Raw genomic sequence first — 230,686 nt, forward strand, 5'->3', positions numbered from 1 at the left:
AGCTTGGTGGCCATCACCTGGGCCTGTTCGAGCACGTGCTGCTCGGTCAGCCAGCTGTAGTCACCCTGCGTGTTCACCCCTGGGTACTTGGTCGACTGGAGGCTCCAGCTGCTCCACCCCAGGTACGGTGTGTTCGCCGTGGGTTTGCTCGGTGTTCTTGCGTCCGCTACCGGGGCAAGCCCGGCGATCACCGTGCACAACGCGGCGAGCAGGACGATCATGCGGGAACGGCGCATGGCGGCGCACTCCTGTCGGAAGGGGGCAGTCATGGCGGCGACGGGTTGCTGGCATGAAACTCCGCGTCCGATCGGGTGTCAAGGTCGTTAATTTCTGAGGGAAATAATGTTTGCTATGGTCAATGTCGTGTCCGCCGCGGTCCAGGTGTTCGCCGTGGTGCTGCGGCACGGCCCGATCTCGCGCGTCGAGGTCACCGCGCGCACCGGCCTGTCGCCGGCCGCGGTGACCAAGGCGGTGCGCCCGCTGGTGGACGCCGGCTACCTCACCGAGCGACCGGACGAGCGCGCGCCGTCCCGGCTCGGCCGACCGGCGATGCCCGTGCAGGTGGTCGCCGATCGGGCGTTCTTCGTCGGGGTGAAACTCACCGCCGACGAGGTCATCGCGGTGCGCACCGACCTCTGCGGCGGCACCCGGGACGTGGTGCACCGGCCGCTGACCTCGACCGCCGTCGCCGACGTCATCGAGGTCGTCGCCGACGTCGTCGGCGCGCTCGCCACCGGCTACGAGGTGGCGTGCCTCGGCGTGTCGCTGGCCGGCGACGTGCTGCGGGACACCGGCATGGTCCGCTTCTCGCCGTTCCTGAACTGGCGCAACGTGCCGCTGGCCGACCTGGTCTCGGCCGCCACCGGGCTGCCGACCCTGATCGAGAACGACGTCCGCGCGCTGACCGTGGCCGAGCACTGGTTCGGCGCCGGCGTCGGCGTGTCGTCGTTCGCCCTGGTCACGGCCGGTACCGGCATCGGCTGCGGGCTCGTCGTCAACGACGTGCTGCTGCCGGCCGGCGAGCTCGGCCACGTGGCGATCGACGTGGACGGTCCCGAGTGCTACTGCGGCGGTCGGGGCTGCGTGGAGGCGCTGGCCGCGGACCGGGTGGTGCTGGCCGGCTGCTCAACGGTGGTGGGCCGCGCGCTGACCATGCCCGAGGCGATCGAGCTGGGCCGGTCCGGCGACCCGGCCGTGCACGCCGTGTTCGAGCGCGCCGGCCGTGCCCTCGGGCTGGCGCTGGCCGCCGTGGCCAACCTGGTCGGGCCGGAGCGGATCGTGCTCACCGGCGAGGCCGTCGGCGGCTACGACCTGTACGCGGAGCAGATCCGGCAGGCGCTGGCCGCGCAGGCGTTCGGCGCGGCGGCGGCGTGCGAGCTGGTGGTGCGGCCGCTGCCGTTCGACGAGTGGGCCCGCGGCGCCGCCGTCGTCGGCATCCAGGACCTGATCACGCGAAGTGGGGCAGCACGTGGCTCAGCAGGTGCGGTGACGCTGCCAGCGCGGTGAACCGGATGAACCGGCCGGCCAGCGTCGTCACCACGAAGGCCACCACCGACATCCGGGCCACGCCGGCGAGGACCGTGGTCGCCATGAACGGCGGCATGCCCACCACGGAGCTGACGCCGGTAGTGGCGATCATCAGCTTCGGGTGCCGCTCGCACCGGGCCCGCAGGGCCGTGAACCAGGTGGCCAGCTTCGCCCAGGCCATCCGCCACCAGGTCCGCCGGCGCGGCTTGTCCTTGGGCTGCAACCACTTCGGCAGCGTGATGTGGCCGCGGGCGGCGAAGAAGTAGAGCAGCTTGCCGACCACCTGGCCGACCGCCACCACGCCGCCGAGGATCCAGCACGCGATCGGCGGGTGGTGCCCGTCGGCGATCATGCCGATCAGGAACAGCTCCACGCTGATCAGTGGGCAGATCGCCGAGCCGACCGCGACACCGAGGGAGATCGCCAGCCACAGCAGCACGGCGACTCCCTCCCCCGACCGAATGATCTCTGACCCGACCGAGGCTACCGGAGTGGCACTGGCGTTTGAGTCGTGCTACGGGGCCATTTCCGGTGGACTTTCGTCCACCCCAGGGACTACTTCTGCACGGCGCTGACGTAGCTGTACAGCGCCGCGTCGAGGTTCGCCTCGTAGCCCCCGGTCATGCCCAGCAGGGCGCGGTTGCCCTTGCCGTCCGGCGGGGTGGCGAACATGTTCGCCGCGGTGGTCACGCCGTTGAAGTCCAGCATCGACCAGGCCCACCACTTGGGCACGTCGGCGCCCCGCACCGCGTTCTTGAACGGCGTGAACTGCCGGACCGGCTCGATCGTGCCGTCGCCGCCCCAGAAGTTCTCGGTCTGCGGCTGGGCCCGCCAGATCACCTCGCCGTTCTGCCGGATCTCGGAGACCTCGTAGGGCTGGTTGTACTGGTAGCCGTTGGCCATCGAGCTCATCGCCGCCGCCGCGCGCAGCGGCGTGGTGGCCAGCGCCTTGGTGCCGGGGATGAAGTCGATGCCGGCGTCCTCGTAGTGGTTTGCCGGGACGACGCTGCCGAGCACCTTCTCCACGTCGCTGCCGAGCGGGCCGGCGGCGGAGAACGCGTCGTTGAAACCCTGCTTGAGGTAGTCCGGACCGCCGTAGAAACCGAGCACTGCCCCCGTCCTGTCGTCCACCGAGGCCATGCCGATGTGCACGTTGCGGTCCTGCGGCTTGTTCGGATCCAAAGTGGACATACGGTCGTCGACGGCCTTCTTGGCCGCCTGCATGTAGTCCTGGCGGAACGTGGTCACCACGGTGTAACCGCCGCGGGCCACGGTGTTGGAGTCCGGAACGGACGGGTCCTTCTCGTGCAGCCGGTCCAGGTTCTGCATCGCCGCGTCGACCATGTAGCCGTTCATGCCGCCCATGTCGTCCGGCTCGTACTTGACCGGCGTCGGGAACTGCAGCGAGGCCCGCTGCTGTGTCGACAGCTCGTGCTCGGCGACCATGCCGTCCAGCACGTAGTTCCACCGGTCCTGCAACGCCTTCGCGGCCTTCGGGTCCTTGTCCGCGGTCGCGTAGTAGTACGGCGACTGGATGACCGCGGCGATGTAGGCGGCCTTGGCCGGGTCGGTCAGCTGCGAGACGTCCACGCCGAAGTAGGCCCGCGACGCCGACTCGATGCCGTAGGCCCCGCGGGCGAAGTAGATGGTGTTCAGGTAGTCGACGAGAATGGCGTCCTTGGACTCCACCTGGTCCAGCTTGATCGCCACCAGCACCTCGTTCAGCTTGCGGCCCAACGTCTGCTGCTGGGTGAGGTAGTAGTTCTTGACGAACTGCTGGGTGATCGTGGAGCCGCCCTGCAGGTTGCCGCCGCTGCTGGTCAGGTCGTTCTTCAGCGCGCGCAGCAGGCCCATCGGGGACACGCCCGGGTCGCTGTAGAAGGTGCGGTCCTCGGCCGCCAGCACCGCCTGGCGCACCACCAGGGGGATCTGGTCGAAGCTGACCGGCCGGCGGTTGGTGCCGACGTGGGTGATCTGGCTGGAGCCGTCGGCGTACGTGAAGATCGTCGCCTGCTGCACCGCGTCCTCGTTGGGCTTGGGGATCTGCACCGTGGCCACCGCCACGAAAAAGCCGGCGACCATGCCGGCCACCAGTGTCGCCGACGTCCCCAGGACCAGCTTCCACGAGGGCAGCCAGCGGCGCACGCCCCGCTTGTTCCGCCGCGGATAGTCGATGAGGCGCACTCGGTTGTCCTTCCCCACAGCCCGATCGTGTCGGGGGGTACGACTCCGATGACGCCTCGGGGGTTGTCCCCGGTTCAGGAATTGATCAGTTTCAGGTCCAGCGGACCCGTCACCCTGGCCTCACGCAGTGGCCGCCCACCAGCGTCCAACGTGCGCACCACGCCGTCCGTCTGCCAGCCCACCGAGTGGTAGAAGTTCAGCGAGGCCCGGTCCGCCTCCGGCACCCAGCTCACGCCCCTCGTAGCGCCCATGTTCCGCAGCGCTTCCGCCGCCGCCGCGAGCAGCCTGCCGCCGTGGCCTCGGCGGCCCCAGCGGGGCTCCACCAGCAGCGTCGCCACCAATCCTGTGGTCGCCGCGTCGTCCGGCAGCGACCCGTCCGCCTCCGCCACCTCGCTGTCCGGCGCCGGGCCCGCCACGCAGAAGCCCACCGTCCACTCGCCCTCGGTCGCCACCACCACCGTCGCCGTGGCTTCCTCCACGAGTTCCCGCATCGCCGCCGTGTTGTCCAGTCCGGCCAGCACGTCCTCCGGCAGCAGGTCCCGGTAGGCCGTGCGCCACGTGTCGCGCTGGATTCGGGCGATCTCCTCGGCGTCGGTGAGGACGGCGGGACGAACAGACGCTTCAGCCACGCGGAGAACCTAGCGGGTGGTGAACAGGCCGTCATGAGGCCGCCTCCAACCACGAGAGCGCGAGGCCCCGCCGATGCCTGGACCGTCGCCGGATTTCGCCCGCCGCCACGCAACGCGCCCCACCGCGCAAGCCGACGCGGCGGGCTAAATCCGGCTAGGGAAGGCATCGGCCCCGAAGGGGCCGAGCCCCGCGCGGCACGCGCGGCATGAGAACTGTCAGGGGTGGGTGGCAGCATCTTGTGCGTGCTCAAGATGTCCTCCATGGCGGCCCGTCGGACCGCCCTTGCCGCGCAGGGGTTCGCCCAGGCGCGGCCGTCCGGCGCGGTGACCAGGCGACACCTGCAGGGGGTGCTGGCCCGGACCCAGGTGCTGCAGCTGGATTCGGTGAACGTGGCGGTGCGTGCCCACTACGCCCCGTTGTTCAGCAGGCTCGGCAACTACCCGGTGGAGCTGCTGGACGAGGCGGCGTGGTCGCACAGCGCGAGGCGGCCGAGGCTGCTGGTGGAGTACTGGGCGCACGTGGCGTGCCTGATGCCGGTGTCGGACTGGCCGCTGCTGCGCTGGCGGATGCGAGCGCACAAGGAGCAGCCGAACGCGTACTGGCAGAGCGCGGGCGGGGAGCGGCTGGCGGAGGAGGTGCTGACGGCGGTGAAGGAGCTCGGCCCGATCACCGCGGGGGCGCTGGAGGACCAGCTGGGCCTGAAGGTGGAGCGCGAGCGGGGGCGCGGCGGCTGGTGGAACCGGTCGGACGTGAAGCGGACCTGCGAGTACCTGTTCGCGACGGGGGAGCTGACGACCGGCACGCGCCGGGGCTTCGAGCGCTACTACGACCTGACGGAGCGGGTGCTGCCGCCGGACGTGTTCTCGGCGCCGGAGGTGTCGCCGGAGGACGCGGCCCGGCAGCTGATCGCCAAGTCGGCGGTGGCGCTGGGCGTCGCCACGGAGCCCGACCTGCGCGACTACTACCGGCTCAAGCCGCAGTCGTCGCAGCAGGCCGTCGCCGAGCTGGTGGAGGATGGGGTGCTGGAGCCGGTCGCCGTGGAGGGCTGGCGGCACCAGGCGTATCGGCACGTCGACGCCCGCACGCCGCGCCGGGTGCAGGCCCGGGCGCTGCTCTGCCCGTTCGATCCGCTGATCTGGGAGCGGGACCGCACCGAGCGGCTGTTCGACTTCTTCTACCGCATCGAGATCTACGTGCCGGAGCCCAAGCGGATCCACGGCTACTACGTGTTCCCGTTCCTGCTCGGCGAGGATCTCGTAGCCCGTGTCGATCTCAAGGCCGACCGCGCCGCCGGCGTGCTGCGGGTGCCCGGCGCGTTCGCCGAGCTCGGCGTGGACCACGCGGAGGTGGCGCACGAGCTCGCCGAGGAGCTGCGGCTGATGGCCGACTGGCTGGGCCTGGACGGGGTGGTGGTCGGAAAGCGGGGTGATCTGGCCTCGCGCCTCGGGGCCCTGGTCTGACCCCGAACTGAATCGGGTGGAGTGCCCCGCGCCATCTGAAACTCGCAGTCCGGGCGTTCCCGTGTGACCAAGCGCGTACGGCTCTGGCGTATGGGAACGTTGCTGTGCAAGGATGTTCGTGTAGGGGGAGGGGAGACACAGCCTCGGGGTCGCCCACCTTTGACTGGACGGCCCCGAGGCTGTGGCTAACTCTCCGTGCACCCAGCGATCACGTCGGCCCGGGACCGCCTATCCCCTCTTCGGGCGGTCCCGGGCCGACGTGCGTGGTGCCCGTCTCCCCCTGACGGACACCTTCCCCAGGTCACCCCACGGCGGTCGTGATGACGGCGTTGCCGGAGCCGGTGCGGCCGCGAACCGTCAGCTTCGGCTCCTTGCCGGCGGGCGGCGTGCTGGACACGTCGAGTTCGCTGCGGGCCTGCCCGGCATGCGACACGAGGTCGACCATGGCGGCGGTGCCGGAGCGCACGGCCACCCGCAGCTCCCCGCTGCCGGTGACGAGCTCGATGGCGCCGCAGGCGGCGTCGGCCACGGTGATGTCACCGGTGCCGGTGCGCACCATGACGTCAGACTGCACGGCCCCCAGCCACACGTCGCCGGAGCCGGTGAACAGGGCGCTGCGCCCGCCCACGGACGAGACCTCGATGTCGCCGGAGCCGGACTTCACCCGAACCCCGCCCATCATCGGGCCGAGCCGCACGGCGGCGGAGCCGCTGTTCACGCTGGCGACGCCGTCGGCGCGGTCGACGCTGACGTCACCCGTGCCGCTGATGACGTTCAGCCGCCCGGCCGACCCGGTGGTGACCAGGGTCGCGGAGCCGCTCTTGGACTCCACGTGCGAGCCGTTGGGCGCCTCGACCACGATCGCCAGCGGCACGCCGCGCATCGGCAGCGGCTTGGGCGTGCGCACGACCAGCCGGCTGCCGGTCAGGTCGATGCGGGTCTGCCGCACGGCGTCGTCCGGCGAGCCCTCGGTCGGCGTGCCGAACTGGCCGCTGACCCAGTTGAGCAGCCCGGACAGGCCGGGAATCCACTGGTCGGAGGCGTCCTCGTCGTAGCGCACGGTGACCCGCACGCCCGGCCGCTCGGACAGCCGCACCTCGATCCGGCCGGCCCCGACGGCGACGTCGATCTCGATCGGACCGGTCGCCTCGAACTCTTCTTCCCGGACATGGCCCGTGTTGCCGGGCATGCTCTCGGTCACTGTCTCCACCCCTCAGCCCTCCACCCAGCCGCTGACGCGCGAGCCGCCGTGGCCGCCGCGCCCCCGATCCGGGCCCTGGTCGTTCCACCCCTGCCAGTTGCCGCGGCCTCCGCCGTGGCGACCCCAGTTCTGGTTCTCGTCCCACCACTGGCCACGGTTGCGGCCCCGGCCGCGCCCGCCGCGGTGCTGGTTGTTCAGCGCCCCCTGCACGGCCTGCGCCACGAAGGCGTTCAGCGACTGCCCCTGCGCGGAGGCGGCCTGCTCGGCCTTGGCCTTGAGCTCCTCCATCAGCCGGACCGTGATGCGGCTGATGTCGCCGGTCGGGTCGCCGACGAAGGCGGTCTCCTCGGCGGCGGGCTCGTCGGCTTCCGACGGCGCGGTGGTGGGCGTGACCACCACCTGCACGTCCCGGCCGTCCAGCCGCAGGCTGACGACGTGGTCGTCGAGCGACGCGGTGACCTCGGCGGCGAGGTCGGACAGCGCGTTCATGATGGCCAGCCGGGCGGCCGGCTCGAGCGCGGCGGACAGCACGGCTGCGGTGCGTCGGGTCTGGTCGTCCCCGGCTGCGGCGGCGGTCGTGAGGTCCTCGCGCAACGTTGCGATGTACGGCGTGAGATCCATGACGTCACTCTGACATCACTCGTGACGTCAGTCAAGGGTGATGACGTCATTGGTAGTGTCGCCATGATGTCACAGGCGTCGTCGTCTACGCTCGGGTGAACCGCCACCGGGGAGTAGGAGACAAGGCTCGTGACCGAGACGGTGCCGCTGAAGGTGCAGCTCATCGCCAAGACGGAGTTCTTCCCGCCGGCGGACGTGCCGTGGACGACCGACGAGGACGGCGGCCAGGCGCTGGCCGAGTTCGCCGGCCGCGCCTGCTACCAGTCCTGGTCCAAGCCGAACCCGGCGACCGCGACCAACGCCGGCTACATCCGGCACATCATCGAGATCGGCCACCTGTCCGTGCTGGAGCACGGCTCGGTCAGCTTCTACCTGAGCGGCCTGTCCCGCTCGCTGACCCACGAGCTGATCCGCCACCGGCACTTCTCGTACTCGCAGCTGTCCCAGCGCTACGTGCCCGAGCGCGACGCCGCGATGGTCGAGCCCGAGGTCATCGCCGACGACCCCGAGCTGCACGCCAAGTTCGTCGCCGCCGCCGAGGCCAGCGTCAAGGCCTACACCGAGCTGCTCGAGGGCCTGGAGAAGAAGTTCGCCGACGTGCCCAGCGGCACGCTGCGTCGCAAGCAGGCCCGCCAGGCGGCGCGTGCGGTGCTGCCCAACGCCACCGAGACCCGGATCGTCGTCACCGGCAACTACCGGGCCTGGCGGCACTTCATCGCCATGCGCGCCAGCGAGGCCGCCGACGTGGAGATCCGCGCGCTGGCCATCGAGTGCCTGCGCCAGCTCAAGAAGGCCGCGGCCAACGTGTTCGACGACTTCACCATCTCCGAGCTGCCCGACGGCACCGAGGTGGCGTCCAGCCCGTTCGTGACCGAGGGCTGAGCGATGGGTGTGGCGAGCGAGGAACGCCGGCTGATCTGCGAGGCGTTCGAGGACCTCGGCCCGGACGCGCCGACCCTGTGCGAGGGCTGGAACGCCCGCGACCTGGCCGCGCACCTGGCCGTGCGGGAACGCCGGCTGGACGCGTCGCCCGGCATCATGATCAAGGCGTTCGCCCCGCACACCCAGCGCGTGCAGGACGCCTACGCGGCCAAGCCGTGGCCGCAGCTGGTCGACCTGGTGCGCAGCGGGCCGCCGCGGCTGTCCCCGTTCGGCATCCCCGGCTTCGACGAGCTGGCCAACACCGTCGAGATGTTCGTGCACCTGGAGGACCTGCGGCGGGCCCAGCCCGACTGGGAGCCGCGGGCGCCCGAGCCGGTGCGCGACGCCGCGCTGTGGAAGATGCTGTCCCGCAGCAGCAAGCTCACCTTCCGCAACAGCCCGGTCGGCGTGATCCTGCGCCGCGCCAACGGCAGCGAGGTCGTGGCCAAGCGCGGCCCGAACACCGTCACCATCACCGGCGAGCCCGGTGAGCTGGTGCTGTTCCTGTCCGGACGGGACCAGGTGCGGCTGGAGTTCGACGGCGAGCAGTCGGCCGTCGCACGAGTCAAGGGCCTCAACCGAGGCATCTGACGGTGTCCGTGCGCCGCGTTCCGCGGCGGGCTCGGCCCCCTTTGAGCCGGCGCCTCGCCCTTGCCGGATTTTCGAGGCCCGCGTCGGCTCGGTGCTGGGGCGCGTCGGGCGGCGGACCTCAAAGATCCAGCAACCGGGCGAAGCACCGGCGGGGCCGAGCGTTCTCCGAGGTGGAGCGACACCGGCGGGGCCTCCCGGTCCAGCTCAAGGTGTGGACCGGGTAGCGTCTTGGCCATGACCGGGAGTTCCACCACAGCACCAGCACGGCCCTTCGGCCGGGTGCTCACCGCCATGATCACACCGTTCGACCGGGACGGCGCGCTCGACCTGGACAAAGCCCAGGAGCTGGCGAATCGGCTGGTGGACCGCGGGCATGACGGCATCGTGGTGAACGGCACCACCGGCGAGTCGCCGACCACGACCGAGAGCGAGAAGGCGGACGTGGTCCGCGCCGTGGTGGACGCGGTCGGCGACCGCGCGATCGTCGTCTCCGGCGCCGGCAGCTACGACACCGCGCACTCGGTGCGCCAGGTGCAGCTGATCGAGAAGGCCGGCGCGCAGGGCGTGCTGACCGTCACGCCGTACTACTCGCGGCCGCCGCAGGCCGGCGTCTACGCCCACTTCCGCGCCGTGGCCGACGCCACCGGGCTGCCGGTGATGCTCTACGACATCCCGCCGCGCACGATCGTGCCGATCGAGGTCGACACGCTGCGCCGGCTCGCCGAACACCCCAGGATCGTGGCCGTGAAGGACGCCAAGGGTGATCTGCTCGCCGGCAGCGAGGTGCTGGCCAGCACCGACCTCGCGTACTACTCCGGGGACGACCCGCTCAACCTGCCGTGGCTGACGCTCGGCGCGGCCGGCATGGTCAGCGTGATCGGGCACGTGGTCGGCAACCGGCTGCGGGCCATGGTGGACGCCGTCGACGCCGGCGACCTGGCCGCCGCCCGCGCCGTGCACAACGAGCTGCTGCCGCTGCACCGCGCCATGTCCGCCATCGGCGGCGGCGTGATCTTCGCCAAGACCGCGCTGCGGCTGACCGGCGTGGAGGTCGGCGACCCGCGGCTGCCGCTGCCGGCCGCGACCCCGGAGCAGACCGCCGCGCTGGCCGACGTGCTGCGCACCGTGGGCCTGGAGGTGGCCGCGTGACCGACGTGATCATTCCGCCGCGTCCGGGCAACAACCCGCCGCCGCTGGCCGACGGCGGCCTGCGCATCGTGGCGCTTGGCGGCATCGGCGAGGTCGGCCGGAACATGACCGTGTTCGAGCACGCCGGCCGGCTGCTCATCGTCGACTGCGGCGTGCTGTTCCCCGAGGACATGCAGCCCGGCGTCGACCTGATCCTGCCCGACTTCCGGGCCATCGAGAACCGCCTCGACGACATCGAGGCCATCGTGCTCACGCACGGCCACGAGGACCACATCGGCGCGGCGCCGTTCCTGCTGCGCAACCGGCCCGACGTGCCGGTGATCGGCTCCAAGTTCACGCTCGCGCTGCTGGCCGCCAAGTGCAAGGAGCACCGGCTCACGCCCGTGCTGGTCGAGGTGGCCGAGGGCGAGCGCACCCAGCACGGGCCGTTCGAGCTGGAGTACTTCGCCGTCAACCACTCCATCCCGGACGCCATCGCCATCGCCATCCGCACGGCGGCCGGCCTGGTGCTGCACACCGGCGACATCAAGCTGGACCAGCTGCCGCTGGACGGCCGGCTCACCGACCTGGCCGGCTTCCACCGGCTCGGCGACGAGGGCGTCGACCTGTTCCTGGTCGACTCCACCAACGCCGAGGTGCCCGGCTTCGTCACCCCCGAGCGGGAGATCGGGCCGGTGCTGGACCAGGTGATCCGCACCGCCACGCAGCGGGTGATCGTGGCCTGCTTCGCCAGCCACGTGCACCGCGTGCAGCAGATCCTCGACGTCGCCGTGAAGCACGGTCGCAAGGTCGCGCTGGTCGGCCGGTCCATGGTCCGCAACATGGGCATCGCCGCCGAGCTGGGGCTGCTGCACGTGCCCGAGGGGCTGCTCGTCGACCTGGACGCGGCGATGCTGATGCCCGAGGACGAGGTGCTGTTCGTGTCCACGGGCTCGCAGGGCGAGCCGCTGTCGGCGCTGTCCCGGATGGCCCGCGGCGAGCACCGGCAGATCTCCATCCGCTCCGGCGACACCGTCGTGCTGGCCAGCTCCATGATCCCCGGCAACGAGACCGCGGTGTTCGGCGTGGTCAACGGCCTCGTCCGGCTCGGCGCGCACGTCGTGCACCAGGGCAACGCCAAGGTGCACGTGTCCGGCCACGCCGCCGCCGGCGAACTGCTGTTCCTGTACAACGCGGTGCGGCCCAGCAACGTGATGCCCGTGCACGGCGAGTGGAAGCACCTGCGGGCCAACGCCGAGCTGGCCATCCGCACCGGAGTGGCCGCCGAGCAGGTGGTCATCGCCGAGGACGGCGTGGTTGTCGACCTCGTCGACGGCAAGGCCGCCATCTCCGGCCGGGTCGAGGTCGGACACGTCTACGTGGACGGCCTGTCCGTCGGCGACGTCGGCGAGTCCACCCTGTCCGACCGGCTCGTGCTCGGCGAGGGCGGCTTCATCAGCATCACCGTCGCCGTGGACACCGCCACCGGCCGTGCCGTCGCCCCGCCGACCATCTCCGGCCGTGGCTTCTCCGACGACCCCAAGGCGCTCGACCAGGTCGTGCCGCTGGTGGAGATGGAGCTGTCCCGGACCGAGGCGGAGGGCATCACCGACACCCACCGCATCGCCCAGTCCGTCCGCCGGGTCGTCGGTCGCTGGGTCGCCGAGACCTACCGCCGCCGCCCCATGATCGTCCCGACGGTGATCCCCGTCTGATTTCCGGTTCGGAACGGACCATTCCTCTACTCGGAGTTTTGGAATGGTCCGTTCACAGCGTTGGTGGGGTGTCCGGTTCGATGCGACGGCCGGCGGCGACCTGCACGATGGCGGCGCCGGCCAGCAGCACCGCCGCCCCGACGATCTGCACCACGGTGAGCACCTGGTCGAGGATCAGCCAGGCCGCCAGCGTGGCCACCAGCGGCTCGACCAGGCCCAGCACGGACGCCGCCGCCGACGGCAGGTGCCGCAGCGCCAGGATGCCGGCGACGTACGCGAAGGCGGTGCTGACCAGGGCCAACAGCACCAGGCCCAGCCACACCGGGCCGAGCGCCGTCGGCGTGGTCATGGCGTGCCACGGCAGCGCCCAGGGCGGGCTGACGATGCTGATCAGCACCGCGCCGACGACCATGCCGCCGATGGTCAGCGCCATCGGGTCGCCGTCCTTGGCGGCATGCTCGCCGAGCAGGTAGTACGCCGCCGTGCCGACGGCCGCGCCGAGGCCGGCGAGCGTGCCGACGAGGTCGAAGCTGACGGCGTCGAAGAGCTGGGCGATCATCGCCAGGCCGACCAGCGCCAGCACCGTGCCGAGCCACATCGACGCGGGCAGCCGGGTCCGCCGCACGAACCGGATCCACAGCGCCACCAGCACCGGCGCGAGGAACTCCAGCACCATGGCCACGCCGACCGGGATCCGGGACACCGCCACGAAGTACAGCAGCGGGCTGCCGATCACGCCCAGGACCGCGTAGCCGAGGACCAGCCGCCACGAGGCGAGCTTGGGCAGGCCGGTGAACGGCGCGGCGAACGCCAGCAGCACGATCGCCGTCAACACGATGCGCACGGCGGTGACCTGCAGCGGCGTGAAGCCGGCGTCGTAGGCGACCTTTGCCGGCAGGCCGGAGAAGCCGAAGGCGATGGCGGAGAGCAGGCTGGCCACGGTGGCGCGGAGTCGGGCAGTCGTCACGGGGCCAGTCTCGATCAGCGAGTTGCGCTGCCGTGACGTATGTGACGGAAGTGAAAGGGCTACCGTAGGGGGCATGGCAGGCCGGACGACGACTTCGAAGCGGACCCCGACACGCGGGAGAAGCACGTCCAAGCCCCGTCCGGCGACCAAGCCCCGGGGCAAGGCGACGTCGTCCAAGCGGGGCAGCGCCGCGCCGGTGAAGGCCGGCTGGGGCTTCTTCGCCAAGGGCATCGGCGGCCTGGCCCGGGCGGTCGGCCGCACCAAGGAGCTCGATCCGGCGCACCGCCGGGACGGTCTCGCCCTCGTGATGATCGGGCTCGGCGTGATCTTCGCCGCCGGTGTCTGGTGGCATGCCGGCGGCCCCGTCGGCGGTTGGCTCGACCTGGCGGTGCGCAGCGTCATCGGCGGCGCCGCCTACGTGCTGCCGCTGGTGCTGCTGTTCATCGGCATCGTGCTCATGCGCTCCGATCCGCTGCCCGAGGCGCGGCCGCGGATCGTCTTCGGCATGATCCTGCTCGCGGTGGCCATACTCGGTCTGCTGCACCTGTTCTTCGGCGCGCCCGAACTCGCCTCCGAGAGCGGCAACGCCGGCGGTGCGGTCGGCTGGTTGGCCGGGCATTTCCTGGCCCAGGGCCTCACCGGCTGGGTCGCCGTGCCGCTGCTCGGTCTTGTTGCCGTGTACGGGATCCTGCTACTCACCGGCACTCCCGTCCGGGAGGTGCCCAACCGGCTGCGGGCCCTCATCGACCAGTCGGCCACGTCTCTGCCCGTGCCGTCGGCGTCGGAAGCCACGCCGACTGAGGACGTCACGGAGAAGGACAGCTCGTCGGTGCGGCTGCGGCGGCCGTCGCGGCGGCGTCAGGCCGCCGACGCGGCCGAGGAAGCGCCGCGGCAGCTGGAACTTCCCACCGAGGAGCCGGAACCGGAGCCGGTCGCCGCTCCTCGTCCCGCGGCCAAGCCGCGCAAGACTCCCGCCGCTGCGGACAAGCCCGCCGCCCCGCGGGCCGTCGACGGCGACTACACCTTGCCGTCGTTGGAGATGCTGCAGGACGGCGATCCGCCGAAGTCCCGCAGCCGGGCCAACGACTCCATGATCGAGGCCATCACCGGCGTGCTGGAGCAGTTCTCCATCGACGCCCAGGTCACCGGCTTCACCCGTGGGCCGACAGTCACCCGCTACGAGGTGGAACTCGGGCCCGGCGTGAAGGTCGAGAAGATCACCGCCCTGACCAAGAACATCGCGTACGCCGTCGCCACCGACAACGTGCGGCTGCTCGCGCCCATCCCCGGCAAGTCCGCCGTGGGCATCGAGGTCCCCAACAGCGACCGGGAAATGGTGCGGCTGGGCGATGTTCTGCGTGCACCCTCCACTGTGCAGGATCAGCATCCGCTGGTTGTCGGTCTGGGCAAGGACATCGAGGGACACTTCGTCACCGCGAACCTGGCGAAGATGCCGCACCTGCTGGTGGCCGGCTCCACCGGTTCCGGTAAGTCCAGCTTCGTCAACTCCATGCTGGTGTCGCTGCTCGCCCGGGCCACTCCCGACGAGTGCCGGATGATCCTCATCGACCCGAAGATGGTCGAGCTCACGCCGTACGAGGGCATTCCGCACCTGATCACGCCCATCATCACCCAGCCCAAGAAGGCCGCCGCCGCGCTGGCGTGGCTGGTTGAGGAGATGGAACAGCGGTACCAGGACATGCAGGTCAACAAGGTCCGCCACATCGACGACTTCAACCGCAAGGTGCGGTCCGGCGAGATCACCGCCCCGCCCGGCAGCGAGCGTGAATACCGCCCTCGCCCCTACATTCTCGCCATCGTCGACGAGCTGGCCGACCTCATGATGACCGCGCCCCGTGACGTCGAGGACGCCATCGTTCGCATCACCCAGAAGGCCCGCGCCGCCGGCATTCACCTCGTTCTCGCCACCCAGCGCCCTTCCGTCGACGTCGTCACCGGCCTCATCAAGACCAACGTCCCCTCGCGCCTGGCCTTCGCCACCTCGTCCCTCACCGACTCCCGGGTCATCCTCGACCAGCCCGGCGCCGAGAAGCTCATCGGCATGGGCGACGGCCTCTACCTCCCCATGGGCGCGGCCAAGCCCCTGCGCATCCAGGGCGCCTACGTCGGCGACGACGAGATCAACGCCATCGTCTCCTTCACCCGGGACCAGGCTCAGCCCGACTACACCGACGGCGTCACCTCCGCCAAGGCCGGCGAGAAGAAGGAGATCGACGCCGACATCGGCGACGACCTCGACCTGTTGCTGCAGGCCACCGAACTCATCGTCACCAGCCAGTTCGGCTCGACCTCCATGCTCCAACGCAAACTCCGCGTCGGCTTCGCCAAGGCCGGCCGCCTCATGGACCTACTGGAGACGCGCGGAGTCGTCGGACCCTCCGAGGGGTCCAAGGCCCGCGAGGTCCTCATCAAGCCCGACGAGCTGGAATCGGTGTTGTTCACCATCCGCGGCGGCGGCGCCCCCGAGCCGGACGAGGAGGACGAGGAGTAACCCCTACCGCTGCAACGGAACCTTCGCCAGCGCCTCCCGGATCGTGGTGGCGGTCTGGCACTCGTCCAGATCAAGGAAGTTGTTGCTGCCCGGCAGGGTGGTCTCGGCCGGCAGAACTCTATCCCGAGCTTCCGGCCCAGCTGGCTGACGCGCTTGGTGAGGCGCTCGGCCGCTGCTGGCGATTCGAGCAGGCCGGCGCTGGCTTCCCGCTGACAGGGCGGGCCCGAACCCGGGCCCTGGCTAGAAGTCGAGCTAGGATTCGGGCAACCTTCCTGGGGGAGGTGGCGGTAGCCGTGAACATCAACACCGATGACCTGGTCAGTGTCACCGAGGCCAACAGCTCGCTGTCCCGGCTGCTCAACGAGGCCCATGAGGGCCGAAGCAAGCTGGTGATGCGGAACAACAAGCCACTCGCCGCCATCGTGAGCCCGCAGGATGCCGCGCGACTTCAGCGGCTGGACGAGCTCGAGGACGACCTTCGTCTGCTCGCCCTCGCGCTGGCGCGAACCATCACCGACGACGGCGCACGGCACAGCCTCCACGATGTGGCGGCCGAGTTCGGGATCGATCCGGCGGATCTGGACGAGGACTGAGCATTGGCACGGGTCCTGCTTACCACCGAAGCGAAGGAAGACCTTCGGGACCTGGACGGCACGGCTCGGCTCCAGGTGCTCAAGGCGCTGAATAAGTTGGAGAACGAGCCGGACAAGGGCGGTGCGCCGCTCGGCAACCGTGCCGGCGGAAACCTGGCCACCTTTCGCAAGCTCGTCGTCGGCGACCGGGACTATCGGATCGTCTACCGCATCGAATCGGACGGCACTGTTGTTGTCGTATGGGTGATCGGCAAGCGCGCCGACGGCGAGTGCTACGACATGGCCGTTGCGCGTGTTCGTCTGCACGCGGGCGACCAGGAACTGGTCGGTGAACTCCTCAACCTGTTGGAGCGCATCGAACCCCGATGAGTGGGCTGGGTGCGCCACGCCCCCTGGTCACGGCGCACCCAGCCGGTCATTCCTCGCCGGCGAGGAAGCCTTCGATGTCGGGCTCCTCGCCGCCGGGCTCGGTGAGCCGCTCGGCCAGCGTCGGCACGGGCTGGTCCAGCCACGCCGGGTCGTCCTCCAGCAACCCGTGCTTGGACGCGAACTGCTCGGTGGCGTCCCGGATCGACTCCCGCAGCGCGCCGACGACGACGCTCTCGGCGGTGCTGGTCAGCTCGATGAGCAGCGACCGGACCTTGTCGAGCTGGTCGGCCTGCCCGCTGGTCTCGGCGATGGCGGGCCACAGGTATCGCTCGAAGACGTCGACGAAGTCGGCGGCGACGCGGTCGGTGGCCTCGCGCAGCCGCTCGTACTGGCTGAGCACCTCCTGCGGCCCGATGGTGAGCTGGCACAGGCGGGCGCCGCTCTCCAGGGCCCAGCGCCGGGTGTGCGGCCGGCCGTGCCGCCACTTGACGAGCCCGAGCTGGGTGGCCCGGCGCAGCAGCGACGGCCGAAGCTCCCGTACGGACACCAGGGCGCGGATCTCGTTGATGCCGATGGGAATCCAGTCCTCGGGCCCGTCCGGCGCGAGTCCGAGCACGTCGGCGACGGAGTCGCCGCGGTCCCGGGCCTCGATCAGCTGCGCGATGGCCGGCAGCGAGAAGCCACGGTCCTGGAGTCGCTGCACGAGCCGGAGCCGCTGCACATGACTGACGTCGTAGCGGGCGGTGCGGCCGACGCGCCGGGGCGCGTGCAGCAGACCCTTGGTCTGGTACATGCGGATCGTGCTGGTCGGCAGGCCGACCTCGGCGGCGAGCTCCTCGACGGACACGGGACGATCCTCGCGCGCCGCGACCAGTCCAGTCAATACTCTTCTAGTTGTAATTAGAAGAGTTGCAGCAGCATTCGGCTGTTGCCGAGCGTGTTCGGCTTCACGTAGGTGAGGTCGAGGAACTCGGCGACGCCCTCGTCGAACGAGCGCAGCATCTCGTCGTAGACCTCGGGCGACACCGGCGTGCCCTCGATCTCCACGAAGCCGTGCCGGTTGAAGAACTTGGTCTCGAAGGTCAGCACGAAGATGCGGGCCAGCCCCAGCTCCCGGGCCAGCTCGACGAGCCGGTCCACGATGGCGTGCCCGATGCCCCGCCCGGACGCGAGGGGGTCGACGGCGACGGTGCGGATCTCGGCCAGGTCCTCCCACAGCACGTGCAGCGCCCCACAGCCGACGACCTTGCCGTCCAGTTCGGCCACCCAGAACTCCTGCACGGACTCGTACAGTGTGACCAGCTGCTTGGCCAGCAACACCTTGCCCGCGTAGTGATCGACGAGCGCCTTGATCGCGCGCACGTCGGCGATGCGGGCCCGCCGCACGAGAAGACCGTTGTCCACGGTTGTCAACCTAGTCCGTGGCCGCCGCACACCACCGCCCCGGTGAACGACCGTCGCCGTAAGCTGCGGGGCGGACACAGTCAGCGGAGGGGGAGCGATGACCGGCGCGGGGTGGGACGCCTTCGCGGAGGCCGAGCGCGCGGCCTCGATGGGCCGCACGACGGTGCTGACCACCGCGGACGGCGCGTGGTGGCTGCTCAACCCCGGCCAGCCGTGGCTGTGGTGGCGCGGCGTCGGCCAGTGGCGGCCGATGGCTCCGCCGCCGGACCCGGGATTCCGCGCCACGGCCCGCCCGGCGCAGCTCCCCGGCGGCCAGGCGCCGCAGCAGCCCGCGCCCCAGCCGATGCCGCAACAGCCGGTGCCGCAGCCGGGATCGCTCTACCCCGAGCCGCCGGTTTCCCAGCCGTTCCCGCAGCAGCCGCCGATGTCGCAGCCGTTCCCGGCTCAGCAGCAGTACGCGCCACAATTCCCGGCCCAGCAGGCGTTTCCGGCCCAGCAACCCTTCCCGCAGCCCGCGCAGCAGCCGTTCCCGCAGCAGGCACCGCCCCCGCTGCCGCAGCAGGGCCCGCCGCCGCTGCCCCAGCAGCCGGAGACCCGTGCCTTCGTCGAGCCGCTGTACGGAGGTGGTCACTTCGTGCGCACCGGCGAGCCGGTGGCGGCGTTCTTCGACAAGGCGAAGCGCGTGATCCTGTGGGCGGACGGCATCCGCCACGCGGAGAACACAGCCGGCCAGGCCAACCCGGTCATCCTGCTGATCGGCCAGCAGCACAGCGGCCAGCGCCGCCTGATGCGCTCCTTCGCCCCGTTCATGAGGGCCACGGAGGCGATCACCGAGTCGGAGCCGGTGATCAAGACCGCGGCCAGCCTGATCCTGTCCGCCAAGGAGCAGGAGAAATCACTCGAAGCGGTGGTACGCGCGGCGATCGCCTCGGCGTTCGAGAAGACGCCGGTGCTGATGATCGAGAACGCCGACGCGCTGCTGGCCGACGCGGGCGACCGGGGCAGCATCGTCGACATCGTCGTGGAGGTCGCACACGACCAGGAGGAGTGCGGCGTCCTGGTGTTGGCCGGCACCCCGGCGTTCCTCAAGCAGCTCACCGACGCCGCCCCGGCAGTCGCCCAGCGGGCGCTGATCTACCACCTGCCGGACTTCGAGCAGCGGCCGGCGGCGGAGGCGTTGCTGGACGTGCTCGCCGCCGAACGCCAGGCGTCGATGACGCCGGAGGCCCGCGCCGGCATGGCCGACCTGATCACCGGCGGCCGTACGCACCGCACGACCGGCGGCGCCCGCCGCGTCGAGGCCGTGATCGAGACGGCCTGTCAGAGCGCGATCATGCGCAGCGGCATGGCCCGCATCGACGGGCAGGACCTGGCCGAGCTGCGCCGGGCGGCCGGCAACAGCGACCGCAAGTCCGCTGCGGAACTGCTGGCCGAGCTGAACGCGATGGTGGGCCTCGACTCGGTGAAGCGCCAGGTAAACAACCTCGTCTCCGAGCTGCAGGTGGACGAGCGCCGCCGCGCCGCCGGCCTGCCCATCCCGCAGCGCAGCCGGCACCTCGTCTTCACCGGCAACCCCGGCACCGCGAAGACCACCATGGCCCGGGTGATCGCCGAGCTGTACCGGGAACTGGGCGTGCTCAGCGGCGGCCAGCTCGTCGAGTGCATGCGCGCCGACCTGGTCGGCGAGTACGTCGGCGAGACGTCGGGCAAGACCCGCAAGCTGATCGAGCAGGCGTACGGCGGCGTGCTGTTCATCGACGAGGCCTACAACCTCGTGCAGGGCGGCGACGAGGACTACGGCCCCGAGGCGGTGGCGGAACTCCTTGCGCAGATGGAGAACCACCGCGACGACCTGATCGTCATCGTGGCCGGCTACCCGCGCGAGATGAGCACCTTCCTCGACTCCAATCCGGGACTGCGCTCGCGGTTCCAGACCCGCATCGAGTTCCCCGACTACAGCAACGAGGAACTGGCCCGGATCTTCCAGCTGATGGCCGAGTCGCAGGGCTACGAGCTGGCCCCGGACCTGCTGGCCGCGCTGCCGGTGCGGATGAGCCGGATCAGCCGGGGCAAGGGCTTCGCCAACGGCCGGTCGGCCCGTCAGCTGCTGGAGGCGACGATCAGCCGGCAGTCGGCGCGGCTGGCGGCCGACCCGAGCTCGGACGTCGCCTCGCTCAACCGGCTGTTGGCCGCGGACGTCCCGGCGCCGGGCGATATCGGTGTGCGGATGGGAGACGGTGGGGCGCAACGGAGTCTGCCCGATCTACTGTCCGAATTGGACAACATGATCGGGCTGGAGCCGGTGAAGCAGCGGGTCCGAGCGATGGTCGCCGAGATGGACGTGGACAAGCAGCGCCGCGCGCAGGGCCTGCCGGTGTCGCCGCGCAGTCGGCACCTGGTGTTCACCGGCAATCCCGGCACCGCGAAGACGACCGTGGCCCGGCTGATCGGCGAGATCTACCGCGAGCTCGGGGTCGTCACGTCCGGGCACGTGATCGAGGCGCAGCGGTCGGACCTGGTCGGCGAGTTCACCGGCCAGACCGCGCCGAAGACGCGAGCCGTGTGCGAGGACGCGCTCGGCGGCATCCTGTTCATCGACGAGGCGTACACGCTGGTCAGCGGCCAGGCCGGCGACTTCGGCTCGGAGGCGGTCGCGGAACTGCTGGTGCAGATGGAGAACCACCGCGCCGACATGGTGGTGATCGTCGCCGGCTACCCGAAGCTGATGGACGACTTCATGGAGGCCAATCCCGGCCTGCGGTCGCGGTTCGCCAACCGGGTCGAGTTCCCGGACTACAGCAACGAGGAACTGGCCAAGATCTTCCTCGCGATGGCGCACGGCCAGGGCTACACCACCTCCGACGACCTCGTGGCGGCCCTGCCGGACCGGATCCGGTTGATCCCCCGCGGTCGCGGTTTCGCCAACGGCCGCTCGGCCCGTCAGCTGCTGGAGGCGACGCTCACCCAGCAGTCGGCGCGCCTGGCCGGCGCCGGCCAGGCGGACGCGGCCACGCTGAACACGTTGATCGCCGACGACCTGCCGGCCCCGGACGGAGCCGGTGTGGCGCAGGGGAGCGGCGGCCCGCGCAAGACGCTGCCCGAGCTGCTGTCCGAATTGGACAACATGATCGGGCTGGCGCCGGTGAAGCAGCGGGTGCGGGCGATGGTCGCCGAGATGGACATCGACAGCAAGCGGCGCGCCGCCGGCATGAAAACCGCGGAACGCAGCCGGCACCTGGTGTTCACGGGCAATCCCGGCACCGCGAAGACCACCGTGGCCAGGCTGATCGCGCAGATCTACCGCGAGCTCGGCGTCGTCACGTCCGGGCACGTCGTCGAGGCGCAGCGGTCCGACCTCGTCGCCGAATACCTCGGTCAGACCGCGCCGAAGACCCGTGCCGTCTGCGAGAGCGCCATCGGCGGCATCCTGTTCATCGACGAGGCGTACACGCTCGCCGGCAACGGCGACGGGGACTACGCGTCGGAGGCGGTCGCGGAACTCCTTGTGCAGATGGAGAACCACCGTGACGACCTGGTGGTGATCGCCGCCGGCTACCCCAAGGAGATGGACGAGTTCATGGAGGCCAACCCCGGCCTCCGGTCCAGGTTCGCCAACCGGGTGGAGTTCCCCGACTACAGCAACGACGAGCTGGCCGCCATCTTCCAGGTGATGGCGCGCGGCCAGGGGTACGTGCTCGCCGACGACCTCGTTTCCGCGCTGCCGCAACGCATCACGCGCATCCCGCGCGGCCGCGGCTTCGCCAACGGCCGGTCGGCGCGTCAGCTGCTGGAGGCTACGATCACCAAGCAGTCCGGGCGGCTGGCCGGCATGGCCGACTTCGACGCCTCCGCGCTGAACACGTTGGTGGCCAACGATTTGCCGGCACCCGAGGACAGCGGCGTGCAGCAGGGCGACGGCGGCCGGCGGCGCAGCCTCGCCGAGCTGATGGCCGAGCTGGACGGCATGATCGGCCTGGCGCCGGTGAAGGAGCAGGTGCGCACGCTCGTCGCCGAGACGAGGGTGGACGCCCGCCGCCGGTCCGCCGGGCTGAAGGTGGCCGCCCGCAGCCGGCACCTGGTCTTCACCGGCAATCCCGGCACCGCCAAGACAACGGTGGCCCGGCTGATCGCCCAGCTGTTCCGGGAACTCGGCGTCCTGTCGTCCGGGCATCTGGTCGAGACCAGCCGCCCCGACCTGATCGGCGAGTACATCGGCAGCACCGCCCCGAAGACCCGGGCCGTCATCGAGAAGGCCATCGGCGGCGTGCTGTTCATCGACGAGGCGTACACCCTCGTCGGCGACGGTCCCTCCGACTACGGGCCCGAGGCGGTGGCGGAACTCCTCGTGCAGATGGAGAACCACCGCGACGACCTGCTGGTGATCGCCGCCGGCTACCCGGCCGAGATGGACCGCTTCCTGGACGCCAACTCCGGCCTGCGGTCCCGGTTCGGCGCGACTGTCGACTTCCCCGACTACAGCAACGAGGAACTGGCCGGGATCTTCGAGGTGATGGCCCAGAGCCAGAACTACCTGCTCTCCGACGACCTCCGGGCCACCCTCCCGACGGCCATCGCCGGGATCGACCGTGGCGTCGGTTTCGCCAACGGACGGTCGGCCCGGCAGTTGCTGGAGCGGACCATCGCCCGCCAGGCCGTGCGGCTGGCCGCCCCGGACGTCGACCTCGACGCCCTGCCGGACGAGGAACTCCAGACGCTGCACGCCGCCGACCTGCCGGCCTGAGTCGGTCTTGACCGGCCCGGGATTCTGGACCCGCAAGGGCGTCACTGCGGCGAAGGCAGGCGCGGTCGGCGGCGTCCGACGGCGTGTCGCGGCACCATTCGGCCGAACAGTTCACGACGATCGGCGGAAGATGCTCTTTATGTCCGATTGTGGGCCGTCTGTTGGAAAGGTGTGCTTCGTTGGCGTTGTCCCCCAGGAAGGGATTCCCCCCAGTGACCGCACATCTCAGACGCCGGGCTGGTGCCATCGCACTGGCCGGCGTGCTCGGTGCGAGCGCCTTCGCGTTGGCCACCCCTGCTGCCAGCGCCGAGGATGCGCCCCCGAGTTCCGCCAAGCAGCTCGACAAGCAGGACCGCGAGTTGGTCGCCCAGGCCGAGCGGGCCGGCAAGCCGACCGTGACGCTGGTCGTCGCGGCCGAGCGCGGCCGCACCGACCAGGCGGTCCAGCAGCTGCGTGACCTCGGCGGCAAGGTCGACACGGCCGCCAAGGACGTGGACTACATCAAGGTCGAGGTGCCGCGCGACAAGGCCGAGAAGGCCGCGCAGCTGGGCGCCGTGAAGTCCGTGGACGTCGACGGCCTGATCAAGCAGGACGACCCGCGGCCGGAGGGCACCAGCGCGCCGCTGCCGCAGAAGCCGCCGGGCAAGGACACGCCGCGCGTCAACCCGTACCTGCCGACCGGCGACACCGGGGCCGCGCAGTTCGCGCAGGCCGTGCCGCAGTGGGACGGCCGCGGCGCCACCGTCGCGATCCTCGACTCCGGCATCGACCTGGACACGCCGGCGCTGGCCAAGACCACCACCGGCGAGCGCAAGATCGTCGACTGGTACGACGCGAACGACCCGGTGGAGTCCGGCGACGGAACCTGGGTCGCGATGTCGAAGACCCGCTACACCGGCAAGTTCAGCGCGGGCGGCCGCAACTGGACGGCCCCGGCGACCGGCGGCCCGTACACCATCGGCACGCTCGCCGAGACCGCGGGCGACCTGCGCAGCGGCGAGCTGGGCGGTGACCTCAACCGCGACGGCGACAAGACCGACTCCTTCGGCATCCTGCAGGACGTCACCACGAAGGAGGTCCGCGTCGACACCGACGGGGACGGCGACTTCACCAACAACGCCCCGATGATCGACTACCGGTACAAGCAGGACGTCGGCCACCTCGGCACGGTGGCGTTCGTCGTGCAGACCGACAAGTCGAACTACACCGGCGGCGGCACCGCGTTCGTCGACATCGGCATCGCCGGCGCGGCCCACGGCACCCACGTCTCCGGCATCGTCGCCGGCAACTCGCTGTTCGGCGGCAAGATGGCCGGCGCGGCGCCGGGCGCGAAGCTGATGGCGGTCAAGGTGTGCCTGACCTCGTCCTCGTGCACCGCCAGCGGCCTGATCGACGGCCTGCTGTACGCGGCGCGCAACGGCGCCGAGGCGATCAACATCTCGATCGGCGGCCTGCCGGCGCTCAACGACGGCAACAACGCGCGCGCCGACCTGTACAACCGGACCATCGCCGAGTTCAACGTGCAGCTGTTCATCTCCGCCGGCAACAGCGGCGCGGGCGCGAACACCGTCGGCGACCCGTCCGTGGCCACCGACGCGATCAGCGTCGGCTCGTACATCACCGACGCCACCTGGCTGTCCAACTACGGCTCGGTGACGGCCGCCAAGCAGGGCCTGCACCCGTTCTCCTCCCGCGGCCCGCGTGAGGACGGCGGCTTCAAGCCCGACATCGTCGCCCCCGGCTCGGCGATCTCCACGATCCCGCCGTGGCAGCCGGGCGGCCCGGTCGCCGGCACCTACGCGCTGCCCGCCGGGTACGCCATGTTCAACGGCACCTCGATGGCCGCCCCGCAGGCGACCGGCGCGGCGGCGCTGCTGATCAGCGCGTACAAGGCGACGCATCACGGGCAGCGGCCGCCGGTGGCCTCGCTGCGTGAGGCGATCAAGTCCACCGCGAAGTTCGTGCCCGGCGTCGGCGCGTACGAGCAGGGCGCCGGCCTGATCGACGTCCCGGCGGCGTTCCACCGCTTGCAGGACAACGTGTCGCCGGCCGCGGTGACCGCCAGCGTGCCGGTGAACACCGTCCTCAGTGGACAGTTGAAGCCCGCGCCGGGTCAGGGCGTCGGCATCTACGACCGTGAGGGCGTCACCCCCGGCAAGGCCTACACCCGCACGTACACGCTGACCCGGACCAGCGGCCCCAACCGCAACACCCGGTACGACGTGCAGTGGACCGGCAACGACGGCACGTTCAGGTCGGCCGGATCCGTGGTGCTGCCGCTGAACAAGCCGGTGTCGTTCGAGGTCAAGATCAACCCGCGCGGCGCCGGCGTGCACTCCGCGCTGCTCAAGGTCTCCGGCACGAACCTGCTCACCATGAACACCGTCGTCGCCGTGCCGGACTTCACCGCGGCCAACGGCTACACGACGACCACCAAGGGCAAGATCAGTCGGAACGAGAACACCAGCGTGTTCGTCCGGGTGCCGGCCGGCGCTACCGCGCTCAAGGTCGACATGGCCGCGAGCACCGGGCAGATCCGGTTCCTGCGCGTCGACCCGACCGGTCTTCCGCTGGACTCCAACACCTCCACCAACTGCTACCTGCCCGACGCGGGCGCGGGCTGCGCCGGCGGCACGCCGACCAGCCGCACCGTCGTCAACCCGATGCCGGGCGTGTGGGAGATCGACGTCGAGTCGCGGCGCACCTCCGACGAGCTGAGCACGCCGTTCACGCTGACCACCGCGCTGATCGGCACCAAGATCAGCCCCGATCCGGACACGATCGCGTCGGCCACCCTCGGCAGCCCGGTCGCGCGGCAGTACGGCGTGTCCAACCAGCTGGCCGCGATCAACGGCAAGCTGGTCGGCGGGACGCTGGGCAGCAAGGCCACCTCGCGGCCGACCATCGGCCACGGCCAGGTGCAGAAGGTCGACGTGACCGTGCCGGCGGGCATGACGACGTTCACCGCCAAGATCGGCAACCCGTCCGACGGCGCCGCCGACCTGGACATGATCGTCTACGACTGCACCAGCGGCAGCTGCGTGCAGGCCGGCACCAGCGGCAGCTCGACCGCCGAGGAGCAGGTCACGATCAACAATCCGGCCGCCGGGCACTGGCAGGTCGAGATCGACGGTTACGACGTGCCGGCCGGCACGACCGCGTACGACTACAGCGACATCTACATCTCGCCGTCGCTGGGCAACGTGACCGTCAACGACAACAGCGCCAACCGGCCGTCCGGCAGCACGTGGACCGTTGCCGGCACCGTCACCGCGAATGCGCAGCCCGGCGCCGGGCGGGTGCTCGTCGGCGAGCTGCACCTCGTGCTGGAGGACGGCTCCGTCGTAGGTCGCGCGTCGGTTGTCGTGCAGTCGGTGAGCTGACCGGCATGCTGTCCGGGTGAGACGAATCACCGATAGGCAGAGGCGGGCCCTTCTCGGGGCCCGCCATCTGCTGTTTCGGCGTGGCGACACCGTCGAAGAGGTCGCCGACGCCGTGCTCGCCCTGCACGCCACCGACGCCGCCACGGTGTTCCTGTCGATCTTCGCCCGGCTGCGGGAGCCTTCCGTCGAGGCTGTCGAGAAGGCTTTGTACGGCGAGGTGACGCTGCACCGGATGCTCGCCATGCGACGGACGCTCTTTGCCGTCCCCGGCGACCTTGCCCCGGTTGTTTGGTCTTCGACCGGCCGCGCCATCGCCGCCCGTGAGCGGGCCGGTTTCGTCAAGTTCCTCGCCGAGGCCGGCTACTCGGAGTCGTGGCTGGCCGGTGTCGAGAAGTCGACAATTTCCGCCCTTGCTGCCCGCGGCGAGGCCGTGCTCTCCGACCTCGGCTCTGACGTCCCCGAGCTGCGGGAGCAGGTCACCGTCGCCGCCGGAAAGCCCTACGAGGCAACGCAGAGCATCGGCACCCGGCTGATCCGGGTGCTCGCCGCCGAGGGCCTGATCCGCCGCTCCCGTCCTCGCGGCGGGTGGACCAGCAGCCAGTTCCGCTGGGCCCCTTCCGTCCCCTTCGACGACGTCCCCGACGCCAAGGCCGCTCTCGTCCGCCGTTGGCTCGACCGCTACGGTCCCGCCACCGTCGCCGACATCAAGTGGTGGACCGGCTGGACCGTCACCGACGTTCGGAAGGCCCTCGCCGACACCGAGACCGTGTCCTTGGACGACGGCTCCACCGCGCATGTCCTCCCCGATCTCGACGTCCCCGACGTCGGCCCGTGGGCCGCCTTGCTCCCCGCCCTCGACCCCACGCCGATGGGCTGGCAGGAGCGGTCCTGGTACCTGCCCGCCGACCGCTCCGAGCTCTTCGACCGCTCCGGCAACATCGGCCCCACCGTCTGGTGGGACGGCCGCGTCGTCGGCGTCTGGGCCCAGCGCCCCGACCGTTCTCTTGCCTGGGAGCCGCTGGCCGAACTGCCCCGTGCCGCCGTGAAGGCCATCGCCGTCGAGATCGACCGCCTCACCGCCGCCCTCGGCGACGTCCGGGTCACCCCCCGCTTCCGCACCCCCCTCGAACGAAAGCTCTCGTCGTGACGAAGTGATCGACATCCGGCCTGAGCTAGGCTAGAGGTCGGTTCGTACGATTTACTTGCACGGAAGGCCGCGTAGCCGCCGCTAGGGAGGTGTCAGGTGCTCCGCAGCTTCCGAGTTGCCAACCATCGGTCGATCCGGGATGAGCAGGAGCTCCTCCTGCTGCCCGCGTACCAAGACAACGAACCGGCTGTGCCGGTCGCGGCTGTCTACGGCGCGAACGCCTCGGGCAAGTCCAACCTCGTCGACGCGCTGGCGTTCATGGCCATGGCCGTACGGCATTCTTTCGGTCGCTGGTCGCCCGATGGTGGTGTGCCCCGCCGGCCGTTCAAGCTCGACCCCGAAGCGGGTGCGGACCCGTCGGCCTTCGTCGTCGACGTGTTGCTCGACGGTGTGCCTCATACGTACGGCTTCCTGGTGGACGACTCGCGAGTGCTGTCCGAGTGGTTGTACAGCTATCCGGAGAAACGCAGGCGAGTGATGTTCGAGCGGGAGGGCGACAAGGTCAAGATCGGCAGCACCGTTCAACTGGCGGCAAACAAGCTCGAGGGACTCGTCGGGCTCATGAGGCCGAACGCGTTGTTCCTCGGTCTTGCGGTGCAGTCCAATGTCGTTCAACTGTATCCCGTGTACCGGTTCTTTGATGATGTGTTGGCGTTCCGTCCGTTCGGCTTCAGAAATGACACGCGTCGACTGGGTGATTTCCTAAATCTGTCGCCGCATAACCTGGAGCGGGTAACTGACCTTGTTCGGGTTGCTGATGTCGGTGTGCGCGGTATGCATGTGATCGAGCCTTCTGAGTTGGACGCCAACGATCGACTGCCTCGGATTGCTTTCACGCATGCAGGATCGGAGGCGGTTCTTGATTTCATCGAGGAGTCGGAGGGGACGAGATCCTGGGTCGTGTTGCTGCCTGTGGTGTTGACGGCGCTCGACCGGGGGCAGACCTTGGTTCTTGACGAGCTCGACACGAGCCTGCATCCGAAGCTGACGGCTCAGCTGGTGCGGCTGTTCCAGGAGCCCGGAACCAATCCGAACCACGCGCAGCTGATCTTCACCACCCACGACACCTCGCTGCTGGGCACGATGCTCGGCGACGAGGTGCTCAAGCGCGACCAGGTGTGGTTCGTGGAGAAGGACGGCGAGGGGGCCAGCAAGCTGTATCCGCTGACGGATTTCCATCCGCGTAAGGGGGAGAACACCGAGCGGCGGTACCTGGGCGGCAGTTACGGGGCGGTGCCGGTGCTGTCGGAGCGGGACTTCGCCGAGGCGGTTCGGACGCGAAATGCGTCGTGAGAACTCGTCCAGGCGGCGGGCTGCCTTCAGGGAACCGCGCAAGCAGGTTCTCATCGTATGTGGGGGAACGCGGACCGAGCCGGACTACTTCGACGGGTTGAAGCGGGCGCGGCGGAATCCGGCGGTTCAGGTCAAGGTGCTGGGCAAGGGAATCGACCCCGAACAGTTGGTTACGCACGCGCATAAGGTCGGCAGTGATTTCGACGAGGTGTGGTGCGTGGTGGACACCGACGAGTTCGACATCGCGAAGGCGGTGAAGCTGGCCGACAAGTTGAAGGTGCGGCTCGCGGTGTCCAATCCCTGCTTCGAGCTGTGGCTGTTGTTGCACTTCTGCGACCACCGCGGGGAGAGCGCGAGCTACCGGCAGCTGTTGCCGAAGTTGATCAAGCACGTGCCGGGGTACGACAAGTGCCGCCTCGACTTCGACCAGTTCGACCCGGGTGTGGCGGAGGCAGTGCGAAGGGCGGAGCGGCTCGATCCGAGTGGGCGGGATCACGGGCAGAACCCGTCCACCGGAGTGTGGAAACTGGTCCGACAGGTCCTCCCGGACTGAAGGACGCCCCCGGGCGGATACCCTTGAGCACGTGTCTTCCCCCTCCACGTCCCGTCGTGTCGCCCTGCTCACCCTCGGCTGCGCCCGCAACGAGGTCGACTCCGAGGAGATGGCCGGCCGGCTGACGGCCGACGGCTGGCAGCTGGTCGACCCCGACGAGGGCGGCGCGGACGTCGTGCTGGTGAACACGTGCGGGTTCGTGGAGTCGGCGAAGAAGGACTCGGTGGACACGCTGCTGGCGGCCTCGGACTCGGGCGCGAAGGTGGTGGCGGTGGGCTGCCTGGCCGAGCGCTACGGCGCGGAGCTGGCGGAGAGCCTGCCGGAGGCGGACGCGGTGCTGGGCTTCGACCACTACCCGCAGCTGGGGGAGCGTCTCGACGACATCCTCCAGGGCCGGACGGTGGAGGCGCACAAGCCGGTGGACCGGCGCACGCTGCTGCCGATCAGCCCGGTGCAGCGACCCCAGAAGGCCCCGGAGGTGGCTCTCCCGGGCCACGGCACGGCCTGGGGCCCGCAGGTGCTCAGGACCCGCCTGGACGACTCGCCGGTGGCGCCGCTGAAGATCGCCTCGGGCTGCGACCGGCGCTGCTCGTTCTGCGCGATCCCGTCGTTCCGTGGCGCGTTCGTGTCCCGCGGCGCGGAGGAGATCCTGGGCGAGGCGGCCTGGCTGGCCACGCAGGGGGTCCGCGAGCTGTTCCTGGTCAGCGAGAACTCCACCTCGTACGGCAAGGACCTGGGCGACGTCCGGGCCTTGGAGACGCTGATCCCGCGGCTGGCCGAGGTGCCGGGCATCGACCGGGTCCGCGTCTCCTACCTGCAGCCGGCGGAGACCCGCCCGGGCCTGGTCCGCGCGATCGCGACGACGCCGGGCGTGGCCGACTACTTCGACCTGTCCTTCCAGCACTCCAGCGAGGCGGTGCTGCGCCGGATGCGCCGCTTCGGCTCGACCGACTCGTTCCTGGCGCTGATCAAGCAGATCCGGGAGCTGAGCCCCACGGCGGGCATCCGCACCAACGTGATCGTCGGCTTCCCCGGCGAGACCGAGGACGACCTGTCCGAGCTGGAGCGCTTCCTGACCGAGGGCCGGCTGGACGCGGTGGGTGTGTTCGGCTACTCCGACGAGGACGGCACCGAGGCGCTCACCCTGGACGGCAAGCTCGACGCCGACACCGTCGCGGAGCGGGTGGCCCGCTTCTCGGCCCTGGTCGAGGAGCTGACGGCGCAGCGCGCGGAGGACCGGATCGGCGAGCAGGTGGTGGTCCTCGTCGAGCACGAGGAGGATGAGGACAGCGACTGCGTCGGCCGGGCCGCCCACCAGGCGCCCGAGGTCGACGGGGAGTGCGTGATCGTCGACGCCGAGGGACTGAAGGTCGGCGACATGGTCCGTGCGGAGGTCACCGACAGCGAGGGGGTGGACCTCATCGTTCGCCCGATCGAAGTGCTGCCGCGATGAGTGAGGGAGACGAGCCGAGAGCCGTGCCGCTGCTCAACATCGCCAACGTGTTGACGGTGTCGCGGCTGGTCATGGTGCCGTTCTTCCTGCTCGCGCTGTTCACCGGCGGCGGCGAGGACCTGCTGTGGCGGCTGGTCGCGTTCGGCCTGTTCGTGCTGGCCTCGATCACCGACCGGATCGACGGCGACCTGGCCCGCAAGCACGGCCTCGTCACCGACTTCGGCAAGATCGCCGACCCGATCGCGGACAAGGCGCTGACCGGCTCCGCGCTGGTGGGCCTGTCGGTCCTCGGCGACCTGCCGTGGTGGGTGACGATCGTGATCGCGGTCCGCGAGATCGGCGTGACCCTGCTCCGGTTCTGGGTGATCCGCCGCGGCGTCATCCCGGCCAGCCGGGGCGGCAAGGCCAAGACGCTGATGCAGATCGTGGCGATCGGCTTCTACCTGCTGCCGCTGCCGCCGTGGCTGCTGTTCGTCCGCTGGGTGACGATGGGTGTCGCGCTGCTGCTCACGGTCGTGACCGGCGTGGACTACGTGGTCCGGGCGTTCCGGCTGCGCGCGGTGGCGGAGACCCCGTGACCGCGGACCTGATCGCCCGGCTGCGCGAGCTGGGCCAGACGGTGGCGACCGCGGAGTCGCTGACGGCGGGCATGGTGGCGGCGGAGTTGGCCTCGGTCCCGGGTTCGAGCGCGGTGCTGCGCGGCGGCCTGATCGTGTACGCGACCGAGTTGAAGACGAAGCTCGCCGGCGTCGACGCGGGGCTGCTCGCCGAGCACGGGGCGGTGCACCCGGACGTCGCCGCCCAACTCGCCCGAGGCGCCGGCGACCGCTGCGCGGCGACGTGGGGCCTCGGCCTGACCGGCGTCGCGGGCCCGGATCCGCAGGACGGTGTCGCACCCGGCACGGTGTACGTGGCGGTGGCCGGCCCGCCCGGCGTCGAGGTGCGCCGGCTGAGCCTGACCGGCGGCCGGCAGGCCGTCCGCGAGGGCAGCGTGACCGCGGTGCTGGACCTTCTCCGGGATTGCCTGAGGTGAACCGCGGGTAGCCGAACGTGCCCGATTCCCCCGTCTCAAAGTGTGGCGAGCCGCTCGATCGTGTGGTGAACCCGCGCCGTCCGCGACGCGTTGCCATGATCGGTGGAGGATCGACCTGGACCCGCTCAAGCCCTGGTCAACGCGGTGTCGGGGATCTTGCCTGGTCACCGTGGGCCGGGGAACATCCGGGTTGATTCACTCGTTCGCCTTGGGCGTACGTGGTGAGAAGTCGGTGCCAGCGGGGGTGCCGTCTGGGTAACGTGGTCGGTACGGGCCCGGCTGGAAGGAGGCGCGCGATGACAGTGCTGCTTCGCGAGGCGATCGGTGATCGGCTTCGCCACACACGCACCACCCAACACCGCACGCTGCGTGAGGTGTCCCGGTCCGCACGGGTCAGCCTGGGCTACCTGTCGGAGGTGGAGCGCGGCCGCAAGGAGGCGTCCAGCGAGCTGCTGGCCGCCATCTGCGATGCGCTGGATCTGCCGATGGCCGACCTGCTGCACACAGTCGCCTCCGACATGAGCGCGCTGGCCGCGATGGCCAACGGGCCGACCGCGGACGAGGCCGCCAAGCCGCGCGAGTCCGCCGACGCCGCCTACGAGGGCGGCCGGCTGGTGCACGACGCCGTGGGCGACAGCCTCAGCGACATCCGGCTCCAGCCGGTGCTCACGCACCGCCTGCCCACGATCACCCCGCCGCGGGGAGAGGTCGTGGTCGCCGCGTAAGACGCGAGGAGGCGCTCCACCCTGGACGAATTCGAGCTGGTGGCGCTGCTGGTGGCCCTGGTGCTGCTGGCCGTCGCCGCCGGATCGCTGCTGGTGCTGACCAGACGCAGGCCCGTCGCCCGTGCGGGCCCGCCGGTCCACGAGCGCCGGCACGACGTCGACTGGGTGGACCGCGCCGAACTGGCGGTCGGTCAACTGCGCGACTGCCCCTACGAGGACAACGCCGTCGGCGTGCTCGCGGAGATGCGGGCCGCCGCGGCGGACATCGACGCCGTCGACCGGGCGTTGGCCGCGCTGCCCGCCGCCCGCCTGCGCCGAACCCGTGACCATTTGGCGGCCCGGCTGGCCGCGGACGGGGCCGGTGGCGCGGAGCTGACCACCGCCTATCGAGCGGTGAGTGATCGTCTGGCTACGGCGGAGCGACTGCACGCCACCAGGGACGCCCTCGCGACACGCATGCACGCGTGTGTCACCGGGTTGGAACGCGTTCGTGATTCGGCCCACGTCCCCGATCCCGACCGGACCGTTGAGCTGGTGGAACTGCGCGCGAACCTGGCCCAGGTCCGGGTGCTGGCCCGGGGCCTGCCCCAGGTTCCCGCTCAGGGGCCACCCTGATATTCGGCGGGGTCGGTGGTAGCGGCCCAGCTCACCTGACACGATGGAACCCGCACCGCCACCGGCTCGTTGGCCTGGTCGCGGCGTTCTCGCACATCCAGGAGTAGGCAGAAGGCAGGCGGAGGAGATGGCCAACCCTTTCGTGAAGGCTTGGAAGTACCTGATGGCGGCGTTCTCCGCCAAGATTGACGAGAACGCCGATCCGAAGGTGCAGATCCAACAGGCCATCGAGGAGGCCCAGAAGCAGCACCAGGCGCTGTCCCAGCAGGCCGCGGCCGTGATCGGCAACCAGCGGCAGCTGGAGATGAAGCTGAACCGGCAGCTCGGCGAGGTGGAGAAGCTCCAGGCGTCGGCGCGGCAGTCGCTCGTGCTCGCCGACGAGTCCCGGGCCAAGGGCGACGAGGCCAAGGCGCAGCAGTTCGAGCAGGCGGCGCAGTCCTTCGCGACCCAGCTGGTGACCGCCGAGCAGAACATCGAGGACCTCAAGACCCTGCACGACCAGGCCCTGCAGGCCGCGGCGCAGGCCAAGGGGGCCGTCGAGCGCAACGCGATGATGCTGCAGCAGAAGCTCGCGGAGCGCACCAAGCTCCTCAGCCAGCTGGAGCAGGCCAAGATGCAGGAGCAGGTGGCCCGCTCGCTCAACCAGATGAGCGAGCTCGCCGCGCCCGGCAACGTGCCGTCGCTGGAGGAGGTCCGCGACAAGATCGAGAAGCGGTACTCCACCGCACTCGGCTCGGCGGAGCTGGCCAGCAACTCGGTGCAGGGCCGCATGCTCGAGGTGCAGGCGTCGACCACGGAGATGGCCGGCAACGCGCGGCTGGAGCAGATTCGCGCCTCGCTGCGCGGCGGCTCGGTGGCCGGGGAGGTCACCGGCGGGGCGCCGGCGTCGGCCCCGGCCGTCAACCAGTCCAGCATCCAGCAGGAGATCGCGGCGCGGGTGCAGCAGGAGAAGCAGCAGTCCTGAGCCGGTGACGGGGGAGCAGAGCGATGGTGGCCGGACCGCGTAGGCGGGACCTGGGCGAGCTGATCAGGCTCGGCCAGTCCGTCGGCGAACAGTTGCGCGGTCCGGTTGCCGACACCGTCCGGACCAAGGTGCACGGTTGGCGTGACCCCCGCGCCAAGCTGCTGCGCCGCCGTCGGCGGGCCAAGCGCTCCACGGCGGCGTGGTCCGGCGCCACCGCGCTCGGCGGCGTCTGGGTCGGCATCGACGCCGCGCATGCCGAGCTGTTCTCCACGGTCGGCGGCTTCACGTCCATGATCGTGACCGCCCTGTTCCTCTACTGCACGTCCGGTTCCGTGCGGAAGCTGGTCACGCTGCAGCGTCAGCCGCTGCCGCCCGCGGTCCCGCCGCCGGTGCGGCTGCCACCGGCCGGTTCGGCCGCCCGCGAGCCGATGCGCCGGCTGGCCGAGGCCGAAGCCAGCCTCGCGGAGTTGTTGGTCCAGCTCGGCACGCCGCGACCCGGCGGACTCGCCCCGCTGCCGGCGGAGTCGCTGGCCCACGCCCAGGAGTCGGCCACCGAGGCCGCCACCGCGCTGCGCGCGGTCGCCGCCCAGCTGGCCGCCGTCGAGCGGGCCCGCACCATCGCGCCGGCATCCCAGCGTGGGCCGCTCGACCAGGGCATCACCGACCTGCGCCGCCGCCTCGACGAGGGCCTCGACGGCTATCTCGCACTGATCGGCACCGCCGGGCAGGCGGTCATCGCCAGCAGCCCCGTCTCGCCCAACGAGGCGCTGCTCGACGCCAGCGACCGGCTCTCCGGCCTGGCCTCGGCCCTGCGCGAGTTGTCCGGCCCGGACGACTACCGCTGATCGATTCGCCCACCTCGATCCCGCAGGTCCGCCTCGGTGCCGCCGCAGCCCGGCGTCGGCGGGCCCGCCCCGTCGTCCCCGTTCGCGGCGACCGCCCGTGCAGCCCGGTTGGCTCCGCTGTTCGGTGCCGGACCATTGCGCCGGCCGGGCGGACCTCGCGCCACTCTCTCGTGAGCTGTGACTCTAAGTGACGGATATGGCAGCACATTGTGCGGGGCGGTGGAGATTCTTCAGGCAAATGTGTGATTATCAGTTTGTTATCTAGCCGAGACCGCTACCGGCCGTGGCAGGATCGGGCGAGGCAGTGCAGCCGGACCCACGGGGAGGTCTGACGTGGCGTTGTGGACCGTGCACGGCGACGGTCGCCGCGTGACGGACGGCGAGGTGGTGGCCCCCGATGAGCGGCTCAGCTGGCCGCTGACCGTCGGGTTCGGCCTCCAGCACGTCGCCGCCATGTTCGGCGCCACCGTGCTCGTCCCCGCCAGCACCGGCTTCCCGGTCTCCACCACACTGCTGTTCTCCGGCGTCGGCACGCTGCTGTTCCTCGTCGTCACCCGCAACCGGGTGCCCAGCTACCTCGGCTCCTCGTTCGCGTTCATCTCGCCGCTGACCGCCTCCCGGCTGGAGGGCCTGCCCGCGCAGCTCGGCGGCGTCCTCGCCACCGGCGTGCTGCTGGTGTTCGTCGGCATCGCCGTGAAGGCGCTGGGCGTGCGGCTGCTGGAGTCGCTGATGCCGCCGGTGGTCACCGGCGCCGTGGTGATGCTGATCGGGCTGAACCTCGCCCCGTCGGCCACGCGCAACTTCCAGGACCAGCCCGGCCTCGCCGTCTTCACGCTCGCCGTGATCCTGCTGTGCGGGGTGCTCGGGCGCGGCCTGTTCTCCCGGGCGTCGGTGTTGATCGGCATCCTCGCCGGCTGGGTGGCCGCGGCGCTGACCGGCGGGCTGAGCGCGGCCCGGCTGGACGACGTCGCCAACGCCGCCTGGTTCGGCTTCCCCCAGCTGACCGGGCCGGAGCTGCGGCCCAACGTGGTGCTCGCCGTGCTGCCGGTGGTCGTGGTGCTGGTCGCGGAGAACGTCGGGCACGTCAAGGCGGTCGCCTCGGTGACCGGACGCAACCTGGACGGCAGCGTCGGCGACGCGCTGATCGCCAACGGGCTGTCCACCGCGCTCGCCGGCATCGGCGGCGGCTCCGGCACGACCACGTACGCGGAGAACATCGGCGTGATGACGGCGACGAAGGTCTACTCGACCGCCGCCTACGCCGTCGCCGGGGTGTGTGCTATCGGGCTGTCTTTTTGCCCGAAATTCGGCACATTGCTCAACACGATGCCGACCGGTGTGCTGGGCGGCGCGATGGTTCTGCTCTACGGCCTGATCGCGTTGGTCGGCGTTCGGATCTGGCTGGACAATCGAGTCGATCTTCTCAACCCGGTTAACCTGATGGTCGCGGCGGCCGCGCTGGTGGCCGGCGTCGGCAACCTCACCGTCCCGATCGGCGGCGTCGCGCTCGGCGGCATCGCCTGGGGCTCCCTGCTCATCGTGGTGGGACACCCGTTGCTCCGAACGCTGAAGGCCGCGCGCGGCTGACGTCAATCGGTTCTGTTAAAACCGCCGATCACATTGAAAATCTCCCTGTTTCCTCAGCTTCTCCTCAGGGTTAGCCTTCCTGGCACCCGGTGCGGTGGGCTGCGGGACCCGATTGCCGCGCGGGGGCTGAAATCCGTCCCGTGACTTTTTGTCGCGGGGACTTCAGAAGGGGCGAATTTCGTGCGAAGAACTCCAGCGATGCTGCTTGCGCTGGCGATGGCCGGGGCCGGTATGACCGGCCTGGTGCCGTCCGCCGCCGCGGCGGGCCAGTCCGTGATTCCGGACTCGCACCCGCGGTGGGCCAGCCCGAACGCCAAGGTCGGCAACGCCGACGCGGCGAGCAAGCTGACCTTCCGGGTGTACCTGAAGCTGGCCGACCAGGCCGGGCTCGAGGCCGCGGCCACCGCCGTGTCCGACCCGACCAGCCCGTCCTACCGCAAGTTCCTCAGCACCGACCAGGTGCGGACCCGGTTCGCGCCGACCGCCGGTGCGGTCTCCGCGGTGCGCAACTGGCTGACCTCGGCCGGCTTCGCCGCCGGCGAGGTGCCCGCCAACAACGCCTACGTCGAGGCCACCGGCACGGTCGACCAGGTGCAGAAGGCGTTCGGCGTCACCCTGGGCGAGTACCGGGTGCAGGGCAAGACGCTGCGGTCCCAGGACCGCGCGCTGTCGGTCCCGGCCGCCGTCGCGTCGTACGTCTCCGGCGTGATCAACATCGATCAGGCCACGGCGCTGCTCAAGCCGTCCCACGTGGGCGCGGCCGGCGACGCCACGCCCGACGCGGTGCAGCCCAAGGCCAAGACGAGCCAGCCCGCGGTGGCCCCGCCGCCGGCGGCCTTCGTCAACGCTCGGCCCTGCTCGGACTACTACGGCCAGCAGGTCGACACCACCGACCCGGCCTACGCCGGCAAGCAGCTGCCGTACGCGGTCTGCGGCTACACGCCGCCCCAGCTGCGCGCCGCCTCCCAGCTCGACATCGCCGGCCGCTTCGGCCTCGACGGCCACGGCGTCACCGTCGCCATCGTCGACGCGTTCGCCTCGCCGACGCTGTACGCGGACGCCGCCGAGTACGCCAAGCGGCACGACCCGGCGCACCCGCTGACCAGGTCCCAGTACAGCGAGATCGTGTTCCCGCCGACGCCGGGCTCCGAGGACCCCGACCAGTGCGACGCCTCCGGCTGGTACGGCGAGCAGAGCCTGGACGTCGAGGCCGTGCACGCCATGGCCCCCGGCGCGAAGATCCTCTACGTCGGCGGCGCCGACTGCTCGGACGAGGGCCTGGACAAGGCGCTGAACACGATCGTGTCGAAGAACCTGGCGCAGATCGTCTCCAACTCGTACGGCAACAACGGCGAGGACGTCCCCGCCGACGAGGTGCAGGCGTTCCAGTCCATCGCCATCCAGGCGGCGGCCGAGGGCATCGGCGTGTACTTCTCCTCCGGTGACGACGGCGACGAGAGCCACGACCTGGGCCACCCGTCGGCGGACTTCTCCGCGACCAGCCCGTGGGTGACCGCGGTCGGCGGCACCAGCCTCGGCATCGGCAAGGACGGCCGCAAGGTGCTGGAGACCGGGTGGGCCACCGGCAAGTCCACGCTGACCAACGGCGCGTGGAACCCGCCGGCGCCGGGCGCCTGGCTGTACGGCTCGGGCGGCGGCACCTCCGTGCTGTTCCCGGAGCCCAACTACCAGAAGGGCGTCGTGCCGGACGCGCTGGCCAAGCAGAACCAGACCGGCAACAACCGCGGCCGCGTCGTGCCGGACATCTCGATGGACGGCGACCCGACCACCGGCATGCTGATCGGCATCACGCAGACCTGGCCCGACGGCAGCGTCAAGTACGGCGAGTACCGCATCGGCGGCACCAGCCTCGCGTCGCCGCTGATGGCCGGCCTGATGGCCGTCGCCGACCAGTTCGGCGGCCGGCACGGGTTCATCAACCCGTGGCTGTACAAGGCCCTGTCGCACACCCCGGCGGTCACCGACGTCAAGCCGGTCGACGGCGGCTCGGTCCGTGTCGACTACGTCAACGGCATCGACGCCACCGACGGCTACGTGCGCAGCGTCCGGTCGTACAACGACCCGGACCAGACCATCCACACCACCCGCGGCTACGACAACGTCACCGGCCTCGGGACGCCCAACGGCCTGCTCTTCCTGGGCCTGATCTAGTTTCTCCGACCACGTGTGGCGCCTGCCCTCCTCTCCTGGGGCAGGCGCCACCCGTATGTCAACCCCAGACCGTTCGGAAAGGACCATTCCTCACGTTCAACGTCAGGAATGGTCCTTTCACCCAGCACCGGGCCGGCGTCTACCGCCACTCCCGCCTCGCGTCAACCCCGGACCGCTCGGAACGGACCATTTTCAAACTCCGAGTTGAGGAATGGTCCGTTCCGAGCGTCGGTGGGGTCAGCGCAGCGAGCGGTTGATCTTGCGGATCAGGCCGGGGCCCTCGTAGATGAAGCCGGTGTAGACCTGCACGAGGTCGGCGCCGGCGTCGATCATCCGCTGTGCCGAGTCGGGGTCGAAGATGCCGCCGACACCGATGATCGGCAGCCGGCCGCCGGTTTCCTTGTGCACCAGGCGGACCACCTCCAGTGCACGGGCCGCCAGCGGCCGGCCGGACAGGCCGCCGGTCTCCTCGGCCTTGGCTCGGTCCGACGCGGCGAGGCCGTCCCGGCTCAGGGTCGTGTTGGTGGCGATCACGCCGCTGATCTCGTGCTCGCCGCAGACCTCCAACAGCTCGCCGATGGCGCTGTCGGTGAGGTCGGGGGCGATCTTCACCAGCAGCGGCCGGTTGTCGGCGTTCTCCTCCTGGATGCCGGCCAGCAGCTCGTTGAGCGCCGCCCGGTCCTGCAGCGAGCGGAGGCCGGAGGTGTTGGGGGAGCTGATGTTCACGGCGAAGTAGTCGCCGTGCCGGCCGAGCACCCGCATCGAGTGCCGGTAGTCCTCGACGGCCCGCTCGACCGGCGTGACCTTGGACTTGCCGAGGCTGATGCCCAGCGGCACCGGCAGCGGCCCGAGCCGGTCCAGCCGGTCCGCAAGCGCTTGCGCGCCCCGGTTGTTGAAGCCCATCCGGTTGATCACGGCCTCGCTGTCGGGCAGCCGGAACAGCCGCGGCCGGTCGTTGCCCGGCTGCGCGTGCCGGGTGACGGTGCCGACCTCCACGAAGCCGAAGCCCAGCGCCGGCCACGCCGGCAGCGCGACGCCGTCCTTGTCCATGCCCGCGGCCAACCCGACCGGGTTCGGGAAGTGCACGCCGAACACCGTGCGCGGCGCCACCACGCCGTACCGGGCGCGCAGCGCCGACAGCACCGGCGGCATCGCGGCGACCCGCCGCAGCACGGTCATCGTGCGCTCGTGGGCCACCTCGGGGTCGCCCCCGCCGAACCGGAACAACGTCCTGCGGACCAGCTGCTTGTACACCACGGGCCCTATCGTGCCTGGTCACGGCGGGCACGCGAACGGTGGCCACCGGTGGTGTGACGCAGCCGACGCCGCGAGTAGCCTGGATCGTCGTGCCCGGTTGAGGAACTGCCGGGGAATGCCCGGGACGACGAGGGGGTGTTCGACGTGTCGTACCAGAGCCTGCCGCCGGCGGCGGCGCGGCTGTACCGGCTGCTCGCCATGCATCCCGGGGCCGACTTCGACGCTGACCTGGCCACCGCGCTCGATCCGGACGGCGAGGAGCTGCTGACGACGCTGGCGAAGGCCGGTCTGCTGCGGGCCTCGCACGGCGACCGCTACTCGTTCAGCTCGCTCGCCCAGGGGCACGCCCTGCAGCAGCTGCACCGCACCGACAGCGCGGCCGAGCAGCTCGCGGCGCTGCGCGCCATGGTGTGGTGGTACGTCGACCGCGCGATCGCCGCCGACAAGGTGATTTCCGCGCAGCGGTGGCGGTTGAGCGAGCGCTACGCGGACGTGCCGGCCTTCGACGGCGACGACGCCGAGGCGATGGACCTGCTGGAGCCGGACCGCGCCAACTTCGTGCAGGTGGCGACCGCCGCGTACGAGTCCGAAATGGACGATGCCGTGCTGGCGCTGGCGGAGGCGTTGTGGGGCCTGTACTTCCACCGCCAGCTGTACGCGGACTGGAAGACCGTCAACGAGGTCGCGGTGCGGGCGGCCGTGCGTCGCGAGGACAAGCGGGCCGAGGCGCGGATGCGCTGCCAGCTGGGGTTCCGCCACTACGCGCTGGACGATTTCGCCGCCGCCAGGGCGGAATTCGTCGCCGCCGTGGCGGTCGAGCCGGCCGATCACCCTCGGGGGCTGGCCACCGACCTGGAGTCGCTCGCCCTGGCCCACTTCAGCCTGGGTGAGCACGCCGAGGCCCTGGACTGTATCGAGCGGGCGATTCCCCTTGCCCCGCAGGACCAGCAGCGGGCGCTGCTCAGCCACCACCGGGCCCGCGTCCTGTCCGCGCTCGGCCGCTACGACGAGGCGTTCGCCGGCCTCGGCGCGGCGCTGAAGCACACGCAGGACAAGGGTGATCGCTACAACGAGGGCCGGGTGCTGGCCAGCATCGGCGAGACCTTCCTGCGGACCGGCGAGCCGGCCAAGGCCGCGGCCGAGCTGGGCCGTGCCCTGGCGGCGATGGTCGAGAAACGCCGGATGTTCCAGGAGGCAGTCGTCCGCGGCCTGCTCAGCCAGGCCCACGAGCAACTCGGCGACCGTGCGGCCGCGCTGGACGAGGCCCGCAAGGCGCACGCCATCCTGCACGTCCTGGAGCACCCGCGCGAACCCGTTGCGCGGCAACGGCTCGACGAGCTCAGCTGACGATCACCCGCGCGCCGGCCGGCTCCGCCGATGGGCGGCTCCGCCGAGGGGCCGGCACCTCGACGCTCGGCGGCCACGGTCCGCCCGGACGGTGCGTTCGGGCCCCCACCCCGCACACCGGGGTGGGTCGCCCCTGCCCGGCTCAGTCGTGATGCACGATGCGGTCGATGTTGCCGGCCTGCACGACGAATCCGGAGACAGCGCCGTTGATGTTGTTGTTCACGCCGCCCGACTTCGCCGTCTGCGTCACGGTGTTCCTGGTGACGGCGATCTCCGCCTTCGCCGCGCTCCACAGTTCGCGCAGCTCGGCGGCGAACGCGGGGTCGTTCTCCTCGGTCCGGTGCAGCACCGTGGCCAGCGCGTCGACCCACTTCGTGTCGTCCGGGTTCTCCTGCGCCTGCGCCAGGACCACCTCGGAGCCGGGATCCTTGGCGAACTTCTCCTTGACCCGCTGCAGGAGCTTGCCGATGGCCTTGCCGCCGACGGTCACGGCCTCCTTGGCCAGCGCGCCGGCGATGGCAGTCAGGATCGGATCCATACCTCACCCCTCGTAACGGCAATCGCTCAACGGTAGCAGCGCGGGCGGTTCGAAGGAGTGCAAGCGCGGTGTGGCGGTGCTCGCCACCCGGGCGGAGTAATCACGCCGTCGGGCCGGGTTGGCAGTGCGGGCAGTACCAGGTGGGCCGCTGCTGCAGCCCGCTGCCCTGCACGGCCCGTACGACGGCGTGACCACAGCGCAGGCAGCGCTTGCCGTGCCGTTCGTACACCCAGTGCTGCCGGCCCCGCGTGGTCTCCCCGGTGGTCGACTGCTCGGGGCGCCACGCGTTGCGTAGCAACAACTTGTGGCTGAGCTCGACGGCGCGGGCCGCGTCGGTGGCGGAGACCGGCGACCAGGGGGAGACGCCGAGCAGGAAGCAGACCTCGGCCTTGTACAGGTTCCCGACCCCGGCCATCACCCGTTGATCGAGCAGCGCGAGGCCGATCTCCCGGGCCGGGTCGGCGGTGAGCCGGCGGGTCGCCTCGGCGGCCATCGCGGCGTCCCAGTCCGGGTGCAGCAGGTCCGGCCCGAGGTGCCCGACCAGCCGGGACTCCTCGGCGGTCGGCAGCAACTCCAGGTCGTGCAGGAGAAAGCCGACAGCCGAACGGTCCGAAGTGGACAGAATGGCGCGGACCTGGTGCGACGGCCGGCGCCAGCGGTCGCCGGGGCGGTACAGGTGCCAGCTGCCGTCCATTCGGAGATGGCTGTGCAGGCTGACGCCGTCGCCGAGGCGGGTGAAGATGTGCTTGCCCACCGAACCGACGCCGACCACCTCGCGGCCCGTGAGGTCCACAGTGGACAACGAGGGGTGGCGGATCTCCCCGCGCGTCAACGTGTTTCCGGCCAACGCGTCGTTCAGCCGGTGCGCGGTGAGGAAAACCGTGTCGCCCTCGGGCATCAGGGCAGGTGTGGTTCCATGAACTGCGGCCGGCCGACGGGACCCGGCTCCTGCGGCGCGCTCTCCTCGGCGGCGGCCTCCTCAGCGACGGTCTCTTCGGCGACGGTCTCCTCGGTCGTCTCCTCGACGGCGGGCGCCTCTTCGTCGTGCGCGAACACCGAGCGGGTTCGCCGGCGGCTCGACCGCAGCACCCGGGCCAGCAGCAGGTTGAACGCCAGCGCCACCTCGCGTGCGCCCGGCGTGTTCCACATGTGGATCGGCATGCACGCGCCCTGCGCCTGCTGCACCGCCAGCCGGTCCGGCAGCGCCACCGGCATCACCAGCGGCCCGAAGATGTCGCGCAGCTCGTCGATGCGGAACTGGTGCTCGTGCGACCGCGGCCGCACCCGGTTCACCACCACGCCCAGCGGCTGCAGGTCGGGGTTGTGCTCCTCCCGCTCCGCCTGCACCGCCTCGAACGCGCGCTGCACGCCCGACACCGCGAACATCGTCGGCTCCGTGACCAGCAGCGCCCGGTCGGCCGCGACCAGCGCGGACCGGGTCAGCTGGCCCAGCGAGGGCGGGCAGTCCAGCAGCACCAGCTGGTACGGCTGCTCGTCCTCCTCCAGCATGTCGTGCACGGTGGCGAGGGCCTTCTCCAGGCGGCTGAGCTTGTTGGTGCCGGGGTCGGGGTGGTTGAGCCCCTCCACCTCCTCGGCGCCGACCAGCACGTCCACACCCTCGCCCCAGCCGCTGGGCGCGATGGCCGCCCGCACGATCTCCGGCTTGGGGTTCTGCAGCACGTGGAACAGGGTGGCCTCGGTCTCGGCCGGTTCCAGTGTCGCCGTCGAGTTGCACTGCGGGTCCAGGTCCACCACCAGGGTGCGCACTCCCCGGCGCAACGCCGCCGAGGCCAGGCCCAAGGCAACCGTCGTCTTGCCGACACCGCCCTTGAGGCTCAACACCGCAACCGTATGCACACGGGCAGCCTACGGTCTCCGACAAGCCGCGCAGATCACGACACCGGCACACCCATAGACTCGGGCCCATGCGACCCGATGCCGTCCGCCTGGCGCTCGACACCGAGCTGGCCGCTGTCCGCCGCCGGCACGCCGAGCCGCCCCGCGTGCTGGACGTCGGCGGCGGTTCCGGCGTGTGGGCCGTGCCGCTGGCGGCCGCGGGTTGCCTGGTCACGGTCGTCGATCCCAGCCCCAACGCGCTGGCCACCCTGCAGCGCCGGGCCGTCGAGGCCGGCGTCGCCGACCATGTCACCGCCGTTCAGGGCGACAGCGACGCCCTGTCCGATCTTGTCCCCGCCGGCCGCGCCGACCTGGTCCTCGGCCACGGCGTGCTGGAGGTCGTCGACGATCTCGCCGCCGCCCTCTCCCAGCTCGCCGGCGCCGCCGCCCCCGGCGGCGCGGTGTCCGTCCTGGTCGCCAACCGTTACTCAGCGTTGATCAACCGGGTACTCGCCGGCCGGCTCGTGGACGCCCGCCAGCTGCTCGACGACCCCGAGGGGCAGCTGCCCGGCGACACCCTCAAGCGTCGCTTCGACGTGGAGAGCCTTCGGGCCGCCTTGAGCGCCGCCGGCCTGGACGTCGAGTTGCTCCAGGGCTACGGCGTCGTCGCCGACCTCGTGCCGGGAGCCGTGCTGGAGAGCAACCCCGGCGCTGCCGAGGCACTGGCCCAGCTGGAGGTCGCCGCCGCGACCCAGCCCCCGCTCCGTGACGTGGCGTCTCGGCTCCACGCCCTGGCCCGCAGGCCCTGAGCCGGCGGGTCCACAGGGGACCCGCCGGCGGCCTGGTCAGAAGCCGGTGGTGCCGTGCGGGGTGCCGAGGCCGGTCGGCCCGTCGTAGCCGGGGACGGAGGTGCAGAGGTAGGTGCCGCCGCAGCTGCCGTTGGAGCCGGTGGTGACGTCGTTCAGCCCGGACGTGTGCGAGTACGGGTAGGAGCCGGAGGTCACGGAGTTGCCGGCCAACGCGTACACGCTGGCGATGATGGGCGAGGAGAGGCTGGTGCCGCCGACCTGCACCCAGCCGTCGGCGCCCTGGGCGAGCCCGAGCGCGATCAGGAAGTCGCAGAAGGAACTGGTGCCGCAGCTGTTGTAGGTGTCGTAGATGCCGAGCCCGGAGGCGGGGTCGGCGACGGCGGAGACGTCGGAGACGGTCCGGTTGGCGCAAGCGGTGTCGTGCTGCCAGGACGGCTTGGGCTCGATGGCGGAGCAGCCGCTGCCGGCGCCGGACCAGGCCTTCTCGGCCCAGCCGCGAGGGGTGCCGGCGGCCTTGGTGAGGGTGGTTCCGCCGACGGCGGTGACGTAGGGCGAGGAAGCGGGCCAGCTGACGCCGTAGCCGGAGTCGCCGGAGGAGGCGGTGACGGCGATGCCGGGATGGTTGAGGTGCGCGTCGGCGGCGGTGATGGTGCCGTCCTCGGCGCCGCCGTAGCTGTTGGAGATGGCCACGACGCCAGGGGTGTTGGCGGCGGTGTCGACGGCCGTCATCAGCGGGTCGGTGTCGGGGGAGTTGGCCTCCACCAGCAGGATGTGGCAGTCGGGGCAGGTCGCGGAGACGGCATCCAGGTCGAGGCTGATCTCCTCGGCCCAGCCGTAGTCACCGGCCGGCAGCGGGCTGGTGGCCCCGTTCTGGTTCACCTTCTTGAAGCAGCCGTTGGCCGTGGTGCACGGCGAAAGCCCGCGCTTGCTGCGGAACACGGCGAGGTCGGCCTCGGCGGTCGGCGCGTCCATGGCGTCCACGATGGCCACGGTGCGACCGCCGGAGAGCAGGCCGGTGACGCCGTACGCGGACTGGATGTCGGTGGGCGCGAGGCCGACGGGGGTGGTGACGGTCATCGGGCCGGGGCCGTTCGGCGACTTGATCGCCTTGCCCAGGCAACGGAAGTGAGCATGGCTCGTGGCGCAGCCGAGATCGACCAGGCCGCCGGACAGCAGCGGGGCGGCCTGGGCCACGGGAGCGGTGAAGGACAGGGGGACGAGCGCGGCGGCGGCCAGCGCGAGGACGGTGAGGAATCGGGATCTGCCGCAGGGTGACATTCCGCCTCCTAGGTGACTCGCGTCACATTTCGGGACTGGATCGTCTCGTGTCGCCCTCGCGGGTGACACTCCGCCAAACGACTGTTGGCACTCACAGTTACGACCTGCGAAAGCCGGGGGTGAGGCGGCCGGGAGTGTCGGACCCCGGCGTTAGACTCGTCGCCGTCCGAGTCGAACGTGTGATCGAGGGGTGCGGCATGGGGCGCAGCGGCAACCTGCCCCGCGGCCTGGTGGAGCGGTTCCGGGTCTCGGACACCGTGTGGCCGGACGACACCGGCTGTCCGATCCTGCACGTCGACATGGACGCCTTCTACGCGTCGGTGGAGATCCGGGAACGGCCGGAGCTCAAGGACAAACCGGTCATCGTGGGCGGCACCGGCAACCGGGGCGTGGTGTCCTCGGCCAACTACATCGCCCGCGGTTTCGGCGTCCGCTCGGCGATGCCGACCACGCGGGCCCGCCGGCTGTGCCCGCACGCGGTGTTCATCGCCCCCACCTTCGGCCTCTACACCGAGGCGTCCCGCACGGTCATGAACCTCTTCCGGGAACTCACGCCGCTGGTCGAGCCGCTCAGCCTGGACGAGGCGTTCCTCGACGTGTCCGGCGCGCTGCGGCGGCTGCGCACGACGCCGTCCCGGATCGGCGCGCAGTTGCGCCAGGACGTGCTGGAGCGCACCGGCGTGAACTGCTCGGTCGGCGTGGCGTCCACGAAGTTCATCGCCAAGCTGGCCTCGGGCCTGGCCAAGCCGGACGGCATGGTGGTGGTGCCGAAGGAGCGGACGCTGGAATTCCTGCACCCGCTGCCGGTGTCGGCGCTGTGGGGCGTCGGCGGTCGGACCGCGGAGGCGTTGGAGCGCATCGACATGCAGACGATCGGGGACGTGGCCGCCGCGCCGGTGTCCCGGCTGAGGCGGGTGGTCGGCGCGGCGGCGGCCGATCACCTGTACGCGTTGTCGCACGCGCACGACCCCAGACCGGTGGTGCCGGATTCGGCGGAGAAGTCGATCGGCGCGGAGGAGACGTTCGACGTCGATCACCACGACCGGGAGCTGCTCAAGCGGGAGCTGCTGCACCTGTCCGAGCGAACCGCGGCGACGCTGCGGGCGCGGGGACTGCGCGGCCGGACCGTGTCGATCAAGGTGCGCTTCGAGGACTTCACCACGATCACCCGATCGAGGACCTTGCCGGTGGCCACCGATGTCACCCAGGAGGTCTATCAAGCCGCCGCCAAACTGCTCGTCGAGAACGTTCCGTATGGCGCCGTTCGGCTGATCGGTGTACGTGTCGAGCAATTGGCGCAGGCGTCCGAGATCGGCGAACAACTGCTCATCGACGCCCCGGAGCGGGGCTGGCGGGAAGCGGACCAGGCCGCCGACTCGGCACGTTCCCGATTCGGCGGCGCGGCCGTGCGCCCAGCCTCATTGCTGGGACGGACAACTCGGAAAGAACGCGGATGAATTGACCGGTTAGTCGTACGGCTGGCCGATGGCGGGCGCGGTGGTCCCAGTGGTCTGCTGCGGCGTTGCCACGCTGGCGACAGCGCCGGCACCTGCGAAGACGGCGAGCGCGAGCGCCACGGCGGCCATGGTGAAGCGCATTGTTCCTCCGTGATGACTACAATGAGTACACAGGTGGTGCGCGATTCGTTCACCAGGGTGGCAGTCGGCGCGTGACACCCGAACCAGCGGCGAATGAACAATGGGCAGCAATGATGTCGCCGGGTGTTCACCTCGAATGGTTCGAATAAATGAAATGTCTTGTTCATCCCTCGTTTTTGTTGTATTCTGGCCCGCATGCTGATCGGGCGCGGCCGCGAGCTGTCCCGGCTCACCGCTCGGGTCCGCGAACTCGCCGGTGGCCGGGGTGGGGCGGCGTTCGTCGACGGCGAGCCCGGCATCGGCAAGACCACGCTGCTGCGCGCGGTGTGCGACGCCGCCGCGGAAAACGGTTGCCGCGTGCACTGGGGCGCGGGTGACGAACTCGGCCGGCTGCTCCCCCTGCTGCCGCTGCTGGAGGCGCTGCGCGCGGAGCGTTCCGACGAGGGGCAGGCCGTGCTGCGCCTGCTGCGCGGCGAGGTCCCGACCGTGCTCGACCCGTCCGCGGTCGCGGCGGAACGCGTGCTGGGCATGGTCGAGGAACTGTGCGCGGACGGCCCGGTGGTGCTGGCGATCGACGACCTGCAGTGGGCGGACAAGGTCACCGTCGCGGTGCTCAGCCGGCTGGTGAAGCTGGTCGACCAGCTGCCGCTGCTGCTGGTCGGCACGCTGCGCCCGGTCCCGGTCCGCGACGACCTGTCCGCGCTGTGGCGGCAGCTCGGCGCCGACGGCCAGGTCAGCCTGGGGCCGCTGCCGGCGGAGGCGATCGGCGAGCTGGTCGCCCAGCTGGTCGACGCGCACCCGACGGACGAACTGCTCCGGCACGCCGAGGGCGCGGCCGGAAATCCGTTGTACGCAACGGAGCTCGTCACCGCGGTGGCGGACGGCGCCGACCGCCCCGGCTCGTTGGCCGCCGCGATCGACCACCGGCTGGACTTCCTGTCCGAGCAGACCCGGCACGTGCTGCGCGCCGCGACCCTGCTCGGCGTCGTGTTCTCCGTCGCCGACCTCGGCGTCGTGCTCGGCCGCACGGTCGCCGAGCTGCTGCCCGCGCTGGACCAGTCGACCGCGGCCGGCGTGCTCGTCGAGTCCGGCGACGGCCTGTCGTTCCGGCACGCGTTGGTGCGATCCGCCCTGTACGAACGGATGTCGCCGCCCGTACGGACCGCATGGCACCTGGAGGCGGCGCGGCTGCTGGCCGACGCCGGCTCGCCGGTCGAACGCGTCGCCAAGCAACTCTTGGTCGCCTCCGGCGCCGACGACTGGACCGTGGACTGGTTGTGCGACAACGCCGGCGCGCTCATCGGCCAGTCCCCGTCCGCGGCCGTGGACCTGCTGCGCCGCGTCCTCGCCACGCCCCGCTGGGACGCCCGGCGGCTGTCGCTGGCCAGCCGGTTCGCCGACGCGCTGTACCGAACCGGCGATTTCGACGAGGCCGAGCAGGTCGCCACCCGCGCGCTCGCGCTGTCCGCCGACCCGGTGCAAATCGTGTGGCTGCACCACATTCTGTTGCAGTGCCGCAGCATGAGCGGCCGTGTCGCGCAGTCGCTGGTCGAACTGGACCGCGCGTTGTCAGACCCGGACACCACCGGCCGGGTGCGGGCCCGGCTGCTCGTGCTCACCGCCCGTGCGCACTGGAATCTCGGTGACGCCGACGCCGCCGAGAAGACTGCGCTCGACGCCGCCGACGCCGCGCCCGCCGACGAATGGGTTGTCGGCTGGTCCCTGCACGTCCGCAGCATCGTCCTCATCATGCGCGGCGACATGGCCGGCGCCCTGGAGCTGCTCGACCACGCCGTGCGGGTGATCGGCCGCGACGGCGCGACCGCGGAGCTCAGCCTGCTGCTGCGCATCAACCGCGCCGTGGCGCTCGGCGGCGTCGACCGCTGCGACGAGGCGGTGGCCGCCGCCCGAGACGTACGTCAACTGGCCGAGCATGTCGGCAACACGGTCCGGTTGGCGCAGGCGCAGAGTGCCCTCGTACAGATGTCGTACGACTCGGGGTGCTGGGACGACGCGCTGGTGGACGTGGACCTGCTCGCCGACGAGCTGAAGAACCCGGTGGTGGCCGCGGCCGACCACAGCATCGCCGCGCTGATCAAGCTGCACCGCGGCGATCACGCCGCCGCCGGCCGGCACCTGGCCATCGTGCGGGCGGCCCAGGTGGGCCGGCATCCCGTGCTGCACATGGCCTTGGCGACCAGCCTGGAGCTGGAGCAGGCCGGCCGCCTGGACGAGGCGCTGGCCGCGCTGCACACCTCCGCCGACTTCGACGACGTGCTGCCGGTGATCGTCCGCCTCGCGGTGGCCGTCGGCGACCTCGACACCGCGCGGGAGACCACCGAGCGGGTCGTCGAGCTGGCGGCCGATTCCGAGGTGCAGCACCGGATCGGGGCCGCCGCGTACTGCCGGGGGCTGGTCGACCGCGACGGCGAGGAGCTGCTGCGCGCGGCCACCGCCTACCGCGAGTGCGGCCGTCCGCTGGCCCGGGCCATGGCGCTGGAGGCGGCCGCCGCCGCGTTTGTCCACAGCGGACAGTCGAGTTCGGCGCGGGCCGCCGCGTCCCGGTCGCTCGACCTGTACGCGGAGCTCGGCGCCGAGTGGCAGCTGGCCCGGGCGCAGTCGGTGCTGCGGGCGCTCGGCCTGCGGCGCGGCCCGAAGGTCAAGCACCGCCGGGCGAAGACCGGGTGGGACAGCCTCACGCCGGCCGAGGCGACCGTCGCCCAGCTGGTGGTGGCGGGCCTGTCCAACCCGCAGATCGCCGAGCGGCTGTTCGTGTCCCGCCGCACGGTGACCACGCACGTCTCGCACATCCTGGCCAAGCTGCAGGTCCGCACCCGTACGGACATCGCGCGGGAGGCGAGCCTGCGCCAGGCCGCGTCCGGCTGACCAGGCCGGGCCGGCCCGGCCTGGAGGTGGGCCCGGCCGGCGCCGGCTCCGCCGGCCCGGACATCGCGCGAGTCGAGGCCGCGCCACTCGGCCGACGCGCGAGTCGGGGCTCCGGGCCAGCGGATTCAGGTGGTCAGCGGGGTTTCAGCGCTGCCGGGGCACGGGCCGGCGACGCACCCTGGGCGACTGCCCCCGGCACCAGCGCAGCCACAGCGGGACGATGTACCACCACAGCGAGAACCAGCTCACGATGCCGGCGGTGAGCATGCCCGTCCATTCCTGGCCCAGCACCACGTCCAGGATCAGTATCAGAGCGGACGCCAGCGACAACATCAGCAACACCAGGCCGGACAACGCCAACCCGCTGGCCAGGTGCACCAGTTGCCGCTTGAGCCGGTGCTGGAACACCAGCCGGTGCACCGGGGCGGGCGCGATCAGCAGCGCCGTCGCCGCCGCGCCGAGCACCAGGCTGGCGACGAACGCGCCGCGGTCGAACTCGCTCAGCGAGCCGAAGCGCGGCGTGAACGCCAGCGACAGCAGGAACGCCAGCAGCAGCTGCACCCCGGTCTGCGCGACCCGGATCTCCTGCAGCAGCTCGGCGTAGTTGCGGTCCAGCCGCTGTGTCGGCGTCTCCCCGCGGGCGACGAGATTCCAGCTGTCGTGGCTCTCGTGCTGACTACGGGCGGTGGCTGGCAGGTGCGTCATGGCTGGATCCGTTCATCGCGGGGACACCGGCTGTTCAACCGTCGCGCACACACGGTGAGGAGTCATCGGAGACGTGACGTATGTTGGCGGCGAACCATCACCCGTTCGAGAGGCGTATGCATTCCCGTGACGATCACCCGTGCCGACCTGCCGTCACTGACCGGAATGCGCTGGGCCGCCGCCTTTCTGGTGTTCTGCCTGCACATCGTGGTCGCGTCGATGCTCGATCCGGCCAGCGCCGGGGCGAAGGTGGCGTCGCTGCTGTTCGGTGCGGGTGAGATCGGGGTGTCGTTCTTCTTCGTGCTGTCCGGTTTCGTGCTGATGTGGTCGGCCCGGCCCGGTGACAGCCCGGTGCGGTTCTGGCGGCGCCGGCTGGCCCGGATCTACCCGGTGCACGTGGTGACGGCGCTGCTCGCGGTGTTGCTCGCCGTGACGCTCGGGCAGTTGGCCCGGCCCGACAACTTCTACGGCGTGCCCGACCCCGGCAGCTTCCTGGCCAACCTGTTCCTGATCCACTCGTGGATCCCCGGCCAGCAGCAGTCGTTGAACACCGTCAGCTGGACGCTGGCGTGCGAGGCCTTCTTCTACCTGACGTTCCCGGTCTGGGGCGCGCTGGCCCGGCGGCTCTCCTCGCGCGGCGCGGTCGTGTTCGCCTTGGTCAGCGTGGCGTTGGTGATCACTCCGGCGTTCCTGCAGCGGGAACTGTCGCTGCAGTGGCTCCAGGCCTTCCCCGCCGCCCGGATCGGCGAGTTCACCCTCGGCGTGGCCCTGGCCCGGTTGGTCGCGCTCGGCAGTTGGCGCGGTCCGCGGCTGGACATCGCCCTCGGTGTGATGCTGATCAGCTACTTCCTGGTGCCGGTGTGGCCCGGCGAGTACGGGTTCTCGGTGGCGACGATCATCGGCATCGGCGTGCTCATCCCGGCCGCCGCCATGGCCGACCTCCGCGAGGAGCCGTCGTTCTGGCGTTCCCCGCGCATGGTCCGCCTCGGCGAGCTCTCCTTCGCGTTCTACATGATCCACCTGATGGTGATCCGCGTGGTGCGCCGAGCCGCGCCGGGTTTGGTGCGTCTGGGCAGCACCGCGGAGTTGTTCGTGGTGACCGGCATCTTCGCGGTGTCACTGGGGCTGGCGTGGGTGCTGTACGAGTACGTGGAGACACCGTGCCGGCGCGCGCTGACCCGGCCGCGGCGGAAGCGGAAGGAACTGGTGCCGGCCTGATCAGTGACGCCGCGTCGAGGCGTCGTGGCCGTCCCACGTGGCGCGGAAACCTCCGAGGACCTGCCCCGGCCGGCCGGCAGCGGCCTGCGCTACATCGGCGACCCACGCTTGTGTCCACGCCAGGCGGCCAGCATCTCCAGCCGTTGACACGTCCTTGCGGGTTGTTGTCCACTAATTGCGGCTATACATCCGATGATTGCTGTCCACCTGTCAAGGGAGACACGGTGCCCACCAGCAGCCGCTTACGAGTCGCCTTCGTGGCGACCACCCTGACCGTAGCCGGCCTCGCAACCCCGACCGACGCCCACGCCGCCACGCTGACCACGGCGTGGCAGAACGGGGCCTTCCAGATCGACCGCCACGCCGTGGTCAGCCGCTCGAACATCGTGCTCGGCGCGCCGAACAGCGCCGCCACCCAGTCCCTGCCGCTGGGGAACGGGGCGCTGGGCGCGGCGGTGTGGGCCGCCGGTGGCTTCACCGCCCAGCTGAACCGGGACGACACGTTCCCGGACCGCAAATCCCCGGGCCAGGTGACGATTCCGGGCCTGGCCAGGCTGACCTCGGCCGCGGACTTCGCGGCGCATCTCGACCTGTACGACGGCGTGCTGACGGAGACCGGCGGCGGCCTGACCGCGCGCATCTACGTGCGGGCCGACAAGGACGAACTGGTCGTCGACGTCGCGGGCGCGGACCCGAACAGCGTCCAGACGGCGCAGGGCAACCTGTGGTCGGGACGGTCGCCGCAGGCGCAGGCCTCGGGCGCGACCGGCACACTGGCCGAGACGTGGGTGGACAACCCGACGGGCGGCACCGGGCAGACCTTCGGCAGCCTGCTCGCGGTCACGGCCGGTGGCCGCAACGCCACCAGCACCGTGGTGAACGGCCAGACGGTCAAGGTTTCCTTCAACCCCAACGCCGACGGCACCTTCCGGGTCGTCGTCGGGGCGCCGCACTGGACGGGCGGCAATGCGCCGAGCACCGCCGCGCAGCTGATCGGCAACGACGCGACGGCGTCCGGTGTGGACACCGGCCATCTGAACTGGTGGCACAACTTCTGGGCCGGCGCGAACCTGATGGAGGTCAACTCCGCCGACGGATCCGGGCAGTACCTGGAGAACCTGCGGACGATCTACCTCTACCAGGAGGCCAGTCTCAACCGCGGCCAGTACCCGGGCACGCAGGCCGGCGTGGCGGACCTGTTCGCGTTCTCCCAGGACACGCAGGACTGGGTGCCGGCCGACTACTGGTTCTGGAACCTGCGGATGCAGCTGGCGGCGAACCTCAGCTCGGGCGTGCCGGCGCTGAACACCCCGTTCTTCAACCTGTACACGTCCAACCTGGCCAACATTCAGTCCTGGACGCAGCAACACGTGCCGGGGACGACCGGCGCCTGCGTCCCGGAAACGATGCGGTTCAACGGAAACGGCTACTACGGCGGCGGCAGCGCGGCGAACAACGCCTCCTGCGACTCGACGATCGCGCCGTCGTACAACTCGTTGAACCTGTCCACGGGCGCCGAGGTCAGCCTGTGGATCTGGCAGACGTACCAGCAGAACCGCAACCAGTCCTTCCTGCAGAACGGCTATCCGCTGATGAAGGCGGCCGCGCAGTTCCTGTTGTCGTACGCCAAGACCGGCGCGGACGGCCGGCTGCACACCACCGCGAACGCCCATGAGACGCAGTGGAACGTGACGGACCCGGTCACGGACATCCTCGCCATGCAGGCGTTGTTCCCGGTGGTCGTCTCGGCGGCGCAGACGTTGAACACGGACCAGTCGTTCGTGGCACAACTCCAAGCGGCGCAACAGAAGATCCCGCCGCTGCCGCGTACCGACGCGGCCACCCACAAGCAGGTGCTGACGGCTGACGCCGACGCCGGCGGCCAGGACGTGATCGCGTTCTCCACGCAGCCGGCGGCGGAGCTGCACAACGGGGAGAACCTCGACCTGGAGGCCACCTTTTCGTACGGCGTGATCGGCGACAACTCCGGCACGCTGACCGCGCTGGCCAAGCGCAGCTACGACGCTCGGCTGTTCCGGAACAACGCCGACTGGGACTACGACGCCCTGTATGCGGCCCGGCTGGACCTGGCCGGCGAGGTCAAGGCCAACCTGGTCGACAACGTCAAGAAGTACCAGCTGTATCCGTCGGGCATGGCCAGCCTGTTCGGCACGGTCGGCGACGAGCCGTACAACGAGGAGACCGGCATCGTCGCGGCCAGCATGAACGAGGCGTTGGCGCAGGACTACGACGGGCTGCTGCGGATCGCGCCGGCCTGGCCGGCGGACTGGGACGGCGACGGCACGGTTTCGGTGCAGCACAACAGCAGGGTCGACGTGCAGGTGCGCGGCGGTGTGCCGGTGACTGTGGTGCTGGAGGCCGGCGACAACGCGGCGATGGCGGTCCGCAGCCCCTGGTCGGGACAGTCGGTCCAGGTGATCGACGCCAACACCGGGGCCACGGTGGTCGCGCCGACGACCGCCAACCAGTTCACGGTCAACACCGCCACGGGCCACAAGTACCTGATCGAGAAGACCGCCGATCCGTTCACCTCCCTGCCGTTCGCCCAGGTCACGGGTACGGCGGCGAACTCGGCCAAGCACTTCGGGCCGGTGCGGATCGGCCTGGACCAGGCCACCGTCGCCGGCTCGTTGTCCGCCACCTACAACAACGTCGGCGTCACCGCGGACAACAACACCAACCCCGGCGACATCGACGGCGGCGGGGCGAGCATGTCCGCGACCGCGCTGGCCAACGCCGGGGCGCGGGCCGGCGGCACGGTCAGCCACGGCGGCCTGACCTTCACCTGGCCGTCGCAGGCGGGAACCGGTTCGGCCGACAACACCGTCTCCAATGGACAGACGATCGCGTTGAACGGATCCGGCAACACCCTGGGGTTCCTGGTGACCGCGACCTACGGCCCGGCCAGCGGCACCGGAACGATCACCTACACGGACGGCAGCACCCAGGACTTCACGCTGTCCAGTTCCGACTGGTGGGGCGGCAGCGGTGACGTGGCGATCGCCGCCGCGTACCAGAACCGCCCGGGCAACACGACCTACCAGCACGCGGCGGACGTCTACTACGTGGGCGTGCCGCTGCAGGCCGGCAAGACCACCAAGACCGTCCGGCTACCGACCGTGAGCGGCTCGGCTACGGCGGGCACACCTTCCCTGCACGTGTTCGCCCTGGCCCGGGGCTGAACGGGCACACCCTGCCGGCAATCGGCGTCTCGGAGCTGCAACTTCTTGACATCATGACGCAGAATTGCGGCCAACCTGGCGCAAATTCGGCAGATTGGCACCCCTGATGCTCCTCGGAAGAGTACTGCCCGCGCTGACCGCGGCCGGACTGCTCCTCGCGAGCGGTCCGGCCGCGTTCCCCGCCCTCAACAGCGCCGCCGCGGCGGACGCCACCAACCTCGCCCTCGGCAAGCCGATCACCGCGTCCTCGGTGATCGGCAACTTCGCCGCGAGCAACGCCGACGACGGCGACCCCACCACCTACTGGGAGGCCGCCGGCAACAGCTTCCCCAACACACTCACCGTGTCGCTCGGCTCCAACGCCGACGTCACGTCGATCGTGCTGCGGCTCAACCCCTCCACCGACTGGGGCGCCCGCACCCAGACCATCGAGGTCCTCGGCCGCGACCAGGAGGCCGCCGGCTTCACCGGCCTCGTCGCCGCCACGCCGTACGCCTTCGACCCGGCCACCGGCAACACCGTGACGATCCCGGTGACCGCCCGCGTCGCCGACGTGCAGCTGAAGATCACCGCCAACACCGGCTCCGGCGGCGGCCAGATCGCCGAGTTCGGCGTCTTCGGCACGCCGTCGCCCAACCCCGACCTGACCGTCACCGACACGGCCTGGACGCCGGGCACGCCGATCGAGACCGACGACGTCACGGCCGCCGCGACCGTGCGCAACGTCGGCCAGCTCGCCACCAGCGCCACCACCAACGTCGGCTTCTACCTGGGCACGACCAAGGTCGGCACCGCCCAGGTCGGGCCGCTGGCGATCGGCGCGTCCGCGACGGTCTCGGCGAGGATCGGCCGCCACGACGCCGGTTCGTACCGGCTGACCGCCAAGGTCGACGAGGCCAACCGGATCATCGAGAAGGACGAGACCAACAACGCCTTCACCGCCCCGTCGCCGCTGGTCGTCGCCCCGGTGGCCAGCTCGGACCTGGTCGCCGCGGTCAGCCCCACGCCGGACGAGCCGGCCGCCGGCGACCTCGTCGACTTCGTCGCCACGCTGAAGAACCAGGGCACGCGGCCGTCAACCCCGGGCGGTCACACCGTCAAGGTCACGATCACCGACGCGTACACCGGCCGGTTCCAGACGGTGCTGGTCGGCGTGCACATCGGCACCCTCACCCCCGGCGCGTCGGCCACGGTTCACCTCGGCAAGTGGCGGGCCGCCGCCGACGGCCGCTACACCGTGAAGACCGAGCTTTCCAACGACGGCAACGAAGTCGCCATCAAGCGGGCCAACAACGTCGCCAGCCAGGACCTGTACGTCGGTCGCGGCGCGGCGATGCCGTACCACACCTACGAGGCGGAGAACGGCGTGCTCCGCGGCGGCGCCGCGGTTGTCGGTCCCAACCGGACGATCGGCGACCTCGCCGGCGAAGCGTCCGGCCGCCGGGCCGTGACCCTGAACCAGACCGGCGCCTCCGTCGAGTTCACCACCGAGGAGCCGACCAACACCTTGGTCACCCGGTTCTCCGTTCCGGACGGCACGGAGTCCACTCTGGACGTCTACGTGAACGGCAAGTTCCTCAAGCCGATCACGTTGAACCCCAAGTACGCCTGGCTGTACGGCCCGGAGGCGTCGCCCGGCAACGACCCCGCCGCCGGCCCGGCGCGGCACATCTACGACGAGGCCAACCTGCTGCTCGGCACCACCGTGCCGGCCGGCAGCAAGATCCGCCTGCAGAAGGACGCCGCCAACACCGCCAGCTACGCCATCGACTTCGTCAGCCTGGAGCGGGTCGCGCCGGTCGCCAACCCCGATCCGGCGCACTACGTCACGCCCGCCGGCTTCACCCAGCAGGACGTGCAGGCCGCGCTGGACAGGGTCCGCACCGACATCACCGGCGCCTACACCGGCGTCTATCTGCCTGCGGGCGACTACCAGACCACCGACAAGTTCACTGTCTCCGGCACCGCCGTCAAGATCGTCGGGGCTGGCCCGTGGTTCACGCGGTTCTTCGCCCCGCAGGACCGGACCAATGTCGACGTCGGCTTCCGGATCGACAGCTCCGCCAACGGGTCCAGCTTCGCCGGCTTCTCCTACTTCGGCGACTACGACACCCGGCTGGACGGCCAGGGCCGCGTCTTCGACCTCGCCAACGTGTCCGATATCAGCATCGACAACGTGTGGGTCGAGCACAGCGTGGTCATGGTGTGGGGCACCAACGTGCACAACCTGACCGTGTCCAACTCGCGGGCGCGGGACCTGATGGCCGACGGCGTCAACCTGACCAACGGCAGCACCGGCAACCACGTCGTCAACAACGAGGCGCGCAGCACCGGCGACGACAGCTTCGCGCTGTGGGCCGCCACCGACCTGCACAACGGCGACCAGCGTGACAACCTGTTCGAGCACCTCACCGCGCTGACCCCGTGGCGGGCCGCCGGCGTCGCCGTCTACGGCGGCCAGGCCGACACCTTCCGGGACGTGGTCGTCGCCGACACCCTCGCCGGCAGCGGCGTCACCATCAGCTCGCTGAACTTCGGCGTGACGATGCGGGACTTCGGCCCGGACACCACCGCCCTGCGCAACTTCTCCGTCGTGCGGGCCGGCGGCCACTTCTGGGGCGCGCAGACCTTCCCGGCGGTCTGGGTCTTCTCCGCCACCAACGCGTTCCGGGCCATCCGGGTGTCCGATGTGGACATCGTCGACCCGACGTACAGCGGCATCATGTTCCAGACCGACTACATCGGAGGCCAGCCGGCGTACCCGATCACCGACACCGAGTTCGACCACGTCTCCATCAGCGGCGCCCACCGCAGCGGCGACGCGTTCGACGCCAAGTCCGGCTTCGGACTGTGGGCCAACGAGCTCCCGGAGCCGGGACAGGGCCCGGCGGTCGGCTCGGTGACGTTCCACGACCTGCGGCTGTGCGACAACGCGCAGGACATCAAGAACACGACGACCACCTTCGCGATCACCGTGCGGTGAGTGAACAGCAGGTGCCGGCACGGCCGGCACCTGCTGTTCGTCAGCCCCGGAAGCAGTGGCCGTTCTGGTACAGATCTCCCGGCGACACCGCCAACCCGGCCGGCGGGTTGACCTGGTACGGCCGGGAACCGTTGCGGGTCAGGGAGTCCTCGCACTTCACGATGCCGCGGTCGGTCGCGGCCCCGGCCCACAGATCGACGTGCGAGCCGGCGCAGTTGGCGCAGGTGTCCTCGAGGATGAAGTACCGCCGCACGTCGGGCACGTAGATCTTGGTGCCGGGCTTGAAGCTGCCCTGCTGGGCGGCGAACGTGATGGGGTCATCGAAGGTGCCGGTGCCGCCGGCCCGGCCGTGCATCACGTCGGGGAAGGCGATTTCCCGGCTGCCGGGCGGGTCGTTGTCGGCCGCGCCGTAGAAGGTGATCTGGCCGGAGGCGTTCGGGTTCGCCTGCTGCGGAGGGGCGGCCGGGGGAGCGGCCGGGGGTGGCGGCGCGATGCTGGCGGCCGAGGTCGGCTTGGCGGTCGTCGTCGAGGAGGAAGCGGCGGTGGTCGTGGTGGTCGGCGCGGCGGTGCTGGTGGTGGTCACGTAGGTGGCGCCGCCGATGATCGGTGGCCCGGCGACGGGGATCGAGGTGCCGGCGACCTGCCGGGGCGGGGAGAACAGGTACACGGCCACGCCGATCACGAGCAGGACGGCGACGGCCGCCGCCCCGACGACAACTCTCGTCCGCATGAGTAAAGGTCCTTGACGTTCACCGGCAATGCCCGGAACCTATCGGCCGGTTGATCATCGTCAAGGGTCCAAGGTCCCTAGTCCCAGTCGACGGCGATCCCCGCGAGCCCGCGGCCGACGCGGGAGAAGTAGGCGCTGGCGACGCCGCCGATGCCGCACACCAGATCCTCGGACTGGGTCGGCTCCGTGTCCTCCCGCAGCCGGAAGTAGCTGGTGCAGCGGGCCGGCATCGCCTTGCGGTGGAAGGCCATCTGCAGCAGGTACTCGCCGGACGGCTCGCGGAAGGTGCGGTTGGTGCCGGGCGTCGGCCGGGCCGGCTCGTTGTGCAGGCTGAAGCAGAACACGTGCCGCTCGCCCTCGGTGAGCCGGCGGTCGAACAGCAGTTCCAGCACCATCGTGGACGACTCGAGGTGCCGTCGGATCCGCCCGGTGCGACAGCCCTCCGCGGTGCGCACCACGTACGTCTCCACTGAGCTGCCGTCGTCGGCGTGGAACATCGCGATGTACCGGTCCGGGCCGGCGTTGTTGGCCTGCACCACCATCCGCGTCGTGGACGCGCGCTGGCAGCGGTGCTGGTCGATCGTGATCATGTCGTGCACGGAGAGCATGCGCAGCTCGCCGTTGCACACGATGGACTCCTGCGGCACGTCCAGTTCGCTCAGCAGCGCGTCGGACGCCGACCAGAGTGAGCCGAACTCGCCGAACGAGCCGACCGGCTGGCGGTCCGGCGCCGGGCGGGTGCGCGGGCCGACCAGCACCACCAGCGAGTCCGGCGGCAGCGTCAGAACCCGTTCCAGCGCCCGTAACGCGGACAGCGCGCGCGGCACCTCGGGGTGGCGCAGGCCGCGCTGCCAGTAGCTGAGGGTGGACTGGCCGACGTGCACGCCCATCCGGTCCAGGTGGGCGCCGAGCCGGGCCAGCGACAGGCCGCGGTGCGCGATGGCGGTGCGCAGGGCGCGGGGAAAGGGGCCGTAGCGCAGGGCCTCGACGAGGGTGGCGTCGAGTTCGGGTGGCGGGGGTGTCGACTCGGTGCTCATCCGTCCCAGGGCGTTCGCAGGGTGTGAACGGCGTGTGAATGTTCACCGTAGGTGGCCGCGGTGCACGGCGGAAGGCCCTGATCGACGGGGAACGCTCCGCCCGGTCAACGGACACTCTTGTCCGCCACCGTCTCGTCACGCACAGTCATCGCAGCCGCCGGTCGCGGTGCCCTGCACCCCGCGACCGGCGCGCCAACGAACTCGCCAGGAGGTCGAAGACCGTGCACGCACTCGCGGCCGCCGCCGTCGCGGCGGCACTGGTCGCCGCGCCCGCCGCGGCGTCGCCCGACCACGCCACCCGGCCGTACCAACAATCCCTCGAAGGGCGGAAGGGTGCCGGCGCACCCCCGCCCTCGGTGACACAGAGATACGTACTGACGCTGCCCGGATCGCCATCGCGGGGCACGGGTCTTCACGGCAGCTACGCCGACCGAGACAATCCCGCGCCCGCGGGCGACTCACCGCCGCCGAGCCCGGGAATGATCGTGCTGCTGGCGGTGTTGGCGCTGGTCGGGGCCGGTGCCCTGATGGTGGCGCCGCGGTGGCTGCGCGGGCAGTGAACGGCCGTCCGAGGGGGCGCCGGTGGGGCCGGCCGCTACCCCTAGTGGATGATCGTGCCTGACGCCACCGCTTCTGGCGGCCCGACCGGCTAGTGGACAAGCCTCGCGGATCGTATCCTGGTTGGTGACGCCCCAAAGTGGGCGTCCGCCGGGTTCGGCGGCAACCGAGACCCTGGCGCCCGCGACCCCACTGTGCCGGAGGAGGAGTCATGCCACTCTCCGAGCACGAGCAGCGACTGCTCGACCAGATCGAGCGTGCGCTCTACGCTGAGGACCCGAAGTTCGCCTCCACTGTGCGTGGTGCTCGTCTCCGCCGGCCGTCCCGACGGCGCAGGCTGTACGGCATCGTCGCCTTCCTTGTTGGTGTGGCTTTGCTCGTATTCGGTGTGATCGTGCCGCTCAAGCTCGCCAGCATCCCGATTGTCAGCGTGCTTGGCTTCCTGGTCATGTTCGTCGGTGCTCTGCTGACACTGACAACACTGACCAAGGGCGGCGGCGCCTCCGCCGAGGGTTCCGGGCAGTCCGGCGGCACCCCGCACCGCTCCGGCTTCGCGCAGCGCATGGAAGATCGTTTCCGCAAGCGCTTCGAAGAGGAGTGACCCCGACACATCCCTTCGACCTCCACCCGCTTCAAGGGCCCCCTCCCCGAGGGGGCCCTTAGCGTTTCCGCGAGTCCCGCTCTCGGGCTGGAGAGTTCCGTCCTCGGGCCCACCCGCTTACGCAACCACGCTGGAAAATGCCCGAGGGCGGAACTCGCCGAGGCGCCCGAGAGCGGGACTCGCGGGGGGCATGCCACCGACACGCCGCCCCCCTCGGCGGACGTGTGCCCGAAACCGTATTTCGGCCTGCCCGAGAGCGGGACTCGCGGATGGGTTGACATAACGGACAAATCGGATACGGTCGTGGTGATCATGACATGGGGGTGCGCATGACCACGACCCGTCGTATCGCGCTGATCTCCGCGGCAACCCTCGCCTGCGGGCTCGCGTTCACCGGCGCCGCGGCCGCCGGCAGTCCGAACTGCCAGGACTGGTGGACGATCGACGACACGAACAAGACGGTCTTCACCGACCAGACCCGGTCCGTGACCTTCTGGGGCCACCGCAGCTGCGACGGCCCGCGGACGCCGTCCTGGTGGTCGGCCCCGTACCGGCCGGACGAGCCCGACGACCACTCCTGGGAGTCCGTGAAGAAGCTGCACGGCAACGACCCCGGCTCCCTCGCCTACGGCTTCGAGATGCACAACACCCCAAAGGGCTGGGTTGCCACCGGCTTCGCCTCCGCGCACGGCTGACGGGCCTACCCTGCCGCCATGACAGCGGGGGAACAGCTCGCACACGACGTCGGTCCCGACCACATCCAGATCTGCTACGAGCGATTCGGCGACCCGGCGGACCCGCCGGTGTTGCTGATCATGGGCGCGAACGCCCAGATGATCGGCTGGCACGAGGGGTTCTGCCGGGAGCTGGTCGACCGCGGCCTGCACGTGATCCGGTTCGACAACCGGGACGCCGGCCGGTCGACGCACTTCCACGGGCAGGCCGACGTGATGGCGGCGCTGGCGGGTGACTTCTCCAGCGCCGCCTACTCGCTGGCGGACATGGTCGGCGACACGCTGGGGCTGCTCGACGTGCTGGGCATCGACGGCGCGCACCTCGTCGGGGCCTCGATGGGCGGCTACATCGCCCAGCTCACGGCGATCGAGCACCCGGAGCGGGTCCGCTCGCTGACGTCGATGATGTCCACCACCGGCAGCCGTGCGGTCGGCCAGGCCGACATGGGGGTCTTCGCCGAGATCGGGTCCCAGCCCGGGGACGACCGCCAGGCCTACATCGACTGGTACGTCCACGCCCTGCCGATCTTCGGCTCACCGGCCTTCCCGCACGACCCGGCGGAGGTCGCCGAGCGTGGCGGCCGGTACTACGACCGCGGCTACGACCCGCAGGCGATGATGCGCCAGGGCGTCGCCGCCGTGGTGACGGGCGATCTGACGCCGAGGCTGCGGGCCGTCAGGACCCCGACCCTGGTGATCCACGGCGACGCCGACCGCATGTGCGACGTCAGCGGCGGCAGGGCCACCGCCGAGGCCATCCCCGGCGCCGAGCTGGTGATCATCCCCGGCATGGGGCACAGCGTCCCCCGGCCGCTGTGGTCGGAGCTGGCCACGCGCATCTCCGACCACGTCCACCGGGCCGGAACTAACGCCGGTTGACCACCGAGCGGGGCAGCACCCGGGCCGTGAACGCCAGCGGCGCGGTCCGGTGCATGCTGGCCCGCAGCTCCGCCACCGCCGACACCAGCGTGGGATCGGCGGTCTCGCGGCCGCCGTACCACGAGCCCTCGACGGCCGTGATCACCTGACGCAGCGCCTCCCGGCCGGGCTCGTCCAGCTCGTGCTCGCGGGCCAGCCGGCGGCCCGTAGCCCTGACGGTCTCGGTCGGCGGCACCGTGGTGCCGCGGTCGACCGACTCCGCGATCACCTCGGCCCACGCGGCCGCGGCGGCGTCCGCCCCGAGCGCGGCGATCTGGTGCAGCCGCCGACGCCGTCGCCACGCCCGGACCGAGGCCGGCGCGGCGCAGATCAGGGCCAGCACCAGGAATCCGGTGAGCCACCACGACAGGTACGAGGACAGCAGCAGCACGACCAGCACCCAGCCGCCGACCACCGCCGGCAGCAGCCGCCCGGGCGGAATCCAGCGCGGCAGCCGCAGTGTGGGCGACCGACGCCCGCGGAGCAGGAAGGTCAGCACGAGCGCCAGCACGAGCAGCGTCCCGGTCAGCCACACCGGCGGCGCGGTCGGGTTGAGCAGCGACGTCTCGCCGTCGGTCTGCGTGCTCGCCGCGGCGGCCGAGGACGACGTCGTCGGCTTGGCGGCGGTGGTGCTCGTCGGCCCGGCGGAGCCGCTGGTGCTGGGCAGGTCGTCGGGGCCGCCGGCCGAGGAGTTGTCGTCCATGTACGGCGGCGGGATCACCCGTGGGGTGGCTGGCGTCGGGTCGAACCGGATCCAGCCGTAGTCCGGGAAGTTGATCTCGACCCAGGCGTGCGCGTCCCCGCCGGTGATCGTCCGGACGTTCGGGTCGCCGTTGTACGGCACGCCCGGCGTGAAGCCGATCGCCACCCGGGTCGGGATGCCCATCGAGCGGGTCATCGCGGCCAGCGCGGTCGCGTACTGCTCGCAGAAGCCGGACTTGGTGTTGAACAGGAAGTCGTCCAGCTTGGACGCCTTCGGGTCCTGCGGCGTCGCGTCCAGGCTGTACTTGAAGCCGTTCTCGCCGCTGTTGAGGTACCGGGTCAGCGCCCGCACCTTGTCGAAGGTGGAGCCGAGGTTGCCGGTCACCTGGTTGATCAGGTTCTTGACCCGGGAGTCGACCTGGACCGGCTGCCGGTACCGCGGGTCGACCCGCGACTGGTCGACGACGCCCTCGGCGCGCAGCTGCTCGGCGGTGGGCACGGCCAGCTGCGCGTGCTCGATGTAGCTGCCGTACTGCTGCGTGCCCGGCGCCCACACGGTCTGGGCCGTCGGGTCCCAGCGCCACTCCGAGCCCAGCCCGCTCACCGACACCGGCTGCCCGAACACCGGCGCCCACTGGTCCTCGAACTGGTTGGGCTGGATGGTGATGGTGCTGACCGGGCCGCCGGCCGGCCTGGTGTCCATGATGTGCTGGCCGAGCTGGTCGCCGCTGGTGATCGGGGTGCCGACCTGCCAGCCCTCGTTGTCCACGTACCGATCCAGCGTCACCAGCCGCAGGTACTCCTCCGACTTCAGCCCGGTGACGCGGAAGAACTCCACGTTGACCTGGCCGGTGAGCAGACCCTCCAGCTTCGTGTACGGCTTGAGCCCGAACGGCCCGCCGGCCGCGCCGCCGCCGGCGGCGCCGGGCAGCCGGCCAACGGTGCCGATCACGGTGAAGGTGGAGCCGACGATCAGCGCCAGCACCACCGACACCAGGACCACGCTGCTCGCCTCGTGGCTGGGCGTGCCCTGGGCGTAGCCGGGCAGGCCGGTCCGCCGGCCGCGCCACGCCTTGTGCTTGGCCCGGCCGTCCACGGCGAGCAGGGTGGCGAACGCGGCCGCGCCGAGCACGAAGCTCCACCACGGCAGCATCTCGTCGGCCAGCGACGCCGGCACCGCGTACACGCACAGCAGCACCAGCCCGGACGCGGCCGGCGCCTTCGCCTCGACGGCGAGCATGTCCACGACCACCGCGACCAGGCCGATGGCGATCACGATCAGACACAGGATGGGCTGGTCCGCGGGCACCGGCGGCACCTCGGTCTGCACCGCGGTGACCGACCGGCCCAGCACGTCGGCGATGTCGCCCAGCGCGGCCGGGCCGGGCAGGATGAGCAGGATCCCGTTGGTGCTGAACGACATCGTCACCAGGCACAGCAGCGCGAACAGCTCGCCGACCGCGACCACCGGCGGCGACAGCCGCAGCGAGCGCAGCAGCATGCCGGTGCCGACGATCAGGCCGATCGCGATCAGCAGGTAGAACAGCCACAGCGTGCCCTGCACGACCCCGGACAGCGCGGTCGCCGCGGCCAGCACGGCGAAGCCGGCGGCGACCGGCGTCATCGGCAGCGTCCACGCCGGCTCGGCCGGCGGCGGCGCCGGCTGCCGGGTCCGGTGCCGCGGCGGTTGCACGTCCGCCATGGTCATCAGGAGATCCCCCCTTCGGCGACGGTGATCGCGCCGCCGCGGGTGCCGGCCCGGCACAGCTCCGACCACACCACGCCCATCGGCATGTCCGGCTTGGCGATCACCACGCCCCAGCCGGAGCCGCGCAGCAGCCTGGCCGCCTCGGTCATCTCGGTCGCCACGGTGGTGTCGGCGCCCGGCGCCCACGCCGTCACGTCCAGCATCACCGCGAGGCTGCGGGTGACGCGCGGCCGCAGCCGCATGAGCTCGGTGGCGGCCACCGGGTTGGCGGCGCCGAGGATGGCGATCAGCTCCTGCCCGTTGCCGGGGTCGCCGCCGCACACCAGGTCCCGGTGGTGCGAGGAGTGCAGCGCCGCCAGCGCGTCCAGCACGACCACGTCGCTGTGCCCGGCGTCGGCGAAGCCGCCGGCGAGCACCTTGCCGTCCTCGGTCACCAGCCGCACCTGGTGCCCCTGGCGGTGCAGATGCAGGCAGACGCTGGCGGTCATCGAGATCGCCCATTCCAGGCTGCTGGTCGGTCCGGTGCCGCGGTGCGCGGCCGAGCGGTGGTCGAGCAGCACGGTGGTGCCGCCCCGCCACGGCTTCTCCTCCAGCCGCACCATCAGCTCGTCGCGACGGGCCGACGACCGCCAGTGGACCTTGCGCAGGTCGTCGCCATGCCGGTACTGCCGCACCACGGCGTCGTCCTCGCCCTGCCCCGACCGCAGCCGGACCGCGCCCTCCTCGCCGGCGCCCATGCCGGCGCCGCCGGGCAGTCCGGTCAGCTGGTGCACGCGGGGCACCACGACCAGCCGGGTGCTGCCGGCGAGCTCGCGATCGAACTCCGCCATGCCGAACGGGTCGGTGATGCGGCCCAGCAGCGGGCCGACGTGCTGGACGCCGCGCAGAACCGGCCGCAGCTGGTAGCGCAGCGGCACCTGGTGGTGCCGGGGCAGCCGCTCCAGCACGAAGCGGGGCCGGCTGCCCAGCGCGTACGGCACGCCGTCCTCCAGCAGCAGGCCGCCGGTCGGCAGCCGGCCGTCGCTGCGGATGTCGATGCGGACCTCGGCGGTGGAGCCGACGGGCACCCGGTCCGGCAGCACGGTCCGGGTGGCGGACAGCCCCACCCGGGAGCGCGACGTCAGCACCGCGGCCAGCACGGGCAACGCCACCACGAACACCGCGATGCGCAGCAGGTCGCGTTCGTTGAGCACGAGGGAACAGACGCCCGCCGCCAGTCCCGCCGCCATCAGGCAGCGTCCGCGGGTCGTCAGTCCGGCGAGCACCTTCATCAACGCCCTTGCCGCGTCCCGAACCAGCGGCCGTTGGGCGCGGCCAGTGGTTGGGACACCTGGCCGTTGCCGCCGCCGTGCGGGATCACGACGCGCTGCAGCACGCTGCGGATCAGGTCGGCCGGCGAACGCCGCGCGGCCAGCGCCTCGGCTGTCAGCACGAGGCGGTGCGCCAGCACCGGCACCGCGACCGCGTGCACGTCGTCCGGCACCACGAACTCGCGGCCGGCCAGCGCCGCCTGCGCCCGCGCCGCGCGCACCAGGTGCAGCGTCGACCGCGGCGAGGCGCCCAAGCGCAGCTCCGGCAGCCGTCGGGTGGCGGAGACGAGCTCGACCGCGTACCGCTTGATCTCCGGCGACAGGTGCACCGTGCGGACCGCGCCGACCAGCTGCCTGACCTGCTCGGCGTCCGAGACGGGCTGCAGGTCCTCCAGCGGGTCCCGGCCGGCGTGCTCGTCCACCATGGCCAGCTCGGCCTGCGGGTCCGGGTAGCCGATGGACACCCGGCAGGTGAAGCGGTCCCGCTGCGCCTCCGGCAGGGCGTACGTGCCCTCCATCTCGATCGGGTTCTGGGTGGCGATGACCATGAACGGGGAGCCCAGCGGGTAGGTCTGCCCGTCGATGGTGACCTGGTGCTCCTCCATGCACTCCAGCAGCGCCGACTGCGTCTTCGGGGAGGCGCGGTTGATCTCGTCGCCGACCACGATGTTGGCGAACACCGGGCCCGGCCGGAACTCGAAGTCGCTGCTGTTGCGGTTGAAGATCGAGACGCCGGTGATGTCGCTGGGCAGCAGGTCCGGCGTGAACTGCACGCGGCTGACCGTGCAGTCGATGGACCGGGCCAGCGCCTTGGCCAGCGAGGTCTTGCCCACGCCCGGCACGTCCTCCACCAGCAGGTGGCCCTCGGCCAGCAGGGTGACCAGCGCGATCCGCACCACCTCGGGCTTGCCGACCAGCACGTGCTCGACGTTGGCCGCGATCCGCTGCGCGGTGTCGTGCAGCCGACCGAGCGCCGACGGCTGGTCAGGCACGCCGGCCTGGGCGGCAGGCGGGGTACTCGACGTCAACTTCGCCCTCCAAAGGCCACCGCGAGGTCCTCGCGTGGCATCAGCGTTCTCAGCAGTGTGTCAAATCGGAGCGAAGCGCCCCAAGGAATCCACGTAATCCTCTGAGTCGGCGTCATTCCGGGGTCCCCACCATGCCCCACCCCGACCACCCACCGGCCCCCGCCCCCGGGTCCGAAGGGCCCTCGGAGGGGGCCGCGGACGATCACGGCGGTGTCGCCGGGTGGAGTGACCCCGATCCCGCCCCACTCCCACCCCCACCGCGTCTACCTGCGGAAACCGTCGAGAAAAACGCGTCGCGCCGGGCCTGTCGCCGTTGACTGTGGCGGAAAGTGGGGTAGTGTGGCGGCCGGTGGGGCGAACGGGGGCCCCATCGCCGGTCCGGTCCCTGCCCGGGGACTTGGTTCGGGTTGGAGGTGGGCGTGAGGTGTTCCTCGGTACGCACACCCCCAAGCTGGACGACAAGGGTCGGCTGACGCTGCCGGCGAAGTTTCGGGACGCGCTCGCAGGGGGTCTCATGGTCACCAAGGGCCAGGACCACTGCCTCTACGTGTTCCCACGCGCGGAGTTCGAGCAGATGGCCCGCAAGGTGGCGGAGGCTCCCCTGACCAATGAGGCGGTCCGGGCATACCAGCGCTACCTGTTCGCGGGCACCGACGAGCAGCGGCCGGACGGCCAGGGGCGCGTCACCATCGCCCCCGAGCTGCGCCGCTACGCCGGGCTGGCCAAGGACTGCGTGGTGATCGGCGCGATCACCCGCCTGGAGATCTGGGACGCGCAGGCCTGGCAGCGCTACCTGGACGAGCACGAGGACGACTACGCGCAGGCCCGGGAGGAGGTGCTTCCCGGACTGTTCTGAGATTGGGGTCATGACCGACCCGGGTGCCGTTTGGCCTCGGTCCGCTCGGCTATCGGCCCTGGCGCACCTTCCCCGGCGCCAGGTTCGACGGGCGGGCGGGGACCTGACTGCATCCGACGCCGGCACGGCGCCAGTGCCCATGAGAGGGCGTCCCACCGACGAGAGGGGAGTGAGCGGCAACCGCGTGTGGAAGGGGGTTGGCCGTGACCGACATGTCCGACCAGCCGAGGGCGAAGCACGTGCCCGTCCTGCTCGACCGCATCGTGGAGCTGTTCGCGCCCGCACTGTCCGGCAAGCCCGCCGTGATGGTGGACTGCACCCTGGGCCTGGGCGGCCACTCGCACGCGCTGCTGTCCGCGTACCCGGAACTCACCGTGATCGGGCTGGACCGCGATCCGGAGGCGCTTTCCCTGGCCGGGCGACGCCTGGCCGAGTTCGGCGACCGGGTCCGTTACGTCCATGCCGTGTACGACGAGTTGCCGACGGTGTTGGTTCAGCAGGGCGTGACCGAGCTCGACGGCGTGCTGTTCGATCTCGGCGTCTCCTCGCTGCAGCTGGACGTCGCCGAGCGCGGCTTCGCCTACTCCCAGGACGCCCCGCTGGACATGCGGATGGACCCGACCACCGGGCCGACCGCCGCCGACGTGCTCAACAGCTACCCGTTCGCGGAGCTGGCCCGGATCCTGCGCGAGTACGGCGAGGAGCGGTTCGCCGGCAAGATCGCCAAGGCGATCGTCGCCGAGCGGGCCAAGGAGCCGTTCACCACCAGCCCGCGGCTGGTGCAGCTGCTGCACGACGTCATCCCGGCGGCCAGCAAGCGCACCGGCGGACACCCGGCCAAGCGCACCTTCCAGGCGCTGCGCATCGAGGTCAACGGCGAGCTGGAGGTGCTGCGGCGGGCCATCCCGGCGGCGCTGTCGGCGCTGGCCGTCGGCGGCCGGATCGTCGTCGAGTCGTACCACTCGCTGGAGGACCGGCTGGTGAAGCGGGCGCTGACGGAGCTGTCCGTCTCCACCAGCCCGCTGGACCTGCCGGTGGAGCTGCCCGGGCACGGCCCGGAGCTGAAGCTCGTCACCCGCGGCGCGGAGATGGCGGGCGAGCAGGAGATCGCCGACAACCCACGGTCGGCGTCCGTGCGGCTGCGTGCCGCGGAGCGGATCCGGAGGGCGTCATGAGCGCACCCGCACGGGTGGGCGCCCCGACGCCCCGTACCCGCACGACGCGTCGCAGCGGCGAGCGCAAGATCGAGCGCGATCCGGCGCAGACCGGGACCAGGGCCACCCGCGGCCGCACCACCGCCGCGCAGCGCGCCTACGCCCGCAAGGCCAACCGCAAGCAGCGGTGGCTGCGGCTGTCGCCGTCCGGGCTGCCGAAGCTGGCGCCGCGCACGCCGTTCGTGCTGCTGGTGATGGCGCTGCTCGCGGCCGGCGTGCTGGCCACGCTGTTCCTGTCGATCTCGGCGGTGTCCGACTCGTACCGGCTCGAGGACGCCAAGCAGAAGACCACCGACCTGACCAGCCGGGTCGAGCAGCTCAAGGCCGACGTGGCCAAGGGCGAGTCGCCCGAGGTGCTCTACGACGAGGCCCGCAAGCTCGGCATGGTGCCGGCCCCGGACCCGGCCCGGATCAAGGTCAACCCGGACGGCTCGGTCAGCGTCACCGGCAGCGCTGTGCCCGCGACCACGACCACCACGCCGCCGCCCTCGTCGTCGGCGCCGCCGCCGTCGTCCGGGCAGCCGGCCAACTCCGGCACGACTTCCACCACCGGTCAGCCGCCAGCCTCAGGGGGAGGCCACTAGATGCCCGCCAACCGCACCGCCGGCGGACGTCCGGCCACCCGGCCCCGTCCCGTCGTCCGTGGCGGGCCCGCACCGCGTCCGGCGTCCGCGCGCAAGCCGCGCCGCGGCGCTCCCGCCGGCGTCGGCAACCACCCCAAGCGGATCGTGCTCAGCCGGCTGCTCATGGTCGCCGTGCTGGTGGTCGCCGCCGTGCGGCTGGTGCAGGTGCAGGGCGTGCAGGCCGACGAGCTGTCGGCGCTGGCCGAGCAGCAGCGGGCCACCCTGACCGTGCAGCAGGCGCTGCGCGGGCAGATCGTCGACCGCAACGGCACCCAGCTGGCGTTCAGCGTGGAGACCCGGTCGCTGTCGATCAACCCCAAGTGGGTCAAGGACGACTGGGCCAAGGAGCCCGACGTCTACAAGAACCTCAAGCTCGGCACCAGCTACGAGGACTACACCCAGCGGCTGGCCGAGTTCATCCACGCCCAGCTCGGCGACCAGGCCAAGACGGCCGACCTGCTGGCCAAGATCCGCGACGTCGGCACCACCTACCAGCTGCTGGTGCGCGACGCCGACCCGGTCAAGACCAAGCCGATCACCGAGAAGTACGCGTCCATCACCGCCTCCGCGCGGCAGCAGCGGGTCTATCCGGACGGCACCGTCGCGTCCAACGTCGTCGGCTACGCCAACTGGCGCGAGGACGCCAAGACCCCGCAGGGTCTGATCGGGCTGGAGAACTCCCTCGACGACACCCTCAAGGGCACCAACGGCACCACGCTCGTGGACACCGCCAACGGCAACAACGACCTGGTGCTGCCCGGCACCATCCGGGACAGCAAGCCGGCCGTGCCCGGCTCCAACGTGCAGCTCACGCTCGACGCCGACGTGCAGTACCAGGCCCAGAAGATGCTGGACGCCTACAAGACCGCCAGCGGGGCCGCCGACGGCAGCATGGTCGTGATGGACGCCAAGACCGGCGAGGTCTACGCGCTGGCCGTCACCGACAGCTTCAACCCCAACAACTACGGCGACTACAAGCTCGACCAGCTCGGCAACGCCGCCGTCAGCACGCCGTACGAGCCGGGGTCGGTGAACAAGGTCGTCACCGCCGCCGGGGCCATCGAGTACGGCATCGAGCAGCCCGACAGCGTGATCGACGTGGCCCCGTCGTTCAAGATGGCCGACCGCACCGTTACGGACGCGTGGGGGCATGGCGACGTGCAGATGACCTTCGCCGGCGTGATCGGCAAGTCGTCCAACATCGGCACCCTGGAGGTGGCGCAGAAGATCGGCGCCGACCGCTACGTCGACCTGCTCACGAAGTTCGGGCTCGGGCAGAAGACCGGCATCGGGCTGCCCGGCGAGAGCCCCGGCCTGGTGCCGCCCCGCAGCCAGTGGTCCGGTTCCACCTTCGCCAACCTGCCCATCGGCCAGGGCCTGTCGATGACCCTGCTGCAGATGGCCGGCATGTACCAGGCCATCGCCAACGACGGCCTGCGCGTGCCGCCCCGGATCATCAAGTCCGTCACCAAGCCGGACGGCACCGTCGTGCCCGAGGCCAAGCCCGACCCCGTGCGCGTCGTCAGCCCGCAGACCGCGAAGACCGTGCGGGACATGATGCGGGCCGTCATGCAGAAGGACCCCAAGGACTCCCTGCAGAACGGCACCGGCTACCCCGCGGCGATCCCCGGTTACCAGCTCTCCGGCAAGACCGGCACCGCCCAGCAGCCCGACCCCGCGCTCGGCGGCGGCTACAGCCAGACCAAGTACTGGATCACCTTCGCCGGCATCCTGCCCGCCGACAACCCGCGCCTGGTCGTCGGCATCATGCTGGACAAGCCCAAGTACGGCACCCAGCTCGGCTCCTCGGCGGCCCCGCTGTTCCACCAGATCGGCACCTACCTGGTCCAGCACTTCCAGATCCCGATGTCCCCCACGGCCTCCCCGGTCGTCACCCTTCAGCTGCCGTAGGCCCCTCTTTCGCCACATGCGCTTCCCACTTGCGCGCTAACGCCACATGGGAAGCGCATGTGGCGTCTCCGCGCATAGCCGCAGGCTTCGCCACGCGCGCTTCCCATGTGGCACCTGGGCGCAAGTGAGAAGCGCATGTGGCAAACCGTGCAACGGTCGTGCACCGCTACGACGTTCGTCGCAGCAGCGGCGGAACCCGGCTGGGCTCATCGGGTGACAGGCGTCGGCTCCTTGACGCCGCGTCAGGTAGAAGGGAATGCCGGACTCGGGGAGGTGCGGATGGTCTGCGAGCAGCAGGCGGCGCGGTATTCGGACGTCTTTGCCGTACGCGAGTTCCGTGCCGTGTTCGCAGCCCAGCTGCTGTCGGTGATCGGCGACCAGTTCGCCCGGGTGGCGCTGTCGGTCCTGGTGTTCGACCGCACGCAGTCCCCGGGGCTGACGGCCCTGGCGTACGCGCTGACGTACCTGCCGGACCTGTTCGCGGGGCCGCTGCTGGCGGGCATCGCGGACCGCTACCCACGCCGCACGGTGATGGTGGCGACGGACCTGGCCCGAGCGATTCTGGTGGCGCTGATGGCCTTGCCGGGGATGCCGTTGCCGCTGCTGTGCGGCCTCCTGGTGGGCGTGCACGCACTGGGAGCGCCGTTCAGCGCGGCGCGGGCGGCGACGCTGGCGTCGGTGCTCCGGGGGGACCGCTACGTGCTCGGCACGGGCGCGGCGGACATGGTGGACCAGTTCGCGCAGGTGCTGGGCTTCGTGGTCGGCGGCCTGGTGATCGTCGCCACCGGTCCGGACCGCGGCCTGCAGATCGACGCGGCGACGTTCCTGATCTCGGCGGTGATCGTACGGCTCGGCGTGCACGACCGCCCGGTGCCGGCGTTCCCGACCGTGCGCGACCCGGTGCAGCCGTGGTGGCCGTCGCTGGTGACGGGCGCGGTGACGGTGTGGACGACGCCGAAGCTGCGGGCCCTGGTGCTGCTCGCCTGCGTCGCCGGTTTCTACGTGACGATCGAGGCGTTGGCGGTCCCGTACGCGGTGGACGTGACGGGGTCGGAGGGCGGCGTCGGGCTGCTGCTCGCGGCCGGGCCGGCGGGCACGATCGTCGGCATGTGGGCGATCAGCCGGCTGCTGCCGGGTCGCCGCCTGCAACTGCTCGGCCCGCTCGCCGTGACGGCCTGCCTTCCGTTGGTGCTGAGCGCCTTGCGCCCTTCCGTACCGGTGATGGTTGCCCTTCTGGTCGTGTCCGGTATCGGCTCCGCCTACCACATGGTGGCCCGCTCCGCGTTCGTGCAGTCGGTGCCCGATCACGGCCGTGGCCAGGCATTCGGGCTCGCGGTGATGGCGCTGCGGACCGCGCAGGGCACCGGCCTGCTGCTCGCGGGCGTGTGCGCGGAGACGTTCGGCGCGCCGAACGTGTTGTCCGGTGCCGGCATCACCGGCACACTGGTCGCGGCGGCGGCGAGCCTGACCTGGTACCAGGCTCGCCGCCGCCGCAGATAGTCGTCACCAGTTGTTGGCATCGTCGAACACGATGGAATTCCCTTCTGCCGCTGGGAAATCGTCGCGGGTTGCTACGCGTGACGCCGCCGTGACGGTTCACTCGGATGATGTCCGGCATGCCGCCGATCATCGACACGCCGTGCCCGCAGCTGGTCCCCGGCGACCCGGGCTACGACGACGCGCGCCGGGTCTGGAACGGGGAGATCGACCGCAAGCCCGCGGTGATCGCCCAGGTCACCGGCCCCGCCGACGTGACCGCCTGCCTCGCCCACGCCCGTGCCCACGGCCTTGACGTCACGGTTCGCGGCGGCGGTCACAACCTCGGCGGCGCCGCCGTCGCCGACGGGGCCGTACTGATCGACCTGAGCGGCCTGCGGACCGTGCACGTCGACCCTGACACCAGGACCGCCCGTGTGGCCGGTGGCGCCACCAACGCCGACCTCGACGCCGCCACCCAGGCGCACGGGCTCGCCGTGCCCGCCGGGACGTACAGCGACACCGGCATCGGCGGCCTCACCCTCGGCGGCGGATTCGGTTGGCTCACGGCAAAACACGGCCTTGCGGTGGACAACCTGATCTCCGCCGAGGTCGTGCTCGCCGACGGCCGGGTGGTGCGGGCCTCCGCCGACTCGCACCCCGACCTGTTCTGGGCGCTGCGGGGCGGCGGCGGGAACTTCGGTGTCGTCACCGAGTTCGAGTTCCGGCTGCACCCCGTCGGCCCGCTCGTCGACGTCGGCTTGTTCTTCTGGGAGCTCGAACGCGGCGCCGAGGCGCTGCGTTTCGTCCGCGACCTCGTGCCGACCCTCGGCAACACCGGCCTGATGATCGTCGGCATGACTGCGCCGCCCGCTCCTTTCGTGCCCGAGGAGCATCACGGCAAGCTCGGCTACTCGCTGATCCTCGCCGGCTTCGACGGCACCGAAGCCCATGCCGCCCTGGCCCGGCGGGTCCGCGACACGCTGCCGCCGCTGTTCGAGCTGGTGACCCCGTTGCCGTACACCGAGTTGCAGAAGATGCTCGACGGCATCGGCTTCCGGGGCAACTACGCGTACGAGAAGTCGGTCTACGTCGAGGACTTCAGCGACGGGCTCATCGATGTCCTGGTCGCCAACCTTCCCGCCAAGGCTTCTCCCATGTCCGCCACCCCCATCGCCCTTCTCGGCGGCGCCTACACCGACACCCCCGACCACTCCACCGCCTTCGGGGGCATCCGTCGCACCGGCTTCGTCGTCGGCCTCACCGCCATCTGCCCCGTGCCCGAGCTCCTCCCCGCCGACCGGGCGTGGGTCCGGTCCCACTGGGAGCAGCTCCTCCCGTACGCCAGCAACACGGGCGGCTACGTGAACTTCATGTCCGACTACGAACAGGACCGCGTCAAGGTCACCTACGGCCCGCTGAAGTACGAGCGCCTGGCCCGGATCAAGGCCGCCTACGACCCCGACAACGTCTTCCACCACAACGGCAACATCAAGCCGCGGTAATTTGGCCCCGCCTTCGGCGGGCGGGCTCGGCCCCTTCGGGGCCCCTGCCTCGCCCTTGCCGGGCGAAGCAGGGGCGGGGCTCTTGGCGGCCGAGATGGGAATGGTTGAGCCGGGCCGAAATGCGATTTGCAGCCGGCAAGGCGTGATCCACTTCACGGCCGAGCAACCTTTTGCCGCCGGGACAACCGACCGCGAGGCCCCGCCGGTGCCTGGACTGTCGCCGGATTTCACCCGCCGCCCCAGAACGCAACCACCACCCAGGCCGATGCGGCGGGTTAAATCCGGCTAAGGAAGGCACCGGCCCCGAAGGGGCCGAGCCCCGCGCGGAACGCGCGGCAAAAGCACAGTAGCCTTCCGCGCGTGCCTGCCAACTCACTACCGGGCAAGGTCGCGACCGCCCCGCCACGCCCGACCAAGATCGAGCCGACCGCGCCCGAGCGGCTGGCCGCGTCCATCGGCGCGCGGCTGGAGCATGTCGACGCCGCGCGGCCCGTCACGGGCGTGACGCTGCGCGCTCAGCACGTGCAGAGAGGCGACCTGTTCGCGGCGCTGCCGGGATCGAGGGCCCACGGGGCGGACTTCGCCCACGAGGCTATCGAGGCGGGCGCGGTGGCGGTGCTGACGGACCCGGCAGGCGCGGAGCGGCAGTCCCTGAAGGACGTGCCGGTCCTCATCCACGACGACCCCCGAGCGGTGCTCGGCGCGGCGGCGGCGACGGTGTACGGCAACCCGTCGCAGCGGCTGAAGGTCCTGGGCGTCACGGGCACGTCGGGCAAGACGACAACGACGTACATGCTGGAGGCGGGTCTCGCGGCGGCGGGGCTGACCACGGGCCTGGTGGGCGGCGTGGAGATGCGCATCGCGGGGGAGCGCATCACGAGCGCGCTGACCACGCCGGAGGCACCGGACCTGCAGGCGCTGTTCGCGGTGATGCTGGAGCAGGGCGTCACGCACGTGCCGATGGAGGTCTCCAGCCACGCCCTGGCCCTGGGCCGCGTGGGCGGCACGCACTACGCGGCGGGCGCCTTCACCAACCTGTCCCAGGACCACCTGGACTTCCACCCGGACATGGAGGACTACTTCCGCACGAAGGCGAAGCTGTTCGACGGCCGCGCCGACCTGGAGATCGTCTGCACGGACACGCCGTGGGGCGAGCGGCTGGTGAAGCCGACCACGATCACGGTGTCCACGGCGCACGAGGCGACGTGGACGGCCAGCGACATCGTGGTGTCGAGGTCCGGCTCGCAGACGTTCTACGCGCACGGCCACGGCCGCAAGCTGCCGGTGGAGATCCTGCTCGCGGGCTCGTACAACGTGGCCAACGCGCTGACGGCGATCGCGGTGCTGGACGCGATCGGCGTGGACGAGAAGGCGATCGTGGCGGGCCTGGCCAAGGTGCAGGTGCCGGGCCGGATGGAGCGGGTCGATCTCGGCCAGGACTTCACGGCGGTGGTGGACTACTCGCACAAGCCCGCGGCGGTGGCGCTGGCGCTGGACGCGGTGCGCGCCCGAACCGACGGTCGCGTCATCGTGGTGCTGGGTTGCGGCGGCGACCGCGACGCGGCCAAGCGCCCGCTGATGGGCGAGGCGGCGGCGGTCCGCGCCGACCTGACGATCGTCACAGACGACAACCCCCGCAGCGAGAACGCGTCTGACATCAGGGCGCAGATGCTCGCGGGCGTGCCGGCCGACCGGCGGGACACGGTGGTGGAGATCGCCGACCGACGGGCGGCCATCCGGCACGCCGTGGCGCAGGCCCGCACCGGCGACGTCGTGGTCGTCGCCGGCAAGGGACACGAGACCGGCCAGGAGGTCGCAGGAGTGATCCACCCGTTCTCCGATCGGGACGAGCTGACGGCGGCGATCCGCGAGGTCGCCAAGTGATCGAACTGACCCTGCGCGAGATCGCCGACGCCGTCGGCGGCCGCCTGCACAAGGCTTCGGGTGACGAGAAGGTCACCGGCACCGTCGAGTTCGACACCCGCAAGGTCACGGCCAACGGCCTGTTCGTGGCGCTGCCCGGCGCGCGCGTCGACGGCCACGACTTCGCGGCACAGGCCGTCGAGCAGGGTGCGGCCGCCGTGCTGGCGGCCCGCGAGGTCGACGCCCCGGCGGTGATCGTGCCGCCGACGACCGACGCGCACGCCCGCTCGTACGTGCTCAGCGGCGACAAGGACGGCGCCGGCGCGGCCGTGCTGGCCGGTCTGGCCCGGCTGGCCCGCTACGTCGTGGACCGGCTGCCGGACCTGGCCGTCGTCGGCGTCACCGGCTCGTCCGGCAAGACCTCGACCAAGGACCTGATCGCGCAGGTGGTGGCCCCGATGGGCGCCACCGTCGCGCCGCCCGGCTCGTTCAACAACGAGCTCGGCCACCCGTGGACGGTGCTGCGCGCCGACCGGGACACCAGGCACCTGGTGCTGGAACTGTCCGCCCGCGGCCCGGGCCACATCGCGCACCTGTGCGAGGTGGCGCCGCCCCGCATCGGCGTCGTGCTCAACGTCGGGAGCGCTCACCTCGGCGAGTTCGGCTCCCGGGAGGGCATCGCCCAGACCAAGGGCGAGCTCGTCGAGGCCCTGCCCGAGGACGGCCTGGCGGTGCTCAACGCCGACGATCCGCTGGTCGCCGCCATGGCCAGCCGGACGAAGGCCCGGGTGGTCTTCGTCGGCGAGGACGAAAAGGCCCAGATCCGGGCCACCGACATCGTGCTGGACGAGCAGGCCCGCGCCACGTTCCACCTGGTCACGCCGCAAGGCGAGGCCGACGTGACGCTGGGCGTGCACGGCGCCCACCAGGTCGGCAACGCGCTGTCCGCGGTCGCGGTCGCCCTGGAGTTGGGGGCGACCGTCGAGCAGGTCGCGCAGTGGCTGGGCAACGCACAGCGGGTCTCCGAGCGTCGCATGGACGTGCGCACCCGGGCCGACGGCGTGACGGTCGTCAACGACGCCTACAACGCCAACCCCGAATCGGTCCGCGCGGCCCTCAAGAGCCTCGCGGCGATGGCCCGTGCGGGCGGCGGGCAGCGCCGCTCCTGGGCGGTGCTGGGCATGATGGGCGAGCTCGGCGACGAGCACGTGCGGGCGCACGACGAGATCGGTCGGCTGGCGGTGCGGCTGGACATCAGCCGGCTGGTCGTGATCGGCGAGGCGGCCCGGCCGATGCACCAGGGCGCGCATCTGGAAGGCTCGTGGGGAGAGGAGTCCGTGCTGGTGCCGGACGTCGACGCGGCCGTGGCGCTGCTGCGTGACGAACTGCAAGCCGGTGACGTCGTGCTGGTCAAGGCGTCCAAGTCCGAGGCCCTGTGGCGGGTCGCCGAGGAGCTGCTCAACACATGAAGAACATCCTGGTCGCGGCCGCCGTCGCGCTGGTCGTGTCCATCCTGCTCACGCCGTACCTGATCCGGGTGTTCTCCCGGCAGGGCTTCGGCCAGGAGATCCGGGAGGAGGGGCCGGAGAGCCACCAGAAGAAGCGCGGCACGCCCACCATGGGCGGCGTCGCCATCCTGGTCGCGATGTGGGCCGGCTACCTGGTCTCCCATCTGTACAGCTACATGGCCAAGGGCCCGACCCAGGCCGACGTGCCGGTCAGCGTCACCGGCCTGCTGATCCTGATGCTGACCTCGGCGCTGGGCCTGGTCGGCTTCCTGGACGACTTCATCAAGATCCGCAAGCAGCGCAACCTGGGCCTGAACAAGACGGCCAAGCTGGTCGGGCAGTTCGTGGCCACCATCGCGTTCGCGCTGCTGGCGGTCCAGTTCGCCAACCGGGACGGCATCACGCCCGCCTCGGTGAACCTGTCCTTCGTGCGCGACCTGCCGGTGATCTCCTTCGGCGTCATCGGCTTCGTGGTCTTCTGCTACGGCGTGGTCAGCGCCTGGTCCAACGCGGTCAACCTGACCGACGGCCTGGACGGCCTGGCCGGCGGCTCGTCGGCGATGGTGCTCGGCTCGTACGTGATCATCTCGTTCTGGCAGTTCCGCTGGAACTGCGCGACGGTGTCCTCGCTGGGCTGCTACATCGTGCGCGACCCGCTGGACGTGGCCCTGGTGGCGGCCTCGGCGATGGCCGGCTGCATCGGCTTCCTGTGGTGGAACGCGGCCCCGGCCAAGATCTTCATGGGTGACACCGGCTCGCTGGCGCTGGGCGGCCTGGTCGCCGGCCTGTCCATGGTCACCCGCACCGAGCTGCTGATGATCATCATCGGCGGCCTGTTCGTGGTCGAGGTGGTCTCGGTCGGCAGCCAGATCGCGGTGTTCCGCACGACCCGGCGGCGGCTGTTCCGGATGGCGCCGTTCCACCACCACTTCGAGCTGGCCGGCTGGGCCGAGACGACAGTGATCATCAGGTTCTGGCTGCTCGCCGGCATCTGCTGCATGTTCGGCCTCGGCCTGTTCTACAGCGACTGGCTGAGCCTGACCGGATGAGCGGCCCGGGGGTGTTCGCGTCGAAGCGGGTTCTGGTCGCGGGGGCCGGTGTCACCGGCCCCTCGGTGGTGCGCGCGCTGCTGCGCGAGGGCGCGTCCGTCACGGTCACCGACGCCGACGAGGGCCGGCTGGCCAAGCTGGCCGACAGTGTCGACGGACTTGGGGTGGCCGAGCCGGCCGTCGGCCTGACCGAGCCGCCGGCCGGCACGGACCTCGTGGTCACCGCGCCGGGGTGGAAGCCCACCGCGCCGCTGCTGGTCGCGGCGGCCGACGCCGGCATCGAGGTCATCGGTGACGTGGAGCTGGCCTGGCGACTGTGCCGGCGGATGGACGAGCCGTCGGCGTGGCTGGTCGTCACCGGCACGAACGGCAAGACCACCACCGTCGGCATGCTGGAGTCGATCCTCAAGGCCGCTGGCCTGGACGCGATCGCCTGCGGCAACATCGGCCTGCCGGTGCTGGAGGCCATCGAAGGCGGCCACCGGGTGCTGGCCGTGGAGCTGTCCAGCTTCCAGCTGCACTGGGCGCCGTCGGTGCGGCCGGTCGCCGGCGCGCTGCTCAACATCGCCGAGGACCACCTGGACTGGCACGGCTCCCTGGAGGCGTACGCGCAGGCCAAGGCCCGGGTCCTGACCGGCGACGTGGCCATCGGCGGCGTCGACGACCCGTACGTGGCGAAGCTGCTGGTCAACTCGCCGGCGGCGCGCAAGGTCGGCGTCACGCTGGAGGAGCCGCTGGCCGACCAGCTCGGCGTGCACGACGGCAAGCTGGTCGACCGCGCCTTCGGCGACGCTGATCTGGTCGACGTCGACGACGTCAGGCCGGGCGGCCCGCCGGGACTGACCGACGCCCTCGTGGCGGCGGCCGTGGCGCGGGCGTACGGCGTCACGGCGCAGGCGGTCGCGGATGGGTTGCGCGCCTACCGGCCGGCGGCGCACCGCGCCGCTGTCGTCGCGGAGCAGGGCGGCATCACGTACGTGAACGACTCCAAGGCGACCAACCCGCACGCGGCGGCGGCGTCCATCCGTGCCCACGACCGGGTGGTCTGGATCGCCGGCGGCCTGCTCAAGGGCGCCTCCGTGGACGACCTGGTGGCCGAGACCGCGCCGCGGCTGGCGGGCGTGGTGCTGATCGGGCAGGACCGCGACGTGATCGCCGCCGCGCTGGCGCGACACGCGCCCGATGTCCCGGTGAGCCAGGTGGCCACGGGAGACGATGACGCCATGACGAGGGCGGTTGACCTGGCGGGCGCAATGGCACATCCGGGTGATGTCGTGCTGTTGGCGCCGGCGGCGGCATCCATGGACATGTTCACCGACTACGGGCACCGGGGGCGGGCATTCGCCGAGGCGGTGCTGACCCGTCTCGGTCTGCCGACATGAGCCCCGGCACTACGAGCACAGGGGTGGAGCGCTCGGCCCGCTCGTCCCGCCGCACGGCGAAGGGAAGCCGGTTCACGGCGCTGCGGCAGGGCCTGACCGCGTGGCTGGGCCGGCCGCTGGCGTCGTTCCACCTGCTGCTGGCCGTGTTCGGCCTGCTCGCCGTGATCGGCCTGGTGATGGTGCTGTCCGCGTCGGCGGTGCAGGACGCGCAGAAGACCACGCTGTCCAGCTTCGGCAAGCCGATGCTGCTGGACGCGCTGGGCCTGATCGGGTTCTACCTCGGACTGCGCGTCCCGCTGCGCTGGCTGCGCCAGTTCAGCCCCACACTGCTGCTGATCGCCGCCGGGCTGCTGGCGCTCGTGCTGACGCCGCTCGGCTCCGGCGCCAACGGCCGTGAGCACTCCTGGTTCACGCTCGGCTCGCTGTCCTTCCAGCCGGTCGAGCTGGCCAAGGTCGCGCTGGCGCTGTGGGGCGCGCACGTGCTCGTGACCAAGCGGGCGCTGCTGACCCAGTACCGGCACCTGCTGGTGCCGCTGGTGCCGGTGTCCATGGTGCTGTTCGCGCTGATCATGCTGCAGCCCGACCTGGGCAGCACCGTCAGCCTGGGCATCGTGCTGCTGGCCCTGCTCTGGTACGTCGGCGCGCCGATGCGGCTGTTCGCGGTCGTGCTGGGCAGCGCCACCGCCGCGGTCATCGTGTCGTCCATCGGCAGCGGCTACCGCAACACCCGGCTCACCGTGTTCCTCAACCCGGACTCGGACCCGCTCGGCGCTGGCCAGCAGCCGCTGCAGGCGCTGTACGCGCTGGCCGACGGCGGCCTGTTCGGCCGCGGCCTCGGGCAGGGGGCGGCCAAGTTCAACTACCTGTCCAACGTCCAGAACGACTTCATCTTCGCCCTCATCGGCGAGGAGCTCGGCTTCATCGGCGCCATCGTGGTGCTGGGCCTTTTCGGCATGCTCGCCGTCGTCGGCCTGCGGATCGCCGCCCGCAACACCGACCCGTGGATCCGGCTGGTGGCCTCCGCGCTGACCGCGTGGATCGTCGGCCAGGCCGCCATCAACGTCGGGTACGTGATCGGGTTGCTTCCCGTCACGGGTATCACACTGCCGCTCATCTCGGCGGGCGGCACGTCAATCGTGATAACCATGATGGCGTTCGGGATCCTCGCCAACTGCGCCCGCAACGAGCCGGACGCGGTGGCGGCGCTGCGCTCCCTCGGCCCCGGTCGGGTCGGCGGGCTGCTGCGCCTGCCGGCGCCCGAACCGTACCGGCCGCCGGCCCGGCGCAAACCGGTGCGACCATCGACACCGCCGCGCGGCGCCGCGCGCACCGGTGGCAGCCGGGCCGCCGCGCCCTCGCCCGAGGAGCGGCGACGGGTGCACCGCTCTGCGCCGCCGACCGAGTACCGGCGGCGTAGCGCCTGGCGCTCCGGCCACGGACGTTCGACAGAAGGAGGACGGCGTTGACCGCCCCAGACCGGATGGGCCCCTGCGTTGTCGTCGCGGGCGGCGGGACCGCCGGACACATCGAGCCGGCGCTGGCGCTGGCGGACGCCGTGATGCGGGCCCGCCCCGACGCCCGCGTGGTCGCGCTGGGCACCGCGCGCGGCCTGGAGAGCAAGATCGTGCCGGCCCGCGGCTACCCGCTGGAGATGATCCCGCCGGTGCCGATGCCCCGGAAGCCCTCGCCCGACCTGCTCAAGCTGCCGCTGAAGGTGCGGGAGTCGATCAAGCAGACCAAGGCGGTGCTGGACCGGGTCGGCGCCGACGTGGTGGTCGGCTTCGGCGGCTACGTGTCGCTGCCGGCGTACCTGGCCGCCCGCGGCAAGGTGCCGATCGTCGTGCACGAGGCCAACGCGCGGGCCGGCCTGGCCAACAAGGTCGGCGCGAAGTTCGCCGAGCGGGTCGCCGCCGCGGTGCCCAACTCGGGGCTGCCGGACGCGCAGGTGATCGGCATCCCGCTGCGGCACTCGATCACGTCCATGGACCGCGCCGCGCTGCGCGCCCAGGCCCGCCAGTTCTTCGGGCTGCACCCGACCGCCCCGGTGCTGTTCGTGTCCGGCGGCTCGCAGGGCGCCCGGTCGCTGAACAACGCCGTGTCCAACGCGGCCGCCGCGTTCGCCCAGGCCGGCGTCGGCGTGCTGCACGCCCACGGCCCCAAGAACACGCTCGTGGTGCAGGACGTGCCAGGCGCGCCGCCGTACGTGGCGGTGCCGTACGTGGAACGCATGGACCTCGCCTACGCGGCGGCGGACCTGATGCTGTGCCGGTCCGGCGCGATGACCGTCGCCGAGGTGTCCGCAGTCGGGCTGCCGGCGGTGTTCGTGCCGCTGCCGCACGGCAACGGTGAGCAGGCGCTGAACGCGCTGCCGATCGTGGAGGCCGGTGGCGGCCTGCTGATCCCGGACGAGGAGCTCACGCCGGAGCGGGTCGTGGAGGACGTGCTGCCGCTGGTCGGCGACCGCACACGGCTGGCCGTGATGAGCAACGCCGCCCGGTCCGGTGGCCACCGCGTGGCCGCCGACGTGCTGGCGCAGATAGTGCTGTCGGTGGTGAACAAGTGAAGGCGCCCATCCACTTCGTCGGCATCGGCGGCGCCGGCATGAGCGGCATCGCCCGCATCCTGCTGGCCCGTGGCGTCGAGGTGTCCGGTTCGGACGCCAAGGACTCGCGCACCGTGCTCGCGCTGCGGGCGCAGGGGGCGCGCATCGAGCTGGGGCACGCGGCGTCGCATCTCGGCAACGCGCAGACGCTCGTCGTGTCGAGCGCCATCAAGCCGGACAACCCGGAGCTGGTCGAGGCCAAGGCGCGCGGCATCACCGTGCTGCACCGGTCGCAGGCGCTGGCGTCCCTGATGGTCGGGCGGCGCGCGGCGTGCATCGCCGGCACCCACGGCAAGACGTCCACGACCTCGATGCTCACGGTGGCGTTGCAGCACTGCGGGCTGGACCCGTCGTTCGCCATCGGCGGCGACCTCAACGAGTCCGGTGCGAACGCCCACCACGGCTCCGGAGACGTGTTCGTGGCCGAGGCCGACGAGAGCGACGGCTCGTTCCTCGTGTTCGAGCCGGCCGTCGCGGTCGTCACCAACGTCGAGGCCGACCACCTGGACCACCACGGCACCGTCGAGGCGTATGTCGGCGTGTTCGACTCGTTCGTGCAGCGCATCGAGCCCGACGGCGTGCTGATCGCGTGCGTCGACGACCCCGGCTCCGCCGCGTTGGCCGACCGTGCCGAGAAGCTCGGCGTGCGGGTCCGGCGATACGGCGCCGATGGCCCGGACGCGCGGATCCTTTCGTACACGCCGGTCGAGACCGGCGGCCTGGCCGTCGTGGAGATCGACGGGCAGCGGGTCGAGGTGCGGACCGCCGTGCCCGGCTCGCACATGGCCGCCAACGCCATCGGCGCCCTGCTGGCCGGTCTGGAACTGGGCGCACCCCTCGACGGGCTGCTCGCCGGGCTCGCCGCGTTCGGCGGTGTGCGGCGGCGGTTCGAGTTCAAGGGCGTCAGCGGCGGGGTTCGGCTGTACGACGACTACGCCCACCACCCCACCGAGGTCGCCGCCGCTTTGACGGCGGCCCGGCCCGTGGCCGGCGACGGTCGGCTACTGGTGATCTTCCAGCCGCATCTGTACTCGCGGACGCGGGAGTTCTCCGTGCAGTTCGGGGAGGCCCTCGGGTTGGCGGATGAGGTTGTGGTGCTTGACGTCTACGGCGCCCGTGAGGACCCGATGCCCGGCGTCACCGGTGCCGTGGTCGCCGACGCCGTGACGCTGCCCGAGGGGGCCGTGCACTACGAGCCGTCGTTCGACCGGGTGCCGGGGTTGGTCGCCGGTCTCGTCAAGCCCGGCGATCTCGTGCTGACCATGGGGGCCGGCGACGTGACCATGCTCGGTCCCGAGATCATCGCGGCGCTATGACCGAGGAGGACCCGGCTCGCCGGCGACCCGCGTCCGACCGGACCGCCTCGGAGCATTCCGGTTCGGACCGGGCTGCGTCGGAGGCGGCCGGTTCGGACCGGGCGTCGGAGGGTGCCGGTTCGGACCGGGCGGTCTCCGGACGGTCGGGTTCGGACCGGGCTGGTTCGGAGGGAGCCGGCCCCGAGCGGGCTGCCTCCGGACGGTCGGACCGGGTCGGTTCCGGGGATTCCCGTCCTGGGCGCGGCGCCTCCGAGCGGGTGTCGAGGCGGGCCGGTTCCGACCGGTCGGCCCGTCCGGGTCGGGGAGCTTCCGGCCGGGTCGTCTCCGATCGCACCGGCTCCGGACGCATCGTCTCCAACCGCGCCCGCCGGACGACCCGCGGCCGGGTCCGCCGCCGTGGCCCCAGCCGCGGCAAGATCATCCGCCGCCGCGTCATCGCCCTGGTTGTCGTCTTCGGCACGCTCGGGCTGCTCTACGGCGTGTACTTCACGCCCCTGCTGGGCGTGCGGTCCGTGCAGGTGCTCGGCACCAAGGACCTCACCCAGCGGCAGGTCCTCGACGCCGCCGCCGTGCCGTCCGGCAATCCCATGCTCACCATCGACCTGGCCGCCATCCGCGACCGGGTCGCCGCCATCGACCGGGTCGCCTCCGTCAACGTTTCCCGCTCCTGGCCCGCCACCGTCCGCATCGACGTCGCCGAACGCGTCGCCGTCGGCGTCATCAAGACTCCTGGCGGGGCGCATCTCGTCGACCACACCGCCAAGGACTTCGCCACCGTCCCCTCGGCTCCCGCCGGCCTCCCGGAGCTGCAGCTGACGCGCTCCGCCACCACGGATCCGACTGCCGTCGCCGTGGTCCAGGTCCTCATGGCCGTGCCCGAGAAGATCCGCGCCGAGGTCCTCTCGGTGTCCGCGAAGTCCCCCAACTCCGTCGTCCTCGCCCTCTCCGCCGGGCGCCAGGTCCGCTGGGGCGGCACCGCGGATTCCACGCGCAAGGCCGCCGTGCTGACCGCCCTGATGTCCCAGCCCGGCAAGGTCTACGACGTCTCCAGCCCCCAGCTGGCCACCATCTCCAACCCGTAGAACCCCGGCGAGTCCCGCCCACAGTCACACCGAATGCACGAAACGGATTCACGCATTCGGGGTGACGCTAAGCGGGACTCGCCGGGGTCCAGCCGGTCTTCAAGCCGGCGCCGGACAGCGGCACGACAACCTCGCCCCACGAACCGCCGGCTGCGCGGGCGGCCGCCCAGCACACGGCGGCGGTGTCCTCGACGTACCAACCCTTCCGCGCCAGCTCGGACCGGCCCGCCAGCACCTGCTCCTCGGTCACGGTCGCGAACTCGTCAACGGCGGCGAGGATCTCCGCGCCACGGGCTGGCGCGGCGATGGCGATGCCCTCGGCGATGGTCGGCGAAGCGTCAACCGCAAGCGGCATCGAGGATCCGGCGCGCCAAGCGGCAGCCAAGGGGGCACAGTTCGCTGCCTGTACGGCCACGATGCGTGGGGCCGAGGGGATGAGTCCCGCGGCCAGCAACCCTGCCACCGCACGGGTGACTCCGAGCACGAGCGTCCCGTTCCCGACGGGCAGCACGAAGGTGTCGGGCAGCCGCCCGCCCAACTGCTCCCACACCTCGAACGCGTAGGTGGCGGTGCCGAGGTGGAACACGGGGTTGTAGACGTGACTCGCGTAGAAGGCCCCGCCGGATTCGACGGCCGAGATGGCCGCCGCGGCGGTGGCCTCCCGGTTGCCGGGCACCAGGTTGACGACGGCGCCGTGCGCCCTGACCTGGGCGATCTTCTTGGGCGACGTCGACGACGGCACGAAGATCTCGGCCGGCAACCCGACCCGTGCCGAGTACGCGGCGACGGCGGTGCCGGCGTTGCCGCTGGAGTCGGCGATCACCCGGGACGCGCCGGCGGCGAGGGCTTGGGCGAGCAGGAGAACAACGCCGCGGTCCTTGAACGACAGTGTGGGGCTGGCGTACTCGACCTTGACGGAGATGCCGTCGCCGGCGGGCAGCAGTGGGGTGATCCCCTCACCGAGCGTGGCCGGCTGCCACCACCGAGCCGGCACGCCGAGGGCCTCGGCGTAACGCCAGGTCGTCAGCGGTCGGCCGGCGAGCTGTCCCAGCGGCACGGGGGCCGCGGGCGGCGCGGCCAGCCGCATCGGCACGCCGCAGCAGCGCCACGCCGGATCGCTGAACTCGAACTGTCGACCGCACTCGGGGCACACGCGCACAGGACCAGCCACGCGCTTACGGTACTGGCTACCCACCGTGACCGCGGCGGGCTTGGAGGTGATCTACGTCAAGGCCTCGCCGCGCCGCATTCCACAAGTGGGGCGGCGCTGTCCGGGAACGGGCCGGACCTCGCCCCACGGCACACGCGCGGCGGCCGCACAGACTACGCTCTGCAGTGCGTGGTTCGGCGTGGACGCCGTACTCGGGGACATGCCTGAAAGAGGGGCGGCCGACGCGTCGGCCGTCGAAGACCTGGGTCCGTGTTCGGCGTGGCTGCTGGACCGTCGCACCTGTGGTGCATACCGTCCACCCCAATGTCGGGGTTGACATAACTCAAAGCCTTCGGTTGAGGTTGAGAGTTTGACCGGAGCCTGGCCGGGGGCGGCCAGGACGGGAAGGTGACCACCGCAGGACGAGAGCTCGGTACCACGATCAGGAAGGCGGATCCGATGACGCCCCCGCACAACTACCTCGCGGTGATCAAAGTCGTCGGCATCGGCGGCGGCGGCGTCAACGCCGTGAACCGCATGATCGAGGTCGGGCTCAAGGGCGTCGAGTTCATCGCGGTGAACACCGACGCGCAGGCGCTGCTGATGTCCGACGCCGACGTCAAGCTGGACATCGGCCGCGAGCTGACCCGTGGCCTCGGCGCGGGCGCCAACCCCGAGGTCGGGCACAAGGCCGCCGAGGACCACCGTGAGGAGATCGAGGAGGTCCTCAAGGGGGCCGACATGGTCTTCGTGACGGCCGGCGAGGGCGGCGGCACGGGCACCGGCGGCGCGCCGGTGGTCGCCTCGATCGCCCGCAAGCTCGGCGCGCTCACCATCGGCGTGGTCACGCGGCCGTTCAGCTTCGAGGGCAAGCGCCGCGCGAAGCAGGCCGAGGACGGCATCACGCAGCTGCGCAACGAGTGCGACACCCTGATCGTCATCCCCAACGACCGGCTGCTGCAGCTCGGCGACGTGGGCGTGAGCCTGATGGACGCCTTCCGCTCCGCGGACGAGGTGCTGCTGTCCGGTGTCCAGGGCATCACCGACCTGATCACCACGCCCGGTCTGATCAACCTGGACTTCGCCGACGTGAAGAGCGTCATGTCCGGCGCGGGCAGCGCGCTGATGGGCATCGGCTCGGCCCGCGGCGAGGGCCGGGCGGTGCAGGCCGCGCAGAAGGCGATCAACTCGCCGCTGCTGGAGGCCTCGATGGACGGCGCGCACGGCGTGCTGCTGGCCATCGCCGGCGGCTCCGACCTGGGCCTGTTCGAGATCAACGAGTCCGCGTCGCTGGTCCAGGAGGCCGCGCACCCGGACGCCAACATCATCTTCGGCACGGTGATCGACGACTCCCTCGGCGACGAGGTTCGGGTCACCGTGATCGCGGCCGGCTTCGACAGCGGCGGGCCGACGCACAAGAAGCTGGAGCCGACCGCGCTGACCTCGCCCCCGCGGTCCAGCACGGCCACCGCCGTCGCGGAGTCCGGCCAGCTCAGCAACCCGGTGCCGCAGCAGCAGGCCCAGCCGGCGACCCCACCGCCGGCGCAGCAGCACACGCCGCCGCCGGCCACGCACAACCCGCCGCCGTCCAACGGCTACACCTCGGTCCCGCCGGCCAACACCGGCTACCAGCCGCCGAGCAGCACCCCGAGCAGCGGGCTGCCGCCGGTGAGCCGCCCCGCCACCGGCAACGGCTACCCGTCCCAGCCGGAGCGGCACGGCTCGCTGCCGTCCCGCGCCGTCCCGTTGCCCGAGGACCCGGACGACGAGGTGGACGTGCCGCCGTTCATGCGGCGCTGAGCTGCCGCGAGCCACGCACGCCGCCCCCGACCGTCGGCCCCACAAGGCCCCGCCGGCCACGTGAGTGGCTCATTTCGCTTCTGGAGCCACCTGAGCCACTCACATGCCTCCTCCGTGGAGCACGTGAGTGGCTCAGGTGCCTCCTGGGGGTAAGTAAGCCACTCACGTGCCCCCCCGGGAACCAACTGAGCCACTCAGGTAGCGAAGTGCCGGGGCAGGGTCATGGTCGGACCGGGGAGAATCACCCTCATGCGTGTTCGTCGAGTCGTCACCACCAGGGCCGGCGGTCGGTCCAAGGCCCCCTACGAGTCGTTCAACCTGGGTGATCACGTCGGTGACGACCCGGCGGCGGTGCGGGCCAACCGGCAGCGCCTGGCCGAGGGCGTCGGCCTGAGCGCCGACCGCCTGGTGTGGATGGAGCAGGTGCACGGCCGGACCATCACCACCGTGGACGGCCCGGTCGCGGCGCCGGCGGAGGCCACGGACGGCCTGGTCACCGCCCAGCCGGGCCTGGCGTTGGTGGCGCTGGTCGCCGACTGCGTGCCGGTGCTGCTGGCCGATCCCGACAACGGCGTGGTCGCGGCCGTGCACGCCGGCCGGGTGGGAGCCCGGGTCGGCGTGGTGCCGGCGGCGGTCGCCGCGATGGTCGAGGCGGGCGCGAAGGCCGACCGGATCGAGGTCCTGCTGGGCCCGAGCGTCTGCGGCGAGTGCTACGAGGTGCCGGCCGCGATGCGCGACGACGTCGAGGCGCACCTGCCGGGCAGCGCCGCCAAATCCCGCAAGGGCACGCCCGCCCTGGACCTGCGGGCCGGCCTCTGGAACCAGCTGGCCGACCTGGGCGTGGCCAAGATCGGCGTGGACCCGCGCTGCACGGTCGAGGACAAGACCCTGTTCAGCCACCGCCGGGACGGCCAGACCGGCCGACTGGCCGCCGTGACCTGGATCGAGGCATGACCGACGACCGCCGGCGGCAGATCGCCGAGAACCTGGCGGCCGTGCGGGAGCAGATCGCCGACGCTTGCCGCGACGCCGGGCGCAGCCCCGATGAGGTGAAGCTGCTCGCCGTCACGAAGACCTTCCCGGCCGCCGACGCCCTCCTGCTGGCCGAGTTGGGCGTCACCGACTTCGCCGAGAACCGGGACCAGGAGGCCGCCCCGAAGGCCGCCGAGGTGGCCGCCGCGCGGCCCGGCGTGCCCGTCCGGTGGCACATGGTGGGTCGGATGCAGCGCAACAAGGCTCGCTCGATCGTGGGATGGGCGGACGAGGTGCAGTCCGTGGACTCGCCCAGGCTGGCCGCTGCGCTCGCGAAGGCCGTCGCGGGCGCCCGGACCAGGGGGAGCCGCTCCGAGCCGCTCAGCGTGCTGATCCAGGCCAGCCTGGACGGTGATCCGGAGCGCGGTGGCGTTCCGCTGTCGGGACTCATGGAACTGGCCGACGAGATAGCCCGATCGGGTGAACTGATCTTGCGCGGTGTGATGGGAGTCGCACCATTGTCGATGGATCCAGGAGCGGCTTTCGAACTCCTGTCCAAGGCGGCCGCCAGGGTTCGGGCCGATCATCCGACGGCAGTGGAGCTGTCCGCCGGCATGACGGGCGACCTGGCTGCGGCTATCGGGCAGGGTTCGACGTGCGTGCGTGTCGGAACGGGCCTGCTGGGGTACAGAGGGCTAGCCTCGCCTTAGGCGGTGGGGAACCCGGGCGCGTCGCCGCGCGTCCAGGTCGTCGGGGAGTCGCGGAGGAAGGGCTGGCATGAGTGCGCTTCAGAAGCTGAAGGCCTACTTCGGGATGGTGCCGGCCGACGACCTGGACGGCTACGACGACGAGGGCCGCTACGTGTCCGACTACCGGGACGACTACGACGACCGCACCCGCGATGATCGTTCCGTCGGCGGCGACGACTACGATCGGTACTCGAGCGGTCGGCGACGCTCGGGCGGCAGCACGCTGTCGGCCCGCTCGTCCTACCGCGCCGACTACGACGAGGACGGCTACGAGCTGCCCGAGGACCGGACCCGTGGCCGCCGCAGCTGGGCGACCGAGGCGCCGACCCACGGCGCGCTCGCGGTCGAGCCCAAGCACGAGCCGGTCACGCGACTGCGACCGGCACAGGATCCGGTGGCACACCCCTTGGCCAAGATCATCACCCTGCACCCGCGCAGCTACACCGAGGCGCGGACCATCGGCGAGCACTACCGGGACGGCACGCCGGTGATCATCAACCTGACCGACATGGACAACGCGGACGCCAAGCGGCTCGTCGACTTCGCCGCCGGGCTGGCCTTCGCGCTGCGCGGCAGCATGGACAAGGTCACCAACAAGGTGTTCCTTCTCTCACCGCCGAACACGGAAGTGACGGCCGAGGACCGCAGGCGCCTCGCGGAGGGTGGCTTCCTCCCCAAGTCATGACGGATGGCACAGTGGTGGCGTGCAACCGGTCTTCGTGGTCGTCTACTACGTGCTGTTCTTCTTCTGGCTGCTGCTCTCGGCACGCCTGGTCGTGGAGTACGTCCGGGCGTTCTCCCGGGAGTGGCGACCGGCCGGTGGGGTTGCGGTCACGCTGGAGACCATCTACACAGTGACAGACCCTCCGGTCCGGTTGGCCCGTCGCGTGATACCGATGGTACGAATCGGGGGCGTCGGGCTGGACCTATCGATTATGGTCGTGTTCCTGGTCGTGTACATACTGATGCAACTGAGCCTGCAACTGACGCATACATCCTGATGCGGCTGACGCAGCCCGGGTGACGGGGATCCTGGTGCTGCACCGGTCGTGACTGCCGTGAGGTGATCTGATGCCGTTGACCCCCGCTGACGTGCACAACGTCGCGTTCAGCAAGCCTCCTATCGGGAAGCGGGGCTACAACGAGGACGAGGTGGACGCCTTCCTCGACCTGGTTGAGGGCGAGCTGGCCCGCCTGATCGAGGAGAACTCCGACCTGCGCGCCCAGGTCGAGCAGCTGGACTCCCAGCTGGAGGCCGCGCGCGCCGACCTGGACGACGCTCGGAGCAAGGTCGGTTCCGGCCCCATGCCCGGCCGCGAGGAACCCCGTCGCCTCGCTTCCGTCCCGCCGCCGTCGGTGATGGAGCAGACCACGCCCGGTGGCGACCACCACGTGCAGGCGGCCAAGGTCCTGGGCCTCGCCCAGGAGATGGCCGACCGGCTCACCGGTGAGGCCAAGGGCGAGGCGGACTCGATGCTGGCCGAGGCCCGCACCAAGTCCGAGCAGCTGCTCTCCGAGGCGCGGGCGAAGGCGGACACCATGGTCAACGAGGCGCGCACGCGCGCCGAGACCATGCTCAACGACGCCCGGACCCGGTCCGAGACCCTGGAGCGCAACGCCCGGGAGAAGGCCGCGGCCCTGGACCGCGACGCGCAGCGCAAGCACGCCGAGGTGATGGGCAACATCACCCAGGAGAAGAACGCGCTGGAGAAGAAGATCGACATGCTCCGCACCATGGAGCGCGAGTACCGGACCCGACTCAAGAGCCTGCTCGAGTCGCAGCTGGCCGAACTGAACGACCGCACCTCGGCCGCCCCCAGCGAGGGACGCCAGAGCGGTGGTTACACCTTCGGCGCCCGCGCCGAAGCCGGCTGAGCGGTCCGGTCGGATCTTCCGAGGGAGGCAGGCCCAGGTGGGTCTGCCCGCGATGACACGTGTCGACGAACCGGCACGCGTCGTTCTGCCGTGAACGGTCGCGTGGTGACGTAGGGTCGCCATGTGTCGTCGAACAACACAGCGTCGTCCGGCGGCGCCGGAAGGGCATCTTCCGGGCTGCTGTACGTCGTGCTGCTGTGCGTGCTGGCCGCGTTCGCGCTGCTCGTCGTCGCGCTCGTGTCCACCCAGACCCTGTGGGCGTGGGGCTCCGTCGCGCTCAGCGTCGTCGGCGCCGTGGTGCTGCTGCTGGACTGGCAGCGCCGGCGCCGCGCCGACGCGCGCCCGTCCACGGGCGGGCTGGCTGCCGCCGGGTCGACCGTCGACGGCGGAGACGACGATGCTGATGCGGACCCCCAGGAAGACGAGGGTGGACCGGGAGAAACGCAGGCTACAGGTGATCTTGACAGCCCTGCCACCGGGGGTGTCCGGATCGGCACGAATCGTGATGATCAGCAGGAACCGGCGGAGGAGGACACCGACGCGGCCGACGCGCTGGTGGTCTCCGAGTTGACCGACGAGGTGCTGGTGCTCGACGAGCGACCCCGCTACCACCTCGCCGCGTGCGGCTGGCTCGGCGAGCGCCCGACGATCCCGCTGCCGGTCGGCGAGGCCCGGCAACTGGGGTTCACGCCCTGCGCGCTGTGCACCCCGGACGCCACGCTCGCGGCGGCGGCCCGGGCCGCCAAGGACTAGTCACAACCGATTTGCTGCCTCGCGTTACCCTTGACGTCGCACAGGCGCTGATCCGGCCATCACCGGGGAGCCTCCGGAAGAACGGGCCGGCACGGCCCCAGTAGAACCGGACGGGTGGGCCCGTCACAGCCCGCAAACGAGTGGCCGCCACCTCGCTGGCGGCAATCGGGGTGGTACCGCGGTGCGCCGAGCCATGGCGCGTCGTCCCCGTCACGACAGACGACGGGACCGCGAGGAGCAGCACCGATGGCCTACCCACTCGAATCCTTCACCGACGGCGGCGTGCCGGCGCAGCCGTCGTTCCCGCAGCTCGAGAAGGCTGTCCTCGACTACTGGGGCGCCGACGGCACGTTCCAGGCCAGCGTGGCCGGCCGGCCCACCGGCGAGAACGGCGCCAACGAGTTCGTCTTCTACGACGGCCCGCCGTTCGCCAACGGCCTGCCGCACTACGGCCACCTGCTCACGGGCTACGCCAAGGACGTCGTCCCGCGCTACCGGACGATGCGCGGCGAGCACGTGGAGCGCCGCTTCGGCTGGGACTGCCACGGCCTGCCGGCCGAGGTCCGCGCCGAGAAGGAGCTGGGCATCTCCTCCAAGGCGGAGATCGAGGCGCTCGGCGTCGACAAGTTCAACGACGCCTGCCGCACCTCCGTGCTGCGCTACACCTCCGAGTGGCGCGACTACGTCACCCGCCAGGCCCGCTGGGTGGACTTCGACAACGACTACAAGACGCTCGACCTGGACTACATGGAAAGCGTCATGTGGGCGTTCAAGACCCTGTGGGACAAGGGTCTCGTCTACGAGGGCTTCCGCGTCCTCTGGTACTGCTGGCGCTGCGAGACGCCGCTGTCCAACTCCGAGACCCGCATGGACGACACCTACCGGGACCGGCAGGACCCGGCCGTCACGGTCGGGATGCGGCTGGAGACCGGCGAGTTGGCGCTGATCTGGACGACCACGCCGTGGACACTGCCGTCCAACCTGGCCATCGCCGTGCACCCGGACGTCGACTACGTGACGGTCGAGGCCAACGGCGAGAAGTACGTGCTGGCCGAGGCCCGGGTCCGCGCGTATGCCCGCGAGCTGGGCGAGGAGCCGACGGTGTTGGCCCGCTTCAAGGGCGCCGACCTGCTGGGCCGCCGCTACACGCCGGTGTTCGACTTCTTCGCCGGCCGGCCGAACGCGCACCAGGTGCTGTCCGCCGACTACGTCACCACCGAGGACGGCACCGGCCTGGTGCACATCGCGCCGGCCTTCGGTGAGGAGGACAAGGTCGTCACCGACGCGGCCGGCATCGAGCCGGTGGTGCCGGTCGACGCGCGCGGCCGGTTCACCGCCGAGGTGCCGCCGTACGCGGAGCTGCAGGTGTTCGAGGCCAACAAGCCGATCATCCGGGACCTCCGCGACCGCGGCGTGCTGCTGCGGCACGAGACCTACGACCACTCCTACCCGCACTGCTGGCGCTGCGACACGCCGCTGATCCAGCGCGCGGTGTCGTCCTGGTTCGTCGCGGTGAGCACGTTCCGGGACCGCATGGTCGAGCTGAACCAGGAGATCAACTGGGTGCCCGACCACGTGCGGGACGGCCAGATGGGCAAATGGCTGGCCAACGCGCGGGACTGGAACATCTCCCGCAACCGGTTCTGGGGCTCGCCGATCCCGGTGTGGATGTCCGACGACCCGGCCTACCCGCGGGTCGACGTGTACGGGTCGCTGGACGAGCTGGAGCGGGACTTCGGCGTGCGGCCGACCGACCTGCACCGGCCGACCATCGACGAGCTGACCCGGCCCAACCCGGACGACCCGACCGGCCGGTCCACCATGCGCCGGGTGCCCGAGGTGCTGGACTGCTGGTTCGAGTCCGGCTCGATGCCGTTCGCGCAGGTGCACTACCCGTTCGAGAACACCGACTGGTTCGAGCACCACTACCCCGGCGACTTCATCGTCGAGTACAGCGCGCAGACCCGCGGCTGGTTCTACAACATGCACGTGCTGGCCACGGCGCTGTTCGACCGGCCGGCGTTCCGCAACTGCATCGCGCACGGCATCGTGCTCGGCGACGACGGCCAGAAGATGTCCAAGTCGCTGAACAACTACCCGGACGTCAACGAGGTGTTCGAGCGGGACGGCTCGGACGCCATGCGCTGGTTCCTGATGTCCAGCCCGATCCTGCGCGGCGGCAACCTGATCGTCACCGAGCGTGGCATCCGCGACTCGGTGCGCCAGGCCGTGCTGCCGCTGTGGAACTCGTGGTACTTCCTCGCGCTGTACGCCAACGCGGCCGGCGTGCAGGGCACCTGGCGGGTGGACAGCGAGCACGTGCTCGACCGGTACGTGCTGGCCAAGACCCACGACCTGGTGGTCGCGGTGTCGAGCGCGTTGGACGACTACGACCTGGCCGGCGCGTGCTTCGCCGTCCGCGACTTCCTCGAGGTCCTGACCAACTGGTACGTCCGCCGCTCGCGGGACCGGTTCTGGGCCGGCGAGCAGGACGCGATCGACACCCTGCACACAGTGCTGGAGTTGGTCAGCCGGGTGGCGGCGCCGCTGCTGCCGCTGACCACGGAGTCGGTGTGGCGCGGCCTGACCGGCGGCCGCTCGGTGCACCTGACGGACTTCCCGAAGCCGGCGGAGGTGCCCGCGGACGCGGCGCTGGTGTCGGCGATGGACGAGGTGCGGCAGGTCTGCTCGGCGGCGCTGTCCCTGCGCAAGGCCAACAAGCTGCGGGTGCGGCTGCCGCTGGCCGGGCTCGTGGTGGCCACGCCGGACGCCGAGGCGCTGCGGCCGTTCGTCGGCCTGATCGGCGACGAGGTCAACGTGAAGTCGGTCGAGCTGACCACGGACGTGGCGGCGCACGGCCAGTTCCAGCTCACCGTCAACGCGCGGGCCTGCGGTCCGCGGCTCGGCGCGGCCGTGCAGAAGGTGATCAAGGCCGTGAAGGCGGGCGAGTGGACCGCGGCCGAGGACGGCTCGGTGTCCGCGGCCGGCATCGACCTGCTGCCCGGCGAGTACGAGCAGCGGCTGGTCGCCACCGACCCGGCCGCGACGGCGGCGCTGCCCGGTGGCGCGGGCCTGGTCGTGCTGGACACCGTCGTCACCGACGAACTGGCGGCCGAGGGCGTGGCCCGGGACGTGGTCCGCGTGGTGCAGCAGGCCCGTCGCGACGCCGGCCTCGACGTGTCGGACCGGATCACGCTGACCGTGTCGGCGGCCGACGACGTGGTGGCGGCGGTCCGGGCGCACGAGGCGTTCCTGGCGGCGGAGACGCTGGCCGACGCGGTGGCCTACGGGTCGGTGGAGAACGGAGTGACCGGCGCGGTCGGCGACGGCGGCGAGGTGGCGGTCGAGGTGCTCAAGGCCTGAGCGAGGTGGTGGCGACCCCGGTCACCCCCATGACACCGGGGTCGCCACCGGCTGTGTGGCCCGCACGTTCCCCCCACCAGATTCCATACGCTGCCGTACGGATCACGTCCATACGCTACCGTATGGAATCGTGGCCGGGAAGCGCCGGACGAAGGATGACTGGGTCGCCGCGGCCCTCGAGATGATCGCCGAGCGGGGCGTGAGCGCCCTCGCCGTCGAGCCGCTCGCGCAGCGGCTCGGCGCCACCAAGGGCAGCGCGTACTGGCACTTCCCCAGTCGGGAGGCGCTGTTGTCGGCCGCGCTGGACCAGTGGACGGGGTCGATCTCCGACGGGCTGGGCGCGTTCGCGGCGGTCGACCGGCCGCCGGACGAGCAGCTGTGGCTGGTGTTCAGCCGGGTCGTCGTGGACCGCGTGGACAACGACCTCGAGTTCGCCATGCTCGCGGCGGCCGACGACCCGCTGGTGGCGCAGGCGATGCGCTGCCTGACCGAGGTACGGTTGTCGTTCCTCTGCGGCCGGTTCGTGGCGCTCGGCTTCGCCGAGCCCGTGGCCCGGGAGCGGGCGCTGCAGATGCACACCTTCCTCCTCGGTCACGTGCAGATCGTTCGCCGGGGCGCGGAGATCGGCGACCTCGTCGAGTACGCGCGCGGCGTCTACCGGCTGCTGACCGCCCCGTAGAATCCGCGCCGTGAGGTTCGCTGTGCGCGTAAAACCCGGCGCGCGGCGCGACGCCGTCGGCGGTGTGTGGGGCGACGGGGCGCTGGTGGTGGCCGTCGCCGCGCCCGCGGTGGAGGGCAAGGCCAACGAGGCCGTGCGCAAGGCGCTGGCCGGCGCATTCGGCATCCGCCGTCAGGACGTGGTCATCGTGTCCGGGGAGCGCAGTCGCGACAAGATCGTGGAGGTGCCGGACGGCACTGTCGATCGGCTGCGCGAACTTCTAGCATAACATCGAACTGTATTGTCCATTTTGGACATCCAAAGTGGTCGATTAGTACTTTTCCGTGATCGTCACGCACAATGTTCAGGCGAACAGGTGACATCCGGGAGGTGGGATGCCCAATCTTTCGACAGCGCTCGGTATCGGCGCGGCGGTGCTCCTGCTCTCCGTGTTCGCCGTCCGCGTGTCGGTCCGCCTCGGCCTGCCGTCGCTGCTGCTGTACCTGGGCATCGGCCTGCTGATCGGCGAGGCCGGGCTGGGCATCCGGTTCGACAACGCCGTGCTCACCCAGTCGCTGGGCATCGCCGCGCTGGTGCTGATCCTGGCCGAGGGCGGTCTCACCACGCGGTGGTCGTCCGTGAAAGGCTCGCTGGGGCTGGGAATCGCACTGTCCACAGTGGCGGTCGCGATCAGCATCGCCGTCACCGGCGCGGCGCTACACGTGTTGCTCGGCCTCGACTGGCGTACCGCCCTGCTGTGGGGCGCGGTGCTGTCCTCGACCGACGCCGCGGCGGTCTTCAGCGTGCTGCGCGGTGTTGGCGTGGCCAAGCGGCTGGTCGGCGCGCTCGAGCTGGAATCCGGCCTCAACGACGCCCCGGTGTTCATCGCCGTCATCCTGCTCGTCTCACCCGATCCGGTGAGCTGGACAACGCCGCTGCTGGCCGGCTACGAGCTGGTCGTCGGCGCCGCGATCGGCGTGATCGTCGGCTGGTTGGGGGCTTTCGGCCTGAGACGGGCGGCCCTGCCCGCAACTGGCCTGTACCCGGTCGCGACCGTCGCGATGTGTGTTCTGGCCTACGCATTCGGTGACATGGTGCACGCTTCCGGCCTGCTCGCGACCTACGTGACCGGCCTGGTGCTGGGGAATTCCCGGCTGCCGCACCGGTCCGACACGCTGTCGTTCGCCGAGGGACTCGGCTGGCTGGCCCAGATCGGACTGTTCGTTCTGCTCGGCCTCTTCGCCTCACCGGCGCGGCTGGTGAGCGCCCTGATCCCGGCCTTGGTCGCCGGCGCGGTGGTGCTGCTGCTGGCCCGGCCGCTCTCGGTGTTGCTGTCCATGACGCCCTTCCGGGTGAAGTGGCGGGAACAGGTCTTCCTTTCGTGGTCCGGACTTCGCGGCGCCGTGCCCATCGTGCTGGCCCTGATTCCGTTGACCCAGGGCGTTCCCGGCGCCCAACGCCTCGTCGACGCCGTCTTCGTGCTCGTCGTCGTGCTGACCCTCGTCCAGGGCGGCACCCTGCCGCTCGTCGCCCGCTGGCTCGGGCTCGTGAAGCCCGGCGACACCCAGGAGATCGAGGTCGACTCCGCACCGCTGGACACCCTCGGCGCCGAGCTCCTGCAGGTCCGCGTGCAGCCCGGATCCAAGCTGCACGGCGTCTACCTGTCGGAACTACGGCTGCCCGTGGGGGCCACCATCAGCCTGATCGTGCGCGACGACGCCGGTTTCACCCCGACGCCGACGACCCGGCTGCAGGAGGAGGACCAGCTGCTGGTCGTCGCCACCGAGAAGGTCCGGGACGCCACCGAGCGCCGGATCCGCGCCGTCGACCGGGCCGGGCGGTTTGCCCGCTGGAAGGGCGAGTCGGGCCGCGAGTGACCCCGGTCAGGTGAGGGTGCCGGCGAAGAGGGCCCGGTGCACGGCCAGGTAGGCGGGGCAGGGGAAGGCGGGGCGGGGCTGCCACCAGTGGTCGGGGCGGCAGGCGCCGCAGCGGCCTCCTGCGTCGGGGGAGTGCTCGCTGAGCAGCGTGGCGACGGCGTCCACGACCCGCGGCAGCTGGGCCCGGGTGACGCCGCTGACCAGCCGGTCGTCCGGGTCCTGCGCGAGGTCGGCCAGCATCGCCAGATGCCGGTTGAGCTCGTCGTCGAGCTCGCGGAACATGACTACCTCCGAGCGGTCGGCCACACGTGGTGCGCCCGCCGAGTCTGCGCCGGTCGCGCCGGGAAAAGACCGGCGTTTCACCCCTCCGGGAACGAAATCACTCGTTAGTGACGCCTCTCACGATGTGGAAGGGGCCTCGACCGAACCGCACACCGTCGGTTACGGTGGTCGCCGAAAGGTCATGAGTGCCAGCGTCAAGCCCCGGCTAGCTGGCCGGCAACCCTCCTCCGCGGTGGGGTGCCCCGGGTGAGGACCAGGCCCGTCGCACACGGCGACCGGGCAAGCGCGGACCCTCTCCAAGGCGGGTCCCTGACCCGAGGAGCACCCCGGTGACCATCGCGATCCCGCCGGCCCGCAACACCGACAGCGCCATCACCCCCACCGACATCCCCACCGTGCCGGCGGTGGTCGGCGCCCGTCTGTCGGTGCCGCTGGTCACCGGCGACCGCGTCACGTACGCCAACCTCGACCACGCGGCCAGCGCCCCCTGTCTGGAGCAGGTGCGCGACGCGGTCGACGAGCTGCTGCCCTGGTACGCGAGTGTCCACCGGGGAGCGGGTTTCGCCTCCCAGGTGTCCACAAAGGTCTACGAGCAGGCCCGCGACACGTTGCGGCGCTTCGTGGGCGCGCGGTCCTCGGACACCGTCGTGTTCACCCGCAACACCACGGACTCGCTCAACCTGCTCGCGAAGTCGTTGCCGCGCCGCACTTCCGTGGTGCTGTTCGACACCGAGCACCACGCGGCGCTGCTGCCCTGGCGCGGCCCGAACGTCCGTCGCGTTCAGACTCCGGAGTCGCCGGCCGCGGCCGTGCCGGCGCTGGAGGCGGCCCTGAAGCTGTGCCCGGAGGGCCCGCGGCTGGTGGTCGTGACGGGCGCGTCCAATGTCACCGGTGAGCTGTGGCCGGTCGCCGACCTCGCCGCCGTCGCCCGTCGCTACGGCGCCCGCATCGCCCTGGACGCCGCGCAGCTCGCGCCGCACCGTCCCGTGGACATCAAGGCCCTCGACGTCGACTACGTCGCGCTGTCGGGCCACAAGCTGTACGCCCCCTACGGCGCCGGCGCGCTGATCGGCCGGGCCGACTGGCTGCAGGCCGCCGAGCCGTACCTGGTCGGCGGCGGCGCCACCAAGAACGTCGTCGACTGGGGCGACCACCTGGGCGTCGCGTGGTCGGCGGTGCCGGAGCGGCACGAGGCCGGCTCGCCGAACGTGGTCGGTGTGCACGCGCTCGCCGCCGCCTGCGACACCATCACCCGTCACGGCTGGGACCGCATCGTCGCCCACGAGCAGGCGCTGCTGACCCGCCTCCGTGAGGGCCTGCGCACCATCCCCGGCCTGCACGAGCTGAGCATCTTCCACGGCGACCACGACCGCGTCGGCGTCGTCAGCTTCACCATCCACGGCCACGAGGCCGGCCTCATCGCCGCGGCGCTGTCCGCCGAGTACGGCATCGGCGTCCGCGACGGCGCGTTCTGCGCGCACGTGGCGACCCGGCGGCTGCTGGACCGCGTCGACGCCACCGAGCAGCGCGCGCTGCGGGCCAGCCTCGGCCTCGGCAGCACCGTCGAGCACGTGGACCGCCTCGTCGCCGCGCTGCGCACGCTGGTCACCGAGGGACCGAAGTGGACGTACGCGCAGCAGGACGGCCGGTGGGTGCCCGCCGACGACACCCGGCCGCTGCCGCCGTTCGTCGCGAGCTGAGGGACAATGGGCCGGTGAGCACCGAGCCCAACACCGAACCGGTCGCGGCCCAGCGCCTGCTGCCCCGCCGGATCGGCCTGCTGGTGACGGCCGCCGTCGTCGCGCTGGCCCTGGACATCGTCACCAAGGCGCTGGTCGTCGCCAACCTCGAGGGCCGGCCGCCGCTCGAACTCGCCGGCGGCCTGGTCTACCTGGACGTGATCCGCAACCCGTACGCCGCCTTCTCGCTCGGCGTCACCGGCATGACGTGGGTGTTCAGCGTGATCTGCGTCGGCGTGCTGGCCGCGATCATCTGGGTGGCGCCCCGGCTGCGCTCGCGCGGCTGGGCCGTCGGCCTCGGCTTCGTGTTCGGCGGCGCCCTCGGCAACCTGCTGGACCGGATCTTCCGGGCGCCCGGCGCGCTGCAGGGGCACGTGGTCGACTTCATCTCGGTGTTCGGGCCGAACGCGCAGTACTTCCCGGTGTTCAACTTCGCCGACTCGGCGATCTGCGTCGGTGGCGCGCTCATCGTGCTGATGGCGATCATCGGCCGGGACTACGACGGCCGCTCCACGCGGGAGGCCAAGGCCGGTGAGTGACCTGCGCACGCTGCCCGTGCCCGACGGCCTCGACGGCATGCGCGTCGACGCCGGCCTGTCCAAGCTGCTCGGCCTGTCCCGGACCACCGTCGCCACGCTGGCCGACTCCGGTGACGTGCTGGTCGACGGCCGCGCCGTCGGCAAGTCCGACCGGCTGGTCGCCGGCGCGTGGCTCGAAGTGACGCTGCCGGCGCCCGCGCAGCCCGTCACCGTGCAGGCGATCCCCGTCGAGGGCCTGGTCGTGCTGTACGAGGACGACGACGTGGTCGTGGTGGACAAGCCCGTGGGCGTCGCCGTGCACCCGAGTCCCGGGTGGACCGGTCCGACCGTGGTCGGCGGGCTGGCCGCCGCCGGCATCCGGATCTCCACCTCCGGCGCCGCCGAGCGGCAGGGCGTGGTGCACCGGCTGGACGCCGGCACCACCGGCGTGATGGTCGTGGCCAAGAGCGAGCACGCGTACACCGTGCTGAAGCGGGCGTTCAAGGAACGCACCGTGGACAAGGTCTACCACGCGCTCGTGCAGGGGCATCCCGACCCGACGCGCGGCACCATCGACGCGCCCATCGACCGGCACCCCAAGCACGACTACAAGTGGGCGGTCGTGGCCAGCGGGCGGCCCAGCGTCACCCACTACGAGATGATCGAGGCGTTCCGGGCGGCGTCGCTGCTGGAGGTGCACCTGGAGACGGGGCGTACCCACCAGATCCGCGTGCACTTCTCCGCGCTGCGCCACCCCTGCGTCGGCGACCTGACCTACGGGGCGGACCCGGTGCTGGCCAAGCGGCTCAACCTGACCCGGCAGTGGCTGCAGGCCAAGACGCTGTCGTTCCACCACCCCGCCGACGGCGAGTGGGTGACGTTCGAGAGCCAGTACCCGGACGACCTGCGCGACGCCCTGGAAACACTCCGCGCCGAGGGCTGACCCCTTCTCCCCTTTTTTCCGCTACGTGAGTGGCTCATTTTCGCTCAGGAGGCACCTGAGCCACTCACGTAGCGAAAAATGCCCGGTGTCAGGCCTCGATCTCCCAGGTGAGGGAGTGCTGGGGGTCGTCGGGGCGTGGGCTCCAGCGCACCGACGTGAGCTCGGTGGAGTCCGGCAGCACGTAGACGGTGTGCCCGCCGGCGGTCTCGCCCGGCTGCACGCCGATGCGGTGCGGCGGCCGGGACGACAGCGACACCGGTGCCTTGGAGATGGTCTGGCCGTCGGCGGTGACCAGGAGCAGGTACAGGTCGGGCAGCGAGGAGAACGGCACCGTGCCGCGGTTGGTCAGCTCCGTGTGCACCACCACAGCCCGCTCGCCCTCCTGCAGCCGGTAGCCGGCGGCGGTGAACAGGAAGTCCGCCGGGTCGACGACCTCGACCAGCTGGATGGACAACTGCTCGCCCTCAAGGCCGACGGTCTGCTGCGAGGTCCCGACCGTGAACTTCGGCGGCGGCACCGGCGCGGCCGTGACGGTCTGCTCGTCGCCACGCGCCCACGCCGACGTCTGCGGCGGCCCCCAGGTGCCGCCCGCCGGCGGCTGCGAAGGCGCCGGTGCCTGCGTCGGCTGAGGCTGCGGCTGTGCGGGCGGCTGCTGCACGGGGAACGGCACGCTCTGCGGCGCCGGCGCGTACTGCTGGGGCGGCGGAGCGTACTGCGGCTGGGGGTGCTGCTGCTGGAACTGGGGCGGCATTTGCTGTTGCGGCGGTCCGTACTGCGGCTGTTGCTGCGGGTACGCCTGCCACTGCTGCTGCGGACGGCTCGCCGCGGCCAGCGCTGCCCTGATCCCGTTCGGGTCGCACTCCACGCCCACCAGCAGCGGCATGCCCTGTGCGGACAGCGCCACCAGCCGCGCGGCCGCCTCCCGCGGGTCCATGCCCAGCCGCGCGGCGACGTCGTGCACGGCGGCCCGACCCATCTCGGCGATCAGCGAGAGCAGACGGAAGTCGACAGGATCCGGCACGGCCACGCCTGGCACGCTACCCGGTCGGCCCGCGCACCGTCCGTCCCGGTGCGCCGCGCCGGAGAAGATCACCTGCCCAGGTGGGGGTAACAGCGACGGAACCTGGACGTAAAGGGCGCTTCCTACGGTCGGAACCCATGACCGTCACCGCAGTGAAGACCGGACCCAAGCGCCGCTACGCGTGGCTCGCGGCCAACGAGGCCAGCGAGGACTTCTCGCTGCGCTACGCCGCCCACTCCTTTCGCCGCTGGTCCCCGTTCGCGGTGGCGAGCACGGCGCTGGGCGGCATCGCCTACCTGGCCGACTTCGCCATCGGCGCGAGCATCGTGATGCTGCACGGCTTCTCGTCGGCGGCGCTGGCGATCGGCATCGCCGCGGTGGTCATCTTCGCCACCGGCGTCCCGATCGCCGTCGCCTGCGCCCGTTACGGCGTGGACATGGACCTGCTCACCCGCGGCGCCGGCTTCGGCTACTTCGGGTCGACGCTCACGTCGCTGATCTACGCCAGCTTCACGGTGATCTTCTTCTCGCTGGAGGGGTCGATCATGGCGCAGGCGTTCCAGCTGGCCTTCGGCTTACCCCTGGCGCTGGGCTACCTGCTGACCACGTTGATCGTGCTGCCGTTCGTGCTGTTCGGGATGCGCGCGCTGGCCCGGATGCAGGTGTGGACGCAGCCGGTGTGGCTGGTCGGGCTGGTGCTGCCGTTCGTGGTCGTGCTGGCGACGCACCCGGAGCGGTTCGGCCAGTTCACGGCGTTCGGCGGCGGCCTGTCGCTGACCGGGGTCGGGCTCGGCGCGGGCGTCGCGCTGTCGCTGATCGGGCAGATCGGCGAGCAGGCCGACTACCTGCGGTTCATGCCGGCGAAGACGGAGGCCAACCGGCGGGCCTGGTGGGCGGCGGTGATCGCCGCCGGGCCCGGCTGGGTGGTGCTGGGGGCGCTGAAGCAACTCGGCGGCGCGTTCCTGGCGTTCTGCGCGTTGGGGGCGATCGGGCAGTCCGCCGTCCTGGAACCGATCGCCCCCTACGTGGAGGCCGTGCGGCCGGCGCTCGGCGCCGTGACGCTGCCGCTGGCGGCGCTGTTCGTGATCGTCTCCCAGATCAAGATCAACACGACCAACGCCTACTCCGGCTCGCTGTCGTTCGCGAACTTCTTCTCCCGCGTCCTGCACCGCCACCCCGGCCGCGCCTGGTACGTGCTGGTCAACTGCGGCATCGCGCTGGCGCTGATGGAGTTCGGCGCGTTCGCCTTCCTGAACACCATCCTCGGCTTCTACTCGAACGTGGCGATCGCCTGGATCGGCGCCGTCGTCGCCGACCTGGTGATCTGCAAGCCGCTCGGCTGGAGCCCGCCCTACGTCGAGTTCAAGCGCGCCTACCTGTACGCGGTGAACCCGGTCGGCTTCGGCTCGATGGTGCTGGCCTCGGTCGTGTCCGTGATCGCCTACTTCGGCGCGTTCGGGCCGATCGCCGCAGCGTGGAGCCCGTTCATCGCCCTCGTGCTGGCCATGGTCGCGGTCCCGGTGACGGCGCGGCTGACCGGCGGCCGGTACTACCTCGCGCGGCCGAACCTGGTGTCCGGTCCCGATTCCGGCGCGGCCGACCTCACCGAGACCCACGTGTGCGAGGTGTGCGAGGACCCCTACGAGCTGCCGGACATCGTCGACTGCGTCCACCACGGCGGCGCGGTCTGCTCCCTGTGCTGCACGCTGGAGACCGACTGCGGCCAGGCCTGCCAGCGCAGCGGCCCGGTCCTGGTGCAGCTGACGGCCACCCCTCGTGACAGGTCGCATACAGCGCCGAAAACCGGGTGATGACCTGCTGTTTCGGGCCGGCCTGAAGTTCGGCGGCGAAACGCCGCCGGGGTACCCGTGCTCACCCTGAGAGACGAGGCAAGATAGACGGCGCTCGTCGTTGAAGCCCAGGGGAGGCCGTCACCAATGTCCGACTCGTTCGTGCACCTGCACGTGCACACCGAGTACTCGATGCTCGACGGGGCCGCCAAGCTCAAGGACATGTTCGCCGAGTGCGACCGGCTGGGCATGCCGGCGGCCGCGATCACCGACCACGGCAACATGTACGGGGCCTACGACTTCTTCAAGCAGGCCACCGCGGCCGGGGTGAAGCCGATCATCGGCATCGAGGCGTACATGGCGCCGGGCTCCCGACACGACAAGCGGCGGATCACCTGGGGCGAGCCGCACCAGAAGAACGACGACGTCTCGGCCAGCGGCGCCTACACGCACCAGACGATCTGGGCGGCCAACAAGGAGGGCCTGCACAACCTGATGCGGGCCTCCAGCTACGCGAGCATCGACGGCCAGCTGGGCAAGTGGCCCCGCATGGACCGGGAGCTGCTGGCCGAGAACGCCAAGGGCCTGATGGCGACGACGGGCTGCCCGTCGGGCGAGGTGCAGACCAGGCTGCGGCTGGGCCAGGAGAAGGAGGCCCTGCAGGCGGCCTCGGACTGGAAGGACATCTACGGCGAGGGCAACTTCTTCGTCGAGCTGATGGACCACGGCATCGAGATCGAGCGCCGGGTCCGCGACGGCCTGCTGAACGTGGCCAAGCAGCTGAACCTGCCGTTCGTGGTGACCAACGACTCGCACTACACCTACGACTCGGACCGGGACGCCCACGGCGTGCTGCTGTGCGTGCAGACCGGCAAGACCCTGCAGGACCCGACCCGGTTCAAGTTCGACGGCACGGGCTACTACCTGAAGTCGCCGGACGAGATGCGCGCGATCGACTCCTCCGACGCCTGGCAGGAGGGCTGCCGCAACACGCTGCTGGTGGCCGAGAAGGTCGACACCACCGGCATGTTCGAGTTCCACAACCTGATGCCGCGGTTCCCGATCCCCGAGGGCATGACCGAGGACGAGTACTTCAAGCAGCAGGTGTGGGCGGGCATGGAGCGCCGCTTCCCGGACGGCATCGACGAGGAACACCGCAAGCAGGTCGAGTTCGAGATCGGCGTCATCCTGCAGATGGGCTTCCCGTCCTACTTCCTCGTGGTCGCGGACTTCATCAACTGGGCCAAGCGCAACGGCATCCGGGTCGGCCCCGGCCGTGGCTCGGCCGCGGGCGCGCTGATCGCGTACGCGATGGGCATCACCGACCTGGACCCGCTGGCCCACGGGCTGATCTTCGAGCGGTTCCTCAACCCGGACCGCGTCAGCCCCCCCGACATCGACATCGACTTCGACGAGCGCCGGCGCGGCGACGTCATCCGCTACGTGACCGAGAAGTGGGGCGAGGACAAGGTCGCCCAGGTGATCACCTTCGGCACCATCAAGGCGAAGGCGGCGATCAAGGACTCCGCCCGGGTGCTGTACGGCCAGCCCGGCTACGCGGTGGCCGACCGGATCTCCAAGGCCTACCCGCCGGCCGTGATGGCCAAGGACATCCCGCTCAACGGCCTGTTCGACCCCAGCCACAAGCGGTACGCCGAGGCCACCGAGATCCGCGCGCTCTACGAGCAGGACCCGCAGGTCAAGGAGATCATCGACACCGGCCGCGGGCTGGAGGGCCTGATCCGCAACGCCGGCGTGCACGCCTGCGCGGTGATCATGTCCGCGGAGACGCTGACCGACCACATCCCGGTGTGGAAGCGGCCGCAGGACGGCTCGATCATCACGCAGTTCGACTACCCGACCTGCGAGACGCTCGGCCTGCTGAAGATGGACTTCCTGGGGCTGCGCAACCTCACGGTCATCGACGACACGATGAAGAACATCACGCTCAACGGCAAGACCCCGCCCGACCTGGACACCTTGCCGCTGGACGACAAGAAGACCTACGAGCTGCTGTCCCGGGGCGACACGCTCGGCGTGTTCCAGCTCGACGGTGGCCCCATGCGCGACCTGCTGCGCCTGATGCGTCCCGACAACTTCGAGGACATCTCCGCGGTCGGCGCGCTCTACCGGCCGGGCCCGATGGGCGCCAAGTCGCACACGAACTACGCGCTGCGCAAGAACAAGCAGCAGGAGATCACGCCGATCCACCCGGCGCTGGAGGAGCCGCTCAAGGACATCCTCGGCACCACCTACGGCCTGATCGTGTACCAGGAGCAGGTCATGGCCATCGCGCAGAAGCTGGCCGGGTACACGCTGGGACAAGCGGACCTGCTGCGCCGCGCGATGGGCAAGAAGAAGAAGGAGATCCTGGACAAGGAGTACGCCGGCTTCGAGAAGGGCATGCTGGACAACGGCTACCCGCAGGACGCCGTCAAGACCCTCTGGGAGATCCTGGTCCCGTTCGCCGACTACGCCTTCAACAAGGCGCACTCCGCCGCGTACGGCCTGGTGTCGTACTGGACGGCGTACCTGAAGGCGAACTACCCGGCCGAGTACATGGCCGGCCTGCTCACCTCCGTCGGCGACGACAAGGACAAGGCCGCGATCTACCTGGCCGAGTGCCGCAAGATGGGCATCACCGTGCTGCCGCCGGACGTCAACGACTCGATGCGCGAGTTCGCGCCGGTCGGCGACAGCATCCGGTTCGGCCTGGGCGCGATCCGCAACGTCGGCGCGAACGTGGTCGACTCGATCGTGGCGGCGCGCACGCAGAAGGGCGCGTTCACCGACTTCTCCGACTACCTGCGCAAGGTGGACGCGGCGGCCTGCAACAAGAAGGTCATCGAATCGCTGATCAAGGCCGGCGCGTTCGACTCGCTCGGCCACCCGCGCAAGGGCCTGCACATGGTGCACGTCGAGGCCGTCGACGCGATCATGGAGACCAAGAAGGCGGAGGCGGTCGGCCAGTTCGACCTGTTCGGCGGCGGGGACGACGGCGAGGAGAACGCCGGCAGCGTGTTCGACGTGAAGGTGCCCGACGAGCAGTGGGAGTCCAAGCACCAGCTGACGCTGGAGCGGGAGATGCTCGGCCTGTACGTGTCGGGGCACCCGCTCAACGGCGTGGAGCGGGTGCTGGAGGCGCAGTCGGACACGGCGATCGCGACCATCCTCGAAGGCAACCTGCCCGACGGCGCGCAGGTGACCGTCGGCGGCATCCTGGCCTCGGTGACGCGGCGCATCAACAAGTCCGGCGAGTCGTGGGCGTCCGCGCAGCTGGAGGACCTGGCCGGTGGCATCGAGGTGCTGTTCTTCCCGAAGACCTACTCGGTGGTCGGGATGAGCGTGGCCGAGGACGCGATCGTGCTGGTCAAGGCCCGCATCGCCAAGCGGGACGACCGGATCTCGCTGATCGCCAACGACCTGGCCCTGCCGGACCTGGAGATGGCCGCCAGCGGCATGCCGGTGAAGCTGACCATGCACGCCGCCAAGTGCACCCGGCCGCTGGTGGCGCAGCTCAAGGACGTGCTCAAGTCGCATCCCGGCTCCACCGAGGTGCACCTGAACCTGATGAACGGCCGGCGCGGCACGATGCTGCGGCTGGACGACGCGCTGCGGGTGGACCCGTCACCCTCACTGATGGGCGACCTCAAGGCTCTGTTGGGACCGGGTTGCCTGGGCTGAGAGGGCTGTGACCCCAGGCACATTCGCCGATAATGGGTGCGCCCCGGGGGACCGCGTGGGCACACTGGTGTAAACGGGGTTAACCTATCGTTGGTTAACACCTATTACGTGGCATGGAGGGGGAAGGCCCATGACAGGCACCGAGACGGCGCCCGCGACCTTTTTCACGCCGGAGTTCTTCCAGGATCCGCAGCGCTACCAGGCCGAGCTGCGGGCCGACGCGCCGGCCCGGCAGGTGATCACGCCCAACGGCTTCAAGGTGTGGGTGGTCAGCCGGTACGAGGAGGCCAAGGCGGTGCTGGCCGACCCGACCGTGCAGAAGAGCGGCGCCCGGATGGGCGAGATCTCGGCCAAGAACAAGGTCGACGACAGCGAGGGCCGCCCGTTCGCCGACGAGCTGAACCAGCACATGCTGGCGATGGACCCGCCGGACCACACCCGGCTGCGCCGGCTGGTCACCAAGGCGTTCACCGCGCGGCGCATCGAGCAGATGCGGCCGCGGATCGAGGAGATCACCGCCGAGCTGCTGGGCAAGCTGACCGCCGGCGACCGCGTCGACCTGCTCGACGTGTTCGCGTTCCCGCTGCCGATCACCGTGATCAGCGAGCTGCTCGGTGTCGACGACGAGGACCGCGACACGTTCCGCGTCAACTCCAACATCCTCATCTCCAGCGGCGGCGCCGAGGAGGTCGGGGCGGCCGGCCAGTGGATGGTCGCGTACTTCATGAAGCTGATCGCCGACAAGCGGGCCAACCTCGGCGACGACCTGCTGTCCGCGCTGATCGAGACCAGCGAGGACGACGACCGGTTCAGTGAGCAGGAACTGGTCTCCATGGCCTTCCTGCTGCTGATCGCCGGGCACGAGACCACCGTCAACCTGATCGGCAACGGCGTGCTGGCCCTGCTGACCAACCCCGACCAGCTGGAGCGGCTCAAGGCCGATCCGTCGCTGCTGGCCACCGCGGTCGACGAGTTCCTGCGCTACCGCAGCCCGGTCAACATGTCGACGTTCCGGTTCACCACCGAGCCGGTCGTGCTGGGCGACGTGACCATCCCGGCCGAGCAGCTCGTGCTGGTCGGCCTCGGCTCGGCCAACCGGGACGAGAACCACTTCGAGAACGCGGACCAGCTGGACATCACCCGTCCGGTGGGCGGCCACCTGGCCTTCGGCCACGGCATCCACTACTGCCTCGGCGCGCCCCTGGCCCGACTGGAGGGCGAAATCGCCTTCCGCGGCCTGCTCACCGCGTTCCCGGACATGAAGCTCGCCGTGCCCGCGAGCGAGCTGCAGTGGCGGTTCAGCATGCTGATGCACGGGCTTGAGGAGCTGCCGGTGGTCCTGTGACCGAGCTTGCGAGGGCGCCATTGAACACAGGGACCTGGGGCGCAGACCCGCCGAGCGCCAGCGAGGTGGGGTCTGTGACCATCGGGGCATGCCAGAACGGGTTGTCCTAGCAGGAAGCACTCGACCGGCGGCCCAGGGCGTCTCCCCGGCCGGCACGCTCGATCCCGCGACCGTGATCACCGCTACGGTGGTGCTGCGGCGGCGGGCCGAGCTGCCGCCCGGCCTCGTGTCCGGGCCCGCCGTGATCGGCCGGCAGGAGCTCTCCGACCGGTACGGGGCCGATCCTGCCGACGTGCAACGGGTTCGCACCGTCCTCGGTGGACTCGGCGTCGAGGTGGTCGCCGCGGATCCCGCGTCGCGGCGGCTGACCGTGCGGGGCGACCTGGCGGCGATGCACCGGGCGTTCGGCGTGTCGCTGGAAGCGGTGTGCCTCGGGGACAAGCAGCATCGGCACCGGGTCGGGGCGCTGGAGGTGCCGGCCGAGCTGGCCGGCATCGTGCAGGCCGTGCTGGGCCTGGACGACCGCCCGCAGGCCCGGCGTCCCGCCGCCGACTCCGCCGAGGCGAAGCTGAGCTACACGCCGCCCGGTCTGGGCAAGATCTACGCCTTTCCGCCGGCAGTCGACGGCGTCGCGCCGACCATCGCCGTGATCGAACTTGGCGGCGGCTACACGGACGCCGAGCTGGTTGCGTACTTCCAGAACCTCGGCGTCGGTTCGGTCCACGTGCAAGCGGTCAGTGTGGACGGTGGCGCCAACGCACCGAACACCCCCGCCGACGACGAGGTGTTGCTGGACATCGAGGTCATCGGCGGCCTCGTGCCCGAGGTGCAGCAGCTCGTCTACTTCGCGCCCAACACCGACCAGGGCTTTGTCGACGCCGTCAGCACGGCCGTGCACGCCTCGCCGACACCGGCCGCCCTGAGCATCAGCTGGGGCGCGGCCGAGGACCTGTGGACCGAGCAGACCCGGATCGCCCTGGACGACGCCTTCGCCGACGCCGCCGCCCTCGGCGTCACCGTCGTCGCGTCGAGCGGGGACTGGGGCGCCAGCGACGAGCAGACCGACGGCAAGCAGCACGTCGACTTCCCGGCGTCGAGCCCGCATGTGTTGTCCTGCGGCGGAACCTCCCTTCACGCCGATCCTGTGAGCGGCGTGATCAGCAGCGAGACGGTGTGGAACAACGGCGCCGGCGACCACGCCACCGGCGGCGGGGTCAGCGTCTTCTTCCCGCGCCCCGACTACCAATCCGCTTGCGGCGTACCGGAATCCGGGCGCGGCGTGCCCGACGTCGCCGGCGTCGCCGATCCCAACACCGGGTATTTGGTGCTGGTGCACGGCAAGAGCAGTCCCGCCGGTGGCACCAGCGCCGTCGCCCCGCTCTGGGCGGCGCTCGTCGCACGGCTCGTGCAACAGCTGGGGCGGCCGCTCGGGTTGCTGCAGCCGTTGCTGTACCGCGACGCCAAGCCGGGCGTGCTCGCCGCCGGCTTCCGGGACGTGACCGCCGGGGACAACCAGGGTTACCCCGCGTCGCCGGGCTGGGATCCGTGCACCGGCCTCGGTTCGCCCGACGGGAACGCCCTGCTGGCGGTTCTGCGGCAGCGCCTTCCTAGTTGAACCTCACCTCCGGATTCTCCGGAGTGGGGCCGTCCAGGATCGGCTCCCGCTGGCACTCCAGCGTCTGGTCGAAGAACGCCGTGACGTAGGTCCTGGTGATGGCGATGGCTCGATCCGCCGGTAATCCCGACATCGGCAAGCCGATCTGCGCCAACAGCGTTGGCGCGTCGGTGAAAGACAGGTGCGTGGAGCCGTTGACGGTGAGCCAGCGTTTCCAGCCGTCGAGCTCCGACCAGACCTGGTCCCACGTCTGGTCGGAGCTGCCGGGCCCGTGCATGTCGGTGCCGAGCATGAGGAACGGCCGGCCGCCGATGCCGGTTGGGGCGTCCACATGGAACGCGCCGTCGAGGTTGACGCCGGCCTTGACCCGCGGATCCGCCTCCATCGCGGCCAGCGCGCTCGCGCCGCCGATGGAGTGCCCGGCCATGCCGATCCGGTTGCCGTCGATCAGGCCGGGGAATCGCGCGGTCAGCTGGTCGATCACGAACGAGGCGTCCTCGGCGCGGTTGAGGGTCAACGGCCGCAGATCCGTTGCCTGGCAGGCGATGCAGGTCAGCATGCGGTTGCCGGGGAACAGCGTGCCGGCGGATTCGTAGGCGTGGTCGATGGACGCGACGACGTAGCCGTGACTGGCCAGGTCCTCGGCCAGCGTGGTCATGGTGTACCGCGGCGCGCCGAGACCCGGGGACAGCAGCACCAGCGGATGCCGGCCGGGTAATGGCGCCTGCGCACGGCTGTTCGTCCTGGCGTCGGCGACGTCCTGGGCGGCGTCGGTCGGCAATCCCTGTGCCTGCAGCAAAAGCTTCGTCTCGGCCGCCGTCGCGTAGGGGACGGGTTGCCCACCGGGGACCGCCGGGTAGTGGAGGCTGACCATCAGCTCGCGGGGATTCGCCGGCACCCACAGGTCTCGGCGGCTGTGGTCGACGAGGTGCACTGTGCTGCTGCCGACCGGATACGGCCCGGTCGGCGCGGGCAGGTGGATGCCCGTCACGGTCGCGGCGACCATCGCCGCCGCGGTCAGGAGATTCATCACGAGCCCGACGCTAGGTCGCCGGCCTGGGGCGACGCGTCCGTCCAGAGATGTCAGTTGGGGTACATCCCGAGATATAGCTCAGGGACTTCTCAGCTGCCCGGAGATAGATTTCGCCGCGTGAAACGTGCTGTGGCGGCCGACGCGTTGCTCGCCGCCGCGATCTTCGTGGCCACCTTCGCCCTGGCGCACGACGCGGTGCCGCTCCAGATCGCGTTGGTCGCGGCGCTGGCATGGCGTCGGCAGGCGCCGGCGCTGGTGTTCGGCCTGATCGCTGCCGCCGCGTTCGTCCAGTGGCTGCTGGATCTTCGGCTGCCGGCGGACATTGCGCTGCTGGTGGCGGTCTACACCGTCGGCGCGCACATGACCCTGCGCTGGCTGGTCGCCGCCTGGGCGGTGCTCGAAGCCGGCATCGTCATGTACGCCATCGGCTGGGGAGGATTCCTCGTCTCCGCCACCTTCCTGACCGTGGCCGGCGTCGTCGCGGCGGTGCTGGGCGTGGTGATGCGGCTGCGCCGGGCGCAGGTGGTGCTCGACCGGGAACGGGCCGTCGCCGCCGCCCGGGAACGGACCAGCATCGTCCGGGAACCCGAGCGGCTGGGCCTGCTCACCGCTCGTGAACGCGAGGTTCTGGTGGAGCTGGCCGCCGGCCGGTCCAACGCGGAGATCGCCGGCCGGCTGCACCTCGCCCACTCCACCGTCAAGACGCACGTCAGCCGGATCCTGCCGAAACTGGGGTTACGCGACCGCGCGCAGGCAGTGGTGTTCGCGTACGAGACCGGACTGGTCCGCCCGGGTTAGGGTCCTGGCTCGTGAGACCCGACGAGCTCATCGCCCTCGACCGCGCCCACGTCTGGCACCCCTACGCGCCCATGCCCGGCCGGATCGACCCGCTGGTCGTGACCGACGCCGAGGGCGTGCGGCTGCGGCTGGCCGACGGGCGGGAACTGGTCGACGGGATGGCCTCGTGGTGGTCGGCCATCCACGGCTACCGGCACCCGGTGCTGGACGAGGCCGTGCGCGACCAGCTGGGCCGGATGAGCCACGTCATGTTCGGCGGCCTGACCCACGAGCCGGCCGTGCGCCTGGCCACCACCCTCGTGGAGATCACGCCGGAGCCGCTGCGGCACGTGTTCCTGGCCGACTCCGGGTCGGTGTCGGTCGAGGTCGCGATCAAGATGTGCCTGCAGTACTGGCGGTCGCTGGGGCGGCCCGGCAAGCGCCGGCTGCTGACGTGGCGGCGCGGCTACCACGGCGACACGTTCCACCCGATGAGCGTCTGCGACCCCGACGGCGGCATGCACTCGCTGTGGACCGGCGTCCTGCCGCAGCAGGTCTTCGCCGATCCGCCGCCGGCCGCCTTCGAGCACGACTACGTGCGGCATCTCGTGGACCTCGTCGAAGAACACGCCGACGAGCTGGCGGCGATCGTCGTCGAACCGGTCGTGCAGAACGCCGGCGGCATGCGCTTCCACGACCCCCGCTACCTGCACGTGCTGCGCGAAGTCAGCCTCGCCAACGACGTGCTGCTGGTCTTCGACGAGATCGCCACCGGCTTCGGCCGCACCGGCGAGCTGTTCGCCGCCGACCATGCCGGCATCAGCCCGGACGTCATGTGCGTCGGCAAGGCCATGACCGGCGGCTACATGACCATGTCCGCCGCGCTGTGCACGTCCCAGGTCGCCGACGGCATCTCCCGCGGCGAGCTCCCGGTGCTCGCCCACGGGCCCACCTACATGGGCAACCCGCTGTCGTCCGCGGTCGCCAACGCCTCCATCGACCTGCTGCTTCGCCAGGACTGGCGGGCCGAGATCAAGCGCATCGAGACCGGCCTGCGCGCCCTGGAGCGGGCCCGGTCCGTCCCCGGAGTGGCCGACGTGCGGGTGCTCGGCGCGATCGGGGCCGTGCAGCTCGACCATCCGGTGGACATGGCTGCCGCCCAGAAGGCTGCCGTCGACCACGGCGTGTGGCTGCGCCCGTTCAACGACCTGATCTACACCATGCCGCCGTACGTGATCGGGGACGAGGACCTGTCTCAAGTCTGCAACGCCATCGTTGCGGCGGCGATGGTCGGCTGAGCTCGCCACGAGCCCAACCACTAATCTGATGGGTCGTGAACATCCTCGTGATCACCGGCACCGGCACCGGTGTCGGCAAGACCATGGTCACCGCGGCCTGCGCGGCCCTCGCGGTGGACAGCGGCCAGCGGGTCGCCGTGGTCAAGCCCGCGCAGACGGGCGTCGGCCCGCAGGAGCCGGGTGACCTGGACGAGGTCGCGAGGTTCGCGGGCAAGATCACCACGAGGGAGCTGCGCCGCTACCCCGAGCCGCTGGCCCCGGACACCGCCGCGGCCCGCGCCGGCATGCCGCAGGTGCACCCCGGGGAGATCGCCTCGGCCGTCGCCGAGCTGGCCGCCGAGCACGACCTGGTGCTGGTCGAGGGCGCGGGCGGCCTGCTCGTCCGCTTCGACGACGAGGGCGCGACGCTGGCCGACGTGGCCTGGGCGCTCAACGCCCTCGTGCTGATCGTCGCCGAGGCCGGCCTGGGCACGCTCAACCACACCGCGCTGACCGCCGAGGTGCTGCTCAAGCGGGGAATCGAGTGCGCGGGGGTGGTGATCGGCAGCTGGCCGGCCGAGCCGGACCTGGCCTCCCGCTGCAACCTGGTCGACCTACCCGAGGCGGCCGGTGGTCCGCTGCTCGGCGCGCTGCCGGAGGGCGCAGGTCTGTTGGACCCCTCAGACTTTCTTGAGGTCGCCCGGGCCGCCATGTCACCGTGGCTCGGCGGCACGTTCGACCCGGACGTGTTCGCCGAGCAGTTCACGGCGTGAGTCTCGTAACACCGTTCGACGAGGTCACGTGCGGCAGACTGCACCCGGACGTCGCCCCGAGACAGGAGAGCTGCCTGTGACCGCCAGCGTGGACACCGACATCATCGCCGTCGCCCGTGAGCAGGTGCTCGAACGGGGCGAAGGGCTGTCGCAGGAGCAGCTGCTCCAGGTGCTCAAGCTCGGCGACGACCGGCTGGCGGAGCTCCTGCAGTTGGCCCACGAGGTGCGGATGCGCTGGTGCGGGCCGGAGGTCGAGGTCGAGGGCATCGTCAGCCTGAAGACCGGCGGCTGCCCCGAGGACTGCCACTTCTGCTCCCAGTCCGGACGCTTCCCGTCGCCGGTGCGCTCGGCCTGGCTGGACATCCCCGGCCTGGTGCGGTCGGCCCGGGAGACCCGGGCCACCGGCGCCACCGAGTTCTGCATCGTCGCCGCCGTCCGCGGTCCGGACGCCCGGCTGCTGTCCCAGGTCCGTGAGGGCATCAAGGCCATCCGCGAGGACGGCAACGACATCCAGATCGCCTGCTCGCTCGGCATGCTCACGCAGGAGCAGGTGGACGAGCTGGTGGCGATGGGCGTGCACCGCTACAACCACAACCTGGAGACCGCCCGCTCGCACTTCCCGAACGTGGTCACCACGCACACGTGGGAGGAGCGCTGGGAGACCCTGCGCATGGTCCGCGAGGCCGGCATGGAGGTCTGCTGCGGCGGCATCATCGGCATGGGCGAGACGGTCGAGCAGCGCGCCGAGTTCGCCGCCCAGCTGGCCGAGCTCGGCCCGGACGAGTGCACGATGAACTTCCTCATCCCGCAGCCGGGCACCCCGTACGAGCAGTACGAGGTCGTCGAGGGCCGTGACGCGCTGCGCACGGTCGCCGCGTTCCGGCTGGCCATGCCCCGGCCGCTGCTGCGCTTCTCCGGCGGCCGCGAGCTCACGTTCGGCGACCTGGGCACCAAGCAGGGCATGCTCGGCGGCATCAACGCCATCATCGTCGGCAACTACCTGACCAACCTGGGCCGCCCGGCCGCCCAGGACCTGGAGATGCTGGACGAGCTGAAGATGCCGGTCAAGGCGTTGAACCAGACGCTGTAGAGGGTGGACGTGAACGCCGAATTCTGCGCCCGCTGCGGCACCGCCGCCGCCGAGGGCGACCACGCGCACTGCGCCGTCATGCTCGCCTCGATCGACCCGCCGCGGTTCTGCGTCGAGTGCGGGCGGCGCATGGTCGTCCAGGTGACACCCGCCGGATGGGTGGCGAATTGCAGCCGACACGGCGAGCGAACGTCGACGTCACCGAGCGTCGGCTAGGGTCGCTCGAATGTCGGAGCATGCGGGCGAGCGGGCCGAGCCGATGCGCATCCCGCCGGTGACCGAGAAGGAACCGGAGCCTGTCTCGTCAGAGGTGCGGATCACGCCGCCGACGCCAACGGTGGCGGAGATCATGGCGATGCTGCCGCAGGCCAGACGCCCCCGGGTGGTGGTCAAGCGGGACCTGCTGCCGGCCGTGAGCGTGCTGTCCACGGTGGCGCTGACCGGGCTCCTGGTCGGCTGGCTGTGGTCCATCCTGGCGCCGCCGCAGCGCGTGATCCTGGTGGACGGCCAGCAGCTGCCGCTGCTGGACGAGAGCTACCACCGGTTCGACGACCTCATCCTGTTCGTGCTCATCGGCCTCGGCATGGGCCTCGTGGTCGGCGGCGTCGTGTGGATGCTGCGGGAACGCCGCGGCCCGGTGATCATGATCGCCGCCGTGCTGGGCTCCGCGCTGGGCGCGTGGCTGGCGATGAAGGTCGGCGTCTCCTGGGCCGGCAGCCACTACGCGCTGACCGGCACGCCCGCGAACCGCGCCGTGTTCGACCAGGCGCCGGTTCTGGAGTCCACCTGGGTCGTTCTCGCCCAGCCGCTGGCCACCGCGCTGGCATACGGGACCCTGACGGCCTGGAACGGCATGGACGACCTGGGCCGCCGCCTCGGCTAGTTTGTCAACCCTTCGTCGTTCGGAACGGACCATTCCTAAACTCGGAGTTTAGGAATGGTCCGTTCCGAACGTCGGGTCAGTTCGTGCTGGGGCGGACGCTGAACTCCGACAGGGCGGCGGGGATGGCGCGTAGTTCGCGCAGGATGCCCGTCTCCCGGTTGAGCACGCGGCGGACCATTCGCAGGCGCCGCAAGGGGTTGCGCTCCTCCAGCAGTCCCTGGCGGTCCTCGATGGTCAGCAGGCAGTCGGCCGCCAGCAGGTGCGCCAGCGTCCCCGTGTCGGCGCCGATCTCCGGCTCCGACCAGTCCTCACGGTGCCAGGCGGCGTTGCAGTAGCGCCGGTGCGCGGCCCGCGCCGACTCGGACAGTTGCGGCGCCGCCGTGACGCTCGCCCCGGCCACTTCCGCGTCGGGCAGCCATTCCACGCTGCCCAGCAGGTACGGGGCGCTGCCGGAGTCCAGGTCCAGCAGGCGAAACCGGCGCTCGCCCCGGGTGACGATGTCGAACCGGCCGTCGGGCAGCCGGTTGACCTGCCGCAGCGTCGCCGAACAGCCGACCTCGTGCAGCTGGGAAAGCTCGTCCACGTCGGTGAACCAGCCCTGTCTGATCGCGACCACGCCGAAGCTGCGCCCGGTCACCGCGCCCGTCACGAGGTCGATGGTGAGCTGCCGGTAGCGCGGCTCGAAGATGTGCAACGGCAACGACGCCCCGGGCAACAGCACCGTGCCCAGCGGGAAGATGGGGAGCGTCTCGGCCACGGCTCTACCGTACGTCGACCCCGGATCCCTTGCTGGGTGGTCGGAGCACGGCGAACGGATCGGTCACGAGCATGCCGTGCCCGGTGAACCGGAACAGCGCAGCTGGGCGGCCCCCGGACGGTCCCGGCGGCGAGGTGTGACCGGTCGGCTCGAGAAGTCCGCGCCGGGACAGCACCCGCTGCAGGTTGGTCGCCGCGACCCGGTAGCCCAGCGCCGCCGAGTACAGCCCGCGCAGCGCCGAGATGGTGAACTCCGGCGGCGCCAGCGCGAAGCCGAGATTGGTGTATGAGAGCTTGGCCCGCAGCCGGCCCTGGGCCCGCCGCACGATCGCCTCGTGGTCGAACGCGGTGTCGGGCAGGTTGTCCACGGGATACCAGGCGGTGTCCTCGGGCACCTCGGGGTCGACGTCGCAGGGGATGAGCCCGAGGAAGGCGCTGGCGACGATCCGCCCGCCCGGCACCCGGTCCGGGGCACTGAACACGGCCAGCTGCTCGACATGTGCCAGCTTCCTGACGTCCACCTTCTCCGCGAGCTGCCGGCGGATCGAGGCCTCCACGTCCTCGTCGTCGCGGAGCCGCCCACCGGGCAGTGACCAGCGGCGGGCGTGCGGTTCCTGAGCGCGCTGCCAGAGCAGCACCTGAAGTGATTCCCGCCTCACCTGGAGCACTGCTGCCAAGACTTCATTGCCTGTTAACCCCGGTTGGCTGATAGGATCTGGCACGTTTTCGATTCTAAGGCGAAAACTGGGGGACCCGCAACAGAGGAGGACACCGATGGCCGCTACCGCACAGTTGGAGCGGACCGAGGACGGCTGGACCGGTGTGCAGCCGGACGCCGCCTGGCGGGACGAGGTCCGACGGCTGGTCGACGAGCACGACGCCGTCCTGCTCGCGCACAACTACCAGCTGCCCGAGATCCAGGACATCGCCGACCACACCGGCGACTCGCTCGCGCTGTCCCGCATCGCGGCCAGCAGCAGCGCGTCGACCATCGTGTTCTGCGGCGTGCACTTCATGGCCGAGACGGCGAAGATCCTCAGCCCGGACAAGCGCGTGCTCATCCCGGACGCCCGCGCCGGCTGCTCGCTGGCCGACTCCATCACCGGCGCGCAGCTGCGTGAGTGGAAGGCCGAGCACCCGGGGGCCGTGGTCGTCTCGTACGTGAACACGACCGCCGAGGTCAAGGCGGAGACCGACATCTGCTGCACGTCCTCGAACGCGGTGGACGTGGTCGCCTCCATCCCGGCCGACCGCGAGGTGCTGTTCTGCCCGGACCAGTTCCTCGGCGCCCACGTGCGCCGGGTGACCGGCCGGGACAACGTGCACGTGTGGGCCGGCGAGTGCCACGTGCACGCCGGCATCAACGGTCCCGAGCTGGCCGACCGGGCCGCCGCGAACCCGGACGCGGACCTGTTCATCCACCCGGAGTGCGGCTGCGCCACCTCGGCGCTGTACCTGGCCGGCGAGGGCGCGGTGGCCGCGGAGAAGGTCAAGATCCTCTCCACCGGCGACATGCTGACCGCCGCTCGCGACACCAAGGCCCGCAGCGTGCTGGTGGCCACCGAGGTCGGCATGCTGCACCAGCTGCGCAAGGCCGCGCCGGAGATCGACTTCCAGGCCGTCAACGACCGCGCGTCCTGCCGGTACATGAAGATGATCACGCCCGCGGCGCTGCTGCGCTGCCTGCGGGACGAGGCCGACGAGGTCTTCGTCGACGCCGACACGGCGGCCCGGGCCCGGGGCGCGGTGCAGCGGATGATCGAGATCGGGCAGCCCGGCGGTGCCGAATGAGGGCCCGCTGGGAGGCCGCCGCCGACCTGGTCGTCGTCGGCACCGGCGTGGCGGGCCTGACCGCCGCCCTCGACGCGCAGGCCCTGGGCCTGCGGGTTCTGGTCGTCACCAAGGCGGCGCTGGGAGACGGGAACACCCGCTGGGCGCAGGGCGGCGTGGCCGTGGTGCTGCCCGGCGAACACGAGGAGGGCGACACCGTCGACCGGCACGTCGCCGACACCCTGACCGCCGGCGCTGGATTGTGTGATGTGGCCGCGGTGGAGGCGATCGTCAGCGGCGGCCCGGCCGCGGTGACCCGCCTGCGGCAGTGGGGCGCGGTGTTCGACCGGGGCGAGGACGGCAAGCTGGCGCGTACCCGGGAAGGCGGCCACACGGCGTTCCGCGTGGTGCACGCCGGCGGCGACGCGACCGGTGCCGAGGTCGAGCGCGCGCTGCTGGCGCAGACCCGTGACGGCCGGATTGCCATGCTGGACAACCACGTCGCGGTGGAGGCGCTGCGGACGCCGTCCGGTGCGGTGGCCGGATTGCTCGTGCTGGACGGGGATGGCGTGCCGGGAGTGCTGCGCGCGCCGGCGGTGTTGCTGGCGACCGGTGGCGTCGGCCAGATGTACCAGGCGACCTCGAACCCCGAGGTCGCCACCGCCGACGGCATCGCGCTGGCGCTGCGGGCCGGCGCGGTCGTGGCGGACCTGGAGTTCGTGCAGTTCCACCCGACCGTGCTGTACACCGGTTCCGGTGCCCGCGGGCGCTGCCCGCTGGTGACGGAGGCGGTTCGCGGCGAGGGCGCGGTTCTGGTCGACGCCAACGGTTCCCGCGTGATGGTCGGCGTGCATCCGCTGGCGGACCTGGCTCCTCGTGACGTCGTGTCGGCGGCGATCACCCGTCGGATGAACGAGACCGGCACCGACCACGTCTTCCTCGACGCCACGCACCTGGACGGGGCGGCGTTCCGCAAGCGGTTCCCGACCGTGTTCTCCGCGTGCGCGGCGGTCGGCGTCGACCCGTCGGTGGACCCGATTCCCGTTGCCCCGGCGGCACATTTCTCGTGCGGCGGCGTCGTCGCGACCGTCGACGGCCGGACGGCCGTGACCGGCCTCTACGCCGCCGGCGAGGTGGCCCGGTCCGGTCTGCACGGCGCGAACCGGTTGGCCTCCAACAGCTTGCTGGAGGGCTTGGTCGTCGGTTCGCGCGCCGCGCGTGCCGTCGCCGCCGACCGGGCCGCCGGTCTGCTCGGTGACCCGCGCAAGGCGGAGCTGCTCGGTCCGCTGGCTGCCGCCGTGACGGAGCGGGATGTCCTGCAGCGCACCATGTCCCGGCACGCGGCGATCGGCCGCAACGTCGAGGGCCTGGCCGCTGCCGCCGCCGTGCTGGAGAAGTCGACCGTCGTGCGTCCACTCCGGACGCGCGAGTCGGTCGAGGACGCCGCCCTGACCATGGCGGCGGAGATCCTGCTCACCGTGGCCGCCGAGCGCACCGAATCGCGTGGCTGCCACGTCCGCACCGACTACCCGAACCGCAACGACGGTTCGTGGCAGCGGTCCATCCCGGTTCGGCTGGACGCGGCCGGGCGGCCGTTCCTGTTCGACCGGCCAGTGCTCGGAGGTGTGGCATGACCATCGACACCGAGGACCTGCGGCGGGTCATCAAGACCGCCCTGGCCGAGGACCTCCGTTACGGCCCGGACGTCACCACCGCCGCGACCGTGCCGGCCGATGCCATCGCCGTCGGCAGCTTCACGCCGCGCAAGGCCGGCGTGATCGCCGGCGTGCCCGCCGCGTTGGCCGTGCTGGACGAGGTCACCGACTACGAGGTCGTGTCCAAGGTGGAGGACGGCTCGCGGCTGGCCGCCGGCGAGCCCGCGCTGGTCGTGCGGGGGCCGGTCCGTGGCCTGGTCACCGCCGAGCGCACCGCGTTGAACCTCCTGTGCCACCTCTCCGGCATCGCCACCGCGACCGCCGCGTGGGTCGAGGTCATCGCCGGAACCGGTTGTGCGGTCAGGGATTCCCGCAAGACGCTGCCCGGCCTGCGGCTGCTGGAGAAGTACGCCGTGCGCTGCGGCGGCGGCGTCAACCACCGGCTCGGGCTCGGCGACGCCATCCTGATCAAGGACAACCACGTGCGGGCCGCCGGCTCCGTCACGGCGGCGTTGGAAGCCGCCCGCGCCTACGCGCCCACGTTGACGTGCGAGGTCGAGGTCGACACCCTCGCCCAGCTGGATGAGGCCCTCGCCGCCGACGCCGAGCTCGTGCTGCTCGACAACTTCACCCCCGCGGAGTGCGCCGAGGCCTTCCGGCGCACCAAGGCCGCCGGCACCGGCACCCTGCTGGAGGCCTCCGGCGGCCTGACCCTGGACGTGGCCCGCGCCTACGCCGAGACCGGCGTCGACTACCTCTCCGTCGGCGGGCTCACGCACTCGTCCCCGGCGTTGGACCTGGGGCTGGACATGTGAGGTTCGCGACCGGGCCAGCCAAGTCGTCCGGGGCTGGCCCCGCGCGGACCGCGCGGCAAAGATACTGTCAGGGCGTGCGTCGACTCCTGCTTCCCGTCTCCCTGCTCACCGCCGCCGTGGTCGTGGCGGCGTGCACAGGCGAGCCGGCGCCGAGCCGACCGGGCGGCACCGTCGACGACAACACGACCATGACCCTGGCCGACTCCGCCGAACCCAGCACCTTGAACCCCGTTCAGGGATTCGCGCCGCAGGGCGGCTCGCGGATGTACGACGGGCTCGTCGGTTACACCGCCGACCGCACCCTGCGGCCCGTGCTGGCCACCGAGTTGCCGCAGCCGTCGGCCGACGGCAGGTCGTGGACCGTGAAGCTGCACCAGAAGGTGCGGTTCTCCGACGGCAGCCTGCTCACCGCCGCCGACGTCGTCACCGAGTACAACGCCGTGCTGAATCCCGCCGTGAAGTCGCCGCTGCGGCCCGACTTCGACATGCTCACCGGCGTCACGGCCGTGGACGAGCTGACCGTCCGGTTCGACCTGGCGTTCCCGTTCCCGTCCTTCCCGACCCGGCTGGTGCTGGGCATCGTCCCGCACACCGCGACGCCGGCCGACCCCCAGCCGCCCGGCACCGGCGCTTACGCCGTGACCACATGGGACAAGGGCAAGCAGTTGGTGCTGGGGTTGAACAAGTACTACTACGGCGTGCCGCCGAAGGTCGTGAAGGTGACCGTCGCCTTCGTATCCGACGACGCCAAGCGGATCGAGCGGATGCGCAACGGCGACTTCGACGGCATCGAGGTGCCGCCGGACGAGGCCGTCGCCGTGGCCAAGTTCGACGGCGTCAAGGTGATCACCGAGGACACCGCCGACTACCGGGCCGTGACGCTGCCGTCGTCGAATCCCGTCACCGCCGACCGGTCCGTCCGGCTGGCGCTGAACTTCGCCGTCGACCGCAAGGACCTCATCGGCACCGCCCTCGGCGGCAAGGGGACTCCCGCCTACACCCCCATGCCCGATTCCCTGCCCGAGTTCGTCGATCCGCAGGCCACCTACCGTTTCGACCGCTCCGCCGCGGGCCGCATCCTCGACCAGGCCGGCTGGCTCGCCGGCACCGACGGCATCCGCTCCAAGGATGGTGTCCGCGCCGCCTTCACCGTGGGCTACCCCGCCGGGGACCTCGAACGCCGCGCCATCGCGCAAGCGTTTGCCAAGCAGCTGCGGGCCGTCGGCTTCGACGTCACCGCCACTCAGGACGCCGGCCCCGACGCCGTCCAGATCGTCTCCGGCGGCAACCCCTTCGACCCCGGCCTGGCCATCCGTTCCGTCCTTCGCACCGGCGGCTCCGCCAACACCACCGGCTACACCAACCCCGGCGTCGACACCGCCCTCGACGCCGCCCACAAGGCCACCGACCCCGCCGCCCGTGCCACCGCCTTCCGCTCCGCCCAGCGTGCGTACATCGGCGACCCCAGCCTGGTGACCCTCGCCTTCGTCACCCACACCTACGCCATCCACGACAACTGGTCCGGTTCCGTTCCGATCACCGAGCCTTCCGTGCACGGCCCCCTGACCTGGGGCCCTTGGTGGAACATGGAGACCTGGACCGTTCGTTAGGAAATCGGTGGTTGTCTCCGCGGCCGACAATTCCCAGAGTGAGCCGTGTTGCGAATACGCGCCGCCGCGGCCGGACGAAAGGATTGGGGCCGGAGAACACACACGCCGCTGTCCGATAGCAGAATTGCGAACTCGGGTGGGAAGGGCGATGTAGTGTGCGTGCTTTTGTGCCCCGCCCGCCCACCCCTCCCACTCGCCGGCGACCCCGGAAGGCTGAAGGCTTCGGGTGTCGCCAACCGGCCCGCATCGACCTCGGCGGGGCCGGCTGTGGACAACCCCCGAGTTGTCCACAGCCTTGCCGACCGGCTTGACAACGGGCTCGGTACCCTGAGGCCATGCTCAACCGCACCGACCTGCGTGGTCACGTCCCGTCCCCGGCTCAGCTGCGCGCCACCCTGCCGCGCGCCGAGGTCGACGTGGATGTGGTGCTCCATCAGGTGCGGCCGATGGTGGAGGCGGTGCGCGACCGGGGCGTGCCGGCGGTGCTGGAGTTCGCGGAGCGCTTCGACCGGATCAAGCCGGCGTCGATCCGGGTCCCGGCCGAGCGGATCACACAGGCACTGAAGGACCTGGACCCGAAGGTCAGAGAGGCCCTCGACGAGTCGATCGCCCGTGCCCGGAAGGTGCACGCCGACCAGCGGCGCACGGACAAGACCACCGAGGTGGTCCCGGGCGGCACGGTCACCGAGCGCTGGGTGCCGGTGGGCCGGGTCGGCCTGTACGCGCCGGGCGGCCTGGCGGTGTACCCGTCGACCGTGGTGATGAACGTGGTGCCCGCACAGACGGCGGGCGTGGGCTCGCTGGTGGTGTGCTCGCCGCCGCAGGCCGAGCACGGCGGCCTGCCGCACCCGACGATCCTGGCGGCGTGCGCGCTGCTGGACGTCGAAGAGGTGTGGGCGGTCGGCGGCGCGCAGGCGATCGCGCTGCTCACGTACGGGGGCGTGGACACCGACGGCGTGGAGCTGGCGGCGGTGGACATGATCACCGGCCCCGGCAACATCTACATGACCGCGGCCAAGCGGCTGCTCCGGGGCCTGGTGGGCATCGACTCGGAGGCCGGCCCGACGGAGATCGCGATCCTGGCCGACGACACGGCGGACCCGGCGCACGTGGCGGCCGACCTGATCAGCCAGGCCGAGCACGACACGCTGGCGGCCAGCGTCCTGGTCACCGACTCGGAGCGGCTGGCCGACGCGGTCGACGCCGAGCTGCACCGGCGGGTGGGCGCGACCAAGCACAGCGCCCGGGTGGCGGAGGCGTTGGCGGGCAGGCAGTCCGGGTGCATTCTTGTGTCCGATGTGGACGACGGGCTGAAGGTCGTCAACACCTACGCGGCCGAGCACCTGGAGATCCAGACGGCCGACGCCCGCGCGGTGGCGGCCCGGGTCACCAACGCGGGCGCGGTTTTCGTCGGCGCCTACGCGCCGGTCTCGCTCGGCGACTACTGCGCCGGCTCCAACCACGTGCTGCCCACCGCCGGCTGCGCCCGCCATTCCTCGGGCCTGTCCGTGCAGACCTTCCTGCGTGGCATCCACGTCATCGACTACAGCGAGGACGCGTTGCGCGACGTCGCCGACAAGGTGGTCGCGCTGGCCAACGCCGAGGACCTGCCCGCTCACGGCCAAGCCGTCACCGCACGTTTCAAGGACGCCTGAATGACCTCACCCATTGGCGCGCGTGTCCAGCTCGCCGACCTGCCGCTGCGCGAGGACCTGCGCGGCCGCACGCCCTACGGGGCGCCGCAGCTGGACGTGCCGATTCGCCTGAACACCAACGAGAACCCGTACCCGCCGCCGCCGGAGTTGGTCGCGGACGTCGCCGCCGCGGCGGCGGAGGTGGCGGCGACGCTGCACCGCTACCCGGACCGCGACGCGATCGCGTTGCGCACCGAGCTCGCCGCCTACCTGGCCTCGTCCACGGGCGTGCCGGTGACGGTGGCCAACGTCTGGGCGGCCAACGGCTCCAACGAGATCCTCCAGCAGCTGCTGCAGGCGTTCGGCGGCCCGGGCCGCAGCGCGCTGGGCTTCGAGCCGTCCTACTCGATGCACCCGATCATCGCCGCCGGCACCCGCACGGACTGGGTGCCCACGCCGCGTCGCCCCGACTTCTCCCTGGACACCGGGGAAGCGGCGCGGATCATCGTCGAGAAGGCGCCGGACCTGGTGTTCATCACCAGCCCGAACAACCCGACCGGCCAGGCGATCCCGCTGGACCAGCTGCGCGAGCTGATCGCGGTGACGCCGGGTGTCGTCGTCATCGACGAGGCGTACGCGGAGTTCAACGAGCACGCGAGCACGCTGGGCCTGCTCGAGGAGTTCGCCGAGAAGCTGGTGGTCACCCGCACCATGAGCAAGGCGTTCGCGTTCGCCGGCGGCCGCCTCGGCTACCTGGCCGCCGCGCCCGCGCTGGTGGACGCGCTGCAGCTGGTGCGGCTGCCCTACCACCTGTCGGCGCTGACCCAGGCCGCGGCGCTGGCCGCGCTGCGGCACGGAAAGCAGACGCTGGAGTCGGTGGCCAAGCTCGTCGCCGAACGCCACCGCGTGGTGGACTCGTTGGCCGGCATGGGATTCCAGGTCGTGCCCAGCGACGCCAACTTCGTCCTGTTCGGACGGTTCGACGACGCCAAGGCCGCCTGGCAGTCCTATTTGGACCGCGGCGTGCTGATCAGGGACGTCGGCATCGCCAACCACCTCAGGGTCAGCATCGGGACGCCCGACGAGAACGACGCGTTCCTGGCGGCCAGCAAGGAGATCACAAGGTGACCCGGATCGGGCGCGTCGAGCGCGCCACCAAGGAATCCTCCGTGCTGGTCGAGATCGACCTCGACGGCACGGGCAAGGTGGAGATCGACACCGGCGTGCCGTTCTACGACCACATGCTGACCGCGTTCGGCGTGCACGGCAGCTTCGACCTGGTGGTTCGGGCGACCGGCGACGTGCACATCGACGCCCACCACACCGTCGAGGACGTGGCGATCGTGCTGGGCCAGGCCATCCGCGAGGCGCTGGGTGACAAGGCCGGCATCCGCCGGTTCGGCGACTGCTGGATCCCGATGGACGAGGCGCTGGCGCACGCGGCCGTCGACGCGAGCGGCCGGCCGTACTGCGTGCACGTGGGCGAGCCGGAGTCGATGGAGTCCTTCACCGTCGGCAACAACTACGCGACGGTGCTGAACCGGCACGTGTTCGAGTCGCTGGCCTTCCACGCCCAGCTCGCGCTGCACGTCCGGGTGATCCACGGCCGGGATCCGCACCACATCACCGAGGCGGAGTACAAGGCCATCGCCCGCGCGCTGCGCGCGGCCACCGAGCCTGACCCGCGGGTGTCGGGCGTGCCGTCCACGAAGGGGGTGCTGTGATGTCGCAGCACGAGCTGATCGCCGTCGGGCTGCTGGCGCTGGCCGGCTTCCTGATCGGCGGCGTCTACACGATGTGGAAGACGGCCAAGATCGCCGCGGCGGTGCTGGGCGTGCTCGCCCTGCTGGCCGCCGGCGGCGCGGTCGCCTGGTTCATGTCGACCTGAGATACCCGGCGGGTACGTGTCCGGTGAGCCAGACTCCGTTGGCGCTCAACCGGAACACGTGCCCGTCGGCGTGCATGCGGCCGGCGTCGACCGCGAGCACGACGGGCTTGCCACGCCGCGAACCGACCCTGACCGCCGTGGGGACATCGGGTGACAGGTGCACGTCGTGCCGGCTCATCGGCCGCAGCCCCTCGGCCATGATGGCGTCGAGGAACTTGGCGACGGTGCCGTGGTAGAGCGTGTCCGGCGGGGTCGCGACGGGCAGGTCGAGCTCGACCGGCACGGTGTGGCCCTGGCTGGCGCGGATCCGGGTGCCGGTCTCGTCGAAGGCGAAGCGGCGCTTGTCGTTGGTGGCGACGACGTGGTCGAGCTGCTCGCGGGTGATGCCGAGAGCGGCGATCAGGGCGTCGACGTCGGTCCAGCCGTCCGGGGAAAGTCGGATGCCGATCTCCGCGGGCGCGTGTCTGAGATGTCGCGACAGGCGCTTGGAGATCCGGATCATGGTCTTGTGGTTCATGTGGCGGCAGTGTGCGCCGCCCGGGTCGCGGCCGTCCAGCGGAATTCAGCCGGCCAGGTCGAGCTCGTTCATCACGTGGTCGGCGAGCAGCACGTCGGTGCCGGCCAGGCCGGTCGAGCAGAACAGGGTGATCTGGCCCTCGCTGATCCGGCCGGGCAGGTCGCCGTCGATGATGCCGCCCAGGTGGGCCAGCTTGCGGCCGGTGAAGAACGGGTTGCCGTAGGCGGCGGCCTGCGCGGGCGAGTCGCTGGCCACGATCGCGGCCACGCTGGCCAGCTCGGGCGGGAGTTCGCTGGCGCCGCGCAGCTTCGGTCCGATGGTGTTGACGTGGCAGCCGGGGGCGAACGCGGTCGCCGGCAGCACCGGCCGGGCCGACTTGGTTGCCACCAGAACCACGTCGGCGTCCCGCACGGCCTCGACGGAGTCGGCCAGGTCGATGGCGTTCAACCCGAGCTCGTCCCGGGCCCGCGCGGCGAACTTGGCCCTGTTCGCCGGAGTCGGCGAGCTGACACGGACCTCGCTGAAGGTGCGAACGGAGCAGGCGGCCCACAGCTGCGCCCACGACTGCGTGCCGGAACCGATGACCGCACACACCGAGGCGTCGTGCTTGGCCAGCGCGTCGACGGCCGCGCCGCCGAGCGCGCCGGTGCGCAGCGCACCCAGTGCGGTGCCGACGACCACGCCGCGCAGCGAGCCCTTGTTGTCCCACACGGCAACCAGCTGGTCGGCGTGCCCGGGCCACAGGCCGTAGCAGCGGAAACCCACGGTGCCGGAAGCATTTCCGCCGACAGTGAACACGAGTTCCGTTGAGCCGACGTCGATCCCGGTGCGCGGCGGGGCCTTGAGCGTGCCGCGGTAGGCGTCCACGAGGGCGTCTCGGGAAACGCGGACGGCCGCCCCGGCAAGCAGGGTGGCGCGCACGTCGGCGTCCGAGATGACCTTCACGTGTCCAGTCTGCGACTGCCGGCACCCGCCTTCAAGCAGGCGCGGTCAGCTGCATCCTTATGGCGCAACGGTGATCACTGTGTGGTGGGCGCGACCACTCAGTCGATACCTCCCTCGGCGGCAGCGCGCAGGCGGGGCGCTCCCGGACCGTAGTCGGCCATCCGATCCTCGGCGTTGACCAGCGTGCACACCCGCAGCGACAGGCAGCCGCAGCCCACGCATCCCTCCAACTTGTCGCGAAGTCGTTGCAGGGAGTCGATTCTGGCCTCCAGCTCGGTCTTCCACTCCCGCGACAGTCGCGCCCAGTCCGCCTTGGTCGGCGTGCGCTGCTCGGGCAGCGTCGCCAGTGCGGCCCCGATGTCCTCCAGGCTGAGTCCGACCCGTTGCGCCGTGCGGATGAACGCCAGCCGGCGAAGCACCGAGCGCGGGTAACGGCGCTGGTTGCCGGCCGTGCGCTCGGCGGCGATCAGGCCGCGTTCCTCGTAGAACCGCAATGCGGTCTGCGCGACTCCGCTGCGTTCGGACACCTGGCCGATGGACAGCCAGTCGGGGAGTTTCACCACCCGTTGAGCCTAACCTGGAGTTAACTCGAACGCTCACACGCCTCGCTGTTGTGACACCATGACGAGCCGATCGGGTCGCTCCACCACCGCAATGCTCGGCCGCACCCGCCCGAGAGTCGGCAGCAGCTGCCAACGCGCCGCGATCGTGGCGACCGCGACCGTCAACTCCGTCCACAGGAACGCGCCGCGGTCGTCGCACCCGAACGGCACGAACGCGCCCCGCGGCAGGTGCGCGCAGCGGTCCGCCCGCCAGCGGTCCGGATCGAACGCGTCCGGATTCTCGTACAGCTCGGCATCCCGGTGCAGCGAATGCGGCCGCAGCAGCAGTTCCGCGCCGGGGGCCAGCCGGATTCCGCCCAGCCGAACGGGTTTCACCACCGTGCGCATCACCAGCAACACCGGATGCAGGCGCACCACCTCGCTCACAACGCGTCGGGTGTAGCGGAGGTTCGCCACGTCCGTTGCGGTGACACGGCGGCCCGCGAGGACCGTGTCCACCTCGGCGTGCAACCGGGCCAGTGCGTGCGGATGCGAGGCCAACTCGTGCCACGTCCAGGCCAGCGTCGCCGCCACCAACGCCGCCAGGCAGCCGCGGCCCGGCTCCGTCGTCGGAAAGAACCGTTGCATCAGCAAGGTGATCGTCGACGGGCAGGAGATCGGTCCGCGGTCCACCGGCTCGTATCGCGCCATCGCCGAGTTCACGTCCAGCTCCGCGCCGGGCCGCCAGTGCTCGGTCAGCCGCCGCGTCCGCTCGGCGACGGTCGCGACGCGCCCGGTCAGGTCGCCCTCGGTGGGCCGGCGGCCCCGGTCGGCGCCGCTGTCGTACCGCTTCGGGTCGGTGATCAGCACGGACCGGACCAGTTCGGGCGCGGTGACCGCGTGCACCAGCCGCGGCCCGATGTAGAGCTCGGTCATGCCGGGTCGGCCGCCGGCCGCCAGCGAACCGAGGAAACCCAGCGGATCACCGGCGACAGCTGCCTCCATGTGTCCCATCCTGATGACGCCCATCGGCGGCGGCAATCGTCGGCCGGACACGATGCCCGTCCCGGCCCCGTATCTTCCGACCAGTTCACCGGTTGTCCGGGCAGCCGGGGCCTACAGTCGAGTCGGAGCGGCGGTCCGGACCCGGTTCCGCGTTACGTGCAGCCCTGCAAACCGTTACGCAACGGTTTTCATTCAGCCGGTCGACCCGCACAATCACGGGTATGAACCAAGCGATCACCGTGGGAGTCGTCGACTCCGAGGCGCTGGTGCGCGGCGGCATCCGCCGCGTCCTCGAACAGGCGCCGGACGTGCGGGTCGTGGCCGAGGCCGCCAGTGGGCCGGGGGCCGTCGAACTCGTGCGCAAGCACCTGCCCAGAGTGCTGCTGATGGACGTCCGGATGCCTGGCATGGACGGGCTGGCCGCGACCGAGCAGGTCCGGGCGCTGTCCCCGGCCACCGCTGTGGTGCTGCTGACCTCGGTAGCCGACGACAGCCACATCCGGCGGGCGCTGCGGGCCGGGGCCACCGGCTTCCTGCTCAAGGACGGCAGTCCCCGGGAGCTCGTCACCGCCGTACGAGCCGTCGCCGCCGGCGAGGCCATGCTGTCGCCGGCGATCACGCGGCGGGTGCTCGACCGGATCGTCGACATCGACCCCGAGCCGGTGGAGCGGGCCCGGACCCTCGTCAACCACCTCACCGGCCGCGAACGCGAGGTGCTCGGCCTGCTCGCGCAGGGCATGGGCAACCTCCAGATCGCGCGCAAGCTCTACCTCAGCGAGGGGGCGGTCAAGGCGCACGTCAGCCGCCTGCTCACCAAGCTCAGCTGCGACAACCGGGTGCAGGCCGCCATCCTCGCGCACAACGCCCGCCTCGTCAGCGCCTGACGGAAAGCGGCTTCCGGCGGCATCCGCCGCCCGCCGGACCCACCCGTCGATCCGCGCCGGCATGTTCAGCGGCTGACCGAAGTCTCCTCCGGCGGAATCCGCCGTGCGCCGGGATCGCCCCAGGCCACCACATCGGCCCGGGTGCGCAGGCCGAGCTTGGCACGGACGCGATGCAGCCGATAGGCCACCGTCCGCACGCTCACGCCCAACCTCGCGGCGATCTCGGGATTGGTGAGACCGGCCCTGACGAGGGCGGCGACCTCCTGCTCGTCGGCGTCCAGATCCTGGCCGGAGGAACCCGAAGGCGAAGCCCAGACCCCGTGCAGGGCGTAGGCCATGACCTGGTCACGGGTGAGCCGCCCGACCTCCTCGGCGATGCGGTCGATCTCGTCGTCGTCGGGCACGCCCCAGTCGCCGAGGCTGCTCTCGACCTGACGGCGCCAGGCGGGCTCGGCATAGAGCCGGTCACCGCCGCGGATGTAGCGGGCGGCGCAGAAGAGGCGGATGGCGCGTTCCCCGTCCCCACGCCGGCCGGCGGCCATGGCGAGACCCTCCAGCGCGAACGGAACCTCCAGCCACGAAGCGGGTGCGTTGCGCAGGCTGTCGGCGAAGAACTCCTCGGCGGCGGCCAGGTTGTCGCGGCGCAGCGCGATGGTGCCGGCGGTGTGCAGCGCCAGGCTCATGCCGTGACAGACCGGCCCGGCCCGGAACCGGCGCAGCGCGGCGGTGATGAGCTCGTCGGCACGGTCCAGCTCGCCCTGCCAGTGCGCGGTCAACGCCAGCCGCTCCAGCATCATGGCGACGGCGGTCTCATCCCGTAGTCCCTCGGCCAGTTCCAACGCCTCGGTGAAGCGCTCCTTGGCGTCGGCGAGCCGCTCGGTGGCCTGGCACACCGCGCCCATCGTGTACAGGGCGGCGATCAGCGGCACGGGGTCGCCGGTGGAGCGGGCGAGCGCCAGCGCCTCGGCGAGATGGGTGACGCCCTCCCGGGAATCGCCCTGCACGGTCGCCAGATAGCCGGCGTACGTCAGCAGCAGGCAGCGGTGCACGGGCCGGATCCGCACCCGGTCCAGAGCGGCCCGCAGCAGCTTGCGGCCCTCGGTGAGGAAGCCCCGCGGCATCCAGCAGCGGACGGTGGCCACGGTGAGCACCGCGTTGCGCTCGTCGTCGGCCGACGCGGTCCAGCGCACCGCCACCATCAAGTTGTCGATCAATCCCTCCAATCGGCGCTGCGCCGCCAGCGGGAACCACACGGGCTCCCGGACCAGCGGCTGGGCGAGCTCGGTCAGCCACCTCGTCAACCGGTCGTGCGTGGCGGCGCCGTCGTCGGAGGCGTCGAGACGTTCCCGCGCGTACAACCGGATGGACTCCAGCATCCGCAGCCTCGACGAGCCCGCCGCGGTGACCAGCGAGCCGGCCTGCAGCCGGAAGACCAGCTCGAACACCTGCTCCGGGCGGAACTCGTCGTCGGCGCAGACCGCGATCGCGGTGTCCAGGTCGAACGTACCGGCCAACACCGACAGCCGGCGGAAGACGACCTGCTCGTCCGGTCCGAGGAGCTGGTGGCTCCAGTCGATGGCCTGCCGAAGGCTGCGTTGACGTGCGGATCCAGTCCGGTTCGGCGTTGTCAACAGCTCGAGCCGGCCGGCCAGCCGGGCGTGGATCGCACCCACCGACAGCATCGGGATCCGGTGTGCGGCGAGCTCGATCGCCAGCGGGCTGCCGTCCAGTTCGGCGCACACGGCCGCGATCTGCCCGACGGTGTCGTCGTCGAGCGCGAAGTCCTTGTCACGCTCACGCGCGCGGTCCACGAACAGCCGCACGGCGTCGCTGCGCATCGGATCGGACTCCCCGCTGGGCAGCGCCAGGCCGTCGACGGAGAACACCAGCTCGCCGGAGATGGCCAGCGCTTCCCGGCTCGTGGCCAGCACCCGCAGGCCACGGCACCGCCGCAGCGCGAGGTCGACGAACCGGGCGCTGGCGTCCACCAGGTGCTCGCAGTTGTCCAGCACGAGCAGCGTCCGGGTGCCGCGCAGCACGTCGAGCAGGGCGTCGCTGATGGTCCGTCCCGGCAGTTCGCGCACGCCGAAGGCGCCGGCGATGACCTGGGTGATGCGGTCGCCGTCGTCGAGGGTGTCCAACTCGACCAGCACCGCCCGCTGCGGCAGCCGGCCGGCCACCTCGAGCGCGAGCCGGGTCTTGCCGACGCCGGCCGGCCCGACCAGCGTGATCAACCGGCGCTGCCCGAGCAGGTGGGTCAGCCGCTCGATCTCCGGGCGGCGGCCGACGAAGCTGTCCACCAACGCCGGCAACGCACCCGGGATGTCGGAGTTCACCGCGGACGGGATCGCGGCCCGCGTCGCCGATGTGGCCCGCCGGCGATAGGCCCGCTGGCGGCACGCGTTCGAGCAGTAGCGCACGCGTTGCTGGTCGGCGAGCCCCTTCCCGCAGACCGCGCAACTCCGCTCCGCCGACGCCATCGCAGTCACGCTAGCAGCAAGTGGACTGGGCAAATTGGTGGTCACCCGATCGGCCGGGCGACCCGCCGGCCGTATCCATCGACCACGGTTTTACGCCCGTTCGACGGCATCGATCGACACCCGGCCGGCAAGGCTGCGATTGGGCTTCAACGGCCGGCACGCGGGGTGCGACGCGGACGATCTTGGCAGAATGTTCGCCCGTGACCGCTAGGACGCTCATCTGGACCCCCGTGCCGACCGCCAAGCTGCAGATGCGGCTGCACGAGGAGGGCGAGGGGCCGGCGGTGCTGGTCCCCGTGGGCTCCGGCACCGTGGTGCTGCCCGCGCCGGCGGCGCGCTTCCCGCGCGCGGTGGCGCTGGCGCGCACCTGCCTGCGCATCGGCGAGCGGGCGCTGGCCGTGCGCTGGGACGACAACGCCGTCACCGCGCACCCCATCTACGACAAGGCCCTGTACGGCTGGGCCTGGGGCGCCCACCGCGACGTGCTCAAGCTGCTGGAGGCGACGAACCCGCGCGGCGGGGTGGCGCGGATCCTGCTGCGCGGCATGTTCCTGGTCCACAGCGACAAGCGCGACCAGCGCAGCCGGCACGACGCGGTGGCGCGCCGGTTCGGCGAGACACTGGACGCTGCCGACCAGGCGATGCTCGAACGCGTGCAGGACTGGCCGTCCGGCGGTCCGCAGGCGCTGGCGGCGCTGTTCACCGCCGCCGGCCGGGACGACGTGGCGCTGGTGGCGTCGCTGGTCGACGCCGGTCACGCCGACGCGTGGCTGGCCAAGCTGCCGTCCGACGCGAGCCGCAAGGCCGTGAAGGAGGCCCCGCTGAACACCGTGCTGCCGGTCGTGCCGGTCACGCAGGGGATGGCGCCGTCGTAACCCTCTTCTTGCGCCGGCCGCCGGCGATCAGCTTGCGGCCCGGCGTCTCGACGAACGTGAACAGCGCCCAGGACAGGCCGAGGCTCACGCCGAACATCGCCAGCACGACCACCAGCCCGGCCGGCGCGCTGAGCGAGATCGTGCCGGGCAGCAGCGTCTTCACGGCGCTGAGCACCATCACGTGCACCATGTAGAACGAGAACGACCACTCGCCGAGCCGTTCCATCACCGGCTGCCGCCACACCGAGTGGGTGCCGCGCAGGTCGGCCGTCGCGGCGGCCGGGATGAGCAGGCTGAAGCCGAGCAGCGTGCAGAAGGTGTTGCCGAACGCGCCGGGCAGCGCGGGCACCACGAAGTAGCCGATCAGCGTCACGCCGAGGGCGACGTCCAGGCCCGGGCCGTGCCACCGGCCCAGCATCACCAGCCGGGCCAGCGCGATGCCGAGGGTGAACTCGCCCAGCCGGGCCAGCGGGAAGAAGTAGATCGGCCACGAGATCGGGTGCACCGTGACGGCGATCGGCACCGCGATCACCGCCAGCGCGCTGACCGCCGCGAACACCACCGCGCCGCGGGCCTGCAGGTGCCGGGCGAGCCGCCCGAACAGCGGAAACGACACGTAGAACAGCAGCTCGCAGACCAGTGACCAGCTGACCGGGTCCAGGCTCTGGTAGTACGCGTAGTCCGGCGACCACGAGTGCAGCAGCAGCACGTTCGTCACCAGCTGGCCGGCCGTCGGCACCATCTCCGAGCCGATGGTCAGCGCCAGCACCAGCGCGATCGCCACGCAGACCAGGTGCACCGGGTAGATCCGGGCGACCCGGCGGCGCAGGAAGCCCAGCGCGGTGTCCTTCGGCCGGGACGACCACATCAGGACGAAGCCGGAGAGGATGAAGAAGAACGAGACGCCGGTGCCGCCGGCCTGGAACACCGTGGCCATCACGTTGGCGGCCGGGCCGGGGCCGAAGAAGCCGAAGTTGCGGACGTGCATGCCGAACACGAGGAAGGCGGCGACCCAGCGCAGGCCGGTCAGCGACGGCAGGCGGCCACCCAGCGACGCGGTCCCGGTGCTCGTGGATCGGCCAACGGAGGCCAGCTGTGTCACAGACCTTCCTCGCTAACGCTCGGAGCACGAAGGTCTGCGACCAAGGTCGCAGTGTTGGATGGCTCCCTCGCAAGCTCGGTCACAGTGCGTTCCTTCGACGGTCCGACGGCATCAGCAGCCGGCTACGGTACGACACCGGGCATAGCCCGTTAGACGGACGAGCCGCCCGAATGGTTGGTCTGCCGGGGAGAACACGCTCCGTACCGTGATGTAGATCACGGTGGAATCGGCCCTCTAAGCTGTGTTCGTGCCCCGTGTAGTCGTGCTGGATTATGGATCAGGCAACCTCCGCTCGGCCGAGCGCGCGCTGCGCCGCGTCGGCGCCGACGTCGAGGTGACCGCCGACCATCGGGCCGCGCTCGCCGCGGACGCCCTCGTGGTGCCCGGCGTCGGCGCGTACGCGGCCTGCATGACGGGCCTCAACGCCGTCCGGGGCGCCCGGATCATCGGCGAGCGGCTGGCCGGCGGCCGGCCGGTGCTGGGCATCTGCGTCGGCATGCAGATCCTCTTCGAGCGCGGCGTCGAGCACGGCATCGAGTCCGCCGGCTGCGGCGAGTGGCCGGGCACCGTCGAGCGACTGCACGCGGAAGTGCTGCCGCACATGGGCTGGAACACCGTGCGCGCCGCCGAGGGCTCGGTGTTGTTCGACGGCCTCGACGACGACGCCCGGTTCTACTTCGTGCACTCCTACGGCGTGCGCAAGTGGGAGCTGGTGCCGGACAGCACGCTCAAGGCGCCGCTGGTGACGTGGGCCAACCACGGCGAGGACTTCGTCGCCGCCGTGGAGAACGGCGCGCTGTGCGCCACCCAGTTCCACCCGGAGAAGTCCGGCGACGCCGGCGCGCACCTGCTGGAGAACTGGCTCGCCAGCACGCGATAGGGTCCTGCCCGTGACGTTCTACCTGCTCCCCGCCGTCGACGTCGCCGACGGCAAGGCGGTGCGACTGGTCCAGGGCGAGGCCGGCACCGAGACCTCCTACGGCGACCCGCTGGAAGCCGCGCTCGCGTGGCAGAACGACGGCGCCGAGTGGATCCATCTCGTCGACCTCGACGCCGCGTTCGGCCGCGGTTCCAACCGTGAGCTGCTCGCCGGTGTCGTCGGCAAGCTCGACGTGAAGGTGGAGCTGTCCGGCGGCATCCGCGACGACGAGTCGCTCGCCGCCGCGCTGTCCACCGGCTGCACCCGGGTCAACCTCGGCACCGCCGCGCTGGAGAACCCGCAGTGGTGCGCCAAGGCGATCGCCGAGCACGGCGACAAGGTGGCGGTCGGGCTGGACGTCCGGATCACCGAGCAGGGCCACCGGCTGGCCGCCCGGGGCTGGACCAGCGACGGCGGCGACCTGTGGGACGTGCTCGAGCGGCTGGACCGGGACGGCTGCTCCCGGTACGTGGTGACCGACGTGAGCAAGGACGGCACGCTGCGCGGCCCCAACCTGGAGCTGCTGCGCGCGGTCTGCGACCGGACGGACGCCCCCGTGATCGCGTCCGGCGGTGTGTCCAGTGTGGACGATCTGGTCGCGCTGTCGGGACTGGCCGCGGACGGCGTCGAGGGCGCGATCGTCGGCAAGGCCCTCTACGCCGGCGCGTTCACTCTCCCTGACGCTCTCGCAGCAGTTCGCTGAGCTTGGCCACGATGTAGCGCTCCAGTTCCTCGGTGTCGACGCCGAGGCCGGTGAGCACCTTCGCGCCGACGCCGTCGCCCTCGGCCAGCAGGCCCAGCAGCACGTGCTCGGTGCCGATGAAGTTGTGTTCGAGGCGCAGCGCCTCGCGCACGGCCAGCTCCAGCACCTTGCGCACCCGCGGCGTGAACGGGATGTGCCCGGTGACGGTCTCGCCTCCGGCCGGCGCCGCGACCTTCACCGCGGCGCGGACCTGCTCCTCGGTGATGCCCTGCGCGATCAGGGCTTGCGCGGCCAGGCCCTCCGGCAGTGAGATCAGCGCGATCAGCACGTGCTCGGTGCCGATGTAGCCGTGGCCGGCGGACTGGGCCTCGGCCTGGGACTGGGCGACGACGCGCCGGGCGTAGTCGGTGAACCGGCTGAACGGGCCCCAGTCCATCGGCTCGTCCTTGGGCACGAAGCGTTTCTGCGCGGCCTGCTTGGTCACGCCCATGCTGCGACCGATGTCGGTCCAGGTGGCGCCGGCCCGGCGGGCCTGGTCGACGAAGTGCCCGACCAGGTGGTCGGACAGCTCGCCGAGGCGGTCCGCCTGCTGCACCGCCTCGGCCAGCCGGGCCAGCGGGTCGCCGTCCGGGTGCAGGGTGGCGACCAGGTTGATCATGTCGTCGAGTCGTGGCATCGTCATGCCGTCAACGTTAGGTTGACTCCGGCCACGTTGTCAACCTTTGGTTGACGACTGGATCCAGTGGCCGGAGGCGCCGTGGGTGCGGTGCGCCGTGGCGTCCGCGATGACCAATGTCGCCGCCAGCAGAACGAGGTCCTTGAGCACGTACTGGCCCTCCAGTGTCGGCATGTGGTCGGGACCGCTGAACAGTTCACCCGGCATGAGCGCCAGCGGCAGGAGAATGCCGACCGCCCACAGTCCCGTCGGGTAGATCGCCACGCGCAGCCCGATATTCGTGATCAGCGACAGGCCACGCTCGGTCACGGTAGGAGCCCCGAAACTTGGTATTCAGTCGTCTCCGGCGAGGGAACTGCCCGCTCGGACGGGGGATGGGAGATCATGGCGTGGCAGGCTGCGGACAGACGTGAGGAGTTACCGGTGACTGCGTCGCCCCGGGGCTGGCACATGCCGCCCGAGTTCGATCACCCCCTGACGATTGCCGAGTATGAACGCCTGCCCGAAGACACCGAACACCGCTGGGAACTCCAGGAGGGCTCACTCGTGATGAGCCCGTCACCGCGGCCGCGCCACGCGCTGGCGGCGGCCGAGCTTCGCGGCCAGTTGAAGCCGCAGCTGCCCGCTGGCCTGTACGGGTTGCCGGACATCGACATCAACCTGGAGCTGTTCCCAGTGAACGGTCCAGGCCAGGTGCGTCGCCCGGATCTGGTTGTCGTGGACAAAGCGGCCTACGAACGGGCCGACGGAGAGGGCACGCTACTGCGAGCCTCCGAAGTGCGGCTGGTGGTTGAGGTTGTGTCGCCGGGATCGGTCCGTATGGACAATCTCACCAAACGTGGCGAATACGCCGACGCTGGTATTTCGCACTACTGGATCATCGATGTGAACGAGCCCGTCTCGCTGGTCGAGTGCCATCTGGCCGGGGAGTTCGGATACCAGGACAACGGCGGCGTCACCGGTGTGTTCACCACGTCGGTGCCGTTCCCGGTGCGCATCGACCTGAACGCCCTGATCCGGCCCACGTAGCCTGGGGGCGTGGCCGGCCTGTTCATCCGCCGTGTGCGGCTCGACGAGCCGTCGACCGGGCGCTACCCCTTCACACTGCCGGTGGTGCGGTGGCTGTCCAAAGCGGACGGTATCGACCTCGGGGCCGGCGTCACGTTCCTGATCGGGGAGAACGGGGCCGGGAAGTCCACGCTGGTGGAGGCGATCGCGGTGGCGGCGGGCTTCAACCCGGAGGGCGGCAGCCAGGATTTCCGGTTCGCGACGCGGGCGACGGAATCGTCGCTGGGGGACTACCTGACGCTGAGCCGGGGGATCGGAAAGCCCAGGACGGGTTTCTTCCTCAGGGCGGAGTCGTACTACAACGTGGCGACGGAGATCGAGCGGCTGGGCCACGACTCGATCCAGCACTACGGCGGCCGCTCGCCGCACGAGCGGTCGCACGGAGAGTCCTTTCTGGACCTGGTGACGCACCGCTTCGGCCCGAACGGCCTGTACATCCTGGACGAGCCGGAGGCGGCGCTGTCGGTGCGGGGCTGCCTGGCCCTGGTGGCGAGGATGGCGGACCTGGTGGAGCAGGACTGCCAGCTGATCGTGGCGACCCACTCGCCGATCCTGCTGTCGCTGCCGGGGGCGGCGATCCTGGAGGTCGGGGAGGACGGCGCGGTCGAGCGGGTGGACTTCGACACGGCGCTGCCGGTGCGGCTGACCCGCGAGTTCCTCGCCGACCCGGACCGCTACCTACGGCACCTGCTGGCGGGCCCGTAGGCTGGGGGTATGCCCGTCGCAGTCCGTGTCATCCCCTGTCTCGACGTCGACCGGGGCCGTGTCGTCAAAGGCGTCAACTTCACCGACCTGCGGGACGCGGGCGACCCGGTCGAGCTGGCCGCCGCCTACGACGCGGCCGGCGCGGACGAGCTGACCTTCCTGGACGTGACGGCCTCGTCCTCGGACCGGGAGACAACCTACGACGTGGTCCGGCGCACGGCCGAGCAGGTGTTCATCCCGCTCACGGTCGGCGGCGGGGTGCGCGCGCCGGAGGACGTGGACCGGCTGCTGCGCGCGGGCGCGGACAAGGTCAGCATCAACACGGCCGCGATCGCCCGGCCGGAGCTGCTGCGCGAGGCGTCGCAGCGGTTCGGCGCGCAGTGCATCGTGCTGTCGGTGGACGCGCGGCGGGTGCCGGCGGACGGCCAGCCGACGGCGTCGGGCTTCGAGGTCACGACCCACGGTGGCCGTCGCGGCACGGGCATCGACGCCGTCGAGTGGGCGGCCCGGGGCCAGGAGTTGGGCGTCGGCGAGATCCTGCTCAACTCGATGGACGCCGACGGCACGAAGGCCGGCTTCGACCTGGAGCTGATCCGGCTGGTGCGGTCGGTGGTGAGCGTGCCGCTGATCGCCAGCGGCGGCGCCGGCCAGGTCGACCACTTCCCGCCGGCGATCGAGGCCGGCGCGGACGCGGTGCTCGCGGCGAGCGTGTTCCACTTCGGCACGCTCAGCATCGGCGAGGTGAAGGACGAGCTCAGGGGCGCGGGAGTGGTGGTCCGGTGAAGGCTGAGCTGCTGGCCGCCCGGGCGGTGGCCCGGTGAGACAGGTGCTGCCCGGGGCGTCCGCCCCGGTGGAGATCAAGATCGCGTCCCTGGTCCTGGCCGGCGGGGGACTGGTGTTCCTGCTGACGTTCCTGGTCCTCGGCATCCAGGTCGGCGACCTCGGCTCGATCATCCTGCCGGCGCCGGTCGCGGTGATCAGCCTCGGCCTCGGGGCGGGGCTGCTCGGCGGCGTGCGGCCGGTGCGGATCCCGGCTCTACTGTGGACGATCCTCGTCGCGGTGCTGTACGCCTCGTTCGCGCTGCTGGCCGTCGACGTGTGGATCGCGGTGCTGTCCGGGGTGCTGGCCGCCGCGACCGTGTACTCCCTCGTCATGCAGATCACCCTCCCCGCCCGTCGACACATGGGAAGCACAACGTGACCGACACGCTCGACCCCGAGATCGCCAAGCGGCTCAAGCGAAACGCCGAGGGCCTGGTGTGTGCCGTGGCGCAGCAGCGCGGCACCGGCGAGGTGCTGATGGTGGCGTGGATGGACGACGCCGCGCTGCACCGCACGCTGACCACCCGTGAGGCGACGTACTTCTCCCGCAGCCGCAACCAGCAGTGGATCAAGGGTGAAACCTCGGGCCACACGCAGCGAGTGCACGAAGTGCGGCTCGATTGTGACGGAGACACGGTGCTGTTGGTGGTCGACCAGGAGGGCGGGGCCTGTCACACGGGCGACCGCACCTGTTTCGACGCCGTCAAGCTGCTGTGACTCAGAGTTTTCCGGTCAGGTAACGCTGCAGCGTCGGCCCGATGGTGGCCACGAGCGTCTCCACGTCGGCGGAGGCCAGCGGCTCCAGCCGGATCACGTACCGGGCCAGGCCGAGTCCGGACAGCTGGGACCCGAACAGGGCGAGCCGGAGTTCGGGTTGATCGACGCCGAGTTCACGAAGCATGCCCCCGAATACGGCGGTGATGAACTCCCGCAGCATCTGGGCCGCCGACTCCTGCGTGGCGGCGCTGCGCACGAGCGTGGCGAAGGCCCCGCCACCGGTGTTGTCCCACACGGCGAGGAACTGCCGCACGACCCGTACGGCCAGCTCATCGACGGGACCGGCGAACACGTGCTCCTTGATCCACTCGGGGGTGATGGGCAGCTGCACGGCCGCCGCGAACAGGCCCTGCTTGCCGCCGAACCAGTGGTTGACCATGGCGGGATCGACCTCCGCCCGGGCGGCGATGGCGCGTACCGTGGCGCCGTCGAAACCCTGTTCGGTGAAGACCTCCCGGGCGGCCGCGAGCAGGGCGGCCTTGGTGTCCTCGCCGGCGGGCCGGCGGCCCCGCCGCTTCGGATCGGTCACGTCCACTCCTAATTTCAACAACCATTGAAATCTAGGGTCGGATCGTCACGGCGTCAACCTCATGGAGCAGAATGGCAGCCATGGTCAGTGCCTTCGGGGAGGTCAGTCCCAGCCGCGAGGAGTTCCGCGCGCTGGCGGCGCAGCGCAGGGTCATCCCGGTCGTCCGCCGCCTGCTGGCGGACGCCGAGACGCCGGTGGGGGTGTACCGCAAGCTCGCCGCCGACCGGCCGGGCACCTTCCTGCTGGAGTCAGCCGAGAACGGCCGCTCCTGGTCGCGCTGGTCCTTCGTGGGCGTGCGCAGCCCGGCGGCGCTGACCGTGCTGGACGGCGAGGCGGCGTGGACCGGCAAGCCCCCGGTGGGCCTGCCCCGCGGCGGCGACCCGCTGCAGGCCCTGCGCGAGACGATCGAGATCCTGCGCACGGACCCGCTGCCCGACCTGCCGCCGCTGACGGGCGGCATGGTCGGCTTCATCGGCTACGACGCGGTGCGCCGGCTGGAGCGCCTGCCGGAGCTGGCCGAGAACGACCTGCAGATCCCCGAGATGGTGATGCTGCTGGCCACCGACCTGGCGGCGCTGGACCACCACTCCGGCTCCATCACGCTGATCGCCAACGCCGTCAACTGGGACGACTCCCCGGAGCGGGTCGACGCCGCGTACGACGACGCCGTCCGCCGGCTGGACCAGATGACCGAGGAACTGTCCACGGAGACCCCGCCGACGGCGTCGGTGCTGCGGCCGGCCGAGGTGCGGATGCGCCGCCGCCGCACGTCCGAGGAGTTCGGCGCGGCCGTGGAGACGGCCAAGGAGGCCATCCGCGCCGGCGAGGCGTTCCAGGTCGTGCTGTCGCAGCGGTTCGAGATGGACACCACCGCCGACGCCCTGGACGTCTACCGGGTGCTGCGCACGACCAACCCCAGCCCGTACATGTACCTGCTGCGGCTGGAGGGCTTCGACATCGTCGGCGCGAGCCCGGAGGCGCTGGTCACGGTGCGCGAGGGCAAGGCGACCGCGCACCCGATCGCCGGCACCCGCTGGCGCGGCGCGGACGCCGACGAGGACGCGTTGCTGGAGAAGGACCTGCTCTCCGACGCCAAGGAACGCGCCGAGCACCTGATGCTGGTCGACCTGGGCCGCAACGACCTGGGCCGGGTCTGCCGCCCCGGCTCCGTGCACGTGGTCGACTTCTTCAAGGTCGAGCGGTACAGCCACGTCATGCACATCGTGTCCACGGTCACCGGCGAGCTGGACGAGGGCCGCACCGCCTTCGACGCGCTGACGGCCTGCTTCCCGGCCGGCACGTTGTCCGGCGCGCCGAAACCCCGTGCCATGGAGCTGATCGAGGAGCTGGAGCCGACCCGGCGCGGCCTGTACGGCGGCATCGTCGGCTACCTGGACTTCGCCGGCGACGGCGACACGGCGATCGCCATCCGCACGGCCCTGGTCCGCGACGGCGTGGCGTACGTGCAGGCCGGCGCGGGCATCGTGGCCGACTCGAACCCGCAGGCGGAGGACACCGAGTGCCTGAACAAGGCGCGCGCGGTGCTCGCCGCCATCGCCACCGCGGAGACGCTGCGGCCGGCCCGCGAGTCGGTGACCGCCGATGTCTGACCGGCGTCCACTCTGGACGGTAGTTGGGCTGCTGGCGCTGGCCTCGCTGCTGCTGTGGGCGTCGTCGCTGATGACGTGGTCGTGGACGCAGCACAGCGACCCGCTGGCCGGGGTGGTCACCACCAAGCTCACCGGCTCGGAGCGGGAGGCCGCGCTGGTGCCGCTGGCCCTGCTGTCGCTGGCGCTGATCGCCGCGGTGGTGGCGACCGGCGGCCTGGTGCGGCGGATCGCCGGCGGGGTGGTCTTCCTCGTCGGCGTCTGGACGGTCTGGCTCGCCTTCGACGGAGCGAACGAAGTCTTCAGCACGCACCCCGATGCCTACCCCTTCGCGACGATCGCGGCGGGTCACGGCATCGCGGTGCTGGCCGGGCTGGCCGTGACGCTGGCGGGTGTCCTGTTGGTCCGATCCGGCCACCGGATGCCCCGGCTCGGGGCGAAATACCAGGCCCCGTCGCAGGCCAGGCGGGTGAGCGACCCGGACCGGGAGCTGTGGCAGGCGCTGGACGCCGGCTCCGACCCCACCGCCAGTCAGTGACGGAAGCGGCACGCGGCGTGATTGTTACCGGATAGGGCCTTGACTACCAGGGGGTCTTTCGGTGACCCGCCGTACGTGCCGAATTCATCGCGGGGTTAGCATCGTTTGCGGCGGGAAGGGGAGTTGGCGTGTCCGTGCTCGACTCGATCATCGACGGCGTCCGCGCCGACCTGGCCGTGCGCGAGGCCGAGATCCCATTCGAGGTCATCAAGGAACGCTCACTGGCGGCGCCCGCGCCGCGGGACGTGATGGCCGCCCTGAACGCGCCCGGCATCGGCGTCATCGCCGAGGTGAAGCGGCGCAGCCCGGCGCGCGGCGAACTGGCCCCGGTGCTCGATCCGGCTGAACTGGCAAGGGATTACGAGGCCGCGGGCGCTCGCGTGATCAGCGTGCTGACCGAGCGGCGGCACTTCGGCGGGTCGCTGGCCGACCTCGACGCCGTGCGGGCCGCGGTGAACGTTCCGTTGCTGCGCAAGGACTTCGTGGTCAGCCCGTACCAGGTGCACGAGGCGCGGGCGCACGGCGCCGACATGGTGCTGCTGATCGTCGCCGCGCTGGAGCAGAACGCGCTGGAGGCGCTGCTGGACCGCGTGGAGTCGCTGGGCATGGTCGCGCTCGTCGAGGTGCACAACGCCGAGGAGTGCGACCGGGCCCTGGAGGCCGGCGCGACGGTGCTCGGCGTGAACGCGCGCAATCTGCACACCCTCGAGGTGGACCGGGACGTGTTCACCCGCCTGGCGCCCGGCCTGCCGTTCGACACCTACAAGGTGGCCGAGTCCGGCGTGCGCAGCCCCGGCGACCTGATGGCCTACGCCGGCGCCGGCGCGGACTCGGTGCTGGTCGGCGAGAGCCTGATCACCAGCGGCGACCCGAAGGCGGCGGTGACGCAGCTGGTCACCGCCGGCTCGCACCCCGCGTGCCCGCGGCCGAGTCGATAGACCTTTGCGCCAGGTAGAGCGACCTTCTGGGGAGACATGACCGACAAGCACGATCCGGACCAGCGGGGCTATTTCGGCGCGTACGGCGGCCGGTTCATGCCGGAGGCGCTGATCGCCGCGATGGACGAGCTGACCGCGGTGTACGAGAAGGCCCGCCTGGACCCGGAGTTCAGAGGCGAGTTCGACCGGCTGCTGCGCGACTACGCCGGCCGCCCGTCGCTGCTCACCGAGGCCAAGCGGTTCGCCGAGCACGCCGGCGGCGCGCGCATCCTGCTCAAGCGCGAGGACCTCAACCACACCGGCTCGCACAAGATCAACAACGTGCTCGGCCAGGCCCTGCTGACCAAGCGCATGGGCAAGAAGCGGGTCATCGCCGAGACCGGCGCCGGCCAGCACGGCGTGGCCACCGCCACCGCGTGCGCGCTGATGGGCCTCGACTGCGTGATCTACATGGGCGAGGTCGACACCGAGCGGCAGGCGCTGAACGTGGCCCGGATGCGGCTGCTCGGCGCCGAGGTGATCCCGGTGAAGACCGGCTCGCGCACCCTCAAGGACGCCATCAACGAGGCGCTGCGGGACTGGGTCGCCAACGTCGACACCACCCACTACCTGCTCGGCACCGCCGCCGGCGGCCACCCGTTCCCGGTGATGGTCCGCAACTTCCACCGGATCATCGGCATCGAGGCCCGGCAGCAGTGCCTGGACCTGATCGGCCGGCTGCCCGACGTGGTCGCGGCCTGCGTCGGCGGCGGCTCCAACGCGATCGGCATCTTCCACGGCTTCCTCGACGACCCCGAGGTCCGGCTGGTCGGCCTGGAACCCGGCGGGCACGGCATCGACTCCGGCGAGCACGGTGCCACCCTGTCCGAGGGCACGCCCGGCATGCTGCACGGCGCCCGGTCGTACCTGCTGCAGGACGAGGACGGCCAGACCATCGAGGCGTACTCCATCTCGGCCGGCCTGGACTACCCGGGCGTCGGCCCGGAGCACTCGTACCTCAAGGACATCGGCCGCGCCGAGTACCGGCCGGTGACCGACGCCGAGGCGATGGACGCGATGATGCTGCTGTCCCGCACCGAGGGCATCATCCCGGCCATCGAGTCCTCGCACGCACTGGCCGGCGCCCTGGTCCTGGGCCGTGAGCTGGGCCCGGACGGCGTGATCCTGGTGAACCTGTCCGGCCGCGGCGACAAGGACATGGGCACCGCCAACAAGTTCTTCAACCTCGTGCCGGAGAGTGAGTCCTGATGCCGCTGCTCGCCGAGGGACGCTCCTCGCTGATCGGTTACCTGCCGGCCGGCTTCCCCACCGTCGAGGGCTCGAAGTCGCTGCTCAAGGCCATGATCGACGGTGGCTGCGACCTGGTCGAGGTGGGCGTGCCCTACTCGGACCCGGTGATGGACGGCCCGACCATCCAGGCCGCCGCCGACCAGGCCCTGGCCGGCGGTTTCCGGCTGCGGCACGTGTTCGAGGTCGTCGAGGCCGTCTCGGCGGCCGGCGGCAAGGCCGTGGTGATGAGCTACTGGAACCCGATCTACCACTACGGCGTGGACAGGTTCTCGCGTGACCTGGCCGCGGCCGGCGGGCTCGGCATCATCACGCCGGACCTGGTGCCGGACGAGGCCGAGGAGTGGATGGCGGCGTCGCAGGCGCACGGCCTGAACCGCATCTTCCTGGTCGCGCCGTCCTCGACCGAGGAGCGCATCGCCATGACCGCGGCGGCCAGCAGCGGCTTCCTGTACGCCACGTCCGTGATGGGCGTGACCGGCGCGCGGGACGTCGTCGGTTCGGCGGCCCCGGAGCTGGTGGCGCGGGTCCGCGCGCACACCGACCTGCCGATCGGCGTCGGCCTGGGCGTGAAGTCCGGGGCGCAGGCGGCCGAGCTGGCCGGCTTCGCCGACGCGGTCATCGTCGGCTCGGCCTTCGTGACCAGGTCGGCCGAGGGCGAGTCCGGCGTCGCCGACCTGGCCAAGGAGCTCGCCGACGGCGTCCGCAACCCGGTGGTCCCGGCGGCCTGATCCGGTCGGTTCCCGCTTTGTGACCTGATGCGGACCCGGCCGGGGCACAGTCGTCACGCGGCCTCGGCTACGGTGGGCGCGTGGCGAAGACCGTGATCCTGGCCAGCTTCCCCAGCCCACCCCAGGGCGTCTGGCACCTCGGGCCCATCCCGATCCGGGCCTACGCGCTGTGCATCATCGTCGGCATCATCGTGGCGATCGTGTGGGGCGAGCGGCGCTTCCAGGCCCGTGGCGGCCAGAAGGGCTTCATCACCGACCTCGCGGTCTGGGCCGTGCCGTTCGGCCTGGTCGGCGGCCGGCTGTACCACCTGGCCACCGACTGGCGGACCTACTTCGGCCCCGGCGGCAACCCGATCGGGGCGCTCGAGGTGTGGAACGGCGGCCTGGGCATCTGGGGCGCCATCGCGCTGGGCGGCGTGGGCGCGTGGATCGGCGCCCGGCGGCGTGGCGTGCCGCTGCCCGCGGTCGCCGACGCCATCGCGCCGGGCATCGTGCTCGCGCAGGCCATCGGCCGCCTCGGCAACTACTTCAACCAGGAGCTCTACGGCCGCGCCACCGACGTGCCGTGGGCGCTGGAGATCTTCAACCGGGTCGACCCGGCGACCGGCGTGGCCGACCCGATCAACGGCGTCGCGCAGGGCCCGCCGACCGAGCTCGTGCACCCGACGTTCCTCTACGAGCTGCTGTGGAACATCGGCGTCGCGCTGCTGGTGGTGTGGGCGGACCGCCGGTTCAAGCTGGGCCACGGCCGGGCGTTCGCGCTGTACGTCGCGGCGTACACGGCCGGCCGGTTCTGGATCGAGCTGATGCGCAACGACGAGGCGACGCACGTGTTCGGCGTCCGCATCAACGTCTTCGTCGCGGCGCTGGTGTTCATCGGCGCGGTCGTCTACATCGTCGTGGCCCGCAAGCGCGGCCCGCGGGAGGACCTGGCGGCGATCCGCGAGGCCCACGAGGCCGGCCTGTCCGCCGCTGCCGGCGACGCCACGGAGCCCGTCGAGGGCGACGAGGAGCCGTCGGAGAAGGCGGTCGACGAGGAAGCCGCCGAGCCTTCGGAGCCGAAGGAGCCCGAGGCCGACAAGGCCGAGGAAGCGTCGGACTCGTCCGAGGCCGAACCCGCCTCGGCTTCGGCTTCGGCTTCGGAAGAGTCACGGGTCTCCGAAGCCGCCGAGCGCAAGAGCTGACGCGGCCTACCATCGCTGTCCATGCGGATCCTCGTCGTCGAGGACGATGACCGGGTGGCGCGGGGCCTGGTGACGGCACTGCGCCACGCCGGCTACGACGTGCACCGCGTGGGCACGGTGGTGGACGCCCTGAGCGCACCGCCGGTCGACGTGGTGCTGCTCGACATGGGGCTGCCCGACGGCGACGGCATCGAAGTGCTGCGCCGGCTGCGGCGGGACTCCGGGACCGCCGTGATCGCCGTGACGGCTCGTGGCGAGGAACGCGACCGGGTGCTCGGTCTGCGCACCGGGGCCGACGACTACGTGGTGAAGCCGTTCGGCACGGCGGAGCTGCTGGCCCGCATCGAGGCCGTGCTGCGGCGGACCCGCGCGGCCCGGGCCGAGGTGGTGGATGCCGAGGTCGTGCAGGTGGGGCCGCTTCGTCTGGACAGCGCGACCCGGGCGGTGTCGGTCGACGGCCGCGAGCTCGCGTTGACCCGTAAGGAATTCGACCTGCTGGCGCTGCTGGCCGCGCGGCCCGGGCAGGTGGTCAGCCGGGACCTGATCATGGATCAGGTGTGGCAGGCGTCGTGGGAGGCGCCGACGCGGACGTTGGACACCCACGTCGCGGCGCTGCGCGGGAAGCTCGGCGGCCAGGTGCGGATCGAGACCGTGCGGGGCGTCGGCTACCGCCTGGTGGGCTGATGCTGCGCCGGCTGCTGTTGGTGCTGATCCCGCTGCTGTTGCTGCTGGCGGCGGCTCTGGGCGTGCCGCTGGCCAATGCCGTCGCCGAGCGGGAGACGCAGACGACGTACCTGGATCGGCTGGCCGATGTGAGCCGGTTCGCGTCGCTGGCGGAGACCGCCCTGACGTCGGAACGCACCGAGGCGTTGCAGGACGAGCTGACCCGGTACGGCCAGCTGTACGGCATTCCCGTGGCGGTGGTCGCCGCCGGTGGGGACGTGGTGCTCGGGTCCGCGCAGCGGCCGGATCTGAAGGATCCGGCGGTGGTGGCGGGGCTGAGCGCGGCGCTTTCCGGTTACCGGCCGGGTCCGCCGGATGCCGTGATGCCGTGGGAGACCTCGCCGTTGGTTGTCGTGGAGCCCGTGGGCCGGGACAGCGAGGTTGTGGCGGCCGTGGTGGCCGTGTCGCCTACCGACCGGCTGCGGGCCGACATCCTGTCCCAGTGGGGATGGCTGGCCGTGCTGGGGGTTCTGCCGCTGCTCGCCGTCATAGCGGCGGCCTGGCCGATCTCCCGCTGGATCCTCCGTCCGATTCGTCGGTTGGACGAAGCCACCGCCGCCATCGCCGGCGGCCTCGTCGACACCCACGTGGACGACGTCAGCGGTCCGCCCGAGCTGCGCCGGCTCAGCACCTCGTTCAACACCATGGTCGATGTCGTCAACACCGCGATGCGGCGCCAGCGCGACTTCGTCGCCGACGCCTCGCACCAGCTGCGCAATCCCTTGGCCAGCCTGCGTTTGGCCGTCGACAACCTCGAACCGCACCTGCCCGGCGAGGAGTTCGCTCGGGAGGCCCACCAGATCGCTGTCGAGGAGGCTCAGGAGATGGGCAACGTCCTCGACGCCCTGCTCGCCGCCACCCGTCTCGACGCCGCCGCCGAGACCGTCGACCTGGCGCTGCTGGTGTCCGCGCACCTGCCCAAGTGGCAGGCCCTCGGCGTCGCCGTGGAGACGGATGTGCCGGCGGGGCAACGGGTTCCGGTGTCCTACGGCAGCGTCCTGGACGAGCTGGTGGCCAACGCCGCCCGGCTTTCCGGCGGCACCACCGTGCGGGTGTTCTCTGTGGACGGTGAGCTGCACGTCGCCGACAACGGTGCCGGGCTGAGCGAGTCCGACCGGGCCCTGGCGCTGGGGCGGTTCTGGCGTTCCCCGAAGCACCAGAACATCAGCGGCACCGGCCTGGGCCTGGCCATCTGCGCCGACCTGGTCGCCGCCGCCGGCGGCAGTCTCCGGTTGGACGACGCCAACCCCGGTTTGGATGTGGTGATCACCCCGGCGAGTCCGGCCTGAGCGCCGCCTCCAGAACCCGGCCAGCCAGCGCCGACGGCAGCGGTACGCCACCACCGCCTGACTCTTGGACCGTAGTAGGAATGCGCGGAGGTTCCCTCCGCGCATTCCTACTACGGTCGGCAGGTGGAGGGGAACATGCGCGAGAAGAGATCGATGTACACTCGGCTCGCCGCGCTGATCATCACCGTCGCGCTCACTCTTCCCACGGCGGCGTCCCGAGCCGACGCTCAGCCCTTAGGCGGACCCGCGGCATCCGCTCGGCAACCCCATACCTACACCTTCATCATTGTGGCGCGGCACAGTGGGAAGTGCCTGGAGGTCTCGGACGCCAGCGTGGCCGATGGCGCGAACGTGGATCAGTGGACCTGTACAGGCAGCACCAACCAGCAGTGGTCCTTCTACTACGTCAACGACAACGAATACCTGATGGTTGCACGGCACAGTGGGAAGTGTCTGCAGGTCTCGGACGCCAGCGTGGCCGATGGCGCGAACGTGGACCAGTGGACCTGTGACGGCCGTGCCAACCAGCTGTGGTCCTTCTACCATGTCGGCAGCAACAACTACCTGGCGGTGGCGCGGCACAGTGGGAAGTGCCTGGAGGTCGCGGGAGCCAGTGTCGTGGATGGCGCGAACGTGGACCAGCGCACCTGTGATGGCAGTGCCAACCAGCAGTGGCGTCTCGGCTCCTGATGGCTGTGCGAGCCATGCGCTGAGAACGTGTCTCATCACGAGTTCACCCGTCGCCCGAGGGTGAGGGACCGCGCCGGTGGATGACCGTTGCCGGCGAATCACTTCTGCGCGGGATGGAAGCAAAAGTGGCTCGCCTGATCGAGTGTGAGCGCATCATCCGGCGGGTCCGCGCGGAGCAGTTTCGGTTGGGTGTGATCAGCGAACGGTCCGCGCACGCCATCGTCGATCCCATCCAGGGCTACGGCGATGAGTTGGCTCAGAAGGTCGTCGCCAAGACTTTGGAGACGGCCGAAGGTCGTTGCATGCAACAACTCCGGCGCTCGGTGCGGGGTCGCCCGCAGCGGGCGCCGGTTGGGTGGGGGGTGCGCGGCTGGGCTTCGGGGCGGGTGTTGCTAGGTGAGGCTGGCGAGGAGGCGGGTGTAGGTTTCCTCGACTTCGCCTTCGGCGACGGGGACGGGGCGGGTCCACGGGCGGGTGGCGATCAGGGCGGCCAGACGGTCGTACATTGTGGACAGTTCCTGCGGGTCGGCGGCCTTGCTGGTATCGTCACGGGCTTGGAACCGTCGCAGGGAATTCTCCTTGGTGTCCAACAGGACCACCTCGACGAAGTCGACGCCGACCTCGCGGGCCAGTGCCGCCAGCTGGTCGATGAACTCCGCCCGGGCCACGAACTGGGGCACGACGACGTCATGGCCGGCGAGCAGGTGGGTGCGGGCGGCCGACAAGGCCAGGGCCCGGGCCAACACGCCGGCGCGGGCGGCATCCTCCTGCCAGCGGCCGAGTTGCGCGCGCAGGACGTCGATGTCGAGGTTCAGGGCCAACGGATGGTCGTCGACGTAGCGAGCGGCCACAGTGGACTTGCCGACGCCGGGCGGACCGTTGAGCAGCAACAGCATTCAGCGCTTCACGTCCCGGAACCAACCGGCGGCCCCGGGATGCAGGGGGACGATGCCGGTGGCTATGCCGGTGCGAACGTTGATGTGACTGGCCTCGGGATGGCCCTTGGTGATGGCGGAGACCTCGGTGAACACGGTCTCGGTGACGATCCGGACGACATCGTCGCCGAGGTCGTTGCGGGTCAGCAGGAGATTGGGCACGGCGACGGTGTCGCACGGGGGAACGCGGGCGTAGGTGGTGGTGGGAATGGTGGCGGGCACGTAGGGCCCGGGGTACTTGGCGGCCAGGGCGGCGGCCTCGGCCTTCAGGGTGACGAGGCGGATGTCGCGTTTGCCGGCGAGGTCGGTGATGGCGGGCGTGGGAATTCCGGTCAGGGTGAGCATGGCGTCGATGGAGCCGTCGGCCACGGCCTTGGCGCCGTCGGACTGGGTGAGCTGCACGCCGACCGGCTTGACGCCGGTCATCTCCAACAACCGGTCGGAGGTGAACCCGGTGCTCGAACCGGGTGCGCCCAGGGACACCCGCCGGCCGTCGATGTCGGCGAAGGACTGGATGGGCGAGTCGGCCAGCACGACGAGGTGCAGAAAACTGTCGTAGACGCGGCCGACGGCGCTCAGGCCGACGGGAGCCTTGCCGGTGTTCTCCACGGCGTCGAGGGAGGCCAGCCCGAGCTGGCCGGTGCCGGCGGCGAGCAGCCGCAGGTTGTCCACAGAGGAACCGGTCGGCACGGCCTTCACGTCGGTGTGCGGCAGGCGGGGCCGAAGGGCGGACACCAGGGAGGCTCCGAGCTCCCGGAAGACGGCGCCGGGCGGTCCGGTGAGCATGACCAGCTTGGCGAGGTCGGGCGCCTCGGGCCCGGAGCATGCCGCCGCCGCAGCGCCGACAGCCATGGGCGCGACGCCCAGGGCGGCCAGCCCGCGCAGCAACGCCCGCCGGTCCAGCATGGCTGGAAGGGTAGTCGTCAACGTCAGGTGAACCCAAAGTTTCGCCGTGCAACCTTGCCGCACGGTAGTGGTGTGCGAAGTATCACGGCAATTCCCACTGACGGGTGAAGGAGTGAGGGCATGTCGACGGCGACCACCGCCCGCAGACCGCTGTACAAGCAGCTGTACTTCTGGGTGCTCGCGGCGATCGCGCTGGGCATCGTGTTCGGACTGGTCTTCCCGCACGAGGCCGCGGGCTCGAAGTGGCTGGCCGACCTGTTCGTCAACCTGATCAAGGTCGTCACGGCCCCGGTCATCTTCCTGACCGTGGTGGTCGGCATCGCCAGCCTGGGCAACCTGGCCAGGGCGGGCGGTCTGGCCCTGCGCACCATCGGCTACTTCATCGTGATGACGATCATCGCGCTGGCCATCGGCCTGATCGTGGTGAACGTGCTGCAGCCGGGCCACGGCCTGAACCTGCACATCGACCCGAAGGCGGCCGACAAGACCATCAAGGACGCCGGCGCGGCCGGTGAGGGCGTCACCGAGTTCATCCTCAGCCTGGTGCCCACGTCGTTCGTCGGCGCGTTCACCGGCGGCCAGCTGATCCAGGTCCTCGTGGTGGCGATCCTGGTCGCGATCGCGCTGTCGACCCTGGGCGAGCGCGGCAAGCCGATCCTGCGGGCCTTCGAGTCGCTGTCCGCCCTGATGTTCGCCGTGATCAAGGCCGTCATGTACGTGGCCCCGATCGGCGCGTTCGGCGGCATCGCCTACACGGTCGGCGCGTTCGGCAGCAAGATCCTGGGCAGCCTGGTCTTCCTGATGGCCGCGTTCTACCTGACCTGCGTCGTGTTCATCGTCGTCGTCCTGGGGCTGGTCGCCCGCTGGGTCGGCTTCAACCTGTTCAAGTTCCTCCGCTACATCTCCGACGAGCTGCTGATCGTGCTGGGCACCTCGTCCAGCGAGACGGTGCTGCCGCGGCTGATGACCAAGCTGGAGGCCGCCGGCGCGAGCCGCTCGGTCGTCGGCCTGACCATCCCCACCGGCTACTCGTTCAACCTGGACGGCACCTGCATCTACCTGACCATGGGCGCGCTGTTCATCGCCCAGGCCACCGGCCACGACATCGGCCTGGCCACGCAGATCGGGCTGCTGCTGTTCATGCTGCTGTCCAGCAAGGGCGCGGCCGGGGTCACCGGCGCCGGCCTGGTCACGCTGGCCGCCTCGCTGCAGGCGTTCGGCACGGTCATCCCGGTCGTGGGCATCGCGCTGATCGTGGGTATCGACCGGTTCATGTCCGAGGCCCGCGCCATCACCAACGTGATCGGCAACGGTGTCGGCAGCCTCGTTGTCGCCCGCTGGCAGGGAGAACTGGACAGGGACCGCCTGAAGCAGGTCCTGGACAACCCGTCCACGGTGGACGCGGAGCGGGACGCCGCCGAGTTGGTGGGCAAGCCGTAGCGATCCGCCGCCGCGGCCGCCCCCGACGCGTGCCGCGGCGGCGTGATGCCGCGACGGTCCGGCCGGGCCGGAGCGGCGGCGTGGGTCGTGGTGTCCCGAGACCGCGACCCACGCCTTCCACAGCGGATCGGCGCGCCGTCGACCCCCTCCTCCTTCCGGCGCGCCGATCCTTCCCCTTCCGCCGGCATCGGCGTTCGTACGGGTAACAGCGCGCCGCCGGGTGGTCTCCGGACGGGACCCCTGTCCCCGTCCGGGGCCATCCTCGCGTCATGCGAAGGCTCTACCTCTGGGTGTTGACGGCCATCGCGCTGGGGGCCGTGTTCGGGTTGGCGTTCCCGAAGCAGGCCGCCGGCTCGAAATGGCTAGCGGACCTCTTCCTGAACCTGGTCAAGGTGGTCACCGCGCCGACTATCTTCCTGACCGTGGTGGTCGGCATCGCCGGGCTGGGCAGCCTGGCCAAGGCCGGCGGCCTCGCGGCGCGGGCGCTCGGCTACTTCATGGCCATGACGGCCGTGGCGCTGCTGCTGGGCCTGGTGGTGGGCAACGTGTTGCGGCCCGGCGACGGCCTCAACCTCGCCGCCGATCCCGCGCTGGCGGCGAACACCATCAAGTCCGCCGAGGCGACCAGCACCAGCATCACGGACTTCGTCCTCGGACTGGTGCCGACGTCGTTCGTCGGCGCGTTCACCGGCGGGCAGCCGATCCAGGTGCTGTTGATCGCCGTGCTGGTGGCGATCGCCCTGAGCGGACTCGGCGACCGGGCGAAGCCGGTGGTGCGGGCACTGGAGACGTTGGCACAGCTGATGTTCCAGCTGATCAGGGTCATCATGTACGCGGCGCCGATCGGCGCGTTCGGCGGCATCGCCTACACGGTCGGCGCGTTCGGCGGGCGGGTGCTCGGCAACCTCGCGCTGCTGGTCGTCACGTTCTGGGTGACGTGCGTCGTGTTCGTGGTGGTGCTGCTCGGGCTGGTGGCGAAGCTGGCCGGCTTCACCATCTTCCGGCTCATTCGGTACCTGTCCGACGAGATCCTCATCGTCGTCGGCACCTCGTCGAGCGAGACCGTGTTGCCGCGGCTGATGACCAAGCTGGAGAACGCCGGCGTGAGCCGGTCGGTGGTCGGCATGGTGGTGCCGGCCGGATATTCGTTCAACCTCGACGGGATCTGCATCTACCTCACCCTCGGCGCGCTGTTCATCGCGCAGGCCACCGGGCACGAGGTCAGCCTGCCGACGCAGCTCGGCATGGTGGCGTTCATGCTGGTCTCCAGCAAGGGCGCGGCCGGCGTCACCGGGGCCGGCCTGATCACGCTGACGGCGTCGTTGCAGGCCTTCGACAACCCGGCGATCCCGGTCGTGGGCATCGCGCTACTGGTCGGCGTCGACCGGTTCATGTCCGAGGCGCGGTCCACGATCAACGTGATCAGCAACGGCGTCGCCACCCTGTTCATCGCCCGCTGGCAGGGCGACCTGGACCGGAACCGGCTGCGTGAGGTGCTGACTCACCGCCGGCTGGGCGACACCACGAGGCTGCCGTCAGGAGCGGTCAGCACGGTCACCGACGCCGCGTAGTGGCGGGAGAGGCGGTCGGCGGTCAGCACCTCGGCGGGGGTGCCGACCGCCGCCACCTCGCCGTTGTCGAGCAGCAGCACCCGGTCCGGATACTGCGCCGCCAGCGTGAGGTCGTGCAGGGTGCTGATCACCGTGGTGCCGTCGGCCTTGCGTAGCTGGTCGACGAGTTCCAGCAGCGACTGGGCGTGCCCGATGTCCAATCCGGTCGTCGGCTCGTCCAGCAGCAACACGCCGGCCTGCTGCGCCAGCACCCGGGCCAGCACCGCCCGCTGCCGCTCGCCGCCGGACAGTGTCCGAAGTGGACGGTTCGAGAGCCCGGCGAGATCCAACCGTCGCAGGGCGCCGGAGACGATCTCGAGATCGGAGTGCCCCTCCCGGCCCAGCGGCCCCAGGTGCGGGGTCCGGCCCAGCAGCACGTAGTCGGTGACGGTCAGGCCCTCCGGCAGCGACGGCGTCTGCGGTGCGTAGCCGATCAGCCGGGCCCGCTCGCGATGCCCGAGCGCCGCAACGGAACGGCCGCCGACGAGCACGTCGCCGGTGGCGGAGACCAGGCCGGCCACCGACTTCAGCAGCGTCGACTTGCCGGCGCCGTTCGGGCCGATGATCGCCAGCCAGCTGCCGGCCGGCACGTCCACGGTCACGTCCCGAACCACCGGGCGGCCCCGGTAGCCGGCGGTCACGGCGCTCAGCCGCAGCGCGGTCACGCCGGCCGCCGGCGCAGCACGAGAACGAAGAACGGCGCGCCGGTAAACGCGGTCACGACGCCGATCGGCAATTCCGCCGGGGCCAGCGCGGTCCGCGCGACGATGTCGGCGAGGATGAGGAAAATGGCCCCGCCGGCCAGCGACAAAGGAACGACAACGCGGTAGCTGGCCCCGAACAGCAACCGAATCACGTGCGGCACAACGATTCCCACGAATCCGATCAAGCCGCTCACCGATACCGCGGCGGCCGTCGCCAGCGACGCCGCGCCCAGCACGACCAGCCGCACCATCCCGGGCCGAACCCCGAGCGACGCGGCCTCCTCGTCGCCGAGCGTCAGCACGTCCAGCAGTCCCGAACAGGTGCACAGCACGACCAGGGCGACCGCCAGATAGGGCAGGACCGTCAGCACCTGGCTCCATCCACCGGTGGACAGTCCACCCAGGATCCAGCCGTACACCTGTTGCAACGTAAGGGTGTTCAGCTGCTGCACGAAGGTCTGCACCGCCGTCAGGAATGACGCCACGGCAACCCCGGCCAGCAGCAGCGTGGCCGTGCCGGCGCCCGCGGACCGGCCGAGTCCCCAGGTCAGGGCCACGCCGCCGAGCGCGCCGACGAACGCCGCCGCCGGCAGGTACGCCGGGCCCGCCCCGGGAGCGAGCACGACGACGATCGTCACCACCATGCCCGCGCCGGCCGCGGCGCCGAGCAGATAGGGGTCGGCCAGGGGGTTGCGGAACACCCCCTGGAACGTCGCCCCGGAACAGGCCAGCGCCGCCCCGACCAGGCCGGCGAGCACCACCCGCGGCATCCGCAGCTGCCACAGGATGGCCGACTCCTGCACGCTCAGCGGCGAGACGCCGCCGGTCAGCTGCGCCCACACCTCGCCGAGCACCCGCTGCCAGCCGAGGTCGATCGCGCCCAGCAGCACCGCGCCGACGACCACCGCGACCAGGAGGACCAGCACAACCAGCAGGTGCCAGCCGGCCAGTCGGGTCGGCTTGGCCATCCTGGTCAGGAAGCCTTCTGCACGGCGGCCGCGACGGCCTTCACCAGGTCGACCACGCGCGGCCCCCACCGGGAGGCGACGCTGTCGTCCAGCGCGACGACGTTGCCGTTGCGCACGGCGCGCAGCGTTCCCCAGCCCGGCCGCGCGGCGACGGTCGCGGCGCTCTGCTGGCAGCACGTGGTGTCGGCGAGGAAGATCAGGTTCGGGTCGGCGGCGATCACCTTCTCGGCCGACAGCTGCGGATAGTTGCCCGCCCCGCCGAGACCGCCGCCGGCGCTGAGGTCGGCCACGTTGCGCAGCCCGAACAGGCCGTACACCTGGCCGACGAAGGTCTTCGACGTCACGGTGTAGCCGTCGGCGGACAGCTCGTGGAAGTAGCTCAGCGTCTTCTTCGGCGTCTTGGCGACGACGTCCGCGATCTGCGACTTCATGTCGTCGACCACGGTGTTCGCCTCGGCGGTGCGCCCGGTGGCCTTGCCCAGCAGCGTGATCTGCCCGTACGCGTCGTCCAGCGACGCGGCCGCCTTGAGCAGCAGCACCGGCACCTTCAGCTGCTCCAGCCCGGCGACGACGTTGTTGGTGTCGTCGTAGACGATCACCAGGTCCGGCTTCTTGGCGGCGATGGCCTCGACGTTCGGCTTGTACGCGTCGATGTCGCTGCGCGGCGCGGTCGCCGGGTAGTCCGACAGCTTGTCCACCGCCGTCACCTGCGGGCCGGCGCCGATCGCGAACAGGTCCTCGGTGCTGGCCGGGCTCAGCGACACGATGTGCGTCGGCTTCGCGGCGATGGTCACCGGCTTGCCACCCGATGGGGTGACGGTCACCGGGAACGACGAGCTCGGCGCGGAGGTGGCCGCGGGCGGCTCGGTGTGCGTCGCGCAGCCGGCGAGCAGCAGGGCGGCCGTCACGACGAGGGCGGGCATTGTGCGGTTCACGACCGGACGCTATCAAGCGGCGACTGGCTGTGATCGGAATCACGCCGCGGGCGGCGCGAATCGTGACCGGCGCATCACGCGCATGTTGCCGGTTCGTCGGCTATGCTTCGCCAACCGAAGTAACTGGTTGATGTCCGCGGCAATGTCGTCCGGGTAGCCCAGATCGTTACGGACCGCGGTTCGAGATCACCCGTTTGCTGGTGCCTCCGCGTTTCGTGACTGTTAAGGTTTCGTCAACCACGGGCCACCGTCGTCCCGATATGCGCAAGCAAACCGGGAGTCCCCCAAGTATCTGGGGCCTCGTTTAGGACGATGAGGGAGGTCTCGAGTCGTGACGATCTTCTCCGCCCTTCCCGGCCGACAGGGCCTGTACGACCCGAGCGCGGAACGGGACGCCTGTGGTGTGGCCATGGTGGCCGACATCAAGGGGCGGCGTTCGCACGGCATCGTCGTGGATGCCCTGACCGCGCTGGCCAACCTGGAGCACCGCGGCGCCGCGGGCGCCGAGCCGACCAGCGGCGACGGCGCCGGCATCCTGCTGCAGGTGCCGGACGCGCTGCTGCGGGACGTCTGCGGGTTCGCGCTGCCCGAGGCCGGTCGGTACGCCGCCGGCATCGCGTTCCTGCCGGCCGACGCCGACGAGCGGGCCAGGGCCGTCGAGCTGATCGAGCGGATCGCCACCGAGGAGAACCTGGAGGTGCTGGGCTGGCGGGACGTTCCCGTCGACCCGGACGCCGCCGACGTGGGCCCCACCGCCCGTTCGGTGATGCCGCACTTCGCCATGCTCGTCGTCGCCGGCGTGGCCGACGGCGACGGCAACCGTCCGTCCGATGTGGACCTGGACCGGCTCACCTTCTGCCTGCGCAAGCGGGCCGAGCGGGACAGCGTGGTCGCCGGGGTCGGCGCCTACTTCCCGTCGCTGTCCGCGCGCACCCTGGTGTACAAGGGCATGCTCACCACCGGCCAGCTGCCGGCGTTCTTCCCCGACCTCGTCGACGAGCGCCTCACCAGTGCGATCGCGTTGGTGCACAGCCGGTTCTCCACCAACACGTTCCCGTCGTGGCCGCTGGCGCACCCGTTCCGGTACGTCGCCCACAACGGCGAGATCAACACGATTCGCGGCAACCGGAACCGGATGCGCGCCCGGGAGTCGCTGCTGGCCAGCGACCTCATCCCCGGCGACCTGGCCCGGCTGTTCCCGATCATCGACGGCGACGGCTCCGACTCGGCGTCCCTCGACGAGGTGCTGGAGCTGCTGCACCTCGGCGGCCGGTCGCTGCCGCACGCGGTGCTGATGATGATCCCGGAGGCGTGGGAGAACCACGCCACCATGGACCCCAAGCGCCGCGCCTTCTACCAGTTCCACGCCAGCCTGATGGAGCCGTGGGACGGCCCGGCCTGTGTCACCTTCACCGACGGCACGCTGGTCGGCGCGGTTCTCGACCGCAACGGCCTGCGCCCGGCCCGCTGGTGGCGCACCGACGACGACCGCGTGGTGCTGGCCAGCGAGACCGGCGTGCTCGACCTGCCGCCGCACCGGGTGGTGGCCAAGGGCCGCCTGCAGCCGGGCCGGATGTTCCTCGTGGACACCGAGGCCGGCCGCATCGTCGACGACGACGAGGTGAAGGCCAAGCTGTCCGCGCAGCTGCCGTACGACGAGTGGCTGCACGCCGGCCTGCTGGAGCTGGCCGACCTGCCCGACCGCGAGCACGTGGTGCAGAGCCACGAATCCGTGGTGCGCAGGCAGCTCACCTTCGGCTACACCGAGGAGGAGCTGCGCATCCTGCTCGCGCCGATGGCCGAGAACGGCGCGGAGCCGATCGGCTCGATGGGCTCGGACACCCCGATCGCCGCGCTGTCCAAGCGATCCCGGCTGCTCTACGACTACTTCGTGCAGAACTTCGCGCAGGTGACCAACCCGCCGCTGGACGCCATCCGCGAGGAGATCGTCACCTCGGTGTCCCGCGTGATGGGCCCGGAGCAGAACCTGCTGGAGCCCGGCCCGGCCTCGTGCCGGCACATCGGGCTGCCGTACCCGGTCATCGACAACGACGAGCTGGCCAAGCTCATCCACGTCAACGACGACGGCGACCTGCCCGGCTTCGCCTGCACCGTCCTTTCCGGACTGTACGAGGTGGACGGTGGCGGCCGGGCGCTGGCCGACGCGATCGAGCGGGTGCGCCGCCAGGCGTCCGAGGCGATCGCCGCCGGCGCGCGCACGCTCGTGCTGTCCGACCGCGATTCCGACCACCGGATGGCGCCGATCCCGTCGCTGCTGCTGGTTTCCGCGGTGCACCACCACCTTGTCCGCACCAAGGAGCGGCTGCGCGTCGCGCTCGTCGTCGAGACCGGCGACTGCCGCGAGGTGCACCACGTGGCGCTGCTGCTCGGCTACGGCGCCGCCGCGGTCAACCCGTACCTGGCCTTCGAGACCATCGAGGACCTGATCAGCCAGAACGCCATCGCCAGCATCGAGCCGCGGGTCGCCATCCGGCGCTACGTCTCCGCGCTGGTCAAGGGCGTGCTGAAGATCATGTCCAAGATGGGCATCTCCACCGTCGGCGCCTACACCGCGGCCCAGGTCTTCGAGGCCGTCGGCATCGCCGAGCCGTTGCTGGACGAGTACTTCACCGGCACCCACTCCAAGCTCGGCGGCGTCGGGCTGGACGAACTGGCCGCCGAGGTCGCCGTCCGGCACCGCCGCGCCTACCCGGACAACCCGGCCGACCGGTCGCACCGGCGGCTGGAGGTCGGCGGCGAGTACGCGTACCGCCGCGAGGGCGAGCTGCACCTGTTCACGCCGGAAACCGTGTTCCTGTTGCAGCACGCCACGAAGACCCGCCGGCGCGAGGTGTACAAGCGCTACACCGACGAGGTGGAGCGGCTGGTCCGCGAGGGCGGCGGGCTGCGCGGCCTGTTCAAGTTCGCCTCCGGCCGCACCCCGGTGCCGCTGGAGGAGGTCGAGCCGGTCGAGTCGATCCTCAAGCGCTTCAACACCGGCGCCATGTCGTACGGGTCGATCTCGGCCGAGGCGCACGAGACCCTGGCCATCGCCATGAACCGCATCGGCGGCCGGTCCAACACCGGTGAGGGCGGCGAGGACCCCGAGCGCCTCTACGACCCGGAGCGCCGCTCCGCGATCAAGCAGGTCGCCAGCGGACGGTTCGGCGTGACCAGCGAGTACCTCGTGCACGCCGACGACATCCAGATCAAGATGGCGCAGGGCGCGAAGCCCGGCGAGGGCGGGCAGCTGCCCGCGCACAAGGTGTACCCGTGGATCGCGCGCACCCGGCACTCCACGCCGGGCGTCGGCCTGATCTCGCCGCCGCCGCACCACGACATCTACTCCATCGAGGATCTGGCCCAGCTGATCCACGACCTGAAGAACGCCAACGAGCAGGCCCGCGTCCACGTGAAGCTGGTGTCGGAGCTCGGTGTCGGCACGGTCGCGGCCGGCGTGGCCAAGGCGCACGCCGACGTGGTGCTGATCTCCGGGCACGACGGCGGCACCGGCGCCTCCCCGCTGAACTCGTTGAAGCACGCGGGAACGCCGTGGGAGGTCGGCCTGGCCGAGACCCAGCAGACGTTGATGCTCAACGGTTTGCGGGACCGGATCACCGTGCAGGTGGACGGCGCCATGAAGACCGGCCGGGACGTCGTGATCGCCGCGCTGCTCGGTGCGGAGGAGTACGGCTTCGCCACCGCGCCGCTGGTGGTCGCCGGCTGCGTGATGATGCGGGTCTGCCACCTGGACACCTGTCCGGTCGGCGTGGCCACGCAGAACCCCGTGCTGCGCCAGCGGTACACCGGAAAGCCGGAATTCGTCGAGCAGTTCTTCCACTTCGTCGCCGAAGAGGTCCGGGAGATCCTGGCCGAGCTCGGTTTCCACACCCTCGACGAGGCCATCGGGCACGCCGAGCTGCTGGACACCGACGAGGCCGTCGAGCACTGGAAGGCCAAGGGCCTCGACCTGTCGCCGGTGTTCGAGGTGCCGACGCAGACCCGCTACGGCTCGGCCCGTCGGCGGCTGCGCGGCCAGGACCACGGCCTCGAGCACGCCCTGGACCGGACGCTGATCCAGCTGGCCGAGGCGGCGCTGGAGGACGCTCACCCGGTGCGGCTGGAACTGCCGGTGCGCAACGTGAACCGGACCGTCGGCACGCTGCTCGGCTCCGAGGTGACGCGCCGCTACGGCGGCGACGGCCTGCCCGAGGACACCATCCACGTCACGCTGACCGGCTCGGCCGGGCAGTCGCTGGGCGCGTTCGTGCCCCGCGGCGTGACGATGGAGCTGATCGGCGACGCCAACGACTACGTCGGCAAGGGCCTGTCCGGCGGCCGGATCATCGTGCGGCCGCACGAGGACGCGCCGTTCGCCGCCGAGCAGCAGGTGATCGCCGGCAACGTGATCGGCTACGGCGCGACCGGCGGCGAGATCTTCCTGCGCGGCCGGGTCGGCGAACGGTTCTGCGTCCGCAACTCCGGCATGGTCGCCGTCTCCGAGGGCGTCGGCGACCACGCGTTCGAGTACATGACCGGCGGCCGCGCCGTCGTGCTCGGGCCGACCGGGCGCAACCTGGCGGCCGGCATGTCCGGCGGCATCGCCTACGTGCTCGAACTGGATCCGATGCTGGTCAACACCGACATGGTCGAGCTGCAGCGGCCCACCGCCGACGACCTGCGGTGGCTCAAGGAGATCGTGGAGCGGCACCACAAGCTCACCGGTTCCGCGGTGGCCGCGTCGCTGCTCGGCGACTGGCCGCGGCGCTCGGCGAGCTTCACCAAGGTGATGCCGAGCGACTACCAGCGTGTGTTGGAGGCGATGCGACTGGCCCGCGCCCAGGGCCGCGACGTCGACGAGGCGATCATGGAGGCGTCCCGTGGCTGACCCGACCGGTTTTCTCAAGTTCGCCCGGGGCGAGGCGCCCAAGCGGCCCGCCGCGGAGCGCGTGCACGACTGGGACGAGGTGTACGTCCGCCAGCCCGCCGCCGAGCGGGAGCAGCAGGTGCGCACCCAGGCCAGCCGGTGCATGGACTGCGGCATCCCGTTCTGCCACTCCGGCACCGCCGGCTGCCCGCTGGGCAACCTGATTCCCGAGTGGAACGACCTGGTGCGGCGCGGGGACTGGACGCAGGCGGGGGACCGCCTGCACGCCACCAACAACTTCCCCGAGTTCACCGGCCGGCTCTGCCCCGCCCCGTGCGAGTCCGCCTGCGTGCTGTCGGCGACGCCGGAGGCCGGCGGTCCCGTCACCATCAAGCGGGTCGAGCAGACCATCGCCGACGTGTCGTGGGAGAGCGGGCTCGTGCCGCCACGGCAGGCCGCCGTCGCCTCCGGCAAGCGCGTTGCCGTCGTCGGCTCCGGCCCCGCCGGGCTGGCCGCCGCGCAGCAGCTGACCCGGGCCGGGCACGACGTCACCGTGTACGAGCGGGACGACCGGCTCGGCGGGCTGCTGCGGTACGGGATTCCCGAGTTCAAGATGGAGAAGAAGGTGCTGGACCGGCGGCTCGCGCAGCTGCGGGCCGAGGGCACCCGGTTCGTCACCAGCTGCGAGGTCGGCGTCGACCTGACCGTCGAGCAGCTGCGTTCCTCCTACGACGCCGTGGTGCTGGCCGTCGGCGCGCTGCGTGGCCGGGACGCCCCGGAGATTCCGGGTCGCTCGCTGACCGGCGTGCACCTGGCCATGGAGCACCTCGTTCCGGCCAACCGGGCGTGCGAGGGCGACGGTCCCACTCCGATCGACGCCGCCGGCAAGCACGTCGTGATCATCGGCGGCGGCGACACCGCGGCGGACTGCCTCGGCACGGCGCACCGGCAAGGGGCTTCCAGTGTCGTCCAGCTCGACCAGTACCCGGAGCCACCGTCCACTCAGGACTTCTCCGTGTCCCCGTGGCCGACCTGGCCGTTGGTCATCCGCAACTACCCCGCCCACGACGAGGGCGGCACGCGGAAGTTCGCGGTTGCCGTGCAGCGTTTCGTCGGCGACGCCGACGGGCACGTCCGCTCCATCGAACTCCGCCAGGTCCGCGTCACCCGTGACGCCTCCGGCCGCCGGGTCGTCGAGCCCGTGTCCGACGAGGTCGAGGTCATCCCCGCCGACATGGTGCTGCTGGCCATCGGTTTCGAGGGCGTCGAGCACATGCCGCTGCTGGACGGCCTCGGGTTGACGCTGTCCGGTCGCGGCACCCTCTCCGTCGGCTCCGACTGGCAGACCCCCACCCCCGGCGTCTTCGCCTGCGGCGACGCCCACCGCGGCGCTTCCCTGGTCGTGTGGGCGATCGCCGAGGGCCGCTCGGTGGCCAATGCCGTCGACAGCTTCCTGACGGGGTCGTCGGAGCTGCCCTCGCCGGTGCAGCCCAACCTGTTGCCGCTGGCGGTGGTGTAGTTCGGCGGCCGCTCTGGATCGGATGTGCCGGACGGGTCCGACTCGTCCGGCATTTCCCATTTTCGGCCGAGCGACCCTTGTATTTCCGGTCACCGCTGAGATCGCCTAATCGGCCGACCCTCGAATTTCCCGTGACGCCGTCCTTGCCGGTCAGCCCGGCTGTGGGCGGCGCATTCCACGCCACTTCCGGTCGGCGTTCGGGTGAATTTCCGTCGAAATCACCCCCGTCTTTTCCGGTACGCCGAGTGGCGTACCGGAAAAGACTTCCGGGCTAGCGGTGCCTCGCCCGCGCGGCGGCATGGGTCGCCGCCCCGCCGCCGACCAGAAGGATCACCGCGGTCAGCGCCCAACGGCGCTGTTTCGTGCGTTGCTCGTGATCCGCCGCCTGCGCCACGGGCGTGACGACCGGTGGGGAGCCGTGTTTGGTCGTCGTCGGCACGGTCACCGGCCGTTGCGGCGGTGGCGGAGGCGGTACCACGGCCGAGGTCGGCGTGGGTGACGGCGGTGGAGGCGCCGGGGTCGTGGTCGTGGTCGGCGCCGGCGGGGGCGGGGTGGTGGACCTCGCCGTCGGCGGTGGGGGCGGCGGCGGAGGTGGGGGCGGGGGCGGTGGCGTGGGCATGCCGAGGCAGCCGGCGGCGTCCGAGGAGCCGACCGGCGGCGCGGACGCCACCTCCCGGGCGGGGCCGCCGCGGGGAATCGCGAACAGCCGGCTCCGGTGCCCGTCGTCGTTGTCGACCACGTACAGCGTGCGGGACGAGTCGATCACGGCGGCCCCGTAGCTGGAGCCGTGCGGCGGCAGGCCGGCCGGGGTGGCGACGACGTGCACCGCGCCGCTGTTCGGGTCGACGCTGACGACGGTCGGCCGCCCGTGCGTGGAATTCACGCCGTAGAACAGCCCGTCGACCGGGTCGACGGCGAAGTCGTCCAGGCCGTCGGCCTCCGGCCGCATCCGCACCACCCGCGTCACGCTGAGGAACGACCGGCTCGACGGGGTGACGTCGATCGTGAACAGCCGGTCGTCCAGCCGGACCACCAGGGCGCCCCCGACGCCGCCGCCGGCGGTGGCCTGGGCGAGTTCCCCGGACGGCGCCCCGCGCGCGTAGCCGAGATCCCGGACTCCACCCGATCGGTCTATGCGAATGACGTGACCGTGTTCCCCGATGCCATAGACCAGATCCTGTGACGCGATGTAACCCAGCGCGTTCAGCTCGAACGGCACACCGTGCAGAACCCGCTCGGCGCCACTCGGCAGGCTGACACTCGAAAGGGTGGTGCCGAGGCCGTGCTCACCCGTACGGACCAGGATTGCCTCACACACAGTGGGCGTTACCGCGTCCGATCGGGGCGAAAAAAGCGCCGCTATCGCTAGAACGGGTAAAAGGGCACCCGTCATGCGCAGAATCCTGGTCACACCACACCGATTTCCTGTTTCAACGAGTTGGCGGATACGGTCCCCACCGTAGACGGTGCTTGAATCGGCTGTCAGCACATAGGAGAGTGAATGGACATCTACCTGCAAGGGCTGGTGTGGGTGCTCGGCGTCGCCATTGTCGCCGGCGCGCTCACCGTGCTGATACACCGTCTCACCTCCGGTGACGGCAGGTCCGTCAACAACGAGTCGGCCGGCAACGTCTTCGTGATCGTCGGCGGCCTGCAGGCGGTGCTCGTCGCCTTCGTGCTGATCTCGCTGTTCGACACGGTGAGCTCGGCCGGGGACAACGCCCAGCAGGAGGCCAACAGCCTGGTCGCCGTCACCTGGGCCTCGGACTCGTTCCCCGAGGCCGCCCGTACGCAGATCCACGACCTGGCCCGCAAGTACGCCACCGCGGTACGCGACCAGGAGTGGCCGCAGATGCAGGCGGGCGAGGCCGTCACCGGCCCCGCCGCGCAGTACCTGGCCCAGATCCACCAGGCCATCGACCAGGCGCCCGACAACGACGACGACTGGATCAAGGACCGCAAGACCGAGGCGTCCAACCAGCTCTGGCAGGTCTACCAGTTCCGGCAGGACCGGCTGGACGCCGCCGACGGCAGCGGGGTCAACTCGGTGACCTGGTTCGCGCTCATCGTCGGCAGCGTCCTGTCGATGGTCTTCACCTACATGTTCGGCGGGCCGAAGCTGATCGCCCACGTGATCATCGTCGGCGTGCTGGCCGCGACCATGACGTTGCTGCTGTTCGCCATCTACCAGCTGCAGGACCCGTTCAACGGCGGCGCCAACGTCGGGCCCGACGCCTTCGACTCCGCGCTGGCCCGACTCACCTGAGCAGGCCCAGCAGTTCCTCCGCCAGTTCGAGCGCGTGATCGGTCTCCGGGGCCACGTAACAGAGTTCGACGAACGCCTCCGCGAGACCGATCCGCTCGTGCACCGCCAGCGTCGCGTCCGCGATCTCCTTGGCCGACACGCCCTTCGCCGGGTTCACGCGCAGCACCACCTCGATCGCCGCCGGGTCACGGCCCGCCTCCGCCGCCGCCTCGCGGATCGTCGCCAGCGGCGCCTCGAGGTACTCCGCCTTCAGCATGCCCGGCAGCATCCCGGCCGCCAGCCAACCGTCCGCGCGGCGGCCGATGCGCTTCAGCGCCGCCGGCGCGAAGCCGCCCAGCTGGATCGGCGGGCGCCTGGCCGGCTTGTGGTCGATCCGGCTCGGCGGGACATTCCACAGTGGACTGTCGTGTTCGACGACGTCCCGTGTCCAGGCCGCTTCCACCACGTCCAGGATCTCGTCCAGCCTTCGGCCGCGCTCCGCGAACGGCACGCCCACCGCCTCGAACTCGTCCGGCGACCAGCCGACGCCGAACCCCGCCACCAGCCGGCCGTCGCTGGCCCGGTCGATCGACGTCAGCGTGCGGGCCAGCGGCAACGGCGAGTAGAACGGCGCGTTCAGCACGTTCGTGCCCAGCCGGACCCGGCTCGTCACACTCGCCGCCAGCGTCAGCGCCGTGAACGGGTCGAACACCGACGCGAACTCCGGCGGGAACGGGCCCGGTCCGCTCAGGCCGTAACCGATCTTCGGTTCCAGCGGGCTCAACAGCCGGTCGCCCACCCACAGGGAGTCCGCGCCCAGCCGCTCCGCCTCCGCCGCGAAGCGCACCAGGTCGGCCGGCCGGTTCGCCACCGGGCCGTACTGGGGCAGGGTGAAGCCGATCCGCATCGTTTCTCCTCTCACCGAGTGATCAGTCTGCGCCTACCCCGTGCGGCATGGCCGATCCCCTCCCTCGGCGTGCAGGCCGCCCTGATCGCCGCCGCCCTTCGCTTCGCCTGGATCGTCACCGACGCCTACCGCGCGGTCGTCCCCAAGACGCTGGTGGCACAGTTGGACCCGTGACGTTCCACGGATTCGGCGAGCACGCCATCGACTTCTACGACGGCCTGGAGGCCGACAACTCCAAGGTCTACTGGGATGCGCACAAGCACGTGTACCAGGGGGACGTGCGGGCGCCGATGGAGGCGCTGCTCGCCGAGCTGGAGCCCGAGTTCGGCGGCCTGGGGGAGCCCAAGGTCTTCCGTCCCTACCGGGATGTCCGCTTCTCCAAGGAGAAGACCCCCTACAAGACCCATTGCGGCGGCGTCATCGAACAGGGCCGCGGCGGCGGCGCCTACTACGTCCAGGTCGGTCCGCTCGGCCTCACCGTCGGCGGCGGCTGCTTCCACCTCGAAGCCGACCAGCTGGCCCGCTTCCGCACCGCCGTCGACGACTCCCGTCGCGGCGAGGCCCTGGTGAAGATCATCGCGAAGCTGGCCAAGGCCGGGTTCGAGATCAAGGGCGAGCAGCTCAAGACCAAGCCCCGTGGCTACGAGCTCGACCATCCCCGTATCGACCTGCTGCGGCACAAGTCCCTCTACGCCTCCTTCACCTGGGAGCCCGACGACGTCCTCCACGAACGCGGCTCCTTCGACCGGGTCCGCAAGGCCTGGCGCCAACTCCGCCCCCTCAACGAATGGGCCGCCGACCACGTAGGCGTGAGCGATCGCCCCGCCCGCTGACGCCGTGGCAGACCGCAGATTGTGCCTCGCTGGCCCAACCAGCGGCCTGATTGGCTGTGGTCGGGCCGTTCTGCTGCCGCGCTGGGCTCAGGAGATCTGCAGGGCAGGGTGGTGACCGGCCTCGGTTCGGTCGTAGACGAGCAAGGCAGGGTGCACCGCGGAACAGCGTCGGGCCGCCGATGGCCGGGGGCCTACACGGCTGCGGCATGCGCCAGCCATCTGGGCCCGGCACGCTGGTGGCTTTGCATGACACGGGGTCGTGATCGCACTTCTCAGTATGGTGAACGAACAGGAACAGGCAGCGGACGGCCTGGGACGGACTGTGAGCGGCCTGGTGATGCTGTCGACGGCACTGACGACCGGTCTGGGCGGTGTGTACATGACGACGCGGTCGGTCGTGGTGACGACACTGGTCGCTGGCGTGGTCGCGGTGCTGGGGACAACCGTGGTGCTTCGGCACCGACCGCACCGCAGCGGCGAGGCCACTGAGGCGGAGAGGCGCGAGCGTGCGTGATCCACAACGGCGACGGTGGATGCTTCGATGACTACTTTCGGGCCGACTTCCCGCGCTTGGTCAAATTCCTGGTCACCGCCGGATTTGCGTTCGAAGCAGCCCAGGACGCGGCGGAGGAGGCCATGCTGACAGTCCTCCAGGAGTGGTCGACCCTGCGCAGTCCGCACGCCTACGTACGGAAGGTGGCGCTGCGCTGGGCCGTCAACCAGGCCCGACGAGACCGGGAACGGGTCGCACGCAGCGTCCGCGGTGGCTGGCTGCCACAGGAGGAGACCGACCCTGTGGCCGAGGTGGACGACCGGCTGGACGGCGGACCACGAGTGACGGCCCTGCTGGCCGGCCTGCCGGCGCGGCAACGCGTCGTGCTGGCATGGCATCTGGACGGTTTCAGCAATAGTGAGATCGCCGAACACTTCGGGCTGAAGCCGGCGACGGTCGGCTCGAACTTGAGGCACGCCAAACAGGCCCTGAGAGCTGCGTTGGCCACCACCGCGATAACCGCGCCGCAGCCCCCGGTGGCCACAGCCGAGGGAGGGGTGCGCCGCGATGTCCGATGACAAGGACGAACTGCACGACTTCGACCTCGCCCTCCAGGCAGCGGTGGCCGATCGGCTCGACGTCGAGGGCTCGCTGAGGCGGGTCCACGAACGCGCCGCCTCGGCGACTCCCGCGGATGGCCGCATCCTCGTCGGCGTCGTCGAGCGGCACGCCTTGTACCGGAACGCGGTGGCCCGGGTGTTGGCCGAAACCTCCGATATCCGACCGGGGGTGGTGGCTGACACAGTCGAGCGGTTCGCGGCGGGTCACCAGCCACCGGGCGGCGTCGTGCTGCTGAGTGGTGACGGTCTTCGGGCCGTGCAGAGCCTGCGCGAGTTGACCGGCTCCGGACACAAGGTGCTGGTCCTGGCGGCGAATGTCATCCGTCGAGGTGTGGTCGACGCGCTGAGCGCCGGCGCGTACGGGTACATGTCCAAGGACGCGGACGCCGACGAAGTCCTGACGGCGATCCGGGCGATCGCCGACGGGGACACCTACATGTCGCCGTCGGCGCTGCATCTGGTGTACCCGCCCACGGAGTGGCATCCCGACACCGTGGCTGGCCTAACCGAGCGCGAGCACCGTGTGCTCTCGATGGTCGCGGCGGGACGTAGCGTGGCGGACATCGCGAAGACTCTTTCGACGAGCGTGGATGTCGTGCGCGATCAACTGGCCCGCGCCCGGGCGAAGGCGTGGCCTCACCCGGCCGACGCATCCACCGCACGCCCGGCCGTCGACGCCAGCGATCCCCGGGCCCGTGACTGATCGAGGATCGTTGGCCGAGGCAGTCGCCCGCGAAGGAGAGTTCGGATCGACCTGGAACTCCTCCGCCAACCGCCAGCGGATCGCTCCGTCGGTGGCCGGCGGCGAGGGTCCCCGTTCTCGGGCATCGCCTTCACCTGTCGCATCGTCGACGACGCCGTGATCACGTTGTCGGCCGAGGACTCCGAGTACCGCTGGTTGGCCTGGGACGAGATCCCGGACCTGGCCTTCACGGACGTGAGGGACGCGGTCCGGGATCTCGTCGGCGATGTCACTGCTTGAAGAACTCCGTGAGGGCGGCGGCGAGGGTCTCGGGCGGGAGATCGTGGAAGGCGCCGTCGCGTTGGACGTGGACGGCGTCGGGGATGAGGGAGGCGGCGGCCGCGGAGGCGGACTGCAGGAAGGGGGCGCTGCCGGTGCTGCTGATGACGAGGGTGGGAACGGGGATGCGGGAGAGGGAGGCGGGCGGGAGCGCGTCGCCCATGACGGCGTTGTCGTGGACGAGCGTGGGGGCGAGGGCGACCAGGTCGGGCCACATCGGGGAGGCTTTGAGCTGGTCGACGGCCTCGGGCGGCTGGCCGACGGCGTTGATCATGAAGTGGGCGACGACCTCGTCGTAGCGGCCGGCCTCGGTGAGGGACTCGAGGATGGGGCCGTAGGTGGGGTCGACGGGCGGGGCACCGGCGACACGGTAGGGCGGTTCCATGCCGGAGAGGCGCCGGACGGGCAGGCCGGCAGCGGCGGCGAGGAAGGCGAGGGCGGCGCCGGAGGACATGCCGTGCACGAAAGACGCGCCGACGGCGTCGACGACGGCGGCGAGGTCCTCGATCTCCCGCTCGACGGCGTAGGGCGGGGTGATGGTGCTGCCGCCACGCCCGCGCCGGTCGTAGGTGACGACCTCGAACTCGGCGGCGAGGGCCTGGGCATGCGCCCCGAAGGAGTGGCGGGTCATGAACGCCCCGCCGACGAGTGCCAGTACCGGCCCCTGCCCGATCCGCTCGTACGCGATCGAGGTGCCGTCCTTGGAAGTGACTGTCTCCATGCTCTTACGTCGAAGCTGAACGCCGGAATGCGACATCTCCGGTCCACGGTATTATCGAACACCCGTTCTAACGCAGCGTGTCGCGCGACCGGGTGTGGGGCCCGCCTGTGGCAGACTCCGCCCCTAGTCCGCGCCCGCCACGACGAGAGGAAACACCGGCCATGGGCCAGAAGGTTGTGCGGTTCTCCGACCTGAGCGGCAAGATCGTCGAGGACGGCGAGCTGGTCAGGATCGTCGTCACCCAGCACCCCGCGCTGCAGGACGGCCCGGTCGAGATCGAGGCGGCCCCGGCCGAGCTGGCGGCCATCGACGACAAGGCCATCGACGTGGTCAGCTTCGAGGTGTTCGCCCCGGACGAGGAGCCGCGCACGGTGGTGATGCCGCTGGCCGAGTTCGACAAGCTGGCCACGGACGACCCGATGGACGTGGTGCTCAAGGCGGCCAAGAAGTCCTACGCCAAGCCGGCGCGGGCCAAGTCCACCGGCGAGCCCAAGGTCAACTACGGCAGCCTGGAGCACGCCGGCAAGCCGCACCGCGGCAAGGTCAACGACGCCGAGAAGCAGATCATCCGGGACCACTTCGACCAGGTGAACGAGCGGCTGGCCGCGGAGGGCCTGCGGGTGCTCGACCTGGCCGACGCCGAGATCGTGTCCCGGTACGGCCTGGAGGAGCTGGCGGCGGAGCGCGCGGGCGCCGTGAAGCCGGCCGAAGTGGCCGCCGTGACGCCGGCGGTGACCGCCACGGACGACGACGCGGTGAACGAGGAGTGATCAACCGGTGACCCTGCGCTGAAAATCCGGGGCCTTGCGACGGTTTCTAGGCGGTCGCCCAAACATTACTGCCGGGTAGTTCGGGATCGGTCCAGTGCGGCGGTCTAAGCTGCTGGAACGTGAGCCGACGAGCGAAGATCGTCTGTACCCTCGGGCCAGCGACGTCCACCCCGGAGAAGATGCGCGACCTGGTCGCGGCGGGCATGGACGTGGCCCGGATGAACTTCAGCCACGGCAGCCACGCCGACCACAAGCAGGTGTACGACCTGGTGCGGACCACCGCCGCCGAGTCGGGCCGCGCGGTCGGCATCCTGGCTGACCTGCAGGGCCCCAAGATCCGCCTGGGAACGTTCGCGGGCGGCCCTGTCGAGTGGCGGACGGGCGACGTCGTGCGGGTCACCGTCGACGACGTCGCCGGCACCCACGATCGGGTGTCCACGACGTACAAGAACCTGGCCAAGGACGCCAAGGTCGGTGACCGGCTGCTGGTCGACGACGGCAAGGTGGGCCTCGTGGTCACCGCCGTCGAGGGCCAGGACGTGGTCTGCGAGGTCACCGAGGGCGGGCCGGTCAGCAACAACAAGGGCCTGTCGCTGCCCGGCATGGACGTCTCCGTGCCGGCGATGAGCGAGAAGGACATCGAGGACCTGGAGTTCGCGCTCGGCCTGGGCGTCGACTTCATCGCGCTGTCCTTCGTCCGCTCCCCGGCCGACATCGACCTGGTCCACCAGGTGATGGACCGGGTCGGCAAGGGCCGGCTGCCGGTGATCGCCAAGATCGAGAAGCCGGAGGCGGTGGACAACCTCGAGGCGATCGTGCTCGCCTTCGACGGTGTCATGGTCGCCCGCGGCGACCTGGGCGTGGAGCTGCCGCTGGAGCAGGTCCCGCTGGTGCAGAAGCGCGCCATCCAGATCTCCCGGGAGAACGCCAAGCCGGTCATCGTGGCCACGCAGATGCTGGACTCGATGATCACCAACTCCCGGCCGACCCGGGCCGAGGCCTCGGACGTGGCCAACGCGGTGCTCGACGGCGCCGACGCGCTGATGCTGTCCGGCGAGACCAGCGTCGGCCGGTACGCGATCGAGTCCGTGCAGACCATGGGCAAGATCATCACGGCGGTGGAGAGCGAGTCCACCGTGGTGCCGCCGCTGACCCACGTGCCGCGCACCAAGCGGGGCGTCATCTCCTACGCGGCCCGCGACATCGGCGAGCGCCTCAACGCCAAGGCCCTGGTCGCGTTCACCCAGTCCGGCGACACCGTGCGCCGGCTGGCCCGGCTGCACACGCACCTGCCGCTGCTGGCCTTCACGCCGGAGCCGGACGTGCTGAGTCAGCTTGCTCTCACCTGGGGCACGGAGACCTTCCTCGTGCCTAAGGTGGACTCCACCGACCAGATGGTCCGCCAGGTCGACACCTCGATGCTGTCCATCGGCCGCTACCAGCCCGGTGACCTGGTGGTCATCGTGGCCGGCTCGCCGCCCGGCACCGTAGGGTCGACCAACCTCATCCGGGTGCACCGGTTGGGCGAGGACGATCACGCCTAGGAGTTTCCATTGACTGAAGCGGCTCGCGCCGCGGCCGCCGACCCCGGAGCCGCCCAGGCTCCGGGGTCGGTGCCGTTGACGCTCGACGGGGTGCCGCACGGGCAGCCGGTGCTCGACCGCCTGGTCGCGCTGCTGGACCTGGAGCGCATCGAGGAGAACATCTTCCGCGGGGTCAGCCCGGCCGACTCCTCGGTCCGCGTGTTCGGCGGCCAGGTCGCCGGCCAGGCCCTCGTCGCCGCGGGGCGCACCGTGCCGGAGGAGCGCAAGGTGCACTCCCTGCACGCCTACTTCATCCGGCCGGGCGACCCGCGCGTTCCGATCGTCTACGAGGTCGACCGCATCCGCGACGGCCGCTCCTTCACGACCCGCCGGGTGGTGGCCGTCCAGCACGGCAAGGCGATCTTCTCGCTGTCGGCGTCGTTCCAGAAGATCGAGCCGGGCATGGACCACGCCGAGCCGATGCCGGACGTGCCGGACCCGGAGTCGCTGCCGACCTTCGGCGAGCGGGTGGCCCAGCTCGGCCCCGACGCCGTGAAGCTGGCCAACGACCGGCAGCGGCCGATCGACCTGCGCTACGTGGCCGACCCGCCGTGGATCACCCGGGAGAGCGGCCCGCACGAGGCGGTCAACCAGGTGTGGATGCGGGCCGACGGCAAGCTGCCCGACGACGACCTGCTGCACGTGTGCGTGCTGGCGTACGCGTCGGACATGACGCTGCTGGACTCGGTGCTGGCCCGGCACGGCGTGTACTGGGGCACCGACAAGGTGCTCGGCGCCAGCCTGGACCACGCGATGTGGTTCCACCGCCCGTTCCGGGCCGACGAGTGGTTCCTGTACGACTGCACCTCGCCCAGCGCCTCCAACGCCCGGGGCCTGGCCACCGGCCGGTTCTTCACCCGCGACGGCAAGCTGGTCGCCACCGTCGTCCAGGAAGGCCTCCTGCGCGTCCTGCCGTGAACCCCCGCGAGTCACGCTCTGGGACACCCTGAATGTAGGTTTCGGGCAGAAACGAGCCCCGAGGCTCAGTTCTGCCCGAAACCTACATTCGGTCTGCCTGAGAGCGTGACTCGCCGGGGGTTCAGGCTGGGGTGCCGGCGATGAGGAAGTAGGCCAGCGAGCCGAGGCCCGCGACCATGCAGTAGATGGCGAACGGGTTGAGGGTCCGGGTTTCGAAGTACGAGGCCAGGAAGCGGGCCGAGACGTACGCCGCGAGGCCGGCGACGATGCTGCCGACCAGGGCCGGGCCGAGGGAGCCGTGCACCTCCGGCTTGAACAGCTCCGGCATCTTGATCACGCCGGCGCCGAGGATGACCGGGGTGGCCAGCAGGAAGGCGAAGCGGGCGGCGTCGTCGTGGCGCAGGCCCCGCATCAGGCCGGCGACGATGGTGATGCCGGAGCGGCTGATGCCGGGCAGCAGCGCCAGCGCCTGCGCGCCGCCGATCATCACCGCCTCCTTCCACTGCAGCTTGGACAGCCGCCGCTCGGAGGCCTCGTCGGCGGTCAGCGGCTCGGCGGTGATGGCGTGCAGCGGGGCGGTGTCGCCGGAGGAGAACGCCGCGTTCGGGATGATCATCGTCTGGTCCGGGGACACCTGCTCCTCGGCGTCCTTGCGCCGGTGCTGCAGCCGTTCCACGGCGAACAGCACGAGGCCGTTCAACGCCAGGAACAGCGCCGTCGGCACGGGTTTGCCGAGCACGTTGCGCACGAGGCTGTCCAGCGCGATGCCGGCGATGCCGACCGGGATCGTGCCGACCACCAGCAGCCAGCCCAGCCGCTGCTCGGCGTTGGAGATCTTGCGCGTGACGATGGACGTCCACAGGCCGCGGATGATGCGCACCCAGTCCCGCCAGTAGAACACCACCAGCGCCAGCGCGGTCGCCACGTGCATGGCCACCAGGACCGCCAGGTACGGCGTCTCCTTGCCGCTCAGGCTCAGGTCCTTGGCCCACTGCCCGCCCGCCAGCGCCGGTAGCAGCACGCTGTGTCCCAGGCTGGAGACCGGGAAGAGCTCGCTCACCCCCTGGAGCAGCCCGACGGCGATGGCCTCGACGTAGCTCAGGTCCGACATCAAATGCCTTCCGGGGGTGACTGCGGGGGTCCTGCGGCACGGTAGGCGGTGCCGTGGCGAGTTCGGTGAACCCTAGATGAACAAAGAGTGATTCGGACCTACCGGGTTGCTCATTACCCCTTCATTCCGACGCCGCCGTAGCCGGGCGGCAGCTTGGCCGGGACCTCCTGGTCGGCGTCCGGCCGCCACTGGTGCACCAGCACGACCCCGGGCTCCAGCAGGTCGAAGCCGGCGAAGAAGGACTCGATCTGCGGCCGGGTGCGCAGCACGACCGGGTTGGTGGTGTTCTGGTACACGGCCTTGAAGTCGGCCAGCATTCCGGTCCGGTTGTCCGGCTCCTCCTTGGCGCCGATGTGGGACAGCGCGAGGTGGCTGCCGGCCGGCACGGCGTCCCGGTAGGCCGCGACGATCTCGGCCGGCCGCGAGGAGTCCGGCACGAAGTGCAGCACCGACGCCATGATCAGGCCGACCGGCTCGGAGAAGTCGATCAGGCCGCGCACCTGGGGATGGGACAGCACGGCGTCGACGTCGCGCATGTCGGCCTGCACCACGGTGGCGAGGTGGTTGTGCCGCAGGATCGCGGAGCTGTGCGCTACCGCGACCGGGTCGATGTCCACGTACACCACGCGGGCGGTGGGGTCCCGGCGCTGCGCGACCTCGTGCACGTTCCCCACGGTGGGGATGCCCGAGCCGAGGTCGAGCAGCTGCCGGATACCGGAGTCGACGAGCAGCCGCACCGCGCGCCGCAGGAAGTCGCGGTTCCCCCTGGCCCCCTGGATCGTGTACGGCATCGCGGCGATGGCCCGCTCCGCGGCGTCCCGGTCGACCTCGAAGTTGTGCGTGCCGCCCAGGTAGTAGTCGTACATCCGGGCGGGACTCGGCTTGCTGACGTCCATGGTCGCCGGCACCCAGTCAGGCAGCTCCATGCCGGCGAACCCTAATGTCAGGCGGCCTGGCCCGTCGAGGTCCAGGCCACCACCAGCTCGTCCTTGGCGCCGAATCGCACCAGGTGCCGCTCGACGACGTCGGCGAGGCGCGTGAGGGACTCGGCGTCGCCGGTGGTGCACGTGATGTGCAGGCCCTCGGGCCGGGTGCGCAGCAGGGCGGTGCCGAAGTCGAAGTACAGCTCGCCCTCGTGCTCGGTCCACACGGTCTGGATCTTGTGGCCGAAGTGCTTGCAGAGCTGCACCAGATAGCGTGACGGCCGGTCGGTCGCGACCAGCGCCTGCGTCGTGAATGATGAGCCTGTCATATAGTGAGGTTAGGTCAGTATTTTACGGCCGGCAACGGGAGGTTCACGTGACCGACGCCACCAGCGCGCGGCTCGCGGACGCGTTCATGCACGTGGCCAAGCGCCTCCGCGGCCGCTGGATGCACCAGCTCGCGCCGCTCGGGCTCACCCCCGGCCAGGGCCGCGCGCTGGGCGTGATCGCCCGGGCCGGCGACGGCATCCGGATGGCCGACCTGGCCGGCCGGCTCGACATCGTGCCCCGCTCGGCCACCTCGGTCGTGGACGGGCTGGAGGACCAGGGCCTGGTGCTGCGCCGGCCCGATCCCGGCGACCGTCGCTCCATGCTCGTCACCCTCACCGAGGCCGGCCGGCTGCTCGTCAGCCGCATCGAGCAGGCCCAGCGCGGGGCCGCCGAGGAGATGTTCGGCACGCTGGAGCCGGCCGAACGCGATCAGCTGCTGGCAGTGCTGCTGCGGCTGAACGCGTGCGGGAAGCACCCGGGATCGATTTAGCCATGTCGGCTGGAAGTTGAGCGCCCGGCCAGGCAGGCTGGGTGTATGGCAACTGAACAGAAGGCTCGGATCGGCGTCACGGGCCTGGCCGTGATGGGGAGCAACCTGGCTCGCAACCTGGCTCGTCACGGTTTCCGGGTCGCCGTGCACAACAGGTCGTCGGCGCGCACCAAGGCGCTGGTCGAGCAGTACGGCTCCGAGGGCGAGTTCGTGCCGGCGGAGACGACCGCCGAGTTCGTGCAGTCCCTGCAGAAGCCGCGCCAGGTGATCATCATGGTCAAGGCGGGCGGCCCCACCGACGCCGTGATCGACGAGCTGGCCGAGCTCATGGAGCCCGGCGACATGATCGTCGACGGCGGCAACGCCCACTTCGCGGACACCCGGCGCCGGGAGAAGGCGCTCAAGGAGCGCGGCCTGCACTTCGTCGGCACCGGCATCTCCGGCGGCGAGGAGGGCGCGCTCAACGGGCCGAGCATCATGCCCGGCGGCTCGGCGGAGTCCTACCAGCACCTCGGTCCCGTGCTGGAGGCCATCGCCGCGCAGGTCGACGGCGTGCCGTGCTGCACGCACGTCGGCGAGGACGGCGCCGGTCACTTCGTGAAGATGGTGCACAACGGCATCGAGTACGCCGACATGCAGCTCATCGCCGAGGCGTACGACCTGCTCAGCAACGTCGCCGGCCTGACGCCGACGGAGATCGCCGAGGTCTTCCGCGGCTGGAACACCGGCGACCTCGAGTCGTACCTGGTGGAGATCACCGCCGAGGTGCTCGGGCACGTCGACGCCGCGACCGGCAAGCCGTTCGTGGAGATCGTCGCCGACCAGGCCGAGCAGAAGGGCACCGGCCGCTGGACCGTGCAGGAAGCCCTGGAGCTGGGCGTGCCGGTCACCGGCATCGCCGAGGCCGTGTTCGCCCGGTCGCTGTCCGGCCACGTCGGCCAGCGCGCCGCCGCGCAGAAGGTGCTGCCCGGCCCCGCCTCGAAGCCGTCGATCGCCGACCGCGAGGCGTTCGTCGAGGACGTCCGGCAGGCGCTGTACGCGTCCAAGGTCGTGGCCTACGCGCAGGGCTTCGACGAGATCCGCACCGCCGCCGACACCTACGGCTGGCAGATCGACCTCGGCTCGATGGCCACCATCTGGCGGGGCGGCTGCATCATCCGGGCGCGGTTCCTCAACCGGATCAAGGACGCGTACGACAAGGACGGCAACCTGCCGTCGCTGCTGGTGGACGAGTACTTCGCCGACGCGGTGATCAAGGCCCAGGAGTCGTGGCGGCGGGTTGTCGTCGCGGCCGCGAGCGCCGGCGTGCCCGCGCCGGGCTTCTCCTCGGCGCTGGCGTACTACGACGCGCTGCGGGCCGAGCGCCTGCCGGCCGCGCTGATCCAGGGCCTGCGCGACTTCTTCGGCGCGCACACCTACCGGCGCGTCGACAAGGGCGAGGCCAGCTTCCACACCCTGTGGAGCGGCGACCGCACCGAGCAGGACGCCTGAGCAGACCGAATTGGTCCACGGTCGGTGCGGCGCAACGCCGCGCCGACCGTTCGGCCGGAAAACCGGTCACTTCGGTCCCCGTTTGCAACTTCTCGCGATTGCTGCTCGTCTTGGGCACCGTGAGAACCTCTTCGCGCAACATCGCGATCGGCTGCGTCGCGGCCGCCCTGCTCGCGCTGCCGGCGGCGGCCAGCGCGGGCTCGGCCAACGCCTCAGCCCTCGGCCAGGACCTCGACTCCCTGCTGGCCAACCCCGAGCTCGCGGGCGGCCACGCCGGGCTCGTGGTCCGCAACGCCGACACCGGCGAGACCCTGTACTCCCGCCTCGGCGACGACCTGCTGGTGCCGGCGTCCAACGAGAAGCTGGTGACCTCGGCGGCGGCGCTGGACCTGCTCGGCGCCGACTACTCGTTCGACACGATCGTCCGCCCGGCCGGCACGGTCTCCGGCGGCACGCTCACCGGCGACCTGTACCTCAAAGGCTTCGGCGACCCGAGCACCACGCTCGCCGACTACCAGGCCATGGCCAACCAGGTGAAGCAGGCCGGTATCACCAACGTCACCGGCCACTTGGTCGCCGACGACACGTACTACGACAGCGTGCGCCTCGGCCCGGGCTGGGCGTGGGACGACGAGCCGTACTTCTACAACGCCCAGGTGTCGGCGCTGACCGTCGCACCCGACAACAACGCCAACGCCGGCTCGGTGAACGTGACGGTCGCGCCGGGCGCGCAGGGCCAGCCGGCGGTGGTGACCATGACGCCGCCGAACACGTACGTCACCATCCAGAGCACGGCGACCACCGGCACCTCGACCGGCCTGTCGGTGAACCGCGTGCACGGCACCAACACGATCACCGTCAGCGGCACCATCGCGGCCGGCGCGGCGGCCGTCACCAGCCAGATGTCGGTGGACAACCCGACCGCCTTCGCGGCGTCGGTCTTCCGCAAGGCACTGTCCGACGCGGGCGTGTCGGTCACCGGCACGACCACGTTCCAGAAGATGCCGACCGGCCTGTCCACCGTGGCCAGCCACACCTCGGCCACCATCGGCCAGCTGATGGCTCCGTTCCTCAAGCAGAGCAACAATCTCATCGCCGAGACGCTGACCAAGGCGGCCGGCGTGGAGCGGCTCGGCTCGGGCAGTTTCGGGGCCGGCGTCAACGCGCTGACCACCAAGCTCGGCGCGCTGGGCATCGATCCCGCCAAGTACAACCAGTTCGACGGCTCCGGACTGTCCAGGTTGGACATCGTCAGCCCGGCGCAGATCGCCCAGCTGCTGATCAACGCCAAGTCCCGGCCGTGGTTCCAGACCTGGTACGACGCGCTGCCGGTGGCCGGCAACAGCAACCCGGCGATCGGCGGCACGCTGGCCAACCGGATGGCCGGCACGCCCGCCGCGAACAACGTGCACGCCAAGACCGGCTCGATGACCGGCGTCAGCGCCCTGTCCGGTTACGTCACCGCCGCCGACGGTGAGAAGCTGGTGTTCTCCTTGGTGTCGAACAACTTCCTGCCCGGCTCGGTCAAGGACGTCGAGGACGCCGTCGCGGTCCGGCTGGCCCAGTACAACGGCGCCGACGACACCTCGCACGCGCCGCGGCTCGTCCCGCACGCCAAGACTACGCCGGGCAAGGTGACGGATCCGCGGGCGAGCCTGGAGTGCTCCTGGACCCACAGCTGCTAGTCGCGCCAGATCGTTCGTGACACCCCGCGCACGAGCCTGGCGGTGCGCTCGGCGTGACGCCGCATCCGCTCCTCGGCGGCTGCGGCGTCACGCTCCACCAACGCGGCGAGGGCCAAATCTGGGTGCAACCTCCCGGCTTCCCGGGAGCGTGCACCCATGCGCCCGGGAAGCCCCAAAGGGCATCCTGATGGCACGGCTCGCCGAACCTGGGCGTGCCTGATGGGGAGGCAGGGGAATCTCGTGCTCAACACCATGACTCGCACCGCGGTATTCGTGTGCGCGACCGACCCGATCCTGCGTGGTGGCATCGTGATGGCGCTGCGCGGGCGACCGGAGATCCAACTCGTCGACGACGCGCAGGCCGACCCGGCCCGCACCGTCGTGCTCGCGGTGGGGGACCGCTTCGACGAGCGGGTCACCGCGCTGCTGCGCCGGATGCGCGGCCGCGGCTACCGGCGCATCGTGCTGGTGGCCGGTGACATCGACGACAACGAGGTGCTCGCGGCCGTGCAGTCGGGAGTCTGCGCGGTGGCCCGGCGCGGCGAGATCGACGCCGAGGCGCTGGTCCGCCTGGTCAACGCGGCCCGGGCCGGCGAGGGCTCGATGCCGCCGGACATGCTCGGCCGACTGTTGGACCGGGTCGGCCGGCTCCAGACGAAGGTGCTCGAGCCGCGGGGGCTGCGGCTGTCCGGGATCTCCGCGCGCGAGACCGACGTGCTGCGGCTGATCGCGCAGGGCCTGAGCACCCGGGAGATAGCCAAGAAGCTGTGCTACTCCGAGCGCACGGTCAAGAGCCTGCTGCACGACGTGACGGTGCGCTTCGAGCTGCGCAACCGCTCGCACGCGGTGGCGTTCGCGGTCCGCGAGGGCCTGATCTGAGGAAAGGGAAGGAAAGGGTGGCGCGGTCGCGGGGGACGCGCCACCGCCGGGGGTGGCGCGGCAGCGGGGACCGCACCGCCCTTGACGGATCGGCGCGGACAGCGGCTGGGCTGCTGTCCGCGCCGATTTCGCGTGGCCGGACCGCCGTGCAGGGCGGCGGGTCCGGCCGGGAGGTGGCGCGGGCGTGCGGCTGACGTCCGCGCCACCATCTCCCTTCTCTCACACGGTGATGTCGCGCAGGGCCCGGCGGTCGGGGTCGAGCAGGAAGACCTTGGCCGTCGAGATGTCGAAGTACATGCCGACCAGCTTGACCTTGCCCGCCGCCACAGCCGCGGCGACGTTGGGGTAGCTGAGCAGGTTCTCCAGCTGCTGCGCGATGTTGGCCAGGCAGAGCCGCTCGTTGGCGGGCAGCTCGGCGTCCTCGCCGGCGGTCGAGGCCAGCCGCAGCAGGCTCGCCTCGGCGTTGCGGAGCCAGTCGTGCAGCGCGGACGGCTCCTGCACCGACTGCGCCAGCACGGCCTTCATGGCCCCGCAGTCGGAGTGCCCGCACACGACGATCTCCTGCACGGACAGGACGTCCACCGCGTACTCGATGGCGGAGCCGACGGAGGCGTCCTCGCCGTACCCGGGCACGAGGTTGCCGACGTTGCGCAGGCTGAACTGGTCGCCGGGACCGCTGCTGGTGAACAGGTTGGGCAGCACCCGGGAGTCCGAGCAGGTGATGAACAGCTGCTTGGGCTTCTGCCCGTGCTCGGCGAGCTCGCTCAGGAACGGCCGGACCAGCGGCGCCGCGTGCTTCTCGAACGCCCGGATGCCGGCGATCAGGTGGTCGTCGCTGTCGGACTGCGTGGGCAGCTCGACGTCGGCGGGCTCGGTCTGCTGCCAGTGCGACCACGGCGCGAACCAGCGCGGTGGCACGTTCTGGCGCACGGACTTCCGCCGCGCCGGCCGGCCGCCGATGGCCCGGTGGTACCAGCTGTCCAGCACCTCGTCCACCCGCACCCGGCCACCGGTGCGCTCGTAGCCGATGCGCCAGTCGTTGATCGCCTCGAACACGCCGTGGTCCATGAAGTCGACGTGCAGCTCGAGAACCACGTTCTCGCGCAACGGGATCGCCCGCAGCTCGCGCACGACCTTGCCGGCGCCGAAGAACACCAGCGAGCCGCGGACCGACACCAGCCAGCGCCCGTCCTCCCGCTGAACGTCCACAGTGGAGTGCGTGAGGCGGTAGAACGCCCTGACCAGCGCCACGACCAGGCCCACCAGCACGCCCTCGACCAGGCCGAACGCGATCACGCCGAGCAGCGTCGCCGCGTACACCACCATTTCCCGGTGCCGCCACAGCTGCTTCATGTGCCCGATGCTGACCAGCCGGACGCCGATCACCACCAGGACCGCGGCCAGCGCCGCCATCGGGATCTGCTGCAGCACGCTGGACAGCAGCAGCACGGCCAGCAGCATCCAGGTGCCGTGCATGATCGTGGACCAGCGGCTCTTCGCGCCCGCGGCCACGTTCGTCGAACTGCGCACGATCACGCCGGTCACCGGCAGGCCGCCGAGCGCGCCGGACAGCGTGTTGGCCACACCCTGCGCGACGAGCTCCTTGTCCAGGTTGGCCCGCGGGCCGTCGTGCAGCTTGTCCACGGCCACCGCCGACAGCAGCGACTCGACGCTGGCCACCAGCGCGACGGTGAGCACACCGCCGATGATCGCCAGCACCGGCCCGCTGGGCAGCTGCGGCAGCACGACCTCGTTCAGGATGTCCGACGGCAGCGACACGCGGGTCAGGTCGAGTCGGAAGCCCGCTGCCACCGCCGTGCCGATCGCCACCGCGACCAGCGGCGCCGGCACCACGTTCACCCGCGGCAGCTTCGGCCACAGCACCATCACCGCGATGGTCAGCGCCCCGACCAGCAGCGCGCCGGGGTGCAGGCCGATGAGCTGGCCCGGCAGTGCCTCCAGGTTGGCCAGCACCGAGCCGTGGTTGGTGCCGCCGAGCACCACGTGCAGCTGGCCGACGGCGATGACGACGCCGATGCCGGCCAGCATGCCGTGCACCACGGCCGGCGAGAGGGACAGGGCGAGGCGGCCGACCCGGCTCAGGCCGAGCAGGATCTGGACCAGGCCCGCGCCGACGGTGATGGCGGCGGTCGCGGCCCAGCCGAACTGCGCGACCAGGCCGGCCACGATCACGGTCAGGCCGGCGGCCGGGCCCGCGACCTGCAGCGGAGCCCCGCTGAGCAGGCCGCCGACCACACCGCCGACGACGGCGGCGATCAGGCCGGCGATCAGCGGCGCGCCGGACGCCGCCGCGATGCCCAGCGACAGCGGCACTGCCACCAGGAATACGACAAAGGACGCGGGCAGGTCGAAGCGCAGCACCGAGCGCAGGCCGGTGGGCGGCCCCGCCGTCGTGTGCTCACCCGCGTGTGACTTCTTCGAGCGCTCCTCGGAGACGGTCAACGTCTAACTCCCCAGAGAATCGGTAGCTGATGATCCGTGACCCCCATGATGCCGAGAGTTACCCCCAAGAGAGGTCAACGGACTGTAAATATTACTTTACCCTCAGCTGGCGGTGGGAAAGTGGTCACGGTCACGCTCGATTGGGTGAGGTTCCGGCCCTGTCTGCCCGGTATTGCGTTACGTCGCGTGATCAAGACTGCGGCAACCGGGCGGCGACGCCGTCGATGACGTGGGCCAGGCCCCGCTCGAAGGACTGCTCCTCGCGGTCCGGAGAGTGCGGCACGGTCGCCTCCATCCAGTATTGAGTGAGCCTCGGGTAAAGGCCGCTTTCCGCGACGATTCGCCCGTAACGGGCCTGACCCTGGATGTACTGGGCGAAGTCCAGGCCGGACCGGCGCATCGCCTCGCTCTCCGCCACCTCGGTCATGGTGTGGCCGCGCACGTACGCCAGCAGTGTGTCGACGACGATCATCTTCTGGTCCGGGTCCATCGGCAGTCCGTCCAGTGCGGAAAGCGCGTGCTCCAGGCTGCGCAAGCTGTTCGGTCCCAAGATGGGACGGCCGGCGGTGAGGGTGGCCGTCCACGGATGACGTCGGATCATCCGTCGGGTGTGGTGGGCGATCTCGCGGAGGTCGTGCCGCCAGTTTCCGGTGTGTGGCGTCAGGCGTTCCTCGCCCAGCACCGCGTCCAGCATCAGGTCGTACAGCTCGTCCTTGCTGTTGACATAGCGGTAGAGCGACGCCGCGCCGGTCCCGAACGCCTGGGCGACCCGTCGCATGGACACCGCCTCGATGCCCTCCGCGTCGGCGATCGCCACCGCGGTCGCGGTGATCTGGTCCCGGCTGTGCGCACGGCGCGGGCCCCGGTTGCCGCGCTCGGGACGCTCCCAGATCAGTGGCTCGTTCATTGCGAACACTGTACTCAGTTCGGTAGCGTGAAAACCGCGAACGTTGTTCTCGGTTAGGGGGAGTGGTGGACTTCGACGTGGTGATCGCCGGCGGCGGCCCGGTCGGCATGACGCTGGCCGTGGAGCTGGGGCTGGCCGGAGTGAGCGTGCTGGTGCTGGAGGGGCTGACGCCGACGCGGCGGCGCGAGGTGGACGGCCCGATGGGTGCGCGGGCGATGAACGTGCCCACGGTGGAGCACTTCGACCGGCGCGGCCTGTTGCCGGCGGTGCGCAAGGCCCAGCAGGGCGCGCCCGAGCTGTGGGGCGAGGACGAGAACGGGGACGCGGCCAGCATCGGGCACTTCTCGCTCATCTTCGCGCGGAGCTCGCTGCTGGACCGTGACGACCCGGACCTGCGCCGGGTCGGCCGCCGGGTCGGCGGCGGAGGTTTTGTGCACCGGGCGGAGTTGGTGGACCTGCTGGCCGACCGGGCCCGCGAGCTCGGCGTCGAGATCCGGCACGGCATGGCGGTGACCGGCTTCGACGCCGACGCCGACGGTGTGACCGTTCATGCCGGCACACAACGGTTCCGGGCCGGCTGGCTGGTCGGCTGCGATGGCGCGCACAGCGCGGTGCGGCGGCTGGCCGGCATCGACTTTCCCGGCGTGGAGCCGGAACAGGTGTCGTACCAGGCCGTGGTGGAACTGGACGGCGACCTGCCCGGGGGCGGATTCACCGACACCGGCTTCTATATGAGCATCGAGCTGGGTGAGGGTGTGCGTCTGGTCGGCCCCACCGAATACGTGAGCGGGCCGGTGGACCGGGACGTGCCCGTGACGGCCGAGTTGGTGCAGGAGACTCTGCGCCGGGTCAGCGGTGTGCCGGTGACGGTCACGCGCCTGCACCACGGTTCCCGGTCCACGGACACGACCCGACAGGCCGCCGAGTACCGGCGGGGCCGGGTGCTGTTGGCCGGCGACGCCGCCCACGTGCACCCGCCCTTCGGCGGCCAGGGCATGAACCTCGGCATCGGCGACGCGGTCAACCTGGGCTGGAAGCTCGCCGCCACGATCCGGGGCACGGCGGCGGAAGGGCTGCTCGACACGTATCAGCGGGAGCGGCATCCGGTCGGGAAGTGGGTGCAGGACTGGGCGATGGCCCAGGTGGCACTGCTGCGGCCCGATCCGCGGAGCCGGGCGTTGCGTGAGGTGATGCGAGACCTGCTCGACACCGCCGACGGCGCGACCTACGTGGTCAAGAACATCTCCGGCGTGGCGCGGACGCAGGCGCCCGCGGTGGTGTTCGAGGACGGCTCACGTCTGGCCGATCACTGCCACGACGGCCGGCCGGTGCTGGTCGGCGATGCGGAACTCCTTGGTATCGCAACAAAGTACGGAATCGCCTTTGTGGAGGGTCCCGAGCCGCTGCTCGTCCGACCGGACGGGGTGGTGGCCTGGAGCGGCGAGGGCGATCCGGAGTCCGTGCTCCGTCAATGGTTCTGTCACTCTTTCGAGTGAAGATCCTTATTGCACACACGATCCCCGCCCGGCGATGCTTGGGAGTGGGGCGGGGATCGCGTGTGTGTCCCGGGTGGCGCGGGGAGGGGGCGTACGGGGGTGAAGCGCCACCCGGATCGACCACGGACTCGGGGTCCGTGTCGTCCTGGGGTTGTCGCGCGGCTGGACCCTCAGCCGGCGCTGCGGAGGTGGTTGGGGCGGCGGCCGCTCGTCTCCGACCTGGTCGCCCGCTGTTCGTCGCGGGTGATCGTCAGGCACAGGTGCGCGGCCAGGTAGGCGCGGCACGGCGAGGGAAGCCGACGGCTGAAGCGGCGGGTGCGGCAGGTGGGGCAGCGGCCGTTCTCGTCGGGCTGGTGCTCGTCGAGCAGCGCCTTGAGCGCGGTCACCATGCGGGGTAGTTCGGCCCGGGCCAGGCCGACCGCGGTACGGTCGTCAGCCTTGGCGGCCAGTCGCATCAGGTCGGACAAATGTTCGTGCAGGGACTTGTCGAGTTGACTGAACACGCTGGTGGGCATGGGGTGGGGTCACCCCACCCGGTTCACGAGCAGGGCGGTTGCCTCCTCGATGGCGCGTTCCAGGCTCTTGCGGAGCTGGGTCGCCTCGGCGATCGACAGGGTGGAGGTCTCGGCTGGCGGTGAGATCATGACGATCCGGCCGGGGCAGGACCACACCTGCACCTGCCGCTTCCGGTCAAGCGCGTCCAGGCAGGCGATGTCCCAACGACGTCCGGTGAACTCGGTCATCCTTGGTCCTTCCACTGTTGGTGGGTGGCACCCGCTTGACATCCCCGGAGCGGCGTGTTGGCTAGCAGCCTGCGACCGGCCGGTGGGTTTCTGCAAGTTGCACTACACGATTGGATGACAGGTCTTTGCGGCCCCTCAAGTCCCGTTCCACACTGAGGTTCGTGCGAAAGGCGGTTGACAGGTGACCATGCAACCGAGCCCCACGGTTCGCAAGCGTCGTCTCGCCAGTGAGCTGCGCCGGCTGCGAGAGGCGGCCGGGCTGACCATCGAGGACGTCGGCGAGAAGCTGGAGTGCTCGCCGTCCAAGATCAGTCGCATCGAGACGCTGCGGGTCGGGGTCACGCCCCGGGACGTGCGCGACATGCTACTGCTCTACGGGGTGCCGGAGGAACAGCGCGAGTATCTCGTGCAGATCGCCCGCGAGGCCCGGATCAAGGGCTGGTGGGAATCCTTCGGCGACGTCGGTCGCGGAGCCTTCCTCGGCTTCGAGGCCGAGGCCGCCATCCTGCGCACCTACAACGCGATGCTGGTGCCCGGACTCGCCCAGAGCGAGGCCTACATCCGGGCGCTGATCGCCGAGGGCGCGCCGGACATGTCGCCGGACGAAGCGGAACGCCGGATCACGATGCGCCTGACGCGCAAGCGGATCCTGGAGCGCGAGGACCCGCCGCGGGTCTCGTTCGTGCTCGACGAGAGCGTGCTGCGCCGACCGGTCGGCGGCCCCGAGGTGATGCGGACCCAACTGGAACACCTGGTGGACCTGTCCACCCGACCGAACGTCACCTTCCAGGTGATCCCTTTCGCGCACCGCTCATACCCCGGTATGGGCGCGTCGTTCGTGATCATGGAGTTCCCCGATCCCGCCGACCGCGACGTGGTCTACGTCGAAGGCACGGTCGACGGGACGTTCCAGGAGAACGCCGATGAGGTCGACTACTACTCGATGCTGTGGGGGCATCTGGTCGCCGCGGGGTTGAGCCCCAAGGACTCGGTCGCCTTCATCGCGGACGCGGCCGGTCAATTCGACTAGGCCCCGGCCGGTCCCGTGCGGCAGGCGGCGGGCGAGGGGCTGCAACCAAGGAGTGTGCTGTCGTGATCGAAACCCAGGCCGAGCTGACCTGGCGCAAGAGCAGCTACAGCGGTCCCCGTGACGTGTGCTGCGTGGAGATCGCCTTCGCCGGCGCGGACACGGCCGTCCGCGACTCGAAGAACCCGGCCGGCGGCTCGCTGCTGGTGGGCGGGTCGAGCTGGCGGACGTTCCTGGCCACCGCGAGCCGGAACGGGTTCCGGCGCGGCTGAGCCCGTGGGGCGCCGTGGGGGGCTTCCCGCCCCGCGGCGCGCCGACGGCCCCGGACGAAGGCGCGCGTCCGAGGCCGGGCAATGGGGGACGCGAACCGATCGATGTTCCGCCGCCGCGGGCTGTTGCCCTCTGCACATCGATCGGCCCGCGTCGTCTGTGGGGAGCTTGCGGGCTCCGGCTGGTTCCATCGGGTGGAACTGGTAACAATGATTACTGAACCGTCCACACAACCTCTGGAGTACGTCTGGAGGCCCGATTAGGCTTCGATCGCCGCACGTGGCGGCATGGAGGGCTGATCGCTTGTCGGACGGTGGATCAACCTGGTGGTTCGAGGTGCTGGGCGCGCTGCGCGCCAGCCGGGACGGCCAGGACGTGGCGCTGGGGGCGCCCAAGCAGCGGGTCGTGTTCGCGGTCCTGGTGCTGGGGCGCAACACGGTCGTGGGCCGGGACCAGATCATCGACGCGCTGTGGGGCGAGAGCGCCCCGAGCAGCGCGGTCAACGTCGTGCACACCTACGTGGCCGGCCTGCGCCGGGCGCTGGAGCCCCGCCGGGCCAGCCGTGAGCAGGGCGAGCTGCTGCGCTCGGCCGGCGACGGCTATCGGCTGCGGCTGGACCCGTCGTGGGTGGACCTGGACGTGTTCGACACCAGAACCACCGCCGCCGCCCGGCTGCGGGCGGCCGGCGACCTGGCCGGGGCCGCCGAGGAGTTGGACGCCGCCCTCGCGCTGTGGCGGGGTGACCCGCTCGGCGGGCTGCCCGGGCTGTTCGCGGAGGTGGAGCGCAGCCGGCTGGTCGAGCGGCGGCTCACCGTGCTCGAGGAGCGCGCCGACCTGCGGCTGGCGCTCGGCCGCGGCGCCGACGTGGTGGCCGAGCTGACCCGGCTCGTGGACGAGTACCCGCTGCGGGAACGCCTGTACGGCATGACCATGCGGGCGCTGTGCCAGACCGGCCGGCAGGCCGAGGCGCTGGCCACCTACCGCACCGCCCGGCAGGTGCTGATCGACGAGCTCGGCGTGGAACCGGGGCCCGAGCTGCAGCGGCTGCACCAGGCCGTGCTGGCCGGCGAGGACCTGTCCGGCTCGGGTGAGCAGCGGCCGCAGGTGGTCGTCCAGGCCGCCGTGCCCGGGCAGCTGCCGCCCGACCCGGCGTCCTTCGTCGGCCGGCAGGACCTGCTGGACCGGTTGGACTCGTTGCGGGCGGACACACCTTCGGGCCTGGTCGTGGCCATCACCGGGCCGGCCGGCGTCGGCAAGACGGCCCTGGCCGTGCACTGGGCGCACCGGGTGCGCGCCGACTTCCCCGACGGACAGCTGCACGTCGACCTGCACGGCTACGACCCGCAGCGAGACCCGCTGGACGCCAACGAGGTGCTGCGGCGATTCCTGCGCGCATTGGGCGTGGCCGCCGGTGAGGTGCCGGCGACCGTGGACGAGCGCGCGGCGCTGTTCCGCACCCTGGTCTCCGACCGTCGCATGATCATCGTGCTGGACAACGCGCGCGGCTCCGACGAGCTGATGCCGCTGCTGGCCGGCTCCGGCTGCTGCGTGCTGGTCACCAGCCGGCGGCGGCTGGACGGGCTGGTCGCGCTGGCCGACGCCAAGCTGCTCGACGTCGACATGCTCAGCGACGACGACGCCGTGGACCTGCTCGGCCGCATCGCCGGCAGCGCGCGCCTACGTGAGGAGCCGGCCCAGGTGGCGCGACTGGCGTCGCTGTGCGACAGGCTGCCGCTGGCACTGCGCATCGCCGCCGCGCGGCTGGCCGTCGCGCCACGTCAGCCCGTGGCGGCGCTGGTCTCGGAGCTCGACGACGAGCAGGGGCGGCTCGCCGCGCTCGGATTGGAGGGCGGCGCCAGCGCCGTGCGGTCGGCGTTCGACGCCTCGCGCCGCGCGCTACCGCCGCTGCCGGCACGGCTGCTGGCGCTGCTGGGCATGCACCCCGGCCACGACATCACCCCGCACCTGGTCGCCGCTTTGGCGGAGGTGCGGCTGTGCGACGCCATGCGTGCGCTGGACTCCTTGGAGGCGGCGCACCTGCTGACCGTCACCGAGCCCGGCCGGTTCATGCCGCACGACCTCATGCGCGCCTACTGCGTGACCCTCGCCGGCGAGGAGCTCAGCGAGGACGAGCAGCGGGCCGTCGCCGGTCGGATGCTCGACTACTACCTGTACTGCGCCGACCTGGCCGACGGGCTGCTGCCCATCACGCGAGGCACCGTCGAGATCTCGCCCGAGCACCCGCCGGCCGAGATCCCCGTCATCGACTCCTCCGCCACGGCCATGGCGTGGCTGGAGGCCGAGCGCGTCAACCTGCTCGCCGCCGCCGCGTACGCCGTCACGCACGACTGGCCGGTGCACGCCTGGCAGCTGCCGTACACGCTGAGCCGGCTGTTCTGGCTGCTCGCCGACCGTGACTCGTGGCTGGCCACGCACGAGGCCGCCACGCCCGTGGTGCGGCGGCTGAAGGATCCGCTGGCGCAGTTCGTCACGCTGCACAACCTCGGCGTGGTGCTGACCTTGCACGAGCGTTACGACGAGGCACTGGAAGCGGAACGGGAAGCGCTTTCCGTGAGCCGGCGGCAGGGCCACGGCGAATGGCAGGCGCGGGCGTACACCTCGATCGCCAACATCCTGCAGTCCACCGGCCGGGCCCACGAGGCCGAGGTGCAGTACCTGCGGGCCGCCGAGATCAGCAAGCGCACCGGCGCCCAGTTCGCCGAGGCCAACAACCTGCACAACCTGGCCTGCCTGTACGCCGGGGAGCAGCGGCACACCGAGGCCGTGCAGCAGCTGCGGGCGGCGATGGAGATCTACCGCGAGCTCGGCGACACCGTCGGCGAGACCGCCGGGCTGAGCACCCTCGCCGAGTCGCTCATCGCCCTCGGGGAGGGCGGCGAGGCGCTGGCCGCCGCCAAGCGGGCGCTGGAGGTCGCCGTCGAGGCCAGCAGCGTCTACCACCAGGGCATCGCCCACGACCGCATCGCCCAGGCGCTGGACCACCTCGGCGACCAGTCCGCGCTGCCGCACTGGCAGCGCTCCCTGTCCGTGCTCACCGACCTCGGCGCCCCCGAGGCCGACGGTGTCCGCGCCCGCCTCGCCCAGGCCAGAGTCTCCGTCCGAACCCCGGCCTGAGGGTCCCTTACCTGCCCTCAGTGCCGGTCACGCCGGGCGGGTAAGGGGTCGCGTAGGTGTTCCTCCGATGCCGGCCGCCGGGCCTCAGGACGACTCTCCACCTTGTCGGAAACCGATGAGGAGGAAGCGATGTTGGAGTTCAGCGCCCCGGAGTCGATCCGGGCCGAGGTCGAGTACCGGCAGTCGCGGGCGAAGGAGCTGGCGCGGCCGGTGGAGGAGTCGCTGACCTGGCTGCCGAAGCTGTTCCGTCGGCACCGTGACAGTGATCGCCCTGACTCGAAAGCGACCCGCCTCGCGGCCTGAGGTGTGCGACCATGCCCACCGTGCCGCGCCTGGGATCGGGAATTCCGCTGGTGGCACGCAGCGCGGAGATCGGCCGGCTGCGTGCCGCCCTCGCGCGCGCCGACGAGGGCCAGGCGGGGGCGGTGCTGGTGTCGGGGGACGCCGGCGTGGGCAAGACCCGTCTGCTGACGGACCTGGCGGCCACCGCTGAGCGGGACGGCGCGCTGGTCCTGACCGGACGGTGCGTGGGCGCGGGGGCGGGCCTGCCGTACCTACCGTTCGCGGACGTGCTGGCGCAGCTGCGCGGCGACCACCCGGACGCCCTGCACAGCCGCCCGGCGCTGGCCCGGCTGCTGCCCGACCTGGCGGTCAAGCCGCTCAGCCGCGAGGACGACGCCGAGCTGGGGCAGCTCCAGCTGTTCGACGCCGTGCACAGCCTGCTGGCGGAGCTCGCCGCGGAACGGACCGTGTTGCTGACGGTCGAGGACGTGCACTGGGCGGATTCGTCGTCCCGGAACCTGTTGACCTTCCTGCTGTCCCGGCTGAGCAGCCAACGCCTGCTGGTCGCCGTCACGTACCGTGCGGACGAGCTGCACCGGCGCCACCCGCTGCGGCCGGTGCTCGCGGAGCTGGTTCGGCTGTCCGCCGTGGAACGGCTGGACCTGACGCCGTTCAACGCCGACGACGCGGCTCGGTTCGTGAAGGCGCTCGCCGACGACGACCTCACCGACGCGCAGGTGCAGCGCATCGCGCAACGCTCCGAGGGCAACGCCTTCTTCGCCGAGGAGCTGCTGGCCAGCACCGCCGACTGCGGCTGCGACGATCCCGGCGTGCCGACCGCGCTGGCGGATGTGCTGCTGGCCCGGATCGAGCGCCTGAGCCCGCAGACGCAGCAGGTGCTGCGCGCGGCGTCGGCCGGCGGGCGGCGGGTCCGCTACGCGCGGCTGCACGGCGTCGCCGACATGGCGCCGCCGGAGCTGGAGGAGGCGCTGCGGGAAGCCGTGCAGCACAACGTGTTGCAGACGATCGACGCCGACGACTACGCCTTCCGGCACGCCCTGCTGCGCGAGGCGATCTACACGGACCTGCTGCCGGGCGAACGGGTCCGGCTGCACTCGGCGTACGCGAACCAGCTCAAGGCCGAGCAGGGAATCCGTGGTGCGGCGGCGAAACTGGCCTACCACAGCATGGAGAGCCACGACCTGCCGCAGGCGCTGGCCGCCTCGGTGCAGGCGGCGCGCGAGGCCGACGAGGCCGGTGCGCCGAGCGAGGCCCTGCACTACACCGAGCAGGCGATGAAGATCTGGGCCGCGGTCGCCGATCCCGAGGCGCACGCCGGCGTCTCCGAGGTGAAGCTGACCAAGATGGCCAGCATCTTCGCCATCAGCGCCGGCGAGCTGGAGCGCGGCATCGCGTTCGCCCGCCAGGCCGTGCGCATCGCCGAGGGCGAGGCGAAGATCGAGTCCTTGCGGCGCCTGTCGATGGCACTGGCCAATCTGGACGGTCGCGAGCACGAGGCCGCCGAGGTGATCGACGAGGCCTGGCAGCTGGTGCACGACCAGCCGGAGTCCGTCACCAAGGCCTGGGTGATGGCCGTCCGCGCCCGGATGATGCGCGCCGTGTGCCGGCCGCTGGCCCGGGAGGCCGCCGACGAGGCCGTGCGCTCGGCCGTGCAGACCGGTTCGCGCAGCGCCGAGGCCGACGCGTTGATCACCATCGCCGTGATGGACGAGAAGGACGGCCTCGTCGACGACGCCTGCTCGCGGCTGATCATCGCCCGGGACCGGGCCATCGAGGCCGGCGCGTTGAACGTGGAGCTGCGGGCCTGGTTCAACCTCGGCGTCAACCGCTACGAGCAGGGGCTGATCGGCGAGGCCGCGAAGGTCTTCTCCGAGGGCCTGCGCCGCTCCGAGCAGAACGGATTGTCCTGGGGCCCTTCGGGTTTCCAGCTCCGGGCGCTGCTGGTGGTGTCTCGCTACGTGGCCGGCGACTGGGCCGGCAGCGCCGAGGCGGCGCGGCTGCCCGGTGATCCCGTGGCCAACCTCGGCACCGCCATCGTCGCCGCTTCCGGCCTGCCGACCGAGGTCGGCTCCGGCCGTCTCGACCACGCCGAACAGTTGCTGCACCGGCTCCGTCCCGAATGGCGGCGCGACTTCCAGCTGCCGCTGTTCTGCACCGCCGCCGCCGTCGAGCTGCACGGCTGGCGTGGCCGCCCCGACCTGGGGCTCGCCGCCGCGCAGGACGGCCTCGACACCCTGGAGTCCATCCAACCCGGTCTCACCGGCGAGATCCGCCTCGCCGCCCTGGGTGTCGCCGCCGCCGCCGACGCCGCCCGCCTCGCCCGCCGCCGTCGCGACGCCGAGTCGTCCGCCCTGGACGCCGCCCAGCGTTTCGTCGAACTCGGCGAGATCGCCGGAAAGTCCCGTCCCCGTAGCGGAAAGCTCGGTCCCGAGGGCCTCGCCTGGCAGGCCCGCCTCGCCGCCGAGGTCACCCGGCTCGACGACGGCACCGGCGATCCGCAGGCTTGGCGCCGGGTCGTCGACGCCTTCGGCTACGGGCATGGCTACGAACGCGCCCTGGCCCGCTGGCGCCTCGCCGCCGCCCTGCTCGCCGACGACGACAAGGACGAGGCCGCCCAGCAGCTCCGCCTCGCCGCCGAGACCGCCGACCGCCTCGGCGCCGCGCCCCTCGGCGCCGCCGTTGCCGAGCTCGCCAAGCGCGGCCGCATCCAACTCGGCGACGCCGTCCCCCGTGACACCGTCGACCTCCTCACGCCCCGGGAGCGCTCCGTCCTGGCCCTCGTCGCCATGGGGCGCACCAACCGCGAGGTCGGCGAGGAGCTCTACATCAGCGAGAAGACCGTCAGCGTGCACCTCTCCCGCATCATGGCCAAGCTCGGCGCCAGCCGCCGGGCCGAAGCCGTCGCCGCCGCCTACGACCGCGGGCTGTTGGAGTCCTGAGCACTGGGCGAAGGCGGCCTGGCGGTGCCCTTGAGCAGGGCCTCCGGGCCCTCGACCAGGGGGTGCTCCCGTGGTTGTACACCTCCGGGATGATTCCCGTCAGCCTGCGGTACGACGGTCCTTCCCGCCCGCGAGTGGATGTTGACGCACCCCGCCGGGCCATAGGTTCTGCCTCATCGACTTCCAGGTGAGGAGCAAGAATGTCTGCTGTGGCGTCCGACGTCGGACTCCGTACCGCGGTCCAGGCGCGTGAGCTGGTCAAGGTCTACGGCCGGGGCGACACGGCGGTGCGTGCCCTCGACGGTGTCAGCGTGGCCTTCGCGGCGGGCCGGTTCACGGCGATCATGGGGCCCTCGGGCTCCGGCAAGTCGACCCTGATGCACTGCCTGGCCGGCCTGGACTCGGTCGACAACGGCCAGGTCTACATCGGACAGACGGACATCACGAAGCTGTCGGACCGGGACCTGACCCGCCTGCGCCGGGACCGGGTGGGCTTCGTGTTCCAGTCGTTCAACCTGCTGCCGACGCTGACGGCGGAGCAGAACATCCTGCTGGGCCTGGAGTTGGCGGGCAGGAAGCCGGACCGGGCCTGGTACGACACGATCGTGGACACGATCGGGCTGCGCCAGCGGCTGGGGCACAAGCCGAGTGAGCTGTCGGGCGGCCAGCAGCAGCGGGTGGCGTGTGCCCGCGCCCTGGTGGCGAGGCCGGAGGTGGTCTTCGCGGACGAGCCGACCGGCAACCTGGACTCGCGCAGTGGCGCGGAGGTGCTGGACTTCCTGCGCATGTCGGTCCGCAAGCTGGGCCAGACGGTGATCATGGTGACGCACGACCCGGTGGCGGCCTCCTACGCGGACCGGGTGGTCCTGCTCGCGGACGGCCGGCTCGCCGGCGAGATCAACCAGCCCACCGCCGACTCCGTGCTGTCGGCCCTCAAGCACCTGGGAGCGTGATGTTCCGGGCCACGCTCGCGGGTCTGCGCGCCCGCACGGCGCGGATGGTGCTGTCCTCGATAGCCATCATCCTCGGCGTCGCCTTCGTCAGCGGCACGCTGATCCTGGGCAACGCCCTCAACGCACAGGTGCACGACAACCTCGCCCGCCAGACGCGAGGGGTGGACGCGTCGATCACGGTCAACCAGGACAGCGACGCGGTCAGGGGGCCCAACCCGCCGAAGCTGGGCCAGGACTCGGTGGACGCGATCCGCAACATTCCGGGCGTCGCGGGGGCGGACGGCCGGGGCGGCGGGTCGCTGCCGCTGATCAAGTCCAACGGCAAGGCGGCGCAGGCGTTCGCGTCCACCATCGAGAACACCCCGCAACTGCGGGAGTTCGACCTGGTGTCGGGCACGTACCCCAAGGCGGACGACGAGATCGCGCTGGACGTCCGCACGGCCAAGACGACCGGCATCGGCGTGGGCCAGAAGGTGTCGGTGCTGGGCCAGGGCGACACCGCGGTGCCGCTGACCGTGGTCGGCACGTACAGCCAGGGCAGCAACGCGCTGTCGCTGTCGGACATGCAGGTGCTGCTCACCCCGAGCGCGATCGCCAAGCTGGACAAGCAGTCCGGCGTCTACCAGGTGGTGGTGGCCGCGGCGCCGGGCGTCAGCCAGCAGGACCTGGTCGACCGGATCTCCGCCCAGCTGGGCAAGAACTTCAAGGTGCAGACCGGTGACGCCTTCACCCAGGACACGCTCGAACACGCCGGGCGGGGCTCGGGCGGCCTGACCCAATTCATGCTGATCTTCGCGTTGATCTCGCTCGTGGTCGCGGCGATGGTCATCTACAACACGTTCACCATCCTGGTCGCCCAGCGCACCCGGGAGCTGGCGCTGCTGCGCTGCATCGGCGCGGAACGCCGCCAGGTCTTCGGCAGCGTGCTGCTGGAGGCGTTCGTGATGGGCCTGATCGCCTCGGTGCTCGGCCTCGGCGTCGGCATCGGGCTGGCCGCACTGCTGCAGAAGGCGGTCGGCTGGTTCAGCGGCGCCGCCACCTCGGTGAGCGTGCCGCTGACGGGGACCGTGGTGCTGGCGGCGTTCGCCATCGGCGTGCTGGTCACCGTCGCGTCGGCGGGCCTGCCGGCGCTGCGCGCAACGAAGGTCGCCCCGCTGGCGGCGCTGCGCAGCCAGCCGGACAGCCACGACGAGGTCCGCCGCACCAGCGTGCTGCGCGTGGTCGCCGCCGCGGTGCTGCTGCTCGGCGGCGCCGGGCTGATCGGCCTCGGCATGGGCCTGAAGGACCCGGACGCGGCGCTGTTCCCGGTCGGCGGCGGCACGATGGTGATGCTGCTCGGCGTGATCGTGCTCGGCCCGCTCATCGTCGGCCCGATCAACAAGCTGCTCGGCGCCATTCCGTCGATGCTGTTCGGCGTGCCGGCGAAGCTGGCCACCGCCAACGCCGGCCGCAACCCGCGCCGCACGGCGGCCACGACGGCGGCGCTGGTCATCGGCGTGACCATCGTGACGATGGTGACGGTGGTCGCCACCAGCGGCAAGCAGGCCGCGGGCGCCGAGGTGGACAAGCGGTTCCCGGCCGACTTCACGGTCGCCTCCTCGGTGTACGACCACCCGCTACCGGCCACGCTGCCCGGTCAGCTGCGCGGGGTGCCGCAGATCGCGCAGGTCGCGGCGACCACGGAGACGCCCATGACGGTCGCCCAGTCCGGCGACCAGGAGATCCAGGGCATCGACCAGTCGGCGATCGGCAGCATGGTCAACCCGAAGCTGGTCAGCGGCGACCTGAGCCAGGTCGGCCCCGGCACGATCGCGCTGAACAAGTCGGCGGTCGGCACCGCCAAGCTGGGCGACCAGCTGCTGGTCAGCACGCCCGACGCGAGCAAGATGCTCAAGCTCGTCGCGATCTACGACGCCCGCGAGCTGGCCGACGGCCTGGTCACGCTGGACACCTTCGCCGCGGTTGCGCCGAAGGTCGTCGGCTACAACCACATCCTGGTCAAGATGAAGCCGGGCGTCTCGGCCGGCGACGGCCAGGCCGCGATGGACAAGGCGACGGCGAACGTGCCGGTGGCCGAGGTGAACAGCGCGGCGGCGACCAAGGAGCAGCTCAACGCCGAGATCGACAGCCTGCTGACGCTGATGTGGGCGCTGATCGGGCTGGCGGTGGTGATCGCGCTGTTCGGCATCGCCAACACGCTGGGCCTGTCGGTGCTGGAGCGCACCAGGGAGTCGGCGCTGCTGCGGGCGCTGGGCCTGACCAAGGGCCAGCTGCGGTTCATGCTGGTGATCGAGTCGGTGCTGATGGGCGTGATGGGCGCGCTGATCGGCGTGGTCCTGGGCGGCGCGTTCGCCTGGGTGCTGGTCGAGGCGCTGTCCAGCCCGGACCTCCAGCTGGGGCTGGCGATCCCGGGCGGCCAGCTGGGCGTGCTGTTGCTGGCGGCGGTGTTCGCCGCGGTGGTGGCGGCCCTGATGCCGGCGCGTCGCGCGGCCCGCACGTCGATCGTCGCGGGCATGGCAGAAGCCTGATTCCGGGCCGGGTGGCGCTCGTCCGTCGGGGGCGAGCGCCATTCGTGTATCCAGCGCCGGATACCGTGCTCCTGACTCCCAGGTGGCGAATGTCCTGGGGGACGCATGGAACTTCGGCTGCTCGGACCGGTGCAGGCGCGGATCGGGACGACGATCGTCGACCTCGGGCCGCGCCAGCGCCGCCTCGTGCTCGCGGTGCTGGCGATGGAGGTGAACCGGCTGGTCCCGGTGGACCGGCTGGTCGAGCTGGTGTGGCCGGTGCGGCCGCCGCGCACCGCCTCGCACGCCGTGCGGGTGTCGGTGTCGAGCATCCGGGCGCTGCTCTCGGAGGCCGAGGCCGAGCTGACGGTGGTCACGCGCGGCTCCGGCTACCAGCTGCGGGCCGACCCGATGCTGATCGACGTGCACCGGTTCCAGGCCCTGGTCACGCGGTCCAGGGACGCCGCCGACGACCTGTCCCGGCTGGCCCTGCTGGACGAGGCGCTGGCGCTGTGGCGGGGGCCGGCGCTGGTGGACACGGCCGACCCGGAAGTGATCGACCAGCTGGTCGGCGGCGTCACGGAGACGAGGCTGGTGGCGCAGGAGGACCGGTTCGACGCGCTGCTGCGGCTGGGCCGGCACCAGGAGGCGCTGGGCGAGCTGACCACGCTCGTCGACCAGCAACCGACCCGGGAACGGCTGGTCGGGCAGCTGATGCTGGCGCTGCACCGCGGCGGTCAGAGCAGCCGGGCGCTGGCCGTGTCGCGGCGGACCCGGGCGCTGCTGGCCGAGGAACTGGGCATCGATCCCGGCGAGGAACTGGGCCGGCTGGAGCTGTCGATCCTGCGCAACGACCAGACCCTGACGATCACCTCGCCCCCGCCGCCGGTGGCGACGACCGTGCCGGCGCTGCTGCCGCCGGCGATCGGCGGCTTCACCGGCCGCGAGGCCCAGTTCGCCGCGCTGGACGCCGCCGGCGCGGTCAAGGTGGTCGTCGGCACGGCGGGTGTCGGCAAGACGGCATTGGCCGTGCAGTGGGGGCACCGCGTGCGGACGCGGTTCCCGGACGGGCAGCTTTACGTCAACCTCAACGGTTATTCGGTCGGGCCGCCGGTGCAGCCGCTGCACGCGCTGTCCCAGTTCCTCCGGGCCATCGGCGTGCCGCCGGATCAGGTACCGGTCGATCTCGCCGAGGCGACGGGCCTGTACCGGTCGCTGCTGGCCGACCGGAAAGTGTTGGTGCTGCTGGACAATGCCGTCAGCGCGGAGCAGGTGCGGCCGCTGCTGCCGGCCGGTTCCGGCTGCCAGGTGGTGGTCACGAGTCGTGATCGCCTCGACGGATTGGTCGCCCTGGACGGCGCGCAGCGGCTGGGGTTGGACGTGCTGTCGCCGGACGAGGCGATTTCCTTGCTACGGCGGATGATCGGCGGCTCGAGGATCGACGCCGACCCGGAGGCGGCGGCGGTCCTGGCCGGCACCTGCGCACACCTACCACTGGCGTTGCGGATCACCGCGGCGCAGTTGGCCAGCCATCCGTGGCGACCGATCGCCGATCACGTCGCCGCGCTCGGCCAGGACAATCTGTTGGCATCACTGCGAATCGACGGCGACGAGCAGAGCGCCGTCCGCTCCGCTTTCGACCTGTCGTACTCCGGGCTGAAGCCGGAGGCGCAGGAACTGTTCCGCCGCCTGGGCCTGGTGCCGGGGCCGGACGTCAGCGCCGAGTCCGCGGCGGCGCTGATCGAGGAGTCAACCCCTCGCGAAACAGCAAGACTGCTGGATGAGCTGGCCGCCGCGCATCTCGTCGACCAGCCCGAGCCCGGCCGCTACACCTGCCACGACCTGTTGCGGCACTACGCCCGGGAACGCTCGTACGAGCAGGACAGCCCCGAGGAACGGGAAAGCGCCCTGTGCCGGCTGCTCGACGACTACCTGCGGCACGCCCGCGCCGCGGTCGGCGTGCTGTACCCGCACATGCTGCAGCTCGTGCCGCCGACCAAGGACCTCTTCGACGACCTCGCGTCGGCACTGGCCTGGCTCGACGCGGAACGGGCCGGCCTGGTCGCCGCCATCCATCACGCCGCACGGTCCGGATTGCGGGAACGCGCCTGGCTGCTGGCCGACGCCATCCGCGGATATCTCTACCAGCGCGGGGAAATCACCGACTGGTTCGCCGTGGCCCGCCTGGCGCTGGCAGTGTCCACCGAGGACCCACGAGCCGAGGCGGCCGCGTTGTTCAGCCTCGGCACCGCCAACTACGCCGTGAACCAGTACGCCGAGGCGACCGAGCTGTGGACCGCCGCGTTGAAGCAGTTCCGGGAGACCGGTTGGCTCTACGGGCAGGCGTGCGTGCTGAACAACCTCGGACTGGTCAGCGAATCCACCGGCGAGCTGACGCAGGGCACCGCGTACTACGAGCAGGCGCTGCGGGTGGGGCTGCGGCTGGGCAACCGGCACACCGAGGAGATGACGCTGGTCAACCTCGGCGTGCTGTGCCAGCAGCGGGGCGAACTGGACCGGTGCATCGACTTCTGCCGGCGGGCGCTGACCGTGCAGCGGGAGATCAACCCGCGGGCCGAGGGCACCGTGCTGACCTTCCTCGGCGGCGCGCTGTACCAGCGGGGCGATCTCGACGAGGCGCTGGCCAGCTGCACCGCCGGGCTGGCGTGTAGCCAGGAGCTCGGTGCGCGCATCGACGAGGCGCAGTCGCAGGGGTATCTCGGTCTGATCCAGCACGCCGCCGGCCGGGCCGAGGAGGCGCTGGCGGCCGCCCGCACCGCCGTGGAGATCGCCGGCGACCTCGCTTCCGTGCGCACCGAGGCGTACGCGCTGACCGTGCTCGGCGCGATCACCGGCGGCACCGGGGAATGCGAGCGGGCGGTCACCCTCGCCCGCGCCATCGGCGCCCGGTACGACGAGTGCCACGCCCTGATCACCATGGCCGCCAACCTGTTGACCGGCGGCAGCCCGGCGCAGGCCACCGACTTCGCCCAGCACGCCCTGAGCATCGCCCGCGACGCGGGATTCCGGGTCCTGGAGGGGCAGGCGCTGTCCGTGCTGGCCGACATCGCGCTGCTCGGGCGGCAGTCGCCGCGGGCCGTCGACCTCGCCACCGAAGCCCTGTCCGTGCAACGGCAGTGCGGCGAACGGCTCGGCGTGGCCAGGACGCTGTGCATCCTCGGCATCGCCCTGGGGGAGACCGTCGGATCGGACGCGGCGCTGCCGCACTGGCGCGAGGCCCGCGACCTCTACGCCCGCTGCCACGCCCCCGAGCCGGAGCGCCTCACCACCCTGCTCTGCACCTGACCCGAAGTTGGGAAAGGACCATTCCTCACATCCAATGAGAGGAATGGTCCTTTCACAACATCAAGGGGTTGCGCGGGGGAGTGGCCCGCGCTAATGATGGCGGGTTGTCGTTGTGTGTGACGTTGTTGTCGTGTGGTGGCCGTTGAGCCAGAAGTAGAGGATCACCACCACGACGACGATGGCCAGCAGCACCGCGAGGAAGATCTTCAGCTTGCTGTACGGGCGTTCGCCGTGGACCTCGCCGGTGCGGCCGTTGACCAGGATCTGCCAGGTCTTGCCGCCGTAGAGGTAGCAGGCGATCCAGATCGGCAGCAGCATCAGCTTGAAGGTGATGGCGGTGTAGTTGGTGTTGACGCCGTCGACCCGCTGCTCGTCGCCGCCGATGTCGCGCCGGCAGTCGTCGTGGATGACGGAGTCCATCCGCCGCTTGGCCTCGTCGAGGCCGGTCTCGGGCTCGATGTCGTAGCGCAGCGCGTGCAGCCCGGCGAGGTACTGCGGCTGGTACGGCGCGGCCTCGGGCAGCGGCCACGGCGCGAGGGCGTCGACCTTCGCCGGCGGCACGGTCATGCTGGCCGGCACGAGCACGTCGTCGAAGAACCGGCTGACCTGGCCGCTCACCGGGTACCAGCGGGTCTTCTGCACCCGCCGGGTCTGCGTCCGGCCGTCGGAGTCCGTGTACGTCTCCGTGACGTAGTAGTGCTCGCCGCGGGCCCCGGAGTAGCTGGAGTAGGTCTGAGAGTCGTAGGTCCAGTGCGGCACATAGGTTCCGCGCGTCGACTCGGCCTCGGTGACCTTCTTCAGCGCGTTCGGCGCGAACCACCGGGAGTTGATCCACTTGCGCAGCGACTCGCGCACCCCGTTGCGGTCCAGCGCGAACGGCAGCACGGCCTCGGGCACGATCTGCCCGCTGGCATCGGGGTCGAGCACCAGCGGGCTGCCGCAGAACTGGCACAGGGTCGCGGTCTCGTTGCTCTGGGTCTGCGCGGCGCACCGCTGGCACACGTAGACGTACGCGGCGAGCTGGGCCACGGGCTTGCGCGGCAGGGTGCCGAGCTCGGCTAACCCGTGCTCGCGGATCTGCCGGTCGCCGTGGCTGATCTGCTGCTCGTACCCGCAGTACGGGCAGCGCATGGCGGTCGTGCCGGGCGCGAACTCGACGCGCGCGCCACAGCCGCCACACGGGAAGGCGTTGGGGGAGACGGTCCCGCCCGGCGTGAAAGGTCCGGTCATCGGCTCACGCCTGCGGGGGCAGCGGCGGCGGGGTGGCGCCGAACAGCGACCCCAGTTCCGGCACCTGCGACGCGGGCGTCCACTGCGCCATGCCCTGGTGCCACACCAGGGACTGCGGCGTCAGCACGCCGGCGGCCACCTGCTGGTGCAGCCCGTTCTGGTCGAACGGGCCGAGCTGCTGGCCGTTGGATCCGACGTACCACTGCGTCTGCTGCGGCAGCGGCGGCGGGCCGGCCGGCGGGGCCTGCTGGTACCCCTGCTGCGGGTACCCCTGCGGCGGGGTGCCGTAGGGCTGCTGCTGCGGATAGCCCTGCGGCGGCGTGCCGTACGGCTGCTGGAACTGCTGCCCGACCCGCTGGCCCAGCGCCATGCCCAGCCCGACGCCGAGGCCCTCGCCCGCGCCGCCGGGGTTGTTGGCGGCGTCCTGGATGGCGTTGGCCGACTGGAACTGGGTGTACTGGTTCATGTCGCCGACGATGCCCATCTGGGTGCGCTTGTCCAGCGCGGCCTCGACCTCGGGCGGCAGCGAGATGTTCTCGATGACGAACTTGGGGATGGCGATGCCGACCGAGGCCAGCTCCTGGCTGAGCGCCTGGGCCAGCCGGTCGCCGATCGAGCCCTGCTGGGTGGCCAGGTCGAGCATCGGCACGCCGGCGGTGGCCAGGGCGGTGCCCAGCCGGCCGACGATGATCTGCCGGAGGTACTCGCCGACCTCCTCGGTGCGGAACTGCGGGTCGGTGCCGGCCAGCTCGCGCAGCAGCGCCGGCGGGTCGATCACGCGGACCGCGAACGCGCCGAAGGCGCGCAGCCGCACCATGCCGAACTCGGGGTCGCGCAGGATGACCGGGTTCTGCGTGCCCCACTTGAAGTCGGTGAACTGCCGGGTGTTGACGAAGTACACCTCGGCCTTGAACGGCGAGTTGAAGCCGTACTTCCAGCCCTTGAGGGTGGACAGGATCGGCATGTTCTGCGTCTGCAGGGTGTACATGCCGGGCGGGAACGCGTCCGCGATCTGCCCCTCGTTGACGAACACCGCCGCCTGCGACTCGCGCACGGTCAGCTTGGCGTTCATCTTGATCTCGTTGTCGTAGCGGGGGAACCGCCACACGATGGTGTCGCGGCTGTCGTCGGTCCACTCGATGATGTCGATGAACTCGCCGCGGATCTTGTCCATTAGGCCCATTGGTGCCCCCGTCTGAAGTGCCGGCCCCCGCCGACGCGTGACCCTACCAATGCCGGTCAGTCGTCGTCCCGGGAAGCACCGGTCCGGGTGGCCCGCGCCGTCCACCGGACGCTGGTCACCTGCGGCTCCATGCTCAGCCGGGACACGGCCGACTCCATCTGCTTGTCGTCGCGACTGTCGGTGAGCAGGTCGGCACGCACCTCGACGTAGCCCTCGGTGGCGCTGTTGCGGCTGGACACCGACTGCAGCTGGAACGAGGTGCCGGTCATGGACTGCACCAGCAGCGCCCGGATGTGCGCCTCCGCCTCGTCCTTCGTCACCGCCAGGAAGGTGTACGCGGTGGTGGTCTCCTCGCCGGAGGCCGGCCTGCGGTCCACCACCCGGCCGACCCAGCGCAGCACCACGTTGGCCACCAGCACCACGATCGTGCCGGCGACCGCCGGCTCGTACAGGCCGGCCCCGGCCAGCGCGCCGACGGCGGCCGAGCACCACAGCGTGGCGGCGGTGTTCAGGCCGCGCACGTTCAGGCCGTCACGCATGATCACGCCGGCGCCGAGGAAGCCGATGCCGGACACGATCTGCGCGGCGACCCGGGTCGGGTCGGCGCTGGCGTGTCCGGGCACGGAGTCGAAGCCGTACCCGGACAGCAGCACGAACAGCGAGGCGCCGGCGGCGACCAGCGCGTTGGTCCGCAGGCCGGCCATCCGCGCCCGGTACTGCCGTTCGAAGCCGATCGCGGAGCCGAGTCCGACGCCGGCCAGCAGGCGCAGGGCCATCTCAAGGGTGTTCACGAGAATTCCTCACAGCCAGGTGGCGAACTTGCGGACGTAGCCGGTCTTCACGGCCTGCACGAGCGCGCAGTACCCGAGGACCACGGCGGCCAGCCACGGGAAGTAGCCGGCGGGCAGCGCCACCAGGCCGAACAGCCCGGAGAACGGCAGCGCCAGGCCGATCGCGGCGACCAGGGCGGTCGCGACGATCACGGGCAGGCTTGCCCGGGAGCGTCGTTGCGTGCGGATGACGTGCACGATGAGCAGCTGCGACAGCAATCCCTCGACGAACCACCCGGTTCGGAAGGTCGCCGGGTCGTAGTGGCGCATCGCGGCGAACAGGACGACGTCGAACACGGAACTGAGCGGGCCGACCAGCAGCATGAACCGGGCGAGGTCGCCGCCGGCCCACTTGCGTGGGGAGCTCACCTGATCACGATCCACGCCATCCCACGGGATCGCCAGTTGAGCCACGTCGTACGCGAGGTTCTGGACGAGCAGCTGCACCGGCAGCATCGGCAGGAAGGGCAGGAACACGGCCGCCGCCAGCACACTGAGCACGTTGCCGAAGTTGGAGCTGGCCGTCAGCTTCACGTACTTCATCGTGTTGGCGAAGGTCCGCCGCCCGGCCAGCACGCCCTGCGTGAGCACGGTGAGGTCCTTGCGCAGCAGGATGACGTCGGCGGTGTCCCGGGCGACCGGCAGCGCGCCGCCGACGGAGATCGCCAGGTCGGCCTCGCGCAGCGCGGCGGCGTCGTTCACGCCGTCGCCGAGGAAGCCGACGGTGTGGTTCTTTCGCAGCTCCCGCACGATCTCCGCCTTGCGGGCCGGCGTCGCCCGCGCGTGCACGGTCGCGTCCGGGATGCCGATGTCGCGGCAGACCTTGCGGGCCACGTGCTCGTTGTCGCCCGTGACGACGACGATCTCGACGCCGAGCTCGCGCAGCTGCTTGATCGCCTGCGGCGCCGACTCCTTCGGCGGGTCCTGGAAGAAGAGATGGCCCACCAGCTCGGCGCCGTCCTCGTCGGCGAGCTGGTAGATCTCCCGCTCCTCGATCTCCTTGCACCACAAGCCGAGCACCCTTGTGCCGTTGTGGGCAGCGTCGTGTTCGGCGGCGCCCTTGGTGACCAGCAGGTGCCGACCCTCGGTGTCGCGGACGATCACCGACATCCGCCGCCGCTCGTGGTCGAACGGCAGTTCGTCGACCAGCCGCCAGTTCGCCTCCAGCAGCAGTCGGTGGTCCGGGTCGACGGCGTCGATCACCGCTCGGTCGAACGGGTTGCGCAGGCCGGTCTGCAGCGCGGAGTTGACGTAGGCCAGCTCCAGCGTGAGGTCGTCGGTGTGGCCGGCGAGCACGATCCGGTCGTCGGTGAGCGTGCCGGTCTTGTCCACGCACAGCACGTCCAGCTGCCCGAACTCGTGCACGGCCCGTAGCCGCTTCACGATCACCTGCTGCTTCGACAGCTCGACCGCGCCCTTGGCCAGGTTGGCGGCGACGATCACCGGCAGCATCTCCGGCGTCAGGCCGACCGCCACCGACACGGCGAACAGCGCCGCCTCGGACCAGTTGCCGTGCGTGAGGCCGCTGACCGCCAGCACGATCGGCGCCAGCACCAGCGTGAACCGGATCAGAGTCCAGGCCGTCGACCGCATCCCGGCGTCCGCGTCGTGATCGGGGCGGGCCAGCCGCTCGGCGATGGAGCCGAGATAGGTCGACGGACCGGTGCCGACGACCACGGCCGTCGCCGAGCCGCCGACCACCGTGGAGCCGAGGAAGCAGAACACCGGAGAGTCGAGCACGTTGCCGGCGATCCGGTCGGTCGTCACGGTCTTGCGGACCGGCAGCGACTCGCCGGACAGCGTGGCCTGCTCGACCACGAGGTTGGTGGCGGTGAGCAGCCGGCAGTCGGCGGGCACCAGGTCGCCGGCCTTGAGGTGCACGATGTCGCCCGGCACCAGCAACTCCACCGGCAGCTCGGTCGTGACGGTCCCCAGCGGGTCGGCGAACCGTCGCGGCGAGCGGCTGCCACGCCTGGCCACGGTGGCGGTGGTGGCGACCAGGGCCCGCAAACGCTTGGCGGCCAGGTCGGAGCGGTATTCCTGGGCGAACCGCAGCAGCACGCTGACCAGCACCATCACCCCGACCGTGATGCTGCCGGCGAGGTTCGAGGTCAGCGCCAGCACGAGGTCGAGGCCCAGCAGCAGGCCGACGAACGGGCTGCGCAGGCAGTGCAGCAGCCGTGCCGTCCAGCGGGGGCCGTCCGCGCCGGCGACCCGGTTGCGGCCGTGCCGGGCCAGCCGGGCGTTGCGTTCGAGCGTGGTCAGTCCGGCCGGGCTGACGCCGAGGTGGCGGATCAGCGTGCCGGCGTCCATCGCGGACAGTTCGGTGAGCGTCGCGGCGACGGCGTGCGTCGTCCTGGTCATGGCAAGACTCCCAGCGCGCGTGGGCGAAGGCCACGCGGCACGAGTCAGGCAGACGGGTGCCGGGCGGCCGTGGAACTGCGACTACTTCCGTCGGTACTCACCACGACCACCTCCTCTCGACACCGTCGGCCATGGTACCGGCACGGTTGCGACTACCTGCGCATTCTTGTCAACGCCTTGACAGTGAGCGCAGTCACGGTCAAGGTGAGAGCGCTCTCACCATCCGCGCGTCGAGGAGGACGGACGATGGGCAGAAGCCGGACGGTCGCCGCCACCGCCGACGGCTGCTGGGACACCTTCGCCGGCTTCGGCCGGCCGGCCTACCGCTTCCCGGTGGCCTGGGCAGGTGTGCAGCCCGAGGGACGCGGCCCCGTGTCGCGTGCGTGCCTGGCCTTCTACGACCGGTTGGTCGACCGCCTGCTGGACAAGGGCGTCACCCCGATCGCCACGCTCTACCAGTGGGATCTGCCCCAGTCGCTGGACGAGGCCGGCGGCTGGACGAACCGTGAGACCGCACTCCGGTTCGCCGAATACACCACGGCCGTACACGCTGCCCTTGCCGACCGTGTGCGGCTGTGGACCACTCTCGACGAGCCGTCGCGCGCCGCGTTCCTCGGCCACGCGCACGACGCCGTCGCCGCTCTGCGGTCCGCCCACCACCTCCTGCTCGGCCATGGCCTGACCGTCGCCGCCATCCGCGAGCGCGCCCCCGAGCACGAGGTGTCCATCGTCCTCAACCTCACCACCGTCGTCGTCGACCGCGACGACCAGCCGCACACCGCCGCCTTCCGCCGTGTCGACGGCCTCCGCAACCGGTTCTTCCTCGACCCCCTCTTCGGCCGCGGCTACCCCGTCGACGTGCTCGCCGACACCGCGTGGCTGGGGCCGTGGGACGACGTCGTGCTCGACGGCGACTCGGACCTCATCGCCGAGCCCGTCAACTGGTACGGGGTCACCTACTACGGGCCGACCCGCGTCGTCCCCGTCGAGGACCCGTTCACCGTCACCGGCGGCGGCCACCCCGGGCTGCGTGGCGTCCGGTTGCTGGCTCCGCAGTTCGGCGAGGACATCGGGGAGTCGTTCGCGGAGCTCATGCTGCGACTCAGCATCGACTACCCCGAGCTGCCCCTGATGGTCACCGAGAACACGGCCCATCACCCCGCCGCCGTCGCCGTCTGAAACCCCGCGGGGGCGTGGAACGCGCTGCCGGTCAGCTGGTAGTCGTCAGGCGGAGTTGCGGTGCACCAGCTCCACCGGCAGGAGCTGGTGCCGCTGCCGTGGCTCCTCGCCGCGGATCAGCGTGAACAGCCGGTCCACCATGCACTGCACCTGACGCCCGATGTCCTGACGGACCGAGGTCAGCGTCGGGTCGGTGTGCGGGGCGACGGACTCGTCGTCGTCGAAACCGACCACGGCCACGTCCTGCGGAACACGCTTTCCCGCGGCTCGCAGGGCTGTCATCGCCCCGGCGGCCATCAGGTCGTTGGCGGCGAACACGCCGTCGAGGTCGGGCACCCGCGCCATCAGGGCGGTCATGGCCCGCTCCCCGCCCTCCCGGCTGAAGAAGCCGCACTCGGTGATCGCCGCCAGCCGGGCGTCGTCGGCGGCGGTGGCGGCGCGGAAGCCGGCCAGCCGGTCGGTCGCGGCGAGCTCGTCGTTGGGGCCGGTGATGCTGACGACCTGCTTGCAGCCGCGTTCCATCAGGTACCGCGTGGCCATCGCGGCGCCGTTCTCGTTGTCGTTGTCCACGGTGTGCAGCCCGCGCAGCGACCCCCACGGCCGGCCGCCGAACACCACGGGCAGCGACAGCTTGCGGACCAGGGTCGGCAGCGGGTCGTCCTGGTGCGGCGTGAACAGCAGCGCCCCGTCGACGTGCCCGCCGGCGAGGAAGCGCTGCGCCCGCAGTTGGTCCTCGGGCGTGTGCACGAGGACCAGCACCATCTGGGAGTCCCGGGCGCCCAGCGCCATCGCGGCGTACTTGACCAGGCCGGCGAAGTGCGGGTCGTTGAAGATCTTGGGCTGCGGCTCGGAGATCAGCACGGCGACCGCGCCGGTGCGCCGCGTGACGAGCGTGCGGGCCGCCTGGTTGGGCTGGTAGCCCAGCTCCAGCACCGCGGAGTTGACCGACTCCAGCGCGGCCGGGCTCACCTTCGGCGAGCCGTTGAGCACCCGGGACGCGGTCGCCCTGGACACACCGGCCCTCGCCGCCACGTCCTCCAAGGTGGGGCGGGCGTTCGGACGCTGCACGACCACGTCTGCTCCTCACGCGCCGCCACGGAACCGGCGGCTTTCGTCAAGAAGCTTATCGCTTGGGAGGCTCCGTGGAAGCGCTCACACGGTCAACTGAACCGGTTTTGCCGACCGCGACGGCCACCCTCAGCAACCCGTCCTCCACGGTCTGTCGTGTGCTCAGGCCGGCCCGTGCGGCCGTTCGGGTCAACGCGTCCTCGGCCGGCAGGCACCAGCCGACGAGCTCCTCGTAGCCGCCTCCGCGCGCCACGGACGCCAGGTGCGACAGCATCGCGGTGCCCACGCCACGCCGCTGCCAGCCGTCCTCCACGAGCAGCGACACCTCGGCCCGCCGAGGGTCGGTCATCCCGATCAGCTGTCCGATGGCGACGACGTCCCGGCCGGCCACCGCCAGCACGGTGGTGCCACGCGGCGGACTGAGCAGCCGGTGCAGCCAGCGCCGCGGCACGGTCCGCACGCCGGCGTGGTACCGGGCGAACAATGCCCTCATCGAGCACCGCTTGTGCAGCGCGGCGACCTCGTCGGCGTCGGACGGCCGCCCGATCCGCAGCACCAGTCCCGCGCCGTCGGACGTCAGCACGGCCCGCGGCTCCGGCGCCGATCGGCCGGCCGCATCGAGCACCTCCAGCAGCGCGAACGCCCGCGCCAACTCCGTGTCGGTGAACGGTGCCCACGCTCGGCGCACGAGAAAGGCGCCGCCACCCGGAAGGCTGACCACGAACTGGTGACCGTCGAGCGCGGAAACACCCCAGCCGGCCAGTTCCGGGCCCGCTGTCACCGGAGCGACGGAATCCGCGCCCAGCAACGACCGCAGCGACGCCGCCAGCTCGGTCGGCTCGGCCAGCGCCCGTCCGGCGGCGCGGAGCGCCGACGCCCGTTCGTCGACCAGGTCGTGCATCGACGCGGCGGCGATCGACACCTGCCGACCGCCCTCGGCCTGCAGCAACTGGGCAAGGTCCGCCGGCCGCAACCGATCCGGCGCGGTGACGACAAGGTCGTCCACCACACCCCCGGGCACGGGCAGCACCGACAGCGCCAGCACGTTGCAGTCCTGCGCGGCGAGCTGGACGGTCAGCCGGGCCAGCACGCCCGGGCTGTCGGCCAGCCGCACCCGCAGCCGCCATGTCGAAGTGGCCATGCGACCCAGCCTGCCGGCCGGCTGTTTCCGATCGGTTTCGGTCGCGTGAGCCTCAGCACCAGAGCCATTTACAGCTCGTGGTCGTCGGGATGGGCAGTCCCGGCGTGGTGGTGGTCGTGGGCGGCGGCTGCGTCGTCCTCGTGGTCGGCGGCGGGGCGTTCTTCGTCGTCGTGTCCCGCGAGTGCGTCTCCGTCTGGCCCGTCGTCGTGGTCGTGGTCGACGAGGACGTCGACGGCGTGACCGTGACGACCAGGGTGGACACCTGCGTGCTCACCGTGGTCGGCACGGACGACACCGCGGGCGGCGGCGTGGCCGCGTTCGCGTCCAGCTCATGCAGATAGGCGCCGAGTAACACACCGACGATGGCCGAGGCGCCGACCGCACAGGCCGACGAAGCCACCAACGCGCGTACCACCGAACCTCCTTGCACCCCAGGACTGAGCCGACAGTGCGCCGAGCGGAGTTACCGCTTGGTACGCAACGACTCCCCATAAGCTAGTCGGCCGGTCAAGTCCTGGGCTGAAGGGGTTCAGGCCGAAGCCTGGTCCACGAATTCGGTGGTGTACGTCTCAGCGAGACGGACGCTGTCCTTCTTGCCCTTGACGTTGGGGGAGAACTGGCTCAGCACGTTGAGCACGTTCGCCGCCCCGGCCGAGGGCATCTTGCCATCCGAGTTGAACATCGACTTCGTGTCGCCGATGGACTTCTCGTACAGGGCCTTGTCGTTGCCGGCGTAGTCGGCCGGCATCTTGGCCGCGATCTCCGCCCCCGAGTGCGACGAGATGAACTTCAGCGTCTTGACCAGCGCGTTGGCCAGCTTCTGCACCACCGGCTTGTGCGCGTTGACGTAGTCGCAGGTCATGTACAGCGAGCTGGCCGGGTACAGCCCGCCCAGGGCCGCCTTGGTGCCTTCCTCGGTGCGCATGTCCAGCAGCACCTTGCCCTTGCCGCTGGACACCAGCTGGGCCACGGTCGGATCCGTTGTCATACCGGCGTCAATTTGGCCGTTTTCCAGCGAGGCGACAAAAGTGCTGCCGGCCCCCGCCTTCACCTCGGTGAAGTCGGTGCCCGCCTTGAGCCCGTGCTGCTGGCCCAGGTACTGGGTGAGGAAGTCGGTGGACGACCCGAGGTCGGTCACACCGAGCTTGCGGCCCTTGAAGTCGGCCGCCGACCTGATCGTGCCGGCCTGCGCGGGCGAGACCATCTCCACCTCGCCCGGGATGTTGGCCAGCTGCACCACGCTCTCCAGGCACTTGCCCTTGGTCTGCAGGTCGATGGTGTGGTCGTAGAAGCCGACGACCCCCTGCACGTCGCCCGAGATGAGCGAGTTCTCGGCGCTCACGCCGGCCTGCTGGGTGGCCAGGTCGACGGTGACGCCCTGCTCGGAGAAGTAGCCGAGCTGGTCGGCCAGCTTGGCCGGCAGGTAGATGACCTTGTCGATGCCGCCGACCATGATCCGGACGTGGTCCGTGCCGCCGGCGGTGGCGGTGTCGGTGCGGGAGTCGCGGCAGGCGGCCAGGCCCAGCACGGTCGCCGCGGCCAGCACCAGCGTGACAGGGGTACGCAGGTTCATATCTGGGCTCCTTGCTCGTGCGCCGCGGTCGGCCGCCACTTCAGCAGCCGCTTCTCGAGTGCGGTGAGGATCGCCTCGGCCAGCAGCGCCAGCACGGTGATGACGATCATGCCGGCGTAGATGCCGGGGGTGTCGAAGTTGCCCTGGGAGCGGGAGATCAGCAGGCCCAGGCCGGTCTCCGCGCCGACGACCTCGCCGACGACGGCGCCGATCAGGGCGAAGCCGAACGCGGAGTGCAGCGAGGCCAGGATCCACGAGGTCGCGCTGGGCAACACGATCGTGGTCAGCACCTGGAACCGGCTCGCGCCCAGCACCCGGGCGTTGTTGATCAGGTTCCGGTCCACCTCGCGCGCGCCCTGGAAGGCGTTGAAGAACACGGCGAAGAACACCAGAATGAAGGCCGTCGCGATCTTGGACTGCATGCCGAGGCCGAACCAGATCACGAACAGCGCCGCCAGCACGATGCGGGGCACCGCGTTGAGGGCCTTGATGAACGGCGCGCAGATGTCCGACAGCAGCGGGCTGCGGCCGAGCAGCACGCCGAGCACGATGCCGGCCAGCGCCCCGATCAGGAAGCCGATGACCGCCTCCTCCATGGTGGCGGCGATGTTCGTCCAGATCGAGCCCTGGCTGGTGCCGACGGTGAACCAGTCCACCAGCTTGGACCACACCTGGCTGGGCTTGGAGTAGAAGAACGGGTCGATCCAGTACGTGGCGGCCAGCTCCCAGCTGCCCAGCCACGCCACCACCAGCGCGACCCGGATCGACCACACCTTGACCCGGCGGTTGCGCGCCGCCCGGGCCGCGCTGGTCAGCTCCCGGGCCGGCACCGCCTCAGCCGGCAACGACACTGCGCTCACGGGCCTTGTCCACCTCTTCCCGCAACGATTCCCAGATCTCCCGGTACACGGACTGGAACTCCGGCGTCATCCGGATCTCCTCGACCAGCCGCGGCCGCGGCAGGCGCACGTCGAACGTGGCCTTCACGGTCGCCGGGCTGGCGGTCATCACGATCACCTTGTCCGCCAGGGCGATGGCCTCGTCGAGGTCGTGCGTGACGAACACGACCGAAGACCTGCTCGCCGGGTCGAGCATCGATCCGTCGGCGTTGCTGCCCGACCACAGGCGCAGCAGCTCGTCCTGCATCAGGGCCCGGGTCTGCACGTCCAGGGCGCTGAACGGCTCGTCCATCAGCAGGATCGACGGGTCGTTGACCAGCGTCGCCGCCAGCGCCACGCGCTTGCGCATGCCGCCGGAGAGCTGGTGCGGGTAGTAGCTCGCGAACTTGCCCAGGCCGACCTTGTCGACCCAGACGCGGGCCTTCTCCCGGGCCTTCGCCTTGGAGGCGCCGCGGTAGCGCGGGCCGGCGGCCACGTTGTCCAGCACGGACCGCCACGGCTGCACGGCGTCGTTCTGGAACATGTAGCCGATGCCCTCGGGGATGCCCAACACCGGCTCGCCGCGGACCAGCGCGACGCCGCTCGACGGCGGTTCGAGGCCGGAGACCAGGGACAGCGTGGTGGACTTGCCGCAGCCGGTGGGGCCCACCACGGCCACGAACTCGCCGGGCTGCACGGACAGGGTCAGTTCTTGGACGGCGGTGTGCACGCCGCCGGTCGCGCCGCGGAAGCGTTTGGTCGCCGCCCGCAGCTCGATGACGGGTCCGGTCGTCATTGGCCAGCTCCTTCTTCCTGTTGGCGGTGGACCGTAGGTGGCGGCGGTCACCGTGCGAACCCTTGTCGCGCTTGTTCGCCCATCGCGCGTTTCCCGTGTTTCGCACGTTCTGCTCACGGGGTTCTCGGCGTAGGGTCCGGCCATGGCGCCGCCCCGGATGCGGTTCGCCCGGCAGGTGCTGCTGCTTCAGATCGGCGTGGTCGTGCTGGTCGTCGGAGTGGGGTTCGCCCTGGTCGGGTGGCTGCTGAACACCAACCTGACCGACCAGTACGAGCAGCGGGCACTGGCCGTCGCGCGCTCGGTCGCCGCCAATCCGGAGATCGGTGACGCGGTCGCCGCGGCCGACTCCAGCGGCCTGGTGGAGATTCGCGCCGAGGCGGTGCGGATCCGCACCGGGGCGCTGTTCGTGGTGGTCACGGACCGTAAGGGGATCCGCTACGCGCATCCCAACCCGGACGAGGTGGGGGAGCTGGTCAGCACCGACTTCACCCAGGTCGTGGCCGGGCAGGAGGCCGCGAACGTGGAAGAAGGCACCCTGGGGTATTCGGCCCGGGGCAAGGTGCCGCTGCGGGACCACACCGGGGCGATCGTCGGCGAGGTGAGCGTCGGCTTCGACGCCACCACGATCTGGGACGCCCTGCTGGGGTTGTTGGCGTGGTGTGTCGCTGGGTTGGTCGCCGCGCTCGCTCTTGGCGTTGCCGGGTCGGCATTGTTGAACCGGCTGCTGAAGCGCCGGACGTTGGGGCTGGAGCCGTCCGAGCTGTCGGAGCTGGTCCAGCAGCGGGAGGCCGTGCTGCACGGGATCGGCGAGGGCGTGCTGGCGGTGGATCCCGCCGGCCGGGTGTCCGTCTGCAACGACGAGGCGGCCCGACTCCTTGGCAGCGCGCCGACTCCGGGCACGCCTGTGTCCACTTTGGAGCTGCCGGCCCGGATAGGCGAGGCCGTCTCGGACGGCTCGGCGGTGGACAACCTGATCGCCGTCGCCGGGGACCGGGTGCTGGTGGCGACGTGTCGGCCGGTCCGGCGGGACGACATCGACCTCGGCACGGTGCTGACGCTGCGGGACCGGACCGACCTGGAGACGCTGACCCGGGAGCTCGATTCCGTGCACCGGCTGACGGATGCGTTGCGGGCGCAGCAACACGAGTTCGCCAACCGGTTGCACACGCTGTCGGGGCTGTTGCAGACCGGCCATCACAACGAGGCCGTCGACTACCTCCAGGCGCTGTCGACCACGCCGGTGGTTCCGCTGGGGCCGGCGGCCGTGCCCGATCCGTACCTGCAGGCCTTCGTGTCGGCGAAAAGCGTTGCCGCGGCGGAGAAAGGGGTGACGCTGGAGGTCGGCGAGGCGAGCTGGGTGCCGACGAAGGTGGTCGCCCCGGTCGAGGTCACCACGGTGTTGGGCAACCTGGTCGACAACGCCGTCGAGGCCGCCCGGCTCGGCGCGCGCCGCCCCGCCCGCGTCGAGCTGGATCTTGTCGCCGACGGGTCGACCCTGCACGTATCGGTGATCGACAGCGGTGACGGCGTGCCGGAACGCTTGCGGGAGACCGTGTTCCTCGAAGGCGTGACCACAAATGACGGTCCAGGCCACGGCCTCGGCCTGGCGCTGACCCGCCAGGCCGCCAGGGCCCTCGGCGGCGACGTCCGGCTGGCTGATCCGGGTGGCCCCGAGCACGGCGCCGTGTTCGCCGCGAACCTGCCGGAGGTGCTGGCGTGATCCGCGTGCTGGTCGTGGAGGACGATTTCCGTGTCGCCCAGGTGCATTCGGCGTTCACCGACCGCGTGCCCGGCTTCGTCGTCGTGGGCTCCGCCCGCACCGCCGCCGAGGCGTCCGCCATGATCGCCGAGCTGGAACCCGACCTCGTGCTGCTGGACACCTATCTCCCGGACCGCTCCGGCCTGGACCTGCTGGCCGAGATCTCCGTCGACACGATCATGCTCACCGCCGTGTCCGACGCCGCCTCGGTTCGCGCCGCCTTCGCCGCCGGTGCTTTGAACTACCTGGTGAAGCCGTTCACCGCCGAGCAGCTGGGGGAGCGGTTGACGGCGTATTCCCGCTACCACAACCAGTTGACGCCGTCGCGGGCGCTCACCCAGGAGGAGATCGACCGCGCGGTGAGGACCCTGCACGACGGCGACCACCCGCACGCACCGAAGGGTCAGTCCCCGGTGACCGCGAAGCTCGTGTCGGACGCCCTGCGGACCGCCGACGGTCCGCGCTCCGCGGCCGAGATCGCCGCCGGGCTGGGCATCGCCCGTGCGACCGCCCAGCGCTACCTCGCCGCCCTGGCCCAGGAAGGAACGGCGACGATGAGCCTGCGCTACGGCCTCACCGGCCGCCCCGAGCACCAGTATCAATGGCGCCCCCTTCGGGGTCGCGGCTCGGCCCCCGAGTAGCCGGTGTCTCGCCCTTGCCGTGCGAAACACCGGTGGGGCCTCGCACTCTCTGCACAGTACCCTCCCACCATGGATTCGCTGTCGATGATCGACACCTGGTCGGCCGAGCACGCGGCGGTCGCCGTTGTCGACGCCGACGGCACGGTGCTGGGCACCTACGGCCCGATGGACCACGTGTTCCCGCTGGCGTCGGTGACCAAGCCGCTGGTGGCGTACGCGGCGCTGATCGCCATCGAGGAGGGCGCGGTCGAGCTCGACCAGCCGGCGGGACCTCGGGGCGCGACCATCCGGCACCTGCTGGCCCACACCTCCGGCCTGGCCTTCGACGACCACCAGACCGTCGCCGCCCCCGGCGCCCGCCGCGTCTACTCCAGCGCCGGCTTCGAGGTGCTCGCCGACACCGTCCAGGACGCCACCGGCATCCCGTTTCCGCAGTACGTCAAGGAAGCCGTCTTCGAGCCGTTGAAGATGACCACGGCGGCGCTGGTCGGCCCGGCCGGCTCCGGCGCCGAGGCCAGCTGCGCGGACCTGGTCCACTTCGCGACGGAGCTGCAGGCGCCGACCCTGGTCGCGGCGGAGACGCTGGCCGAGGCGACAAGCGTCGTCTTCCCCGGCCTCGACGGCGTTCTCCCCGGATTCGGCAACCAGCGGCCCAACGACTGGGGACTCGGCTTCGAGATCCGGTCGCGGAAGTGCCCGCACTGGACCGGCGACCACAACTCGCCCCGCACCTACGGCCATTTCGGCGCGGCCGGCACGTTCCTCTGGGTGGACCCGGAGGCGCGACTGGCCGCGATCGCGCTCACCGACCGGCCGTTCGACCAGTGGGCGACCGAGGTCTGGCCGCCGTTCAACGACGCGATCCTGGCGGAAACCTCCGATCGACGGTAGCGAGCGATACTCAGCACACGCTGAAGTGGAAGTCCCTGCGAGAGAGGAACTTCCATGCTCAAGTACCTCGCCGCCGTCGCGATACTGGCGACCACCCTGCTGCCGACCGCCCAGGCCGCGCCGACCGCGGTCGACTTCACCGGCACGGTGAGGCTCAGCAACTGCTCCGGCTCGGTGGTGAAGCCGCCGTCGGCCGGCGTCAACGACCCGGCGCTCGTGCTGTCCAACGGCCACTGCTACGAGGGCGGCTTCCTCGACCCCGGCGAGGTGCTGGTCAACCGCTCGTCCTCGCGGACGTTCAGCCTGCTGTCGGCCAACGGCCAGAGCACGGTCGGGACCCTGCGCGCGAGCAAGCTCGCCTACGCCACCATGACCGGCACCGACGTCACGCTGTACCAGCTGACCAGCACGTACGCCCAGATCCAGGCCCAGTACGGGATCAGGCCGCTGACACTGTCGGCGACGCACCCGACCAAGGGCGCGGCCATCCGGGTCGTCTCCGGCTACTGGAAGAAGATCTACTCCTGCCAGGTCGACGCCTTCGTGCACGAGCTGCACGAAGGCGACTGGGTGTGGCAGGACTCGGTCCGCTACACCGAGCCCGGCTGCCAGGTCATCGGCGGCACCTCCGGCTCGCCGGTGATCGACGCCTCGACCGGCGCGGTCGTCGCCGTGAACAACACGATCAACGAGGACGGCCAGCGCTGCACGGTCAACAACCCGTGTGAGGTGGACGCCGGCGGCAACGTCACCGTGCACCGCAACGTCGGTTACGCCGAGGAGACGTACCTGATCAACACGTGCGTCGACACCGGCAACACCATCAACCTCGACAAGGCCGGCTGTCAGCTCGCCAAGCCCTAATCCTCGACACCGGCGGTCAGCAGGCGCTCGCAGAGCAGCCTGCTGGCCGTCACCACGTCGTCCCGCCGGCGCTCCCACTCCGGCGTTCCCTCGGCGGCGCCGACCAGGGCCTTGTGCGCTTCCACCAGCGTCCCGGTGGCGTCCAGCAGGTCCTGGCCCTGACCGGCGCCGACGACCGCGGCGGCCCGGCGCGGGCCCAGTTCCGCGGCGAGTTCGACCACCTGCTGCGCGAGCATGTGCAACTTGACGTTGTACTGCTGGGAAAGCTCGACCAGCAGCTGGAAACCCTGCTGCGGCGCGTGCTCCCCGACGGCCGCGAGCAGCCCGGTGGCCTGCGCGATCACGGTCCTGGTGCGCAGCGCGCGGCGCAGGCCGTCGATCTCGCTCTCCAGCTCGGCGATCCGGGCCCGCAGCCGGTCTGAATCCGATGGCGGTGCGAAGGTCACGCCCGCCCCGCTGTCGATCTCGCCATTTCTCGTGCCTCTCGCCGTCGTCTGCACAGCGCGAGGACAGGGAACGGCCGCCAGCAAGCAAGCCCGGGCGCGTTTCCGCGCCTCGCGTGGAGCTTGCGGCTGGTTTCTCAACCGCGATGACGATCACGGTAGTGACATCGGCGGGCCGAACACAACTCAGGGCACGGGAACGGGGGTGCGGCGGGTGAACCAGCTCAGCCGCCGGATCCGCGGCAGCTTCGGCGGCTCGGCGGCCACCGGCTCGGGGAACGCCCGCGGCGCGGCGCTGGTGCCGCGCCGCCGCGCGTCGTCGTCCAGCACGAACTCGGGGCGCAGCGGCTCGGTGTCGTAGTAACGGTGGAACACCGGGGTCAGCGCGCCGGACATCGGCGGCACGATCCAGCTCCAGTCGGCCGGGCACCTGCGGCCGGCGTCCTCCTCCTTGCGCAGGTGGGTCAGGAAGCGGGCGGACTCCGTGTGGTGGTCGGTGATCGTCACCTCGGCCCGGGTGAAGGAGTGCAGCACCGCCCGGTTCACCTCGACCAGCGCCCGGTCCCGCCACAGCGTCTGGTCGTGCGAGGTGTCCAGCCCCAGCCGCTCGGCGACCTCCCTGATCAGGTCGTACCGGTCGTGGTCGGCGAGGTTGCGGGCGCCGATCTCGGTGCCCATGTACCAGCCGTTGAACGGTGCGGCCGGGTAGGAGACGCCGCCGATGGCCAGCCGCATGTTGCTGATCGCCGGCACCGCGTGCCAGCGCAGCCCGAGGCCGGCGAACCAGTTGTGCTCGGGATGGTTGAGCTCCACCTCGAGCACCGCGGCCCTGGGCAGCTCGTGCAGCGTGATGCCGTCCTCCGGGGTCTCCACGACCAGCGGCAGCACGTCGAACCGGGTGCGCTGCGCCGGCGGCTGCCAGCCGAGTCGGATCACCTCCTCGGTGAACTCCAGGTACCGCGGGTCGCCGATCACCGTGCCGGTCTCGGCGTCCCAGTAGCCGGCGTACCGGATGAGCTGCTCGTTCCAGATCCGCGGGGCCGGCCGCTTCGGCGTCTCCGGCGCGAAGACCGTGACCGTGGGCCGGATCCGGCCGCCGTTGGTGGCCGACCGCAGGTGCTCGGCGCACTGGGCGGCGACGGTGGCCGCGTCGCGCACATTGCGCATGTCCCGCACCCGCAGGCTCTGCCAGTACAGCCGGCCGATGCAGCGGGCGCTGTTGCGCCACGCCGCGCGGGCGCCGAACGCCAGCTCGCCCTCGGTGTGCCGGTACGTGCCGGTCTCGTCGATCTCGGCGAGCACCTGCTCCAGCCGCGGGCCGACGGGACCGGTCTTGGGGTGCTCGCCGTGGAACAGCCGGAGGAACTCCTCGGCCTCGGCCCTGATGTCACCCGGTTCCGGGACGTTTCCGTGGGTGACGGGGCAGCCAGTGGGGGCGGTCATGGCGAGTGAACCTACGTCCGGGTCACGGGCGAAAAGCACCGCCAGAACGGTTACCAACTTGATGCCGGGACATCACTCGATCAGGGGTTCAGTCACCGGCAGTGTGCGCCTTCGGTCCCTCCTTGTGCTGACTTGAGCACTGGATCGTGTAGTTGACAAAACGGTCTGATCACATGCCGTGTAGAACTTGTCCGGCCCAACTCAGTTCAGGGAATCCAGCGCCTTGGCCAGATCCTCGTGCGCGACGATCGCCCATTCCGCCTCGTCCGGCGGCAGCGACCAGTGCACCGGCCCGCGTCGGGTCGGCGTCGGCGGCGCGGGGACCCAGCCGCCCTCGCCGCGGATGCGCGCGTTCATCGCGGTCAGCCGGTCGTCGGCGGGCAGTCCGGGGGTCACCCAGAACAGGCGCACGCCGCGCTCCCGCCACACCGCGATCGGCGTCGGCGTGCGGTGCCCGACGAGTGCGTCCTGCACGCGAACCGCGGCCGGCTCGGGAATCTCCACGACGTCGAACACCGTGCCGGTCGGCAGCGCGACGGCGAACGAGAACAGCCGGTACCAGCTGGCCACGACGTCGGGGTCGGTGCTGGCGCGCCCCTGCCAGAGCCGCCACACCGGATGCGGACCGTCCTCGACACAGTCCGCCTGCACACAGGCGTACCGTGTGCCGTCGAAGAAAGCGGCCGGCACAACCGGCCATCCGTGCGCCGCGTAGCACAGCGCGGCCTGCCTGAGGGTCCGCTGCTGCCCGGGATCGGCCGGACGCAGCCGGGACCCGCTCACGACCCGGTCTCGGCGGGACCGGTGGACTCCATGATCATCTCCTCGGGGTGGGCGCTACCGTCATGGTCAAGACTCGCCCTATTCCGGCCGCCTGGGTGAGTCCAATTCGGTGAAAGTGGACGACGTTCGTGGACAACCCCAGAATCGGTGAGGCCGCGTTGGCCCGGCTGCTCGACGGCTGGTGCACCGACGCGCGCGAGTCGCTGCACCGGCAGCTCGCCGCCGCGCTGACCGCGTTGATCTCCTCCGGCGAGCTGCCGCCGGGCACATTGCTGCCGTCCGAACGGGCATTGGCGAGCACACTCGCGGTCAGCCGCGGCACATTGGTCACCGCGTACACAACGCTGCGTTCCCTCGGTTTACTGGATTCACGGCAGGGCAGCGGAACCCGCGTGCGCGGCGTGTCGCAGCCCCGCCTGCCCGGGTCCGCCACCAGGCTCAATCCCTTGAGCGGCACGGCCGACAGCTCCGTCGCGGACCTGTCCAGCGCGGCGCTTCCCGGTCAGGACTGGGTGGCCGACGTCGTCGGCGCGGTCAGCCCGGACGACCTCCGCCGCTGGGTTCGGGGCCACGGCTACCATCCCGCCGGCCTGCCGGCGCTGCGGGCCGCCATTGCCCGGCACTGCACCGAGGACGGCCTGGTCTCCGAACCCGATCAGGTGCTCGTGACGAGCGGTTCGCAGCAGGCGCTGCAGCTGATCGCCACCGCGATGCTCGCGCCCGGCGACGAGGTGCTGGTGGAGGATCCGACCAACTGGGGCGCGCTGGACGCGTTCCGGGACCGTGGCGCGCGGCTGCGCACGATCCCGCTGCGCGACGACGGCCTGGACGCCGACGTGCTGGTGCGGCTGCTGCGCAGCCGCCGGCCGCGGCTGCTGTACCTGGCGCCGGCCGTGCACAATCCGGTCGGTGTCAACCTGCGTCCGGCCGTGGCCAAGGTGATCGCCGCCGCGGTCGCGGAGACCGGCACCGCGCTGGTCGAAGATCTGTCCTCTGTGGACACGCTGTTCGCCGGCCCGCCGCCGCCGTCGATGGCCTCGTTCGCCCCGGACGCCGCGGTGCTGTCCATCGGCTCGCTGTCCAAGCTGTTCTGGGGCGGGCTCCGGGTCGGCTGGATCAGGTCCACTGTGGACTTCGTCAAGCAGCTGGTGACGTACCGGTCGTCGGCGGACATGGGCAGCTCGGTGCCCAGCCAGCTGGCGGCGTTGCGGCTGCTGGAGTACGTGCCGCGGGCGCGGCGGACCCGGGCCGGCCAGCTTCGAGCCGGCTACGAGTGGACCTCGGAGCTGCTGACCACCCACCTGCCGGACTGGACGTGGGTGGAGCCGGACGGCGGCGCCTCGCTGTGGGTGCGACTGCCCGAGGGCAACGCCCTGGCAGTGGCCGAAGCCGCACGTCGCGGTGGCGTGCTCGTCACGCCGGGGTCGGTGTTCTCGGCGACCGATGGCCAGCTGGACCGGGTGCGGCTGTCGTTCGCCGCCGGCCCGGACACCGTGCTGGAGGGCGTGCAGCGGCTGGCCACGGTGTGGCGCGGGAGAAGGCGGTTGCGTTAGGAGGTCACCGAATTCCCCTGCCGTTCAACGAATTCCCCGAAAAACATCTTCGGCCGGTCGGGCAACCGATGGTCGCGGGCGACGTCATGTCAGTGCACGCACCAAACGGGGAATTGTTGTTCATCAGGGGGAAACAGTCATGTCCAAGCGCGCCCTTCTCGCCATGCCCGTCGCCGGCCTCGGCCTGCTCGCCCTGGCCGCGTGTTCGCCGTCGACGCCGGACGCGGCGCCGAGCACGCCGGCCACGACCACCGCGACGGTGCTGACCACCACCGCCTCCAGCGCCACCAGCGCGCCGGCGCCCACCACCACCACGCCCACCAAGGCCAGCGCCACCCCGGTGACCGGCGCGAACACCGCCTGCAAGGTGAACCCGGCCAACCACCCGGTTCCCACCGCCGACCCGGTTGCGTGGGTGCCGGAGGCCGACCGCGTGCAGGTCAGCCTGAGCGGCGTGCCGTCCGGCACGGTCAAGGTGACCGGTGCGCCGGTCGAGGTGGACCTGACGGTGTGCAACGACTCGCCGGTCGCCTACCCGCAGGTCGGCTTCGTGCTCGCGCTGGACCACTGCAGCTGCGCCGGCGAACCGATCTACATGGCCAAGGGCACCGTGCAGCGCTACGACGCGGCGACCGGCGCCTGGGTCGCCACGGACCACTCGAGCGTGGGCGGCGGAATGGACTACCTGACGGTGTTCACCGGCCAGCAGCCGCTGCCCAAGGGCAAGGCCGTGACGGTGCGCTACCGGTTCAGCTACGACCCGAGCATGACCAGCGGCAAGGGTGGCGTGATCGGTGCGGTCGTCACGCCGGACGGTCCGCACGTGCTGGGCCAGACCAGTCTTTCCTACACCGTCACGCACTGAGGGCCGCTCGTCGTGCCGGCCGGCGCTATGTTGGCCGGCATGAGCCCCAGGTTCCTGATCCGCGCGGCGGTGGCCGCCGCCGTCGCGCTCGCCGTGCTGCCGGGCACAGCCGAGGCTTCCTCACCTGGACGCACGCCCGTCGTGCTGTTCCCGGCGTTCCACCTCACCAAGCTCCAGGTGACGGTGCGCGACCAGACCACGGACCCGAACTGCCCGCGGTCGGGCAGCTTCCAGGACTGGTTCCAGAACACCCAGCCCAGCGCGTTCAGCCAGGTGTGCCAGGACGAGCTGGAGACCCTGCGGTACGACCCGAATCCGGCCAAGCCGATGCCGCTGCGGTTTTCCGAGCAGCCGGGCGTCACCGTCGATGTCATCGACTACGGCAAGACCGACAGCGCCCCGTTCTACGAGCAGCTGTACAAGACGCTGGAATCCGTCGGTTACCAACGTGACAAGGACATTCGGGTGGCCGGCTACGACGCCCGCCTCACGCCCGATCAGGGCGGTTTCCTGGCGCGGGCCAAGTGGCTGGTCGAGCAGACGTACCACCAGAACGGCAATCGGCCCGTGCAGCTGATCGGGCACTCCAACGGGCCGCTGTACATCCAGTACCTGCTCACCCACACCAGCAAGGCCTGGCGGGACACCTACATCCACGGCTTCACCCCGCTGGCCGGCAACTTCCCCGGCCAGGGGCTGCTCTACTCCATGCTGTTCACCGGCCTGAACGTGTCGGACTTCGGTTATCCCAAGACGGTCGACAACGCCGTGAGCAGCGCCCGGATGTATCTCACGGCTCCGTCGACGTACATGAGCGCGTCCGACCCGAAGATCTTCGGTGACCAGGAAACCGTCATCAAGGACACGTCGACCGGTCGCGCCTACACGCCGAAGGACTGGCCGAAGTTGCTGAACGACGCCGGCCTGACCGCCGAGGAGCAGATCGCCCGGTACTACATCGGCTTTGTCAGGTTCAGCACGCCGAAGTACTTCCCGGACGTGGACGTGACCGCGGAAAAGGGCTCCGGGCTGCCGACCATTGTCGGCGCGACGCTGCCGAACCTGAAGGTGGGGCAGCTGGTCGACCAGAGCCAGTTCATCTTCCTGAGCGGTGACAGCAATCAGGAGGACATCACCAACAACGCCAACCGGGTGTGGTCGGCGATGAAGTGTCACAGCTACGTGCTCAACGACAACCCGGGCGTGGACCACTTCTCACTGCCGAGCAACGTGAATGTGCTCAACCGCCTGCTCACGACGCTGAAGGCGCCGCGGCACCACTGCTAGGCGCCGTAGGTCTTGACGGCGATCGTCTTCCATTCCTGGAGCAGTTGATCTCGGCGCACCGGATCGCCGCCGAGCATGGCGTCCAGGGCGAGGCCCCGGATCAGGTTCACGGTCAGCCAGAGCGGCAGGTCGGGCTGGTCCGGGGTCACCTGGTCGCCCAGCATCTCGCGGAACAGCTCGGACGTGCGCCGGGCCAGCGCCTTGTCGATGGGATGCATCGCGTCCCGCAGCTCCGGGTCGGTGCGGGCGGCCACCCACAGCTCCATCACCGCGGTGGACAGCGAGCCCGAATAGCCCTGCCAGAGCAGGTCGATGCCCATGGCGACCCGGTCCGGTCCGGGCAGCGAGGCCGGCGGGTGCTCGCTCATGCTGGCCAGCAGCTTGGTCACCAGATGCTCGATGGCGTGTGCCATCAGTTCCGCCTTGGTGGCGAAATGGTGCTGCTGGGCGCCCCTCGACACGCCGGCGCGGCGGCAGATCTCGTTGGTGGAGGTGCGGGCGTAACCGAGCTCGACCAGGCAGTCGATGGTGGCGTCCAGCAGCAGCTCCCGGGTGCGTTCGGTGCGCTCCTGCTGGGTCAGTCGTGGCCTGGTCACAGGCCCGATGCTAGCGAGGTCTTCACAAACAATCCAGGCTGCCGGTAAGTTTACCGGCAGACCTGATTGTTTCTTCGGGGAGGTCGGCCCGTGGCCAAGCACCGCTCGTCCTGGATGACCGAGGACCTCGACCAGCTGCGCCGGCTGGCCCGGGACGTGTTCGCCAAGGAGCTGACCCCGCACCAGGAGCGCTTCGCCGAGCAGCACGCGGTCGACCGGGACCTGTGGCGGCGGCTGGGCGAGCTCGGCCTCGTCTGCATCAGCATCCCCGAGGAGTACGGCGGCGGTGGCGGCACCTTCGCGCACGAGACCGTGCTGCTGGAGGAGCAGGCCAGGGCGCTGGACAGCTCGTGGGGCAACAGCGTGCACAGCGGGATCGTGGCCCACTACCTGCTCAACTACGGCACCGAGGAGCAGAAGCGCCGGTGGCTGCCGCGGCTGGCCAGCGGCGACCTCGTCGGGGCGATCGCGATGAGCGAGCCCGGCGCCGGCTCCGACCTGCAGTCCGTGCGGACCCGGGCGGTGCGCGGCGGCGACGAGTACGTGATCAACGGGGCGAAGACGTTCATCACCAACGGCTCCCAGGCCGAGCTGATCATCGTGGTCGCCAAGACCGACGCCGACCAGGGCGCGCACGGCATCTCGCTGATCGTCGTGGAGACCGCGGAGGTCGAGGGCTTCCGTCGCGGCCGGGTGCTGGACAAGCTGGGGCTGGAGGGCCAGGACACCTCGGAGCTGTTCTTCGACGACGTCCGCGTGCCGGTCGGGAACCTGCTCGGCGGCCAGGAGGGGCAGGGCTTCATCCAGCTCATGCAGCAGCTGCCGCAGGAACGGCTGCTCATCGCCGTGGCCGCGGTGGCGGGCATGGAGGTGGCGCTCGACCTGACGGTGGACTACGTCAAGCAGCGGCAGGCGTTCGGCCGGGAGCTGATCAAGTTCCAGAACACCAAGTTCGAGCTGGCCGAGTGCGCCACCGAGGCGGCGGTGGCGCGGGCGTTCATCGACCAGTGCGTGGAGCAGCACGTGGCCGGGCAGCTGGACGTGCCGACCGCCGCGATGGCCAAGATGTGGGCCAGTGAACGGTTGTGCCGGGTGGCGGATCGCTGCCTGCAGCTGTTCGGCGGCTACGGCTACATGAAGGAGTACCCGATCGCGCGCATCTGGGCGGACGCCCGCGTGCAGAAGATCTACGGCGGCACCAACGAGATCATGAAGGAAATCATCGGGCGGTCCCTGTGAGCGGGCGGGCGGCGGGAGTGTGGCTGTGACTGGGCGGCCGGCGGGAGTGTGGCTGTGAGCGGGCCGTTGGCCGGACTTCGAGTCGTCGAACTCGCCGGCATCGCGCCGGCTCCCTTCGGCTGCATGGTGTTGGCCGACATGGGCGCCGAGGTGATCCGGATCGACCGGCCCGGCGCGCCGCCGCCGGTCCCGAACGACCCGCTGACCCGCGGCCGTCGCTCCGTGTCGCTGGACCTGAAGAAGCCGGCGGCGGTGGACGCCGTGCTGCGGCTGGTCGAGCGCAGCGACGTGCTCGTGGAGGGATTCCGGCCCGGTGTCACCGAAAGGCTCGGCCTCGGGCCTCTCGACTGCCAGGCCCGCAATCCCCGGTTGGTGTACGCCCGGATGACCGGCTGGGGCCAGCACGGGCCGCTCGCCGACGCGGCCGGGCACGACATCGACTACATCGCCGTCGCCGGCGCGCTGGAACCCATTGGGCGCAATGGTGGCCGGCCGGTTCCGCCGTTGAACCTCATCGGCGACTTCGCCGGTGGCGGGCTGCTGATGGCCACCGGAATCCTGGCCGCCCTGTACGAACGGGAGCGTTCCGGCCGCGGGCAGGTGATCGACGCCGCCATGGTCGACGGCGCCGCCCTGGTGTCGACCTTCCTGTACGGCCTCAAGGCCAACAACGCGCTTTCACTGCCGCGCGGCCACAACCTCCTCGACGGCGGCGCCCCGTACTACGACACCTACGTCACCGCCGACGACAAGTTCGTGGCCATCGGCGCCCTGGAGGAGAAGTTCTACGCCGAGCTGGTCACCCTGCTGGAACTCGATCCGGCGGCGCTGCCGGCCAACCGCCACGATCCCGCCAACTGGCCCGAGCTCCGCTCACAGATCGCCGCCGCGGTGCGGCGACGCACCCGTGACGAGTGGGCCGCGCTGTCCGTCGGCAGCGACGCCTGCCTGGCCCCCGTGCTGGCCCCGGACGAAGCGGCCCGGCACCCCCACAACAAGGCCCGGGAGAACTTCGTGGAGCTGGCCGGCATCGTGCAGCCCGCCCCCGCGCCGCGGTTCGACCGGACGCCGTCGGAAGTGCCCGGCCCGCCGGCGTTCTCGGGGGAGCACACGAGGGAAGTGTTGGCGGAGCTGGGTTTGACGGAGGAGGAACTCTCTCAGCTGATGTGAGGGAGCACTTCCGCCACCAGCCGCTCCATCTGCTCGTGCTCGTCGAACATCGGGTTGAGCAGGATCATCTCCGCGCCCGCGTCGGCGACCTCCCGCAGGCCGCGCACGACATCGTCGGGCGTGCCGTAGACCGCGACGGACGTCAGGTCGCCGAGGGGGAAGCCGGCGTAGAGGGAGCCGAGGGCCTCGCCGATGCGGGTCCTGGCCCGGTCGGCGTTGTCGTCGACGGCCAGGTACACCCGCTTGGCGATCGTGAAGTCGGGGCGGTCGAGCTCCTCCATGGCCTGCCGGGTGAGCTTGGCCAGGTCGGCGAACCGCGCGGTGGTGGAGGAGCCGGCGCCGATGAAACCGTCGCCGAGCCTGACGGCGCGGCGCACCGCGTCGGGGTGGTTGGCGCCGAACCAGACCGGCGGGTGCGGGCGCTGCACCGGCTTGGGCTCCATCGGGGCGTCCTTGAGCTGCCAGAACCGGCCGTCGAACGTCACCGACGGCTCGGTCCACAGGCGCTTCATCAGGTCGAGACCCTCGGTGAAGCGGGTGACCAGGTGCTCGGGGCCGGAGTCGAACGCGGCGAACGGGCGGTGCTTGCCGCCGGTGCCCACGCCTACGTCGATCCGGCCGCCGCTGAGCTGGTCCAGCGACGTGATGCTCTTGGCCAGGTGCACGGGGTTGCGCAGCGGCGTCACGAACACCGCGCAGCCCAGCCGGATCCGCTCCGTGCACGCCGCGGCGTAGGCCATCAGCTCCAGCGGGCTGATCACCGGCTGGCTGCCGATGATCTGCTCCTGCGTCCACGCCCCGTCGAAGCCGAGCTCCTCGGCCCGGACCAGGAACCGGCGCACCTCGCGCGGGTCGACGGCGAACTGAGGGATGGCGACGGCGAAGCGCATGGCCTTACCTCTCGACTGGCTGTCCGCCGAGCCGCACCGCCCGGCTGTCCCCCAGTTCTACCGGCTCGTTGCAGTGCTCGCACACGACCTTGGCGTGCAGCACCTCGCCGCAGCTGTGCTCCCACACCGTCGGCGGCGGGCCCTTCGTGACGTGCGTGTCGCCCCACTGCATCAGCGTCAGCAGCACCGTGTGCAGGCTCTTCGCGGCGTCCGTCGGGTGGTACTCGTAGCGCGGCGGATGCTGCTCGTACTGGCGGCGCTCCAGCAGGCCGACGTCCACCAGCTTGCGCAGCCGCGTGGCCAGGATGTCCCGGCTCGCGCCGGTGTGCTGCACGATCTGGTCGAACCGCCGGCAGCCCAGCAGCACCTCACGCAGGGCCAGCAGCGTCCAGCGCTCGCCGATCACCTCGAGCGCGTTGGCGATCGAACACGGTCGGGCCATGCCCCCAGCCTACCCTCTGAGTCCTGTTTCCCAACCCACGCCGCCGCGCCTCCTGCCCGCTCGGAAAGCGTCTTTCCTCCACTCCGAGTAGAGGAAAGACGCTTTCCGAGCCTCGGGCGGTGCCCGGAAGGGGGCATTCCTGTCGTTCAACGCCAGGATCGGTCCCTTGATCTTGTGCGGCGGTGCGCGAAGGTCCCTTGCTTCGTCGGCCGTGGGGTCACGGTTTTCAAGATCTGGTTCCCTGCCAGCCGCGCGGCGCTAGCGTCGGGGCTGCGGGCCGGACCACGACACGGGGGCGGTGCGGGATGGGTGACGGCGGCGACTGGTGGCGGCGGGCCCGATCCTGGCCGTTGTGGCAGCTGCCGGCGCCGGCGGTGGCGTACGTGCTGACGGTGGAGACCGCGGCGGTCGCGTTGGCGGCGGCCGTCGCGACGGCGGCCCCGATCGGCACGGAGGACCTGCTGGCCTTCGCGGTGCTGGCGGCGTGCTCGGTGGTGCACCTGCAGGCGTCCCGGCGGATCGAGCGGGTCCGTCGGGTCACGACCGGCGGCCCCCAGGTCGACCTGACGTCGATCTGGCTGGTGGCGGCGGTGTGCTGCCTGCCGCCGCTGCTGGTGCTGGGCATGGTGGTGTTGACGCGTGGTCAACGGTGGCTGGCGTTCGACCGGCCGGCCCACCGGAACTGGTTCTCGGCGGCGGCGATCACCCTGTCGGCGTGCGCGGCCAGCGGCGTCCTGCTCGTGGCGGGCCACCGGCCGCCACCGATGACGGACGTGCCGGGGTCGCTGGCCGAGTTGGCGGTACTTGCGGCGGCGAGCATCGTCTACTGGGTGGCGCAGGTGCTGCTCGTCGGCGGCGCCATCGGGCTGACCACGACACGGCCCCGGCTGGTGGACCTCGTCGGCGATCTGGAGCTGAACGCCATCGACGTCGCCACGGTCTGCCTCGGCGTCCTGGTCTCCATCGCGCTGACCCACGCGCCGCTGGTGATCCTGTTCGGCGTGCCGGTGGCGGTCGTCCTGCACCGGGCGATCCTGGTCCGGCAGTTCGAGAACGACGCCCGCCAGGACGCCAAGACCGGGCTGGCCAACACCGTGCACTGGCGGCAGGTCGCCCGCAAGGAACTGGCCGTCGCCGGCCGCCGCAACGAGGGCGTCGGGCTGCTGATCATCGACCTGGACCATTTCAAGAACCTGAACGACCGCTACGGCCACCTCGCCGGCGACGACGTGCTGCGGGCGGTCGCCGACGCCCTGCGCGCCGAGGTCCCCGACTTCGACTTCGTCGCC

General features: G+C 71.1%; 203 protein-coding genes and 1 riboswitch (2 of these 204 cut by a window edge). Of the genes, 137 read left to right on the plus strand and 66 right to left on the minus strand.

Annotated elements, in window-relative coordinates; all coding sequences use genetic code 11:
• Positions 1 to 236 carry the beginning of a glycoside hydrolase family 27 protein gene (locus BJ998_RS27065; protein WP_221338138.1) on the minus strand. The gene continues 1,132 nt to the left of window position 1, outside the view, so 236 of the gene's 1,368 nt are visible here — the first part of the coding sequence; its start codon is at positions 234 to 236; its stop codon lies off the left edge, out of view.
• 127 nt (positions 237 to 363) lie between these two features.
• Here BJ998_RS27065 and BJ998_RS27070 point away from each other — a divergent pair, with 127 nt between their 5' ends.
• A complete protein-coding gene (locus BJ998_RS27070; protein WP_312890348.1) occupies positions 364 to 1,506 on the plus strand; it encodes an ROK family transcriptional regulator in 1,143 nt (380 codons plus the stop codon).
• Here the strand turns inward: BJ998_RS27070 and BJ998_RS27075 are convergent.
• The 3 genes from BJ998_RS27075 to BJ998_RS27085 all read right to left on the minus strand — a co-directional run bounded on the left by BJ998_RS27075 (position 1,448) and on the right by BJ998_RS27085 (position 4,340).
• Entirely contained in the window at positions 1,448 to 1,966 is a 519-nt protein-coding gene (locus tag BJ998_RS27075) for a hypothetical protein (protein WP_184866089.1), read from the minus strand. The two genes, BJ998_RS27070 and BJ998_RS27075, sit on opposite strands and share 59 nt — an antisense overlap.
• A 116-nt stretch (positions 1,967 to 2,082) precedes the next feature.
• Entirely contained in the window at positions 2,083 to 3,711 is a 1,629-nt protein-coding gene (locus BJ998_RS27080; protein ID WP_184866090.1) for a transglycosylase domain-containing protein, read from the minus strand.
• A 74-nt stretch (positions 3,712 to 3,785) separates the two neighbouring features.
• Positions 3,786 to 4,340 (minus strand): GNAT family N-acetyltransferase, encoded by a 555-nt coding sequence (locus BJ998_RS27085; protein WP_184866091.1) that lies wholly within the window; start codon positions 4,338 to 4,340, stop codon positions 3,786 to 3,788.
• A 252-nt stretch (positions 4,341 to 4,592) separates the two neighbouring features.
• On the opposite strand from BJ998_RS27085, the gene BJ998_RS27090 reads away from it, so the two are divergent.
• Entirely contained in the window at positions 4,593 to 5,801 is a 1,209-nt protein-coding gene (locus BJ998_RS27090) for a winged helix-turn-helix domain-containing protein (RefSeq protein ID WP_184868962.1), read from the plus strand.
• A 301-nt stretch (positions 5,802 to 6,102) separates the two neighbouring features.
• On the opposite strand, the gene BJ998_RS27095 is transcribed toward BJ998_RS27090, so the two are convergent.
• The gene (locus BJ998_RS27095) at positions 6,103 to 7,002 is read right to left on the minus strand and encodes a DUF4097 family beta strand repeat-containing protein (RefSeq protein WP_312890349.1); all 900 of its coding nucleotides are present in this window, start codon (positions 7,000 to 7,002) and stop codon (positions 6,103 to 6,105) included.
• 12 nt (positions 7,003 to 7,014) lie between these two features.
• Complete coding sequence (locus tag BJ998_RS27100) at positions 7,015 to 7,623, minus strand: toxin-antitoxin system HicB family antitoxin (protein WP_184866092.1); 609 nt, start codon at positions 7,621 to 7,623, stop codon at positions 7,015 to 7,017.
• A 129-nt stretch (positions 7,624 to 7,752) separates the two neighbouring features.
• Between BJ998_RS27100 and thyX the strand changes: the two genes are divergently transcribed.
• The 4 genes from thyX (at position 7,753) to BJ998_RS27120 (ending at position 11,978) form a co-directional block, all read left to right on the plus strand.
• The gene (gene thyX / locus BJ998_RS27105; protein ID WP_184866094.1) at positions 7,753 to 8,505 is read left to right on the plus strand and encodes an FAD-dependent thymidylate synthase; all 753 of its coding nucleotides are present in this window, start codon (positions 7,753 to 7,755) and stop codon (positions 8,503 to 8,505) included.
• A 3-nt stretch (positions 8,506 to 8,508) separates the two neighbouring features.
• The gene (locus BJ998_RS27110; protein WP_184866096.1) at positions 8,509 to 9,135 is read left to right on the plus strand and encodes a TIGR03085 family metal-binding protein; all 627 of its coding nucleotides are present in this window, start codon (positions 8,509 to 8,511) and stop codon (positions 9,133 to 9,135) included.
• Between the two features lie 234 nt (positions 9,136 to 9,369).
• Positions 9,370 to 10,284, plus strand: a complete 915-nt coding sequence (gene dapA, locus BJ998_RS27115) for a 4-hydroxy-tetrahydrodipicolinate synthase (RefSeq protein WP_184866098.1) — start codon at positions 9,370 to 9,372, stop codon at positions 10,282 to 10,284.
• Entirely contained in the window at positions 10,281 to 11,978 is a 1,698-nt protein-coding gene (locus BJ998_RS27120; protein WP_184866100.1) for a ribonuclease J, read from the plus strand. Before dapA ends, BJ998_RS27120 begins: the two co-directional genes overlap by 4 nt.
• Before the next feature lie 52 nt (positions 11,979 to 12,030).
• On the opposite strand, the gene BJ998_RS27125 is transcribed toward BJ998_RS27120, so the two are convergent.
• The gene (locus BJ998_RS27125; protein WP_312890350.1) at positions 12,031 to 12,945 is read right to left on the minus strand and encodes an EamA family transporter; all 915 of its coding nucleotides are present in this window, start codon (positions 12,943 to 12,945) and stop codon (positions 12,031 to 12,033) included.
• Between the two features lie 73 nt (positions 12,946 to 13,018).
• Between BJ998_RS27125 and BJ998_RS27130 the strand changes: the two genes are divergently transcribed.
• The 3 genes from BJ998_RS27130 (at position 13,019) to BJ998_RS27140 (ending at position 16,419) form a co-directional block, all read left to right on the plus strand.
• A complete protein-coding gene (locus BJ998_RS27130) occupies positions 13,019 to 15,457 on the plus strand; it encodes an FtsK/SpoIIIE family DNA translocase (RefSeq protein WP_184866104.1) in 2,439 nt (812 codons plus the stop codon).
• A 293-nt stretch (positions 15,458 to 15,750) separates the two neighbouring features.
• A complete protein-coding gene (locus BJ998_RS27135) occupies positions 15,751 to 16,050 on the plus strand; it encodes a type II toxin-antitoxin system Phd/YefM family antitoxin (protein ID WP_184866106.1) in 300 nt (99 codons plus the stop codon).
• Between the two features lie 3 nt (positions 16,051 to 16,053).
• The gene (locus BJ998_RS27140; RefSeq protein ID WP_184866108.1) at positions 16,054 to 16,419 is read left to right on the plus strand and encodes a type II toxin-antitoxin system RelE family toxin; all 366 of its coding nucleotides are present in this window, start codon (positions 16,054 to 16,056) and stop codon (positions 16,417 to 16,419) included.
• 46 nt (positions 16,420 to 16,465) lie between these two features.
• Here the strand turns inward: BJ998_RS27140 and BJ998_RS27145 are convergent, their stop codons facing one another.
• Together BJ998_RS27145 and BJ998_RS27150 are read right to left on the minus strand one after the other, a co-directional pair.
• Positions 16,466 to 17,266 (minus strand): MerR family transcriptional regulator, encoded by an 801-nt coding sequence (locus BJ998_RS27145; protein WP_184866110.1) that lies wholly within the window; start codon positions 17,264 to 17,266, stop codon positions 16,466 to 16,468.
• Positions 17,267 to 17,319: 53 nt separating this feature from the next.
• Entirely contained in the window at positions 17,320 to 17,823 is a 504-nt protein-coding gene (locus BJ998_RS27150) for an amino-acid N-acetyltransferase (RefSeq protein ID WP_184866112.1), read from the minus strand.
• 97 nt (positions 17,824 to 17,920) lie between these two features.
• Between BJ998_RS27150 and BJ998_RS27155 the strand changes: the two genes are divergently transcribed.
• The 14 genes from BJ998_RS27155 to BJ998_RS27220 all read left to right on the plus strand — a co-directional run bounded on the left by BJ998_RS27155 (position 17,921) and on the right by BJ998_RS27220 (position 38,334).
• Positions 17,921 to 22,564, plus strand: a complete 4,644-nt coding sequence (locus BJ998_RS27155; RefSeq protein ID WP_184866114.1) for an AAA family ATPase — start codon at positions 17,921 to 17,923, stop codon at positions 22,562 to 22,564.
• Positions 22,565 to 22,776: 212 nt separating this feature from the next.
• Positions 22,777 to 25,947 carry a S8 family serine peptidase gene (locus BJ998_RS27160; RefSeq protein WP_312890351.1) on the plus strand — a complete coding sequence of 1,057 codons (3,171 nt, stop codon included), beginning with the start codon at positions 22,777 to 22,779 and terminating at the stop codon, positions 25,945 to 25,947.
• A 16-nt stretch (positions 25,948 to 25,963) separates the two neighbouring features.
• Complete coding sequence (locus BJ998_RS27165) at positions 25,964 to 27,094, plus strand: winged helix DNA-binding domain-containing protein (protein ID WP_184866116.1); 1,131 nt, start codon at positions 25,964 to 25,966, stop codon at positions 27,092 to 27,094.
• A gap of 96 nt (positions 27,095 to 27,190) precedes the next feature.
• Positions 27,191 to 28,387, plus strand: coding sequence for an AAA family ATPase (locus BJ998_RS27170; protein ID WP_184866118.1), 1,197 nt, complete (start codon positions 27,191 to 27,193; stop codon positions 28,385 to 28,387).
• A complete protein-coding gene (locus BJ998_RS27175; protein ID WP_184866120.1) occupies positions 28,377 to 28,940 on the plus strand; it encodes an RloB family protein in 564 nt (187 codons plus the stop codon). The genes BJ998_RS27170 and BJ998_RS27175 overlap by 11 nt, the downstream gene beginning before the upstream one ends.
• Positions 28,941 to 28,971: 31 nt before the next feature.
• Positions 28,972 to 30,393 (plus strand): 30S ribosomal protein S12 methylthiotransferase RimO, encoded by a 1,422-nt coding sequence (gene rimO / locus BJ998_RS27180; RefSeq protein WP_184866122.1) that lies wholly within the window; start codon positions 28,972 to 28,974, stop codon positions 30,391 to 30,393.
• Positions 30,390 to 30,971 carry a CDP-diacylglycerol--glycerol-3-phosphate 3-phosphatidyltransferase gene (gene pgsA, locus BJ998_RS27185; RefSeq protein ID WP_184866124.1) on the plus strand — a complete coding sequence of 194 codons (582 nt, stop codon included), beginning with the start codon at positions 30,390 to 30,392 and terminating at the stop codon, positions 30,969 to 30,971. Before rimO ends, pgsA begins: the two co-directional genes overlap by 4 nt.
• Positions 30,968 to 31,426 carry a CinA family protein gene (locus BJ998_RS27190; protein WP_312890352.1) on the plus strand — a complete coding sequence of 153 codons (459 nt, stop codon included), beginning with the start codon at positions 30,968 to 30,970 and terminating at the stop codon, positions 31,424 to 31,426. The genes pgsA and BJ998_RS27190 overlap by 4 nt, the downstream gene beginning before the upstream one ends.
• Before the next feature lie 296 nt (positions 31,427 to 31,722).
• The gene (locus BJ998_RS27195) at positions 31,723 to 32,151 is read left to right on the plus strand and encodes a helix-turn-helix domain-containing protein (RefSeq protein ID WP_184866126.1); all 429 of its coding nucleotides are present in this window, start codon (positions 31,723 to 31,725) and stop codon (positions 32,149 to 32,151) included.
• 39 nt (positions 32,152 to 32,190) lie between these two features.
• Positions 32,191 to 32,766 carry a hypothetical protein gene (locus tag BJ998_RS27200; RefSeq protein ID WP_184866128.1) on the plus strand — a complete coding sequence of 192 codons (576 nt, stop codon included), beginning with the start codon at positions 32,191 to 32,193 and terminating at the stop codon, positions 32,764 to 32,766.
• Positions 32,767 to 32,893: 127 nt separating this feature from the next.
• On the plus strand, positions 32,894 to 33,730 hold the full coding sequence (locus tag BJ998_RS27205) for a PspA/IM30 family protein (protein ID WP_184866130.1): 837 nt from the start codon (positions 32,894 to 32,896) through the stop codon (positions 33,728 to 33,730).
• Positions 33,731 to 33,753: 23 nt separating this feature from the next.
• Entirely contained in the window at positions 33,754 to 34,575 is an 822-nt protein-coding gene (gene pspM, locus BJ998_RS27210; protein WP_184866132.1) for a phage shock envelope stress response protein PspM, read from the plus strand.
• A gap of 333 nt (positions 34,576 to 34,908) precedes the next feature.
• Positions 34,909 to 36,162: a uracil-xanthine permease family protein gene (locus tag BJ998_RS27215; RefSeq protein WP_184866134.1), complete on the plus strand. Its 1,254-nt coding sequence runs from the start codon at positions 34,909 to 34,911 to the stop codon at positions 36,160 to 36,162.
• Between the two features lie 180 nt (positions 36,163 to 36,342).
• Positions 36,343 to 38,334, plus strand: a complete 1,992-nt coding sequence (locus BJ998_RS27220) for a S53 family peptidase (RefSeq protein ID WP_184866136.1) — start codon at positions 36,343 to 36,345, stop codon at positions 38,332 to 38,334.
• A gap of 237 nt (positions 38,335 to 38,571) precedes the next feature.
• Here BJ998_RS27220 and BJ998_RS27225 read toward each other — a convergent pair whose 3' ends face one another.
• Positions 38,572 to 39,591 (minus strand): quinone-dependent dihydroorotate dehydrogenase, encoded by a 1,020-nt coding sequence (locus BJ998_RS27225; RefSeq protein ID WP_184866138.1) that lies wholly within the window; start codon positions 39,589 to 39,591, stop codon positions 38,572 to 38,574.
• A gap of 144 nt (positions 39,592 to 39,735) precedes the next feature.
• On the opposite strand from BJ998_RS27225, the gene BJ998_RS49245 reads away from it, so the two are divergent.
• Positions 39,736 to 40,938 carry a tetratricopeptide repeat protein gene (locus BJ998_RS49245; RefSeq protein WP_184866140.1) on the plus strand — a complete coding sequence of 401 codons (1,203 nt, stop codon included), beginning with the start codon at positions 39,736 to 39,738 and terminating at the stop codon, positions 40,936 to 40,938.
• Positions 40,939 to 41,080: 142 nt separating this feature from the next.
• Here the strand turns inward: BJ998_RS49245 and BJ998_RS27235 are convergent, their stop codons facing one another.
• The 3 genes from BJ998_RS27235 to BJ998_RS27245 all read right to left on the minus strand — a co-directional run bounded on the left by BJ998_RS27235 (position 41,081) and on the right by BJ998_RS27245 (position 43,333).
• Entirely contained in the window at positions 41,081 to 41,476 is a 396-nt protein-coding gene (locus tag BJ998_RS27235; protein ID WP_184866142.1) for a hypothetical protein, read from the minus strand.
• Between the two features lie 100 nt (positions 41,477 to 41,576).
• Positions 41,577 to 42,374 (minus strand): Fpg/Nei family DNA glycosylase, encoded by a 798-nt coding sequence (locus BJ998_RS27240; protein ID WP_184866144.1) that lies wholly within the window; start codon positions 42,372 to 42,374, stop codon positions 41,577 to 41,579.
• The gene (locus BJ998_RS27245) at positions 42,374 to 43,333 is read right to left on the minus strand and encodes a ParA family protein (RefSeq protein ID WP_184866146.1); all 960 of its coding nucleotides are present in this window, start codon (positions 43,331 to 43,333) and stop codon (positions 42,374 to 42,376) included. Before BJ998_RS27245 ends, BJ998_RS27240 begins: the two co-directional genes overlap by 1 nt.
• 68 nt (positions 43,334 to 43,401) lie before the next feature.
• Here BJ998_RS27245 and BJ998_RS27250 point away from each other — a divergent pair, with 68 nt between their 5' ends.
• The gene (locus tag BJ998_RS27250; protein ID WP_184866148.1) at positions 43,402 to 44,121 is read left to right on the plus strand and encodes a class I SAM-dependent methyltransferase; all 720 of its coding nucleotides are present in this window, start codon (positions 43,402 to 43,404) and stop codon (positions 44,119 to 44,121) included.
• A 36-nt stretch (positions 44,122 to 44,157) separates the two neighbouring features.
• Here the strand turns inward: BJ998_RS27250 and BJ998_RS27255 are convergent, their stop codons facing one another.
• Positions 44,158 to 45,399 carry a S53 family peptidase gene (locus tag BJ998_RS27255; protein WP_184866150.1) on the minus strand — a complete coding sequence of 414 codons (1,242 nt, stop codon included), beginning with the start codon at positions 45,397 to 45,399 and terminating at the stop codon, positions 44,158 to 44,160.
• Positions 45,400 to 45,596: 197 nt separating this feature from the next.
• Here BJ998_RS27255 and BJ998_RS27260 point away from each other — a divergent pair, with 197 nt between their 5' ends.
• Complete coding sequence (locus BJ998_RS27260) at positions 45,597 to 46,856, plus strand: DNA polymerase IV (protein ID WP_184866152.1); 1,260 nt, start codon at positions 45,597 to 45,599, stop codon at positions 46,854 to 46,856.
• Between the two features lie 9 nt (positions 46,857 to 46,865).
• Here the strand turns inward: BJ998_RS27260 and BJ998_RS48665 are convergent, their stop codons facing one another.
• Positions 46,866 to 46,997, minus strand: coding sequence for a hypothetical protein (locus tag BJ998_RS48665; RefSeq protein ID WP_281392995.1), 132 nt, complete (start codon positions 46,995 to 46,997; stop codon positions 46,866 to 46,868).
• 195 nt (positions 46,998 to 47,192) lie between these two features.
• Between BJ998_RS48665 and BJ998_RS48670 the strand changes: the two genes are divergently transcribed.
• Positions 47,193 to 49,883, plus strand: a complete 2,691-nt coding sequence (locus BJ998_RS48670; protein ID WP_184866153.1) for an ATP-binding protein — start codon at positions 47,193 to 47,195, stop codon at positions 49,881 to 49,883.
• 144 nt (positions 49,884 to 50,027) lie between these two features.
• Here the strand turns inward: BJ998_RS48670 and BJ998_RS27270 are convergent, their stop codons facing one another.
• Entirely contained in the window at positions 50,028 to 50,588 is a 561-nt protein-coding gene (locus BJ998_RS27270; RefSeq protein ID WP_184866155.1) for a DUF6328 family protein, read from the minus strand.
• 126 nt (positions 50,589 to 50,714) lie between these two features.
• Between BJ998_RS27270 and BJ998_RS27275 the strand changes: the two genes are divergently transcribed.
• The 3 genes from BJ998_RS27275 to BJ998_RS27285 all read left to right on the plus strand — a co-directional run bounded on the left by BJ998_RS27275 (position 50,715) and on the right by BJ998_RS27285 (position 57,992).
• Positions 50,715 to 51,806 (plus strand): acyltransferase family protein, encoded by a 1,092-nt coding sequence (locus tag BJ998_RS27275; RefSeq protein WP_184866157.1) that lies wholly within the window; start codon positions 50,715 to 50,717, stop codon positions 51,804 to 51,806.
• Positions 51,807 to 52,030: 224 nt separating this feature from the next.
• Positions 52,031 to 55,009, plus strand: a complete 2,979-nt coding sequence (locus tag BJ998_RS27280; RefSeq protein ID WP_184866159.1) for a glycosyl hydrolase family 95 catalytic domain-containing protein — start codon at positions 52,031 to 52,033, stop codon at positions 55,007 to 55,009.
• A 106-nt stretch (positions 55,010 to 55,115) separates the two neighbouring features.
• On the plus strand, positions 55,116 to 57,992 hold the full coding sequence (locus BJ998_RS27285; RefSeq protein WP_184866160.1) for a CARDB domain-containing protein: 2,877 nt from the start codon (positions 55,116 to 55,118) through the stop codon (positions 57,990 to 57,992).
• A gap of 40 nt (positions 57,993 to 58,032) precedes the next feature.
• Here the strand turns inward: BJ998_RS27285 and BJ998_RS27290 are convergent, their stop codons facing one another.
• Positions 58,033 to 58,722: a hypothetical protein gene (locus BJ998_RS27290; RefSeq protein WP_184866162.1), complete on the minus strand. Its 690-nt coding sequence runs from the start codon at positions 58,720 to 58,722 to the stop codon at positions 58,033 to 58,035.
• Between the two features lie 77 nt (positions 58,723 to 58,799).
• Positions 58,800 to 59,759 carry a helix-turn-helix transcriptional regulator gene (locus tag BJ998_RS27295; RefSeq protein ID WP_184866164.1) on the minus strand — a complete coding sequence of 320 codons (960 nt, stop codon included), beginning with the start codon at positions 59,757 to 59,759 and terminating at the stop codon, positions 58,800 to 58,802.
• A gap of 221 nt (positions 59,760 to 59,980) precedes the next feature.
• Between BJ998_RS27295 and BJ998_RS27300 the strand changes: the two genes are divergently transcribed.
• The 4 genes from BJ998_RS27300 (at position 59,981) to BJ998_RS27315 (ending at position 62,531) form a co-directional block, all read left to right on the plus strand.
• Positions 59,981 to 60,319, plus strand: coding sequence for a hypothetical protein (locus BJ998_RS27300; RefSeq protein ID WP_184866166.1), 339 nt, complete (start codon positions 59,981 to 59,983; stop codon positions 60,317 to 60,319).
• A gap of 209 nt (positions 60,320 to 60,528) precedes the next feature.
• The gene (locus BJ998_RS27305) at positions 60,529 to 60,918 is read left to right on the plus strand and encodes an SCO2097 family morphological protein (RefSeq protein ID WP_184866168.1); all 390 of its coding nucleotides are present in this window, start codon (positions 60,529 to 60,531) and stop codon (positions 60,916 to 60,918) included.
• 329 nt (positions 60,919 to 61,247) lie between these two features.
• Positions 61,248 to 61,613, plus strand: a complete 366-nt coding sequence (locus tag BJ998_RS27310; RefSeq protein WP_184866170.1) for a hypothetical protein — start codon at positions 61,248 to 61,250, stop codon at positions 61,611 to 61,613.
• A gap of 18 nt (positions 61,614 to 61,631) precedes the next feature.
• Positions 61,632 to 62,531, plus strand: coding sequence for an alpha/beta fold hydrolase (locus BJ998_RS27315; RefSeq protein ID WP_184866172.1), 900 nt, complete (start codon positions 61,632 to 61,634; stop codon positions 62,529 to 62,531).
• On the opposite strand, the gene BJ998_RS27320 is transcribed toward BJ998_RS27315, so the two are convergent.
• From BJ998_RS27320 to BJ998_RS27330, 3 genes are read right to left on the minus strand one after another with little or no spacing between them, the layout of a single operon-like run.
• A complete protein-coding gene (locus BJ998_RS27320; RefSeq protein WP_184866174.1) occupies positions 62,518 to 64,980 on the minus strand; it encodes a transglutaminase TgpA family protein in 2,463 nt (820 codons plus the stop codon). The two genes, BJ998_RS27315 and BJ998_RS27320, sit on opposite strands and share 14 nt — an antisense overlap.
• A complete protein-coding gene (locus BJ998_RS27325) occupies positions 64,980 to 66,254 on the minus strand; it encodes a DUF58 domain-containing protein (RefSeq protein WP_184866176.1) in 1,275 nt (424 codons plus the stop codon). Before BJ998_RS27325 ends, BJ998_RS27320 begins: the two co-directional genes overlap by 1 nt.
• Complete coding sequence (locus tag BJ998_RS27330; protein ID WP_184866178.1) at positions 66,251 to 67,318, minus strand: AAA family ATPase; 1,068 nt, start codon at positions 67,316 to 67,318, stop codon at positions 66,251 to 66,253. The genes BJ998_RS27325 and BJ998_RS27330 overlap by 4 nt, the downstream gene beginning before the upstream one ends.
• Positions 67,319 to 67,742: 424 nt before the next feature.
• Here BJ998_RS27330 and mraZ point away from each other — a divergent pair, with 424 nt between their 5' ends.
• The 14 genes from mraZ to BJ998_RS47710 all read left to right on the plus strand — a co-directional run bounded on the left by mraZ (position 67,743) and on the right by BJ998_RS47710 (position 85,705).
• Positions 67,743 to 68,174, plus strand: coding sequence for a division/cell wall cluster transcriptional repressor MraZ (gene mraZ / locus BJ998_RS27335; RefSeq protein WP_184866180.1), 432 nt, complete (start codon positions 67,743 to 67,745; stop codon positions 68,172 to 68,174).
• Positions 68,175 to 68,386: 212 nt separating this feature from the next.
• Positions 68,387 to 69,349 carry a 16S rRNA (cytosine(1402)-N(4))-methyltransferase RsmH gene (gene rsmH / locus BJ998_RS27340; RefSeq protein WP_184868966.1) on the plus strand — a complete coding sequence of 321 codons (963 nt, stop codon included), beginning with the start codon at positions 68,387 to 68,389 and terminating at the stop codon, positions 69,347 to 69,349.
• On the plus strand, positions 69,346 to 69,972 hold the full coding sequence (ftsL, locus tag BJ998_RS27345) for a cell division protein FtsL (protein ID WP_184866182.1): 627 nt from the start codon (positions 69,346 to 69,348) through the stop codon (positions 69,970 to 69,972). Before rsmH ends, ftsL begins: the two co-directional genes overlap by 4 nt.
• Entirely contained in the window at positions 69,973 to 71,922 is a 1,950-nt protein-coding gene (locus tag BJ998_RS27350) for a peptidoglycan D,D-transpeptidase FtsI family protein (protein WP_184866184.1), read from the plus strand.
• Between the two features lie 279 nt (positions 71,923 to 72,201).
• A complete protein-coding gene (locus BJ998_RS27355; RefSeq protein ID WP_184866186.1) occupies positions 72,202 to 73,422 on the plus strand; it encodes an MFS transporter in 1,221 nt (406 codons plus the stop codon).
• A 116-nt stretch (positions 73,423 to 73,538) separates the two neighbouring features.
• The gene (locus tag BJ998_RS27360; protein ID WP_246488663.1) at positions 73,539 to 74,903 is read left to right on the plus strand and encodes an FAD-binding oxidoreductase; all 1,365 of its coding nucleotides are present in this window, start codon (positions 73,539 to 73,541) and stop codon (positions 74,901 to 74,903) included.
• A 360-nt stretch (positions 74,904 to 75,263) separates the two neighbouring features.
• Positions 75,264 to 76,787 (plus strand): UDP-N-acetylmuramoyl-L-alanyl-D-glutamate--2,6-diaminopimelate ligase, encoded by a 1,524-nt coding sequence (locus tag BJ998_RS27365; protein ID WP_184866190.1) that lies wholly within the window; start codon positions 75,264 to 75,266, stop codon positions 76,785 to 76,787.
• Entirely contained in the window at positions 76,784 to 78,235 is a 1,452-nt protein-coding gene (locus BJ998_RS27370) for a UDP-N-acetylmuramoyl-tripeptide--D-alanyl-D-alanine ligase (RefSeq protein ID WP_184866192.1), read from the plus strand. Before BJ998_RS27365 ends, BJ998_RS27370 begins: the two co-directional genes overlap by 4 nt.
• Positions 78,232 to 79,323 (plus strand): phospho-N-acetylmuramoyl-pentapeptide-transferase, encoded by a 1,092-nt coding sequence (mraY, locus tag BJ998_RS27375; protein ID WP_184866194.1) that lies wholly within the window; start codon positions 78,232 to 78,234, stop codon positions 79,321 to 79,323. Before BJ998_RS27370 ends, mraY begins: the two co-directional genes overlap by 4 nt.
• A complete protein-coding gene (gene murD / locus BJ998_RS27380) occupies positions 79,320 to 80,705 on the plus strand; it encodes a UDP-N-acetylmuramoyl-L-alanine--D-glutamate ligase (RefSeq protein WP_184866196.1) in 1,386 nt (461 codons plus the stop codon). Before mraY ends, murD begins: the two co-directional genes overlap by 4 nt.
• On the plus strand, positions 80,702 to 82,171 hold the full coding sequence (gene ftsW, locus BJ998_RS27385) for a putative lipid II flippase FtsW (protein WP_184866198.1): 1,470 nt from the start codon (positions 80,702 to 80,704) through the stop codon (positions 82,169 to 82,171). Before murD ends, ftsW begins: the two co-directional genes overlap by 4 nt.
• Positions 82,172 to 82,185: 14 nt before the next feature.
• A complete protein-coding gene (gene murG / locus BJ998_RS27390; protein ID WP_184868967.1) occupies positions 82,186 to 83,268 on the plus strand; it encodes an undecaprenyldiphospho-muramoylpentapeptide beta-N-acetylglucosaminyltransferase in 1,083 nt (360 codons plus the stop codon).
• Entirely contained in the window at positions 83,265 to 84,623 is a 1,359-nt protein-coding gene (gene murC, locus BJ998_RS27395; protein WP_312890353.1) for a UDP-N-acetylmuramate--L-alanine ligase, read from the plus strand. The genes murG and murC overlap by 4 nt, the downstream gene beginning before the upstream one ends.
• Before the next feature lie 257 nt (positions 84,624 to 84,880).
• Positions 84,881 to 85,705: a cell division protein FtsQ/DivIB gene (locus BJ998_RS47710; protein ID WP_312890354.1), complete on the plus strand. Its 825-nt coding sequence runs from the start codon at positions 84,881 to 84,883 to the stop codon at positions 85,703 to 85,705.
• 67 nt (positions 85,706 to 85,772) lie between these two features.
• Here BJ998_RS47710 and BJ998_RS27405 read toward each other — a convergent pair whose 3' ends face one another.
• Complete coding sequence (locus BJ998_RS27405; protein WP_221338142.1) at positions 85,773 to 86,876, minus strand: pyridoxal-phosphate dependent enzyme; 1,104 nt, start codon at positions 86,874 to 86,876, stop codon at positions 85,773 to 85,775.
• A gap of 438 nt (positions 86,877 to 87,314) precedes the next feature.
• On the opposite strand from BJ998_RS27405, the gene ftsZ reads away from it, so the two are divergent.
• From ftsZ to BJ998_RS27460, 11 genes are all read left to right on the plus strand, one after another.
• Complete coding sequence (gene ftsZ / locus BJ998_RS27410; RefSeq protein ID WP_184866202.1) at positions 87,315 to 88,655, plus strand: cell division protein FtsZ; 1,341 nt, start codon at positions 87,315 to 87,317, stop codon at positions 88,653 to 88,655.
• A 249-nt stretch (positions 88,656 to 88,904) separates the two neighbouring features.
• Entirely contained in the window at positions 88,905 to 89,609 is a 705-nt protein-coding gene (gene pgeF, locus BJ998_RS27415; protein ID WP_184866204.1) for a peptidoglycan editing factor PgeF, read from the plus strand.
• Entirely contained in the window at positions 89,606 to 90,337 is a 732-nt protein-coding gene (locus tag BJ998_RS27420) for a YggS family pyridoxal phosphate-dependent enzyme (protein WP_184866206.1), read from the plus strand. Before pgeF ends, BJ998_RS27420 begins: the two co-directional genes overlap by 4 nt.
• A gap of 67 nt (positions 90,338 to 90,404) precedes the next feature.
• Positions 90,405 to 91,061: a cell division protein SepF gene (locus BJ998_RS27425; protein WP_184866208.1), complete on the plus strand. Its 657-nt coding sequence runs from the start codon at positions 90,405 to 90,407 to the stop codon at positions 91,059 to 91,061.
• Between the two features lie 19 nt (positions 91,062 to 91,080).
• A complete protein-coding gene (locus BJ998_RS27430; protein WP_184866210.1) occupies positions 91,081 to 91,377 on the plus strand; it encodes a YggT family protein in 297 nt (98 codons plus the stop codon).
• A gap of 70 nt (positions 91,378 to 91,447) precedes the next feature.
• A complete protein-coding gene (wag31, locus tag BJ998_RS27435) occupies positions 91,448 to 92,251 on the plus strand; it encodes a DivIVA-like cell division protein Wag31 (RefSeq protein WP_043723091.1) in 804 nt (267 codons plus the stop codon).
• Positions 92,252 to 92,374: 123 nt separating this feature from the next.
• On the plus strand, positions 92,375 to 93,004 hold the full coding sequence (locus BJ998_RS27440; protein ID WP_312890355.1) for a hypothetical protein: 630 nt from the start codon (positions 92,375 to 92,377) through the stop codon (positions 93,002 to 93,004).
• Between the two features lie 246 nt (positions 93,005 to 93,250).
• Positions 93,251 to 96,367, plus strand: a complete 3,117-nt coding sequence (gene ileS, locus BJ998_RS27445; protein ID WP_184866212.1) for an isoleucine--tRNA ligase — start codon at positions 93,251 to 93,253, stop codon at positions 96,365 to 96,367.
• A gap of 130 nt (positions 96,368 to 96,497) precedes the next feature.
• Positions 96,498 to 97,046 carry a TetR/AcrR family transcriptional regulator gene (locus BJ998_RS27450; RefSeq protein WP_184866214.1) on the plus strand — a complete coding sequence of 183 codons (549 nt, stop codon included), beginning with the start codon at positions 96,498 to 96,500 and terminating at the stop codon, positions 97,044 to 97,046.
• Between the two features lie 10 nt (positions 97,047 to 97,056).
• On the plus strand, positions 97,057 to 97,314 hold the full coding sequence (locus BJ998_RS27455) for a DUF167 domain-containing protein (protein WP_184866216.1): 258 nt from the start codon (positions 97,057 to 97,059) through the stop codon (positions 97,312 to 97,314).
• Positions 97,315 to 97,420: 106 nt separating this feature from the next.
• Entirely contained in the window at positions 97,421 to 98,902 is a 1,482-nt protein-coding gene (locus BJ998_RS27460) for a potassium/proton antiporter (protein WP_184866218.1), read from the plus strand.
• Between the two features lie 6 nt (positions 98,903 to 98,908).
• On the opposite strand, the gene BJ998_RS27465 is transcribed toward BJ998_RS27460, so the two are convergent.
• Positions 98,909 to 99,184, minus strand: a complete 276-nt coding sequence (locus BJ998_RS27465; RefSeq protein WP_184866221.1) for a hypothetical protein — start codon at positions 99,182 to 99,184, stop codon at positions 98,909 to 98,911.
• A gap of 177 nt (positions 99,185 to 99,361) precedes the next feature.
• Positions 99,362 to 99,476, plus strand: a riboswitch (SAM riboswitch).
• A 37-nt stretch (positions 99,477 to 99,513) separates the two neighbouring features.
• Here BJ998_RS27465 and BJ998_RS27470 point away from each other — a divergent pair.
• Genes BJ998_RS27470 through BJ998_RS27480 form a run of 3 tightly spaced genes read left to right on the plus strand, consistent with a single transcriptional unit; the run spans position 99,514 to position 102,384 of the window.
• Positions 99,514 to 100,884 carry an aminotransferase class V-fold PLP-dependent enzyme gene (locus BJ998_RS27470; RefSeq protein WP_184866223.1) on the plus strand — a complete coding sequence of 457 codons (1,371 nt, stop codon included), beginning with the start codon at positions 99,514 to 99,516 and terminating at the stop codon, positions 100,882 to 100,884.
• Between the two features lie 14 nt (positions 100,885 to 100,898).
• A complete protein-coding gene (gene lspA / locus BJ998_RS27475) occupies positions 100,899 to 101,462 on the plus strand; it encodes a signal peptidase II (protein WP_312890356.1) in 564 nt (187 codons plus the stop codon).
• A gap of 37 nt (positions 101,463 to 101,499) precedes the next feature.
• Entirely contained in the window at positions 101,500 to 102,384 is an 885-nt protein-coding gene (locus BJ998_RS27480) for an RluA family pseudouridine synthase (RefSeq protein ID WP_184868971.1), read from the plus strand.
• A gap of 88 nt (positions 102,385 to 102,472) precedes the next feature.
• Here BJ998_RS27480 and BJ998_RS27485 read toward each other — a convergent pair whose 3' ends face one another.
• Complete coding sequence (locus tag BJ998_RS27485; protein ID WP_184866225.1) at positions 102,473 to 103,411, minus strand: Lrp/AsnC family transcriptional regulator; 939 nt, start codon at positions 103,409 to 103,411, stop codon at positions 102,473 to 102,475.
• A gap of 131 nt (positions 103,412 to 103,542) precedes the next feature.
• On the opposite strand from BJ998_RS27485, the gene BJ998_RS27490 reads away from it, so the two are divergent.
• The 4 genes from BJ998_RS27490 (at position 103,543) to BJ998_RS27505 (ending at position 111,839) form a co-directional block, all read left to right on the plus strand.
• A complete protein-coding gene (locus tag BJ998_RS27490) occupies positions 103,543 to 105,216 on the plus strand; it encodes a purine-cytosine permease family protein (protein WP_184866227.1) in 1,674 nt (557 codons plus the stop codon).
• Between the two features lie 126 nt (positions 105,217 to 105,342).
• Positions 105,343 to 108,879, plus strand: coding sequence for a DNA polymerase III subunit alpha (gene dnaE, locus BJ998_RS27495; RefSeq protein ID WP_184866229.1), 3,537 nt, complete (start codon positions 105,343 to 105,345; stop codon positions 108,877 to 108,879).
• Between the two features lie 130 nt (positions 108,880 to 109,009).
• On the plus strand, positions 109,010 to 110,224 hold the full coding sequence (locus tag BJ998_RS27500) for a cytochrome P450 family protein (RefSeq protein WP_184866231.1): 1,215 nt from the start codon (positions 109,010 to 109,012) through the stop codon (positions 110,222 to 110,224).
• A gap of 88 nt (positions 110,225 to 110,312) precedes the next feature.
• Complete coding sequence (locus tag BJ998_RS27505; protein ID WP_246488664.1) at positions 110,313 to 111,839, plus strand: S53 family peptidase; 1,527 nt, start codon at positions 110,313 to 110,315, stop codon at positions 111,837 to 111,839.
• Here BJ998_RS27505 and BJ998_RS27510 read toward each other — a convergent pair.
• On the minus strand, positions 111,832 to 112,869 hold the full coding sequence (locus BJ998_RS27510) for an alpha/beta hydrolase family protein (protein WP_184868974.1): 1,038 nt from the start codon (positions 112,867 to 112,869) through the stop codon (positions 111,832 to 111,834). The genes BJ998_RS27505 and BJ998_RS27510 overlap by 8 nt on opposite strands.
• Before the next feature lie 120 nt (positions 112,870 to 112,989).
• On the opposite strand from BJ998_RS27510, the gene BJ998_RS27515 reads away from it, so the two are divergent.
• The 6 genes from BJ998_RS27515 (at position 112,990) to BJ998_RS27540 (ending at position 117,672) form a co-directional block, all read left to right on the plus strand.
• Positions 112,990 to 113,670, plus strand: a complete 681-nt coding sequence (locus BJ998_RS27515; protein ID WP_312890357.1) for a helix-turn-helix transcriptional regulator — start codon at positions 112,990 to 112,992, stop codon at positions 113,668 to 113,670.
• A gap of 11 nt (positions 113,671 to 113,681) precedes the next feature.
• On the plus strand, positions 113,682 to 114,947 hold the full coding sequence (locus BJ998_RS27520; RefSeq protein ID WP_184866233.1) for an adenosylmethionine--8-amino-7-oxononanoate transaminase: 1,266 nt from the start codon (positions 113,682 to 113,684) through the stop codon (positions 114,945 to 114,947).
• Positions 114,948 to 114,982: 35 nt separating this feature from the next.
• Entirely contained in the window at positions 114,983 to 115,699 is a 717-nt protein-coding gene (gene bioD / locus BJ998_RS27525) for a dethiobiotin synthase (RefSeq protein WP_184866235.1), read from the plus strand.
• Positions 115,700 to 115,775: 76 nt separating this feature from the next.
• Complete coding sequence (gene bioB, locus BJ998_RS27530; RefSeq protein WP_184866237.1) at positions 115,776 to 116,789, plus strand: biotin synthase BioB; 1,014 nt, start codon at positions 115,776 to 115,778, stop codon at positions 116,787 to 116,789.
• Between the two features lie 3 nt (positions 116,790 to 116,792).
• Positions 116,793 to 117,005 (plus strand): biotin synthase auxiliary protein BsaP, encoded by a 213-nt coding sequence (bsaP, locus tag BJ998_RS27535; RefSeq protein ID WP_221339536.1) that lies wholly within the window; start codon positions 116,793 to 116,795, stop codon positions 117,003 to 117,005.
• A 10-nt stretch (positions 117,006 to 117,015) separates the two neighbouring features.
• Complete coding sequence (locus BJ998_RS27540) at positions 117,016 to 117,672, plus strand: DUF2567 domain-containing protein (protein ID WP_312890358.1); 657 nt, start codon at positions 117,016 to 117,018, stop codon at positions 117,670 to 117,672.
• Between the two features lie 76 nt (positions 117,673 to 117,748).
• Here BJ998_RS27540 and BJ998_RS27545 read toward each other — a convergent pair whose 3' ends face one another.
• Together BJ998_RS27545 and BJ998_RS27550 are read right to left on the minus strand one after the other, a co-directional pair.
• The gene (locus tag BJ998_RS27545; protein ID WP_184866239.1) at positions 117,749 to 118,429 is read right to left on the minus strand and encodes an LON peptidase substrate-binding domain-containing protein; all 681 of its coding nucleotides are present in this window, start codon (positions 118,427 to 118,429) and stop codon (positions 117,749 to 117,751) included.
• 4 nt (positions 118,430 to 118,433) lie between these two features.
• Positions 118,434 to 119,096: an NUDIX hydrolase gene (locus BJ998_RS27550; RefSeq protein WP_312890573.1), complete on the minus strand. Its 663-nt coding sequence runs from the start codon at positions 119,094 to 119,096 to the stop codon at positions 118,434 to 118,436.
• Between the two features lie 106 nt (positions 119,097 to 119,202).
• Between BJ998_RS27550 and nadA the strand changes: the two genes are divergently transcribed.
• From nadA to BJ998_RS27590, 8 genes are all read left to right on the plus strand, one after another.
• Entirely contained in the window at positions 119,203 to 120,219 is a 1,017-nt protein-coding gene (gene nadA / locus BJ998_RS27555) for a quinolinate synthase NadA (protein ID WP_184866241.1), read from the plus strand.
• On the plus strand, positions 120,216 to 121,832 hold the full coding sequence (locus BJ998_RS27560) for an L-aspartate oxidase (protein WP_184866242.1): 1,617 nt from the start codon (positions 120,216 to 120,218) through the stop codon (positions 121,830 to 121,832). The genes nadA and BJ998_RS27560 overlap by 4 nt, the downstream gene beginning before the upstream one ends.
• Entirely contained in the window at positions 121,829 to 122,668 is an 840-nt protein-coding gene (gene nadC / locus BJ998_RS27565) for a carboxylating nicotinate-nucleotide diphosphorylase (RefSeq protein WP_184866243.1), read from the plus strand. The genes BJ998_RS27560 and nadC overlap by 4 nt, the downstream gene beginning before the upstream one ends.
• Before the next feature lie 74 nt (positions 122,669 to 122,742).
• Positions 122,743 to 124,278, plus strand: a complete 1,536-nt coding sequence (locus BJ998_RS27570; RefSeq protein ID WP_184866244.1) for an ABC transporter substrate-binding protein — start codon at positions 122,743 to 122,745, stop codon at positions 124,276 to 124,278.
• Positions 124,279 to 124,613: 335 nt separating this feature from the next.
• Positions 124,614 to 125,933 (plus strand): histidinol dehydrogenase, encoded by a 1,320-nt coding sequence (gene hisD / locus BJ998_RS27575; protein WP_184866245.1) that lies wholly within the window; start codon positions 124,614 to 124,616, stop codon positions 125,931 to 125,933.
• On the plus strand, positions 125,934 to 127,040 hold the full coding sequence (locus BJ998_RS27580) for a histidinol-phosphate transaminase (protein ID WP_184866246.1): 1,107 nt from the start codon (positions 125,934 to 125,936) through the stop codon (positions 127,038 to 127,040). It begins immediately after the preceding gene.
• On the plus strand, positions 127,037 to 127,636 hold the full coding sequence (hisB, locus tag BJ998_RS27585) for an imidazoleglycerol-phosphate dehydratase HisB (RefSeq protein WP_184866247.1): 600 nt from the start codon (positions 127,037 to 127,039) through the stop codon (positions 127,634 to 127,636). Before BJ998_RS27580 ends, hisB begins: the two co-directional genes overlap by 4 nt.
• Positions 127,636 to 127,800 (plus strand): CG2302 family histidine operon protein, encoded by a 165-nt coding sequence (locus tag BJ998_RS27590; protein WP_184866248.1) that lies wholly within the window; start codon positions 127,636 to 127,638, stop codon positions 127,798 to 127,800. The genes hisB and BJ998_RS27590 overlap by 1 nt, the downstream gene beginning before the upstream one ends.
• Here the strand turns inward: BJ998_RS27590 and BJ998_RS27595 are convergent.
• The 4 genes from BJ998_RS27595 to BJ998_RS27610 all read right to left on the minus strand — a co-directional run bounded on the left by BJ998_RS27595 (position 127,787) and on the right by BJ998_RS27610 (position 130,809).
• Complete coding sequence (locus tag BJ998_RS27595) at positions 127,787 to 128,317, minus strand: RNA 2'-phosphotransferase (protein ID WP_184866249.1); 531 nt, start codon at positions 128,315 to 128,317, stop codon at positions 127,787 to 127,789. The genes BJ998_RS27590 and BJ998_RS27595 overlap by 14 nt on opposite strands.
• Positions 128,318 to 128,362: 45 nt before the next feature.
• The gene (locus tag BJ998_RS27600) at positions 128,363 to 129,262 is read right to left on the minus strand and encodes an ornithine cyclodeaminase family protein (protein ID WP_184866251.1); all 900 of its coding nucleotides are present in this window, start codon (positions 129,260 to 129,262) and stop codon (positions 128,363 to 128,365) included.
• 98 nt (positions 129,263 to 129,360) lie between these two features.
• Positions 129,361 to 129,825, minus strand: coding sequence for a redox-sensitive transcriptional activator SoxR (gene soxR / locus BJ998_RS27605; protein ID WP_184866252.1), 465 nt, complete (start codon positions 129,823 to 129,825; stop codon positions 129,361 to 129,363).
• A 33-nt stretch (positions 129,826 to 129,858) separates the two neighbouring features.
• Positions 129,859 to 130,809 carry a cytochrome P450 gene (locus BJ998_RS27610; RefSeq protein WP_184866253.1) on the minus strand — a complete coding sequence of 317 codons (951 nt, stop codon included), beginning with the start codon at positions 130,807 to 130,809 and terminating at the stop codon, positions 129,859 to 129,861.
• A gap of 221 nt (positions 130,810 to 131,030) precedes the next feature.
• On the opposite strand from BJ998_RS27610, the gene BJ998_RS27615 reads away from it, so the two are divergent.
• Positions 131,031 to 131,693: a response regulator gene (locus tag BJ998_RS27615; protein ID WP_184866254.1), complete on the plus strand. Its 663-nt coding sequence runs from the start codon at positions 131,031 to 131,033 to the stop codon at positions 131,691 to 131,693.
• Between the two features lie 65 nt (positions 131,694 to 131,758).
• On the opposite strand, the gene BJ998_RS27620 is transcribed toward BJ998_RS27615, so the two are convergent.
• Complete coding sequence (locus tag BJ998_RS27620; protein WP_184866255.1) at positions 131,759 to 134,173, minus strand: ATP-binding protein; 2,415 nt, start codon at positions 134,171 to 134,173, stop codon at positions 131,759 to 131,761.
• Between the two features lie 200 nt (positions 134,174 to 134,373).
• On the opposite strand from BJ998_RS27620, the gene BJ998_RS27625 reads away from it, so the two are divergent.
• Positions 134,374 to 135,048, plus strand: coding sequence for a hypothetical protein (locus BJ998_RS27625; protein WP_184866256.1), 675 nt, complete (start codon positions 134,374 to 134,376; stop codon positions 135,046 to 135,048).
• On the opposite strand, the gene BJ998_RS27630 is transcribed toward BJ998_RS27625, so the two are convergent.
• Positions 135,023 to 136,150 carry an acyltransferase family protein gene (locus BJ998_RS27630; protein ID WP_184866257.1) on the minus strand — a complete coding sequence of 376 codons (1,128 nt, stop codon included), beginning with the start codon at positions 136,148 to 136,150 and terminating at the stop codon, positions 135,023 to 135,025. The genes BJ998_RS27625 and BJ998_RS27630 overlap by 26 nt on opposite strands.
• Positions 136,151 to 136,397: 247 nt before the next feature.
• Between BJ998_RS27630 and hisH the strand changes: the two genes are divergently transcribed.
• Both hisH and priA read left to right on the plus strand, forming a co-directional pair.
• On the plus strand, positions 136,398 to 137,030 hold the full coding sequence (gene hisH / locus BJ998_RS27635; protein WP_184866259.1) for an imidazole glycerol phosphate synthase subunit HisH: 633 nt from the start codon (positions 136,398 to 136,400) through the stop codon (positions 137,028 to 137,030).
• A gap of 10 nt (positions 137,031 to 137,040) precedes the next feature.
• The gene (gene priA, locus BJ998_RS27640; protein ID WP_184866261.1) at positions 137,041 to 137,772 is read left to right on the plus strand and encodes a bifunctional 1-(5-phosphoribosyl)-5-((5-phosphoribosylamino)methylideneamino)imidazole-4-carboxamide isomerase/phosphoribosylanthranilate isomerase PriA; all 732 of its coding nucleotides are present in this window, start codon (positions 137,041 to 137,043) and stop codon (positions 137,770 to 137,772) included.
• Here priA and BJ998_RS27645 read toward each other — a convergent pair.
• Together BJ998_RS27645 and BJ998_RS27650 are read right to left on the minus strand one after the other, a co-directional pair.
• The gene (locus tag BJ998_RS27645; RefSeq protein ID WP_184866263.1) at positions 137,738 to 138,454 is read right to left on the minus strand and encodes a Clp protease N-terminal domain-containing protein; all 717 of its coding nucleotides are present in this window, start codon (positions 138,452 to 138,454) and stop codon (positions 137,738 to 137,740) included. The genes priA and BJ998_RS27645 overlap by 35 nt on opposite strands.
• A gap of 33 nt (positions 138,455 to 138,487) precedes the next feature.
• Positions 138,488 to 138,757, minus strand: a complete 270-nt coding sequence (locus tag BJ998_RS27650; protein ID WP_184866265.1) for a hypothetical protein — start codon at positions 138,755 to 138,757, stop codon at positions 138,488 to 138,490.
• 114 nt (positions 138,758 to 138,871) lie between these two features.
• On the opposite strand from BJ998_RS27650, the gene BJ998_RS27655 reads away from it, so the two are divergent.
• Genes BJ998_RS27655 through hisI form a run of 5 tightly spaced genes read left to right on the plus strand, consistent with a single transcriptional unit; the run spans position 138,872 to position 141,760 of the window.
• A complete protein-coding gene (locus BJ998_RS27655) occupies positions 138,872 to 139,477 on the plus strand; it encodes a Uma2 family endonuclease (RefSeq protein ID WP_312890359.1) in 606 nt (201 codons plus the stop codon).
• A 9-nt stretch (positions 139,478 to 139,486) separates the two neighbouring features.
• Positions 139,487 to 140,221 carry an AAA family ATPase gene (locus tag BJ998_RS27660; protein WP_312890360.1) on the plus strand — a complete coding sequence of 245 codons (735 nt, stop codon included), beginning with the start codon at positions 139,487 to 139,489 and terminating at the stop codon, positions 140,219 to 140,221.
• A gap of 9 nt (positions 140,222 to 140,230) precedes the next feature.
• Positions 140,231 to 141,004 carry an imidazole glycerol phosphate synthase subunit HisF gene (gene hisF, locus BJ998_RS27665; RefSeq protein ID WP_184866267.1) on the plus strand — a complete coding sequence of 258 codons (774 nt, stop codon included), beginning with the start codon at positions 140,231 to 140,233 and terminating at the stop codon, positions 141,002 to 141,004.
• Positions 141,005 to 141,038: 34 nt separating this feature from the next.
• Positions 141,039 to 141,422: a hypothetical protein gene (locus BJ998_RS27670; protein WP_184866269.1), complete on the plus strand. Its 384-nt coding sequence runs from the start codon at positions 141,039 to 141,041 to the stop codon at positions 141,420 to 141,422.
• Positions 141,419 to 141,760: a phosphoribosyl-AMP cyclohydrolase gene (gene hisI / locus BJ998_RS27675; RefSeq protein ID WP_184866271.1), complete on the plus strand. Its 342-nt coding sequence runs from the start codon at positions 141,419 to 141,421 to the stop codon at positions 141,758 to 141,760. Before BJ998_RS27670 ends, hisI begins: the two co-directional genes overlap by 4 nt.
• Position 141,761: 1 nt before the next feature.
• Here the strand turns inward: hisI and BJ998_RS27680 are convergent, their stop codons facing one another.
• The gene (locus BJ998_RS27680; protein ID WP_312890361.1) at positions 141,762 to 142,349 is read right to left on the minus strand and encodes a TetR/AcrR family transcriptional regulator; all 588 of its coding nucleotides are present in this window, start codon (positions 142,347 to 142,349) and stop codon (positions 141,762 to 141,764) included.
• Positions 142,350 to 142,429: 80 nt separating this feature from the next.
• Between BJ998_RS27680 and BJ998_RS27685 the strand changes: the two genes are divergently transcribed.
• From BJ998_RS27685 to BJ998_RS27725, 9 genes are all read left to right on the plus strand, one after another.
• The gene (locus BJ998_RS27685; protein WP_246488665.1) at positions 142,430 to 143,959 is read left to right on the plus strand and encodes an anthranilate synthase component I; all 1,530 of its coding nucleotides are present in this window, start codon (positions 142,430 to 142,432) and stop codon (positions 143,957 to 143,959) included.
• On the plus strand, positions 143,952 to 144,494 hold the full coding sequence (locus tag BJ998_RS27690; RefSeq protein WP_184866275.1) for a Trp biosynthesis-associated membrane protein: 543 nt from the start codon (positions 143,952 to 143,954) through the stop codon (positions 144,492 to 144,494). The genes BJ998_RS27685 and BJ998_RS27690 overlap by 8 nt, the downstream gene beginning before the upstream one ends.
• Before the next feature lie 128 nt (positions 144,495 to 144,622).
• Positions 144,623 to 145,432: an indole-3-glycerol phosphate synthase TrpC gene (gene trpC / locus BJ998_RS27695; protein ID WP_184866277.1), complete on the plus strand. Its 810-nt coding sequence runs from the start codon at positions 144,623 to 144,625 to the stop codon at positions 145,430 to 145,432.
• A gap of 36 nt (positions 145,433 to 145,468) precedes the next feature.
• Positions 145,469 to 146,680, plus strand: coding sequence for a tryptophan synthase subunit beta (gene trpB / locus BJ998_RS27700; RefSeq protein WP_184866279.1), 1,212 nt, complete (start codon positions 145,469 to 145,471; stop codon positions 146,678 to 146,680).
• A complete protein-coding gene (trpA, locus tag BJ998_RS27705; RefSeq protein ID WP_184866281.1) occupies positions 146,680 to 147,450 on the plus strand; it encodes a tryptophan synthase subunit alpha in 771 nt (256 codons plus the stop codon). The genes trpB and trpA overlap by 1 nt, the downstream gene beginning before the upstream one ends.
• An 80-nt stretch (positions 147,451 to 147,530) precedes the next feature.
• Positions 147,531 to 148,634: a prolipoprotein diacylglyceryl transferase gene (lgt, locus tag BJ998_RS27710; protein WP_312890362.1), complete on the plus strand. Its 1,104-nt coding sequence runs from the start codon at positions 147,531 to 147,533 to the stop codon at positions 148,632 to 148,634.
• A 21-nt stretch (positions 148,635 to 148,655) separates the two neighbouring features.
• Complete coding sequence (locus tag BJ998_RS27715) at positions 148,656 to 149,318, plus strand: response regulator transcription factor (protein ID WP_184866283.1); 663 nt, start codon at positions 148,656 to 148,658, stop codon at positions 149,316 to 149,318.
• Entirely contained in the window at positions 149,318 to 150,646 is a 1,329-nt protein-coding gene (locus BJ998_RS27720) for a sensor histidine kinase (protein ID WP_184866285.1), read from the plus strand. The genes BJ998_RS27715 and BJ998_RS27720 overlap by 1 nt, the downstream gene beginning before the upstream one ends.
• A 135-nt stretch (positions 150,647 to 150,781) precedes the next feature.
• Complete coding sequence (locus BJ998_RS27725) at positions 150,782 to 151,336, plus strand: RICIN domain-containing protein (protein WP_184866287.1); 555 nt, start codon at positions 150,782 to 150,784, stop codon at positions 151,334 to 151,336.
• A 392-nt stretch (positions 151,337 to 151,728) separates the two neighbouring features.
• Here BJ998_RS27725 and BJ998_RS27730 read toward each other — a convergent pair whose 3' ends face one another.
• Both BJ998_RS27730 and BJ998_RS27735 read right to left on the minus strand, forming a co-directional pair.
• Positions 151,729 to 152,232, minus strand: coding sequence for an AAA family ATPase (locus BJ998_RS27730; protein WP_184866289.1), 504 nt, complete (start codon positions 152,230 to 152,232; stop codon positions 151,729 to 151,731).
• Positions 152,233 to 153,177: a TAXI family TRAP transporter solute-binding subunit gene (locus BJ998_RS27735; RefSeq protein ID WP_184866291.1), complete on the minus strand. Its 945-nt coding sequence runs from the start codon at positions 153,175 to 153,177 to the stop codon at positions 152,233 to 152,235.
• 120 nt (positions 153,178 to 153,297) lie between these two features.
• Here BJ998_RS27735 and dctA point away from each other — a divergent pair, with 120 nt between their 5' ends.
• Both dctA and BJ998_RS27745 read left to right on the plus strand, forming a co-directional pair.
• A complete protein-coding gene (gene dctA, locus BJ998_RS27740; RefSeq protein ID WP_184866293.1) occupies positions 153,298 to 154,617 on the plus strand; it encodes a C4-dicarboxylate transporter DctA in 1,320 nt (439 codons plus the stop codon).
• Between the two features lie 269 nt (positions 154,618 to 154,886).
• Positions 154,887 to 156,188, plus strand: a complete 1,302-nt coding sequence (locus tag BJ998_RS27745) for a cation:dicarboxylate symporter family transporter (protein ID WP_184866295.1) — start codon at positions 154,887 to 154,889, stop codon at positions 156,186 to 156,188.
• On the opposite strand, the gene BJ998_RS27750 is transcribed toward BJ998_RS27745, so the two are convergent.
• Genes BJ998_RS27750 through BJ998_RS27760 form a run of 3 tightly spaced genes read right to left on the minus strand, consistent with a single transcriptional unit; the run spans position 156,119 to position 158,834 of the window.
• On the minus strand, positions 156,119 to 156,892 hold the full coding sequence (locus tag BJ998_RS27750) for an ABC transporter ATP-binding protein (protein ID WP_184866297.1): 774 nt from the start codon (positions 156,890 to 156,892) through the stop codon (positions 156,119 to 156,121). The genes BJ998_RS27745 and BJ998_RS27750 overlap by 70 nt on opposite strands.
• Positions 156,889 to 157,899 (minus strand): FecCD family ABC transporter permease, encoded by a 1,011-nt coding sequence (locus BJ998_RS27755; RefSeq protein ID WP_184866299.1) that lies wholly within the window; start codon positions 157,897 to 157,899, stop codon positions 156,889 to 156,891. The genes BJ998_RS27750 and BJ998_RS27755 overlap by 4 nt, the downstream gene beginning before the upstream one ends.
• Positions 157,900 to 157,904: 5 nt before the next feature.
• Positions 157,905 to 158,834 carry an ABC transporter substrate-binding protein gene (locus BJ998_RS27760; RefSeq protein WP_312890363.1) on the minus strand — a complete coding sequence of 310 codons (930 nt, stop codon included), beginning with the start codon at positions 158,832 to 158,834 and terminating at the stop codon, positions 157,905 to 157,907.
• Positions 158,835 to 159,165: 331 nt separating this feature from the next.
• Between BJ998_RS27760 and gltB the strand changes: the two genes are divergently transcribed.
• Positions 159,166 to 163,722, plus strand: coding sequence for a glutamate synthase large subunit (gene gltB, locus BJ998_RS27765; protein ID WP_312890364.1), 4,557 nt, complete (start codon positions 159,166 to 159,168; stop codon positions 163,720 to 163,722).
• The gene (locus BJ998_RS27770) at positions 163,715 to 165,220 is read left to right on the plus strand and encodes a glutamate synthase subunit beta (RefSeq protein WP_184866301.1); all 1,506 of its coding nucleotides are present in this window, start codon (positions 163,715 to 163,717) and stop codon (positions 165,218 to 165,220) included. The genes gltB and BJ998_RS27770 overlap by 8 nt, the downstream gene beginning before the upstream one ends.
• Before the next feature lie 271 nt (positions 165,221 to 165,491).
• Here the strand turns inward: BJ998_RS27770 and BJ998_RS27775 are convergent, their stop codons facing one another.
• Positions 165,492 to 166,538, minus strand: a complete 1,047-nt coding sequence (locus BJ998_RS27775) for a DUF6923 family protein (RefSeq protein WP_184866303.1) — start codon at positions 166,536 to 166,538, stop codon at positions 165,492 to 165,494.
• Between the two features lie 183 nt (positions 166,539 to 166,721).
• Here BJ998_RS27775 and BJ998_RS27780 point away from each other — a divergent pair, with 183 nt between their 5' ends.
• The gene (locus BJ998_RS27780) at positions 166,722 to 167,486 is read left to right on the plus strand and encodes a bestrophin-like domain (RefSeq protein ID WP_184866305.1); all 765 of its coding nucleotides are present in this window, start codon (positions 166,722 to 166,724) and stop codon (positions 167,484 to 167,486) included.
• Here BJ998_RS27780 and BJ998_RS27785 read toward each other — a convergent pair.
• Complete coding sequence (locus BJ998_RS27785) at positions 167,479 to 168,372, minus strand: TIGR03619 family F420-dependent LLM class oxidoreductase (RefSeq protein WP_184866307.1); 894 nt, start codon at positions 168,370 to 168,372, stop codon at positions 167,479 to 167,481. The genes BJ998_RS27780 and BJ998_RS27785 overlap by 8 nt on opposite strands.
• Before the next feature lie 18 nt (positions 168,373 to 168,390).
• On the opposite strand from BJ998_RS27785, the gene BJ998_RS47715 reads away from it, so the two are divergent.
• The 6 genes from BJ998_RS47715 (at position 168,391) to BJ998_RS48675 (ending at position 171,300) form a co-directional block, all read left to right on the plus strand.
• Complete coding sequence (locus BJ998_RS47715; RefSeq protein WP_184866309.1) at positions 168,391 to 168,546, plus strand: hypothetical protein; 156 nt, start codon at positions 168,391 to 168,393, stop codon at positions 168,544 to 168,546.
• Positions 168,543 to 169,205 (plus strand): DUF2461 domain-containing protein, encoded by a 663-nt coding sequence (locus tag BJ998_RS27795; RefSeq protein WP_184866311.1) that lies wholly within the window; start codon positions 168,543 to 168,545, stop codon positions 169,203 to 169,205. Before BJ998_RS47715 ends, BJ998_RS27795 begins: the two co-directional genes overlap by 4 nt.
• Before the next feature lie 259 nt (positions 169,206 to 169,464).
• Positions 169,465 to 169,719 carry a hypothetical protein gene (locus BJ998_RS27800; protein WP_184866313.1) on the plus strand — a complete coding sequence of 85 codons (255 nt, stop codon included), beginning with the start codon at positions 169,465 to 169,467 and terminating at the stop codon, positions 169,717 to 169,719.
• Positions 169,716 to 170,276, plus strand: a complete 561-nt coding sequence (locus BJ998_RS27805) for an RNA polymerase sigma factor (protein ID WP_184866315.1) — start codon at positions 169,716 to 169,718, stop codon at positions 170,274 to 170,276. The genes BJ998_RS27800 and BJ998_RS27805 overlap by 4 nt, the downstream gene beginning before the upstream one ends.
• On the plus strand, positions 170,266 to 171,021 hold the full coding sequence (locus tag BJ998_RS27810) for a response regulator transcription factor (protein WP_184866317.1): 756 nt from the start codon (positions 170,266 to 170,268) through the stop codon (positions 171,019 to 171,021). Before BJ998_RS27805 ends, BJ998_RS27810 begins: the two co-directional genes overlap by 11 nt.
• A 156-nt stretch (positions 171,022 to 171,177) precedes the next feature.
• Entirely contained in the window at positions 171,178 to 171,300 is a 123-nt protein-coding gene (locus BJ998_RS48675) for a hypothetical protein (protein ID WP_281392997.1), read from the plus strand.
• Here the strand turns inward: BJ998_RS48675 and BJ998_RS27815 are convergent.
• A complete protein-coding gene (locus BJ998_RS27815; protein WP_246488666.1) occupies positions 171,290 to 172,060 on the minus strand; it encodes an alpha/beta fold hydrolase in 771 nt (256 codons plus the stop codon). The two genes, BJ998_RS48675 and BJ998_RS27815, sit on opposite strands and share 11 nt — an antisense overlap.
• Before the next feature lie 161 nt (positions 172,061 to 172,221).
• Here BJ998_RS27815 and BJ998_RS27820 point away from each other — a divergent pair, with 161 nt between their 5' ends.
• The 3 genes from BJ998_RS27820 to tesB all read left to right on the plus strand — a co-directional run bounded on the left by BJ998_RS27820 (position 172,222) and on the right by tesB (position 175,331).
• Entirely contained in the window at positions 172,222 to 172,830 is a 609-nt protein-coding gene (locus tag BJ998_RS27820) for a hypothetical protein (RefSeq protein WP_184866320.1), read from the plus strand.
• Positions 172,831 to 172,949: 119 nt separating this feature from the next.
• Positions 172,950 to 174,374, plus strand: a complete 1,425-nt coding sequence (gene pyk, locus BJ998_RS27825; RefSeq protein WP_184866322.1) for a pyruvate kinase — start codon at positions 172,950 to 172,952, stop codon at positions 174,372 to 174,374.
• Between the two features lie 9 nt (positions 174,375 to 174,383).
• A complete protein-coding gene (gene tesB / locus BJ998_RS27830) occupies positions 174,384 to 175,331 on the plus strand; it encodes an acyl-CoA thioesterase II (RefSeq protein WP_184866324.1) in 948 nt (315 codons plus the stop codon).
• Positions 175,332 to 175,452: 121 nt separating this feature from the next.
• Here tesB and BJ998_RS27835 read toward each other — a convergent pair whose 3' ends face one another.
• The 3 genes from BJ998_RS27835 to BJ998_RS27845 all read right to left on the minus strand — a co-directional run bounded on the left by BJ998_RS27835 (position 175,453) and on the right by BJ998_RS27845 (position 177,694).
• Positions 175,453 to 176,442 (minus strand): undecaprenyl-diphosphate phosphatase, encoded by a 990-nt coding sequence (locus BJ998_RS27835; RefSeq protein ID WP_184866326.1) that lies wholly within the window; start codon positions 176,440 to 176,442, stop codon positions 175,453 to 175,455.
• A 113-nt stretch (positions 176,443 to 176,555) separates the two neighbouring features.
• On the minus strand, positions 176,556 to 177,368 hold the full coding sequence (locus BJ998_RS27840; protein WP_184866328.1) for an SAM-dependent methyltransferase: 813 nt from the start codon (positions 177,366 to 177,368) through the stop codon (positions 176,556 to 176,558).
• Positions 177,369 to 177,385: 17 nt separating this feature from the next.
• Positions 177,386 to 177,694 carry a DUF2218 domain-containing protein gene (locus BJ998_RS27845; protein WP_184866329.1) on the minus strand — a complete coding sequence of 103 codons (309 nt, stop codon included), beginning with the start codon at positions 177,692 to 177,694 and terminating at the stop codon, positions 177,386 to 177,388.
• A gap of 47 nt (positions 177,695 to 177,741) precedes the next feature.
• On the opposite strand from BJ998_RS27845, the gene BJ998_RS27850 reads away from it, so the two are divergent.
• The 4 genes from BJ998_RS27850 to BJ998_RS27865 all read left to right on the plus strand — a co-directional run bounded on the left by BJ998_RS27850 (position 177,742) and on the right by BJ998_RS27865 (position 182,240).
• Positions 177,742 to 178,185: a MarR family winged helix-turn-helix transcriptional regulator gene (locus tag BJ998_RS27850; protein ID WP_221338145.1), complete on the plus strand. Its 444-nt coding sequence runs from the start codon at positions 177,742 to 177,744 to the stop codon at positions 178,183 to 178,185.
• A 45-nt stretch (positions 178,186 to 178,230) separates the two neighbouring features.
• The gene (gene gnd, locus BJ998_RS27855) at positions 178,231 to 179,676 is read left to right on the plus strand and encodes an NADP-dependent phosphogluconate dehydrogenase (RefSeq protein ID WP_184866331.1); all 1,446 of its coding nucleotides are present in this window, start codon (positions 178,231 to 178,233) and stop codon (positions 179,674 to 179,676) included.
• A gap of 119 nt (positions 179,677 to 179,795) precedes the next feature.
• Complete coding sequence (gene dacB / locus BJ998_RS27860; protein WP_184866332.1) at positions 179,796 to 181,361, plus strand: D-alanyl-D-alanine carboxypeptidase/D-alanyl-D-alanine endopeptidase; 1,566 nt, start codon at positions 179,796 to 179,798, stop codon at positions 181,359 to 181,361.
• A gap of 252 nt (positions 181,362 to 181,613) precedes the next feature.
• Positions 181,614 to 182,240, plus strand: a complete 627-nt coding sequence (locus BJ998_RS27865; protein ID WP_184866333.1) for a helix-turn-helix transcriptional regulator — start codon at positions 181,614 to 181,616, stop codon at positions 182,238 to 182,240.
• A 219-nt stretch (positions 182,241 to 182,459) separates the two neighbouring features.
• On the opposite strand, the gene BJ998_RS27870 is transcribed toward BJ998_RS27865, so the two are convergent.
• Together BJ998_RS27870 and BJ998_RS27875 are read right to left on the minus strand one after the other, a co-directional pair.
• Positions 182,460 to 184,703 (minus strand): SulP family inorganic anion transporter, encoded by a 2,244-nt coding sequence (locus BJ998_RS27870; protein ID WP_246488668.1) that lies wholly within the window; start codon positions 184,701 to 184,703, stop codon positions 182,460 to 182,462.
• Positions 184,704 to 184,893: 190 nt separating this feature from the next.
• Entirely contained in the window at positions 184,894 to 185,610 is a 717-nt protein-coding gene (locus BJ998_RS27875) for a TetR/AcrR family transcriptional regulator (protein ID WP_184866334.1), read from the minus strand.
• 65 nt (positions 185,611 to 185,675) lie between these two features.
• Between BJ998_RS27875 and BJ998_RS27880 the strand changes: the two genes are divergently transcribed.
• Complete coding sequence (locus BJ998_RS27880) at positions 185,676 to 187,106, plus strand: FAD-dependent oxidoreductase (protein WP_312890365.1); 1,431 nt, start codon at positions 185,676 to 185,678, stop codon at positions 187,104 to 187,106.
• A 170-nt stretch (positions 187,107 to 187,276) separates the two neighbouring features.
• Here the strand turns inward: BJ998_RS27880 and BJ998_RS27885 are convergent, their stop codons facing one another.
• The gene (locus BJ998_RS27885; RefSeq protein ID WP_184866335.1) at positions 187,277 to 187,621 is read right to left on the minus strand and encodes a hypothetical protein; all 345 of its coding nucleotides are present in this window, start codon (positions 187,619 to 187,621) and stop codon (positions 187,277 to 187,279) included.
• A gap of 9 nt (positions 187,622 to 187,630) precedes the next feature.
• The gene (locus tag BJ998_RS27890) at positions 187,631 to 187,849 is read right to left on the minus strand and encodes a hypothetical protein (RefSeq protein ID WP_184866336.1); all 219 of its coding nucleotides are present in this window, start codon (positions 187,847 to 187,849) and stop codon (positions 187,631 to 187,633) included.
• A 181-nt stretch (positions 187,850 to 188,030) separates the two neighbouring features.
• Here BJ998_RS27890 and BJ998_RS27895 point away from each other — a divergent pair, with 181 nt between their 5' ends.
• From BJ998_RS27895 to BJ998_RS27930, 8 genes are all read left to right on the plus strand, one after another.
• Positions 188,031 to 188,879 (plus strand): helix-turn-helix domain-containing protein, encoded by an 849-nt coding sequence (locus tag BJ998_RS27895; protein WP_376775921.1) that lies wholly within the window; start codon positions 188,031 to 188,033, stop codon positions 188,877 to 188,879.
• 62 nt (positions 188,880 to 188,941) lie between these two features.
• A complete protein-coding gene (locus BJ998_RS27900) occupies positions 188,942 to 189,148 on the plus strand; it encodes a DUF397 domain-containing protein (protein WP_184866337.1) in 207 nt (68 codons plus the stop codon).
• 301 nt (positions 189,149 to 189,449) lie between these two features.
• The gene (locus BJ998_RS27905) at positions 189,450 to 192,281 is read left to right on the plus strand and encodes an AfsR/SARP family transcriptional regulator (protein ID WP_221338146.1); all 2,832 of its coding nucleotides are present in this window, start codon (positions 189,450 to 189,452) and stop codon (positions 192,279 to 192,281) included.
• 129 nt (positions 192,282 to 192,410) lie between these two features.
• A complete protein-coding gene (locus BJ998_RS27910) occupies positions 192,411 to 192,584 on the plus strand; it encodes a hypothetical protein (protein ID WP_184866339.1) in 174 nt (57 codons plus the stop codon).
• An 11-nt stretch (positions 192,585 to 192,595) separates the two neighbouring features.
• On the plus strand, positions 192,596 to 195,523 hold the full coding sequence (locus BJ998_RS27915) for a helix-turn-helix transcriptional regulator (protein ID WP_184866340.1): 2,928 nt from the start codon (positions 192,596 to 192,598) through the stop codon (positions 195,521 to 195,523).
• 200 nt (positions 195,524 to 195,723) lie between these two features.
• A complete protein-coding gene (locus tag BJ998_RS27920) occupies positions 195,724 to 196,476 on the plus strand; it encodes an ABC transporter ATP-binding protein (RefSeq protein WP_184866341.1) in 753 nt (250 codons plus the stop codon).
• Positions 196,476 to 199,004 (plus strand): ABC transporter permease, encoded by a 2,529-nt coding sequence (locus tag BJ998_RS27925; protein ID WP_184866342.1) that lies wholly within the window; start codon positions 196,476 to 196,478, stop codon positions 199,002 to 199,004. Before BJ998_RS27920 ends, BJ998_RS27925 begins: the two co-directional genes overlap by 1 nt.
• A 105-nt stretch (positions 199,005 to 199,109) precedes the next feature.
• Positions 199,110 to 202,289 (plus strand): AfsR/SARP family transcriptional regulator, encoded by a 3,180-nt coding sequence (locus tag BJ998_RS27930; RefSeq protein ID WP_184866343.1) that lies wholly within the window; start codon positions 199,110 to 199,112, stop codon positions 202,287 to 202,289.
• A 90-nt stretch (positions 202,290 to 202,379) separates the two neighbouring features.
• Here the strand turns inward: BJ998_RS27930 and BJ998_RS27935 are convergent, their stop codons facing one another.
• The 4 genes from BJ998_RS27935 to BJ998_RS27950 form a co-directional block, all read right to left on the minus strand.
• A complete protein-coding gene (locus BJ998_RS27935; protein ID WP_184866344.1) occupies positions 202,380 to 203,519 on the minus strand; it encodes a TFIIB-type zinc ribbon-containing protein in 1,140 nt (379 codons plus the stop codon).
• Positions 203,520 to 203,523: 4 nt separating this feature from the next.
• The gene (locus BJ998_RS27940) at positions 203,524 to 204,693 is read right to left on the minus strand and encodes an SPFH domain-containing protein (protein WP_246488669.1); all 1,170 of its coding nucleotides are present in this window, start codon (positions 204,691 to 204,693) and stop codon (positions 203,524 to 203,526) included.
• Between the two features lie 65 nt (positions 204,694 to 204,758).
• Complete coding sequence (locus BJ998_RS27945; protein ID WP_184866346.1) at positions 204,759 to 205,493, minus strand: MgtC/SapB family protein; 735 nt, start codon at positions 205,491 to 205,493, stop codon at positions 204,759 to 204,761.
• Between the two features lie 9 nt (positions 205,494 to 205,502).
• Positions 205,503 to 207,896 carry an HAD-IC family P-type ATPase gene (locus BJ998_RS27950; protein WP_184866347.1) on the minus strand — a complete coding sequence of 798 codons (2,394 nt, stop codon included), beginning with the start codon at positions 207,894 to 207,896 and terminating at the stop codon, positions 205,503 to 205,505.
• Between the two features lie 246 nt (positions 207,897 to 208,142).
• Here BJ998_RS27950 and BJ998_RS27955 point away from each other — a divergent pair, with 246 nt between their 5' ends.
• On the plus strand, positions 208,143 to 209,075 hold the full coding sequence (locus BJ998_RS27955) for a family 1 glycosylhydrolase (RefSeq protein ID WP_184866348.1): 933 nt from the start codon (positions 208,143 to 208,145) through the stop codon (positions 209,073 to 209,075).
• A gap of 45 nt (positions 209,076 to 209,120) precedes the next feature.
• Here the strand turns inward: BJ998_RS27955 and BJ998_RS27960 are convergent, their stop codons facing one another.
• Together BJ998_RS27960 and BJ998_RS27965 are read right to left on the minus strand one after the other, a co-directional pair.
• Positions 209,121 to 210,149, minus strand: coding sequence for a LacI family DNA-binding transcriptional regulator (locus tag BJ998_RS27960; protein ID WP_312890366.1), 1,029 nt, complete (start codon positions 210,147 to 210,149; stop codon positions 209,121 to 209,123).
• A 49-nt stretch (positions 210,150 to 210,198) separates the two neighbouring features.
• The gene (locus tag BJ998_RS27965) at positions 210,199 to 211,284 is read right to left on the minus strand and encodes a GNAT family N-acetyltransferase (protein ID WP_184866349.1); all 1,086 of its coding nucleotides are present in this window, start codon (positions 211,282 to 211,284) and stop codon (positions 210,199 to 210,201) included.
• Positions 211,285 to 211,373: 89 nt separating this feature from the next.
• On the opposite strand from BJ998_RS27965, the gene BJ998_RS27970 reads away from it, so the two are divergent.
• The gene (locus tag BJ998_RS27970) at positions 211,374 to 211,625 is read left to right on the plus strand and encodes a hypothetical protein (protein ID WP_184866350.1); all 252 of its coding nucleotides are present in this window, start codon (positions 211,374 to 211,376) and stop codon (positions 211,623 to 211,625) included.
• Positions 211,626 to 211,813: 188 nt separating this feature from the next.
• On the opposite strand, the gene BJ998_RS27975 is transcribed toward BJ998_RS27970, so the two are convergent.
• Genes BJ998_RS27975 through BJ998_RS27985 form a run of 3 tightly spaced genes read right to left on the minus strand, consistent with a single transcriptional unit; the run spans position 211,814 to position 214,531 of the window.
• Positions 211,814 to 212,857, minus strand: a complete 1,044-nt coding sequence (locus tag BJ998_RS27975) for an ABC transporter substrate-binding protein (RefSeq protein ID WP_184866351.1) — start codon at positions 212,855 to 212,857, stop codon at positions 211,814 to 211,816.
• Positions 212,854 to 213,717, minus strand: a complete 864-nt coding sequence (locus BJ998_RS27980; RefSeq protein WP_312890367.1) for an ABC transporter permease — start codon at positions 213,715 to 213,717, stop codon at positions 212,854 to 212,856. Before BJ998_RS27980 ends, BJ998_RS27975 begins: the two co-directional genes overlap by 4 nt.
• Positions 213,692 to 214,531 (minus strand): ABC transporter ATP-binding protein, encoded by an 840-nt coding sequence (locus tag BJ998_RS27985; protein ID WP_184866352.1) that lies wholly within the window; start codon positions 214,529 to 214,531, stop codon positions 213,692 to 213,694. The genes BJ998_RS27980 and BJ998_RS27985 overlap by 26 nt, the downstream gene beginning before the upstream one ends.
• A gap of 157 nt (positions 214,532 to 214,688) precedes the next feature.
• On the opposite strand from BJ998_RS27985, the gene BJ998_RS27990 reads away from it, so the two are divergent.
• From BJ998_RS27990 to BJ998_RS28005, 4 genes are all read left to right on the plus strand, one after another.
• Positions 214,689 to 216,251 carry a sensor histidine kinase gene (locus tag BJ998_RS27990; protein ID WP_184868990.1) on the plus strand — a complete coding sequence of 521 codons (1,563 nt, stop codon included), beginning with the start codon at positions 214,689 to 214,691 and terminating at the stop codon, positions 216,249 to 216,251.
• On the plus strand, positions 216,248 to 216,931 hold the full coding sequence (locus BJ998_RS27995; protein ID WP_184866353.1) for a response regulator transcription factor: 684 nt from the start codon (positions 216,248 to 216,250) through the stop codon (positions 216,929 to 216,931). The genes BJ998_RS27990 and BJ998_RS27995 overlap by 4 nt, the downstream gene beginning before the upstream one ends.
• Before the next feature lie 69 nt (positions 216,932 to 217,000).
• Positions 217,001 to 217,822 carry a serine hydrolase domain-containing protein gene (locus tag BJ998_RS28000; protein WP_184866354.1) on the plus strand — a complete coding sequence of 274 codons (822 nt, stop codon included), beginning with the start codon at positions 217,001 to 217,003 and terminating at the stop codon, positions 217,820 to 217,822.
• A gap of 54 nt (positions 217,823 to 217,876) precedes the next feature.
• Positions 217,877 to 218,686 carry a S1 family peptidase gene (locus tag BJ998_RS28005; RefSeq protein ID WP_184866355.1) on the plus strand — a complete coding sequence of 270 codons (810 nt, stop codon included), beginning with the start codon at positions 217,877 to 217,879 and terminating at the stop codon, positions 218,684 to 218,686.
• On the opposite strand, the gene BJ998_RS28010 is transcribed toward BJ998_RS28005, so the two are convergent.
• The 3 genes from BJ998_RS28010 to BJ998_RS28020 form a co-directional block, all read right to left on the minus strand.
• Entirely contained in the window at positions 218,683 to 219,132 is a 450-nt protein-coding gene (locus BJ998_RS28010; protein ID WP_184866356.1) for an ANTAR domain-containing protein, read from the minus strand. The genes BJ998_RS28005 and BJ998_RS28010 overlap by 4 nt on opposite strands.
• Before the next feature lie 183 nt (positions 219,133 to 219,315).
• Complete coding sequence (locus tag BJ998_RS28015; RefSeq protein WP_184866357.1) at positions 219,316 to 220,572, minus strand: nitric oxide synthase oxygenase; 1,257 nt, start codon at positions 220,570 to 220,572, stop codon at positions 219,316 to 219,318.
• 201 nt (positions 220,573 to 220,773) lie between these two features.
• On the minus strand, positions 220,774 to 221,355 hold the full coding sequence (locus BJ998_RS28020) for a bifunctional DNA primase/polymerase (RefSeq protein ID WP_184866358.1): 582 nt from the start codon (positions 221,353 to 221,355) through the stop codon (positions 220,774 to 220,776).
• 128 nt (positions 221,356 to 221,483) lie between these two features.
• Here BJ998_RS28020 and BJ998_RS28025 point away from each other — a divergent pair, with 128 nt between their 5' ends.
• The 3 genes from BJ998_RS28025 (at position 221,484) to BJ998_RS28035 (ending at position 225,060) form a co-directional block, all read left to right on the plus strand.
• Entirely contained in the window at positions 221,484 to 222,908 is a 1,425-nt protein-coding gene (locus BJ998_RS28025; RefSeq protein WP_184866359.1) for an aminotransferase-like domain-containing protein, read from the plus strand.
• A gap of 139 nt (positions 222,909 to 223,047) precedes the next feature.
• On the plus strand, positions 223,048 to 223,773 hold the full coding sequence (locus tag BJ998_RS28030; protein ID WP_184866360.1) for a hypothetical protein: 726 nt from the start codon (positions 223,048 to 223,050) through the stop codon (positions 223,771 to 223,773).
• A 39-nt stretch (positions 223,774 to 223,812) separates the two neighbouring features.
• Positions 223,813 to 225,060 (plus strand): lipase/acyltransferase domain-containing protein, encoded by a 1,248-nt coding sequence (locus tag BJ998_RS28035; protein WP_184866361.1) that lies wholly within the window; start codon positions 223,813 to 223,815, stop codon positions 225,058 to 225,060.
• On the opposite strand, the gene BJ998_RS28040 is transcribed toward BJ998_RS28035, so the two are convergent.
• Complete coding sequence (locus tag BJ998_RS28040) at positions 225,057 to 225,665, minus strand: TetR/AcrR family transcriptional regulator (RefSeq protein WP_376776010.1); 609 nt, start codon at positions 225,663 to 225,665, stop codon at positions 225,057 to 225,059. The two genes, BJ998_RS28035 and BJ998_RS28040, sit on opposite strands and share 4 nt — an antisense overlap.
• Positions 225,666 to 225,770: 105 nt before the next feature.
• Here BJ998_RS28040 and BJ998_RS28045 point away from each other — a divergent pair, with 105 nt between their 5' ends.
• Positions 225,771 to 226,895 (plus strand): acyl-CoA dehydrogenase family protein, encoded by a 1,125-nt coding sequence (locus BJ998_RS28045; protein ID WP_184868991.1) that lies wholly within the window; start codon positions 225,771 to 225,773, stop codon positions 226,893 to 226,895.
• A gap of 54 nt (positions 226,896 to 226,949) precedes the next feature.
• Complete coding sequence (locus BJ998_RS28050) at positions 226,950 to 228,065, plus strand: CaiB/BaiF CoA transferase family protein (protein WP_184866363.1); 1,116 nt, start codon at positions 226,950 to 226,952, stop codon at positions 228,063 to 228,065.
• Here the strand turns inward: BJ998_RS28050 and BJ998_RS28055 are convergent.
• On the minus strand, positions 228,053 to 228,955 hold the full coding sequence (locus BJ998_RS28055; protein WP_184866364.1) for an LLM class flavin-dependent oxidoreductase: 903 nt from the start codon (positions 228,953 to 228,955) through the stop codon (positions 228,053 to 228,055). The genes BJ998_RS28050 and BJ998_RS28055 overlap by 13 nt on opposite strands.
• Before the next feature lie 4 nt (positions 228,956 to 228,959).
• On the minus strand, positions 228,960 to 229,397 hold the full coding sequence (locus BJ998_RS28060; RefSeq protein WP_184866365.1) for a winged helix-turn-helix transcriptional regulator: 438 nt from the start codon (positions 229,395 to 229,397) through the stop codon (positions 228,960 to 228,962).
• A 305-nt stretch (positions 229,398 to 229,702) separates the two neighbouring features.
• Between BJ998_RS28060 and BJ998_RS28065 the strand changes: the two genes are divergently transcribed.
• Positions 229,703 to 230,686: the 5' portion of a GGDEF domain-containing protein gene (locus tag BJ998_RS28065; RefSeq protein WP_184866366.1), read on the plus strand. Its footprint extends 300 nt past the window's final position; the window shows 984 of its 1,284 coding nt (coding positions 1-984); it begins with the start codon at positions 229,703 to 229,705; the stop codon falls past the right edge of the window.

Origin of the sequence: Kutzneria kofuensis, from assembly GCF_014203355.1 — a bacterium.
Classification (GTDB): Bacteria; Actinomycetota; Actinomycetes; order Mycobacteriales; family Pseudonocardiaceae; genus Kutzneria; species Kutzneria kofuensis.

Excerpts from the sequence above, each read along its gene's own strand:
- BJ998_RS27090 (WP_184868962.1), top strand. The coding sequence starts at position 4,593 with ATGTCCTCCATGGCGGCCCGTCGGACCGCCCTTGCCGCGCAGGGGTTC.
- BJ998_RS27100 (WP_184866092.1), bottom strand. The coding sequence starts at position 7,623 with ATGGATCTCACGCCGTACATCGCAACGTTGCGCGAGGACCTCACGACC.
- BJ998_RS27110 (WP_184866096.1), top strand. The coding sequence starts at position 8,509 with ATGGGTGTGGCGAGCGAGGAACGCCGGCTGATCTGCGAGGCGTTCGAG.
- dapA (WP_184866098.1), top strand. The coding sequence starts at position 9,370 with ATGACCGGGAGTTCCACCACAGCACCAGCACGGCCCTTCGGCCGGGTG.
- BJ998_RS27130 (WP_184866104.1), top strand. The coding sequence starts at position 13,019 with ATGGCAGGCCGGACGACGACTTCGAAGCGGACCCCGACACGCGGGAGA.
- BJ998_RS27155 (WP_184866114.1), top strand. The coding sequence starts at position 17,921 with ATGACCGGCGCGGGGTGGGACGCCTTCGCGGAGGCCGAGCGCGCGGCC.
- BJ998_RS27175 (WP_184866120.1), top strand. The coding sequence starts at position 28,377 with ATGCGTCGTGAGAACTCGTCCAGGCGGCGGGCTGCCTTCAGGGAACCG.
- pgsA (WP_184866124.1), top strand. The coding sequence starts at position 30,390 with ATGAGTGAGGGAGACGAGCCGAGAGCCGTGCCGCTGCTCAACATCGCC.
- BJ998_RS27195 (WP_184866126.1), top strand. The coding sequence starts at position 31,723 with ATGACAGTGCTGCTTCGCGAGGCGATCGGTGATCGGCTTCGCCACACA.
- BJ998_RS27205 (WP_184866130.1), top strand. The coding sequence starts at position 32,894 with ATGGCCAACCCTTTCGTGAAGGCTTGGAAGTACCTGATGGCGGCGTTC.
- pspM (WP_184866132.1), top strand. The coding sequence starts at position 33,754 with ATGGTGGCCGGACCGCGTAGGCGGGACCTGGGCGAGCTGATCAGGCTC.
- BJ998_RS27235 (WP_184866142.1), bottom strand. The coding sequence starts at position 41,476 with ATGGATCCGATCCTGACTGCCATCGCCGGCGCGCTGGCCAAGGAGGCC.
- BJ998_RS27240 (WP_184866144.1), bottom strand. The coding sequence starts at position 42,374 with ATGCCCGAGGGCGACACGGTTTTCCTCACCGCGCACCGGCTGAACGAC.
- BJ998_RS27250 (WP_184866148.1), top strand. The coding sequence starts at position 43,402 with ATGCGACCCGATGCCGTCCGCCTGGCGCTCGACACCGAGCTGGCCGCT.
- BJ998_RS27255 (WP_184866150.1), bottom strand. The coding sequence starts at position 45,399 with ATGTCACCCTGCGGCAGATCCCGATTCCTCACCGTCCTCGCGCTGGCC.
- BJ998_RS27260 (WP_184866152.1), top strand. The coding sequence starts at position 45,597 with ATGGGGCGCAGCGGCAACCTGCCCCGCGGCCTGGTGGAGCGGTTCCGG.
- BJ998_RS48665 (WP_281392995.1), bottom strand. The coding sequence starts at position 46,997 with ATGCGCTTCACCATGGCCGCCGTGGCGCTCGCGCTCGCCGTCTTCGCA.
- BJ998_RS48670 (WP_184866153.1), top strand. The coding sequence starts at position 47,193 with ATGCTGATCGGGCGCGGCCGCGAGCTGTCCCGGCTCACCGCTCGGGTC.
- BJ998_RS27270 (WP_184866155.1), bottom strand. The coding sequence starts at position 50,588 with ATGACGCACCTGCCAGCCACCGCCCGTAGTCAGCACGAGAGCCACGAC.
- BJ998_RS27285 (WP_184866160.1), top strand. The coding sequence starts at position 55,116 with ATGCTCCTCGGAAGAGTACTGCCCGCGCTGACCGCGGCCGGACTGCTC.
- BJ998_RS27290 (WP_184866162.1), bottom strand. The coding sequence starts at position 58,722 with ATGCGGACGAGAGTTGTCGTCGGGGCGGCGGCCGTCGCCGTCCTGCTC.
- BJ998_RS27295 (WP_184866164.1), bottom strand. The coding sequence starts at position 59,759 with ATGAGCACCGAGTCGACACCCCCGCCACCCGAACTCGACGCCACCCTC.
- BJ998_RS27305 (WP_184866168.1), top strand. The coding sequence starts at position 60,529 with ATGCCACTCTCCGAGCACGAGCAGCGACTGCTCGACCAGATCGAGCGT.
- BJ998_RS27310 (WP_184866170.1), top strand. The coding sequence starts at position 61,248 with ATGACCACGACCCGTCGTATCGCGCTGATCTCCGCGGCAACCCTCGCC.
- BJ998_RS27315 (WP_184866172.1), top strand. The coding sequence starts at position 61,632 with ATGACAGCGGGGGAACAGCTCGCACACGACGTCGGTCCCGACCACATC.
- BJ998_RS27320 (WP_184866174.1), bottom strand. The coding sequence starts at position 64,980 with ATGACCATGGCGGACGTGCAACCGCCGCGGCACCGGACCCGGCAGCCG.
- rsmH (WP_184868966.1), top strand. The coding sequence starts at position 68,387 with ATGTCCGACCAGCCGAGGGCGAAGCACGTGCCCGTCCTGCTCGACCGC.
- ftsL (WP_184866182.1), top strand. The coding sequence starts at position 69,346 with ATGAGCGCACCCGCACGGGTGGGCGCCCCGACGCCCCGTACCCGCACG.
- BJ998_RS27350 (WP_184866184.1), top strand. The coding sequence starts at position 69,973 with ATGCCCGCCAACCGCACCGCCGGCGGACGTCCGGCCACCCGGCCCCGT.
- BJ998_RS27355 (WP_184866186.1), top strand. The coding sequence starts at position 72,202 with ATGGTCTGCGAGCAGCAGGCGGCGCGGTATTCGGACGTCTTTGCCGTA.
- BJ998_RS27360 (WP_246488663.1), top strand. The coding sequence starts at position 73,539 with ATGCCGCCGATCATCGACACGCCGTGCCCGCAGCTGGTCCCCGGCGAC.
- mraY (WP_184866194.1), top strand. The coding sequence starts at position 78,232 with ATGAAGAACATCCTGGTCGCGGCCGCCGTCGCGCTGGTCGTGTCCATC.
- murD (WP_184866196.1), top strand. The coding sequence starts at position 79,320 with ATGAGCGGCCCGGGGGTGTTCGCGTCGAAGCGGGTTCTGGTCGCGGGG.
- ftsW (WP_184866198.1), top strand. The coding sequence starts at position 80,702 with ATGAGCCCCGGCACTACGAGCACAGGGGTGGAGCGCTCGGCCCGCTCG.
- murG (WP_184868967.1), top strand. The coding sequence starts at position 82,186 with ATGGGCCCCTGCGTTGTCGTCGCGGGCGGCGGGACCGCCGGACACATC.
- ftsZ (WP_184866202.1), top strand. The coding sequence starts at position 87,315 with ATGACGCCCCCGCACAACTACCTCGCGGTGATCAAAGTCGTCGGCATC.
- pgeF (WP_184866204.1), top strand. The coding sequence starts at position 88,905 with ATGCGTGTTCGTCGAGTCGTCACCACCAGGGCCGGCGGTCGGTCCAAG.
- BJ998_RS27420 (WP_184866206.1), top strand. The coding sequence starts at position 89,606 with ATGACCGACGACCGCCGGCGGCAGATCGCCGAGAACCTGGCGGCCGTG.
- BJ998_RS27425 (WP_184866208.1), top strand. The coding sequence starts at position 90,405 with ATGAGTGCGCTTCAGAAGCTGAAGGCCTACTTCGGGATGGTGCCGGCC.
- wag31 (WP_043723091.1), top strand. The coding sequence starts at position 91,448 with ATGCCGTTGACCCCCGCTGACGTGCACAACGTCGCGTTCAGCAAGCCT.
- ileS (WP_184866212.1), top strand. The coding sequence starts at position 93,251 with ATGGCCTACCCACTCGAATCCTTCACCGACGGCGGCGTGCCGGCGCAG.
- BJ998_RS27460 (WP_184866218.1), top strand. The coding sequence starts at position 97,421 with ATGCCCAATCTTTCGACAGCGCTCGGTATCGGCGCGGCGGTGCTCCTG.
- BJ998_RS27465 (WP_184866221.1), bottom strand. The coding sequence starts at position 99,184 with ATGTTCCGCGAGCTCGACGACGAGCTCAACCGGCATCTGGCGATGCTG.
- BJ998_RS27480 (WP_184868971.1), top strand. The coding sequence starts at position 101,500 with ATGCGCGTCGACGCCGGCCTGTCCAAGCTGCTCGGCCTGTCCCGGACC.
- BJ998_RS27490 (WP_184866227.1), top strand. The coding sequence starts at position 103,543 with ATGACCGTCACCGCAGTGAAGACCGGACCCAAGCGCCGCTACGCGTGG.
- dnaE (WP_184866229.1), top strand. The coding sequence starts at position 105,343 with ATGTCCGACTCGTTCGTGCACCTGCACGTGCACACCGAGTACTCGATG.
- BJ998_RS27500 (WP_184866231.1), top strand. The coding sequence starts at position 109,010 with ATGACAGGCACCGAGACGGCGCCCGCGACCTTTTTCACGCCGGAGTTC.
- BJ998_RS27505 (WP_246488664.1), top strand. The coding sequence starts at position 110,313 with ATGCCAGAACGGGTTGTCCTAGCAGGAAGCACTCGACCGGCGGCCCAG.
- BJ998_RS27510 (WP_184868974.1), bottom strand. The coding sequence starts at position 112,869 with ATGAATCTCCTGACCGCGGCGGCGATGGTCGCCGCGACCGTGACGGGC.
- BJ998_RS27540 (WP_312890358.1), top strand. The coding sequence starts at position 117,016 with ATGTCGGAGCATGCGGGCGAGCGGGCCGAGCCGATGCGCATCCCGCCG.
- nadA (WP_184866241.1), top strand. The coding sequence starts at position 119,203 with ATGGCCGCTACCGCACAGTTGGAGCGGACCGAGGACGGCTGGACCGGT.
- BJ998_RS27560 (WP_184866242.1), top strand. The coding sequence starts at position 120,216 with ATGAGGGCCCGCTGGGAGGCCGCCGCCGACCTGGTCGTCGTCGGCACC.
- nadC (WP_184866243.1), top strand. The coding sequence starts at position 121,829 with ATGACCATCGACACCGAGGACCTGCGGCGGGTCATCAAGACCGCCCTG.
- hisD (WP_184866245.1), top strand. The coding sequence starts at position 124,614 with ATGCTCAACCGCACCGACCTGCGTGGTCACGTCCCGTCCCCGGCTCAG.
- BJ998_RS27580 (WP_184866246.1), top strand. The coding sequence starts at position 125,934 with ATGACCTCACCCATTGGCGCGCGTGTCCAGCTCGCCGACCTGCCGCTG.
- BJ998_RS27590 (WP_184866248.1), top strand. The coding sequence starts at position 127,636 with ATGTCGCAGCACGAGCTGATCGCCGTCGGGCTGCTGGCGCTGGCCGGC.
- BJ998_RS27595 (WP_184866249.1), bottom strand. The coding sequence starts at position 128,317 with ATGAACCACAAGACCATGATCCGGATCTCCAAGCGCCTGTCGCGACAT.
- BJ998_RS27610 (WP_184866253.1), bottom strand. The coding sequence starts at position 130,809 with ATGGAGGCAGCTGTCGCCGGTGATCCGCTGGGTTTCCTCGGTTCGCTG.
- BJ998_RS27615 (WP_184866254.1), top strand. The coding sequence starts at position 131,031 with ATGAACCAAGCGATCACCGTGGGAGTCGTCGACTCCGAGGCGCTGGTG.
- BJ998_RS27620 (WP_184866255.1), bottom strand. The coding sequence starts at position 134,173 with ATGGCGTCGGCGGAGCGGAGTTGCGCGGTCTGCGGGAAGGGGCTCGCC.
- BJ998_RS27645 (WP_184866263.1), bottom strand. The coding sequence starts at position 138,454 with ATGACGATGCCACGACTCGACGACATGATCAACCTGGTCGCCACCCTG.
- hisF (WP_184866267.1), top strand. The coding sequence starts at position 140,231 with ATGCCCGTCGCAGTCCGTGTCATCCCCTGTCTCGACGTCGACCGGGGC.
- BJ998_RS27685 (WP_246488665.1), top strand. The coding sequence starts at position 142,430 with ATGGTCAGTGCCTTCGGGGAGGTCAGTCCCAGCCGCGAGGAGTTCCGC.
- BJ998_RS27690 (WP_184866275.1), top strand. The coding sequence starts at position 143,952 with ATGTCTGACCGGCGTCCACTCTGGACGGTAGTTGGGCTGCTGGCGCTG.
- trpB (WP_184866279.1), top strand. The coding sequence starts at position 145,469 with ATGACCGACAAGCACGATCCGGACCAGCGGGGCTATTTCGGCGCGTAC.
- trpA (WP_184866281.1), top strand. The coding sequence starts at position 146,680 with ATGCCGCTGCTCGCCGAGGGACGCTCCTCGCTGATCGGTTACCTGCCG.
- BJ998_RS27715 (WP_184866283.1), top strand. The coding sequence starts at position 148,656 with ATGCGGATCCTCGTCGTCGAGGACGATGACCGGGTGGCGCGGGGCCTG.
- BJ998_RS27720 (WP_184866285.1), top strand. The coding sequence starts at position 149,318 with ATGCTGCGCCGGCTGCTGTTGGTGCTGATCCCGCTGCTGTTGCTGCTG.
- BJ998_RS27725 (WP_184866287.1), top strand. The coding sequence starts at position 150,782 with ATGCGCGAGAAGAGATCGATGTACACTCGGCTCGCCGCGCTGATCATC.
- BJ998_RS27730 (WP_184866289.1), bottom strand. The coding sequence starts at position 152,232 with ATGCTGTTGCTGCTCAACGGTCCGCCCGGCGTCGGCAAGTCCACTGTG.
- BJ998_RS27735 (WP_184866291.1), bottom strand. The coding sequence starts at position 153,177 with ATGCTGGACCGGCGGGCGTTGCTGCGCGGGCTGGCCGCCCTGGGCGTC.
- dctA (WP_184866293.1), top strand. The coding sequence starts at position 153,298 with ATGTCGACGGCGACCACCGCCCGCAGACCGCTGTACAAGCAGCTGTAC.
- BJ998_RS27745 (WP_184866295.1), top strand. The coding sequence starts at position 154,887 with ATGCGAAGGCTCTACCTCTGGGTGTTGACGGCCATCGCGCTGGGGGCC.
- BJ998_RS27755 (WP_184866299.1), bottom strand. The coding sequence starts at position 157,899 with ATGGCCAAGCCGACCCGACTGGCCGGCTGGCACCTGCTGGTTGTGCTG.
- BJ998_RS27780 (WP_184866305.1), top strand. The coding sequence starts at position 166,722 with ATGGACATCTACCTGCAAGGGCTGGTGTGGGTGCTCGGCGTCGCCATT.
- BJ998_RS27785 (WP_184866307.1), bottom strand. The coding sequence starts at position 168,372 with ATGCGGATCGGCTTCACCCTGCCCCAGTACGGCCCGGTGGCGAACCGG.
- BJ998_RS27810 (WP_184866317.1), top strand. The coding sequence starts at position 170,266 with ATGTCCGATGACAAGGACGAACTGCACGACTTCGACCTCGCCCTCCAG.
- BJ998_RS27815 (WP_246488666.1), bottom strand. The coding sequence starts at position 172,060 with ATGGAGACAGTCACTTCCAAGGACGGCACCTCGATCGCGTACGAGCGG.
- BJ998_RS27820 (WP_184866320.1), top strand. The coding sequence starts at position 172,222 with ATGGGCCAGAAGGTTGTGCGGTTCTCCGACCTGAGCGGCAAGATCGTC.
- BJ998_RS27835 (WP_184866326.1), bottom strand. The coding sequence starts at position 176,442 with ATGTCGGACCTGAGCTACGTCGAGGCCATCGCCGTCGGGCTGCTCCAG.
- BJ998_RS27840 (WP_184866328.1), bottom strand. The coding sequence starts at position 177,368 with ATGGAGCTGCCTGACTGGGTGCCGGCGACCATGGACGTCAGCAAGCCG.
- BJ998_RS27845 (WP_184866329.1), bottom strand. The coding sequence starts at position 177,694 with ATGACAGGCTCATCATTCACGACGCAGGCGCTGGTCGCGACCGACCGG.
- gnd (WP_184866331.1), top strand. The coding sequence starts at position 178,231 with ATGGCAACTGAACAGAAGGCTCGGATCGGCGTCACGGGCCTGGCCGTG.
- BJ998_RS27865 (WP_184866333.1), top strand. The coding sequence starts at position 181,614 with ATGACTCGCACCGCGGTATTCGTGTGCGCGACCGACCCGATCCTGCGT.
- BJ998_RS27875 (WP_184866334.1), bottom strand. The coding sequence starts at position 185,610 with ATGAACGAGCCACTGATCTGGGAGCGTCCCGAGCGCGGCAACCGGGGC.
- BJ998_RS27885 (WP_184866335.1), bottom strand. The coding sequence starts at position 187,621 with ATGCCCACCAGCGTGTTCAGTCAACTCGACAAGTCCCTGCACGAACAT.
- BJ998_RS27890 (WP_184866336.1), bottom strand. The coding sequence starts at position 187,849 with ATGACCGAGTTCACCGGACGTCGTTGGGACATCGCCTGCCTGGACGCG.
- BJ998_RS27910 (WP_184866339.1), top strand. The coding sequence starts at position 192,411 with ATGTTGGAGTTCAGCGCCCCGGAGTCGATCCGGGCCGAGGTCGAGTAC.
- BJ998_RS27915 (WP_184866340.1), top strand. The coding sequence starts at position 192,596 with ATGCCCACCGTGCCGCGCCTGGGATCGGGAATTCCGCTGGTGGCACGC.
- BJ998_RS27920 (WP_184866341.1), top strand. The coding sequence starts at position 195,724 with ATGTCTGCTGTGGCGTCCGACGTCGGACTCCGTACCGCGGTCCAGGCG.
- BJ998_RS27925 (WP_184866342.1), top strand. The coding sequence starts at position 196,476 with ATGTTCCGGGCCACGCTCGCGGGTCTGCGCGCCCGCACGGCGCGGATG.
- BJ998_RS27930 (WP_184866343.1), top strand. The coding sequence starts at position 199,110 with ATGGAACTTCGGCTGCTCGGACCGGTGCAGGCGCGGATCGGGACGACG.
- BJ998_RS27935 (WP_184866344.1), bottom strand. The coding sequence starts at position 203,519 with ATGACCGGACCTTTCACGCCGGGCGGGACCGTCTCCCCCAACGCCTTC.
- BJ998_RS27940 (WP_246488669.1), bottom strand. The coding sequence starts at position 204,693 with ATGGACAAGATCCGCGGCGAGTTCATCGACATCATCGAGTGGACCGAC.
- BJ998_RS27950 (WP_184866347.1), bottom strand. The coding sequence starts at position 207,896 with ATGACCAGGACGACGCACGCCGTCGCCGCGACGCTCACCGAACTGTCC.
- BJ998_RS27955 (WP_184866348.1), top strand. The coding sequence starts at position 208,143 with ATGGGCAGAAGCCGGACGGTCGCCGCCACCGCCGACGGCTGCTGGGAC.
- BJ998_RS27965 (WP_184866349.1), bottom strand. The coding sequence starts at position 211,284 with ATGGCCACTTCGACATGGCGGCTGCGGGTGCGGCTGGCCGACAGCCCG.
- BJ998_RS27970 (WP_184866350.1), top strand. The coding sequence starts at position 211,374 with ATGGGCAGTCCCGGCGTGGTGGTGGTCGTGGGCGGCGGCTGCGTCGTC.
- BJ998_RS27975 (WP_184866351.1), bottom strand. The coding sequence starts at position 212,857 with ATGAACCTGCGTACCCCTGTCACGCTGGTGCTGGCCGCGGCGACCGTG.
- BJ998_RS27985 (WP_184866352.1), bottom strand. The coding sequence starts at position 214,531 with ATGACGACCGGACCCGTCATCGAGCTGCGGGCGGCGACCAAACGCTTC.
- BJ998_RS27990 (WP_184868990.1), top strand. The coding sequence starts at position 214,689 with ATGCGGTTCGCCCGGCAGGTGCTGCTGCTTCAGATCGGCGTGGTCGTG.
- BJ998_RS28000 (WP_184866354.1), top strand. The coding sequence starts at position 217,001 with ATGGATTCGCTGTCGATGATCGACACCTGGTCGGCCGAGCACGCGGCG.
- BJ998_RS28005 (WP_184866355.1), top strand. The coding sequence starts at position 217,877 with ATGCTCAAGTACCTCGCCGCCGTCGCGATACTGGCGACCACCCTGCTG.
- BJ998_RS28015 (WP_184866357.1), bottom strand. The coding sequence starts at position 220,572 with ATGACCGCCCCCACTGGCTGCCCCGTCACCCACGGAAACGTCCCGGAA.
- BJ998_RS28030 (WP_184866360.1), top strand. The coding sequence starts at position 223,048 with ATGTCCAAGCGCGCCCTTCTCGCCATGCCCGTCGCCGGCCTCGGCCTG.
- BJ998_RS28035 (WP_184866361.1), top strand. The coding sequence starts at position 223,813 with ATGAGCCCCAGGTTCCTGATCCGCGCGGCGGTGGCCGCCGCCGTCGCG.
- BJ998_RS28045 (WP_184868991.1), top strand. The coding sequence starts at position 225,771 with ATGACCGAGGACCTCGACCAGCTGCGCCGGCTGGCCCGGGACGTGTTC.
- BJ998_RS28055 (WP_184866364.1), bottom strand. The coding sequence starts at position 228,955 with ATGCGCTTCGCCGTCGCCATCCCTCAGTTCGCCGTCGACCCGCGCGAG.
- BJ998_RS28060 (WP_184866365.1), bottom strand. The coding sequence starts at position 229,397 with ATGGCCCGACCGTGTTCGATCGCCAACGCGCTCGAGGTGATCGGCGAG.